The organism is Candidatus Accumulibacter sp. ACC005 (genome assembly GCF_907163215.1).
Classification (GTDB): domain Bacteria; phylum Pseudomonadota; class Gammaproteobacteria; order Burkholderiales; family Rhodocyclaceae; genus Accumulibacter; species Accumulibacter regalis.
Window position 1 is genome coordinate 57672 of sequence record NZ_CAJQUB010000014.1, and the last position, 210981, is coordinate 268652.

At 64.3% G+C, this 210981-nt stretch carries 204 protein-coding genes, 2 tRNA genes, 1 other RNA gene, 3 pseudogenes and 1 riboswitch (1 of these 211 cut by a window edge); of the genes and pseudogenes, 110 read left to right on the forward strand and 100 right to left on the reverse strand.

The genetic code is table 11. The annotated features are described in order from the left end of the window. Positions 1-1426: the 3' portion of an AAA family ATPase gene (locus QZ613_RS16865; protein ID WP_043569732.1), read on the forward strand. 1229 nt of this gene lie to the left of the window's left edge; only the last 1426 of its 2655 coding nucleotides appear in the window; the start codon falls outside the window, past its left edge; the stop codon is at positions 1424-1426. 88 nt (positions 1427-1514) lie between these two features. Here the strand turns inward: QZ613_RS16865 and QZ613_RS16870 are convergent, their stop codons facing one another. The 3 genes from QZ613_RS16870 to QZ613_RS16880 form a co-directional block, all read right to left on the reverse strand. Then, entirely contained in the window at positions 1515-1868 is a 354-nt protein-coding gene (locus QZ613_RS16870) for a heavy metal-binding domain-containing protein (protein ID WP_291864566.1), read from the reverse strand. Positions 1869-2054: 186 nt separating this feature from the next. Next, positions 2055-2987, reverse strand: coding sequence for an alpha-E domain-containing protein (locus QZ613_RS16875; RefSeq protein WP_043569734.1), 933 nt, complete (start codon positions 2985-2987; stop codon positions 2055-2057). 18 nt (positions 2988-3005) lie between these two features. Further along, positions 3006-4421 (reverse strand): circularly permuted type 2 ATP-grasp protein, encoded by a 1416-nt coding sequence (locus QZ613_RS16880; RefSeq protein ID WP_043569736.1) that lies wholly within the window; start codon positions 4419-4421, stop codon positions 3006-3008. 230 nt (positions 4422-4651) lie between these two features. Between QZ613_RS16880 and QZ613_RS16885 the strand changes: the two genes are divergently transcribed. The 5 genes from QZ613_RS16885 to QZ613_RS16905 all read left to right on the forward strand — a co-directional run bounded on the left by QZ613_RS16885 (position 4652) and on the right by QZ613_RS16905 (position 15285). Then, positions 4652-5233, forward strand: a complete 582-nt coding sequence (locus QZ613_RS16885) for a DUF3365 domain-containing protein (protein ID WP_043569738.1) — start codon at positions 4652-4654, stop codon at positions 5231-5233. 365 nt (positions 5234-5598) lie between these two features. After that, positions 5599-8199 carry a [protein-PII] uridylyltransferase gene (locus QZ613_RS16890; protein ID WP_043569740.1) on the forward strand — a complete coding sequence of 867 codons (2601 nt, stop codon included), beginning with the start codon at positions 5599-5601 and terminating at the stop codon, positions 8197-8199. A gap of 100 nt (positions 8200-8299) precedes the next feature. Further along, on the forward strand, positions 8300-11695 hold the full coding sequence (locus QZ613_RS16895) for a transglutaminase family protein (RefSeq protein WP_043569742.1): 3396 nt from the start codon (positions 8300-8302) through the stop codon (positions 11693-11695). A gap of 39 nt (positions 11696-11734) precedes the next feature. Next, positions 11735-14293, forward strand: coding sequence for a circularly permuted type 2 ATP-grasp protein (locus QZ613_RS16900; RefSeq protein WP_043569804.1), 2559 nt, complete (start codon positions 11735-11737; stop codon positions 14291-14293). Between the two features lie 5 nt (positions 14294-14298). Beyond that, positions 14299-15285, forward strand: coding sequence for a transglutaminase family protein (locus QZ613_RS16905; protein ID WP_291864050.1), 987 nt, complete (start codon positions 14299-14301; stop codon positions 15283-15285). Between the two features lie 48 nt (positions 15286-15333). Here the strand turns inward: QZ613_RS16905 and QZ613_RS16910 are convergent, their stop codons facing one another. Together QZ613_RS16910 and QZ613_RS16915 are read right to left on the reverse strand one after the other, a co-directional pair. Next, complete coding sequence (locus tag QZ613_RS16910; protein WP_043569747.1) at positions 15334-16578, reverse strand: hemolysin family protein; 1245 nt, start codon at positions 16576-16578, stop codon at positions 15334-15336. Then, positions 16579-16782, reverse strand: coding sequence for a hypothetical protein (locus tag QZ613_RS16915; protein ID WP_291983315.1), 204 nt, complete (start codon positions 16780-16782; stop codon positions 16579-16581). It abuts the gene before it with no gap. A 53-nt stretch (positions 16783-16835) separates the two neighbouring features. On the opposite strand from QZ613_RS16915, the pseudogene QZ613_RS16920 reads away from it, so the two are divergent. After that, positions 16836-17168, forward strand: a pseudogene (locus QZ613_RS16920) (ISAs1 family transposase); the annotation flags it as partial. 3 nt (positions 17169-17171) lie between these two features. On the opposite strand, the gene QZ613_RS16925 reads toward QZ613_RS16920, so the two are convergent. After that, positions 17172-17975 carry a CNNM domain-containing protein gene (locus QZ613_RS16925; RefSeq protein ID WP_291983316.1) on the reverse strand — a complete coding sequence of 268 codons (804 nt, stop codon included), beginning with the start codon at positions 17973-17975 and terminating at the stop codon, positions 17172-17174. A gap of 444 nt (positions 17976-18419) precedes the next feature. Between QZ613_RS16925 and QZ613_RS16930 the strand changes: the two genes are divergently transcribed. The 10 genes from QZ613_RS16930 (at position 18420) to QZ613_RS16975 (ending at position 29150) form a co-directional block, all read left to right on the forward strand. Next, positions 18420-19724 carry a hemolysin family protein gene (locus QZ613_RS16930; RefSeq protein WP_043569751.1) on the forward strand — a complete coding sequence of 435 codons (1305 nt, stop codon included), beginning with the start codon at positions 18420-18422 and terminating at the stop codon, positions 19722-19724. Positions 19725-19866: 142 nt separating this feature from the next. After that, positions 19867-20079 carry a 30S ribosomal protein S21 gene (gene rpsU, locus QZ613_RS16935; RefSeq protein ID WP_042334924.1) on the forward strand — a complete coding sequence of 71 codons (213 nt, stop codon included), beginning with the start codon at positions 19867-19869 and terminating at the stop codon, positions 20077-20079. Positions 20080-20210: 131 nt separating this feature from the next. Further along, the gene (locus QZ613_RS16940; protein ID WP_043569754.1) at positions 20211-20660 is read left to right on the forward strand and encodes a GatB/YqeY domain-containing protein; all 450 of its coding nucleotides are present in this window, start codon (positions 20211-20213) and stop codon (positions 20658-20660) included. A 45-nt stretch (positions 20661-20705) separates the two neighbouring features. Then, positions 20706-22454 (forward strand): DNA primase, encoded by a 1749-nt coding sequence (gene dnaG, locus QZ613_RS16945; RefSeq protein WP_043569757.1) that lies wholly within the window; start codon positions 20706-20708, stop codon positions 22452-22454. A gap of 52 nt (positions 22455-22506) precedes the next feature. Beyond that, the gene (rpoD, locus tag QZ613_RS16950; protein ID WP_043569759.1) at positions 22507-24480 is read left to right on the forward strand and encodes an RNA polymerase sigma factor RpoD; all 1974 of its coding nucleotides are present in this window, start codon (positions 22507-22509) and stop codon (positions 24478-24480) included. Between the two features lie 303 nt (positions 24481-24783). After that, positions 24784-26364: an IS21 family transposase gene (istA, locus tag QZ613_RS16955; protein WP_291923460.1), complete on the forward strand. Its 1581-nt coding sequence runs from the start codon at positions 24784-24786 to the stop codon at positions 26362-26364. Next, positions 26361-27131, forward strand: a complete 771-nt coding sequence (istB, locus tag QZ613_RS16960; RefSeq protein WP_291923459.1) for an IS21-like element helper ATPase IstB — start codon at positions 26361-26363, stop codon at positions 27129-27131. Before istA ends, istB begins: the two co-directional genes overlap by 4 nt. A 356-nt stretch (positions 27132-27487) precedes the next feature. Further along, on the forward strand, positions 27488-27757 hold the full coding sequence (locus tag QZ613_RS16965; RefSeq protein WP_291923458.1) for a hypothetical protein: 270 nt from the start codon (positions 27488-27490) through the stop codon (positions 27755-27757). Positions 27758-27914: 157 nt separating this feature from the next. Beyond that, the gene (locus tag QZ613_RS16970; protein WP_043569853.1) at positions 27915-28361 is read left to right on the forward strand and encodes a hypothetical protein; all 447 of its coding nucleotides are present in this window, start codon (positions 27915-27917) and stop codon (positions 28359-28361) included. Positions 28362-28418: 57 nt separating this feature from the next. Continuing rightward, the gene (locus tag QZ613_RS16975) at positions 28419-29150 is read left to right on the forward strand and encodes a serine protease (RefSeq protein ID WP_043569851.1); all 732 of its coding nucleotides are present in this window, start codon (positions 28419-28421) and stop codon (positions 29148-29150) included. 78 nt (positions 29151-29228) lie between these two features. Here QZ613_RS16975 and QZ613_RS16980 read toward each other — a convergent pair whose 3' ends face one another. Then, complete coding sequence (locus QZ613_RS16980) at positions 29229-29942, reverse strand: DsbC family protein (RefSeq protein ID WP_043569849.1); 714 nt, start codon at positions 29940-29942, stop codon at positions 29229-29231. Between the two features lie 31 nt (positions 29943-29973). Next, entirely contained in the window at positions 29974-31143 is a 1170-nt protein-coding gene (locus QZ613_RS16985; RefSeq protein WP_043569847.1) for a UbiH/UbiF family hydroxylase, read from the reverse strand. 82 nt (positions 31144-31225) lie between these two features. Here QZ613_RS16985 and QZ613_RS16990 point away from each other — a divergent pair, with 82 nt between their 5' ends. Continuing rightward, positions 31226-31681, forward strand: coding sequence for a hypothetical protein (locus QZ613_RS16990; protein WP_291901996.1), 456 nt, complete (start codon positions 31226-31228; stop codon positions 31679-31681). 55 nt (positions 31682-31736) lie between these two features. Here the strand turns inward: QZ613_RS16990 and QZ613_RS16995 are convergent, their stop codons facing one another. The 15 genes from QZ613_RS16995 to ribBA all read right to left on the reverse strand — a co-directional run bounded on the left by QZ613_RS16995 (position 31737) and on the right by ribBA (position 43604). After that, positions 31737-32111 (reverse strand): PsiF family protein, encoded by a 375-nt coding sequence (locus QZ613_RS16995; RefSeq protein ID WP_043569845.1) that lies wholly within the window; start codon positions 32109-32111, stop codon positions 31737-31739. Between the two features lie 44 nt (positions 32112-32155). Further along, the gene (gene hprK, locus QZ613_RS17000; RefSeq protein ID WP_043569857.1) at positions 32156-33091 is read right to left on the reverse strand and encodes an HPr(Ser) kinase/phosphatase; all 936 of its coding nucleotides are present in this window, start codon (positions 33089-33091) and stop codon (positions 32156-32158) included. A 5-nt stretch (positions 33092-33096) separates the two neighbouring features. Then, the gene (gene ptsN / locus QZ613_RS17005; protein WP_043569842.1) at positions 33097-33549 is read right to left on the reverse strand and encodes a PTS IIA-like nitrogen regulatory protein PtsN; all 453 of its coding nucleotides are present in this window, start codon (positions 33547-33549) and stop codon (positions 33097-33099) included. Between the two features lie 105 nt (positions 33550-33654). Next, on the reverse strand, positions 33655-33981 hold the full coding sequence (gene raiA / locus QZ613_RS17010; RefSeq protein ID WP_043569840.1) for a ribosome-associated translation inhibitor RaiA: 327 nt from the start codon (positions 33979-33981) through the stop codon (positions 33655-33657). Between the two features lie 16 nt (positions 33982-33997). Beyond that, positions 33998-35443 (reverse strand): RNA polymerase factor sigma-54, encoded by a 1446-nt coding sequence (locus QZ613_RS17015; RefSeq protein ID WP_043569837.1) that lies wholly within the window; start codon positions 35441-35443, stop codon positions 33998-34000. Between the two features lie 82 nt (positions 35444-35525). Then, positions 35526-36260 (reverse strand): LPS export ABC transporter ATP-binding protein, encoded by a 735-nt coding sequence (gene lptB / locus QZ613_RS17020; RefSeq protein WP_043569835.1) that lies wholly within the window; start codon positions 36258-36260, stop codon positions 35526-35528. Positions 36261-36263: 3 nt separating this feature from the next. Then, entirely contained in the window at positions 36264-36704 is a 441-nt protein-coding gene (locus QZ613_RS17025) for a regulatory protein RecX (RefSeq protein ID WP_291864019.1), read from the reverse strand. A gap of 21 nt (positions 36705-36725) precedes the next feature. Continuing rightward, complete coding sequence (recA, locus tag QZ613_RS17030) at positions 36726-37751, reverse strand: recombinase RecA (RefSeq protein WP_043569832.1); 1026 nt, start codon at positions 37749-37751, stop codon at positions 36726-36728. 160 nt (positions 37752-37911) lie between these two features. Continuing rightward, positions 37912-39315: a hypothetical protein gene (locus QZ613_RS17035; protein ID WP_043569830.1), complete on the reverse strand. Its 1404-nt coding sequence runs from the start codon at positions 39313-39315 to the stop codon at positions 37912-37914. 136 nt (positions 39316-39451) lie between these two features. Next, positions 39452-39961 (reverse strand): nicotinamide-nucleotide amidohydrolase family protein, encoded by a 510-nt coding sequence (locus QZ613_RS17040; RefSeq protein ID WP_043569827.1) that lies wholly within the window; start codon positions 39959-39961, stop codon positions 39452-39454. Beyond that, a complete protein-coding gene (locus QZ613_RS17045; RefSeq protein WP_043569825.1) occupies positions 39958-40413 on the reverse strand; it encodes a phosphatidylglycerophosphatase A in 456 nt (151 codons plus the stop codon). Before QZ613_RS17045 ends, QZ613_RS17040 begins: the two co-directional genes overlap by 4 nt. A 28-nt stretch (positions 40414-40441) precedes the next feature. Next, positions 40442-41401, reverse strand: coding sequence for a thiamine-phosphate kinase (gene thiL, locus QZ613_RS17050; RefSeq protein WP_043569822.1), 960 nt, complete (start codon positions 41399-41401; stop codon positions 40442-40444). Between the two features lie 60 nt (positions 41402-41461). Then, positions 41462-41956, reverse strand: coding sequence for a transcription antitermination factor NusB (gene nusB, locus QZ613_RS17055; protein ID WP_043569820.1), 495 nt, complete (start codon positions 41954-41956; stop codon positions 41462-41464). Further along, entirely contained in the window at positions 41956-42435 is a 480-nt protein-coding gene (ribH, locus tag QZ613_RS17060; RefSeq protein ID WP_291902047.1) for a 6,7-dimethyl-8-ribityllumazine synthase, read from the reverse strand. The genes nusB and ribH overlap by 1 nt, the downstream gene beginning before the upstream one ends. 35 nt (positions 42436-42470) lie before the next feature. Further along, complete coding sequence (ribBA, locus tag QZ613_RS17065; protein ID WP_043569816.1) at positions 42471-43604, reverse strand: bifunctional 3,4-dihydroxy-2-butanone-4-phosphate synthase/GTP cyclohydrolase II; 1134 nt, start codon at positions 43602-43604, stop codon at positions 42471-42473. Positions 43605-43627: 23 nt separating this feature from the next. On the opposite strand from ribBA, the gene QZ613_RS17070 reads away from it, so the two are divergent. From QZ613_RS17070 to QZ613_RS17080, 3 genes are all read left to right on the forward strand, one after another. Continuing rightward, positions 43628-43864 (forward strand): hypothetical protein, encoded by a 237-nt coding sequence (locus QZ613_RS17070; protein WP_043569814.1) that lies wholly within the window; start codon positions 43628-43630, stop codon positions 43862-43864. A gap of 163 nt (positions 43865-44027) precedes the next feature. Then, on the forward strand, positions 44028-45200 hold the full coding sequence (locus tag QZ613_RS17075) for a response regulator (RefSeq protein ID WP_291983317.1): 1173 nt from the start codon (positions 44028-44030) through the stop codon (positions 45198-45200). Then, positions 45197-45673: a thioredoxin family protein gene (locus QZ613_RS17080; RefSeq protein ID WP_291864011.1), complete on the forward strand. Its 477-nt coding sequence runs from the start codon at positions 45197-45199 to the stop codon at positions 45671-45673. Before QZ613_RS17075 ends, QZ613_RS17080 begins: the two co-directional genes overlap by 4 nt. A 26-nt stretch (positions 45674-45699) precedes the next feature. On the opposite strand, the gene QZ613_RS17085 is transcribed toward QZ613_RS17080, so the two are convergent. From QZ613_RS17085 to QZ613_RS17150, 14 genes are all read right to left on the reverse strand, one after another. Continuing rightward, a complete protein-coding gene (locus QZ613_RS17085; protein ID WP_043570429.1) occupies positions 45700-46614 on the reverse strand; it encodes an MBL fold metallo-hydrolase in 915 nt (304 codons plus the stop codon). Beyond that, entirely contained in the window at positions 46614-46805 is a 192-nt protein-coding gene (locus QZ613_RS17090) for a DUF1289 domain-containing protein (RefSeq protein ID WP_043570425.1), read from the reverse strand. Before QZ613_RS17090 ends, QZ613_RS17085 begins: the two co-directional genes overlap by 1 nt. Before the next feature lie 80 nt (positions 46806-46885). After that, positions 46886-47122, reverse strand: coding sequence for a DUF1289 domain-containing protein (locus tag QZ613_RS17095; protein WP_291864007.1), 237 nt, complete (start codon positions 47120-47122; stop codon positions 46886-46888). 16 nt (positions 47123-47138) lie between these two features. Next, positions 47139-48083 carry a hydroxymethylglutaryl-CoA lyase gene (locus QZ613_RS17100; RefSeq protein ID WP_043570421.1) on the reverse strand — a complete coding sequence of 315 codons (945 nt, stop codon included), beginning with the start codon at positions 48081-48083 and terminating at the stop codon, positions 47139-47141. 1 nt (position 48084) lies between these two features. Continuing rightward, positions 48085-50121 carry an acetyl/propionyl/methylcrotonyl-CoA carboxylase subunit alpha gene (locus QZ613_RS17105; RefSeq protein ID WP_043570417.1) on the reverse strand — a complete coding sequence of 679 codons (2037 nt, stop codon included), beginning with the start codon at positions 50119-50121 and terminating at the stop codon, positions 48085-48087. Between the two features lie 127 nt (positions 50122-50248). Continuing rightward, on the reverse strand, positions 50249-51043 hold the full coding sequence (locus QZ613_RS17110) for an enoyl-CoA hydratase/isomerase family protein (RefSeq protein WP_043570441.1): 795 nt from the start codon (positions 51041-51043) through the stop codon (positions 50249-50251). Positions 51044-51054: 11 nt separating this feature from the next. Continuing rightward, entirely contained in the window at positions 51055-52680 is a 1626-nt protein-coding gene (locus QZ613_RS17115; RefSeq protein WP_043570414.1) for a carboxyl transferase domain-containing protein, read from the reverse strand. After that, the gene (locus tag QZ613_RS17120) at positions 52680-53282 is read right to left on the reverse strand and encodes a 2-hydroxychromene-2-carboxylate isomerase (protein WP_043570411.1); all 603 of its coding nucleotides are present in this window, start codon (positions 53280-53282) and stop codon (positions 52680-52682) included. Before QZ613_RS17120 ends, QZ613_RS17115 begins: the two co-directional genes overlap by 1 nt. A 103-nt stretch (positions 53283-53385) precedes the next feature. Then, complete coding sequence (locus QZ613_RS17125) at positions 53386-54522, reverse strand: acyl-CoA dehydrogenase (protein WP_043570409.1); 1137 nt, start codon at positions 54520-54522, stop codon at positions 53386-53388. Then, positions 54519-55463 (reverse strand): DMT family transporter, encoded by a 945-nt coding sequence (locus tag QZ613_RS17130; protein ID WP_291864001.1) that lies wholly within the window; start codon positions 55461-55463, stop codon positions 54519-54521. Before QZ613_RS17130 ends, QZ613_RS17125 begins: the two co-directional genes overlap by 4 nt. A 13-nt stretch (positions 55464-55476) precedes the next feature. Then, complete coding sequence (gene can, locus QZ613_RS17135) at positions 55477-56619, reverse strand: carbonate dehydratase (RefSeq protein WP_043570407.1); 1143 nt, start codon at positions 56617-56619, stop codon at positions 55477-55479. Positions 56620-56737: 118 nt separating this feature from the next. After that, the gene (locus tag QZ613_RS17140) at positions 56738-57901 is read right to left on the reverse strand and encodes an isovaleryl-CoA dehydrogenase (protein ID WP_043570405.1); all 1164 of its coding nucleotides are present in this window, start codon (positions 57899-57901) and stop codon (positions 56738-56740) included. A gap of 33 nt (positions 57902-57934) precedes the next feature. After that, the gene (locus QZ613_RS17145) at positions 57935-58384 is read right to left on the reverse strand and encodes a PaaI family thioesterase (protein WP_291983318.1); all 450 of its coding nucleotides are present in this window, start codon (positions 58382-58384) and stop codon (positions 57935-57937) included. Positions 58385-58439: 55 nt separating this feature from the next. Beyond that, entirely contained in the window at positions 58440-58985 is a 546-nt protein-coding gene (locus tag QZ613_RS17150; RefSeq protein WP_291983319.1) for a MerR family DNA-binding transcriptional regulator, read from the reverse strand. A 64-nt stretch (positions 58986-59049) separates the two neighbouring features. Between QZ613_RS17150 and QZ613_RS17155 the strand changes: the two genes are divergently transcribed. From QZ613_RS17155 to QZ613_RS17175, 5 genes are all read left to right on the forward strand, one after another. Then, complete coding sequence (locus tag QZ613_RS17155) at positions 59050-60117, forward strand: MBL fold metallo-hydrolase (protein ID WP_043570398.1); 1068 nt, start codon at positions 59050-59052, stop codon at positions 60115-60117. Positions 60118-60119: 2 nt separating this feature from the next. Beyond that, a complete protein-coding gene (phaC, locus tag QZ613_RS17160; protein ID WP_043570396.1) occupies positions 60120-61952 on the forward strand; it encodes a class I poly(R)-hydroxyalkanoic acid synthase in 1833 nt (610 codons plus the stop codon). Between the two features lie 33 nt (positions 61953-61985). Continuing rightward, complete coding sequence (locus QZ613_RS17165) at positions 61986-63152, forward strand: alkaline phosphatase family protein (protein ID WP_043570393.1); 1167 nt, start codon at positions 61986-61988, stop codon at positions 63150-63152. Positions 63153-63217: 65 nt separating this feature from the next. Beyond that, positions 63218-63601 (forward strand): YajD family HNH nuclease, encoded by a 384-nt coding sequence (locus QZ613_RS17170; protein WP_043570391.1) that lies wholly within the window; start codon positions 63218-63220, stop codon positions 63599-63601. Positions 63602-63701: 100 nt separating this feature from the next. Continuing rightward, positions 63702-64556 carry an HDOD domain-containing protein gene (locus QZ613_RS17175; protein WP_043570389.1) on the forward strand — a complete coding sequence of 285 codons (855 nt, stop codon included), beginning with the start codon at positions 63702-63704 and terminating at the stop codon, positions 64554-64556. A gap of 57 nt (positions 64557-64613) precedes the next feature. Here the strand turns inward: QZ613_RS17175 and QZ613_RS17180 are convergent, their stop codons facing one another. Beyond that, a complete protein-coding gene (locus QZ613_RS17180; protein ID WP_043570387.1) occupies positions 64614-65141 on the reverse strand; it encodes an adenylyltransferase/cytidyltransferase family protein in 528 nt (175 codons plus the stop codon). A gap of 329 nt (positions 65142-65470) precedes the next feature. Between QZ613_RS17180 and QZ613_RS17185 the strand changes: the two genes are divergently transcribed. Genes QZ613_RS17185 through QZ613_RS17200 form a run of 4 tightly spaced genes read left to right on the forward strand, consistent with a single transcriptional unit; the run spans position 65471 to position 68769 of the window. Continuing rightward, a complete protein-coding gene (locus tag QZ613_RS17185) occupies positions 65471-65722 on the forward strand; it encodes a phosphopantetheine-binding protein (protein WP_043570385.1) in 252 nt (83 codons plus the stop codon). Between the two features lie 10 nt (positions 65723-65732). Next, positions 65733-66554, forward strand: a complete 822-nt coding sequence (locus QZ613_RS17190) for a hydrolase 2, exosortase A system-associated (RefSeq protein WP_043570382.1) — start codon at positions 65733-65735, stop codon at positions 66552-66554. Beyond that, positions 66551-67567 (forward strand): hydrolase 1, exosortase A system-associated, encoded by a 1017-nt coding sequence (locus QZ613_RS17195; RefSeq protein WP_043570380.1) that lies wholly within the window; start codon positions 66551-66553, stop codon positions 67565-67567. The genes QZ613_RS17190 and QZ613_RS17195 overlap by 4 nt, the downstream gene beginning before the upstream one ends. Further along, on the forward strand, positions 67564-68769 hold the full coding sequence (locus QZ613_RS17200) for a lipocalin family protein (RefSeq protein ID WP_043570378.1): 1206 nt from the start codon (positions 67564-67566) through the stop codon (positions 68767-68769). The genes QZ613_RS17195 and QZ613_RS17200 overlap by 4 nt, the downstream gene beginning before the upstream one ends. A 32-nt stretch (positions 68770-68801) precedes the next feature. Here the strand turns inward: QZ613_RS17200 and QZ613_RS17205 are convergent, their stop codons facing one another. Further along, the gene (locus tag QZ613_RS17205) at positions 68802-69767 is read right to left on the reverse strand and encodes a LuxR C-terminal-related transcriptional regulator (protein ID WP_291863990.1); all 966 of its coding nucleotides are present in this window, start codon (positions 69765-69767) and stop codon (positions 68802-68804) included. Between the two features lie 295 nt (positions 69768-70062). Here QZ613_RS17205 and QZ613_RS17210 point away from each other — a divergent pair, with 295 nt between their 5' ends. The 5 genes from QZ613_RS17210 (at position 70063) to QZ613_RS17230 (ending at position 79634) form a co-directional block, all read left to right on the forward strand. Beyond that, positions 70063-76521, forward strand: a complete 6459-nt coding sequence (locus QZ613_RS17210) for an S-layer family protein (protein WP_043570372.1) — start codon at positions 70063-70065, stop codon at positions 76519-76521. 179 nt (positions 76522-76700) lie between these two features. Next, positions 76701-76985 carry a hypothetical protein gene (locus QZ613_RS17215; RefSeq protein WP_291863987.1) on the forward strand — a complete coding sequence of 95 codons (285 nt, stop codon included), beginning with the start codon at positions 76701-76703 and terminating at the stop codon, positions 76983-76985. Positions 76986-76990: 5 nt separating this feature from the next. Further along, entirely contained in the window at positions 76991-77296 is a 306-nt protein-coding gene (locus QZ613_RS17220; RefSeq protein ID WP_043570367.1) for a hypothetical protein, read from the forward strand. Between the two features lie 153 nt (positions 77297-77449). After that, the gene (murJ, locus tag QZ613_RS17225) at positions 77450-78988 is read left to right on the forward strand and encodes a murein biosynthesis integral membrane protein MurJ (RefSeq protein WP_043570365.1); all 1539 of its coding nucleotides are present in this window, start codon (positions 77450-77452) and stop codon (positions 78986-78988) included. Positions 78989-79007: 19 nt separating this feature from the next. Further along, positions 79008-79634, forward strand: a complete 627-nt coding sequence (locus tag QZ613_RS17230; RefSeq protein WP_043570362.1) for a YbhB/YbcL family Raf kinase inhibitor-like protein — start codon at positions 79008-79010, stop codon at positions 79632-79634. Positions 79635-79799: 165 nt separating this feature from the next. On the opposite strand, the gene QZ613_RS17235 is transcribed toward QZ613_RS17230, so the two are convergent. From QZ613_RS17235 to QZ613_RS17265, 7 genes are all read right to left on the reverse strand, one after another. Next, the gene (locus tag QZ613_RS17235; RefSeq protein WP_043570360.1) at positions 79800-82244 is read right to left on the reverse strand and encodes a sodium-translocating pyrophosphatase; all 2445 of its coding nucleotides are present in this window, start codon (positions 82242-82244) and stop codon (positions 79800-79802) included. A 311-nt stretch (positions 82245-82555) separates the two neighbouring features. Then, a complete protein-coding gene (gene adk, locus QZ613_RS17240) occupies positions 82556-83209 on the reverse strand; it encodes an adenylate kinase (RefSeq protein WP_043570357.1) in 654 nt (217 codons plus the stop codon). Between the two features lie 115 nt (positions 83210-83324). Further along, positions 83325-84113 (reverse strand): 3-deoxy-manno-octulosonate cytidylyltransferase, encoded by a 789-nt coding sequence (gene kdsB / locus QZ613_RS17245; RefSeq protein WP_043570354.1) that lies wholly within the window; start codon positions 84111-84113, stop codon positions 83325-83327. Between the two features lie 18 nt (positions 84114-84131). Then, positions 84132-84308, reverse strand: a complete 177-nt coding sequence (locus QZ613_RS17250; protein ID WP_043570348.1) for a Trm112 family protein — start codon at positions 84306-84308, stop codon at positions 84132-84134. After that, a complete protein-coding gene (lpxK, locus tag QZ613_RS17255) occupies positions 84289-85347 on the reverse strand; it encodes a tetraacyldisaccharide 4'-kinase (RefSeq protein WP_291862575.1) in 1059 nt (352 codons plus the stop codon). The genes QZ613_RS17250 and lpxK overlap by 20 nt, the downstream gene beginning before the upstream one ends. Further along, a complete protein-coding gene (locus QZ613_RS17260) occupies positions 85347-85763 on the reverse strand; it encodes a biopolymer transporter ExbD (protein ID WP_043570345.1) in 417 nt (138 codons plus the stop codon). The genes lpxK and QZ613_RS17260 overlap by 1 nt, the downstream gene beginning before the upstream one ends. A 9-nt stretch (positions 85764-85772) precedes the next feature. After that, positions 85773-86381, reverse strand: a complete 609-nt coding sequence (locus QZ613_RS17265; RefSeq protein WP_043570341.1) for a MotA/TolQ/ExbB proton channel family protein — start codon at positions 86379-86381, stop codon at positions 85773-85775. A gap of 346 nt (positions 86382-86727) precedes the next feature. Here QZ613_RS17265 and xseA point away from each other — a divergent pair, with 346 nt between their 5' ends. Together xseA and QZ613_RS17275 are read left to right on the forward strand one after the other, a co-directional pair. Further along, positions 86728-88149 carry an exodeoxyribonuclease VII large subunit gene (xseA, locus tag QZ613_RS17270; protein ID WP_291983323.1) on the forward strand — a complete coding sequence of 474 codons (1422 nt, stop codon included), beginning with the start codon at positions 86728-86730 and terminating at the stop codon, positions 88147-88149. 150 nt (positions 88150-88299) lie between these two features. Then, complete coding sequence (locus tag QZ613_RS17275; protein WP_043567883.1) at positions 88300-88887, forward strand: Fe-Mn family superoxide dismutase; 588 nt, start codon at positions 88300-88302, stop codon at positions 88885-88887. Positions 88888-88958: 71 nt separating this feature from the next. Here QZ613_RS17275 and QZ613_RS17280 read toward each other — a convergent pair whose 3' ends face one another. Together QZ613_RS17280 and QZ613_RS17285 are read right to left on the reverse strand one after the other, a co-directional pair. Beyond that, positions 88959-90362 carry an ATP-binding protein gene (locus QZ613_RS17280; RefSeq protein ID WP_291862588.1) on the reverse strand — a complete coding sequence of 468 codons (1404 nt, stop codon included), beginning with the start codon at positions 90360-90362 and terminating at the stop codon, positions 88959-88961. A gap of 2 nt (positions 90363-90364) precedes the next feature. Next, on the reverse strand, positions 90365-91054 hold the full coding sequence (locus QZ613_RS17285) for a response regulator transcription factor (RefSeq protein WP_043568069.1): 690 nt from the start codon (positions 91052-91054) through the stop codon (positions 90365-90367). A gap of 233 nt (positions 91055-91287) precedes the next feature. Here QZ613_RS17285 and QZ613_RS17290 point away from each other — a divergent pair, with 233 nt between their 5' ends. Both QZ613_RS17290 and QZ613_RS17295 read left to right on the forward strand, forming a co-directional pair. Further along, positions 91288-91800 (forward strand): Spy/CpxP family protein refolding chaperone, encoded by a 513-nt coding sequence (locus QZ613_RS17290; protein ID WP_291862594.1) that lies wholly within the window; start codon positions 91288-91290, stop codon positions 91798-91800. Positions 91801-91924: 124 nt separating this feature from the next. After that, the gene (locus tag QZ613_RS17295) at positions 91925-92413 is read left to right on the forward strand and encodes a periplasmic heavy metal sensor (protein WP_043567887.1); all 489 of its coding nucleotides are present in this window, start codon (positions 91925-91927) and stop codon (positions 92411-92413) included. A 35-nt stretch (positions 92414-92448) separates the two neighbouring features. On the opposite strand, the gene leuA is transcribed toward QZ613_RS17295, so the two are convergent. Then, positions 92449-94155 carry a 2-isopropylmalate synthase gene (leuA, locus tag QZ613_RS17300; protein ID WP_291862597.1) on the reverse strand — a complete coding sequence of 569 codons (1707 nt, stop codon included), beginning with the start codon at positions 94153-94155 and terminating at the stop codon, positions 92449-92451. A gap of 173 nt (positions 94156-94328) precedes the next feature. Between leuA and QZ613_RS17305 the strand changes: the two genes are divergently transcribed. Further along, positions 94329-94817: an Lrp/AsnC family transcriptional regulator gene (locus QZ613_RS17305; protein ID WP_043567891.1), complete on the forward strand. Its 489-nt coding sequence runs from the start codon at positions 94329-94331 to the stop codon at positions 94815-94817. Positions 94818-94850: 33 nt separating this feature from the next. Here the strand turns inward: QZ613_RS17305 and QZ613_RS17310 are convergent, their stop codons facing one another. The 6 genes from QZ613_RS17310 to QZ613_RS17335 form a co-directional block, all read right to left on the reverse strand. After that, complete coding sequence (locus tag QZ613_RS17310) at positions 94851-95957, reverse strand: ABC transporter ATP-binding protein (protein ID WP_043567894.1); 1107 nt, start codon at positions 95955-95957, stop codon at positions 94851-94853. After that, entirely contained in the window at positions 95954-96616 is a 663-nt protein-coding gene (modB, locus tag QZ613_RS17315) for a molybdate ABC transporter permease subunit (RefSeq protein WP_043568073.1), read from the reverse strand. Before modB ends, QZ613_RS17310 begins: the two co-directional genes overlap by 4 nt. A gap of 33 nt (positions 96617-96649) precedes the next feature. Then, positions 96650-97414 (reverse strand): molybdate ABC transporter substrate-binding protein, encoded by a 765-nt coding sequence (modA, locus tag QZ613_RS17320; RefSeq protein ID WP_043567898.1) that lies wholly within the window; start codon positions 97412-97414, stop codon positions 96650-96652. A gap of 72 nt (positions 97415-97486) precedes the next feature. Next, entirely contained in the window at positions 97487-97705 is a 219-nt protein-coding gene (locus QZ613_RS17325) for a hypothetical protein (protein ID WP_363319773.1), read from the reverse strand. Continuing rightward, positions 97702-98658 carry a D-2-hydroxyacid dehydrogenase gene (locus tag QZ613_RS17330; RefSeq protein ID WP_043567902.1) on the reverse strand — a complete coding sequence of 319 codons (957 nt, stop codon included), beginning with the start codon at positions 98656-98658 and terminating at the stop codon, positions 97702-97704. The genes QZ613_RS17325 and QZ613_RS17330 overlap by 4 nt, the downstream gene beginning before the upstream one ends. A gap of 3 nt (positions 98659-98661) precedes the next feature. Continuing rightward, entirely contained in the window at positions 98662-99381 is a 720-nt protein-coding gene (locus tag QZ613_RS17335; protein WP_043567904.1) for an aldehyde dehydrogenase family protein, read from the reverse strand. Between the two features lie 353 nt (positions 99382-99734). Here QZ613_RS17335 and QZ613_RS17340 point away from each other — a divergent pair, with 353 nt between their 5' ends. From QZ613_RS17340 to queC, 18 genes are all read left to right on the forward strand, one after another. Then, positions 99735-100514 (forward strand): IclR family transcriptional regulator, encoded by a 780-nt coding sequence (locus QZ613_RS17340; RefSeq protein ID WP_043567905.1) that lies wholly within the window; start codon positions 99735-99737, stop codon positions 100512-100514. A gap of 123 nt (positions 100515-100637) precedes the next feature. Continuing rightward, entirely contained in the window at positions 100638-101501 is an 864-nt protein-coding gene (locus QZ613_RS17345; RefSeq protein WP_043567907.1) for a DMT family transporter, read from the forward strand. Continuing rightward, complete coding sequence (ruvC, locus tag QZ613_RS17350; protein ID WP_291862614.1) at positions 101498-102076, forward strand: crossover junction endodeoxyribonuclease RuvC; 579 nt, start codon at positions 101498-101500, stop codon at positions 102074-102076. Before QZ613_RS17345 ends, ruvC begins: the two co-directional genes overlap by 4 nt. Continuing rightward, the gene (gene ruvA / locus QZ613_RS17355; RefSeq protein ID WP_043567910.1) at positions 102073-102648 is read left to right on the forward strand and encodes a Holliday junction branch migration protein RuvA; all 576 of its coding nucleotides are present in this window, start codon (positions 102073-102075) and stop codon (positions 102646-102648) included. The genes ruvC and ruvA overlap by 4 nt, the downstream gene beginning before the upstream one ends. Before the next feature lie 17 nt (positions 102649-102665). Further along, positions 102666-103754, forward strand: coding sequence for an AI-2E family transporter (locus QZ613_RS17360; protein WP_043567912.1), 1089 nt, complete (start codon positions 102666-102668; stop codon positions 103752-103754). Further along, positions 103751-104815 (forward strand): Holliday junction branch migration DNA helicase RuvB, encoded by a 1065-nt coding sequence (gene ruvB, locus QZ613_RS17365; protein ID WP_043567914.1) that lies wholly within the window; start codon positions 103751-103753, stop codon positions 104813-104815. The genes QZ613_RS17360 and ruvB overlap by 4 nt, the downstream gene beginning before the upstream one ends. 74 nt (positions 104816-104889) lie before the next feature. Continuing rightward, positions 104890-105333 carry a tol-pal system-associated acyl-CoA thioesterase gene (gene ybgC / locus QZ613_RS17370; protein WP_043567915.1) on the forward strand — a complete coding sequence of 148 codons (444 nt, stop codon included), beginning with the start codon at positions 104890-104892 and terminating at the stop codon, positions 105331-105333. Then, positions 105330-106007, forward strand: coding sequence for a protein TolQ (gene tolQ, locus QZ613_RS17375; protein WP_043567916.1), 678 nt, complete (start codon positions 105330-105332; stop codon positions 106005-106007). The genes ybgC and tolQ overlap by 4 nt, the downstream gene beginning before the upstream one ends. Before the next feature lie 4 nt (positions 106008-106011). Continuing rightward, a complete protein-coding gene (tolR, locus tag QZ613_RS17380; RefSeq protein ID WP_043567917.1) occupies positions 106012-106416 on the forward strand; it encodes a protein TolR in 405 nt (134 codons plus the stop codon). A gap of 11 nt (positions 106417-106427) precedes the next feature. Next, positions 106428-107447: a cell envelope integrity protein TolA gene (gene tolA / locus QZ613_RS17385; RefSeq protein WP_043567919.1), complete on the forward strand. Its 1020-nt coding sequence runs from the start codon at positions 106428-106430 to the stop codon at positions 107445-107447. A gap of 128 nt (positions 107448-107575) precedes the next feature. After that, positions 107576-108868 (forward strand): Tol-Pal system beta propeller repeat protein TolB, encoded by a 1293-nt coding sequence (gene tolB, locus QZ613_RS17390; protein WP_291865985.1) that lies wholly within the window; start codon positions 107576-107578, stop codon positions 108866-108868. A gap of 41 nt (positions 108869-108909) precedes the next feature. Beyond that, positions 108910-109434, forward strand: a complete 525-nt coding sequence (gene pal, locus QZ613_RS17395; RefSeq protein WP_043567922.1) for a peptidoglycan-associated lipoprotein Pal — start codon at positions 108910-108912, stop codon at positions 109432-109434. Between the two features lies 1 nt (position 109435). Further along, complete coding sequence (gene ybgF / locus QZ613_RS17400; protein WP_043567924.1) at positions 109436-110260, forward strand: tol-pal system protein YbgF; 825 nt, start codon at positions 109436-109438, stop codon at positions 110258-110260. Positions 110261-110264: 4 nt separating this feature from the next. After that, complete coding sequence (gene queE / locus QZ613_RS17405; RefSeq protein ID WP_043567925.1) at positions 110265-110924, forward strand: 7-carboxy-7-deazaguanine synthase QueE; 660 nt, start codon at positions 110265-110267, stop codon at positions 110922-110924. A gap of 19 nt (positions 110925-110943) precedes the next feature. Then, complete coding sequence (locus tag QZ613_RS17410; RefSeq protein WP_043567927.1) at positions 110944-111306, forward strand: PilZ domain-containing protein; 363 nt, start codon at positions 110944-110946, stop codon at positions 111304-111306. A 165-nt stretch (positions 111307-111471) separates the two neighbouring features. Next, positions 111472-112857 carry a hypothetical protein gene (locus tag QZ613_RS17415; RefSeq protein ID WP_291983325.1) on the forward strand — a complete coding sequence of 462 codons (1386 nt, stop codon included), beginning with the start codon at positions 111472-111474 and terminating at the stop codon, positions 112855-112857. 147 nt (positions 112858-113004) lie between these two features. Further along, positions 113005-113490: a TIGR01841 family phasin gene (phaP, locus tag QZ613_RS17420; protein WP_291865977.1), complete on the forward strand. Its 486-nt coding sequence runs from the start codon at positions 113005-113007 to the stop codon at positions 113488-113490. A 160-nt stretch (positions 113491-113650) separates the two neighbouring features. After that, positions 113651-114349 carry a 7-cyano-7-deazaguanine synthase QueC gene (gene queC / locus QZ613_RS17425; protein WP_043567931.1) on the forward strand — a complete coding sequence of 233 codons (699 nt, stop codon included), beginning with the start codon at positions 113651-113653 and terminating at the stop codon, positions 114347-114349. Here queC and QZ613_RS17430 read toward each other — a convergent pair. Continuing rightward, positions 114337-115665 carry a hemolysin family protein gene (locus tag QZ613_RS17430; protein ID WP_043567932.1) on the reverse strand — a complete coding sequence of 443 codons (1329 nt, stop codon included), beginning with the start codon at positions 115663-115665 and terminating at the stop codon, positions 114337-114339. The two genes, queC and QZ613_RS17430, sit on opposite strands and share 13 nt — an antisense overlap. Before the next feature lie 231 nt (positions 115666-115896). After that, entirely contained in the window at positions 115897-116025 is a 129-nt protein-coding gene (locus tag QZ613_RS17435) for a hypothetical protein (protein ID WP_291865972.1), read from the reverse strand. Between the two features lie 236 nt (positions 116026-116261). On the opposite strand from QZ613_RS17435, the gene QZ613_RS17440 reads away from it, so the two are divergent. Then, on the forward strand, positions 116262-117053 hold the full coding sequence (locus tag QZ613_RS17440) for a lytic transglycosylase domain-containing protein (RefSeq protein ID WP_291865969.1): 792 nt from the start codon (positions 116262-116264) through the stop codon (positions 117051-117053). Positions 117054-117073: 20 nt separating this feature from the next. Here QZ613_RS17440 and plsB read toward each other — a convergent pair whose 3' ends face one another. Next, positions 117074-119590, reverse strand: coding sequence for a glycerol-3-phosphate 1-O-acyltransferase PlsB (plsB, locus tag QZ613_RS17445; protein WP_291983328.1), 2517 nt, complete (start codon positions 119588-119590; stop codon positions 117074-117076). A 34-nt stretch (positions 119591-119624) separates the two neighbouring features. Beyond that, positions 119625-121673, reverse strand: coding sequence for an elongation factor G (gene fusA / locus QZ613_RS17450; RefSeq protein WP_043567934.1), 2049 nt, complete (start codon positions 121671-121673; stop codon positions 119625-119627). A gap of 317 nt (positions 121674-121990) precedes the next feature. Here fusA and QZ613_RS17455 point away from each other — a divergent pair, with 317 nt between their 5' ends. From QZ613_RS17455 to nudB, 10 genes are all read left to right on the forward strand, one after another. Further along, positions 121991-124279, forward strand: a complete 2289-nt coding sequence (locus QZ613_RS17455; protein ID WP_043567938.1) for an NADP-dependent malic enzyme — start codon at positions 121991-121993, stop codon at positions 124277-124279. Between the two features lie 262 nt (positions 124280-124541). Then, on the forward strand, positions 124542-126260 hold the full coding sequence (pilB, locus tag QZ613_RS17460; RefSeq protein ID WP_043567940.1) for a type IV-A pilus assembly ATPase PilB: 1719 nt from the start codon (positions 124542-124544) through the stop codon (positions 126258-126260). 13 nt (positions 126261-126273) lie between these two features. Continuing rightward, positions 126274-127512 (forward strand): type II secretion system F family protein, encoded by a 1239-nt coding sequence (locus QZ613_RS17465; protein ID WP_043568091.1) that lies wholly within the window; start codon positions 126274-126276, stop codon positions 127510-127512. A gap of 45 nt (positions 127513-127557) precedes the next feature. After that, the gene (locus QZ613_RS17470) at positions 127558-128382 is read left to right on the forward strand and encodes an A24 family peptidase (RefSeq protein ID WP_291983382.1); all 825 of its coding nucleotides are present in this window, start codon (positions 127558-127560) and stop codon (positions 128380-128382) included. Between the two features lie 117 nt (positions 128383-128499). Further along, positions 128500-128865, forward strand: coding sequence for an FmdB family zinc ribbon protein (locus QZ613_RS17475; RefSeq protein ID WP_043567943.1), 366 nt, complete (start codon positions 128500-128502; stop codon positions 128863-128865). Then, on the forward strand, positions 128862-129515 hold the full coding sequence (locus tag QZ613_RS17480) for a DUF502 domain-containing protein (protein WP_291983329.1): 654 nt from the start codon (positions 128862-128864) through the stop codon (positions 129513-129515). Before QZ613_RS17475 ends, QZ613_RS17480 begins: the two co-directional genes overlap by 4 nt. Before the next feature lie 21 nt (positions 129516-129536). Beyond that, positions 129537-131339 (forward strand): aspartate--tRNA ligase, encoded by a 1803-nt coding sequence (aspS, locus tag QZ613_RS17485; RefSeq protein WP_291983331.1) that lies wholly within the window; start codon positions 129537-129539, stop codon positions 131337-131339. Between the two features lie 68 nt (positions 131340-131407). Then, positions 131408-131755 carry a ribonuclease domain-containing protein gene (locus tag QZ613_RS17490; RefSeq protein WP_043568096.1) on the forward strand — a complete coding sequence of 116 codons (348 nt, stop codon included), beginning with the start codon at positions 131408-131410 and terminating at the stop codon, positions 131753-131755. Positions 131756-131767: 12 nt separating this feature from the next. Continuing rightward, positions 131768-132211 (forward strand): barstar family protein, encoded by a 444-nt coding sequence (locus QZ613_RS17495; protein WP_291865922.1) that lies wholly within the window; start codon positions 131768-131770, stop codon positions 132209-132211. Beyond that, on the forward strand, positions 132208-132663 hold the full coding sequence (gene nudB / locus QZ613_RS17500) for a dihydroneopterin triphosphate diphosphatase (protein ID WP_043567951.1): 456 nt from the start codon (positions 132208-132210) through the stop codon (positions 132661-132663). The genes QZ613_RS17495 and nudB overlap by 4 nt, the downstream gene beginning before the upstream one ends. On the opposite strand, the gene QZ613_RS17505 is transcribed toward nudB, so the two are convergent. Continuing rightward, positions 132626-132838: a cysteine-rich CWC family protein gene (locus QZ613_RS17505; RefSeq protein ID WP_291865919.1), complete on the reverse strand. Its 213-nt coding sequence runs from the start codon at positions 132836-132838 to the stop codon at positions 132626-132628. The genes nudB and QZ613_RS17505 overlap by 38 nt on opposite strands. Before the next feature lie 293 nt (positions 132839-133131). Here QZ613_RS17505 and QZ613_RS17510 point away from each other — a divergent pair, with 293 nt between their 5' ends. The 5 genes from QZ613_RS17510 to rpoH all read left to right on the forward strand — a co-directional run bounded on the left by QZ613_RS17510 (position 133132) and on the right by rpoH (position 136515). Beyond that, a complete protein-coding gene (locus QZ613_RS17510; RefSeq protein ID WP_291983333.1) occupies positions 133132-133266 on the forward strand; it encodes a hypothetical protein in 135 nt (44 codons plus the stop codon). 48 nt (positions 133267-133314) lie between these two features. Further along, complete coding sequence (locus tag QZ613_RS17515) at positions 133315-133605, forward strand: hypothetical protein (RefSeq protein WP_291921998.1); 291 nt, start codon at positions 133315-133317, stop codon at positions 133603-133605. Positions 133606-133654: 49 nt separating this feature from the next. Beyond that, complete coding sequence (locus tag QZ613_RS17520; RefSeq protein WP_291983335.1) at positions 133655-134914, forward strand: multiheme c-type cytochrome; 1260 nt, start codon at positions 133655-133657, stop codon at positions 134912-134914. A gap of 112 nt (positions 134915-135026) precedes the next feature. Further along, complete coding sequence (locus QZ613_RS17525) at positions 135027-135497, forward strand: hypothetical protein (protein ID WP_291865910.1); 471 nt, start codon at positions 135027-135029, stop codon at positions 135495-135497. 157 nt (positions 135498-135654) lie between these two features. Then, on the forward strand, positions 135655-136515 hold the full coding sequence (gene rpoH, locus QZ613_RS17530; protein ID WP_043567959.1) for an RNA polymerase sigma factor RpoH: 861 nt from the start codon (positions 135655-135657) through the stop codon (positions 136513-136515). Between the two features lie 99 nt (positions 136516-136614). Here rpoH and tkt read toward each other — a convergent pair whose 3' ends face one another. Genes tkt through QZ613_RS17545 form a run of 3 tightly spaced genes read right to left on the reverse strand, consistent with a single transcriptional unit; the run spans position 136615 to position 140755 of the window. After that, positions 136615-138678 (reverse strand): transketolase, encoded by a 2064-nt coding sequence (gene tkt, locus QZ613_RS17535; RefSeq protein WP_043567962.1) that lies wholly within the window; start codon positions 138676-138678, stop codon positions 136615-136617. 59 nt (positions 138679-138737) lie between these two features. Beyond that, positions 138738-139613 (reverse strand): phosphoribulokinase, encoded by an 876-nt coding sequence (locus QZ613_RS17540; RefSeq protein ID WP_043567965.1) that lies wholly within the window; start codon positions 139611-139613, stop codon positions 138738-138740. 59 nt (positions 139614-139672) lie between these two features. Further along, positions 139673-140755, reverse strand: a complete 1083-nt coding sequence (locus QZ613_RS17545; protein ID WP_043567968.1) for a class 1 fructose-bisphosphatase — start codon at positions 140753-140755, stop codon at positions 139673-139675. A gap of 118 nt (positions 140756-140873) precedes the next feature. On the opposite strand from QZ613_RS17545, the gene QZ613_RS17550 reads away from it, so the two are divergent. Beyond that, positions 140874-141785 (forward strand): LysR substrate-binding domain-containing protein, encoded by a 912-nt coding sequence (locus tag QZ613_RS17550; RefSeq protein WP_043567970.1) that lies wholly within the window; start codon positions 140874-140876, stop codon positions 141783-141785. A 55-nt stretch (positions 141786-141840) separates the two neighbouring features. Here QZ613_RS17550 and QZ613_RS17555 read toward each other — a convergent pair whose 3' ends face one another. The 3 genes from QZ613_RS17555 to QZ613_RS17565 form a co-directional block, all read right to left on the reverse strand. Then, a complete protein-coding gene (locus tag QZ613_RS17555) occupies positions 141841-143337 on the reverse strand; it encodes a sensor histidine kinase (protein WP_291865904.1) in 1497 nt (498 codons plus the stop codon). After that, entirely contained in the window at positions 143306-143986 is a 681-nt protein-coding gene (locus QZ613_RS17560) for a response regulator transcription factor (RefSeq protein ID WP_043567974.1), read from the reverse strand. Before QZ613_RS17560 ends, QZ613_RS17555 begins: the two co-directional genes overlap by 32 nt. A gap of 334 nt (positions 143987-144320) precedes the next feature. After that, positions 144321-145499: a M20 aminoacylase family protein gene (locus QZ613_RS17565; protein WP_043568110.1), complete on the reverse strand. Its 1179-nt coding sequence runs from the start codon at positions 145497-145499 to the stop codon at positions 144321-144323. 82 nt (positions 145500-145581) lie between these two features. Between QZ613_RS17565 and rapZ the strand changes: the two genes are divergently transcribed. The 10 genes from rapZ (at position 145582) to QZ613_RS17615 (ending at position 153102) form a co-directional block, all read left to right on the forward strand. Further along, positions 145582-146463 (forward strand): RNase adapter RapZ, encoded by an 882-nt coding sequence (rapZ, locus tag QZ613_RS17570; protein WP_043567977.1) that lies wholly within the window; start codon positions 145582-145584, stop codon positions 146461-146463. Then, entirely contained in the window at positions 146463-146837 is a 375-nt protein-coding gene (locus QZ613_RS17575) for a NusG domain II-containing protein (protein WP_291983336.1), read from the forward strand. The genes rapZ and QZ613_RS17575 overlap by 1 nt, the downstream gene beginning before the upstream one ends. Before the next feature lie 78 nt (positions 146838-146915). Further along, positions 146916-146988: riboswitch (S-adenosyl-L-homocysteine riboswitch) on the forward strand. Positions 146989-147093: 105 nt separating this feature from the next. After that, positions 147094-148503: an adenosylhomocysteinase gene (ahcY, locus tag QZ613_RS17580; RefSeq protein WP_043568113.1), complete on the forward strand. Its 1410-nt coding sequence runs from the start codon at positions 147094-147096 to the stop codon at positions 148501-148503. 27 nt (positions 148504-148530) lie between these two features. Next, positions 148531-148884 carry a phage holin family protein gene (locus tag QZ613_RS17585; RefSeq protein ID WP_043567982.1) on the forward strand — a complete coding sequence of 118 codons (354 nt, stop codon included), beginning with the start codon at positions 148531-148533 and terminating at the stop codon, positions 148882-148884. Positions 148885-148894: 10 nt separating this feature from the next. Further along, a complete protein-coding gene (gene metF, locus QZ613_RS17590) occupies positions 148895-149734 on the forward strand; it encodes a methylenetetrahydrofolate reductase [NAD(P)H] (protein WP_043567984.1) in 840 nt (279 codons plus the stop codon). Between the two features lie 10 nt (positions 149735-149744). Continuing rightward, a complete protein-coding gene (locus QZ613_RS17595; protein WP_043567985.1) occupies positions 149745-150095 on the forward strand; it encodes a TfoX/Sxy family protein in 351 nt (116 codons plus the stop codon). Between the two features lie 193 nt (positions 150096-150288). Further along, positions 150289-150567, forward strand: a complete 279-nt coding sequence (locus tag QZ613_RS17600) for a DnaJ domain-containing protein (protein WP_043567986.1) — start codon at positions 150289-150291, stop codon at positions 150565-150567. Next, a complete protein-coding gene (locus QZ613_RS17605) occupies positions 150564-151127 on the forward strand; it encodes a hypothetical protein (protein WP_043567988.1) in 564 nt (187 codons plus the stop codon). Before QZ613_RS17600 ends, QZ613_RS17605 begins: the two co-directional genes overlap by 4 nt. Further along, positions 151127-151858, forward strand: coding sequence for a hypothetical protein (locus tag QZ613_RS17610; RefSeq protein WP_043567992.1), 732 nt, complete (start codon positions 151127-151129; stop codon positions 151856-151858). The genes QZ613_RS17605 and QZ613_RS17610 overlap by 1 nt, the downstream gene beginning before the upstream one ends. Positions 151859-151902: 44 nt before the next feature. Next, positions 151903-153102 (forward strand): hypothetical protein, encoded by a 1200-nt coding sequence (locus QZ613_RS17615; RefSeq protein WP_291865891.1) that lies wholly within the window; start codon positions 151903-151905, stop codon positions 153100-153102. Here the strand turns inward: QZ613_RS17615 and QZ613_RS17620 are convergent. Then, a complete protein-coding gene (locus tag QZ613_RS17620; RefSeq protein WP_291865888.1) occupies positions 153099-154052 on the reverse strand; it encodes a DMT family transporter in 954 nt (317 codons plus the stop codon). The two genes, QZ613_RS17615 and QZ613_RS17620, sit on opposite strands and share 4 nt — an antisense overlap. A gap of 241 nt (positions 154053-154293) precedes the next feature. Here QZ613_RS17620 and QZ613_RS17625 point away from each other — a divergent pair, with 241 nt between their 5' ends. The 5 genes from QZ613_RS17625 (at position 154294) to dtd (ending at position 160901) form a co-directional block, all read left to right on the forward strand. Further along, positions 154294-155505, forward strand: a complete 1212-nt coding sequence (locus QZ613_RS17625; RefSeq protein WP_043567995.1) for a glycosyltransferase 87 family protein — start codon at positions 154294-154296, stop codon at positions 155503-155505. 462 nt (positions 155506-155967) lie between these two features. After that, on the forward strand, positions 155968-158745 hold the full coding sequence (locus QZ613_RS17630) for an FAD-binding and (Fe-S)-binding domain-containing protein (protein WP_291983337.1): 2778 nt from the start codon (positions 155968-155970) through the stop codon (positions 158743-158745). A gap of 181 nt (positions 158746-158926) precedes the next feature. After that, complete coding sequence (locus tag QZ613_RS17635; RefSeq protein ID WP_291983338.1) at positions 158927-159967, forward strand: cation diffusion facilitator family transporter; 1041 nt, start codon at positions 158927-158929, stop codon at positions 159965-159967. An 8-nt stretch (positions 159968-159975) separates the two neighbouring features. Next, positions 159976-160452: an arsenic resistance N-acetyltransferase ArsN2 gene (gene arsN2, locus QZ613_RS17640; protein ID WP_291865877.1), complete on the forward strand. Its 477-nt coding sequence runs from the start codon at positions 159976-159978 to the stop codon at positions 160450-160452. Then, positions 160449-160901, forward strand: coding sequence for a D-aminoacyl-tRNA deacylase (gene dtd / locus QZ613_RS17645; protein ID WP_043568002.1), 453 nt, complete (start codon positions 160449-160451; stop codon positions 160899-160901). The genes arsN2 and dtd overlap by 4 nt, the downstream gene beginning before the upstream one ends. Before the next feature lie 94 nt (positions 160902-160995). Here the strand turns inward: dtd and bfr are convergent, their stop codons facing one another. The 3 genes from bfr to QZ613_RS17660 all read right to left on the reverse strand — a co-directional run bounded on the left by bfr (position 160996) and on the right by QZ613_RS17660 (position 162070). Further along, positions 160996-161475: a bacterioferritin gene (gene bfr / locus QZ613_RS17650; RefSeq protein WP_043568004.1), complete on the reverse strand. Its 480-nt coding sequence runs from the start codon at positions 161473-161475 to the stop codon at positions 160996-160998. Between the two features lie 422 nt (positions 161476-161897). Continuing rightward, a tRNA-Glu gene (locus QZ613_RS17655) sits at positions 161898-161973 on the reverse strand. A 21-nt stretch (positions 161974-161994) separates the two neighbouring features. Beyond that, a tRNA-Ala gene (locus QZ613_RS17660) sits at positions 161995-162070 on the reverse strand. 279 nt (positions 162071-162349) lie between these two features. On the opposite strand from QZ613_RS17660, the gene QZ613_RS17665 reads away from it, so the two are divergent. Next, positions 162350-163303, forward strand: coding sequence for a patatin-like phospholipase family protein (locus QZ613_RS17665; protein ID WP_043568007.1), 954 nt, complete (start codon positions 162350-162352; stop codon positions 163301-163303). Positions 163304-163345: 42 nt separating this feature from the next. Here QZ613_RS17665 and QZ613_RS17670 read toward each other — a convergent pair whose 3' ends face one another. Next, positions 163346-164221, reverse strand: coding sequence for an HDOD domain-containing protein (locus QZ613_RS17670; RefSeq protein WP_291983340.1), 876 nt, complete (start codon positions 164219-164221; stop codon positions 163346-163348). Continuing rightward, positions 164211-165524, reverse strand: coding sequence for an EAL domain-containing protein (locus tag QZ613_RS17675; protein WP_291983342.1), 1314 nt, complete (start codon positions 165522-165524; stop codon positions 164211-164213). The genes QZ613_RS17670 and QZ613_RS17675 overlap by 11 nt, the downstream gene beginning before the upstream one ends. 141 nt (positions 165525-165665) lie before the next feature. On the opposite strand from QZ613_RS17675, the gene QZ613_RS17680 reads away from it, so the two are divergent. Further along, positions 165666-165827, forward strand: a complete 162-nt coding sequence (locus QZ613_RS17680; RefSeq protein ID WP_291983343.1) for a hypothetical protein — start codon at positions 165666-165668, stop codon at positions 165825-165827. Here the strand turns inward: QZ613_RS17680 and QZ613_RS17685 are convergent, their stop codons facing one another. Continuing rightward, positions 165828-166913, reverse strand: a complete 1086-nt coding sequence (locus QZ613_RS17685) for an IS630 family transposase (protein ID WP_291983383.1) — start codon at positions 166911-166913, stop codon at positions 165828-165830. Positions 166914-166960: 47 nt separating this feature from the next. On the opposite strand from QZ613_RS17685, the gene QZ613_RS17690 reads away from it, so the two are divergent. Continuing rightward, entirely contained in the window at positions 166961-167863 is a 903-nt protein-coding gene (locus QZ613_RS17690) for an AraC family transcriptional regulator (protein ID WP_291983346.1), read from the forward strand. A 62-nt stretch (positions 167864-167925) separates the two neighbouring features. Here the strand turns inward: QZ613_RS17690 and nhaD are convergent, their stop codons facing one another. From nhaD to QZ613_RS17705, 3 genes are all read right to left on the reverse strand, one after another. Continuing rightward, positions 167926-169356, reverse strand: a complete 1431-nt coding sequence (nhaD, locus tag QZ613_RS17695) for a sodium:proton antiporter NhaD (protein ID WP_291863675.1) — start codon at positions 169354-169356, stop codon at positions 167926-167928. 134 nt (positions 169357-169490) lie between these two features. Continuing rightward, positions 169491-170093 carry a response regulator gene (locus tag QZ613_RS17700; protein ID WP_043568016.1) on the reverse strand — a complete coding sequence of 201 codons (603 nt, stop codon included), beginning with the start codon at positions 170091-170093 and terminating at the stop codon, positions 169491-169493. Then, complete coding sequence (locus tag QZ613_RS17705; protein WP_291983348.1) at positions 170086-170466, reverse strand: ATP-binding protein; 381 nt, start codon at positions 170464-170466, stop codon at positions 170086-170088. The genes QZ613_RS17700 and QZ613_RS17705 overlap by 8 nt, the downstream gene beginning before the upstream one ends. A gap of 26 nt (positions 170467-170492) precedes the next feature. Between QZ613_RS17705 and QZ613_RS17710 the strand changes: the two genes are divergently transcribed. After that, the gene (locus tag QZ613_RS17710; RefSeq protein WP_291863770.1) at positions 170493-171851 is read left to right on the forward strand and encodes an IS1182 family transposase; all 1359 of its coding nucleotides are present in this window, start codon (positions 170493-170495) and stop codon (positions 171849-171851) included. Positions 171852-172121: 270 nt separating this feature from the next. Here the strand turns inward: QZ613_RS17710 and QZ613_RS17715 are convergent. Further along, a pseudogene (locus QZ613_RS17715) lies at positions 172122-173210 on the reverse strand (MASE1 domain-containing protein); the annotation flags it as partial. A 295-nt stretch (positions 173211-173505) separates the two neighbouring features. On the opposite strand from QZ613_RS17715, the gene QZ613_RS17720 reads away from it, so the two are divergent. From QZ613_RS17720 to QZ613_RS17770, 11 genes are read left to right on the forward strand one after another with little or no spacing between them, the layout of a single operon-like run. Continuing rightward, positions 173506-173985: a Na+/H+ antiporter subunit E gene (locus QZ613_RS17720; RefSeq protein WP_291863666.1), complete on the forward strand. Its 480-nt coding sequence runs from the start codon at positions 173506-173508 to the stop codon at positions 173983-173985. Beyond that, on the forward strand, positions 173985-174269 hold the full coding sequence (locus tag QZ613_RS17725; RefSeq protein WP_043568021.1) for a monovalent cation/H+ antiporter complex subunit F: 285 nt from the start codon (positions 173985-173987) through the stop codon (positions 174267-174269). Before QZ613_RS17720 ends, QZ613_RS17725 begins: the two co-directional genes overlap by 1 nt. Further along, positions 174266-174670 carry a monovalent cation/H(+) antiporter subunit G gene (mnhG, locus tag QZ613_RS17730; protein WP_291863664.1) on the forward strand — a complete coding sequence of 135 codons (405 nt, stop codon included), beginning with the start codon at positions 174266-174268 and terminating at the stop codon, positions 174668-174670. Before QZ613_RS17725 ends, mnhG begins: the two co-directional genes overlap by 4 nt. A gap of 8 nt (positions 174671-174678) precedes the next feature. Continuing rightward, complete coding sequence (locus QZ613_RS17735) at positions 174679-175203, forward strand: DUF4040 domain-containing protein (protein ID WP_291983351.1); 525 nt, start codon at positions 174679-174681, stop codon at positions 175201-175203. Continuing rightward, complete coding sequence (locus QZ613_RS17740) at positions 175200-175619, forward strand: Na(+)/H(+) antiporter subunit B (RefSeq protein ID WP_291983353.1); 420 nt, start codon at positions 175200-175202, stop codon at positions 175617-175619. Before QZ613_RS17735 ends, QZ613_RS17740 begins: the two co-directional genes overlap by 4 nt. A 2-nt stretch (positions 175620-175621) precedes the next feature. Further along, on the forward strand, positions 175622-176005 hold the full coding sequence (locus QZ613_RS17745; RefSeq protein ID WP_291902766.1) for a cation:proton antiporter subunit C: 384 nt from the start codon (positions 175622-175624) through the stop codon (positions 176003-176005). Further along, positions 176002-177486: a monovalent cation/H+ antiporter subunit D family protein gene (locus tag QZ613_RS17750; RefSeq protein ID WP_291863658.1), complete on the forward strand. Its 1485-nt coding sequence runs from the start codon at positions 176002-176004 to the stop codon at positions 177484-177486. The genes QZ613_RS17745 and QZ613_RS17750 overlap by 4 nt, the downstream gene beginning before the upstream one ends. Continuing rightward, positions 177483-178949 carry a proton-conducting transporter membrane subunit gene (locus QZ613_RS17755; protein WP_291983355.1) on the forward strand — a complete coding sequence of 489 codons (1467 nt, stop codon included), beginning with the start codon at positions 177483-177485 and terminating at the stop codon, positions 178947-178949. The genes QZ613_RS17750 and QZ613_RS17755 overlap by 4 nt, the downstream gene beginning before the upstream one ends. Then, on the forward strand, positions 178949-179203 hold the full coding sequence (locus tag QZ613_RS17760; protein WP_043568039.1) for a hypothetical protein: 255 nt from the start codon (positions 178949-178951) through the stop codon (positions 179201-179203). Before QZ613_RS17755 ends, QZ613_RS17760 begins: the two co-directional genes overlap by 1 nt. After that, a complete protein-coding gene (locus QZ613_RS17765) occupies positions 179200-180879 on the forward strand; it encodes a Na(+)/H(+) antiporter subunit D (RefSeq protein ID WP_291983357.1) in 1680 nt (559 codons plus the stop codon). Before QZ613_RS17760 ends, QZ613_RS17765 begins: the two co-directional genes overlap by 4 nt. A 2-nt stretch (positions 180880-180881) precedes the next feature. Beyond that, positions 180882-181448, forward strand: coding sequence for a universal stress protein (locus tag QZ613_RS17770; RefSeq protein WP_291983359.1), 567 nt, complete (start codon positions 180882-180884; stop codon positions 181446-181448). Positions 181449-181573: 125 nt separating this feature from the next. Here QZ613_RS17770 and QZ613_RS17775 read toward each other — a convergent pair whose 3' ends face one another. From QZ613_RS17775 to QZ613_RS17840, 14 genes are all read right to left on the reverse strand, one after another. After that, positions 181574-182011, reverse strand: a complete 438-nt coding sequence (locus QZ613_RS17775; RefSeq protein WP_291983361.1) for a ClpXP protease specificity-enhancing factor — start codon at positions 182009-182011, stop codon at positions 181574-181576. Between the two features lie 78 nt (positions 182012-182089). Continuing rightward, a complete protein-coding gene (locus QZ613_RS17780; RefSeq protein ID WP_043568047.1) occupies positions 182090-182686 on the reverse strand; it encodes a glutathione S-transferase N-terminal domain-containing protein in 597 nt (198 codons plus the stop codon). A 101-nt stretch (positions 182687-182787) separates the two neighbouring features. Next, positions 182788-183498 carry a cytochrome c1 gene (locus QZ613_RS17785; RefSeq protein ID WP_043568048.1) on the reverse strand — a complete coding sequence of 237 codons (711 nt, stop codon included), beginning with the start codon at positions 183496-183498 and terminating at the stop codon, positions 182788-182790. A 13-nt stretch (positions 183499-183511) separates the two neighbouring features. Then, positions 183512-184831: a cytochrome bc complex cytochrome b subunit gene (locus QZ613_RS17790; protein ID WP_043568050.1), complete on the reverse strand. Its 1320-nt coding sequence runs from the start codon at positions 184829-184831 to the stop codon at positions 183512-183514. 3 nt (positions 184832-184834) lie between these two features. After that, on the reverse strand, positions 184835-185431 hold the full coding sequence (gene petA / locus QZ613_RS17795; protein ID WP_043568051.1) for a ubiquinol-cytochrome c reductase iron-sulfur subunit: 597 nt from the start codon (positions 185429-185431) through the stop codon (positions 184835-184837). A gap of 101 nt (positions 185432-185532) precedes the next feature. Beyond that, entirely contained in the window at positions 185533-186135 is a 603-nt protein-coding gene (gene recR / locus QZ613_RS17800; protein WP_043568053.1) for a recombination mediator RecR, read from the reverse strand. Beyond that, positions 186135-186458, reverse strand: coding sequence for a YbaB/EbfC family nucleoid-associated protein (locus tag QZ613_RS17805; RefSeq protein WP_043568056.1), 324 nt, complete (start codon positions 186456-186458; stop codon positions 186135-186137). Before QZ613_RS17805 ends, recR begins: the two co-directional genes overlap by 1 nt. A gap of 28 nt (positions 186459-186486) precedes the next feature. Next, positions 186487-188181 (reverse strand): DNA polymerase III subunit gamma/tau, encoded by a 1695-nt coding sequence (gene dnaX, locus QZ613_RS17810; protein ID WP_043568059.1) that lies wholly within the window; start codon positions 188179-188181, stop codon positions 186487-186489. A gap of 143 nt (positions 188182-188324) precedes the next feature. Beyond that, positions 188325-188423, reverse strand: an RNA gene (gene ffs, locus QZ613_RS17815) — signal recognition particle sRNA small type. 18 nt (positions 188424-188441) lie between these two features. Further along, a complete protein-coding gene (locus tag QZ613_RS17820; protein WP_042336526.1) occupies positions 188442-188708 on the reverse strand; it encodes a hypothetical protein in 267 nt (88 codons plus the stop codon). 32 nt (positions 188709-188740) lie between these two features. Then, positions 188741-188995, reverse strand: coding sequence for a sulfur carrier protein ThiS (gene thiS / locus QZ613_RS17825; RefSeq protein WP_042336528.1), 255 nt, complete (start codon positions 188993-188995; stop codon positions 188741-188743). Then, on the reverse strand, positions 188995-190242 hold the full coding sequence (locus QZ613_RS17830) for an FAD-dependent oxidoreductase (RefSeq protein ID WP_291863673.1): 1248 nt from the start codon (positions 190240-190242) through the stop codon (positions 188995-188997). Before QZ613_RS17830 ends, thiS begins: the two co-directional genes overlap by 1 nt. A 4-nt stretch (positions 190243-190246) precedes the next feature. Beyond that, positions 190247-192094: an aldehyde ferredoxin oxidoreductase family protein gene (locus QZ613_RS17835; RefSeq protein WP_291863644.1), complete on the reverse strand. Its 1848-nt coding sequence runs from the start codon at positions 192092-192094 to the stop codon at positions 190247-190249. Between the two features lie 12 nt (positions 192095-192106). Further along, a complete protein-coding gene (locus QZ613_RS17840) occupies positions 192107-192580 on the reverse strand; it encodes a 4Fe-4S dicluster domain-containing protein (protein WP_043568064.1) in 474 nt (157 codons plus the stop codon). 369 nt (positions 192581-192949) lie between these two features. Here QZ613_RS17840 and QZ613_RS17845 point away from each other — a divergent pair, with 369 nt between their 5' ends. Then, positions 192950-194233: a DUF3422 domain-containing protein gene (locus QZ613_RS17845; protein WP_291863641.1), complete on the forward strand. Its 1284-nt coding sequence runs from the start codon at positions 192950-192952 to the stop codon at positions 194231-194233. Here the strand turns inward: QZ613_RS17845 and QZ613_RS17850 are convergent. The 8 genes and pseudogenes from QZ613_RS17850 to QZ613_RS17885 form a co-directional block, all read right to left on the reverse strand. After that, positions 194226-194558: a nuclease-related domain-containing protein gene (locus tag QZ613_RS17850; RefSeq protein WP_291983364.1), complete on the reverse strand. Its 333-nt coding sequence runs from the start codon at positions 194556-194558 to the stop codon at positions 194226-194228. The genes QZ613_RS17845 and QZ613_RS17850 overlap by 8 nt on opposite strands. Positions 194559-194959: 401 nt before the next feature. Further along, positions 194960-196506 (reverse strand): annotated as a pseudogene (locus tag QZ613_RS17855) (class I SAM-dependent DNA methyltransferase). Then, positions 196503-197603, reverse strand: a complete 1101-nt coding sequence (locus QZ613_RS17860; protein WP_291983366.1) for a PDDEXK nuclease domain-containing protein — start codon at positions 197601-197603, stop codon at positions 196503-196505. The pseudogene QZ613_RS17855 and the gene QZ613_RS17860 overlap by 4 nt, the downstream one beginning before the upstream one ends. Before the next feature lie 122 nt (positions 197604-197725). Further along, on the reverse strand, positions 197726-198136 hold the full coding sequence (locus tag QZ613_RS17865) for a PIN domain-containing protein (RefSeq protein WP_291983368.1): 411 nt from the start codon (positions 198134-198136) through the stop codon (positions 197726-197728). Between the two features lie 12 nt (positions 198137-198148). Beyond that, positions 198149-198397 (reverse strand): AbrB/MazE/SpoVT family DNA-binding domain-containing protein, encoded by a 249-nt coding sequence (locus QZ613_RS17870; protein ID WP_043566339.1) that lies wholly within the window; start codon positions 198395-198397, stop codon positions 198149-198151. A gap of 60 nt (positions 198398-198457) precedes the next feature. Then, entirely contained in the window at positions 198458-199801 is a 1344-nt protein-coding gene (locus QZ613_RS17875) for a restriction endonuclease subunit S (RefSeq protein WP_366144475.1), read from the reverse strand. Beyond that, a complete protein-coding gene (locus tag QZ613_RS17880; protein WP_291983371.1) occupies positions 199798-202608 on the reverse strand; it encodes a type I restriction-modification enzyme R subunit C-terminal domain-containing protein in 2811 nt (936 codons plus the stop codon). Before QZ613_RS17880 ends, QZ613_RS17875 begins: the two co-directional genes overlap by 4 nt. 5 nt (positions 202609-202613) lie before the next feature. Beyond that, a complete protein-coding gene (locus QZ613_RS17885) occupies positions 202614-202952 on the reverse strand; it encodes a hypothetical protein (protein WP_291921743.1) in 339 nt (112 codons plus the stop codon). Positions 202953-203067: 115 nt separating this feature from the next. Between QZ613_RS17885 and QZ613_RS17890 the strand changes: the two genes are divergently transcribed. Continuing rightward, positions 203068-203706 (forward strand): histidine phosphatase family protein, encoded by a 639-nt coding sequence (locus tag QZ613_RS17890; protein WP_291983373.1) that lies wholly within the window; start codon positions 203068-203070, stop codon positions 203704-203706. Between the two features lie 157 nt (positions 203707-203863). On the opposite strand, the gene QZ613_RS17895 is transcribed toward QZ613_RS17890, so the two are convergent. Then, the gene (locus QZ613_RS17895; RefSeq protein WP_291983375.1) at positions 203864-204403 is read right to left on the reverse strand and encodes a MarR family transcriptional regulator; all 540 of its coding nucleotides are present in this window, start codon (positions 204401-204403) and stop codon (positions 203864-203866) included. A gap of 117 nt (positions 204404-204520) precedes the next feature. Here QZ613_RS17895 and QZ613_RS17900 point away from each other — a divergent pair, with 117 nt between their 5' ends. The 3 genes from QZ613_RS17900 to treS all read left to right on the forward strand — a co-directional run. Further along, positions 204521-205447 carry a mechanosensitive ion channel family protein gene (locus QZ613_RS17900; RefSeq protein WP_291983377.1) on the forward strand — a complete coding sequence of 309 codons (927 nt, stop codon included), beginning with the start codon at positions 204521-204523 and terminating at the stop codon, positions 205445-205447. Continuing rightward, a complete protein-coding gene (gene glgB, locus QZ613_RS17905; protein WP_291983379.1) occupies positions 205444-207378 on the forward strand; it encodes a 1,4-alpha-glucan branching protein GlgB in 1935 nt (644 codons plus the stop codon). Before QZ613_RS17900 ends, glgB begins: the two co-directional genes overlap by 4 nt. Before the next feature lie 311 nt (positions 207379-207689). Then, positions 207690-210981 (forward strand): maltose alpha-D-glucosyltransferase (treS, locus tag QZ613_RS17910; RefSeq protein WP_291983381.1); only part of this gene is annotated, 3292 nt, incomplete at its 3' end.

The window sequence follows — 210981 nt, forward strand, 5'->3', positions numbered from 1 at the left end:
ACAAAAGATCAGGGAACTGCAAATCCGCCAGGCGGCTGCGGCAACCCGGCTGCACTTCGCGCTGGACGACGGTTGCCGCTTGGCGATCGGCGGCGAGTCGGTGAGCGGCAATGGCGAGCGACTGTTGCTCGCGGCGACGGCGGTCACGCTTCCCGGACTCGGCAAGCTCGAGATAGCCCCCGGCGGCAGCGACCTCGCGCAACTCGGGCGCCAGGAAGGCGAACTCGGCGACCGCCATGCCGCCGCGCTGCAGCGCCTGGGACTCGCCTCTCTGGACGAGGCAGAAGCCCGTCAGCGGACCTACGCCGAGCGACTTGGCGAAGTCAGGACAGCGACCGCGACGCTGAAAGCGCTGGCCCCCAAGGGGGTCGACGCGCTACGCAGCGAACTGGCCAGCCAGCAGGCACGGGGCGGCGAGATCGAGGCCGCGTTGCGCCAATTGCCGACGACAGTCGACGGCGCGCCCGCCGTGCCGCCGGTGGTCGCCGCGGAAGCCGGCGAAGAAGCCGCGGGCAGATCGCTGACGCAGATCAACGACAACCTGCACCAGGCGCAGCTCGCGGCCGCCAACGCCGAGACCAGCTTCGCCGCGGCCAGGCGCGAGCTGGAAAGCGCCCGGGTAGTCCTCGATACGCCCGACCGTGCGCCACGCGAGGCGAGGGCAAATCACGATCTGGTGGACGCGCTCGCCGAGCGGGGAACGCTGTCTGCACGCATCGCAGCCCTGCAGCAAGAGGTCAGCGAAGCGCGGCCCGACATCCTCAAGCAGGACGTCGAGCGCTTCGGCAGGAGCGCCGAACAGCACGAGAAACGCTTTGGCGAGCGCCGCGACACGCTACTGCGCCTGGACGTCGAATTGCAGGCGGCGGGCGCACAAGGGCTGGAAGAGCGCAGCGCCGAGCTGGCGCGCGACCTGGCGCAGGCGCAGCGGCGCGGCGAAGAACTGCGGCGGCGCGCCAGCGCCCTTGACTATCTCCTGCAACTGCTGCGCGACAAGCGCCGCGTGCTGACCAGCAAGCTGCAGGCACCCCTGCAAAGGCACCTCAATCGCTACCTGCAATTGCTCTTCGCGCAGGCCAGCGTGGAAATCGACGAGAACCTCGGGCCCGGCCCGCTGACGCGCGTGGGCAGCAGCGGCAGCGAGTCGGGTGCCTTCGCAAGCCTGAGCTTCGGCGCCCGCGAGCAGATGGGCGTCATCAGCCGCCTGGCCTACGCCGACCTGCTAAGGGAAGCCGGGCGTCCGACGCTGATAATCCTTGACGATGCGCTGGTGCATAGCGACGACGAACGCCTGGCGCAAATGAAACGGGTGCTCTTCGACGCCGCGACCCGGCACCAGATCCTGCTGTTTACCTGTCATCCGGCCAACTGGCGCGACCTCGGCGTCAGCGCCCGGTCGCTGGAGGCGTTGCGGGCAGCGAGCTGAGCCGGTAACAGGCGAAGCCTGCAATTGCCGCCCTGCCCGGCAGACGGCCAAGGGCACGACTGTCCACGCGCTGCCGTTGCATGCGCAGTCAAGCCATGCGCACCGCCGTTCCACTGACCGCGACCATCAGCATGCCGTTGGACTCTCCGAGCACTTCGTAGTCAAAATCGAGTCCGACGATGCCGTTGGCACCCATTTCCTTCGCCGCCTCGATCATGTCGTCGAGCGCCGCATCGCGGGCGCCGGAAAGGGCGCGCTCGTAGCCGCCGGCACGACCACCGACGACGTCGCGAACCGACGAGAACAGATCCCGGAAAATGTTGGCGCCGATGATCGCTTCGCCATTCACGACACCCAGATACTTCTCGATGCGTACGCTGTCCGTGCCCGGTACAACGGTAGCAAGAAAGAAATTCCGGTCCGCCTTCGAAAACCAGCCCATGCCTCCTCCTTGGTCGATGCTGCTTTGTTGCGTCGGCACGGCAAGAGAGCGCACCACGTGCTCCTTCCCCACCCCCATGGCGAATCTTGCACGACTCCGGCGCTGCGATCAAATGTCCATCGGCGACCGCGAAGCGCAGAGGCGGAGCGCCGATGAAACAGGAGGTGACAGCCGACGATCGACGCCTCAGGCGGGAAGCAGGAAGTCGTGGTTGATGCCAGCGCCGATTTCATAGATGCAATCCATGAAATCGGTCAGGAACTCATGGAGCCCTCCGGCGAGCACGTCGTCGATACGGGCGAAGTGCAACTTGGCATGCAGCAAGCCGGCCTTGCGCTGGGTCTCTGCCGAGGCGCTGTTGGCAATCAGGGGCAGCATGCGAGCAATGCCGTCGGCGCACGAATGCAGCGAACGCGGCAGGTCCTTGCGCAGGATCAGGAGTTCGGCGACCCGGGCGGGTGTGATCGCGTCGCGATACACCTTGCGGTAGACCTGAAACGCCGACAGCGACCGTAACAGGGCCCCCCAGCGATAGAAGTCACTCGCCCCCTCGTCGCCGCTGCGCAGGATGTGATATTGCATGTCGAGAATGCGCGCGGTGTTGTCGCCGCGCTCGAGCAGACCTCCGAGGCGGACGAAATGCACGGCGTCGTCCCTGAGCATGGTGCCGAAGGTCACCCCGCGCGTGAGCGCCGAACGCAGCTTGACCCAGTCGAAGAACTCGCTGACGCCGCGCGCCAGAATCTGATCGACGTCCTGCTGCCGGAGTTCGATCCAGGTCGCATTGACCGTCTCCCACACTTCGGCGGTCAGCGTGCCGCGTACGGCATGCGCGTTCTCGCGCGCAGCGCGCAGGCAACTGTATATCGACGACGGGTTGGCCGCATCGACGACGGTAAAGCGCAGGACGTTTTCCGCATTGACCGCGTCGTAGGCCTGGGCAAAAGCCTCCTCCTGGCTGTTCAGGGCAAGAATCGCCCGCCAGGTCTCGTTCTGCACGGCGAGCGGCTGCGGCACCATCGACATCTGGTACGAGGCATCGAGCAGGCGAGCCATATTCTCGGCGCGCTCGGTACAACGCGCCAGCCAGTAAAGGTGATCAGCGGTGCGGCTCAACATCTCGATTCTCCATCCATCTCAGTTCTCCAACACCCAGGTGTCCTTGGTACCACCACCCTGCGAGGAGTTCACCACCAGCGAACCCTCGCGCAGCGCGACCCGGGTCAGGCCGCCAGGTACCATGCCGACGCTCTTCCCGGAGAGCACAAAGGGGCGCAGATCGAGGTGCCGCGGAGCGACGCCCGACTCGACAAAGGTCGGGCAGTTGGACAGCGCCAGTGTCGGCTGGGCAATGTATTTCTCCGGAGCGGCAAGAATGCGCGCGCGGAAGTCCTCGATCTCGGCCTTGGTCGACGCCGGCCCGACCAGCATCCCGTAGCCGCCGGCGCCATGCACTTCCTTGACCACCAGTTCCGGCAAGTGCGCCAGGACGTACTTGAGATCGTCTGGCTTGCGCAGCATCCAGGTGGGAACGTTGTGCAGGGTCGGCTCCTCGCCAAGATAGAAGCGGATCATCTCCGGGACGTAGGGGTAGATCGACTTGTCGTCGGCGACACCGGCGCCAATGGCGTTGGCCAGATTGACGTTACCCGCCTGATAGGCGCCGAGCAGGCCTGGGACACCAAGCATCGATTCCTTGTTGAACGCCAACGGATCAAGGAAGTCATCGTCGATCCGGCGGTAGATCACGTCGACTCGCTGCGGGCCCTGCGTCGTGCGCATGAACACTGCCTGCTCCTTGACGAAGAGATCGCGCCCCTCGACGAGTTCGACTCCCATCTGCTGAGCCAGGAAGCTGTGTTCGAAGTACGCGCTGTTATACGCGCCGGGGGTCAAGACCACGACCGTCGGGTCACTGACCCCTCTCGGCGCCACGGTGCGCAGGTTTTCCAGCAGCATGTCGGGATAGTGCTGCACCGGCGCAATCATGTGCCGCGAGAAGAGCTCGGGAAAGAGGCGCATCATCATCTTGCGGTCTTCGAGCATGTACGAGACGCCCGACGGCACGCGCAGGTTGTCCTCGAGGACGTAGGACTCGCCCGCCCCGGCTCGCACGATATCGACACCCGCGATGTGGGCGTAGATTCCAGCCGGCAGGTCGACGCCGATCATCTCGCGCCGAAACTGGGCGTTGTTCAGTACCTGCTCGGCCGGAATGTGGCCGGCGGCGAGAATTTCCTGATCATGGTAAATGTCGTGCAGAAAGGCGTTCAGGGCTTTGACCCGTTGCCACAAGCCGGCCTGCAGGGCCGTCCACTCGGTCGCCGGGATGATGCGCGGGATGATGTCAAAGGGAATCAGGCGCTCGGTACCGGACTTCTCGCCGTAGACGGCGAAGGTGATGCCCAGGCGATGAAATGCCGTGTCGGCCTCGGCCCGTTTGCTCGCCAGGCGCTCGGGCGAGGTCGCAGCCAACCAGTCCGCGAAACCCTCGTAATGAGCGCGCAAGTTCCCGTCGGCATCGTACATCTCGTTGTAGAAATCTGCATTCATGAGGCTCACCGCCAGTGTGGGTTAGGAATCAACAAGCAGAAACCGTGCCAAACCACTAAAAAGCGTCAAGCGGGGCGAAGCCGCGCGACGAGGTGCGGGAGACGCCAGCGAAAGGTGCGCGAGACGCTCGTTAACGCACCGTTACGGTGCATGAGGGGCAAGCATCAGGGTGGCCGAACCAGACCCGCTGTAGTATATTAGCGCTTTCTTATATCTAATCGGGAGCGATCATGAAAGCGTCCACCGCAGCAGTTCTTGCCCTATCACTCGCCACGGCCACGCAGGCCGTCCGCGCGCAAGATACTGCGGCACTGATGAGCGAAACGCGCAAGACCGCAACGCCGGTCCTGCCAAAGGTGGTGCAGGCAATGCAGACAGCCGTTCAGGAACAGGGTCCAGTCGCCGCCATCTCCATCTGCAAGGAACAAGCACCACAATTGCTGCAGGAAATGCGGCAGCAAACCGGCTGGGCTATCCGCCGCGTCAGCCTCAAGGCGCGCAACGCGACGACGGGCACCCCTGACGCCTGGGAGGCGCGGCAACTGGCTGAATTCAACATCCAGGCGGCCAACGGCGCCGAGCTGCAGCACCTGGAAGTCGGCGAGATCGTGGTGACCGACAACGGACAACGCCAGTTCCGCTACATGAAAGCACTGCCGGCCATCGCGGTGTGCCAGACCTGCCACGGCCCCGCTGATTCACTGCCACCCGAACTCAGGGCCGCCCTGGCCAAAGACTACCCGCATGATCGCGCCACCGGCTACGTCGCTGGCGAGATACGCGGCGCCTTGTCTGTGACACGGCCACTGTAAGCCAAGGAAGGCGTCATTCAGACCGCGGCAGCGATGCGGCGGAGCGTCGTCGCCAGCCGGGCAGGCGTTTTGTGCAGGGTGCCGCGCGGAGGGCGCGCTTCAGTTCGCCGGCGCCGTCGCCGTCGCCCAAGGCAGAGCGTTCCCTACCTGCCAACGGTGGCGGCCGGAAATCCGCGCACGAATCTTGCTTACCGTTAAGACAGGGCATTTGCCGCGCCCCCTTGGGCTGCGCTAGCCGCGCTGATCGCACTGATCGCGCTAAAGCCAGGCCCTGGCGGGCCACCCTGATTAGCGAAAGACGAGATGAGAACAGCGACGATTTTTCCCTGGCCCGCGCCCTCGCCCAGGTCGGCCGGGCAAGAGCGATGAGCGCCGACAGCGACGCCCCAGGCGCGCTTGTCAGCGCCTTCAAGAAGCGCCTCCAGGACGGGCAAAGGGCGAGCGGAGAGCAGTTCCTGGCCGCGGGAGACGCTCTCCACCTGCTCCACGAGCGCTGCCACACGATCGACGCGGTCCTCTGCGAGCTCTGGCACGGTCTGCACCTGCCGCCCACGCTGGCGCTGCTTGCCGTAGGCGGTTACGGACGAGGCGAGCTGTACCCGGCTTCCGACATCGATCTCTTGGTTCTTCTCCCTGAGCAAGCCGACGATGCCCTGTCGACAAAGCTCGAACGCCTGGTCTGCCTGCTCTGGGACATTGGCCTGGACACCGGCCACAGCGTGCGCACCATCGAGCAGTGCCTGGAGCAGGCCGCCGGAAACATCACCGTACGCACGGCGATGATCGAAGCGCGCCTGCTGACCGGCAGCGCGCCGCTCTTCGCCGACTTTTCGCTGCGTCTAAGCCGCGACATGAACGCTGCCGATTTTTTCCAGAACAAACGAATCGAGCAGGAGGACCGTCACCAGCGATTCGCCGACACACCCTACAGCCTGGAGGCGAACTGCAAGGAAGGGCCGGGGGGCCTGCGCGACCTGCAGGCGATTCTGTGGATCACGCAAGCGGCCGGCTATGGCCGGTGCTGGAAGGACCTCGCACAACGTGGCTTCATCACGCCAGACGAGGAGAAGCTTCTGGAAGACAGCGAGGCCTTCCTGCGCGGGCTGCGCACGCGCCTGCACCTGCTCGCCGGACGCCGTGAAGATCGCCTGCTCTTCGAGTACCAGACGGCGCTGGCCGAGCAGCTCGGCTTCAAGGCCACGAACACCCGCCGCGCCAGCGAGCAACTAATGCAGCTGTACTACCGGCGAGCGAAAACGGTACTGCAGATCAACGCCATCCTGCTCCAGAACATCGGCGCGGCGCTCGTGCCCCCTCGGCAGGAACCACCGCAGCCGATCAACGAACGTTTCCAGAATGCGCACGAATTGCTCGACGTGGTGCACGAGGAGGTTTTCAGCGACGCCCCGCAGGCCATCCTCGAAGCTTTTCTCCTCCTCCAGCAACACGCGGGCCTGCACGGCATGACCGCCCGTGCGCAGCGTGCCCTGTGGCGAGCCCGCACCCTGATCGATGAGGATTTCCGGCAGCAGCCGGCCAACCGTACTCATTTTCTCGAGCTATTCACCTACGGTCATCGCCTGACACAGACCTTGCGCCGGATGAACCAGCTGGGTGTCCTCGGTCGCTACCTGCCGAATTTTGGACGCGTTGTCGGGCAAATGCAGCACGACCTCTTTCACGTGTATACCGTTGATCAACACATTCTGCAGGTGATACGCCGATTAAGACGGTTCACGATGGAGGAATTCGCGCACGAATACCCGCTCTGCAGCCGCCTGATCAGCGACTTCGGCAATCCCTGGGTGTTGTACATCGCCGCGCTCTTTCATGACATTGCCAAGGGGCGCGGCGGCGATCACTCGGAACTCGGCGAGGCCGATGCGCGGCAGTTCTGCTCGCTCCACGGCCTCGCCGAAGAGGAGGGCGAGCTGGTCGTCTGGCTGGTCGGACAGCACCTGCTGATGTCCCGAACAGCGCAAAAGCAGGACATCTCCGACCCGGCCGTGATTTCTCGATTCGCCGCCATCATCGGCGACGAACGGCGTCTCGTCGCCCTCTATCTGTTGACCGTCGCCGACATCCGCGGCACCAGCCCGAAGGTCTGGAATGCGTGGAAGGGCCAGTTGCTCGAACAGCTGTTCAGTGCCAGCCGGCGACACCTTCTGTCGAGCGAGGCACCGCCAATGGCCGAGGGTGTCATTGTCCAGCGACAGCAGGAAGCGCGGCGCCTGATGCGCTTGTTCGCACTTCCCGAAACGATCCATGAACGCCTCTGGGAACAGGTCGACACGGTGTATTTCCTGCGCCAGTCGGCCGAGGAAATAGCCTGGCACGCGCGCGTCCTCTACGACCAACGGCACGCCGACAAGCCGCTGGTCAAGGCGCGCCTCAGCCCCCTCGGCGGCGGCCTCGAGGTGATGGTCTATACGCACGACCAGCGCGACCTGTTCGTACGCCTGGTCGGCTTCTTCAGCCGCGCGGCCTACAGCATCGCCGACGCCAAGATCCACACTACCCGTGATGGCTACGCCCTCGACACCTTCGTCCTGCTCGACGTCGGTGATCGCGGCAGCAATCGGGCAATGATCAGTTACATCGAGCACGAACTGCTCGAACGCCTTTCCGGGTCAGCGCCGGCCGACATACCCGGCGGTGGACGCGTCTCGCGTCAGGTCAGGCACTTCCCGCTGCAGCCGCAGGTAACCATCCAGCCGCTGGTCAGCCTCGAACCCGACGAGACCGGAAAGCTCTTCGTGCTCACCGTCGTCGCCGCCGATCGCCCCGGTTTGCTGTTCCTCATCGCGACGCAACTGGCAGCCCATGGCGCCAATCTGCATACCGCCAAGATTGCCACGCTCGGCGAACGTGTCGAAGACACTTTCCTGATCAGCGGCAGCCATCTCGAGGACAGCGCAGGGCGTGTCAAACTGGAGGCTGATCTGCTCAAGGAGTTGCAGATTTGACGCCCCCACTGCGCCTCCTCCACCCTGTCCGCCGCCAACGCCGCGCCACGGTGCATGCCGCCTTTCTTGAACTTTCCCCGCCTCTGTCCTGGAGCTGACCGTGTCCATTCATGTTGCCCTCAATCACGTCACACATTACCGCTATGACCGCCCGATCAGCCTGGCACCGCAGGTTGTCCGCTTGCGGCCCGCTCCGCATTCGCGCACCCCTATCCTGAGCTACTCGCTGAAAGTGACGCCGGCACAGCACTTCATCAACTGGCAGCAGGACCCGCAGGCAAACTATCTGGCGCGCCTCGTATTCCCCAAGAAAACCAGCGAGTTTTGCATTGAAGTCGATCTGGTGGCCGAGATGTCGGTGATCAACCCCTTCGACTTCTTCCCCGAGCCCTACGCCGCAACATTTCCGTTCAAGTACGAGGCCTGGCAGCGCGAAGAGCTCGAACCCTATCTCGCACCCTTGCCGCTGACCCCATTGCTGGCCGACTTCCTGGCCACCGTCCCCAGGGCGCCGCGCGCCAGCGTCGATTTCCTGGTCGATCTCAACCAGCGGGTGCAGGGCAAGGTCGGTTACGTCATCCGCCTCGAGGCCGGCGTGCAGACCCCCGAGGAGACGCTCGGACTGGCGCTCGGCTCGTGTCGCGACTCGGCCTGGTTGCTGGTCCAGGTGCTGCGCAATCTCGGCCTGGCGGCGCGCTTCGTTTCCGGCTACCTGATTCAGTTGGTACCCGACGTGAAGTCACTCGACGGGCCTTCGGGAACCGATCACGACTTCACCGATCTGCACGCCTGGTGCGAGGTGTATCTGCCCGGAGCCGGCTGGATTGGGCTCGACCCGACCTCGGGCCTTTTCGCTGGCGAGGGACACATTCCACTCGCCTGTTCGCCGCAACCGTCTTCGGCGTCGCCGATCACCGGCCTGACCGAGAAGTGCGAATGCCAGTTCGAGCACCGCATGCAAATCGAACGCGTCTGGGAAGCACCCCGGGTGACCCGCCCGTACAGCGACGCGCAGTGGCAGCAGATCGAGGCTCTCGGCCATCAGATCGACGCCGACCTCGTCCGTGATGACGTGCGCCTGACCATGGGCGGCGAACCGACTTTCGTTTCCATCGACGACCACGACGGCCCGGAATGGAATACCGAAGCGCTCGGCCCGACGAAAAGGGTTCGCGCCGCGGAGATCTTTCGCCGCTTGCGGGAAAAGTATGCCGCACACGGACTGCAACACTTCGGTCAGGGCAAATGGTACCCGGGAGAGCAATTGCCACGCTGGTCGCTGAACTGTTTCTGGCGACGTGACGGGCAGCCGCTGTGGATCAATCCGGCCCTCTACGCCGACGAAAACCAGGACTACGGTGCCGACGAACAACTTGCCGGGCGCTTCCTGCGCCGACTCGCCGAGCACCTGGCAATCGATCCGACCTATGTCTTCGCCGCCTACGAGGACGTCTACTATCACCTGTGGCGAGAAGACCGGCTGCCGGTCAACGTCGACCCCTTCGACGCCCGCCTCGACGATGCGCTGGAGCGCAAGCGCCTGGCCCAGGTTTTCCGCCAGGGACTCGATCAGGTCGTCGGTCACGTGCTGCCACTGAAGGCCCGCCCACGGGGGGGCTGGCAAAGCGGCCCATGGTACCTGCGCGGTGGGCGCTGCTACCTGGTCCCCGGCGACTCGCCGGTCGGCTATCGACTGCCGCTCGATTCGCAGCCCTGGGTGGCCAAAGCGGACTATCCCTACGTGCACGCTCCCGACCCCACGCAGACTTTCCCGGCGCTGCGCCCGGCCAGCGACATTCGCGCGCAGTTCGCCGTCAGCCGCAGCCTCGGACTGCCGGCCGTCAACGCCGCGGTGAGCGGTGCGGCCTTTGCCGAGAAGGCGCGGGAAGACGTCGCCGAGGCGCTTGCCCGAGCCACCGAGGCCCCCGACCGCGCTGACGAAACCGCACCGGGAGACGGCGAGTCGGCGACTCTGGTCACCCGGACCTCGGTTTCGGCGCAGGCGCGCAAGGGCGTGCTCTACATTTTCATGCCGCCAACCGAGACGCTCGACGACTATCTCGAACTGCTTGGCGCCGTCGAAGCGACCGCCGAAGCGCTCGCCTCACCGGTCATCGTCGAAGGCTACGAGCCGCCCAGCGATCCGCGCCTGACCAACTTCCGGGTCACCCCGGATCCCGGTGTGATCGAGGTCAACATCCAGCCGTCAGCGACCTGGGACGAACTCGTCGCCCGCACGACGCATCTCTACGACGCCGCCCACCTGTCGCGACTGTGTACCGAAAAATTCATGCTCGACGGCCGCCACACCGGTACCGGCGGCGGCAACCACTTCGTCTTTGGTGGCGCAACGACGCTCGACTCACCTTTCCTGCGCCGGCCCGATCTGTTGCGCAGCCTGATCAGCTACTGGCACAACCATCCATCGCTCTCCTACCTGTTCTCGGGTCTGTTCATCGGCCCGACCAGCCAGTCGCCGCGCGTCGACGAGGCGCGCAACGATTCGGTGTACGAACTGGAGATCGCCTTCAGTCAGTTGCCCAAGGCGACCGCCGACGCCAGCGAATGCGTCGCCCCCTGGGTCATCGACAGGGCGCTGCGCAATCTGCTCATCGACTCGACCGGCAATACGCATCGCGCCGAGTTCTGCATCGACAAGCTGTACTCGCCTGACGGCGCCACCGGCCGACTCGGCTTGCTCGAAATGCGGGCCTTTGAAATGCCCCCGCACGCGCGCATGTCGCTGGCCCAGCAACTGCTGTTGCGGGCGCTGATCGCCCACTTCTGGCGTACGCCCTACGCACCCGGGCGACTGGTCCGCTGGGGTACCGAACTGCACGATCGCTTCATGCTGCCGCACTTCGTGAAGCAGGACTTCGACGACGTCATCGCCGACCTCGGCGGTGCCGGCTATGCGCTCGACAGTGCGTGGTTCGCGCCGCATTTCGAATTCCGCTTCCCGGCGCATGGCCGTATTTCGGCATTGGGGATGGAACTGGAATTGCGCCATGCGCTCGAACCCTGGCATGTGATGGGCGAACAGGGCGCGATCGGCGGCACCGCGCGCTACGTAGACTCCTCGCTCGAACGCCTGCAGGTCAAGCTGACCGGCATGGCCAGTGACCGCTATGTCCTCGCCTGCAACGGCCGCACGGTGCCGCTGCGGTCGACCGGCAAGGTCGGCGAGTATGTCGCCGGCGTTCGCTACCGGGCCTGGAACCCGCCCTCGGCGCTGCATCCGACGATCGGCGTGCACGTGCCTCTCGTTTTCGACCTGGTCGACACCTGGATGAAGCGCTCGCTCGCCGGCTGCCAATACCACGTCGAGCACCCCGGCGGTCGCAACCCCGATCGTTACCCGGTCAACGCCAACGAAGCCGAGGGGCGACGCCTGGCACGCTTCACGGCTTTCGGTCATACGCCCGGCGCGATCGAGGTGCAGGCAGCACCGAACAATACTGGCTTCCCGTTTACGCTAGACTTGCGGCGCTCCTGAAACCAGCTGGCCCGGGGTACTCCCGGGCCTGTTCATTTGATGCCGCGATCCTTGCTGTCAAGCTACCCGCAAACACCCGATCGCTTCGACGAGATGCTCGCCGAAGACGGCGGCATTCGCCCCGCGTGGCAGCCTTTCTTTGCCCACCTGGACGCGGCAACACCCGAGCAAATGCGCCACCGGCTCGATTACGTTCGCCGACGCATCCTCGAGAACGGCGTCACCTACAACGTCTATGCGGATCCCGAAGGCGCCGACCGGCCCTGGGAACTCGATCCGCTGCCGCTGATTCTTGGCGCTGCCGAATGGCAACAGCTGGCCGGCGCCGTAAAACAACGTGCCCGCCTGCTCAACGCCGTCCTGCGCGACCTCTACGGCGAGCAAACGCTGCTCAAGGACGGCACTCTGCCGCCAGCGCTGGTCTACGGCCACAACAACTTCCTCTGGCCCTGCCAGGGCGTCAAGCCCGCCGGCGACACTTACCTGCACCTCTACGCGGCTGATCTGGCACGCTCGCCTGACGGTCAATGGTGGGTGATCGCCGACCGCACCCAGGCGCCCTCAGGCGCCGGTTACGCGCTCGAAAACCGAACCATTGTCGGGCGTGTCTTCCCCGAGCAGTTCCGCGACCTGAACGTCCAGCACCTCGCGTCCTTCTTCCGTGAGCTTCAGGACGCGCTGGCGCATTGGGCTCCCCACGCCGATGAGGCGCCACTGATCGTCCTGCTGACACCCGGCCCGTACAACGAAACTTACTTCGAGCACGCCTATCTGGCACGCTACCTTGGTTTTCCCCTCGTCGAAGGACAGGATCTGACCGTTCGCGGCGAGTCGGTCTACCTGAAGACGCTCAACGGCTTGCGCCGTGTTCACGCCATCCTGCGCCGCCTCGACGACGACTACTGCGATCCGCTCGAACTGCGCGCCGACTCGGCGCTCGGCATCCCCGGCCTCCTGCAGGCGGTACGCGCAGGCACGGTGCTGATTGCCAACGCGCTTGGCAGCGGCCTGCTGGAGTCGGCGGCGCTACCGGGATTCCTGCCCGGCGCCTGCGCGAAGCTTCTCGGAGAGCCATTGGCAATGCCGTCGGTGGCGACATGGTGGTGCGGTGAACGGGCGGCGCTGGACTATACCATCGCCAACCTGGACCACCTGGTGATCAAGGGTTCCTACCCCTCGCAACATTTCGACCCCTTGTTCGGCAACGAGCTGTCCGGCAGCGACCGGGAAGAGATGATCGCCCGCTTGCGCGCCCGGCCGCAAGCCTATGTCGCGCAGGAACTGGTCAATTACTCACAGGCTCCGGCCTGGGGCCCGCAGCACAAGCGGCGCCTGCTACCGCGCGGCGTCGGCCTGCGCGTCTATGTCACCGCCACGCCGAACGGGCATGTGGTGATGCCGGGTGGCCTGACGCGCGTCTCGGCGGCATCGAACGCGCGCATCATCTCGATGCAGCGGGGCGGCTCGAGCAAGGATACCTGGGTGTCGACCGATGCCGTGGTGAGCACGTTCAGCCTGCTCAAGCACTCGGTCGGCAAGGCCGATCTGGTCCGCGGCGGCGACAGGCTGTCCTCGCGGGTGGTCGAGAATCTGTACTGGTTCGGGCGTTACAGCGAACGCTGCGACAAGACCGCGCGCCTGTTGCGCGTTGCCCTGTCGCGCCTGGTGGACGCCGGTGACGATGCGCTGCCCGCACTGACTTCAGCACTGGACCTCTGCCTGGCGCTCAAGCTTCTGCCCGTCGCCGAGCCCAAACCCGCCGGCGCCAGCGAGGCGAAAGTGCCGACCTCGCAGGCAGAGCGCGAAAGTCTGATGCTCGCGGCCATCTGCGGCGAGGAATGGGGCAGCGGGCTCGCTGGCGATATCCGCCGCCTACTGTGGGTTGCAGCACAGGTTCGCGAACGCTTCTCGCTCGACAACTGGCATGCTCTCAATCGCCTGCAGCACCGCTTGCAGACCTACAGCCGGCTGGGCAACGACGAATCGCGTCCGGAACTGGGAGAAGCACTCGCCTTTCTCGACCAGGTCTTGCTGGCGTCGTCGTCGCTGGCCGGCTTCGCGATGGACAACATGACGCGCGACGACGGCTGGCGTCTGCTGATCATCGGCCGACGTATCGAACGGCTGATCTTTCTCGCCAAAACGGTCGCCCACTTCCTGCGCCTGCAGTCGACCCGCGCACCGGGGGGGCTCGAGTGGTTGCTCGAACTGACCGACAGCATCATCACCTACCGTTCGCGCTACATGACGCAGCCCGAGCTCCTGCCAACGCTCGACCTGATCGTCTTTGACGATGCCAACCCGCACTCGGTGAGCTTTCAGCTGCAGATTCTGCTCCGTTACCTTGACCAGTTGGCGCGCTTACTCGGCGGCCCGCGTGAAGATGCACTGCCGTCGGTGCTGGAACGGCTGCAGGCCTTCGATCTTGCCAATTTCGAGGGCCAGAGCTTCGGCGACTGCCGTGCTTGCGACCCCTGCCTGCAACTGGCCGGCATTCTCGACGAGTCAGCAGCCGCCGCAGCCGCCCTTTCGGACCGCTTGGCGATGCGCTATTTCAGTCACGTCGGCGACGTCAGCCGCTACACCTTCACCTCTTGACCACCGTGACCTTGCCCGCCGCCCGCTACCATGTGGTTCATGAAACGACCTACCATTACGACAGCCCGGTTTCGCTGTCGCGCCAACTGCTGCACCTGACGCCGCGCGATTGCCCGTGGCAACGTTGCCTGGCACACCAGATCACCGTGTCGCCCGACGCCACCAGCAACCGCGAACGGCACGACAGCTTCGGTAATCCGGTCAGGGAACTGAGCATCGAGTTTCCCCACGACAGCCTCCAGGTCAGGGCCGAGAGCACCATAGAGGTATTGCCGCACCTGCCGGCTGACGCGCAGCTGGCACGCCTTGCCTGCTCACCGGAAGCAGTCGATGCCCGCGGCCGACAGACGGGGGAAGGCAGCTTGCACGCCTCACCGGCATGGGAAAAGGTGCGCGATGCGCTGGACTATGGATCGCGCCCGGTCCTGGTCGACGCCAGTCGCTTCCAGTTCGAATCTCCGCACGTGCGCGTGAAACACGAATTCGCCAGCTACGCCAGCAGCTGCTTCTCGCCACAAAGGCCGCTTCTGGAAGCGGTTCTGGCGCTGATGAGCCGCATCTACCAGGACCTGGAGTTCGACCCCGAAGCGACGACGGTAGCCACCCCCGTGCTGCAGGTACTGGCCGACAAGCGCGGCGTCTGTCAGGATTTTGCGCACCTGATGCTATCCTGTCTGCGCTCGCAGGGTCTGGCGGCACGCTATGTGAGCGGTTACCTGCTCACCCACCCGCCAGCCGGACAAGCGAGAATGGTCGGCGCCGACGCGTCACACGCGTGGATCTCCTTGTACTGCCCGGGACCGGGAGGAGGCTACTGGGTCGACTTCGATCCGACCAACAACCTGCTCCCCGACACCCACCACATCACGCTGACCTGGGGACGCGACTTCGCCGACGTATCACCGCTGCGTGGTGTCATTCTCGGCGGTGACGCGCACGAACTCGACGTTGCGGTGACCGTGACGCCGCTGCCCGAAGACGCAGACGGGTAGCGCCGCGGGCGAGACGCAACACCGGGTGTTGGGGCGAAGGCGCCAAGGCTACCAGACGATCTGTACTTCCTGAATCACCTGCGGGGTCGCACGCTGAATGGTGAACTTGATGCCCGCCACCTCGATTACCGTTCCGACTTTCGGGATTTCGCGGGCATTCTCGAGGAGAAAGCCCGACAAGGTATCGTAGTCGCCCTCGGGCAGCTTCAGTCCCAGTTTCTCGTTGAGCATCGACGGGTCGGCGCGGGCGCTGACCAGGTAGTCATGATGGCCAAGCTTCTTCAGCCACTCGGCCGGCTTCTCCTGGCGGTCATACTCGTCCTGCATGTCCTCCATGACCTCCTCGATGATGTCCTCGATGGTGATGATTCCTTCGGCACCGCCGAACTCGTCCATCACCACGGCCATCGCATCGCCGTCCTTGCGCAACTCGACGAGCATCGACTCGGCGCTCTTGCTGCCAGGAACATAGTGCGTCGGGCTGATGTAGGACTCGATCGAAGCAGACTCGTCCACGCCCAGCAGGTCCATCGTGTTGAGGACCCCGATGACGCGATCGATCCGCCCATCGAAGACGGGCAGACGGATGTGCGAGCCGGCGACTGCCAAACGAATCGCCTCACCCACCGTGCAGCTCTTCTCAACGGCATCGACGTCAATCAGCGGCACCATGACCTTTGAAACGGTCGCCTCCGAGAAATTGAACATGCGCCGGATCATGTTCTTTTCGATCAACTGGATATCACCGCCCTCGTGCGGCGGCATCTGCACCATGCTTTGAATCTGCTCGCGCAAGGTGAAGGGGTTGTGCTCCTCCGCACCACCGGCGAGCCGCGAAAGAACCTTCGACAGCGTCACGAAAACGATCAGGAGCGGGGAAAAGAGGATCGAGAAGAAGCGCAGCGCGTAGATCAGGTAGGGCGCCATGACGTCGGCGCGCTGCTGGAAGATGCTCTTGGGAACGATCTCACCGAACACCCAGATCAGGGGCGCGACGACGAGCACCGCCATCCAGCCACCGGCGTCGCCAAAGATGGAGATCATCATCGCGGTCGTGATCGTGGAGTTGGCGACCACGGCAATATTGGTCCCAACCAGCGTCGTCGACAGCAGCCATTCCGGCCGTTTCTCCAGCATATCGAGAGCCAGGCGAGCGCCCCGCGAACCCTTGGCCGCGTCGTGGCGCAGCTTCATGCGGTCGGCGCTGACGATGCCCAGCTCGGATCCGGAAAAGAAGGCTTCCGCGATCAGGCAGATAAACATGAACAGAACGGTGAGCCAGATATCCGCCATTTAGACGCCCTCCACTTTCTTTGCCGGCTCGACTGGAGCGTTTTCAGGCTCGGCAACCACCGCCATCGGGCTGCCAGGCGCCTCGCTCACGCCCGGGCTCTCGACGCTGGCGCTTACCTCTTCGCTGTCGCTCGCTTTGGCGGGTGGTTCGACCAGGACGCGGCTGATGCGGTTGAACTCGACGCTCTCGACGGTCAGCTTCATGCCACAAAGGACAATCGAACGATCTCGCCGTTTGGAAATCAAAAAAAACCCCCCCACCCGAGCGAACGATCCGGGGAAAAACAACCTCGACTGAACGCCGCTCTTACATCAGCAGTTTGGTGCCAGACTCGCAGCGGATGAATCAAAGCGTTCGCTTGCATTGGCGTGTCGAGAACAGCCTGCACTGGTGCATGGATGTGGTCTTTGGCGACGATCAGATGCGGGCCTGCTCCGATCATGCCGCACACAACCTGGCTGTCTTGCGTCAGTTCGTCTTGAATCTCATCCGCCTTTCCCCGGTCAAGCGCAAGGGTGGCCTCAAGACTCAGCGCCTGATCGCCGCCACGTCCGATTCCTTCCGGGCTGAACTCCTGGGTCTTGTATAGGATTCATGCGATTGCCCTGCCCAGGTCGACGCCCAGCAGGTCACGCGTGTGCAGGATGCCGAGGATGGTATCGCGACGCTCGCGAAAGATCGGGTAGCGCGACTGGCGGGTAGCCTTGATCTGCGCAATCAGCTCGGGCACCGATAGATCCGCGGACAGAAATTCGATGTCCGAGCGCGGCCGCATGATATCGCGCAGCGACTTGTTGCCAAAGTCGAAGATCTTTTCGATGTAGTGCGCTTCCTGGCTGTCCAGCGCACCTTCACCGACGGCGTCGGTGACCAGGGTACGGATCATGTCCTCGGTAACCAGATTGCCCTGCGAGCGCTGCTTGCCGACAACCAGGGTGATGAAGAACTCGGCGACATGACGGATTACTTCGCGCAGCGGGGTGATCAGACGGGCAAAGAGATGGATTGGGCGGGCCTGGAAACTGGCAAAGGCGACGTTGTTGCGAATCGCCAGGACTTTCGGGGTGATCTCGCCGAACAAGAGCAGGATCGGCACCATCACCAGGAGGTTGAGCATGTCGTTCTCCGCCCCGAACAGTTTGATGATCACCGCAGCGGAGATCACCGACGCAGCGACATTGACGAATTCGTTGCCAATGAGGATGGTCACGATAAGGCGGCGCGGCTCACTGCGCAGGCGCTCGATCAGATCAACACGCGGGTTCCTGGCCCTGCGCATCTGATCAAGGTGGAATGAACTCAGCGAAAAAAGCGCCGTTTCGGTACTCGAGAAAAAGCCCGAGAACACCAGCAGGACGACAAATACCCCCAGCTCCATCCAGAGTGCTGGATCCATTCTTTACCCCCAGAAACAAAGTGCGCGCAGCTCTTGAACAAACCGCCGGAAGCGCGAAATCCCCAGAAAGCGAGCCACACGGGCAATTCGGCAGAAATGCAATCGCCATGAACATGCGTTGTGTACAGAAATGCTGCCCGTGCGCGCGTACGGCCGCTGATTATCAGTGAGCGTGGTGGCGAAGTCAAACCGTACCGTCGACCGGACAATATTCGACGCGCCGATTGCTGCGCGCCCTGGATCTTCTCCAATTCGCGACAAGTCATGACGACAGAATTCTAACGACAGTTGCCAGCAGAGGCAGCGAGGCGCCGGGTGATCGCGTCCCGGCGGGCGCGAACATTGCGCCCGCCGGGCAACTCGTGTATCAACGCAAGAGTTGCCGTTTGCCACATCTTCGTTCATCGCAACCTCTGCCTGACCCACACCAGGAGCCATTTCACTGTGTCTGAAGCGTTCTTGCTGCTGATCATGCTCGCCGTCTCGGCCTTCTTCTCTGGCTCGGAGACTGCCCTCACGTCACTCTCCCGGGCACGTACCGAGTCGCTGCTCGCTGAACGACGCCTCGGAGCCAAGGCCCTGCACCGGATGAAGAGCAATCTCAACCGGACGCTGGTGATCATCCTAATCGGCAACAACCTGGTCAACACCGCCACCGCGACGCTGGCCACCGTGGTGGCCACCGAACATTTTGGCCACCTTGGTCCAGGCCTTGCCGTCGGCGGCATCACCCTGCTGCTGCTGGTGTTTGGCGAGATCACCCCGAAGACCTACGCCTCGCGCTACGCAATCGTCGTCGCGCTACTTGCGGCAAAACCGCTGGAAGTTCTTGGCAAACTGCTCTTTCCCCTGGTTTGGGCGCTGGAGACGCTCATCCACTGGATGCACAGCCTTACCAGCCCGCCCAAGGATCCCAGCGTCACCGAGTCGGAACTCATCGCGCTGGCCGCGCACGGCACCGAGGAAGGATCGATCGAGGCCGGTGAACACCTGATGATTCGGCGAATTTTCGATTTCAGCACGCTCCGCGCCAGCGACATCATGGTGCACCGCCACCAGATTTTCTCACTCGACGGCAATCGCGCCATCCGCAGCGCGCTGGACGAGATCATCGCCAGCTCGCACTACCGGATTCCGCTGCACTCCGGAAATCCGGAAGAAATCAACCACGTGATCACCCTGCAGACGGTGCTCCGCGAGGTCGCGCAAGGCAACCTGGACAAACCCCTCAAGGACATCGGCAGCGACCCGCTGTTCGTCCCGCCCAACCAGCCGATCGACAGCCTGCTGGACGTCCTCAAGGCGGACAAGGAGCGCCTGATGGTAGTGGTCAACGAGTTCGGCGCCCTGCTCGGTATCTTCACGCTGGAAGACGTTCTCGAAGAGCTGGTCGGCGACATCTATGACGACCAGGAAGCGCCAAGAGGAGACCAGGCGCTGCTCATGAAGCCAGGCGGGAACGAGCTGGTCGTCGACGGCACGACCGAACTGCGCGTCCTCGAGGGCTACTTCGGACAGGAGCTCAGCGGCAAGCCCTACGACTCGGCAAACCTGTGGATCATCACTCATCTCGAACGCATTCCGGCAGCCGGCGAGTGCGTCGTCCTCGAAGGCCTTGAGGTAAAGATCGAGCGGGCATCGCGGCGACGCATCCACGAAGTACGTATCCGCCGTCGGCCAACCGTTGCCTCCGGAGCAGAGGGCAAAGAGCCGGCGGGGAAAGAAAGCGACTCAAACGCGAGCGCGTAATGCCGCAGCACCTCTCTCTGATCAGCCGACGAGCGTAGCACCCACTCGCTGATTGCGAAATTGACTCTTGGCGGCGCATGGCAACCGTGTTTATAATGCGCGGCTAAGCTGTACCATGCCCACCTGAACCTTGGATGAGTCTATGCCTGCCATTCGTGTAAAAGAAAATGAACCGTTTGAAGTTGCCATCCGGCGCTTCAAGCGCACCGTAGAAAAAACCGGCCTGTTGACCGAACTCAGGGCTCGCGAGTTCTACGAGAAGCCCACCGCCGAGCGCAAGCGCAAGCTGGCCGCCGCGGTCAAGCGCCATCACAAGCGCATGCGCAGCCAGACCCTGCCTCCCAAGCTGTTCTAGAGATCGTAAGCGTTGCCGGCACGGCCGCCCGTCCATAGATGGGCGGCTTTTGGCGTTTCCGAAACGCCAGTATCCGCTGGCTGAGAAACTGCCGTCATGCACCAAGAACGTAAACCCGGAGGTTCCCGGCGATGACGCTCAAAGCGCGCATCAATGAAGACGTCAAGGCAGCCATGCGTGCCCGCAACGCGAAGACACTCGGCACCTTGCGTCTGCTGCTGGCAGCAATCAAGCAGAGGGAGGTCGACGAGCGCGTAGTGCTTGACGATGCAGCGGTCGTCGCGGTCATCGGCAAGATGCTCAAGCAACGCCGGGATTCGATTTCCCAGTATGCCGCGGCCGGCCGAAACGACCTCGCCGACGCCGAGCAATTCGAGTCCGAACTCCTCAGCGCCTACCTCCCCGCAGCTTTGCCGACGGAGGCGCTTGTCGCCGCCATTTGCGAGGCCATTGCAAGCACCGGCGCCGGCAGCCCTGCCGACATGGGCAAGGTGATGGCCGAGCTGCGGCCCAGGCTGAACGGGCGCGCCGACATGGGCGAGGTTTCGCGGCTCGTGAAAGCGCGCCTGGCTGGCACCTGAGTTCCTGCGCCACGACTGCCAACGGCCGCCCGCGGTGAATCCCGGATGATCCCGGACTCGTTCATTCAGGATCTGCTGCACCGTGTCGACCTCGTCGACCTGATCGACAACTACGTGCCGCTAAAGAAGACAGGCGCCAACTTCGCGGCATGCTGCCCGTTCCACGGCGAGAAATCCCCATCGTTCACGGTCAGCCCGAGCAAGCAGTTCTACCATTGTTTCGGCTGTGGCGCACATGGCAATGCCATCGGATTTCTCATGGCCTACACCGGCGCCGGCTTCGTCGAAACGATCAAGGAACTCGCCAGCAGCTGTGGATTGCAACTTCCCGACGAAAAGGGACACGCCGGGCATAGCGGTGGTCCACGCCCGCAGGCGCTCGCCGAGCGCATGGCGCAAGCGGCAAAGTTTTATTACGGGCAGCTCAAGCGCTCCGAGAACGCAGTCCGTTACCTCAAGGAACGCGGCGTCAGCGGCGAACTGGCCCGCCGCTTCGGCATTGGCTATGCGCCCGCGGGAGGGAAGAGCCTGGCCACCGCCTTCGATGATTACGACAGCGCCGAGTTGCAACTCGCGGGGCTGGTCATAAAGAACGACGAGGGCCGCCTCTACGACCGTTTTCGGGACCGGATCATGTTTCCGATTGCCAACCAGAAGGGCGAGGTGATCGCCTTTGGCGGTCGGGTTCTTGGCGCCGGCGAACCAAAATACCTGAACTCTCCCGAGACTCCGCTGTTCGAGAAAGGCCGTGAGCTGTTCGGCCTGCCGCAGGCACGCACGGCCATACGCGCGACCGACACGGTGATTGTCGTCGAAGGCTACATGGATGTCATTGCCCTCGCCGAGCACGGAATTGGCAATGCCGTCGCCACGCTGGGCACTGCGACTACGGTCATCCACGTGCAGAAGCTGCTGCGCCAGGCTGACCGCGTGGTGTTTTGCTTTGACGGCGATGCGGCCGGCCGCAAAGCGGCGTGGCGCGCGCTGGAGAACAGCCTGGAAGTGCTCAGCGAGCAAAAAAGTATCGGCTTCGTCCTTCTGCCGGAAGGAGACGATCCCGACAGCCTGGTACGCAAGCGCGGTGAGCAAGCGTTTCAGCGAATGATCGTCGAGGCCACGCCGCTTTCCGACTTCCTTTTGCGCGAGCTGAGCAGACACTGCGACCTGGGCAGCGCGGAAGGGCGAGCCCGACTGGTCGCCGACGCCAAGCCCCTGCTTGGCCGGATGTTGTCACCCCTATTGAGGCTGCAACTCGTCAAACGCCTCGCGCAGATCAGCGGCTTCTCGCAAGCCGAGATAGAACGTCTGTGTTCCCTGCGAGCACTCGCCAGGCCAGCACCGGCCCGCGCGTCACGCCAGGCGCCCTCACTGTTGCGACCCTTGCTGCGCCTCCTGCTCCAGAAGCCTGCTCTGGCCGCGCGCTTGCCCCTCGAACTGCTCCCCGAGCGCTCGCCTGAAGCGCACGCCATTCGCCTGCTCTGCGCGACGATTACCGCCGTCGGCACGCAGCCACTCGCCTATCCGGCCCTGCTCGAAAAGCTGCGCGGCAGCGAGGACGAAACGCTGCTGCACGAAGCGGCGGCTGAACTAATGCGGGAGCCTTTTGCCGAAGACGAGATCGACAGCGAATTCGACGGTGCGCTCGCCCAGCTGCTGGAAGGTGAGCACAAACGGGCCTTCGCGCGACTGCAGGACAAGATCCAGAAGCTTGGCGTCGCTGGGCTGTCGAACGAGGAAAAGCAGCAGTACCTGCAAGCGCTCAGCGCGCGCAGCAGAGGCAGCCAGGCTGTCTAAGATATGATAGAATTTAGAGTTTTTCCAGTATAACGCTATCCGGGAATTGGTCATGGCAAGGGAAAAGGCGGCAACTACGAAGGCGGCAAAAGCGAAGGCAGCGGCGGATCTATTGGCACAGGTTGGCAACCAACCGGCTCCGATAGACGACGAAACGCGCAAGACGCGGTTGAAGACGCTGATCAAACTCGGCAAGGAGAGGGGTTTTCTGACCTACGCCGAAATCAACGACCATCTGCCCGATGATGTCGTCGATGCTGAGCAGATTGAAAGCATCATCAGCACCTTCAACGACATGGGAATCCAGGTCTACGACGAGGCCCCCGACGCTGAAACGCTGCTGATGTCGGACTCTGCGCCGGCGGCCGGCGCGGACGACGCTGACGTCGAAGAACAGGCGGAACAGGCGCTGTCGACCGTCGACTCCGAGTTCGGCAGGACGACCGACCCGGTGCGCATGTACATGCGCGAGATGGGTTCAGTCGAACTGCTCACCCGCGAAGGCGAGATCGAGATCGCCAAGCGCATCGAAGACGGCCTCAAACACATGGTCCAGGCGATCTCGGCCTGCCCGACAACGATCGCCGAAATCCTCTCTTGCGCAGACCGGATCGCGCGTGAGGAAATGCGCATCGAGGAGTTGATCGACGGGCTGATCTACCCCGAGGGCGAAAGCGCTCCGGACGGTCCCGCCGACGATGACGACGATGGCGACGACGACGACAGCGGAGACGACGACGAAGACGACGATGAGGACGACAACAGCGAAGCGGCCGAGGGTGCGGCGGCCGCGGCCTCGTTGCTCAAGCTCAGAACGGAAGGACTGGCGCGCCTCGAGCTTATTCGCGAGCACGACAGCAAGGCGCAGGCACTGCTGGCCAGGAAGGGCTCGCAGGACAAGGCCTATCTGAAGCTCCAGGAACAGATCTCTGACGAAATGATGGGCATTCGCTTCACGTCGAAAACCATCGAGCGCCTCTGCGACACGGTGCGCGCGATGGTTGAGGAAGCGCGAACCTGTGAACGGAAGATCCAGAGAATCTGCGTGGATACCGTCCGCATGCCACGCCCGCATTTCATCAAGGTCTTCCCGGGCAATGAGCTCAACCTCGACTGGGTGGACGTCGAAATCGCGGCAGCGGGAAAGACCTACGCCGCGATCCTCACCCGCAATGCCCCGAACATCACCGAAGAACAGCGCAAACTGCTCGCGCTGCAGGACCGCATCGGCATCCCGCTGAAAGAGCTCAAAGACATCAACAAGCAGATGTCGACTGGAGAAGCGAAGGCTCGTCGCGCCAAGCGCGAGATGACTGAAGCCAATCTCCGCCTCGTGATCTCGATCGCCAAGAAATACACTAACCGCGGCCTGCAGTTCCTCGACCTGATCCAGGAGGGCAACATCGGCCTGATGAAGGCGGTTGACAAGTTCGAATACCGTCGCGGCTACAAGTTTTCGACCTACGCCACCTGGTGGATTCGCCAGGCAATCACCCGCTCGATCGCTGATCAGGCACGAACCATCCGTATCCCGGTGCACATGATCGAGACGATCAACAAGATGAACCGCATCTCCCGGCAGATTCTCCAGGAGACCGGCCTTGAAGCCGATCCGGCGACGCTGGCCAAGAAAATGGAGATGCCGGAAGAGAAAATTCGCAAGATCCTCAAGATCAGCAAGGAACCGATCTCGATGGAAACGCCGATCGGCGACGACGACGACTCGCATCTGGGCGATTTCATCGAGGATCAGGCAACGCTCGCACCGACCGAGGCAGCCCTCTACTCAAGCCTGCGCTTCATCACGAAGGATGTGCTGGACACGCTGACACCCCGTGAAGCGAAGGTGCTGCGTATGCGCTTCGGTATCGAAATGAATACCGACCACACCCTGGAAGAAGTCGGCAAGCAGTTCGACGTCACCCGCGAGAGGATTCGTCAGATCGAAGCCAAGGCACTGCGCAAACTCCGCCACCCGTCGCGTTCCGACAAGTTGCGCAGTTTCCTCGACAACGGCAACAGCTAGGACACTTCGGCGCGAGCGATGAAGGGGGCTTCGGCCCCCTTCGTGCGTTTGCGGCCTGCCCGTCCCCCGACGAGGAGGGCCTTCTTGCCGTAAACCGCCGGCGACGGTCAGCGCTTCGAGGCCCCCGTGCGTTAGTTGCGGGTAACGCCCCGTTGGCCGGTCAAATTCCCCCACCTTTGGTCACTTCAAAATCCCCCACCCTGAAGGTCGCGTGACGGAGCAATAGAGCGCCGTTTTTGTCGCTTTCGGAGCACCCCGGGCAGGACGTTATCTTCCCCCTTCGTTTTCTGAGGGGAGTCTGGAGTGAACGTCTTGAAGCCACATCTGCAAACCACCGTCTTCACGCTGCTGGCGGCGGGAAAGAGCCAGCGCGAAATTGCGCGCATCACCGAAATCGATCGCAAGACGATCCGCAGTCTGGCGCGGCATTTTGCGAGCGAAGAGGCAAATTCCCCCGGGGTGGCCACCGGCCCTCCCGGTCAAATTCCCCCACCCCGGCCACCGGCTCCGAGCCGGCAATCGACTTCCGCCTGCGAGCCGCATCGCGCCTTCATCGAGGCGCAGTTACAGCTTCGCCGCAACTTCACGGCGATCTACCAGGATCTGGTCGATCAGTTCGGTTTTACCGCCAGCTATAACAGCGTCAAACGCTTTGCCGGGACGCTGATCGAACACGAGCCGGCCCAGTTTGACCGACTGGAATTCGCCGCCGGCGAAGAGGCGCAGGTCGACTATGGCGAGGGGGCGATGACGCTTTCCCCCGGCACCGAGCGCTATCGTCGGCCGCGTTTGTTCGTCATGACTTTGCGCTATTCCCGGCGCAGCTTTCGGCGGGTGGTCTGGAAGTCCAGCCAGGAAGCCTGGGCCAGGCTGCACGAGCAGGCCTGGCGCTATTTCGGCGGCAGCAGCCAGTACGTGGTGCTCGACAACCTGAAGGAAGGGGTCATCAAGCCCGACCTGTACGAGCCACAACTCAATCCGGTCTACGCGGCCGTGCTCGCGCATTACGGCGTCGTCGCCGATCCCGCCCGGGTCCGCGATCCGAATCGCAAAGGCAGCGTCGAGAATGCCATTCAGCATACCCAGAACACGGCGCTCAAAGGCCGACGCTTCGCATCGATCGAGGAGCAGAACGCGTTCCTCGAACAGTGGGAGACCCGCTGGGCGGCGCAACGCATTCACGGTAGCGCCAAACGCCAGGTCGAGGCGATGTTCCAGGAAGAACGCCCGCTGCTCAAGCCCTTGCCCTTGCAGGGGTTCGCGTATTTCACCGAGTCGCTACGCACGGTCTGCGACGACAGCTGCATACGCGTCGACCACAGCAGCTATGCCGCCCGTCCAGCGCGTATCGGCAGCCGTGTGCTGGTCCGCCTGTTCGAGCAGCACCTCGAGATCCGCGATTTCCATTCGCAGGCCTTGCTGCGCACCCATTCCCGGGCGGCACAGCCGGGCAGCGTGATCTTGCCCGACGACGAGCGCCCCTTCAATCCGTCGCGGGAAACGCGTCGAATCCTGACTCAGGCCAAGGCCATCGGCCCGGCCACCGAGCAGTTGTGCCAGAGCCTGTTCGATCAAGACGGGCGCGTCGGTCAGCGCCGCCTGTGGGGCATCGTCAGTCTGGTCAAGCGTTACCCCCGCACGCTGGTCGAGCGTGCCTGTGCGATGGCCCTGCACGAGGGCGTGCGCAGCTACCGGCAGATCAAGACGCTCACCGAGCGCCTGCTCAACGAGGCCCTGGCCGATAGCGATACCCCGGTTCAGGGCGAGTTGGTACTGACCCAAGACGACCGACTGATTCGCGCCGCCGAGGACTACGCGGACCTGTTCTCTCTGGGCGCTCGCAACAGCGCGGCTTTGTCACTTTCCCTGGAGGATTCGAAATGAGCATGACCTTGAACGAGATCGACCGCGCGCTGCGCGACCTGCGCCTGTCCGGCATTCGCGCCACCCTGGAGACCCGCGTGCTGCAAGCGCAGGCGAGCCAAACGCCTTTCCTGGAGACCTTCGCGATGATTCTGCAGGACGAACTGGACCGCCGCCGTTCGCGCTTGCTGGATCGTCGTTACCAGCAGTCTGGTCTGGACGAGCGCGCGACCTTGACCGACTTTGACTGGCGCTTCAATCCGAAGCTGCCGCGGCAGGCGTGTTTCGAGCTGCATACGCTGAAATTCGTCGCTGAAGGCCAGAACGCGCTGATCATCGGCAAACCGGGCACCGGCAAGAGTCGGATCGCCAAGGCGGTGGCCTACCAGGCGACGCTGCAAGGCCTGGATGTGCGGGTACTCGAGGCCGACAGTGTCTTTGCCAATTACGCGCTGTGGAGCGGCGCCGATCAGCAGCGGCAGCTACGTCCCTGGCTCGACGCCGACCTGCTGGTTCTGGACGATCTCTTCCTGGCCCGGCGCATCAGCGACAGTGCGGGCGAGTTGCTGCAGACGCTGGTCCATCAGCGCTACAAGGCCCGCCGCAGCCTGGTGGTGACCTCCAACCGGGTGGTTCAGGACTGGGGCAAATACCTGGGTGATCAAACGATGGCCAGCACGATTCTCGACCGGCTGATGCATCGCTCGCATCTGCTTGAGTTCGAGGGCCGTAGCTATCGTCTCAAGGAGGCCGCGACGCGCTTCGCACAACAGCCCGCAGACAGCTGATGCGCCGCCCCGAACCCACGGTCAGTGCTTGGCTTGGCGGCCGCTTGCGCGCATCCGCCACTCCTTGGGGCGCTGCCCCAAACCCCGCGTTCGCCACGTGGCAGCCGCCGGGGATGATCAAACCATCCCCGGCAACCGCCAGGAGCGTTGGCTCGCTACACGCTGTCAAGCGGCTTTCGCGGCATAAACGGGCGGCACGCCGCCCATTTATTCCACGGTCCGCTGGACAGCGCTGCGCTCCCTTCGGCCAGGATCAACGCCGTCAATGCGAACCCGTCCCCCTTGAACTCACCCCAGCGTTACGCAGTAACGACGCACAAAGCCGTTACTGCGTAACGCACTCCCTGGAGCCAAAAATGGCCACGACAGCCGCTCAAAGACAAGCCGCTTACCGCACCCGCCGTCCTCATGCCGGCGAGGACGGCAACGGCGAACGCCGCCTCAATCTGTGGATCAGTACCCACACCGCTTTGGCCATCGAGCGATTGGCTCGCCGTTACTGCGTAACGAAACGCGAGATCGTCGAGCGCTTGGTCACCGCCGAAGAAGATCGCCTCATCGCCACCCTCGATCTGGATTTGCCCGAGTGGGACCAGTACTTCAGTGGCGCTTCCGTTACGCAGTAACAGGCTGCCAATCGATCACCAACGGCGGGTCAAAAAACCGACCCGCCGTAACCGACTGCATTTACAATTTCTACGGTCCTGCCTGGGGGAGTTTGGGTGACCATAAGTGGGGGATTTCGAAGTGGCCAACGGGGGTAACGATAATCAAAGGTCTCGAATGAAATTGACACGCTTCGCTTGCGCAGCACTTCTCGCGGCCACCGCTGCCCCTGCTTTCTCTTCCAACCTTGGGGTGTCGGTAAGCATCGGCCAGCCAGGCTTCTACGGCCGCGTCGATGTCGGCGCCTTCCCGCAACCGCAAGTCGTCTATCGGCAACCGATCATCGTCGAGCGGCGTCGCTTTGCCGGCCAGCCGCTCTATCTACACGTGCCCGCGCACCACGCCAGGCAATGGCACAAGCACTGTCGCAGCTACAACGCCTGCGGAGAGCAGGTCTACTTAGTGCAAAATGACTGGTACCAGCGCGATTACCTGCCGCAGCACGTGCAGCGGATCGAGCATTACCCTCGCTATGACGGCCAGCGGAAGGCCGACCGCGAAAGCTATCGCGTTGATCACGGCCACGAGCGGCGTCGCGACGATGGCCAGCGTGGTCGTCAATAGAGCCTTGTCACGCGTACCGATGGCGTCCGGTTCGCGAGCCCAGCCGGCAACTCGCCGATGATCGAATCCATCCTCCTTACCGCCACGCGAATCGCCACCTTCCATCAGCAGCAGCCGCTGACCAACGCCAGCGGTTTCTTCTTCATGCGTGAGGAGCGGCTGTTCCTGGTCACCAGTCGGCATGTGCTGTTCGATGAACCAAGCCAGCACTTCCCGGATCGCATCGAGATCGACCTGCATACCAACCCGGAGAATATCGCCGCCGCTACCGCATTCTCGATCCCCCTGTACGCGTACGGCGAGCGAGTCTGGCGACAGGGACAGGATACAGCGGGAGAGATCGACGTCGCTGTTGTCGAAATCGAGCGCCGTGCGCTGCCGGAAAAACTGCTATACCGTGCCTTCACGCCGCAGCACCTGCCGGGGCGCTTCGATCAGGTCGAAGTAGGCAGCTCATTGCTGGTCGTAGGCTTCCCGCTGGGTTTCCAGGACAGTCTGCATCACATGCCGGTGGTCCGCCAGGCGATCGTCGCTTCTTCCTTCGGGCTGCGTTTTCAGGGGGAAGGGTACTTCCTCACCGACGCACGCACGCACCGCGGGACCAGTGGCGCACCGGTGGTCATGCGCGTCGCAGCACGCGAGTTCGTATCTGGCGAGCTGCCGTGGATGCTGCTCGGCGTCCACTCCGCGCGCCTAGACGTCGGCTTACGCGACCCGTACCAGGACGAGGCGCTTGGGCTCAACTGCGCCTGGTACGCCGACATCCTGCTGACCTTGACCGAACGCTGAGTGCGGGTTTCGCCAATGCTAGCACCACCCGCCTCCACACCTCGCCGACACACCGGCCATGGCGGTCGCGCCGGCTGGCTACCTTGCGGAGCTGGCGACCTCGGCAAGCTTCTGCTCGATTCTGGCCAGCGGGATCGCGCCGGGGATACGCTCGCCATCGGCAAAGAAGACTGTCGGTGTGCCATTGATGGCTAGCTTACGGCCCGTTTCTACGCTTTTCTTCACCGCCGTGGTATCGCAATCGCCCTTTCCGCCCGGTGCCTTGCCATCGATCATCCAGTCGTTCCAGGCCTTAGCCTTGTCAGCAGAGCACCAGATCTGATTGGATTTTTCCAGCGAATCCGGCGAAAGGATCGGGTAGAGGAAGGTGTAGATGGTCACGTTTTCCAGCTTGGTGATTTCTCTTGCCAATTTCTTGCAGTAGCCACAGTTGGGATCCTCAAAGGTCGCGAAGACACGTTTTCCGTCACCGCGCACCTGCTTGATCGCCAGAGACAGGGGTAGATCCGAGAACTTGATCGCGGTGAGTTTCTGCATCCGCTCGGTCGTCACATTCTTCATCGTCTTGCCGTCGATCAAAGAGCCGACAAGCAAGGCCGAAACCTTCTCGTCGGTGTAGACAATCTGGCCGTCCGCGTAGACTTCATAGAGCCCGAGATAGGGGGTCTTGGTGACGCTGGTCACCGGCGCGCCAAGCTTGCCTTCGAGCGCCTTCTTGACGCTTGCCTCGTCTGCCAGGGTGGGCAGGCTGAGTGCGGCAGCGACGGCAAATGACACGAGTTTCATAGACATCTGGTTTCTCCGGGGTTGGGATACGGGCGTTTCAGAGGGCGCCGATTGCGTAGCGCACAAGAGCGTTCTTTAGGACTGGCAAAGCATTCGTCAGGTTCATTCCCAGGTTGCGCAAGGGCTTCAGAGCCGGCAAGTCGTCACGGAAAAGCTTGTGCAAGGCGTGGGTCGTGGTCTGCATGAGCAGGGTTTCCTCGCGCCGTTCGCGTTGATAGCGAAGCAGCAGGCGCTCGTTGCCAATGTCCTGCCAGTCGGGCGTGCTGGCGAGCAGGGCGGCGAGCACCTTGGCATCCTGGTAGCCGAGGTTGATGCCGTGGCCGGAAAGCGGATGGATGCCATGCGCTGCATCGCCAATCAGCGCCAGCCTGGGGGCGACGATTCGCGGCACCTGCATCAGGCGAAGTGGGAACGCCGCCGGTGGGGTGAGCAACCGCAAGGCGCCCAACTGGTGGTGACCGGCAGCGGCGACGCGGGCTGCCAAAGCCTCTGCAGGCATGGCGAGCAGCGTTTTCGCATGCTCATCGGGCGTCGACCAGACGATTGAGATGCGATCCCCCGCCAGCGGCAACCAGGCAAGGACCCCGTCCGCACGAAACCACTGCCGCGCAATGCCGCCGTGCGGGCGTGCACATTCGAAATTGGCCACCAGGCCCATCTCGCCATAAGGGGTGTTGATCGCCGGCAGGGCAAGCGCTTCACGTATCCAGGAGTCGCGTCCGTCGGCGCCAACCAGCAGTTTTGCCGAAAGCGTGTCGCCATTGGCAAGGGTCAGCGCGGCGGCGGCAGGACCCATCGTCAATGACTGCGGGACAGCGGGATAGCAGAGGCTGAGATTGCCCTGCCGCTTCGCGTTTTCCCAGAGCTCGCAGGCCATCAGCGACGACTCCAGAATCCAGCCCAGTTCCGGGAGGCCAGTCTCATACGCTGAAAACTCGAGCTCGGCACGATCATCGCCGAAAATCTTCATGACATGGATGGGAGCAATCCGCTCGGCCGCCAGATGCTTCCAGACGCCAATCTCTTGCAGGAAGACGGCGTTGGCCGGCGACAGCGCATAGACACGGGCATCCCAGCCTGCCGGCCGCCGCGGCGGGCGCTGCTCGACAAGGCCGATCCTGAGCCGTGTGTCGCGCAGCGCACAAGCCAGTGAAAGACCAGCCAGGCCGCCACCTACAATAAGAACGTCGAACTCGCTAGCTTGCATGCAGATGGGGCTCGGAAGAAATGCGCTCGTCAAACGAGCCAGATTTTACAAGTGCGGCCAAGAGTGTGAGAAGCTGACAGTAATGAACTCGCTCGCCAAACAAGCTGCTCACCTTTACTTCCCGGCGATTGTTCGTTCGGAGCATGATTCTCCGCTTGACGCGCTGGTCGCCGCGTGTGTCCCGCGGCCCGAGGCAATGAATCTGGTCGCGGCGTCCTGGGCCGACAGCGAGTCGACCTGCCTGCTGGCAGTGGTTGACGGCGGCCGCCCGGTTGTCGTGTTGCGTACGCAGGCCGGGCGTTGGGCGGCGTGCAATGCCTTTCTCGGCAGCCTCCATGCTACGTGGCAGGGAGCTGATCGGCAGCTGAGAAAAGGGCGCCAACGCCAAGTCTACGTCGTCAGCGTCCAGAAGGGGCGAATTCACAGGCCCGTGCCGGAAGACCTTCTTGCCGATCCTGTCCTAGGCGGCGAAGACGATTCGGCGTCAGCGCGAGGCAGCACTGCCAAACACGGGCCCGCGGAGAAAATGCGCAAGTAAACGGCGGCGGCGCCCCGCGAGCCGCCGCCGGTGAGCGATGCTTGAAGGATTCCGGCTAGCCCTTGAGGCACTCGCTCATGAAGGCCTTCCGCTCGTCGCCTTTGAGCGCCTTGCTGCCAGCCGTGGCGTTGCAGGCCTTCATCTTGTCCTGCTGACTACTCTTCGCCGGTCCGGCGGCTGCTGGAGCGGCTGCTGGAGCGGCTGCTGGAGCGGCTGCCGGAGTTGCCGCCGCCGGAGCCTTCTTGAGACAATTGCTCATGAACTGCTTGCGGCCGTCGCCAGCCAAGGCCTTTTCCTTGGCCTCCGCGTTGCAGGACTTCATCTTTTCCTGCTGGGCCTTCTGGGCTTCCGAGGGTTCTTTCTTCCCTTCGGCAGCAAAGGCACCGCCGGTAGTGAAAACGAGAGCGACAAGAGCGATCCAGCCTTTCATCGGGGGTTCTCCTTGGTTGAGGAAACCCCGCAATTAGGCCACTGCTACAGGTCTTCGTCAAGCAAGGCCTGCTGTTGACGGTCGATGAAGTCTCCCATGCTATCGATCCCTCGTAGCTGCAGGATGCTGTTGCGGACCGCCGCTTCAAGCAGGACGGCAATGTTCCGGCCGGCAGCAACCGGGATGACGACCTTTCGAATCGGCAAACCAAGGATATCCTGTGCCTGGGCGTCGAGCGGCAAGCGCGGACCGTCGGTCCCGCTCAGCGGCCTTTGCAGGTGGGCGATCAGCTTGAGTTTCATTTTCCGGCGCGACGCCGTCTCGCCGAAAATGGTACGTATGTTAAGCAAGCCAAGGCCGCGCACTTCCAGATAGTCGCGCAACATACTGGGGCAGCGACCTTCGATCGTCGTTGGGGCGATGCATGCCAGCTCGACGACGTCGTCAGCGACCAGTCCATGGCCGCGCGAAATCAGCTCCAGCGCCAGTTCGCTCTTACCGACACCAGAATCTCCGGTAATCAGGACGCCCATCCCGAAAACGTCCATCAGCACGCCATGCATCGATGTCGAACCTGCCAGGCGGCGTGAGAGATAGATGCGCAGCAAGTCGATCACCGCCGAACACGGCTTCGAGCTGACGAACAGGGGTGTTTGCGTCGACTCGCAACCATCACGAATCGCCGGCAGGATATCAAGATTGTCGGCGATGATCAGCGCCGGCGGCTTGGCCGCCATCAACTCCCGCACCTGCTGACGCAGGCGTTCAACGGTAACTCGTTGCGCCCAGGCGTGCTCAGCCCGGCCGATAACCTGTAAACGCTCAGGGTGAATCAGGTTGAGATGACCAACGACATCGGCGCCATAATTACTCTGCTCTTTGAGCTCGATCTGGCGGTCGACGCCGACTGCCACAACCCAGGACAGCTTCAGTTTCTCCCGGTGATCCTCATAGAGCTGGATCACGCTGAACTGACGCACGGCGTTCATGTTCCGTCGGCAAAGATCTGGCGAACAGTATTCGAGTCGATGGCGCTGGAAAGAGCTTCCCGGCACGCGCGGTCGGAGAAGTGCTGCGCCAGCTCAGAGAGGATTTGCAAATGCTGCTCGGTCGCCACTTCGGGAACCAGCAGGACAAACAACAATGAAACCGGCTTGCCATCCGGAGAATCGAAGGGCACCGGCGCAGCCAGCCGCAGGAAAGCGCCGGTGGCATCCTTCAGACCTTTAATCCGACCATGCGGGATGGCCACACCCTGCCCAAGCCCAGTCGAGCCGAGCTTCTCGCGCGCGAACAAACTGTCGAACACCGTGCTGCGCGCGATGCCGAGGTAGTTTTCAAAAAGAAGCCCCACGTGTTCAAAGACGCGTTTCTTGCTGCTGGCGTCGAGATCAAGAATGATATTTTCGAGGGGAAGTAACTGGGTAATCTGGCTCATGCGACAAAAACCCGAAAAAGGCTGACGTGGATTAGTTCAAACGTGGAAGCGCACGGGCTGGCCGGCGGTTGCTGCCGACGCTGCCGTGCGCAGACTATACATCTTTCACTCGACGACGATGTGGTCGATGATCTTGCTCCCGCGGTGATGATCCTGCAACTTCTGCTTGTACTTCTGGACCTGGCGCTCAAGCTTGTCGACCAAGCCATCCACTGCGGCATAGAGGTCCTCGTCGACCGTCTCGACATAGACGTCCTTGCCAGCCAGGTGAACGGTCACTTCTGCTTTCTGCTTCAGTTTTTCCACCGACAGAATCACGTTCACGTCTATCACGTTATCGAAATGACGGGTGATTCGCTCGAGTTTGCCAGTGACGTAGTCGCGCAGCGCCGGGGTGATCTCGAGGTGGTGTCCACTGACTTGCAGGTTCATGATGTGGCTCCTTCTTCTAAATGGACTTGCGTAAGTTGACCGGCGGAATGTTGAGCGCCTCGCGGTATTTTGCTATCGTACGCCGCGCAACGACAATGCCCTGCTGGCCAAGGACTTCGGATATCTGGCTATCCGAAAGAGGCTTCTTCGGTTCTTCGGTGCTGATCATCTGCTTGATCAACGCACGAATGGCCGTTGCTGAGCACGCCCCGCCAGCCTCCGTGCCGACGTGACTGCCAAAGAAATACTTCAGTTCAAAAATCCCGCGCGGCGTTGCCATGTACTTCTGCGTGGTTACCCGCGAGATGGTCGACTCGTGCAGCCCCAGCACATCGGCGATTTCGCGCAAGACCAGCGGCCGCATCGCGACTTCACCGTGATCAAGAAACTGGCGTTGCCGTTCGACGATAGCCTGCGCCACACGCAGGATGGTGTCAAACCGTTGTTGCACATTGCGGATCAACCAGCGCGCTTCCTGGAGCTGACCGGCCAGCCCGGAGCCCCGCTGTCGGGAGAGGATCTGGGCGTAGAGACTGTTGATCCGCAGACGTGGAAAGGCGTCGGCGTTGACGCTTACCGACCACTGTCCCCGCACTTTACGTACCACCACGTCGGGCGAGATGTAGCGTGTGTCCTCCGAAGCGTACTGTGCGCCGGGCCGCGGATTCAGGCTGCAGATCAACAGGTGTGCTGCACGCAGCGCATCGTCATCGCAGCCTGTCTGCTTCTTGAGTTTGACAAAGTCATGGCTGGCCAGCAGCTCCAGACAGTGACGAACGATATCGAGCGCCAGCGTACGCGTCTGATCAGCGGGCAAGGCTTCGAGCTGCAGCGCGAGGCATTCCTGCGCGCTGCGCGCACCAACGCCGGTGGGGTCGAAATGCTGCAGGTGATTGAGCGCGATTTGCAATTCTTCAGGCTCGATCTCCAGCTCCGCCGGCATGGCTTCGGCAAGCTCCACCAGCGACTGGGTCAGATAGCCGTCATCGTCGAGCGCATCGATCAAACAGCGCACCAACACGCGGTCACGGTCGGGAAGGGTCATCAGTCCGAGCTGCCACAACAGATGTTCGCGGAGGGAGACGGTCGCCGCCTGGACGTCCTGGTAGTCGCTGTCCTCGTCGTCGAAAGAGGCCGATGCACCGTGCTGCCCGTTGTCGTCACCGGGCCAGATTTCGTCGTCGGAAAACGACTGTTCACTGTGCTCCGAGAGTTCGGAGTGCTCGGAGCGCTCGTCCGTCGCTACCGGGTCGGCAGCCTCTTCCTCATTTCCGCCACCGCTTGTTGCCGCGTCCGAGCGAGCGTACTCGTCTTCGCGCTCAAGCAGCGGGTTCTCCAGCAAGTACTTTTCGAGCTCTTGTTCGAGCTCGATCGTCGACAGTTGCAGCAGCCGAATCGATTGCTGGAGCTGGGGGGTCAGTGCGAGATGCTGAGTAAGCTTGAGCTGGAGGGACGGTTTCATTTACAGAACCGGGGAAGTCGCCGCATTGTCGTGGGGAAACTGCCCATATGGTTCTCGAATTGTGGCTGAAAAACCGGCGTGCTCAGAGGCGGAAATTCTCACCCAGATACACCTTCCGGACGTTTTCATTATAAATGATTTCCTCAGGCCGACCAGCAGCCAGGACGCTCCCTTCGTTGATGATGTAGGCGTGATCACAAATGCCCAGGGTTTCGCGCACGTTGTGGTCGGTGATCAGCACACCGATGCCGCGCCCCTTGAGGAAACGGATGATGTTCTGGATATCAAGCACGGCGATCGGGTCGACACCGGCAAAGGGCTCATCAAGGAGAATGAAACGTGGCGCGGTGGCCAGGGCGCGCGCGATCTCGACGCGCCGACGCTCGCCACCCGAGAGTGAAGTTGCCGGGCTCAGACGAAGGTGGCTGATATGCAGCTCTTCGAGCAACTCCACGGTACGCGCCTCGACTTCGGCGGCCGACAGCTTCTGTAGCTCGAGGACCGCCATGATGTTTTCACTGACGGTGAGCTTGCGAAAAACCGAGGCTTCCTGTGGCAGATAGGAGAGGCCCAGTCGGGCACGCTTGTGCATCGGCAAGTGCGTGAGCTTCTGCCCATCGAGACTAACGTCACCGCCATCGCAGGCAACCAGGCCGACGACCATGTAGAAACAGGTCGTTTTGCCGGCGCCGTTCGGGCCGAGCAGACCAACGACTTCCCCGCTGACCACTTCGAACGAGACATCATGCACCACGGTACGCGACTTGTAGCGCTTCTTTAGGCTTTGGGTGGAAAGTGTGCTCTGCGTATCGGACATTTCTCAATCGTTTTCAAAGTCGCCGCGCAGTACGCGTCGGATGGTTTCAGCGGAAAATCCTCGGCCAGCCAGAAAGCGCATCTGGCGGCTGCGCGCCACGGCATCGTCGGCGGCTGCCCCTGACTGACGGGCAAACCTCCGCTGCCAGACGCGACACGCCCGGGCCAGCTCGTCTTCACCCGTCGCCAGCGCAGCACTCACCAGATCGGCGGCAACGCCTTTCGAGCGCAACTCGAAAACCAGCTGCGCATCACCTACGCGCCCAGCACGGGCGTTTACCCGCGCCAGCGCATAACGTTCGTCGGACAGCAGGCCGCTTGCAGTGAGGTCATCGAGCAAGGCCTGCAAGGTCTCCGTTGATTGCGCATGCGGCGCCAGCTTCTGGGCAAGCTCACGGCGCGCGTAATCGCGCCGCCCGAGCATGCGCAGAGCCCGCTCACGCAAAACGTCGCCCACCGCGGTGCACTAGGCGGCCGCGGCGGCCGTCTTCACCGGCGGCGAGGGGACGTTCACGGCAGCGCGAATTTTTCCTTCTATCTCCTCGGCGATCTGCGGCTTGCCCTTCAGATACTCGCGTGCATTGTCCTTGCCCTGGCCTATTTTCTCGCCGTTGTAGGCATACCAGGAGCCTGATTTCTCGACCAGCTTGTGCAGCACCCCAAGTTCGATGATTTCGCCTTCACGCGAGATTCCCTCGCCATAGAGGATATCGAAGATGGCTTCCCGGAAGGGTGGCGCGACCTTGTTCTTGACAACCTTGACGCGCGTCTCGTTACCGATGACCTCGTCGCCCTTCTTGATGCTGCCGATACGGCGAATGTCGAGACGTACCGAGGCGTAGAATTTGAGTGCATTGCCACCGGTGGTCGTCTCCGGACTGCCGAACATGACGCCGATTTTCATGCGAATCTGGTTGATGAAGATCACCAGGGTATTGGTACGGTTGATGTTGGCGGTCAGCTTGCGCAGCGCCTGACTCATCAGACGTGCTTGCAGGCCGGGCAGGGAATCGCCCATCTCGCCTTCGATCTCGGCCTTCGGTACCAGCGCGGCCACCGAGTCGATGACGACCACATCGACGCTGGCGGAACGCACCAGCATATCGGCAATTTCCAGCGCCTGTTCGCCAGTATCGGGCTGAGAGATCAGCAGTTCGTCAAGGTTCACACCAAGCTTCTGCGCATAGCCCGGGTCGAGCGCGTGCTCGGCGTCGATGAAAGCGGCCGTACCACCGAGTTTCTGCATTTCGGCGATGACCTGCAGCGTCAAGGTCGTCTTGCCCGAGGATTCCGGACCATAGATCTCGACCACTCGGCCACGCGGAAGACCTCCGATTCCGAGAGCGATGTCCAGCCCCAGCGAGCCGGTGGAGACGACCGGGACATCGGTCACCACGCTGCCCTCGCCCATTTTCATGATCGAGCCCTTGCCAAACTGCTTTTCGATCTGGGCCAGCGCCGCAGCCAGCGCCTTTGCCTTGTTGTCGTCCATTGCCAGTCCCCTTGCTTGAGTGAGCGGAATTATCCCATGTTCGAAGGCAGCGAAGATGCCAAGCTCCGCAGCAACACGGACTGTCATTATATACAGTGAATGGGGAGCAGTCAGCCTTTGCGGACGGCAAGGCGAAGCGGGTGGTTGGGTATTCGGCTGTTCAGACGGCGCGAACGAGGCGATTTTCCAGGAGTTCTATCAGCAACAAGAGCTCGCGCACCGCACCCGAAGCAAAGCCCTTTCGCGCGCCATCACGGTTGTCGCGCAGGAGCCTGTTCAGGTAAGCCAGGCATTCTGGCGAGCCCCAGGTCCGCGAAATCTCCCTTGTGATGCGTACCTCCCGCCCTAACGTTGGCAAGCGCGGCAGGAGTTGGTCGATGGAGGCCACTTGCTCAGCACCAACGGGAGCCATGGGCCCGGGAGCTTCGCCGACCAACTCCCATTCTGGCGCAGCAACGTTGAAATGGCGTCGCAGTCGCAGGCCCAGCGCTTCGAAAGCCTGACGCTGCCCATTCTCGCGATAGAGTTCGATAAGTTTCAGCCACGGGGTCAGCGCCACGCGCGGATGGGCACTGACGAACTCCTCCAGTGCCTGTTCCGCGCCTCGCGTCCGTCCGAAGGAAGCCATGATCTCGGCAAGTTCGAGGGCCGCAGCAAGCTCCGCGTCGTCACCCTGCGGGCACGGCGGGGCGGGCTTAACCGACACGCTGTCGGTAACCGGACCGACATCGGCAAGCACGCCGCTGTCGCTGTCGCTCTCGGCGAGTGGAGCATCCGGACTGCTGCCCGCCTGGAGTTCCCAACCGGAATCGTCGCTGGTGTCGAGCGGCAGGTCGGCGACGGCGGGGATCAGCTGCGGCTCGGCGCGCCAGCCCGCACGACGGCCAAACAGCCAGCTCAAGCCGCCAATCAAGCCGAGCAGGGCCGCCAGTTCGAGCCACCAACCGCCCTTTTCCAACCCTGCCGCTGCGCCCAGGTGCGGTGTCAGCGACCGGGGAGCTGCTGCTGGCGTAGCCCGCGGCGAAAGGTTTGGCGACGCTGGTGGAGAAGGCGTCCCGGTTCCCCTCTGCAGATCGGCAAGCACCGCCTCCAGGTGACTCAGTTGCTCGGCAACGGCCAACTGCTGCTCGGCCTGCGCGTAAAGCGCCGACAGTAGCCTGTATTCCGTACGCAACATTGAGCGCTGACCGTCGCTCGCCTGGCCGAGCAAGGAAGTCGACAGACGCGAACTCAAACGCAAGGGAGGTTGTTCGGCTCCTGCTGAGCGGTAATCAGCGTCCGCGTCGGCGAAGATGAGCAGACGATCTGCCGGGCCAAGTTCAAGCGACACTTTCCGGAGGCGCGGATTCTCGCCGCGCGAGGCGGAATGTCGATCCGGGATGGCCGCGTAACCCTTGCCGACAAAAGCCGCGTTGGCCAGAAACGCCGTCGGCGAAGCAAGTGCGGCCGGAGCGGTCGCCTGGCCGGAACGGAGACCGCCGCGGTCCCCCACTGCCAGGGCGACAATCGACAGCAGCGAAGAAATACCCCATAAAGCCGCAGGAATCGTGATTATCGCGCGCATGTTCGGGAAGGAAGACAGGGCAGATTCTGGTTACTCATTCTATTCCAAGGCGCCCGTTCCTGCCGCGAATATCTGCCCGAATTCGTTGTTTTACCAAGGCGCTAGGGCTCGTCTCGCGATACGCTCCCGACCAACCTCAGCCCGGTTGCCGCGCGGCCCGCTGCAACACACCCTGGAGGGCATGCGCCACCGATTGTGCGCGTACCGCTGCCCGCTCTCCGGCAAAGCAGCGCCTTTCCGTATCGAGTCGCCCTTGCGGTCCTGCCCAGGCAAAGCAGACGGTCCCCACTGGCCGGCTCGGAGAGCCGCCACCCGGACCGGCGACGCCAGTGATCGCCAGCGCCCAATCGGCACGACTGCAGCGCAGCGCGCCCAGCGCCATGGCCGCAGCAGTCGCCTCGCTCACCGCCCCCTGTGCGACAAGCAGTTCGGCGTCGACACCGAGCATTTCTATCTTGGCCTCGTTCGAATAGGTGACGAAACCGCGCTCGAACCAGCGCGAGCTGCCGGCAATCGCCGTCGCGCACTGTCCCACCCAGCCACCGGTGCACGATTCGGCGGTCGCCAGGCACTCCCCGTTGGCCAGCAACAACTCGCCGACTGCAGCAGCGAGGGCTTCGAGCGAGCGCTGATCGCAAACCTTCATGCCAGCACGAAGCGCAGGATCGCCAGCACCAGCACGGTATAGCCGGCAGCGACCAGGTCGTCAGTCATTACTCCGAAGCCATTCTTTACCTGTTCGTCGAAGTAGCGCGCCGGCTGCGGTTTGCTGATGTCGAAAAAGCGGAACAGACAGAAAGCGGTGGTCTGCCACAACCAGTGCTGGGGACAGAACAGCAACACCAGCCAGAAGGGAACGATCTCGTCCCAGACAATGCTGCCGTGATCGACGACCCCCAGGTCGATCCCCGTCTTGTGCACTGCCAGCACGCCGCCGACGAAGCAGACGACAATGAAACCGAGCAGCTCGAAGTCGCTCATGTACGGACGCAACAGCGCGAACGAAAGCCAGCCGAAGAGCGTGCCGACAGTCCCCGGCGCCCGCGGCGACAAGCCACTGCCAAAGCCACAGGCGACCAGGTGCGCGGGATGCGCCATGAGAAATTGCACGCCAGGAGAAGCGGGGCTAGCCAAAGTGGTCGAATCCTTTGCCGTCGATGGCCATTGCCTGCCCGTCGTCGTCGAGCAGCGTCAGGCGGGTGTTCGCCGCGTCGACTATCCGGCCAAAGCGCCAGAGCGGCAGATCGAGCTCGGCAGCGAGTGCGGCCAGTTCGAGTCGCCTTTCCGGCAGGGCCGAGAACACCAGTTCATAGTCGTCGCCCCCTGCCAGCTGACACTGGCGCGCGAACGCCGGGTCGACTCCTGCGGGCCTTGACGGAAGCTGTGCCGCGCCGACTTCGGCGGCGACCGCCGATCGATCCAGGATGTGGCGGAGGTCGGCGAGCAAGCCATCCGAAACGTCGATGGCCGCGTGCGCCAGACGACGCGAGCGCAATTCGAGTCCCAGTTCGACGCGCGGCAGGGGCTGTTGCAGTGCGGCCAGACAGCGTTTGGCAAGCGCTTCCTTGAGCTGTACGCGCCCCTGCAGACAGGCCAGCCCCATCGCCGCCAGGCCAGGCCAGCCGGAAACCCAGAGATCGTCACCCGGCAAAGCCCGATCGCGACGCAGCGCCTCGCCGACGGGAAGTTCACCCAGCACCGTGAAACACAGGTTGAGCGGACCGCGCGTCGTGTCGCCGCCGACCAGGTCGACGCCATAGCGACTGGCGCAGGCAAAGACGCCTTCCGAAAACGCCGCCAGCCACTCGGCACGCGCCTCGGGCAGGCTTCCGGCAAGCAGGGCCCAACGCGGCTTGGCGCCCATCGCAGCGAGGTCGGAAAGGTTGACCGCCAGCGCTTTCCAGCCGAGTTGCCTGGGGTCCGTGCCGGGCAGGAAATGGCTTCCTTCAACCAGCATGTCTGTGGTTATCGCCAGTTCGCAGCCTGCGGACGGCGCCAGCAGCGCGCAATCGTCACCGGGGCCGAGGACCGCTTGCGGCGTCGGCCTGGAAAAGTACCTCCGGATCAGTTCAAACTCGCTGGGCATCCCCATTTCCTTGCACCTGCACGACTTGCCGGACTTGCCGGACTTGCCCGGCGACGCTGATCAGCGTGTCTTGGCGCGCGCCGCGCGCTTGGCTTCGACCTCGGCCGGACGCAAGCGGGCAGCCAGCTTGTCGAGGACGCCGTTGACATACTTGTGGCCGTCGGTGCCGCCGTAGGCCTTGGCCAGCTCGATCGACTCGTTGATGATCACCCGGTACGGGGTCTGCGGATAGTTGCTCAACTCGAAGGCGCCGGCCAGCAGGACGCTGGCCTCGATCGGCGACAACTCGCCAAAGGGACGGTCGAGATAGTCTTGTAGCTGCTCCTGCAGCGCCAGGCGCTGAACGAGCACCCCGCGCAACAGCTTGACGAAGAACTCGCGGTCGGCCTTGTCGAAGCCTTCGACATCGCCCAGGTGCGCCTCGATTGCCGCTTCGTCGTTGCCGCTCAGCTGCCACTGGTAGAGCCCCTGCAGCGCAAATTCGCGAGCCCGGCGACGCGGCGATCGGGCGGCAGTGGCCTTTCCGTTCGTCCTGCTCGGCGACGGCCCGGCCATCACGAACGCTCCCCGAGCACAGCCAGCAGATTGGCCATCTCGACTGCCACCTGTGCGCAGTCGGCACCCTTCTGCTGCATTCTGGCGAGCGCCTGATCGTCGTCTTCGCAGGTCAGGATTCCATTGGCGATGGGCACGCCGCTATCGAGCTGCACCTCCATCAAGCCCCGGCACGAGTCGTTGGCGACGATTTCGAAGTGATAGGTTTCGCCACGAATGACCGCGCCAAGCGCGATCAGCGCATCGAAACGCCCGCTTTGGGCCATCGCCTGCAGCGCCAGCGGTATCTCCAGAGCACCCGGGACGGTCGCCAGCGTAATGCGCGCTTCGTCGACGCCGAGGCGCTGCAGCTCGCTGAGGCTGGCGCTGAGCAGGCCTTCCCCAATGTCCTGGCTGAAGCGACTCATGACGATACCGATCGCCAGCCCATCGCCATCAAGTGAAGCATCGTATTCGTGGATATTCTCGCCGCCACGCACGGGAACGGTCTTGTCACGCGTTGTCTGGGTGCTCATCAGAGCCTCTCAAGGTCGGTCAGGTTTGCGATGTGGCCGGTCACTTCGAGATCGAAGCCGGTCATGCTCGGCATGCGCCGTGGACTGGCAAGCAGTTTCATTTTTCCCACCCCGAGATCGCGCAGAATCTGCGCCCCGATACCGTAGATGCGCGGGTCCCAACGGGCGGCCGGACGTTTGCTGGCCACAGGCTCACGGAGCATGGCGAGAATGTCCTGACCGCTCTCCGGCCGATGCAGCAAGACGATGACACCCGCCCTTGCCCGCGCCAGCGCCGCCTGTGCCACGTCGAGCGAAAAAGTATGCCGATCCCCGCCCGGATCGAGGAAATCGACCACCGACAGCGGCTCGTGCACGCGCACCACCGTTTCCTGATCGGGGCAGATCTCGCCCTTGGTGAGCACCAGATGCACCTCGTTCGAGGTGCAATCCGTATACGCGTGCAGCATGAAGTCGCCGTGCGCGGACTGCACGGGCTTCGACAGCGTACGCTCGACCAGCGTCTCGTGCTGGCTGCGGTAATGAATCAGATCGGCGATGGTGCCGATCTTGAGGCCATGCTGGCGAGCGAAGTCGACCAGGTCGTGCAGACGGGCCATGCTGCCATCCTCGTTGAGGATTTCGCAAATCACCGCCGCCGGCTCGAGCCCGGCGAGCAGCGCCAGATCACAGCCGGCTTCGGTATGGCCAGCACGCACCAGGACACCCCCCGCGCGCGCCATGATCGGAAAGACATGTCCGGGCTGGACGATGTCGGCAGGTCCCGCGTTGCGTGCCACCGCCGCCTTGATGGTCAGCGCGCGGTCCTGCGCCGAGATGCCCGTGGTCACCCCTTCGGCGGCTTCGATCGAAACCGTGAAGGCCGTGCTGTAGGGGCTCTTGTTGTCACGCGCCATCTGCGTCAGGCCCAGCTGCCGACAACGTGCCTCGGTCAGCGTCAGGCAGATCAACCCGCGCCCAAAGCGGGCCATGAAGTTGATCGCCTCCGGAGTAACATGTTCGGCGGCGAGAATCAGATCGCCCTCGTTCTCACGGTCTTCCTCGTCAACCAGAACGACCATCCTTCCGGCACGCATTTCGACGATGACTTCTTCGATCGGTGAAACGTCGGTCGAAGTGCTCTGTGGTGACATTCTCTACATCCTCCGCGGCGGGCATGCGCGCAATTGAGCCCGCGCCCACTGGCGACAAGCCACGCCTTGACTGGTCAAGCCGCATCGTTCCCGAACCCGGCATTCTCTCAGTTTCCGGGTTCCACCGCCATGCGGAGATAAAGCGCCTGGCGCTTTCGCTGCCACTCGTCGCCCGGCAATCGTTGGCCCGCGATCGCTTCGTGGCCAAGGCGGCCAAGTGGGCCAGGGCAACGATCAACGCCATTCGCCGGGCACCCTGACTGCACGCGCGCGGCCAAGCGATCACCCAATCAGTCAATTATTCGTTTTATCATGGTCGCCAGAGAGGGCACAACGCCATCGGCTGATCAATTGAATCGAGGCTGGGTGTGCGTCGGCACATTCCGACGAGGGTGAATGCCAAGAAGGCGAAGGATCAGTTCAATGTCCATCAATGAGAGCTTGCTGTTGGTCGCCGCGGTAGTGATCGTGTCGTTTTTCGCGTTGCGCGCGTACAAGAGCCGTCGTTCAGCAGACGCTCAGAAAGCGCGTGAAGCCACTGAAGAGGCTGCCCGCGCCGCCGCCGAGGACGCCAAGCGCGCCGCCGCCGAGCGCCAGGCCGCCGAGGACGCCAAGCGCGCCGCCGCCGAGCGCCAGGCCGCCGAGGACGCCAAGCGCGCCGCCGCCGAGCGCCAGGCCGCCGAGGACGCCAAGCGCGCCGCCGCCGAACGCCAGGCCGCCGAGGAAGCCAAGCGCGCCGCCGCCGAACGCCAGGCCGCCGAGGAAGCCAAGCGCGCCGCCGCCGAACGCCAGGCCGCCGAGGACGCCAAGCGCGCCGCCGCCGAACGCCAGGCCGCCGAGGACGCCAAGCGCGCCGCCGCCGAACGCCAGGCCGCCGAGGACGCCAAGCGCGCCGCCGCCGAGCGCCAGGCCGCCGAGGACGCCAAGCGCGCCGCCGCCGAACGCCAGGCCGCCGAGGAAGCCAAGCGCGCCGCCGCCGAACGCCAGGCCGCCGAGGAAGCTGCGCAAGTCGAAGCGGACCGCAAGGCCGTTGAGGAAGCGCTGCGTGCGGAAGAAGAAGAGCGTCTGGCCGTTGCCGAAGCCATTGCTCGCGAAACCGAGCGCCAGGCAGCCGAAGAGAGCGCTCGCCGCGACACTGAACGGAAAGCAGCCGAGGAAGCGCAGCGCCTGGCGGCCGCCAGCGCCCCGCCTGTGGCGCCAGCAAAAGCCAAGACGCCAGAAGAAACGGTGGTGATGATCGCTGACGATTCCAAGGTGGTGCGCGTCAAGACCGGCCGCCTGCTCGGCACCCAGCGCTACCAGGTGGTCATGGCCGAAGACGGACTGGACGCGGCCCAGCAAATCGAGGCCGCATTGCCGGACGTACTGATTACCGACGTGGATATGCCCGGCATGAGCGGCTTGCAGCTGGCACGACAGCTGCGTGCCAATGCCGCCACCGCGCGCCTGCCGATCATCATGGTCACTTCGGACAGTGAGCAGTTGCGTGGTGAAGCCGACGCCGCGGGCGTAGACGTACTGCTCGGCAAACCCTACCCCGAGGAGCAGCTGATCGCCCACATCCAGCGCTTGGCCAACAGCCAGGGCAGCGCTTGAGCACGCGTTCAGCGAACGCCGGCGTCATGGAGAGCGCGCCTCGCACCGATCACCCGGAAAAGCATGGGCAACGAAACCCCGCGCTTGCCGAGTTCGTGATCGTTTGCCTGTGCGCCGAATGGTGCGGCGTTTGCCGCGAGTACCGGGAAGGCTTCGCGGCGCTCGCCCGCCAGTTCCCGGAGGCCGGATTTCACTGGCTGGATATCGAGGAACACGCCGACAACCTGGGCGACATCGACGTGGAAAACTTCCCAACGCTACTCATCAAGCGTCGCAACCTGGTCCTCTTCTACGGCATCATGCTGCCGACACCGAGTCACCTGAAACGCACGCTCGAGGCTTTCCTGGAACAAAGCAGCGAAGAAAGTGAGGAATACGCATTCTCCAGCGTCGACCGTCACGGCTGGCAGGACGACCCGGACCTGCGCCACCTCGATGCCGCTTGCCTGGGAAGATTCTGTCCCCAGGACTGAGCGGGTGCAGCAGCGCGATAGCGCAGCTACATGGCGACCAGCACTCCCTGCTCGTCGCGTAGCGTGCCCACGCGGATCAGGTCGCGAGCCAGGCGGTGCGCCAGCACCTCGTTGCTGAGGTTCAGGTAGCGCGCGTTGAGGCTCTGGCAAAAACTCAGGCGCGCAAGAAAAACGGGCAGATCGGCGCGCGGCAGCTGCCGTCTTTCCAGCAAGGCAAAAGCAAGAATCACCTTCAGCGCGTGCCAGACGAGCAGATCGACGTCGTGTTCGAACGCAGCCAGCCGCCGATACGCCCGCTCGAAAGCATCTTCGACGTCGACGAAAGGCGCGCCATGACCGGGGATCACCACTTCGACCGGCAGGCGAGCAAGCACATCGAGCGTTTCACGCGCCGCCTTGAGGCCACCGGCACCTTCCGGATGGCCAAGAAGTTCCGAAAAGATGACCCCGAAGCCATTGCGCCACAGCGCATCACCGGAAATCAGGATACGCCGTTCGGGGTTGTGATAGGCGAGGGCGTCCATGTCGTGACCGGGAACCGCGATCGCCCGCCAGTTGAGACCGCCGAGCTCGATTTCATCGCCAGCGGCAAGCGTCGCATCGTGGCGAAAGCGGGCGGCGGACTGACCAAGCGGTGAAAGCAGCAGCGCCTCTTCGTCCCACTCGGCGATCGTCGCGTCGATTCCGTGCGGAACGACGACCTGGCAGCCAAAAGCCTCGACCAGCGCGGCGTTGCCTCCGATATGGTCAGAATGCGAATGGGTGTTCAGCAAGCGCGTCAGGCGACGACCAGCCAGCGCGTGTTCGAGCAAGGCAAGCGTCTGGCTGGCCTGCGTGACGTAACCGCTATCGATCAGTGCCGCCCGCTCGCCTTCGAGGAAAACGATGTTGTTCGACGACAGCCAGCCGCGTTCGAGGACCAGGAGGTTGTCGGGCAACATCAGGACTTGTCGGGGGAATCGCCGTTCAGTCCCTCATCGACGACCCGCAGCGGCTGCACCTCTTCGACGACGATCCCCTGCGCGGCGTCTGACACCGGCTCGGGCGGGCGCCCGCAGCCAAGGCAGTAACCCGAATCCGGGTCGAACATGCAGACGCCGACACAGAGATAGTCGTCTTCAGTCTCGCTCATGAGCAGGGGCCATGAGCAATGAATTCGCAGCGAACCGGTCGGTGTTTCATTTGCTTACTCCTCGCTCGTCTCGCCGCCGGTCAGCGCTCACAGTCGCCACGAAACTCCCCTCCCGACGCACAGCCGGCGGGGTCGTGCTGAACGCGGCGACGCTCTACAGCGACCAGGATTCTCAGGCGCTGCTCGTCCGGGGCGCGGCTCCAGACGGCAATCTCGTCGATCGTCCGGAAGCAGCCGAGACAGAAGCCGCCGTCGTCGTCCATCTTGCAGACGTTGATGCACGGCGAAGCGACACTTTGTGCTTGCCCTCGACTCACGGCCATTTCCTCCACATCAAAAGCCTTGCCCCAGCCTTGAGCCCGCGCGCTGGCGCGCGCGCAGCGCGCGCGCCGCCTTCGACGCCGGTTCGCGGCCCAGGTGACTGGCTATGAACTGGCCGGCAGCGAGCAACTTGCCCATGTCGACACCGCTTTCGACGGCCAGCCCCTGGAGCAGATAAACGACGTCTTCCGTCGCTACGTTGCCACTCGCCCCGGTGGCATAGGGGCAGCCACCGAGACCGGCGATCGAGCTGTCGAAAACCGCCATGCCCATCTGCAGCGAAGCGTAGATGTTGGCAATCGCCATCCCGTAGGTGTCGTGATAATGGCCCGCCAGGCGCTTGATCGGCACCACCGTCGCACACGCTTCGAGCATCTTGGTGATCGACGCCGGCGTTCCGGCGCCGATGGTATCGCCGAGCGAGACCTCGTAGCAACCCATCTCGAAAAGCTGCCGCGCGACCCAGGCGGCACGTCGCGGATCAACCGGTCCTTCGTAAGGGCAGGCGACGACACAGGACACATAGCCCCGTACGCGGATCTCGAGGGCGCTGGCGGCGTCGACGACGGCGGCGAAGCGCTTCAGGCTCTCGGCGATACTGCAGTTGATGTTCTTCTCCGAGAACGCTTCCGAAGCGGCGCCAAAAATTGCCACCTCCTGCGCACCAGCCTCGATGGCCGCGTCGAAGCCCTTGAGATTGGGCGTCAGTACCGGATACGCGACCTGCGGCCGGCGGCGCGGACTGGACAACACCGCGCGCAGGACTTCGGCGCTGTCGGCCATTTGCGGCACCCACTTCGGCGACACGAACGAGGTCGCCTCGATGGTCGACAGCCCGGCGTCGGCGAGACGTTCGATCAATTCGATCTTGATCGCCGCCGGAACGATCTGCGCCTCGTTCTGCAAGCCATCGCGGGGACCGACTTCGACCAGTTTGACGTGTTTCGGCAACGCCATTTCATTTCTCCGCGGCAAAGTCGACCAGTTCGGCACCATCGGCAACCTGATCGCCGGCAGCGTAGCAGAAGGCCTTGACGATGCCATTCTTCGGCGCGGTGATCGTATGTTCCATCTTCATCGCTTCGAGAATCAGCAGCGGCGCACCTTTTTCCACCTGCTGGCCGACCGCTGCCAGCAAGGCGACAACCTTGCCCGGCATCGGCGCCGTCAGGCCCCCGCCGTGCGTACCGCCGGCCTCGACCAGGTGCAGCGGATCGTCGCGCAGGATCAGGTAGTTGCTGCCATGCAGGAAGACATACCGCTTCTGCTCCTGCTTCTCATTGACAGCGACGACGCTGGCCACCAGGCGACGATCGTCGAGTTCGACGGCGAGCTGGCCGGCAAAGCGTCCGCTCTCGAGAACCCGACCGCGGGCAAGCACCGACTCGCCAGCCAGCGTCAGGCGCCAGCCATCGACCTCGTAGTCAACCGCCACTTCGAACACTGCTTCGCCACTGCGATAGGTGAGCGTGCGTCGCGACTGAATGTTCAGGCGCCAGCCGTCGTGCGAACTCCACGGCGACCAGGGGTCGCCCGAATGGCTGGCCCTGCTGAGCGCCGCCGCCTGCTCGCGCAGCAAACCGGCGACCGCGGCGACGAAAAAGACATTGCGCGGCGGTTCGCTGTGGGCCGGAAACAGGAACTCGCGGCTGCGCTCGATGAGGCCGGTATCGAGATCGGCGTCGGCAAAAGCCGGACAGACCACCAGGCGTGACAGGAACGCGACGTTGGTGCTGACGCCGACGATGCGGTAGTCGGCCAGCGCCTGCCACATGCGCGCCAGGGCCGCGTCACGGTCCACGTCCCAAACGACGAGTTTGGCGATCATCGGGTCGTAGAACGGCGTGATTTCGTCGCCCTGTTCGATGCCCGTGTCAACGCGCACGTTGAGGCTTTCGGCCGGCGGCGAGAGATGTACCAGCCGCCCGGTCGACGGCAGGAAATCCTGCTCGGGGTTCTCGGCATAGATCCGCGCCTCGAGCGCGTGCCCACGGATTTCCAGTTGCTCCTGGCGTAGCGGCAGGGCTTCGCCGCTGGCCACGCGCAGCTGCCACTCGACGAGATCCTGCCCGGAGATCATTTCGGTGACCGGGTGCTCGACCTGCAGGCGGGTGTTCATTTCCATGAAATAGAAGCTTCCATCAGCCACGAAAGTGTCGCTGGCGATGAACTCCACCGTGCCCGCGCCGACGTAACCGACCGCGCGCGCGGCGTCGACGGCCGCCTTGCCCATCGCCGTGCGCCGTGCGCTCGTCATTCCCGGAGCCGGTGCTTCCTCGAGAACTTTCTGATGACGGCGCTGCACCGAGCAGTCACGTTCGAAAAGATGAACGCAGTTGCCGCGCGTATCGGCGAAGATCTGGAATTCGATATGCCGCGAACGGCTAAGATACTTCTCGATCAGCACCTTGTCGTCGCCGAACGACGAGAGCGCCTCGCGCTGGCACGACGCCAGCGCGGCGGCAAAATCCTCGCCACGCTCGACCAGGCGCATTCCCTTGCCGCCGCCCCCGGCCGCTGCCTTGATCAGCACCGGATAGCCGATCGCGTCGGCTTTTCCCCGCAGCAGCTCCGCCTCCTGGTCGTCGCCGTGGTAGCCGGGCGTCACCGGGACGCCGGCAGCGCTCATGATCGCCTTGGCCGCCGACTTCGAACCCATGGCGCGGATCGCTGCTGCTGGCGGCCCGATGAAGACGATCCCCGCGGCAGCGCAGGCGTCGGCAAAGACGTCGTTCTCGGACAGAAAGCCGTAGCCGGGATGGATCGCCTGCGCACCGGTTCGGCGGGCGCCAGCAAGAATTCGCTCGCCGACCAGGTACGACTCGCGGGCGGCAGCGGGACCGATGCACACGGCCTCGTCAGCCAGGCGCACGTGGCGGGCGTTGGCGTCGGCCTCCGAATAGACGGCCACCGTACGCACGCCCATGCGCCGCGCGGTCTTGATCACGCGGCAGGCGATCTCGCCGCGATTGGCTATCAGAATCTTTGTAAACATCGGAGCACCTTTCGCCTCCACGCCGCCAGTGCGCCGTGAATGTCGAGTCAATGGTTCAACAGCGGCAAGCCGCAGGGCAATGCATTTTGATGGCGGTGCGTCGTTCTCCGGCTGGCCACTCCGCGCATCACTCCAGCAGCCAGTTCGGCCGCCGCTTTTCGAGGAAAGCGGCCAGACCTTCCTGGCCTTCCGGACTGCTGCGCACGCGGGTAATGCGTTGTGCCGTTTCGGCGATCGTCTGCTCGTCGATCGGCTGCCCGACGACGACGCGGAGCAGCGCCTTGCACTCGGCCTGCGCGCTCGGGCCGTTGGCCAGCAGGCTGTCGACGATTTCGCCAATCGCCTCGTCGAGTTGTTCCTCGCCAGGAACGATCTCGTGCAGCAAGCCGATCCGGTAAGCTTCTGCAGCCGAGAAGCGCTCGGCGGTCAGCATGTAGCGCCGACTGTAGCGCTCGCCGATGGCCGCCAGGACGTAGGGACTGATCAGCGCCGGAATGATCCCCAGTTTCACTTCGCTGAGCGAGAAGACGGCGTCGTAGGTACCCACGGCGATATCGCAGGCGGCGATCAGGCCGACGCCACCGCCGTAGGCAGGTCCCTGGACGCGTGCAATCGTCGGCTTCGAGAGTTCGTTGAGCGTCGACAGGAGCTCGGCCAGGCGATTCGCGTCGCGCAGGTTTTCCTCCTCCGAGTAGCCGGCAGCGGCGCGCATCCAGGTTAGGTCGGCGCCGGCGCAGAAGCTCTTGCCGGTAGACGAGAGGACGACGACACGGACATCGGCGTCGGCGTCGAGTTCTCGCAAACCGGCCGTGATCTCGGCGATCAGTTGCGCGTCGAAAGCGTTGTGGCGCCGGGCCTTGTTCAGCGTCAGGATGCCGACACCGGCGTCGACCTCGGTCACTATTGCTTGGTAGTCGCTCATCAAAACCTCGCTCACATCCGGAAAATGCCGAACTTCGTCGCTTCGGCTGCGGCGTTCATCGCTGCCGAGAGGCCGAGCCCGAGAACCCGCCGGGTGTCGGCGGGGTCGATCACGCCATCGTCCCAGAGGCGGGCGCTGGCGTAGTAGGGATGGCCCTGGACCTCGTACTGGGCGCGGATCGGCGCCTTGAACGCCTCTTCGTCCGCAGCGCTCCACGACTTGCCGGCGGCTTCTATGCCGTCGCGTCTGACCGTTGCCAGAACGGCCGCCGCCTGCTCGCCGCCCATCACCGAAATGCGCGCATTCGGCCACATCCACATGAAACGCGGCGAGTAGGCACGCCCGCACATGCCGTAATTGCCGGCACCGAAAGAACCGCCGATGACCACCGTGAATTTCGGTACCCTGGCACAGGCGACGGCGGTGACCATCTTCGCACCGTCGCGAGCAATGCCGCCGTTCTCGTACTTGCGACCGACCATGAAGCCGGTAATGTTCTGCAGGAAAAGCAGCGGAATGCCGCGCTGCGCGCAGAGTTCGACGAAATGGGCGGCTTTCAGCGACGATTCCGAAAACAGGATGCCATTGTTGGCGACAATTCCGACCGGATAGCCCCAGACGCGCGCAAAGCCGCAGACGATGGTCGTTCCGTAACGCGCCTTGAACTCGTCGAAGTCCGAGCCATCGACGATGCGCGCGATGATCTCGCGCACGTCGAAAGGCTTCTTGCTATCGCTGGGGATCACTCCGTACAACTCGTCGGCCGCGTACAGCGGTGCCCGCGGCTCGCTCAGAGCAAGCGGCGGGTGCTTGCGCCAGTTGAGATTGCCGACGATGCGACGAGCAATCACCAGCGCGTGCGCGTCGTTTTCGGCGTAGTGGTCGGCGACACCCGAGACGCGCGTATGCACGTCGGCGCCACCCAGATCCTCGGCGCTCACCACTTCGCCGGTTGCCGCCTTGACCAGCGGCGGCCCGCCGAGAAAGATCGTTCCCTGATCCTTGACGATGATCGATTCGTCGGACATCGCCGGCACATAGGCCCCGCCCGCGGTGCATGAGCCCATCACCGCTGCGATCTGCGGGATGCCTGCCGCCGAAAGATTGGCCTGGTTGTAGAAGATACGGCCGAAATGCTCCTTGTCCGGAAAGACGTCCTCCTGCATGGGCAGGAAAGCGCCGCCCGAGTCGACCAGGTAGATGCACGGCAAGCGGTTCTCGCCGGCGATCTCCTGCGCGCGCAGGTGTTTCTTGACGGTCAGCGGGTAGTAGGTACCCCCTTTAACCGTCGCGTCGTTGGCGACGATCATGCACTCGACGCCGTTCACCCGCCCGATACCGGTGATCAGCGACGCCGCCGGCACCTCGAACGGATTCTCCGCGCTGCCACCATACATGCCGTAGGCGGCCAGCTGCGAGAGTTCGACAAAGGGCGAGCCGGGGTCGACAAGGGCGTTCACGCGCTCGCGTGGGAGCAGCTTGCCGCGCGCCAGATGTTTCTGGCGCGCGCTTTCAGGCCCCCCGAGGGCGATGCGCGCGACGGTGGCGCGCAGATCGGCAACGACCGCACGCATGGCCTCGCCGTTGGCCTTGAATTCGGCACTCCGCGCGTTGAGCTGGGTTTGCAGTACGGGCATCAGAAACCTCCAGAGGTCAGCCAGCGATCCATTTGCGGCAGTCGGTCAACGCCAAAGAATGGCTCGCCGTCGACGATCATGTACGGCGAACCAAAGACGCCCCTGGCGAGCGCCGCGTCGCATTCGCCTTTCAGCCGCTGCTTGAGTTCGGGGCCGTTGAGCGCGACAGACAGCAGGTCGCGATCGGCACCGTGCCGCGCCGCCAGTTCGATGACCACGTCCAGGTCGGAGATGTCGCGCCCCTCGGCGTAGAGCGCGCGGAAAAGCGAGTGCGCGAAGACCCGCGCCGTTGCGCAGTCCCGATCGTCCAGCCAGTAATAGGCGCGCGCCGCGTGCTGCGTGGCGAGCGGAAACTTCGTCGGATGGCGGTAAGGCACAGAGAGGAAGCGCGCCGAACGAGAGAAGTCGTGCACCGAGTACTCGCCCTTGAGCGGCACCAGCGTCAAGGGCGCAGCGCCGGTGTGCTTGAACACCACGCCGAGCAGAATCGGCCGCCACCTGACCTGGCGCCCGTGGCTCCTGGCGAGTTCGTCGATCTTCTCGGAGGCCAGGTAGCCATACGGCGACGAGAAGTCGAAGTAGAAATCGATGGGTTCCGGCATGGGTACCTATCCCGATCCAAAGGAAACCGCCGGCCAGCGGTGTGGCGAGCGGACCTTGAGCCAGGCGGCGTCCGCCTGCGGCCGCAGCGCGTGGCGGCTCATGTCAGGCGTCGGCAACGGCGCGGCCGATGACCAGCCGCTGGATGTCGTTGGCGCCTTCGTAAATCTGGCAGACGCGGACGTCGCGGTAGATCCGCTCGACCGGGAAATCGCTGACGTAGCCATAACCGCCGAGAATCTGGATGGCGTCCGAACAGACCTTCTCGGCCATTTCGGAGGCGAACATCTTGGCCATTGACGCTTCCTTGAGGCAGGGCTTTCCGGCATCCTTGAAAGTTGCAGCGCGCCAGACCATCAGCCGCGCGGCGTCGATCTGGGTGGCCATGTCGGCAAGGCGAAAGCTCACTGCCTGGTGCTCGATGATCGGCTTGCCGAAGGTTGCGCGGTCCTTGGCGTACTGCACCGCGCATTCGAAGGCGGCGCGCGCCATGCCGACCGACTGCGCGGCGATGCCGATACGGCCGGCTTCGAGGTTCGACAGGGCAATGCGGTAGCCGTCGCCTTCCCTGCCGAGCAGGCAGGACGCCGGAACGCGGCAGTCTTCGAACAGGATCTGGGCAGTATCCGAAGCACGCTGCCCCATCTTTTCCTCGATGCGCGCAACGATATAGCCGGGGGTGTCGGTGGGCACCAGGAAACACGAGATGCCTTTCTTGCCCGCAGCCTTGTCGGTCACTGCGAAGACGATCGCCACCTGGCCGTATTTGCCGGTGGTGATGAACTGCTTGACGCCATTGAGGACGAAATGGTCGCCGTCGCGGTCGGCACGGGTAGTGATCGCTGCCGCGTCGGACCCGGTGTGCGGTTCGGTCAGGCAGAAGCAACCGAGTTTCTCGCCGCTGGCCAGCGGTTTGAGCCAGGTTTCCTTCTGCTCGTCGGTGCCGTACTTCATGGTGATCCCGCAGGCCAGCGAGTTCTGGACGCTGACGATGGTCGAGGTGGCGCCATCACCGGCAGCGATTTCCTCGATCACCAGCACCAGCGACATGTAGTCCATGCCGGCACCGCCCCACTCCTCGGGGACCACCATCCCGAGCGCGCCAAGTTCGCCGAGTTCGCGCAAGGCCTCAGCCGGAAACGTGTGATTGCGGTCCCATTCGCCGGCGAAGGGGGCCAGACGCTCGCGCGCGAATTCACGCAGCGAGTCACGAATCATTTCCTGTTCCTGAGTCAGAATCATGCAGCTTTCTCCTTGAGGTTGGCACCGGACGCAAGTTTCACTCCGGCGCGATTGGTGATGTAGACGCCGGCAATCACCAGGGCGCCGCCGCTCAGCACGGCCAGCCCGAGCCGCTCTCCGAGCAACACGGCACCAAGGATGACGGCGCTGACCGGCACCAGATTGATGAACGCCGCCGAACGCGTGGCGCCGATGCGCTGGACGGCCTCGGCGTACCAGGTGAAAGCCAGCGCGGTGCCGAAAAGACCGAGGAAAACGATTGCGCTCCAGCCACGCCAGGTCGTTTCGGCCAGCGAAAACAGCGAACCCTGCAGCAGCGCCGCGCCGGTCAGCATCAACCAGCCGGTGACACTGGCGCCGAAAGTCATCGCCAGCGGCGACAGCGAGCGGGTACCGCGCCGCCCGAGGAAAGTGTAGATCGTCCACATCACGGCGCAGCCGATGATCAGCCATTCACCGAGCCCCACCTCGCCGGCAAGCAGCAGGTAGGGATGGCCATTGGTGACCACCAGCAGACAACCGAAGGCAGCCAGGCCGATGCCGAGCGCCTTGGTCGGCGACATCGGCGCACCGAACAGCAACCAGTCGCTGGCGGCGATCAGCGCCGGCGTCAGCGCCACGACCAGCGCACCACGGCCGGCCTGAATCATCGTCATGCCGTAGAGAAAGCAGACGTTGTAAAGGAAGATGCCGGTGGCGCCGAGCGCGGTGAGCGTCAGCCACTCGCCGAGCGACCACCGCGGCCAACCTTCGCGAACGACCAGCAGGGCACCGAGAACCAGCGCCGCGAGCAGGAAGCGCCAGCTGGCCACGGCCAGCGGCGCCGCTTCGCTGACCGCGATGCGCGCGGCGACCCAAGTCGCCCCCCACAGCGCCGCCGTGGCAATCAGCTTGAAATAGGTCGCCGGCGACGCGGAAAACCGCTCCAGGGGAACTGACAAGTGAGCCGCCACGTCAGCCCTGCAAGGCTTCGAGCGCCGTCAGGTAGGTGGGCAGCAGGTCTTCCTGGCGGTGCACGGTAAACCCGAGGTCGCGCATCAGCCCATCCTTGAGGCCGTAGATCCAGCCGTGCACGGTCAGCGGCTGGCCACGCTGCCAGGCATCCTGGACGACGAAGGTCTGGCAGACGTTGGCCACCTGCTCGAGGACGTTGAGCTCGCACAGGCGGTCGTGTCGCTGCTCGGGCGGCAGGCTGTCGACGCGCGCCAGGTGCTTGTCGTGCACGTCGCGCACGTGCCGCAACCAGATGTCGACGAGGCCGACGCGGTCGCGATTGAGCGCCGCCTTCACCCCCCCGCAACCGTAATGGCCGACGACCATGACGTGCCGCACCTTGAGCGCATCGACCGCGAACTGGATCACCGACAGGCAGTTGAGATCGGTATGCACGACGACGTTGGCGACGTTGCGATGCACGAAGATCTCGCCCGGCAGCAGGCCGACGATCTCGTTCGCCGGCACCCGCGAATCGGAACAGCCGATCCACAGATACTCTGGCGTCTGCAGCCGCGACAGGCGCATGAAATACTCGGCGTCGCTTTCCTGCATGCGATTCGACCAGGCGCGGTTGAAGTCGAAGAGGTGAAAGAGGTTTTCGTTGGCCACTTCCTCCTCGGTCCAGTTCTGCAGATCGAGGGCGAGAAACATGGTCCCCTCTATCGGCGTCTGGTAGTACGCGGGCGCTTCGTGAAAACCCAATTCACGATACAGCCGGACGGCGACGCGCATCGCCGGCAGGGTGTCGAGCAACAGCCGCTTGTAACCGATTTCCTTGGCCGCCTTGATCGCCGCCAGCGCCAGCTCGAGACCGACACCGCCACCGCGCTGCCCGGGCTCGACGTACAGGCGCTTCATCTCGCAGAGACCCGCGGACAGCGGCCGGATGCCGACGCAGCCCGCCGGCCGGCCGTCGCGCTCGGCGTAGAACAGGCGACCCGATGGGGCTGCATAGGCGCCCGGCAGCGACGCCATTTCCTCCTCGAAACCCTGGAATGACAGATCGACGCCCAGCCAGGCGGCATAGTTGCGGAAAAACTGGCGAACGTGTTCGACAGCAGCGCTGTCGTCGGCGGTGAGGTTGCGCAGGATGGTGGTCATGATCTTCCCGAAAGCTGCGGACAAGGACTGCAGAATAGCTGCTGAAAACGCGCTACGCCGTGGCGGCAGGCAGGCTCCCGCCCAGCGGCGTAAGGCGCAGTGTAGGGCGCATCGCGCCTCAGAGCGTGTCGGCGAACAGTTCGCGACCAATCAGCATACGGCGGATTTCCGAAGTGCCGGCGCCGATTTCGTAAAGCTTCGCGTCGCGCCACAGCCTGCCGGCCGGATACTCGTTGATGTAGCCGTTGCCGCCGAGCGTCTGGATGGTCTCGCCGGCCATCCAGGTCGCCTTTTCGGCGGCGTAGAGAATCGCGCCGGCGGCGTCCTTACGTGTCGTTTCGCCGCGATCGCAGGCCTGGCCCACGGCATAGACGTAGGCCCGGCAGACGTTGAAGGTGGTGTACATGTCGGCGACCTTGCCCTGCATCAACTGGAACTCGCCGATCGCCTGCCCGAACTGCTGGCGGTCGTGCAGGTAGGGCAAGACCAGATCCATCGCCGCCGCCATGATCCCCAGCGGCCCGCCGGCAAGCACCGCGCGCTCGTAGTCGAGGCCGCTCATGAGCACGCGCACGCCGCCGTTGAGCTGGCCAAGAACGTTTTCCAGCGGCACTTCGCAGTCGTCAAAGAAGAGCGGGTAGGTGTTCGAGCCGCGCATGCCGAGCTTGTCGAGCTTCGAGCCGCAGGAAAAACCCTTCATTCCCTTCTCGACGATCAGCGCGGTGATTCCCTTCGCCCCGGCGTTGAGGTCGGTCTTCGCGTAAACCACCAGGGTGTCGGCGTCACCGCCGTTGGTGATCCACATCTTGCCGCCGTTGAGCACGAGGTGATCGCCCCTGGCTTCGGCGCGCAGCTTCATGCTCACGACGTCGGAGCCGGCGTTGGCTTCGGACATCGCCAGCGCGCCGATGTGCTCGCCGGAAATCAGCTTCGGCAAGTACCTGGCCTTCTGTGCAGCGTTGCCGTTGCGACCGATCTGGTTGACGCACAGGTTGGAGTGCGCGCCGTACGAGAGTCCGACGCTCGCCGACGCCCGCGAAACCTCTTCCATGGCAATGATGTGCGCCAGGTAGCCCAGCCCGGTTCCGCCGTACTCCTCGTCGGCGGTCATCCCGAGCAACCCCATGTCGCCGAACTTGCGCCACAGATCGGCGGGAAACAGGTTGTCGCGATCGATGGCCTCGGCACGCGGTGCGATTTCGGCAGCAGCAAAGCCGCGAATGCTTTCCCGCAGCATGTCGATCGTTTCGCCGTGGGCAAAGTTGAGGCTCGGGTATTCCATGTCTCTCGCTCCTTGGGTGGGCTGGGGCAGGTACTAGCGCGGATGCTCTTTCTTGCCGTGAACAGTCATGATCGTCTGCTGCATCAGGGCGCACATGCTCTTGCGGCCATGCTGAACGGCAAACACTTCGGCGCGGGTGACGATCAGCGTCCGCCCGTAGCGGAGTACCGACCCCTCGGCAATCAGCAGATCGCCCTCGGCCGGCGCCAGCAGGTTGAGCTTGTACTCGACGGTCAGCACGCCCGTCTCCGGCGCGGTCAGCGTACTGGCGGCGTAACCGGCCGCCGAGTCGGCGATCATGCCGACCACGCCGCCATGGATGTAGCCATGTTGCTGCGTGATTTCGGCCTTATGCGGCAAATGGATCTCGGTGTACCCGGGCTCGACCACCGCCATGCTCGCGCCAATCAGCGCCATCGCCTGCTGGCGATCGAAGCTGGCGCGGACACGTTCGGCAAAATCGGGATCCTGGGCTTTGTGCATGGCCGCCATTTAAGGTTACGTTGACGTAAACGTCAACTACTTTCGCGCGGCGCTCTCACGCCACCTTGTCGGCTTTCGCCGCTTTGTTGGCCGCTTTCCTGGTCGCATCGTCGACCGCCCTGCCGGTCCCGTTGCCGGCCGCCTTATCGACCGACTCGCTCGCCGCGCGGGTCAGCAGCAGTTGCCGGCATTGCTGTTCGAAGTTGCAGACTTCCTGCAGCACCGCCTCGATGTCCTCGCGTTGCTGCAACAGGGCTTCCTTGCGCTGCTGCAGGCCGTTCAGGAACTCCGACAACTGGGTGTTCTTGTCGCGCGCACGGTCGTACATACCGATCAGGTAGGAAATTTCGACCAGACTGAAGCCCAGCCGCTTGCCACGCAGGGCAAGCTTCAGACGCGTGCGGTCACGGCGCGTGAACACGCGCGTCCGACCTTCGCGCATCGGCGAGAGCAGACCCTGATCCTCGTAGAAACGGATCGTTCGTGGCGTGATGTGAAACTCCCGCGCCAGATCGGAAATGCTGAAGGTCGTCGCTTGCTGATCCACTGCAGGGCTGTCCGGAGTCTGATCACGTGTAGAATGCTTCGCTGCAGAGGCCATCAGGGGCCAGCCTCCTGAGCGGCCAAGTTTATAGATTCCGGACGTTTTTACAATCCACCGCCCAATGCTCCCCGACTACCCTTTTGCCACCCCCCCGGCCGCCGGAGAAACTTTCGCGGTCGCTCCCGGCATCCACTGGTTGCGCATGCCGCTGCCCTTCGCGCTGAATCACATCAACCTCTGGCTGCTCGAGGACGACGACGGCTGGACGATTGTCGATACCGGTTTTGCGCTCGACACGGTCAAGGCCTGCTGGCAAACGATCCTTTCCCGGCTGAGCGCGAGCGAACGTGGCGGGCGAATCGTGCGCATCATCGTCACCCACTTTCACCCCGATCACCTCGGCCTCGCCGCGTGGCTGCAGGAACAGACCGGCGCGCCGGTGTGCATGACGCTGGGCGAGTATCTGACCGCGCACGCGGTCTGGCACGAAATCGGCGGGCACGGCAATCAGCCGATGCTGCGCCAGTTTCGTGCGCACGGACTCGACGCCGACCGCTGTGCGGCGCTTGAGCGGCGCAGCGGCAACTACAACCGTGGCGTGCCGAGCCTGCCAACCACCTACCAGCGCCTGTTTGGGGGTGACGAACTGCACATCGGCAGGCAGCGCTGGCAGGTTCGCCTCGGCTTCGGCCACTCGCCGGAACATGCCGCGCTCTACTGTCGCGAGTTGGGCGTCCTGATTTCCGGCGACATGCTGTTGCCCAAAATCTCGACCAACATCAGCGTCTTTGCCGTCACCCCGACAGCCGATTCGCTGCGCGACTTCCTGCAGTCGATCGACCGTTACCGCGAACTGCCGGCCGAAACGCTGGTCCTGCCGTCGCACGGACTGCCTTTTCACGGAATCGAGAACCGCGTCAATGCCCTGCACGCCCATCACGAAGAGCGGCTGCAGGTGCTCGAAGACCATTGCACCAGCCCGCGCAGCGCTGCCGAGCTGCTGATGACCCTGTTCGCACGTGATCTCGACACCCATCAGACGATGTTCGCCATGGGTGAGGCGATCGCCCATCTCAACCGGCTCGAGCACGCCGGCCGACTGCTGCGCAGCGAGGACGAAAGCGGCCTGATCCGTTTCGTCAAGAAGCAGGGCGCTGCCGGGCCTCCAGGACAACCCGCCGGACACTGACCATGACATCGCCGCCAGCGAGTGCACAAGACCGATCTCTGCCCGCCGCCGCAGAGGTCGCCAACAGCTATCTGGAAGTCGCCCAGCGCGCATCACGCCTGCTGCGCCGGCACATGAAGAAGACCGCCAGAAAAGGTATCTGGTTTCCCAGCGAGGAATTCGCAGTCGCCGGGGCGTTCATGGATCTCTCGGCGCGGCTGCTGGTCAGCCCGTACCGGCTGGCGCAAACCCAGATGGCGATGATGCGCGATCACGTCCAGTTGTGGCAGCAGTCCATGCTGCGCAGCATGGGCATGCCCTCGCACGCCGTGGCCCGCCCCGACGCCGATGACGAACGCTTCGCCGACGAAGCCTGGCAGGAGAATTTTCTTTTTGACTTCATCAAACAATCGTACCTGATCACGGCTCGCCATCTGCACCAGACCGTGGCCGGCGCGGAGGGCCTCGATGAAGTGACCCGGCAGCGGGTAAGCACGCTCACGCGGCAGTACATCGACGCGCTGGCGCCGACCAACTTCGCCCTCACCAACCCGGAAGTGCTGCGCGAAACGGTGAGCAGCAAGGGCAAGAACCTGCTCAAGGGCCTCAAGCACCTGCTCAAGGACTTCGCCGCAGGCGATTTGCAAGGGCGGCTTCCCCCGCGGCCTGGCGACAGCGGCGCCTGGCGTCTCGGCACGGACCTGGCCAGCACCCCGGGCAAGGTGATCTACCAGAACGAGCTGATGCAGTTGATTCAGTACCAGGCGACCGGCAGCCACCAGCACCGGAAACCCTTGCTGATCGTGCCGCCGTGGATCAACAAGTACTATGTCTTCGACCTTCGCGAAAGCAATTCCTTCGTCCGCTGGGCGAGCGAACAGGGCTTCACGACCTTCATCATCAGCTGGGTCGACCCCGACCAGCGACTGGCACAGAGAGGCTTCGCCGACTATCTGGTCGATGGCGTACTGGCGGCAATCGACGCTGTCGAGCAGGCAAGCGGCGAGAAGCAGGTCGACGTCGTCGGCTACTGCCTCGGCGGCACGCTGCTGATGGCCACCCTCGCCTGGATGGCCGCCCGCCGCGACAAGCGTGTGGCTTCAGCGACTTTCCTGGGAACGCTGATCGACTTCTCCGCACCCGGCGAACTGGCAACGCTTGCCGAGGCGGCGCCCGGGAACACAGGAAAGACCGCCGGAACGCGCCATCGCGACAGCGCAGCGCTGACCAGCAGCACGTACAAGATGGTGCACGCCAACGACCTGATCTGGTCCGTCGTGGTCAACAACTACCTTCTCGGCAGGGATCGCTTTCCGCTCGACCTGCTGCACTGGAACGCCGACGTGACGCGCCTGCCGACGGCGCTGCACCGCTTCTATGTGGAGAACTTCTACCAGGCCAACAAACTGCGGCAGCCGGGCGGGGTTACCCTGGCCGGCGTCGCCATCGACGTCTCCCGGGTCAAGGTGCCGTGTTATTTCCTGGCCACGATCGAAGACCATATTTCCCCGTGGCGGAGTGTCTACAACGGCGCGCAGCTGCCCGGCGGCCCGCGCCGCTTCGTCCTCGGCGGTTCCGGCCACCTCGCCGGGACGATCAATCCGCCCGCGGCCAAGCAACACGGCTACTGGACAAACGAGAGCAGCACCCTGCCCGAACAGGCAGGCGCGTTCCTGAGCAGCGCCACCCGGCACCACGGTTCATGGTGGACCGACTGGCAACAATGGCTGCTCGCCCAGGCCGATGGCAATACCCTGGTCGGCGCGCGCCAGCCGGGTGAGCGGGCACTGAAGGTGATCGAGGATGCTCCCGGCAGCTACGCCGGCGGTCACGACGCCCCACCCGCGGCGCCCTAGCCAGCCGCAGCTGCCTGAGAGAACACCTACCCGATGAGCTCGACCCAACTCCCCGACTACAGCGGCGGCAGCATCGTCAACCTGATGCAGAGCATCGCCACCGCCTGCGGCAGCACGCGCAGCGACTACCCGCCGCTGGCCTTGCTGTCGGCGGCACAACTCGCCCGGGCAAGGCATGTGGTGTTGATCGTTGTCGACGGCCTCGGCCTGCGCACCCTGGCCAGGCATTCCGCCAGCCGGCATCTGCAGGAGCATCAACTGGGCAGCATGACCTCGGTTTTCCCATCGACGACCGCCAGCGCGATCACCACCTTCATGACTGGACTGGCCCCGGCGCAGCACGGACTGACCGGCTGGCACATGCACCTCGACGAGATCGACCAGACGCTGGCCATCCTGCCACTAACTCCCCGCGACGGACCGTCGCTGACCCCGGCCGAACAGCTGCCAGCACGCCTTTTCAAGCATCAATCGCTGTTTCAGACACTGAACCGAGAATCGTGGGTGATCGCGCCACAAAGTATCGCCGCCAGCGCCTTCAACAGCTGGCACTCGCGCGGCGCGCAGACCATAGCCTACCGCGCCTTGCCGGAGATTTTCGCCAACATCGGCGAACTCACCCAGGAAAAGGTCAAGTCGCGCTATATCTACGCCTACTATCCCGATCTCGACACCCATTCACACCGTTACGGCACCGACAGCCGCCAGGCGCAGCAGACGCTGGCCGCGTTTGACGCCCATTTCGGCGAACTGCGACGACGGCTTCGCGGCAGCAATACCTGGCTGCTGGTCACTGCCGACCACGGGTTCATCGATTCTCCGGGCCGACGGGCGATCGATGTCGACGACCACCCGCAGCTCGCCGCACTGTTGCAGCGGCCGCTGTGCGGCGAGCGTCGCGTCGCCTATTGCTACGTCGCCGCGGCGAAGCGGCCAGCTTTCGAAAGCTACGTCCGCCGCCATCTCGCTCGTGCCTGCCACCTCTACGCCAGCGAGGAGCTGATCGCCGCCGGCTGGTTCGGTCCGCCGCCCTATCATCGCGCTCTCGCGTCGAGGGTTGGCGACTACACGCTGCTGATGAAGGACAACTGGACGATCAAGGACTGGCTGCCTGGCGAAAAACGCTACACCATGCTCGGCGTGCACGGCGGCACCAGCAGCAGCGAGATGCGCGTGCCCTTGATCGCGCTCCGTGTCTAGCCGCGACACGACGTGCCGGCGAGCACTGCAAGCGACCGTATTCATTCCATCAGGGAGTCCATGAAATGGCCAACGACAATGCCAAGAGCGCCCACACCGACCGTCTGATCGCCGACGCGGTGCGCAATCGCCAGAGCCGCGAGGCCGGTTATCGCGAACAGGCGCTGAAAATCTACCCATGGATCTGTGGACGCTGCAGTCGTGAATTCAGCCACCACAACCTGCGCGAACTGACCGTTCACCACCGCGATCACAACCACGACAACAACCCCGGCGACGGCAGTAACTGGGAACTGTTATGCCTGTACTGTCACGACAACGAGCACTCGCGGCAACTCGACGCCGACGCGGCGCGTCAGGCGGGGATCGATTCGTCTGGCGCGAAAACCAGGGCCGTCGCCACCGGCCAGCCGTTCGCCAACCTCAAGGACCTGCTGAAACGCAACTAATCAGCAACTGGCGCCTCCCGGGGTGCGCCAGGAGAACAAATAGCGCAGGCAGCGGCCCCGGCGCCCTGCCACCGCGCACAGCGTGTCGGAGCAACAAGCAATGAGCAATCAAATAAGCTTCCGCATCCTCGAAGATATCGCCCGCGACCTGTCCAGCGAAATGGTCTGCTTTCCGACCTTTCTCGACATCACTTTCCGGGTACGAACGGCCCTCAAGAAGCCCGACCTGACCATCGAACAACTGGGAACGCTGGTCAGCGCCGAGCCGCTGATGAGCACCAAGATCATCCGTCTGGCCAACTCGGCGGCGATGAACCGTTCCGGACGGGTCATCGCCGACCTCAACCGAGCCATCGCTCGCGTCGGCATGGAAGCGGTACGCAGCGTCTCGTTTGCCGTGGCCATGGAACAGTTGCTCAATTCGAAGAAAATGGCACCCTTCGAAGCCCTCTCGCGACGCCTCTGGGAACACAGCATGCACGTGGCTGCCCTGTCGCGCGTGCTCGCCCGGCGACTGACCAAGATCAGCCCGGACGAGGCCATGTTCGCCGGCCTGGTCCATGATATCGGCGTCTTCTACCTGCTCTCGCGAGCGGCGAATTTCCCCGACCTGATCGCCGACCCGGCCGAGTTGCACCAGTTGCTGGTGCAATGGCATGCCGACATCGGGCACGCCCTGCTCGCCGCGATGGGCTTGCCCGAGGAACTGCTGACCGTCGTTCAGGAGCACGAACTGGAGCACGTGTTTGACACCGTAGGCACACTGGCCGAAGTCCTGTTCGTCGCCAACCGCCTGGCCAATGTGCAACACGGCTGGCGAGATGACGCCTACTCCGCACCGCCTGACGCCGCCGTTGTCGCGCAGCTGTTCGCAGCCGACGAACTCGAGCCCCTGCTCGCCGAGTCGGCCGACGACGTTGCCTCGCTGAAAGCCGCACTCGGCGGCCAAGCCTAAGCCGCCGCCGCGCAACGCGGGCCCGCTTCCCCCCGGACCGGCAGGAGGCAGCACGGGCTACAGTCGGCGGATCTTCTCGAGCAGCGCGGTGGTGGAAGTCTGGTGGATGAAAGGCAGGGACACGACGCGCCCCCCGCCGGCGCTCACTTCGCGGTTGCCGACGATTTTCTCGACCGGCCAGTCGCCACCCTTGACGAGAACCTCCGGCCGGCACTCGAGAATCCGCTGCAGCGGCGTATCCTCGTCGAACCAGGTCACCAGCGTCACCGATTCCAGCGCCGCGATCACCGCCAGCCGATCGAGCAGGCAATTCACCGGCCGGTCGTCGCCTTTCCCCAGGCGCTTGACCGAGGCGTCCGAGTTCACCGCCACCAGCAGCGCCGCACCCAGCACCCGTGCCTGCGCGAGAAGCGTCACATGCCCGCGATGAACGATGTCGAAGCAGCCATTGGTGAACACCAGAGGGCGCGCCACGTCGGCGAGGCGCCCGGCAAGCTCGCCGGGGGCAACGATCTTGCTCTCGAAGGCGGGCAATGCACGGGTTACGGGGGCTCCCGGCTGCGCCGGCAGGGTCGATTCGGCCATTCTTTACTCCAGGAAGCGTGCCGGTGCTGCCGGCTGGCCCAGTCGGGCGCCAGCCGGCTCACCTGACGATGCACGCCAGTCTCTCATCCGCCCGCCTGGCCAGCAAGGCCTGGCCATGGCAGGGCACGCCGCCACCTTCCCCACCCGCCCCGTAAAAGCCGGCGCCGCTGGCGATCCGGACGCTCGCCACGTGACCTATCTCACGGAGGCTCGGCAAGCAGCTCGTTATAATCGCCGCTCAAACGACCAGCACCGGCTTGGCTGGCCGACTGCGCAATACGGAATACGGCATACTCGAATGCTGGAACAACCCCGCCACAGGAGAAAACATGGAGATCAGAAACGAGGTCGTCGCGGTGCTTGACGAGGTATTGAGCCTCAAGGGCCGCACCAGCGCCTTCACCCTGGACACGCCCCTGCTTGGCGCCATTCCGGAACTCGATTCGATGGCCGTCGTCGCCCTGATCACGACCCTGGAGGAACGTTTCGGCTTTGTCGTGGACGACGATGAAATCGACGGCACGGTCTTTGCCTCGCTAGGCACGCTGCTCGACTTCGTGCAGGGAAAACTCGGCGCCTGAGCCGCCGACCATGCCCTGCGAAGCCTTCTTCCTGCCCAGCGCCGCCGGCCAGCGCTTTGCCCTGCTCTACACCCCGGAGCCGGCGACGAAGCAACGTGGCGCAGTGGTCTACGTGCACCCCTTCGGCGAGGAGCTCAACAAGTCTCGCCGGATGGCGGCCCTGCAGGCCAGGGCCATGGCCAGCGCCGGCTACAGCGTGCTGCAGATCGATCTGCTCGGCTGCGGCGACAGTACGGGTGATTTCGGCGACGCCACCTGGGAGGCCTGGCTGGCCGACGTAAGACTCGCCTGTGCCTGGCTGCAGGAACGGACGGCGGCCCCCCTGTGGTTGTGGGGCCTGCGCAGTGGCTGCCTGCTGGTCAATGAGGCGGCGCAGCGCATGCCAACGCCGGTCAAGCTGCTGCTCTGGCAACCGGTGCTCTCCGGCAAGCAGTTCCTGCAGCAATTCCTGCGCCTGAAAGTGGCCGCCGAAATGCTCGCCAGCGATGGCAAGGGCGTCATGGAGCGCTTGCGCAGCCAGCTCCGGCAGGGCGAAGCCATCGAGGTCGCCGGCTATCTGTTGTCGCCGGCGCTGGCGCATGGTCTCGAACAGGCGGAACTCCTGCTGCCGCACCGCTCGGGTCGCGTCGAGTGGATCGAGATCTCCGGGCGGCCCGATGCCAGCCTGTCGCCGGCGGCCACGGCGCGTCTCACGCAGTGGCAGGCCGCCGGCCAGGAAGCACGCGGCACGGCAGTCAGCGGCCCTGCGTTCTGGCAGACGACCGAGATCAGCGAGTGTCCGGCGCTCCTCGAGGCCAGCCTGCGCGCCCTCTCGGAAACCATTCCGGCATGAACATCCGCGAACAGGCGCTGCTCATTCCCTGCGCCGGCGAACTGCTGCCGGCGATTGTCGCCTGGCCATTGGCCGGGCGCCACGGTGGCAGCCAGCAAACCACCAACTGTGACCAGGACCAGGCAGGGCTGCCGGACGGCGCAGCCAACGGCCAACCGGCAAGGCTCACTGCCGACGACCGCCGCCGCGCGCAGCGCGCCGCCTGCGGCGTACTGATCGTCGTCGGCGGCCCGCAGTACCGGGTGGGCAGTCACCGCCAGTTCCTGCTGCTGGCCAGGCGCCTCGCCGGCGCAGGTTATCCGGCAATGCGTTTCGACTACCGCGGCATGGGTGACGCCGGTGGCGGCATGCGTGGCTTCGAGGAGGTGTCGACGGACATCGCTGCGGCCATCGATGCCTTCCAGAGCGCCAGCCCGGCGCTGCAGCGCGTCGTTCTCTGGGGCCTTTGCGACGCCGCATCGGCTGCCCTGCTGTACGTCCAGGCAAGCCGAGACCCGCGCATCGCCGGCCTGGCCTTGCTCAACCCCTGGGTGCGCTCGGAGGTCAGCCTGGCGCAGACGCACATCAAGCACTATTACGGCCAGCGCCTGCTGCAAGGCGAATTCTGGCGCAAGCTGCTCAGCGGCCGCCTCGAAGTGGTCAAGTCGCTGCGCGCGCTGCTTGCCAGCGCAATGCTGGCGCGGCGTTCGCGCGCGCCAGGCAAGGCGCCGCAAAGGCACCGCTTCCAGGAACGCATGGCGGAAGGCTGGCGCGAGTTTCCCGGCCGGCTGCTACTGATCCTCAGCGGACAGGACTACACTGCCAAGGAGTTCCTCGAGTTTGCCGGCAGCGACCCGGCCTGGTCAGGACTCGTCGACGCGGCCAAGGTGCGGCGGGTCGATCTTGCCGAGGCCGATCACACTTTTTCCTCTCGCACGCAGCGTGCGCAAGTCGAAGACGCCACGCTGGCCTGGCTTGACACCGTGAGCGAGGTTCTTGAAACCGCTCCCACCACCGGGGGATTTCTCGCATGAGCACGCAGATCACCAGTTCCTATGGCGGCCGACGCCACAGTCGCGGCAAAGCCCATGCCGGCTCGGCACGCTGGTTCCGACGCTATCGATGGCTGGTCATTACCGGCTGGCTGGCCATTCTGATGGTCGTCGTCTGGGTGCTCTTCATGCGCTCCGAACCGCTGCCCGTACCCTCCGGCGCGGCCAGTCGGGTAGCCACTTTGGCCAGCGCGAGCGCCGACGCCGGGCTGCTGCCGCCGGTAAGACTGCCAGCCGACGACGCGGTGCACGACAAGCTCACCGAGTGGTGGTACTACAGCGGCCACCTGCAAACCGACTCCGGTGAAAAGTATTCGTTTCACCTGGCCAGCTTCCTGCGGCGCGGAACGCTGACGCACACGGTCTTCCACGGCTCGCTCCTCGACCATCGGACCGAGAAGCGATACACCGAGCAGGCGCGTACCGCCGGCAACCCCTCGGATGGGCGCCGGGATGGCTTCAACCTGACCTTCGGCAAATGGCAGCTGCAGGGAAACGGGGAAAAACACCTGGCCAGGATGGCCGGCAAGGACTTTTCGCTCGATCTGCAACTCGATGACCGGAACGCGCCGGTCCTGCACCAGGCGCCGGGAACGCCGGTCGCCGGCCTGCTCGACTTCGCTGCCGCCGGCAAGAGCTATTACACTTCGCGTCCACGCATGACCGCGCATGGGACGCTGACCGTCGAGGGCCAGCGGAAAGCGGTACGCGGCGAAGTGTGGTTCGACCACCAATGGGGTGACTTCGAAGCAGCAAACCTGCGCTGGAACTGGTTCGCCCTGCAACTGACCGACGGTGCCGACATCATGATTTTCGAGCTCTTCGATCGGCAGGGAAAACCGGTCCAGCGCATGGGCACCTACGCGAGGAACGGCACGGTAACGGCCCTCGGCGATGCCGACATTGCGCTTGGCTCAACGGCCAGCTGGATGAGCCCTGAATCCGGAGTGCGCTATCCGCTGGACTGGACCGTCGCGATTCCCTCGCAGGGCCTGCAACTGCAGGTGGACCCGGTCATCCGGGCGAGCGAGTTTGATTCACGCACGACGACGCTGAACGTGTACTGGGAGGGCGCGGTCAAGGTGAGCGGCTCGCACAACGGTGGCGGCTTCATGGAGTTGAGCGGCTACGAGCCGGTGAAGGAGCCGGCAAAGGAACCCGCATCGGCAAAGCGCAAGAAATAGCGCTCGGCACGACCGAACCGGGCGCCAGCGCATCACGCCTTGTCGGCAAGGCGACGCACCAGTTCAGCCTTGTTGTTGACCCCCAGCTTGCGAAAGCAGTGGGCAATATGGTTGCGTACCGTTGCCGGAGAAAGCGACAGGCTCGCGGCGATTGCCGAATAGGTTTCGCCCTGCGCATAGCGCGTGGCAACCTCGCCTTCGCGCGCCGAAAGCTGCGCCAGCGCGCCGTCCGATCGAGCGCTGAGGTAGCGCAGGTGACCGCATGACGCAACGTCCAGAGCCAGCTCGGGCGACACATACGCACGCCCCGTGCGCAGTGAAGCGAGGAGCGGCTCGGGCAGGGCGCTGCCACGCCAGCCCGGCCAGAGCGCACTGACGCGGGAAATGAAGGCCGGTGAAGCCTCACGCAGGAAACCCCGCGCATCGGCCACCGCCCACTCGCGGTTGAAGACGCCGGGAACTCTCAGGAAATGACGCAAGCGCACGGCGCGATGTATCTCCACCAGGTGCGGCATCAGCAGTTCCTTGGTTTGCCGCTCGGTCTCGGAAAAAGGGCGCTTGCGGTCGTGACGCCACAGGGTCAGGAACTCGTATAGCGACGACGTCGGTTCGATGACCAGCGTTCCCAGCGACCATTCGATCCTGAAGCGCCGCCCCAGCTGGCGATACAGTGCTGTGCGCACGTAGCGTGCGCGCGTGGTGAGGTCACTCATGTTGACCGAAATGCCAGGCGAGGCGACCAGGGCCGCGCGAAAGAAATCGCCGTCGACGAAAGGCGGATACGCGTCGACGATGCTTTCATCGCAGTTGTGCAGGAACACTTCGTGCAGCGCCGGAGGATGCGCCGTGGCGTTGCCCCACCACGCCGAATCGAAGTCCACCAGCGAGCGCAGCTGCTCGACTGCCCAGGCCTGGAAACTGCCCAGCGGCACCTCGCGACCGTCGCGATAAAGGTGCAGGATCAGCGCATTCAGAGGGCCAGCGTCGACGTTCGGCATGCGCGCATTGTGCACCAAAAACCCGTTCTCTACCGCTCTCCGCCAATGGTGCAATTGCATCACCCTGGCGCTTTACAAGCGCCCGCGGCACGCTCAGGAAAACTGCCGACCCGTCCCTGCAACGCGCCGCGATGGCTTCCTCAAGCGCTTGAAAAAGCACCGGAAAGCCGCTGCGAGCCACCACCCAACCCTTGCGGGCATAGGACTTGCTTTTAGGACTGACATCAAGTTGCTTTATGTTGCCGGCCGGCGCCGAGTGCTGTCGGCGTTCCGTCCGTGATCAGAGGAGACACCCATGCGCGCCAATCACCCGCTTTCGACAGTCAAGCCAGCCCTTCTTGCCATTCTTCTCGCCTTCCCCGCACAGCAAGCCCTCGCGGTCACCTGCACCTGGAACGTTACCGCCGGCAACTGGGCGACGCCCTCCGACTGGTTGACCTGCGGCGCGGGCAATGGTAATCCGGCGACCACGCCCGGCAGCAGCGACACCGCCAATATCGGCGCCGCGGGCGTGGTCACGATCAACACCGGGCAGTCGATTCGGACGCTGAACAACGCCGGCCAGATCAACATCGACGCCTTCGGCCTCAACCTCGTCGGTGGTGGCGGCACCACCAACAGCGGCGTCATCAACGTCGGCGGCGCCTCGACGGCCAATATTGGCGTCTCCGTCGGCCACAACATCAACAACACCGGCGGCACGATCAACATCGATGACGGCAGCGTCGTCAACCAGTTCGGCAGCACCATCACCGGCGGCATTATCGGCACAACGGGTAGCGGCGCGCTGGTGGCATTCAGTAGCCCTTCCAACTACCTGAGCGGCGTCACCCTGAACGGCAACCTCGACATGACCAACACCAACGCCCGGGAACGAGTCATTGGTGGCGGCCTGACGCTCAACGGCACCATTGACATCAACAACAACGGCATCCTCAGCTTCGAGGGCGACGGCGCCCTGAGTGGCAACGGCAGCATCGTGCTTGGGACCACCGGTCCGGGCAACCGCGTGGACCTCGACGGCACCGGAACGACCACCGTCGGGTCGAACATCACCATCCGCGGCGAGAACGGCACCATCGGCAACCAGATCAACATCGGCGGCACGCAGACGCTGGTCAACAACGGCAGGATCTCCGCCGATGTCGCTGGCGGAACGATCACCATCACCGACTCGGCGGTGACCAACAACGGCATCCTGGAAGCCAAGAACGGTGGCACCCTGCTCCTGTCCAGCAACGTCGCCGGCGGTGCCAGCGGCCAGATCGTCGCCGGCGCCGGCAGCACCGTGCAGCAGAGCGGCGTGGTGATCAGCGGAACGGTCAATACCTCGGGGAGCGGCGTCTTCCGCGCCAACAGCAGCGCTGCCAACTACCTCAGCGGCGTCACCCTGAACGGCAACCTCGACCTCACCGCCACCAACGCCCGCGAACGCGTCGTTGGGGGCGGCCTGACGCTCAACGGCACCATAGACATCAACAACAACGGCATTCTCAGCTTCGAGGGCGACGGCGCCCTGAGTGGCAACGGCAGCATCGTGCTCGGGGCCACCGGTTCGGGCAACCGCGTGGACCTCGACGGCAACGGAACCACCACCGTCGGCACGAACGTCACGATTCGCGGCGAGAATGGCACCATCGGTGGCCAGATCAATATCGGCGGCACGCAGACGCTGGTCAACAACGGCAGGATCTCCGCCGATGTCGCTGGCGGAACGATCACCATCACCGACTCGGCGGTGACCAACAACGGCATCCTGGAAGCCAAGAACGGGGGCACCCTGCTCCTGACCAGCAACGTCGCCGGCGGTGCCGGCGGCCAGATCGTCGCCGGTGCCGGCAGCACCGTGCAACAGAGCGGCGTGGTGATCAGCGGCACGGTCAATACCTCGGGGAGCGGCGTCTTCCGCGCCAGCAGCAGCGCTACCAACTACCTCAGCGGCGTCACCCTGAACGGCAACCTCGACCTCACCGCCACCAACGCTCGCGAACGCGTCGTTGGGGGCGGCCTGACGCTCAACGGCAGGATCGACATCGATAGCAACGCCGTCCTCAGCTTCGAGGGCAACAGCGCCCTCGATGGCAACGGCAGCATCGTGCTCGGGGCCACCGGTTCGGGCAACCGCGTCGCCCTCGACGGCAACGGCACCACCACCGTCGGGTCGAACATCGCCATCCGCGGCGAGAACGGCACCATCGGCAGCGCGATCAATATCGGCGGCACGCAACTGCTGGTCAACAACGGCAGGATCTCCGCCGATGTCGCTGGCGGAACGATCAACATCACCACCTCGGCGGTGACCAACAACGGCATCCTGGAAGCCAGTAACGGTGGCACCCTGCTCCTGTCGAGCAACGTCGCCGGCGGTGCCAGCGGCCAGATCGTCGCCGGTGCCGGCAGCACCGTGCAGCAGAGCGGCGTGGTGATCAGCGGCACGGTCAATACCTCGGGGAGCGGCATCTTCCGCGCCAGCAGCAGCGCTGCCAACTACCTCAGCGGCGTCACCCTGAACGGCAACCTCGACCTCACCGCCACCAACGCCCGCGAACGCGTCATTGGGGGCGGCCTGACGCTCAACGGCACCATTGACATCAACAACAACGGCATCCTCAGCTTCGAGGGTAACGGCACCCTCGATGGCAACGGCAGCATCGTGCTCGGGGCCACGGGTCCGGGCAACCGGGTCGACCTCGATAGCAACGGCACCACCACCGTCGGCACGAACGTCACCATCCGCGGCGAGAACGGCACCATCGGCGCCCAGATCAATATCGGCGGCACGCAGACGCTGCTCAACAACGGCAGGATCTCCGCCGATGTCGCTGGCGGAACGATCACCATCACCGACTCGGCGGTGACCAACAACAGCGTCCTGGAAGCACGCAACGGTGGCACCCTGAACCTGAACAGCAACGTCAACAACACCGCCAGCGGCGTGATCCTCGCCGACAACGGTGTCGTTCTCCAGTCGACACAACGGGTCACCGGCGGAGCGATCAATTCAGTCAACGGTGGCGTCTTCCGGGTCACCAGCAGTGCCAGCAACTATCTCGATGCAACGACGATCGGCGGCACGCTGGACATGGCCACCCTCGTCAACAGCCGCGAGCGCGCAGTCAATGGCCTGACGGTCAATGGTACGGTCAACATCAACAACAATGGCATACTCAGCCTCGAGGGCGGACAGGCACTCGCCGGAAATGGCTCGATCGTCTTCGGCAACACCGGCGCCGGCAACCGCCTGGACCTGGATGGCAACGGCACGAGCACCATCGGCTCGAACGTCACCATCCGCGGCGAGAATGGCAATATCGGTGGCCAGATCAATATCGGCGGCACACACACGCTGGTGAACAACGGCACGATCAATTCAGACGGCGGTGGCCTGATCCGAGTCAATACCGATGGCACGCTGACCAACCATGGCACCCTGCGTGCGCAAAACGGGACGCTGACGATCGACAACGGCGTCACCGGTAGCGGCACGCTGCAAGTCGATGCGAGCGGCGTGATGAACCTGACCAACGCCGCGAACACGCAGGGCCGGCTGGTCATGGGTGCTGCCGGATCGACGCTCAACATCGGCACCCAGAACCTGACCATCAACACCGACTACACCAACGTCGCCGCCGGCGCAGGCAACGCCTTCAACCGCCGCGCCGGCGTTTCCGGGCTCGGCCAGATCGTCGCCGGTGGCGATGTCGCGCAGGTGATCACCGGCGCCGGCGTGAGCAACGGCGCCACCACCAACGCGACACTGACGATCAACAACGTGCGCGTCGGTGACACCACCTTCAACTACCAGATCGCCAACAACGGCACCACCGGCCCGGCGCTGCGCGGCGCCGTCCAGACCAGCGTCAACGGCGCCAATCTGAGCGATGCACGCCTCGGTGGCAGCGGTGTCACGGCCGGCAACTACAACACCGGCGCGCCGGGCAACAACACCGGCAACCTCGGCGTGACCTTCAGCGCAGCCAGCGCCGGCGCTCTCGCACCGCTCAGCGGCCAGGTCCTCAACCTGCGCAGCAATTTCGAGAATATCCCCGACCAGAAGCTGAACATCGTGCTGGCCAGCAATGCTGCGGCCTACAACGCGGCCGTCGGCAGCGCCGGCTCACCGGTGCTGGTGGCCAACCAGCGCGTGGGCGGCAGCAACACGGCCACGGTGACGGTCAGCAACACAGCGGCGGCGGGTGCCTTCAGCGAAGACCTCAACGTCAGCGTCGGGGGATCAAGCGGCGCTACCGGCAGCGGCACCATCACCGGGCGGCTTGCCGGCACCAGCAACACGGGCAGCGGCTCGATCACGGTCGGCGGCCTCGACACGAGCACCGCAGGCGCCAAGAGCGGCACCGTGACGCTCGCCTACGAGACCGCGGGCAAGGTCAATGGCGTCAGCAATGGACTGGTCGCAGCCAGCGTCGGCAGTCAGGTGCTCACCGTCTCGGGCGACGTCTACCGCCTGGCGGCCGGCGCAGCCAACCCGACGCCAATCGTCTTCGCCAACCGCCACGTCGGCGATTCCGCGAGTCAGCTGCTGACGGTGCAGAACACCGCCGCCGCCGATGGCTTCTCCGAAAAGCTCAACGCCAGCATCAGCTCCAACGGCGGTCCGGCCACCGCCAGCGGCAGCGTCAACCTGCTCGCGGCACAGGCGACCAACAGCAGCAGCCTGCAGGTCGGCATCGATACCAGCAGCGCCGGCGCCAAGAGCGGCAGCGCGACGATCAGCTACGTCTCCGACGGTACCGGCAGCAGCGGCCTGGCGGCGATTGCCGCAGGCAGCCAGACGATCAACGTCAGCGGCGACGTCTACCGCCTGGCGTCGGCCAACAACCTCGGCGCCGTTGCCTTCGGCAACGTACACGTCGGCGACTTCGTCCAGCAGGCGCTGAGCATCAGCAATACGGCGCTCGCCGACGGCTTCTCGGAAAAACTCAACGCCAGCTTCGGCGCCAGCTCGGACGCGCGCATCACGACCAGCGGCAGCATCAGCCAACTGGCGGCACAGGCGACCAACAGCAGCAGCATGCTCGTCGGCCTGAACACGACCGCCGCGGGCAACGTCAACGGCACGCAGGTGATCAACTTTGCTTCCGACGGCGCCGGCACCAGCGGTCTGGGCATCACCGCGCTGGCGTCGCAGACGATCGGCGTCAGTGGCGACATCACCACCAGCGGCAGTGTCTTCCGCCTGGCCAGCGCCAGCCCGGCGACTCCCAACCCGGTCAACTTCGGTGCTCTGCGCATCGGCAGCACGGCCGAGCAGACCTTGAGCATCACCAACACGGCGGCCAACGACGGCTTCTCCGAAAAGCTCAACGCCAGCATCAGCTCCAACGGCGCGCCAGTCACCGCCAGCGGCGCCTTCAATCTGCTCGCCGCCCAGGCGACCAACGGCAGCGACCTGCGTGTCGGCATCGATACCAGCAGCGCCGGCGCCAAGAGCGGCAGCGCAACGATCGCGCTGGTCTCCGACGGTGACGGCACCAGCGGCCTGGGAACGACGAATCTCGCGCCGCAGACGGTCAACGTCAGCGGTGACGTCTATCGGCTGGCCAACCCGACCCTGAACACTACCGACGTCACCCTCGTGGCACGTCGCGGCGACGCGGCACCGATGGCGGCGATCAGCGTCACCAACGCCAGTCCGGACAGCTTCACCGAAGGGCTCAAGGCCGGCTTCGGCACGCTGGCTGGCGGTTTCTCGGCTAGCGGCGCCATCGCCAACCTGGCAGCGCAAGGCACAGACGCCAGCAGCCTGCAGATTGCGTTGAACACCAGCTCGGCCGGCAACGTCGCCGGCAGCGCGGAAGTGAACTTCGCATCGACCGGGGCCGGCACCACCGGTGCGGCCGACATTTCAGTCGGCAGCCAAGTAGTCAGCCTGGCCGGCAGGGTGTACGAGAAGGCCGTCGCGCAGGTGAATACGGTGCTGGTCGACTTCGGGATCGTCCACAAAGGCGACGTCGTTGCGGCGAAGAACATCTCGGTCACCAACAGCGCGCCGGTGGCGGCCCTCAACGATACGCTGCAGGGCAGCTTCATCAACATGCCCGTCGGTCCCTTCGGCGGCAGTGGCAGCGTCAGCGGCCTGGCCGCCGGACAGACCGACGCCAGCAGCCTGCTGGTCAGCCTCGACACGACCAGCGCCGGGGTGTTTACCCAGGGCGGTGACCGGCTGCAGTTTGCCAGCCACAACCCGGACATGGCCGACCTTGGCCTCGGCGACACCGCGCTCACCCTGCAGGCGCAGGTCAACAACTACGCCAAGCCGACCTTCTCGAAGACCTCGGGGGCGGGCTCGCTGGGCGGCAGCGGCTTTGATTTCCTGCTCGACTTCGGCACGCTCACCGCGGGCAGCGGCATGGTCAGCGCCTTGCTGCAACTGGCCAACGACGTCGTCGGCCCGGCCGACCTGCTCGATGGCGCTTACAGCTTCGCGCTCAACGAGTTCCTGAAGAGCGGCTTCGCTTCCTTTGCCGATCTGCGCGCCGGTGAAGCGCAAGTCGGCCTCGAGATTGCGTTCGATGCCCTGAATGTCGGCAGCTTCAGCGACACCATCGTACTCTCGGCCGTCGGTCACAATGGCAGCGGCTACAGCGCCGCCTTCCAGGACATCCGGCTCACCGTCCAGGCTCGGGTACAGGCGGGCGGCGGCAACCAGATTCCGGAACCCGGCACTCTGCTGCTGCTGACCATCGCCATGGCGATCATTGTTCTCCAGCGTCGCCGCGGAATGTTAGACTAAAGCCGCAAACGGGTTCCTCGGCAGAGGAACCCGTGTCGCCTCTGGCCACCGATCGGCCACCTGTTAACCACTTGTTAGCCGCCCGTTAGCCACGACCATTTCCACCGCGCCTTCTTGCCACTCGTTTCCCCTGTTCGCCGCGGCAAGGCGCGTTCCTTGAATTTCTCGGGAGTCCTCGATTGACCACTATGCAATATCGTGCCCTGCTCGCCCTGGGCGCCCTGGCGCTGTGTCTGGCGATTGTCAATGCGCTGATGTTCAGCGCCAACCGCCAGGAACAGAATGAGCTGGCCACACGCGGCCAGTACATCCAGCAGAGCCTGCAACTGGAACCTCTCTACCAGTCGCTGATCAAGTCGCTGGCCGACCTTGCGGCGCGCGACAACGATACCGCCTTGCGCGACTTGCTGGCCTCGGAGGGAATTACTTTCAGCGCCGGCGGTCAAGCCGCTGCGGCACGGTGAGCGACATGAACGAGCCACAGCAAACGAATTTCTTTCTCCCGGTGCTCTTGATTGCTCTGGCGCTGGTCGTCTGGTTCGGCTTCCAGGCTCGCCAGCTGAACCAGGAGCGGGCCCAGCTGGCGAGCCTGCGCAGCAATCAGGACAGCACCTACACGAACGCCCAGAAGATGCGCGCGCAGCTCGATTCGCTGGCCGCCGGCACGCAGAAGCTGGCCAGCGCCGGTAACAAGAATGCGCAGACGGTGGTCAATGCGCTGCAACAGCGCGGCATCACCATCAACGCGGAAGCCAAGCCGGCTCAAGCCCAGTAGCCCTGACCGGAGAATCGGAGGTGGCGGCGCTGACGCCCGCCACCGGCCAGCTGTTCTGCGAAGCACGCTCGCCGCCACAAAGGCGTTCTGCTTCCGCCCTGCAGGCGCTAAGATGACGGGCTTTGCGCCTGCGCGGCGCCGCCCGGAGCCGCAATGAATCTCCTGAAGACACTCGCCACCGTCAGCAGCATGACCCTGCTGTCGCGTATCCTCGGCTTCGTGCGCGACTTCGTGATTGCCCGGACTTTCGGCGCCGGGCTGCTGACCGACGCTTTCTTCGTCGCTTTCAAGCTCCCCAACCTGCTCCGCCGGCTGTTTGCCGAAGGCGCTTTCTCGCAAGCGTTTGTCCCGATTCTCGGCGAATACCGCAACAAGCGCGGCCCGGAAGAAACCCGGCTGCTCGTCGATCGCGTGAGCAGCGCACTTTTTCTCCTCGTCCTGGCGGTGACCGTGCTCGGTATGGCAGGCGCCTCGCTGCTCGTTTACCTCTCGGCGCCGGGCTTTGCCGACGACCCGGAAAAGTTCGCCCTGACCGTCAGTCTGACGCGCATCACCTTCCCCTATATTCTCTTCATGTCGCTGGTCGCACTGGCCGGCGGCGTGCTCAATACCTGGAGTCGGTTTGCCGTTCCGGCTTTCACGCCCGTGCTGCTCAACGTTTCGTTCATTGCCATGGCGCTGTTTGCGGCGCCGCACTTCGAGCCGCCGATCCTGGCGCTGGCCTGGGCCGTTTTCATCGGCGGCGCCGTACAACTGGCCTTCCAGATCCCGGCGCTCAAGCGCATCGGCATGCTGCCCAGATTCTCGCTGCAGCTGCGCGACGAAGGCGTTCGCCGCATCCTGCGGCTGATGGCGCCGGCCTTGCTGGGCGTTTCGGTGGCTCAGGTCAGCCTGCTGCTGAATACCGTTTTCGCCTCGTTCCTGGCCACCGGCAGTGTTTCGTGGCTGTACTATGCCGACCGGCTGATGGAGTTTCCGGCAGGGCTGCTCGGCGCGGCCCTGGGTACCATTCTGCTGCCCTCGCTTGCGCGTCACCATGCCGTCGGAGAACACGACGATTACTCGCGGCTTCTCGACTGGGGACTGCGGCTGACCTTCCTCCTCGCCGCGCCGGCAGCGCTGGCGCTGGCGCTGCTGGCGACGCCGCTGATCACGACGCTGTTTTACCACGGCGCGTTCACCACCCACGATGTCTTGATGACTCGCAACGCGCTGCTCGCCTACAGCATAGGACTGCTCGGCCTGATCCTGGTGAAGGTTCTCGCCCCCGGTTTCTATGCCCGCCAGAACGTGCGCACGCCGGTTCGGATCGCGATCATTTCACTGTGCACGACACAGGTCCTGAACCTGCTGCTGGTCGGCTGGCTGCAGCACGCCGGACTGGCACTGGCCATCAGCCTGGCGGCGATTCTCAACGCCAGCCTGCTCTTTCGCGGTTTGCGGCAGGGCGGCATCTACGCCCCGCAACCCGGCTGGCTACTCTTCTACGCCCGCCTCGTGCTGGCCATGGCGGCCATGGCTGCAGCGCTTTGGTTCACCGTTGACGAAGAGAGCGCCTGGTTGGGCTGGAACCTCAGCCAGCGCCTGCTCCGCCTTTCGCTCCTCGTGAGCTTCGGTGCGAGCGTCTATTTCGCTACACTATGGATTGCAGGTTTTCGCCTGCGCGACTTCAAACGCAGCGCGGCCGAGTAATCAATCAGGAGGATCAACGATGAAATTGAGCAGCAGTAGTTTCACTGACGGGCAAGAGATCCCCGGCGATTTCGCTTTCTGCATTGCCGACCCCGATCACCACGTCTGCCTGGGCAGCAACCGCAACCCGCAGCTGGCGTGGAGCGATGCCCCGGCCGGCACCCAGTCGCTGGCCGTCATCTGCCACGACCCCGACGTTCCGAGCCAGGGCGACGACGTCAATCAGGAGGACCGGACGGTGCCGGCGTCGCTGGCGCGCGTCGATTTCTTCCACTGGGTGCTCTTCGATCTGCCGGCCAGCCTCGACGAGATCGGCGAAGGCGAGTTCTCCAGCGATGTCACGCCACGTGGCAAGCCCGGTCCACACGCGCCACACGACGCACGCCAGGGGATCAACGATTACACCAGCTGGTTTGCCGGCGACAACGATATGCGCGGCGACTACTACGGCTACGACGGCCCCTGCCCGCCGTGGAACGACGAAATCGTCCACCGTTATGTGTATACCGTCTTTGCGCTCGACGTGGCCAAGCTCGATGTCGAAGGTAAAGTGACCGGGCAGCAGGTGCGTGCCGCGATGCACGGGCACATCCTCGCGCAGGCCAGCCTGACCGGCACTTACACGCTGAATCCTGCGCTCAAGTAGAGTCGCCCGCATGGCGGCAGCCAGCGCAGAGGCAACTGGCTGCGCCCTGGCGACCGATCGGGCGCACGCGTAAAAAACGAACGGGCCGCATGACGGCCCGTTCGTTTTTTTTTTCGCCAAGCGGACGGCGAGTACAGCGGCAAGCCGCCGCTGCACATGCCGCGACTACATCACACTGACCTCGACGCGACGCGCCTCGGCGCCGTCGCCGGTGCCGGTGGTCAACTCGGGCTTCTTCAGCTCGATACGCTCTTCGGCGATTCCGACCATTTTCAGCGCCTCAGCGACAGCGAGGGCACGGTTCTTCGAAACCTCGGCGTTGGCTTCCGCACTGCCAGTGGCATCGTGGAAGCCCGAAATACCGAGCCTGGCGCCGGCATTGGCCTTGGCATAGACGACGATGCCTTCAAGCGTCGTCGCGACATCAGCCGGAAGTTCGGCCGAGCCGACTTCGAAGTAGACCGTGGCCATTGGCAGCGCGGCGGCCATCGCCGTAGCTGGAACGGCAGCCGGAGCGGCAGCCGGAGCTTGCGCCGCCGGCATCGGCTTGGCGCCTGCGGCAGGGACCATCAAGGGCACGATCATCAGGGCCACGATGTTGATGATCTTGATCAGCGGGTTGATCGCCGGACCGGCCGTGTCCTTGTACGGGTCGCCAACGGTATCTCCGGTCACCGAAGCCTTGTGCGCTTCCGAGCCTTTGCCGCCGAAGTGACCGTCCTCGATGTGCTTCTTGGCGTTATCCCAGGCACCACCACCGGTGGTCATCGAGATGGCGACGAAGAGACCGGTGATGATCGTTCCCATCAGCAGGCCGCCGAGCGCCTGCGGGCCAAGCAGCAGGCCAACGAGCACCGGCACCAGTACAGGCAGCAGCGAGGGGATGATCATTTCGCGGATCGCTGCAGCGGTCAGCATGCCGACGGCGCGGGAGTAATCCGGCTTCGCCTTGCCTTCCATGATGCCCTTGATCTCCTTGAACTGCCGGCGCACTTCGACGACGACGGAACCGGCAGCACGACCCACGGCCTCCATCGCCATGGCAGCGAAGAGGTAGGGAATCAGACCGCCAAGGAAGAGGCCGATGATCACCATGTGATTCGAGAGATCGAAACGCATGCTGCCGCCGAAGTTGGCTTCGAGGGCGTGCGTGTAGTCGGCAAACAGGACCAGCGCGGCCAGACCGGCGGAGCCGATGGCGTAGCCTTTGGTCACCGCCTTGGTGGTATTGCCAACCGCGTCGAGCGGGTCGGTGACATCACGCACCGACGCCGGCAAACCGGCCATTTCGGCGATACCGCCAGCGTTGTCGGTAATCGGCCCATAGGCGTCGAGGGCAACGATGATCCCGGACATCGACAGCATCGCGGTCGCCGCGATGGCGATGCCGTAAAGGCCGGCCAGCGCATGGGTGACGTAGATCGCCGCGCAAACGGAGAGTACCGGCAGGGCACACGATTTCATCGAGACGGCGAGACCGGCGATGATGTTCGTGCCGTGACCGGTGGTCGAAGCCTGGGCAACACTCCTGACCGGCGAGAACTCGGTCGCGGTGTAATACTCGGTGATCCACACCAGCAGGCCGGTCAGTATCAGACCGATGGTCGCCGCCCCGAAGATGCTCCCCGAGCTGATCAGCCTGCCGTCAGCGAGCGTTATTCCGTCGCCGAGCAGCATGATGGTCACCGGGTAGAAGGCGACCAGAGCCAGCGCGCCGGCGACGGCCAGGCCGCGGTAGAGCGCATTCATGATCTTGCCGCCATCACTGGCTTTGACGAAGAAGCAGCCAACGATCGAGGCAATGATCGAAACCCCCCCCAGGACCAGCGGGTAGATGATCAGGTTGTCGCTGGCGCCAGGGACGCCCTTGAGCATCATTGCGCCAAGCACCATCGTCGCCACCACGGTCACACCGTAGGTCTCGAAGAGGTCGGCAGCCATACCCGCACAGTCGCCGACGTTGTCACCGACGTTGTCGGCGATGACCGCCGGGTTACGTGGGTCGTCTTCCGGGATTCCCGCTTCGACCTTGCCGACCAGGTCGGCACCGACGTCCGCTCCCTTGGTGAAGATGCCGCCACCCAGGCGGGCAAAGATCGAGATCAGCGAGCCGCCGAAGGCCAGACCAATCAGCGGTTCTACTGCGTGGTGCAGGTCGCCGCTCGGGTCTCGGAGGATGGCGTAGTAGCCGGCAACACCGAGCAGACCCAGACCGACGACGAGCATGCCGGTGATGGCACCCCCCTTGAAGGCGACGTCCAGCGCCGGGGCAATGCCGTTGCGCGCCGCTTCGGCGGTGCGCACGTTGGCGCGGACCGAAACGTTCATGCCGATGAAGCCGGTGGCCCCCGAGAGGACGGCGCCGATCAGGAAGCCGATGGCCATGAGCTTGCCGAGTGCCAGCCAGATGACCACGAAAAGAACCGCACCGACGACGCCGATGGTGGTGTACTGCTTGTTGAGATAAGCAGAAGCGCCCTCCTGAATGGCTTTGGCAATCTCCTGCATTTTCGGATTGCCGGCTGGCAAGCCGAGAATCCATTTGGTCATTGCAGCGCCGTAACCTACTGCAATGAGCGCACATATCAGCGCGAACACCAGATAACCCATATACAACCTCCCTCTCTAAAGTTTCCCAGCTCCCAGGGGAACTCCCCGTGGCTGAAATTTACCCCATAAGCGACTTGAACAACAAAAAACCGATGCTAAACACCGCTTGAACGCTCGCTCGCTGCGGACGCTTCAAGCCGGAGTGGCGGAGAACAGAGTCTTGGCCGCTCCGCAGACGCAACAAACGCCGCAGCAGCGGCGCTGGTGAGACCGCAGTGGCCCCATGCCCGCAATCGGGAAGCGACGGCACTGGCACTGGCGAGTTGCGCAGAAGCGCCCTCCTTGCGATCCACCGTCATCGATGGCGAGGGCTATTGAAGCGCATCGAACGCGGCTCTCTTGATCTCCTCGACGCTGCCGACACCGGCAATCCGCGGGCACTTCGGCGCCATGGGGTCACCAGTGGCCGCCCACGCGCGGTAGTACTCGAGCAAGGGCTTGGTCTGCGAATGATAGATCTGCAAGCGCTTGCGGACCGTTTCCTCCTGGTCGTCGGCGCGCTGAATCAGCTCGTCTCCCGTCGCATCATCCCGTCCGGCCACGCGCGGCGGGTTGAAGCGCAGATGATAGGTACGACCGGAGGCGGGATGGACGCGGCGGCCGCTCATCCGTTCGATGATTTCCTCGTCAGCGACGTCGATTTCGAGCACGTAGTCGAGCGCCACCCCGGCAGCCTTCATCGCCTCTGCTTGCGGCAAGGTGCGCGGGAATCCGTCGAAGAGGTAGCCCTCAGCGCAGTCGGGTTGTTGCAGGCGATCGTTGACCAGGCCGATGATGATCTCGTCGGAGACCAGGCCCCCCGCATCCATCACCTTCTTGGCGGCCATTCCGAGAGGGGTGCCGGCCTTCACCGCAGCACGCAGCATGTCGCCGGTGGAAATCTGCGGGATGCCGAAGTGCTCACAAATGAACTGGGCCTGGGTGCCTTTTCCAGCCCCTGGCGCACCGAGTAGAATGAGTTTCATGGTTCGCTTTCGTTGATTTTCAAGTCGAGCAAATTGTTCAGAAGTTCAGACACTTGCACTCCAGCCACGGGCCGCCGGCAGCACGTTGTCGTGATCAACACGCCGCAACTTACCCTCAAACCGGCAGACGGTCAAACTTTTTGAACCATGCCTGAACGCGTTGCGCATCCGCGGGGGTATCGACACCGGCAGCCGGCAGCTGGTCGGAAATTGCCACGCTGATGCGAAAGCCGTGCCACAGGGCACGCAACTGCTCGAGCACTTCAAGAGTTTCCAGTGGGGAAGGCGCCAGGCCGGCATAGGTGCGCAGGAAGCGCGCGCGATAGGCGTAGAGCCCGACGTGGCGATAGGCGAGCATGTGTGCGGGCAGCGTTTCGCCGCCCGCCTCGCGGGCAAAGTGGTCGCGCGCGTAGGGAATCGGCGCCCGCGAAAAATAGAGCGCGTCGCCACTGGCGGCCAGCACCACCTTGACCACATGCGGACTGAAGAAATCGGCGGCGTCTGCGACGGGGTGCGCAACGGTGGCGATGTCGGCACCGCTCTGCGCCAGCTGGGCTGCCGTCCGGGCGATCAGCGCCGGGTCGATCAGTGGTTCGTCGCCTTGCACGTTGACCACCATGGTGTCGTCACTCCAGCCGGCAGCATCGACCACCTCGGCCAGGCGGTCCGTCCCGCTGACGTGATCGGCACGGGTCAACATGGCGCGCAAGCCGTGGCGCTCGACCGCCGCCAGCACTTGCGCATGGTCGGTGGCCACCAGCACTTCATCGGCACCCGACAAGACGGCACGCTCGGCGACGCGCACGACCATCGGCTTGCCGGCCAGGTCGAGCAGAGGCTTGCCCGGCAAGCGGGTCGACGCAAAACGCGCCGGAATGACCACCTTGAACGGCGTCGCGTGCATGTTTGCGCGGCCCGGCACTCAGGCTTCGTCGGTGGTCAGCGGACGGGCTTCATCCTGGAGCATGATCGGGATGCCGTCGCGGACCGGGAAAGCCAGCCGGCAAGGCTTGCACACCAGTTCCGACTGCGCCTTGCGGTATTCGAGGTTGGCCTTGCAGATCGGGCAGACGAGGATATCAAGCAGTCGTGCGTCCATTGAGTTTCTCCAGAATTGTCTCGAAAAGACCAGCCCCCCCCGGCGGGCCGCTGATGACCGCTTCGACCGGCAGTACCCAAGCCTCGCCGCTCACAATCGGCGCACATTTTACCGCATCTTTTTCGGTCATCAGAAGGACGCCGTCGCCAGCAAAGGCCAGGTCGGCGGCAGTATAGGCATGGTGGTCGGCAAAGGGGTGGGCTTCGAAATCGAGCCCCAGCACCTGCAGCTGCGCGAAGAAACGAGCAGGATCGCCGATCCCGGCCAGCGCATAAAGTTTGCGACCGCGCAGAGAAGCCGCGTCGCAACTATCGGCGCGCCGACGGGCGTACTCGCCGACGGCGACGAAGCGCTGGCCCAGGAGGCGCATGTCGAACTGCGGACAATCGCCGGCGGCGGCCGCCACGTCAGGTTCGCGGCGGCCGTTCCAGACCACTGCGCCCACCCCGGTCAGTCGCCGCAGTGGCTCGCGCAGGGGGCCCGCAGGCAGCAGCCGGCGATTGCCGGCGCCGCGCCCGTCAAAGACCACGATTTCCACGGTGCGCTGCAGGCGATAGTGCTGCAGGCCATCGTCGGAGACGATCACGTCGCATTCGGGATGAGCGGCGAGCAGGGTTTCCCCGGCCGCCACCCGGTCGCGACCGACGAAGACCGGCACGCCGCCACGCCGTGCGAGGAGCAGCGGCTCATCGCCAACCAGGGAAGGTGGCGTGCCCGCGGCGACCACGCGCACGCCCTCGCCGCTGCCACCATGGCCGCGACTGATGATGCCCGGTCGCCAACCGGCTTCGCGCAGACGCTCGACCAACCACAGCACCAGCGGCGTCTTGCCGCTGCCACCCACAGTAAGATTGCCGACGACGATCACCGGCACCGGCAGGCGCTGTGCCAGCGGCACCCCGCAGCGGAACAACCCGCGCCGCAGCCCGGCAAGCGCGCCGAAGAGCCACGAAAGGGGCAGCAGTGGCCACAGGGCAGGGGTCAGACGCCGCTCATACCAGCGCCGAGAAAGGCTGCCTGCGATGCCGCCAGCGGCCATCAGCGGGGCGATTGCGTGGCGAAGGAAATGCGCGGGTAACCGGCTGCCTGAGCCGCCTGCATGATGTCGACAACGCTCTGGTGCGTTGCCTTGGCGTCGGCGTTGATGACGATCACCGGATCCTTGGCCTCGCCGGCGGCGCGGCGCAGCGCGTCGCTGATCGCCTGGACGCTGACGGCAGCGAGCGGCGCCTTGTTGACCAGCACCTGGCCGGACTGGGTCACGCTCACGCTGACTTCATTGGGCTGCTCGTTCTGCTTGCTGGCGTCGGCCGTCGGCAGGTTGATCTCCAGCCCCGAGAACTTGGCGTAGGTGGTGGTGAGCATCAGGAAGATGATGATCACCAGGAGCACGTCGATGAAGGGAATCAGGTTGATCTCGGGCACGTCGCTGGTGCGACCGCGGCGAAAGTTCATCGTCGGCTCCTAGGACCGGCGCTCGCCGTGCAGAACCTCGACCAGACGCACCGCCTGTTGCTGCATGTCGATGACGAAACCGGAAACCAGGGCACGGAAGTGGCGCCAGAAGATCATGCTCGGAATGGCGATCACCAGGCCGAAGCCCGTGTTGTACAGGGCCACCGAAATCCCGTGCGCCAGTTGCATCGGGTTGCTGCCGCTGGGCGCCTGCGAGGCGAAGATCTCGATCATGCCGACGATGGTGCCGAACAGGCCCATCAAGGGGCTGATCGAGGCAATGGTGCCGAGCGTCGTCAGATAGCGTTCGAGCTCGTGCGAAACGACGGTGCCGGCCTCCTCGATCGACTCCTTCATGATTTCGCGCGAACACCCCTCGTTGCGCAGACCGGCGGCGAGCACGCGACCGAGTGGCGAATGCGCCTCCAGATCGACGACCATCGCCTGTGTCGCACCTCTCTCCCGGAATTCGCTGACCACCCGCTGCAACAGGCCGGGCGGAACGACTTTGGCCCGCCGCAGCGCCACCAGGCGCTCGATGATCAGCGCGACGGCCAGGATCGACGCCAGCAGCAAGGGCCAGATTGGCCAACCAGCGGCCTGAACGATGGCAAACACGGTGCACCCCAGGTGATTTTCAAGGGGAGAACTTTAGCCTGCGCCAGGCTTTGCGGCAAGTGCCGATGCGCTGCCTGCCGCTGCGAAGCGACGCCAGCCAGGGCGGACGCACTCACCGACCGCCCGGGAATCCACAGGAACGGTGGATAAGAGTGCTGCCAGGCTGTTGGCAAGCGGCGCAAGTGGCGAACGGGCAAGCGTTTTTTTTGCCGTGCCTGCCAAGCGAGCAACGAAGCGACGGGGGGACAGCCTGCACGTCAGCCGCAGACTGCCCGGCGGCCGCCAAACGGGGGCGCCAGAACACCGTCGCCGGCAACGCGCGCAGCGAGCCATGTAGAATCCGCGGATGTCAGAGACTTCCCCGGCCAGCAACGCCTTTCCCGCCAGCGCTCCGGTGATCCCGGTGGCCATGCTCAACCGCCTCGCGCGCGAGCGACTTGAGTCCGCTTTTCCGCTGTGCTGGGTCGCCGGCGAGGTCTCCAACCTCAGCCGGGCGCCTTCCGGACATGTCTACTTCTCGCTCAAGGACGCCGCCGCACAGGTGCGCTGCGTGATGTTCCGCAGTCGCGCGCAGCTCCTCGGCTGGCGACTGGAAAACGGCCAGCACATCGAGGCGCGGGTGCTGGTCACCCTCTACGAGGCGCGCGGCGACTTCCAGCTTAACGTCGAAGCCGCGCGGCGCGGCGGTGTCGGCAACCTCTACGAAGAGTTCCTGCGCCTCAAGCAAAAGCTCGACGGCGAAGGGCTCTTCGCCAGCGCCGGCAAACGCGCGCTGCCGACGTTTCCGCGCCGCGTCGGCATCGTCACCTCGCTGCAGGCCGCCGCACTGCGCGACGTGCTGACGACGCTCACCCGCCGCGCGCCGCAGCTGAGCATCGTCGTCTACCCGACGCCGGTGCAGGGCGACAGCGCCGGCGCGCAGATTGCCGACGCCATTTGCCGCGCCGGCGAGCGCCGCGACTGCGACGTGCTGATCGTCTGTCGTGGCGGCGGCAGCATGGAAGACCTCTGGGCGTTCAATGACGAGCGCGTGGCGCGGGCGATCCGCGCCTGCCCGCTGCCGGTGATCTGCGGAGTCGGCCACGAAACCGATTTCACCCTCGCTGACTTCGCCGCCGATCAGCGTGCGCCGACACCCACGGCGGCGGCCGAACTCGCCGCCCCCGCGCAGGCAGCCCTGCTCGCTCGTCTCGCTGGCTCGCAGGCCGCCCTGCGCAGGCAGATCGAGCAGCTTCTTGCCCAGCGTGGCCAGCAGGTGGACTGGCTCGCCCGCCGCCTGCAACATCCGGCGCAGTACCTGGCCCAGCACGGCGAGCGGCTGCGCAACCTGCGGCGCCGGCTCGGCGCCGGGCTGCTGCAAGCCAGCGCCCATTCCCGCGCTGAGCTGACCCGCCTCAGCCGCCGCCTGCTGCTCAGCCGCCCCGACCCGGCACGCCACGCCGGCCGGCTCGCCGCACTGGCACCACAACTGCGCAGCGCCTGGCACGACGTGCAGCACGGCAGGCGCGCCAACCTCGACCGGCTGGCCACCGGACTCACGCACCTCAATCCGCAGGCGGTCCTGGCGCGCGGCTACAGCGTCGTCACCAGCGCGCAGGGCGAGATCGTCCGCGACGCCCGCAGCCTGGAACCAAGCGCGCGAATCGCTGTCTTGTTGCACCGTGGGCGCCTCGAGGCCGAGGTGACTGCGCTTTTCGAAGATCATGAAGGGCCCGATCGACCGCTCGTTCCACCAGGCGCCATTGCCAGTAGCGCGGGCCGCGAATAGAATTCCGGGGCCACGAAGCCAGGAAGCCAGGAACTCGCGGACCCATGAAATCCATAAAAGCCATGAATACGCGAATGAGCAGAACGCGTTCACCGCATCGCTTCACTGCGCTCCATTTCACCCCATAACAACCTTCACGGAGAACAAACCATGGAACATCAGCTGCCGCAGCTTCCCTTCGCCATCGACGCTCTGGCGCCGCACATGTCGCAGGAAACCCTCGAATACCACCACGGCAAGCACCATCAGGCCTACGTCACCAACCTCAACAACCTGATCAAGGGCAGCGAATACGAAGCGCTTGACCTCGAGGCAATCGTCAAGAAAGCGCCCGCCGGCGGCATCTACAACAACTCGGCGCAGGTCTGGAACCACACTTTCTTCTGGAACTGCCTGAAGCCCGCGGGCGGCGGCGCACCCGGCGGCGCGCTGGCCGCGGCGATCGACGCCAAGTGGGGCTCGTTCGCCGAGTTCGCCAAGGCTTTCCAGGCTTCTGCGGTCGGCAACTTTGGCTCGGGCTGGACCTGGCTGGTCAAGAAGGCCGACGGCTCGGTGGATATCGTCAACATGGGCGCGGCCGGCACGCCGCTGACCACCGGCGACACGGCGCTCCTGTGCATCGATGTCTGGGAGCATGCCTACTACGTCGACTACCGCAACCAGCGTCCCAAGTTCGTCGAGACCTTCCTCGCCCAACTCGCCAACTGGACCTTCGCCGAGAAGAACTTCGCCGGCTGAGCGGCAGCAAGCGACGCAAGACGGGGGCCCAGGCCCCCGTTTTTCATTCTGGCAAGGGTGTGCGGCGTTGCTTAACCGAGCGGCAAACTAAGCGTCACTTCGAGGCCGCCATCCGGCCTGTTGCGTGCCCGCACCTGGCCGCCGTGTGAAAGCAGCGCCCGCCGGGCGATCGCCAGTCCGAGTCCGTAGCCGATCGTGCCCGCGTTGTTGTCGGCACGGTAGAAGGGTTCAAAGATCGCCTCGAGGTCGGCTTCCGGCACGCCGGGACCACGATCGGAAACGACGATTTCGAACACGCCTGACGCTTGGCAGGCGCCCGAAACCCCGGACGTCCGGCCTTCCCCCGCTACCCCCCCGTCGACCAGGCGGCGCGCCGTCACTTCGACGGTGGTACCCGCGGCGGTGTATTTGGCGGCGTTGCGAACGACGTTCTCGACAGCGCGATAGAGCAGCTCACCCTGCACGCTCGCGGTCACTTCGCCGGCACCGCTGAACTGCACGCTGCGACCACTCGCCTCGGCCTCGAAACCGGCGTCGTCGGCGATGCTGGCGACCATTTCCATGAGCTCGATGGTCACCGGTGGCGCACCCGGCGTGCCGGCTTCGAGACGCGACAGGGTGAGCAGCTCGCCGACCAGTTCGTCAAGCCGAACCGACTCGCGTTCGATGCGCCCGAGCGTCGTTTCGAGTTTCTCCGGGCTCTGCCGCGCCAGCCCGATGGCTGCGTGCAGGCGCGCCAGCGGCGAGCGCAACTCGTGCGAAACATCGTGCAGCAGACGCTGTTGGCTATGGATCTGCGCCTGCAGGCGCTGCGCCATGCGGTCGAAGTCGCGCCCGAGATCGGCCAGCTCGTCGCGCCGGCTGCCCATCGAAGGCTGCACGCGGGTCTCCAGATGCCCTTCGGAAACGGCGCGAAAAGCGCCGCGCAGGCTGCGAATCGGCTTGGCCACGTACCACGCCAGCGCGGCGCTGAAGACGAGGCTGGCGAGCAGGCCGGCCATGATCGGCAACGCCGGCGACGGCCGTTCGCCGCGCAGCAGGTGACCACGCCCACCCGGGCGCTCGTAACGGGCGACCAAGGTGTAGGTCTGTCCGTCGTGGGCGTGTACGCGGCGCGCACCGGACATCGGTCCACGCCGGAAATCACCCGAAGCCAGCGCGGCGGTCAGGTCGCCGGGAAGCTCGCGACCGAAGAGGTCGCGGCCGCCTTCGTCGATCACGAAGAGCTGCGCCTTGCCCGGTGCTTCGGCCCATTCGCGCAACACTTCGCGCATCATCTGCGGGCCGCCGCGGCGTAGGAAGACCTCCGCCGCATCGAGCATCACCGCCGCCCGCGGGCCACCCGGCAGGGCCGGCAGCGACTCGAATTCGGCCTCGGCCTGACGGTGCAGCCAGACGACGCTGCCGACGCCGACACCGGCGAGCAACAGCGCCAGCCAGAAGGCAAAGAAGGATTTCCAGAACAGCCGTCCCACGTTCAGGCCTTGACGAACTGGTAACCCTGGCCGCGAACGGTCTGGATCCACGAGTCGCCGTCGGGCCGGGCGCCGAGCTTCTGGCGAATGCTGCTCACATGCACGTCGATGCTCCGGTCGAAGCGCGCCAGCGGGCGCCCCATCGCCAGCTCCGAGAGGTCGCTCTTGCTCACCACCCGGCCAGCGTGGCGGGCCATGACTTCGAGAATACTGAATTCGGTGCTCGTCAATTCGAGCGGCTGCTGCTGCCATTGCGCGCTTCGCCGCTCGGGCCACATGCGCAGGGGACCGACGACGATCGGCCCGTCGGACGTGCTCTCGGCGCTGTTGTCGGCGACCCGGCGCAGGATCGCCCGCAGGCGGGCGACCAGTTCGCGCGGCGAACACGGCTTCGGCACGTAGTCGTCGGCGCCGAGTTCGAGCCCGATGATGCGGTCGATGTCGTCACCCCTGGCGGTGAGCATCAACACCGGCAGGCGGCTGGCGGCGCGGATGCGGCGCAGGACCTCGACGCCGTTGAGCCGCGGCATCATCACGTCGAGCACGGCGATGGCGAAGCGCCCGCTGAGCGCTTCGCGCACACCGCTTTCGCCATCATGCACCACCTCGGCTTCGAATCCCTCCTGTTCGAGGTACTCACGCAGCATCGAGGCGAGTTCGACATCGTCATCGACCAGCAGTACTCGAGTCATCGTTCCCATCCTTTCCACAGCACTGATAATAAGCGCCGGCAAGGCCTGGTCACGCTTCTTTACGGCTCTTTACCGGCTTTAACGCCCGCTGGCCATCGCCTGCTGCCGCGCGCCGCCCATTTACATGGCTTTACAGACGATTAACCGCGCTTTACCGGCCGCTGCGCGAAAGTTCAGCCAACGGTCGAGGCCACCGATGCCCGACTGGAACCCCCCTTATCAAGGAGCCAAACATGAATACATTCAAACGCACTCTTGCCGTTTTCCTGGCCACCAGCAGCATCGCCCTGGCCGTCCCGCTGGCCGCCAATGCCGGCCCGATGATGGGCGGCGGAATGGAAGGCGGCTGTGGCAAAGGCTGGTCGGAGATGCGCGGCGGCCAGCGCGACGGCGTGCCACCGATGATGAAGAAGCTCAAGCTGACCCCCGAACAGCAAACGACGATCAGCGAGCTACGCAAGCAAGACGCCGCCCTGATCGGCGAAAAGTACCAGAGCATGCGCGACAGCCGTGCGCAGCTGCATGAAATGGCGAAGAAGGGCGAATACGACGAAGCGAAAGTCAAGGCGCTCACCGAGCAGGGAGCCCAGGCCATGGCCGAAATGGCCCAGCTGCGGGCCCGTCAGCACCACCAGATCATGGAGGTGCTCACCCCCGAGCAGCGCGAGAAGCTCGCAGCCCAGCGCGATGCGATGATGAAGCGCTGGGAGAAGAAGCGTGGCGAGCGACCAGGGCCGGCAGCTTGACCGGACGTCAGGACCCAGGCAGCCTTCGCCAGGCGGGTAGCGTGAGCGCCTGGCGAAGGCTGCAGACGACCGACGAAGCGGCCAACGCCTTCCCTTGATCGATTCCACCTTTGCGGAGCAAATAATGACCACACCCCGTCGCACCCTCGCCATCTTGCTTGCTGCCGGCATTTCGCTGGCTGCGCCACTGACCGTCGAAGCAGGACCGCCAGGCGCGGCCTATGACTGCCTCGGGCCGCAGGCGGCGCAAGGTCATCGCGACGGCGTGCCGCCGCTGATGAAGGGACTGAAGCTGACCGCCGAGCAGCAGGCGCGCATCGCCGAGCTGCGCAAACAGGACGCCGACCTGATGGACGAGAAGTTCAAGCACGTCCGCGACACCCGCATGCAGCTTGACGAAATGCAGATGAAAGGCCAGTACGACGAACTCCAGGTCAAGAAACTGACCGAGGAAGGCGCGCAGGTGATGGCGGAACTGGAACAGATTCGTGCCCGCCAGCAACACCAGATGATGGACATGCTCACCCCAGAGCAGCGCAAGGAGTTCGTGGCACAGAGCCAGCGCATGATGCAGCGCAGGCTTGAACAGCGCGTCCGCCAGTCTGGCGGCTGAGCAGCGGCGTGGGCGGAACGCCCGCCCAGGCCGCGCTACGCGGCCTGCTGCTGCGCCCCTCTCGGCACGCTGGGCTCGAGACGGTTGATGCCGGTGATCAACGCTCGCAGCGACGCGGTAACGATGTTGGTGTCCACCCCGGCGCCGTAGAACTCGCCACCGCCACCAGCCGCCGGCGCGACTTCGATGAAGGCGCAGGCCCTGGCGTTGCCGCCCTCGCCGCTGGGACTCATCGCGCGCTCTTCATAACTGCGCACCTGGATATGGATGCCGACACTCTGGAAGGCATTCACCGCTGCGTCGATCGGGCCGTTTCCGGTACCGGTGAGGACCTGCGACGTGCCGTCGATGTCGACATTGAGGCGGATGCCTTGCCCGTTGCCGCCACCGTGCTCGAACAGATGGTGCTCGCGGTAGCGTACCGGGTCCACGCAGTCGATATAGGTCGCCGAGAAGAGCTGCCAGATGGCAGCAGCACTCATCTCGCCGCCGTGCGCGTCGACGTGCTGCTGGACGACACCCGAGAACTCGACCTGCAAGCGGCGCGGCATGACCACGCCGTATTCGCTTTCCAGCAGGTAGGCAATGCCGCCCTTGCCCGACTGGCTGTTGACGCGGATCACCGAGTCGTAGCTGCGGCCAAGGTCGGCCGGGTCGATCGGCAGGTAGGGAACGTTCCAGAAGCCGTCGCTCTGCCCGACCGCAAAACCCTTCTTGATGGCGTCCTGATGCGAACCCGAGAAAGCGGTGAACACCAGATCGCCGACGTAGGGGTGGCGCGGGTGAATCGGTAACTGGCTGCACTGCTCGAAGGTCCGGGCAACGGCATTGATGTCCGAAAAGTCGAGCCCCGGCGCGACGCCCTGGGTGTACAGATTGAGCGCCAGGGTGACCAGATCGACGTTGCCGGTGCGCTCGCCGTTGCCGAACAGGCAGCCCTCGACGCGCTCGGCGCCAGCCATCAGCGCGAGTTCGGCGGCGGCCACGGCGGTGCCACGGTCGTTGTGCGGATGCAGGCTGATGATCACGCTGTCGCGCCGATCGAGGTGACGATGCATCCATTCGATCTGGTCGGCGTAGATGTTCGGCGTCGCCATCTCGACGGTCGTCGGCAGGTTGAGGATCACCTTGTTGTCCCGCGTCGCGCCCCAGGCGGCGGTCACCGCGTTGCAGACTTCGAGCGCGAAGTCGAGCTCGGTGGCGGTGAAGGTTTCCGGGCTGTATTCGAGCACCCACTCGGTCTCCGGCGCCTGCGCCGCGAGGTCCCTGATCAACTTCACCGCCACCACCGCCATGTCGATCACCTCCTCCCGGCTCATCTGAAAGACGGTCTCGCGGAAAGGTTTCGAGGTGGCGTTATAGACATGCACGATCGCCCGTCGCGCGCCGCGCACCGACGCCATCGTCCGCCGAATGAGGTGCTCGCGCGCCTGCGTGAGAACCTCGATGCTCACGTCATCGGGAATATGATCGCCCTCGATGAGGCTGCGCACGAAATCGAAGTCGGTCTGCGACGCCGACGGGAAAGCGACCTCGATCTCCTTGAAACCGATCTCGCAAAGCATCCTGAACATGCGCGTCTTGCGTTCGGCGTTCATCGGCTCGAAGAGCGACTGATTGCCGTCGCGCAGATCGGTGCTCATCCAGATCGGTGGCTTGCTGATCGTGGCGTTCGGCCACTGCCGATCGGCAAGCGCGACCGGCGGGAAAGAGCGGTACTTGCTGGCGGGGTTGGACAACATGATGGCGACTCCTCGGGTTTCGGGTGTTGAATCTGATGACCCACATGGTAAGGAAAAGGCGCCGGCAGGTGCTTGCGTATTGCCGCTTTAGAAGGGGCCTGGGAGCAATTTTGTTGCGCACATGAAAAGAAAATAGCATTAGAATTGCGCAATTGTCTCGGCGGAGAAATTTTGTGCACCTCGATCGCTACGACTGGCAGATTCTGCGCGTCCTCCAGGAGGACGGCCGAATCAGCAATCAGGACCTTGCCGACCGCATCGGCCTTTCGCCCTCACCCTGCCTGCGGCGGATGCGCGCGCTCGAGGAATCCGGGCTGATCACCGGCTATCGCGCACTGCTCGACGCCAGGAAGCTCGGCCTGTCGCTGATGGCGCTGATCTACATTTCGATGGACCAGCACACGCCCGAGCGCTTCACCAGCTTCGACGCCGCCATCGCCGAGATCCCGGAGCTGCTCGAATGCCTGCTGATCACTGGCCAGGACGCCGACTACCAGCTCAAGGTGGTGGTCAGGGACATGGACGCCTACCAGGAGCTGCTCCTCAGCCGCCTCACCCGCATCCCCGGCGTGACCGGCGTGCATTCGAGCTTTGTCCTGCGCCGGGTGGTTGACAGGACGGCGCTGCCGCTGGCGATGGCGTCGAGTTTTCTGGCCAGTTGATCCGGGAGGAGCGTTCGCCAGGGTTCGGATGAATCAGTGGCTGCCGATCGCCGGATCGACGGGGGTCAGACAGATGGCGGGCTTCTGCAACTGCAAGGCTATGCGGGCGCCGGGGACGATGCCGCGGCGCTGCGCCACCGCGCTGCCGATGGCGAACGACAGCGTCGCATCGCCGTCGTCGCCGACGCGGGCAGTCACCGTCGCGTGTCCGCGCCAGGCGAGTCGCTCGCTGACGATCGCGCCAAGCGTGTTCTCGCGCTCGGCCTGGTGGTCACGAACGAGTATCACGCCGGCTTCGGGAACGATCCAGCAGATTCTGTCGCCGACGGCGAATTCGGCGTGATGCGCCGCCTGCAGCGGCTGCCCGTGCCAGTCGATCAGCGTCGTGTCGGTGCACGGCGACTGCTCGATGACCCTGCCGATGAAGACGTTCGGCTGGTCGGTCAGGCGGGCAACCAGCGCGCTCGCCGGTCGCGCCAGCAGTTCGCCTGGCGGCGCCGTTTGCAGCGTGCGGCCGTGGTGCAGGACGGTCATGTTGTCGGCGAGCAGCGCTGCCTCCTCGAGGTCGTGCGTGACCAGGATGATCGGGATCGCCAGCGAGCGGCGCAGTTCGATCAGCTGGCGCAGCAGCTTGCGGCGGGTCACCTGGTCGAGCGCCGAGAAAGGTTCGTCGAGGAGCAGCACCTGCGGCTCGCGCGCCAGCGCTCGGGCAATCGCCACCCGTTGCTGCTGCCCGCCGGAGAGTTCGGCCGGGCGCCGGTCCTCGAGGCCTTCGAGCCTGCTGCGCGCCAGCCAGTGACGCGCCTGCGCCGCGCGCGCGCGCGCCGGCAGGTGCTGCAGGGCGACCATCACGTTGGCCAGCGCGCTGAGGTGAGGAAAGAGCGCGTAGTGCTGGAAGACGAAGCCGACACGCCGCTGCTGCGGCGAGACATCGACGCCGCCGCTGGCATCGAACCAGATCTCGTCACCGCAACGAACGCGCCCGCCCGACGGTCGGTGCAGGCCGGCGAGGCAGCGCAGAATCGTCGATTTGCCGCTCCCCGAAGGGCCGACCAGCGCCAGCAGCTCGCCGCTGTCGCAGGCGATGTCGGCGGCCAGCGGAATCGGCGCGCTCTGTTCGAGGCGGGCGACGAGTCTCACCGGCGCAACACCGAGCGCCCGAGGCGACTGACCAGCAGCACGGCGACGAAGGACAGCGCCAGCAACAGCGCCGACATGCCTGCCGCCGCCGAATCGTTGAACGCCTGCGCCTGATCGTAGATGGCGATGGCGATGGTCTTGGTCTCGCCGGGCAGGCTGCCGCCGACCATCAGCACGACGCCGAACTCACCGAGGGTGTGCGCGAAGGTCAGCGCCAGCGCCGCGGCGACGCCCGGCCAGGCGAGCGGCAGTTCGATGCGCAGGAAGGTCTGCCAGCGCGACAGCCCGGAGACCCACGCCGCTTCGCGGACTTCGCGCGGGATGGCGGCAAAGGAACGCTGCATCGGCTGCACGGCGAAGGGCAGGTTGAAGATCAGCGAGGCGGCGAGCAGTCCGTCGAAGCTGAACACCAATGCCCGTCCGGTCAGCGCGTGGTACGCCTGGCCAAGGGGAGAGGCGCCGCCGAAGCCGAGCAGCAGGTAATAGCCGAGAACGGTGGGCGGCAGCACCAGCGGCAGCAGGATCGCCGCCTCGAGCGCGCCCTGATGGCGAATCTGCGACCAGGCCAGCAGGCGTGCCAGCCAGATCGCCAGGGGCAGCAGCACGAGCGCCGTGGCGCTGGCCAATTGCAGCGACAGCGAGAGCGCCGGCCAATCGATCACGGCCATCCCTGCAGCCACGGCGCTCGCCCCTTACCGGGTTGCCGGCAGCGAGAAACCGTAGCGCTCGAAAATGGCGCGCGCCGCCGGCTGTTGCAGATAGGCGTAGAAACGGCTGGCGTCCTCGCTGGCGTGACGGGTCAGCGCCATGCGCTGGCGCAGTGGCGGATGCCAGCTCTCGGGAATCAGTGCGGCGACACCGTGCCGGGCCAGCTCGGGCGCCTTGACCAGCGACCAGGCAACGATGCCGCCCTGCGCCGAACCGCTGAGCGCAAACTGCGCCGCCTGCGCGACGTTCTCGCCGAGGACCAGCCTGCCCTGCAGCGCTGCCCAGAGGCCGGCGCGTTCGAGGACGGCGCGGGCGGCACGCCCGTAGGGCGCGTGCTCGGGATTGGCGATCGCCAGACGCTGCAGGCGACCATCGCTGATCGCCGCCGCCAGGTCGCGAAGTTCGCTATCGACCTTCAGCGGCGAGCCGCGTGGTACCAGCAGTGCGACGCGCCCGATGGCGTAGAGCTGGCCCTGGTCGCGCAACAGGCCCTGTCCGGCGAGGCGGAAAATGTATTCCTCGTCGGCGGACAGGAAGAGGTCGAAAGGCGCCCCCTGGGGAATTTGGCGGGCAAAGTTGCCCGATGCACCGAAGGACAGAACGACCTTTTCGCCGCTCTCCCGTTCGTAACGGGCAGCAATCTCGCCGAGCGCGAACTGCAGATCCGAGGCCGCAGCGACCTTGACCGTCTGGGCGTTGGCGACGATGACGAAAAAGTTCAGCAGAAGGAAAAGCAGGAAGCGCATCATGTCATGACCCAAGGGGAGAGGAAGTGCAGGTGGCCAGGCGAGCCTGGCGAGACGGCGCTCGTGGAGCCCGGCTCAGAGCTCGGGCAGCGAGCCATCGGCCTGCGAATGGTTGGCGTGGGTTGGCCAGTCGGGCGAATACCTGTTGGTCTGATCACCCCAGGTCGTCCGGCCGGCGCCCGAGCCGCGCGCGAAGAGTTCGCTGCGCGGCCCCGGGCTGCACGATTCGCTGAGCGCGTAGTGTTCGTCGGGCGGGCGCGAATGCGCGCTTTTGGCGCCGAATGCACTGCTCATGTCAGCACGTGTTGCGGCTCGCCGCGGGCGAAGGCTTCCAGATTGTCGATCAGCTGGTCGGCGAGTGCCTGCATCGCGGGCTGGCTGGCCCAGGCGACGTGCGGGGTAAGCAGGAAATTGGGCAAGGCCAGCAGCTCGGGAGCGAGCAGGGCGTTGCCGCTGCGCGGCGGCTCGACGCTGAGGACGTCGAAGCCGGCCCCGGCGATCCAGCCTTCGTGCAGCGCCCGGGCGAGCGCTGCCTCATCGACCAGGCCGCCGCGCGCGGTATTGATCAGCAGCGCCGAGGTTTTCATCGACCGCAGCTCAGCTTCGCCGATCAGCCTCGCCGTCTCGGCGTTGAGCGGGCAATGCAGTGAAACCACGTCGGCCTGGCGCAGCGCTTCGGCAAAGGGCGTGTAGCCAGGACGAACGCTGAGTGCATCCTTGCGTTCGCTGCGCAGCACGCGCATGCCGAAAGCGGCGGCCAGACGCGCGACTCCGCTGCCCAGGCTGCCGCTGCCGATGAGCGCCAGCGTCGCGCCGTGCAGGTCGCGGATCGGGTAGTCGAAAAAGCAGAACTGCCCGGAACGCTGCCACCTGCCGTCGACGACCGCCTGCCGATAGGCGAAGAGATTGCGCGACAGCGCCAGCAGCATCGCCAGCACCTGCTCGGGGACGCTATGCACGGCGTAGCCGCGAACGTTCGAGACGACGATGCCACGTTCACGGCAAGCGTCGACATCGATGTTGTTGCTGCCGGTGGCGGCGACGGCGACCATCTGCAACGCGGGCAGCGCGGCGATCAGCTCGGCGTCGATCTGCAGCTTGTTGACGATGGCCATCGTCGCTCCGGCGAGCCGCTCCTTGACCTCGTGCTGCAGCGTCTGCGCATGTTCGACCCAGTGATGCGGGAAATCCGGCCGGCGAACTTCGGCGATGATCGATTCGCGCTCAAGAAAGACGATTCGGTGCATGGCTCAATCCACGAATGGTTTGTCGTAGCGGATGGCGACTTCGGCAATCCTGGCGCCGAGGGCAGAATCGCCGGAAAAGCACAGCCGGCTGACCTGGCTGGCGACACAAAGGCCTTCGATGGCCTTCAGGTCGCCGTGCAAGACGTTGAAAACGCCGGCAGGGAAAGCGCTCTCGGCCGTCAGTTCGGCCAGCGCGAAAGCGGCCGAGGGCGCTTTCGGGCTCGGTTTGACGACCACCGTCGCGCCCGCCAGCAGGGCCGGAACGGCGTGCCGCAGCGGACCGAGCAGCGGCGCGCTGTCGTCGCTGACGACGGCCACGACCGCCTTGGCCGCGCTGCTGCCGCCCCGGCTATCGGTCGCCGAGTCGCGGTCGCGCAGCAGGGCGAGCGCGGCGTCGACTTCGGCCGCCGCCGAACCGGCATCCTTGCCGGTTTCTTCGCTGATCAGTGCGGCGAAGTGCTCGCCATACCCGGCCAGCGCGTCGGCCAGGACGAGCAACAGCGCCGCGCGTTCAGCGACGGTTCTGGCCGCCCAGTCAGCGAGGGCCGCCTGCGCCGAGCCGGCGGCAGCGAGCGCTTCGGAAGCGCCGCACAGCGGTGTGCGCCGCTTGACCTCGCCGCTGCGTGCGTCGCGGACATCGAAAAAAGCCGGCGCCATGGTCAAATAGGCGTGCCCATTGATCCACAGCGGTATCGCCAGGACCTGGTCGGTTGCGGACGTCATCTGGAAGTTCGCTCCTTGCTTGGTTGCCGAGGAAGTCGCGTGGGCGACTCATGAATTGAGGCAATGCTGGACATTGGCAGAGGGAACCAGCCTGGCTCGTCGCTGCGCTCGCGTACCTCACCGGACGCGCTGACGCTGGCGGTAGCGTTTGCGGAATGTCCTCCCCTGCGCTGCGGGCAGGTCGCGAGCGGCGCAAGAAGCGCTGGGCCCGACCAGGTAGCCTACGAACAGGGCGACGCGCATGATGGTAAGATATTGCGCCGCACAAGTTAGCGTGGGCGAGTGGCAGAGCGGGCAATATTAGTCTCCCGCAGGCAAAAACGGAAGATTCCGGGAATTGCGATAGGAAGGTAATGGCGGAACAACAGGCAGAGAAGACGTCGATACAGGTCATCGAGCGCATGATGTCGCTGCTCGACGTGCTGGCTGACATCCGCGAGCCGGTGAGCCTCAAGGTCCTGGCCAGGAACAGCGGCCTGCACCCGTCGACGGCGCACCGCATTCTGGCCGCGATGGCCAGCGCCGCGGTCGTCGAGCGGCACGAGAACGGCAGCTATACGCTCGGCATCCGGCTCCTCGAACTGGGCAATCTGGTCAAGTCGCGGATCAGCATCCGTGAAGTCGCCCGGCCGTACATGCAGCAATTGCACGAGGCCATCGGCGAGGCCGTCAACCTCGGCATCCGCCATGAGGACGAGATCATCTACGTCGATCGTACGTCCAGCGGTCGCTCGCTGGTCCGCGTCGTCTATCTGGTTGGTGGTCGGGCGCCACTGCATCTGACTTCGGTGGGCAAGCTGTTTCTTGCCGCCGACAGCGCCAGCGATGTCCGCGCCTACGCGCGTCGCACCGGCCTGCCGGGAAAAACGCCGCACTCGCTGACGCGCCTCGATGCCCTCGACAAGGAACTCGACAAGATTCGCCGCCACGAAGTGGCCTTCGACAATGAAGAAGCGGAGATCGGCCTGCGCTGCATCGCTGCGCCGATCCGCAACGACGAGGGTCAACTGGTCGCCGGGCTTTCCGTCTCGGCCCCCAGCGACCGCCACGATCCAGACTGGGCAACGACGATCAAGGCGACGGCCGACAAGATCGCGCGGGCCCTCGGCCATCAGGCGCCACCGCACCCCTAATCCGCGCGGCCGGTCTGCAAGCCGTGGAACAAGAGACACCCGCGCCAACCACCACGAAGAAGGGTGCCGCCATTGCCGTGGCGATGCTTGCTACACTCTCTCCCCTGCCACGGAGCCCATTGCATGCCCCTGCCGACATCGTTGCTGCCCTTTCTTTTTGTCTTTCTGTGGAGCACCGGATTCATCGGCGCCAAGTTCGGCCTACCCTACGCCGAACCCTTGACCTTTCTGCTCACCCGCTACCTGCTGGTGCTGACGCTGATGCTTCCCTTGGTACTGCTGACGCGCGCACCGTGGCCCGCCAATCCGCGCCAGTTTTTCCACATCGGCGTTTCCGGCGTTCTCGTGCACGGCGTCTATCTGGGTGGCGTGTTCACGGCCATCAAACACGGCTTGCCGGCGGGCGTGACGGCGCTGGTGGTCGGCATGCAACCGCTGCTGACTGCCTGCGGCGCGGGTTTGCTGCTCGGCGAACGCGTCTCGCCGCGGCAATGGCTGGGCCTGGCGCTCGGCTTCGCCGGAGTGACCCTGGTCGTTGCCAACAAGCTTGCCGACCTGCCTCTGGCGGCAATGCTCGTTCCGGCCATCGCCGCACTGCTCGGCATCACCCTCGGCACCCTGTATCAGAAGCGCTTCTGTCCGCAGTTCGACCTCCGTACCGGCTCGGTAATCCAGTTCCTGCCCACCGCTCTGATCACCGCCGTGGCCGCCTCGGCAAGCGAAAGCATGCTCATCGAGTGGACGCCGCAGTTCGTCTTCGCCGTGCTGTGGCTGGTGCTGGTACTCTCGGTCGGGGCGATCAGCCTGCTCAATCTACTGATCCGCAGCGGCAGTGCGGTCAATGTCGCCACCCTGTTCTACCTGACGCCGCCGAGCACGGCGATCATCGCCTGGCTGCTGTTCGACGAAACACTCGGCGGGCTGGCGGTTGCCGGCATGGTGCTGGCGGTCAGCGGCGTCTATCTGGCGCGCGCGACACCGCGATGAATGAGGCAGGGCAGCACGGGAAAGCAGGCCCGCTGCGCATTCTGGGCATCGACCCGGGCTTGCGCATCACCGGTTTCGGGCTCATCGAAAAGACCGGCAACCGCCTGTCCTACCTGGCCAGCGGCTGCATCAGGACCGACGCCGGTGCTTCGCTACCCAGCCGCCTGGGAACCATACACAGCGAACTGCGCACGCTGGTCGCCCGGCATCGGCCCGACCAGGCGGCCGTCGAAATCGTCTTCGTCAACGTCAATCCACAATCGACGCTGCGCCTCGGCCAGGCCAGGGGTGCGGCGATCACCGCGCTGGTCGTCAGCGGCCTGGAAGTCGCCGAGTACACTGCCCTGCAGGTCAAGCAGGCGGTGGTCGGCAATGGCCACGCCGACAAGGTGCAGGTGCAGCACATGGTGCGCCGCCTGTTGTCGCTGGCGGCCGAGCCGAGCCCGGACGCCGCCGACGCCCTGGCCTGCGCGATCGCGCACGCGCACGGGGGCCAGGGCATCGAACAATTGAGCAGCCGCGGTCTGCACGTCCGCAATGGGCGATGGATGGTCGCCAAGGAGAACAAGAGATGATCAGCCGATTGAGTGGCATCCTGCTCGCGAAGAACCCGCCGCAGGTGGTGGTCGACGTGCATGGCGTCGGCTATGAGCTCGAGGTACCGATGAGCACCTTCTACAGCCTGCCCGAGAACGGCGAGAAACTCAGCCTGCTGACCCATTTCGCGGTCCGCGAGGACGGGCAGTTCCTCTTCGGTTTTGCCACCGAAAGCGAGCGCTTCGCGTTTCGCCAGCTGCTCAAGATCTCCGGCGTCGGCGCGCGCATGGCGCTGTCGGTGCTTTCCGGACTGTCGGTGAGCGACCTGGCGCAAGTCGTCTCCCGTCAGGAAGTCGGGCGCCTGACCAAGGTACCGGGAATCGGTACCAAGACCGCCGAGCGCCTGCTGCTCGAACTCAAGGGCAAGCTCGCCGAGGCTCTGCCGACGGCCACGCCGGCGGCCGCCGACAGCCGCAGTGACATTCTCAATGCGCTGCTGGCGCTGGGTTACAATGAGCGCGAAGCAGGCGCCGTGATGAGGCAGTTGCCGGCCGAAACCACTACTTCCGACGGCATTCGGCAGGCGCTCAAGCTGCTGTCAAAGGTCTGAACCGCGCCCATGAATCCATGAATCCCAGCCACAAGCAACTGATCCAGATCGCGCTCGTCGCGCTGCTTCTGATCGGCTGTGTTGCTGTGCTGCTGCCGTTTACGGGCACCCTGCTTTTCGCCGTCGTCATCTGCCTGACGACGCTGCCGATTCGCAACCGCCTGCTGACGCTCTGCGGTGGGCGCAGCAGTCTGGCGGCGCTCCTGCTGTCGCTACTCTTGCTGCTCTTGCTGGTAGTGCCGATGGCCTTGCTCTCCGGCTCACTCGCCGACGCCGTTCAGATCGGCATCCGGCAGGTGAAACCACTGCTCGAGAGCGGCATTCCCGGCCAACCGCCGGCGTGGCTTGCCAGTCTGCCGATCATCGGCCCGGACGTCACCGGATATTGGCACGATCTGGCCGATAGCCGCGAGGAAATGAACAATCTACTGCGTCAGGTTTTCGACCCGACGCGCAAGTTCGCGCTGGCCGCGGTGGCCCTGTTTGCGCAAGGACTGTTGCAACTGGTGCTGGTGATCTTCTTCGTCTTCTTCATCTTTCGCGACGCACATATCTACGCCGACGCCCTGCTCACCGGCAGCCGCATGCTCGCCGGCAACCTCGGCGAACGGATGCTGACGCTGGCCGAGGGAACCGTCACCGGCGTCATGGCCGGGATCGTCGGAACCGCCGCGGCGCAGTCGATCGTGGCCATGATCGGCTTTCTCGTCGCCGGCGTTCCGGGCGTCATTCTGCTGACCATTGCCACCTTCTTTTTCTCGATGGTGCCGGTGGTCGGCGCGACGCTGATCTGGTTGGGGGCGGCAATCTGGCTGTACAACGGCGACCAGACCGGCTGGGCCGTGTTCATGGTGCTGTGGGGGATGTTCGCCATCAGCAGCGTCGATAACTTCCTCAAACCGATCCTCATTTCGCGCAGCGCGAGCCTGCCGCTGCTGCTGATCGTCGTCGGCGTTTTCGGCGGCGTCCTGGTCTTCGGCTTCATCGGCCTGTTCCTCGGGCCAACCCTGCTCGCCCTCGGGCAGGTACTGATCCGCGAGTGGCTGGCGCACGACGGTCCCGACTCCGCCGCCGCCCTGGCCACGGAAAGCGAGCGCCAGCCATGATCGAAAGCGACGACCTCGGCGCGGCGCCGATCGAGCGGCTGATTTCGGCCGAGTCGAAATCGACGCAGGAAGAAGCCATCGAGCGCGCTCTGCGGCCGCGGCGGCTGGCCGATTACGTTGGCCAGGCGAAGATTCGCGAACAGCTGGCGATCTTCATCGAAGCCGCCAGGCGACGCCACGACACGCTTGACCACGTCCTCCTCTTCGGTCCGCCCGGACTGGGGAAAACGACGCTGGCGCACATCATCGCCGCCGAAATGGGCGTCAACCTGCGCTCGACATCGGGCCCGGTACTCGAAAGGGCCGGCGATCTGGCCGCCATCCTGACCAACCTCGACGCGCACGACGTGCTGTTCATCGACGAGATCCACCGCTTGTCGCCGGTGGTCGAGGAAATCCTCTACCCGGCCCTGGAAGACTTCCAGATCGACATCATGATCGGCGAAGGGCCAGCGGCGCGCTCGGTCAAACTCGATCTGCCGCCCTTTACGCTGGTCGGCGCGACCACCCGCGCCGGCATGCTCACCAACCCGCTGCGCGACCGCTTCGGTATCGTCTCCAGGCTCGAGTTCTACACCGCCGAGGAGCTGACGCAGATCGTCACGCGTTCGTCGCAGTTGCTCAAGGTGCCCGCCGATAGCGGCGGCGCACTGGAAATCGCGCGCCGTTCGCGGGGCACGCCGCGGGTTGCCAACCGGCTGTTGCGGCGGGTACGCGATTTCGCCGAAGTCAGGGCCGCCGGCCGGATCACGCGCGAGGTCGCCGACGCGGCGCTGCTGATGCTCGACGTCGACCACGGCGGGCTCGACGTCATGGACCGCAAGCTGCTGTCGGCGGTGATCGACAAGTTCGCTGGCGGCCCGGTCGGTGTCGACAACCTTGCCGCGGCCATTGGCGAAGCGCGCGATACCATCGAGGATGTGCTCGAACCCTACCTGATCCAGCAAGGTTTCCTGCAACGCACACCGCGCGGGCGGATGGCGACGGCGGCCGTCTACCGCCATCTGGGCCTCGAACACCTGCTCGGCGACGCGCAGGTCGAACTCTGGCGAAACGCCTGAGCCGCTCCTCGCACGACCGGTCACAAAAGCTTACTTTCTACGTGAAGAAAGCTGCATTAGAATCTGATCCTACGATGAAATTCACGCCCAAGCTCAGCTCTTTCTCGATTCCCGTTCGTATCTACTACGAAGACACCGACGCCGGCGGGGTCGTCTATTACGCGAACTATCTGAAGTTCCTCGAACGCTGTCGCAGCGAATGGCTGCGCGCGATCGGTTATCGGCAGGCGGACTTGCTGCGCGACCCGGGGATCGCTTTCGTCGTGCGCAGCGTTCAGGTCGACTTCCTGAAGGCGGCGCGGCTCGACGATCAACTCCTCGTTGATCTCGAAGTGGAGAAGATCAGCCGCGTGCAAGTATTTTTTCGCCAGGCCATCCGGCGTGCCGACGAGAGCGTCGCCGGCGGCTCGGTCGACCTGCTCGGCGCCGCCGTCCAGATCGTTTGTGTAAACTCGGCGCAGATGAAGCCGACTTCGATTCCCGCATTTCTGCGGTCCCAACTGGAAGCATTGCAATGAACGTCTCGCAAGACCTCTCGATCCTGCACCTGATCCTCAACGCCAGTGCCGTCGTGCAGGCGGTCATGCTCCTCCTGGCCGGCGTTTCGTTCATGTCCTGGTACTACATTTTCCGCAAGTGGTTCACCGTTAAGGCGGCGCGATCGCAAACCGAGCAGTTCGAGCGCGATTTCTGGAGCGGCGGCGATCTCAACAGCCTCTACCAAAGCGCCATCAACGACCGCCATAGCACCGGCAGCATGGAACGTATCTTCGAAGCCGGTTTTCGCGAGTTCACCAAACTGCGCAGCCAGAAGCACCTCGACGCCAAGGACGTCATCGACGGCTCGCGCCGCGCCATGCGGGCCACCTATCAGCGCGAGATGGACAGCATCGACTCGCATCTCGCCTTTCTCGCCTCGGTCGGTTCCGTGAGTCCCTACGTCGGCCTCTTCGGTACCGTCTGGGGAATCATGCATTCCTTCCGCGGCCTGGCCAACGTCGGCCAGGCGACGCTCTCGGCGGTTGCCCCGGGGATTGCCGAAGCGCTGGTGGCCACCGCCATCGGCCTCTTCGCGGCAATTCCGGCGGTGGTCGCCTACAACCGCTTCGCACACGAGATCGATCGCCTCTCGTCGCGCTTCGAGTCGTTCATGGAGGAATTCTCGAACATCCTGCAACGGCAAGTGAGGTAAGGCCATGCGTCCGCGCCGTCTGAAAAACGAGATCAACGTCGTCCCCTATATCGACGTCATGCTGGTGCTGCTGGTGATCTTCATGGTCACCGCGCCGATGATGACCACCGCCAGCATCGACGTGCCGTCGGTCGGCAAAGCAGCGCAGCCGCCCGCCGACGCGCTGCAGGTGAACATTCGCGCCGATGGGAAACTGACCCTGCTGGCGCCGGGGGCCGGCGAACGTCCGGTGACAAGCGGCCAGCTGCCCGGGGAGATTCGTGCGGCACAGGAGAGCAACCCCGAACTGGCGGTGGTCATCGTCGGTGACCGCAGCGTCAAGTATGAAGCCGTTCTCAAGGTCATGGACGAGTTGCAGCGCAACGAGGTCAAGCGCATTGGCCTGCTCGTCCAGCTGGCCGACAAGTGAGTTGCTGAGCAGTGAATTCAGTCGACACACTCACGGCGCCACCGCAAGCTGCCGATCCAGCCAAATGGCGCTCGCTGGCCCTTGCCGCAGCCGTCCATCTGCTGCTCATCGGCGCCTTGTTTTTCGGCGTGCAATGGAAGAGCAAGGCACCGAAGTCGATCGAAGTCGAAGTCTGGCGCAGCGCACCGGCGCCGGCGCTGCCGGTCAAGACCGAGCCGGCACCGCAAGCCAGGCCCGAGCCCGAGCCAAAGCCAAAACCCGAAGCGAAACCCGCCCCGCCGCCACCTCCACCACCGCCGCCAAAGCCGGCGCCAAAACCCGAAGCGAAGCCCGAGCCCAAACCGGCACCCAAGCCCGAGGTCAAGCCGGACATCGTGCTGAAGGAAGAGAAAAAGCCCAAGGAAACTCCCCGGAAGGAAGAAGTCAAGGAGCCACCGAAGAAGGAAGCTGCCAAGAAGGAAGAGCCGAAAGCGAAGGAACCACCCGCGAAGGAACAGCCGAAAGCCAAGGAGCCGCCGAAAAAGGAAGAGCCCAAGCCGAAGAAGGAGGAGCCCAAGCCACAAGCGGAACGCCGGCCAAGTTTCGAGGACGAGCTGGAACGCGAGAAAGCGCAGCTGGAAAAGCAGAAGGCGGCGCAGGAAGCGAAGCAGAAAGCGGCCGAGAAAGCCGCTCAGGACCAGCGCGCCCGGGCTCAGGCCGAGGCACGCCAGCTCAAGCAGCTGCAGGCCGAACAGGCGGCCGTCGAGCGCGCCCGCGGCCTGGCCGAGTACATGGACAAGGTGCGTGGCAAGATTCGTGGCAACATCGCCCTGCCGCCAGGCATCCAGGGAAATCCGGAGGCCGAGTTCGAGGTCACGCAACTACCCAGCGGCGACGTCCTCGACGTCAAGATCCGCCGTTCGAGCGGCAACGCAGCGCTCGACGCCGCCGTCGAGCGTGCGATCCGCAGATCGTCGCCCTTGCCGAAACCCCCTCAAGCGGAGCTCTTCGAGCGCGTCCTGAAGATCCCCTACCGCCCACGTGACGACTAGCAATCGACGTTGACAAGTAGCGGCCTTTTCTTTCGGTTTGGCAGGCAGCTCGCGACGAGATCAATCTTTGTTACAGATGCCAAGAATGCAAAGGCGATATAATCGCCCATTCTGTATTGGATCGCGCCATGTCAAGAACACTCTCCCAGATCCGGCGTATCGGCCTGTTTGCCGTCTGCGCACTTGCCTTGCTGCACGCGTCGGCACACGCTCAACTGACCATCGAGATCACCGGTGCTGGCGCCAACCGCATTCCCGTGGCCATCGCCGACTTCGGCGGAGATCCGGCCGCTTCGCGGATTCTGACTTCGGTCATCCGTAGCGACCTTGAACGCAGTGGCCTGTTCAAGATGATCGACACCGGCGGCATTGCCATCACCGAGACCAGTAGCCCGATATTCGGTGACTGGAAAAGCCGCGGTGCCGACGCGCTCGCCGCTGGCAGCATCGGCGTGAGTGCCGACGGACGCCAGGAGGCACGCTTTCGGCTTTACGACGTCACCCGTGAGACGGTCCTCGGCGGCTCTGCTTTCGTGACCTCGAAGCCGATGCTGCGCGCCGCCGGACACCGCATCGCGGACGTGATCTACGAGAAGCTGACCGGCGAGCCTGGCGTTTTCTCGACGCGAATTGCCTATGTCGTGCGGGTCAACGCCGCGCGCTACGAGTTGCACATCGCCGATGCCGACGGGCAGAATGCGCAGGTGGCTCTGATCTCCAAGGAACCGATCATATCGCCCTCCTGGTCGCCTGATGGCGACCGTCTGGCCTACGTCTCGTTCGAAAACAAGAAACCCGTGGTGTATGTGCACTCGCTGGCCTCCGGCAAGCGTATCGTCGTGGCCAACTTCAAGGGTTCGAACTCGGCGCCGGCATGGTCTCCCGACGGCCGCCGTCTGGCCGTCGTGCTGAGCAAGGAGGGCGGCTCGCAAATCTTCATCGTCAATGCCGACGGCACCGGCGCGCAGCGCCTGACGAGCAGCAGCGCGATCAATACCGAACCCAACTTTTCTCCGGACGGACAATTCGTCTATTTCACTTCCGACCGTGGCGGCAGCCCGCAGATCTACCGGGCCGCTATCGGCGGTGGCGACGTGCAGCGGGTGAGCTTCGAAGGAAGCTACAACGTCACGCCCCGCCTGTCGCCGGACGGCAAGTCGATGGCCTTCATCAGCCGGCGTGACGGCGGATTCCGTTTGAGCGTGATGGATCTGGCGAGCAGGCAGGTACAGGTACTGACCGACTCCTACAAGGACGAGTCACCGACGTTTGCGCCGAACGGTCGGATGATCCTGATTGCCACCGAGTCCGGTGGTCGGGGCGTCCTCTCGGCGGTGTCTACCGACGGCCGAATCAAACAACGCCTGTCCATATCGGCGGGTGATGTTCGCGAGCCGGCGTGGGGCCCCTTCAACAAGTAAAAAGCCGCTTTAATCATCCATTTTCCGCAGGAGATAGATCCATGAAACAACTCGTCATTCCGGCTGCTCTTGCCCTTATGTTGGCCGCCTGCAGCTCTACGCCAGACGCCGACAAGGCAGGCGCCGGTGCGCCGGTCGAGTCACGCGGACCGGGAGTGGCCACCGTCACGACAGGGGGTGTCGATAGCCACCGCCTGCCGCCCGAGCTCACCGATCCCAACAATATCCTGTCCAAGCGCAGCGTCTATTTTGATTATGACAACTACGAAGTGAAACCCGAATACCGGGATCTGGTCGCTTCGCACGCCAAGTTCCTCACTCAGAACCGCCAGTTCAAAATGCTCATCCAGGGCAACACCGACCAGCGCGGCAGCCGTGAGTACAACCTTGCACTCGGGCAGAAGCGCGCCGATGCGGTGAAGAGAATGCTGGCCTTGCTCGGCGCTCAGGAAGAGCAGCTCGAGGCAGTGAGCCTCGGCGAGGAGAAGCCGAAGAATGAAGGCCAGAACGAAACCGCCTGGGCCGAGAACCGTCGCGCCGACATGCTCTATAACGGCGAGTTCTAGGATGCCGGGAACCTGCACGGGTCGCTCGCCGGCCAGAACACGCGTCGTTCCGGTCGCCCTGTTGCTCGCCGCGCTCGGCGCGCAGCAGGCGCACGCCGGTCTTTTCGACGACGAGGAGGCGAGACGCCAAGTCACCGACCTTTCGGCGAAGTCGAACGAACGCCTGGACACGGTCGCCAGAGGGCAGATGGAACTGGCCAATCAGATCCAGGCGTTGCGCGACGAAAATGCCCGCCTGCGCGGCCAGGTCGAGACGCTGAACTACGAGCTCGATGCGGCCAAGAAGCGACAGCAGGACTTCTACGTCGACCTCGACGGGCGCCTGCGCAAACTTGAGACGCCCGCGGCGGCGAGCGCGCCAACGGGCGCGGCAACGGCAGCTGCCGGCACCTCAGCCAGACCGGCGGACGACAAGCCGGTCGCCAGCGAGCCCCCCAGGAAGGTGGCCAGCGATCCGGCCGCCGAGACCCGCGAGTACGAAGCGGCGCTCAATCTGTTTCGGGCCAACAAGCTCAAGGAAGCGGCAACGGCGTTCGAAGCCTTCGCCAAGGCGCATCCGGACAGCACGCTGACACCCAACGCTTATTACTGGCTCGGCAACGCTCATTACGCCTTGCGTGATTGTCGCCGCTCGCTCGAGGCACAGCGCGTCGTCGGCAGCAAGTGGCCGACCCACAGCAAGGCGCCCGATGCACTGCTCAACGTCGCCACCTGCCAACAGGAACTCGGCGACAGCAAGAATGCCAGGAGTACGCTGGAAGCCCTGCTGGCCAAGTACCCGGACAGCGCGGCGGCGAGCGCCGCCAGGCAACGCCTGAAAAAATAGGCAGGTGGAATCCTCGGGAAAAGCCCCGGCGCTGAAGATCAGCGAGATTTTCCTGTCCCTGCAAGGGGAGAGCTCGCGCGTCGGCTTGCCGACCGTTTTCGTCCGCCTGACCGGCTGCCCCCTGCGTTGTGTATGGTGCGACACGGCCTACGCCTTCTCGGGTGGGCAGACGATGTCGCTGCCGGAAGTCCTCGCCGAGGTCGCCACTCACGACGTCGCCCGCGTCTGCGTGACCGGCGGCGAACCCCTCGCCCAGCCCGCTTGTCTGCCCCTGCTCGGCGCTCTGTGTGACGCCGGCCATGCCGTCTCTCTGGAAACTTCGGGCGCACTCGATATCGGCCAGGTCGACGCGCGCGTCGCGCGCGTCGTTGACGTCAAGGCACCCGGTTCCGGTGAGAGCGACCGGAATCGTTGGCAGAACCTCGCCCTGCTGACCGTCAACGACGAGATCAAGTTCGTTCTCAAGGACCGCTCTGACTACGAATGGGCGCGGCAGCTGATCGTGGAACGTCAGCTCGCGGCCCTCTGTCCGCTGCTTTTTTCGCCCGTCGACGGCGAATTGGCAGCGGCAACCCTGGCCGACTGGCTGCTCGCCGACCGCCTGCCCGTACGCTTCCAGTTGCAGCTGCACAAGATTCTTTGGGGTAAGCTGCGCGCTAGGTAAACTTTCCGAGCGAGCGGCCATGACCAAGCAGCGACGTCACTTTTCCCGTATTGCCTTCGATTCGCCGGCTCAGTTACTTCTTGCTGGGCAGCAGCTCGACGTACGCGTCCTCGACCTTTCCCTGCGCGGTGCGCTGGTGCACCTGCCGGCGCATGCCGAGCCTGGACTCGCAGCCAGCGCTGAACTGCGTGTCGTCCTCGACGACGCCGGCAGCGTGATCTGCATGCAGGCGTCCGTCGCACATCGTGAAGGCCGCCGAGCCGGGCTCGCCTGCCAGACCATCGATGTCGACAGCGTCACCCACCTGCGGCGCCTCGTCGAGCTGAACGCCGCTGACCCCGACCTGCTGCAGCGCGAGCTTTCGGCACTGCTCAGCGCGTAGTCCGTCATCTTGCCCTGGCTCCCCCCGCCGCACCCTCACGACTTGACTTTGGCCAGCCGCACCCTATGCTTCATGGTGCGGCGCAGCATTTTGCGCGTCGCTTGTGCGGACGGCAAGCCTGGTAGATCGCGTCAGGCGACGACTCAAGAAAAAAGGGAGAAAACAATGTCACGGCAAGAAGTGAGCGCGAGCATTCGCTACGGCGTCCTGAGCATCGCGGCGCTGTGGTTGCTGGCATTTTCCGCTTCGCCAAGCGCTGCCCCGGCGCTGGAAGACGTGGCCGCCGGAGTCAAGGTCGATACCACCCAGATTTCCGTGTCGGGGATTTCCTCGGGTGGCTTCATGGCGCACCAGTTTCACGTCGCGCACTCGCAGCACATCATGGGCGCCGGCATCGTCGCCGGCGGACCCTACTACTGCGCTCGCGGCAGCATCCTCGACGCGCTCACCCGCTGCAGTCGGTTCGCGATGCTCGAATGCCTGGCCTTCAAGCTGGACCCGAAACTCTGCGGCAAGACCGATCTCGCGCCAAAGGGCAGAAGGGCGATCGAGGCGGCGGCACGAGCGTCCTTCGACGAGGCAAGGAAACAGGAAGCCGCCGGCAAGATCGATCGCCTCGCCAATCTTCGCGATGACAGGGTCTATCTGTTCAGCGGCAGCTACGACGACATCGTCCCGCACGGGGTGATGGCCATCGTCTTCCGCTTCTATGCCGACCCCGACAAAGGCGCCGTGCGGCAAGGAAAGATCGACTTCAACGGTACCTTCCCCGCCCGCCACACGATGGTTCGCGACGGTTTCGGCAAACCCGGCGGCAAGGTCGTCGGCGACTGTGCCGTGCCGCCAGCGCCACCGCCGGCGGTGGCGACCAACGCCTACATCGACGACTGCGAAGCGGTGGCCCGGCAACAGGCGAAGAAGAACCTCTGCATTTGCCCCGCCGCGTCGGCAGCCGACGGCGAAGTCGCAGTCGCCTGTCCACCCCCCGACAAGCTGGCGGTATGCAAGGATCTGAAGGACGTCGATCTCGCCGGTGCGATCCTCGAACGGATTTACGGCGCACAGGCACTGGACAAGGGTCGCCTGCAGGTGCAGGAGAACGAGCTGCAGGCCTTCGATCAACGGCAGGTTTTCGGCAAGTTCTCGGACCTCCCCTATAGCGCGTTGCAGAATGCCTCGATGGCCAGAGAAGGCTACATCTTCATTCCCGAGCCGTGCCGGGACGGCCGGCAGTGCAAGCTGCACATTGCCTTCCACGGTTGCAAGCAGGGCGGCAACACCGACTATCGGCCAGGCCACGCCGGCAATCTGTTCGCCAAGTTTGCCGGCTACAACGAATGGGCCAAAGCCAACGGGGTGATCGTCCTCTATCCACAAATCCAGGCCCGCAGCCTGGGGCCGGTGAATCCGCGCGGCTGCTGGGACTGGTGGGGGCAGAATTACACGCATGCCGGCTACCACACCAGGGATGGCAAGCAGATCAAGGCCGTGGCGCAGATGATCAACCTCGTCGCCGGTGGGCAGGCGCTAATGGAAGTTGCGCCGGAGTAGGGCGGGGAAAGGAAAATGGGGCGCCACCAGGCAGAAACCGCGGAAGCGATTTCCGCCCAGGGACGCCCCGCGCAGCGTCAATCACGGCCATATACGGCGACTCACAACCACTCGCAGCTAGAAGCAAATCGACAGGAGGACAAGGAAATGGCAGACCTTTCTCAACAACTCAGCGCTTGGAGCAAGGCAGTCGCCAGCATGGACATGACGACGAGCAGCGAACAAATGCTCAACATGATTGCCGCTCTCAAAGTACCGGGAGTCAATATGGACGCTCTGGTCGCCAGCCAGCGCGACAACCTGGAAGCGCTGAACGCCGCCAACCAAGCGGCCCTGGAAGGCATGAAGGCGGTCGGCGAGTGGCAGGCGAAACTGCTGCAGGAAACGATGCGCGAGCTGACCGCCGCGATCGGCAAGCTGTCGCAGTCCGGCTCGCCGCAGCAGCTGTTGGCCGCCGAGAGCGACCTGGCGAAAAAGGCCTTCGCCACCGCAGTCGGGCAGATGCAGGAACTGACGCAAATCGTGATTCAGGCCAATCAACAGGCAAGCGCCGCGATTGCCAAGCGCATCCCGGAAAGCCTCGGTGAAATCAAGGACGTGCTGAAGCTGCCGGAAGCGTCGGGGAAGGCCTGATTGCGAGGCGCGACACGAGCGAGTCACGGCGTGGAGGTGCACCGCGCACCCTCCCGCCTGCGTCGGAGCTGTGGCGACAAGCCCGGGCATCCCCGGACTTCCCGCAACTTCGGGGCAGAAGCCCGCGGGCAGGCGCGGAAAGCGGTATATTCTCGACCCCATGAATACGCCACCTGACTCACCCGGCCAGCGCGCCGTCGTTCTGCTCTCCGGCGGACTCGACTCGGCGACGACACTGGCCATCGCCCGGGCCGCGGGTTTCGCATGCCACTGCCTGTCGGTCGACTACGGTCAGCGTCATCACGCCGAACTGCAAGCGGCGGCGGCGGTCTCCGCGGCGCTCGGCGCCGCCGAACATCGCGTCATCAGCCTGTCGCTGGACGTCTTCGGCGGTTCGGCGCTGACCGATGCAGCGATCGCCGTCCCCGTCGACGGCGTACAAGCGGGCATTCCGGTCACCTATGTGCCGGCCCGCAACACGATCATGCTCTCGCTGGCGCTGGCCTGGGCCGAGGTACTCGGCAGCAACGACATTTTCGTCGGGGTCAATGCCGTCGATTACTCGGGCTATCCTGATTGCCGACCGGAATACATCGCCGCTTTCGAGCGCATGGCCACGTTGGCGACCAAGGCTGCCGTCGAAGGCGCGGCGCTGCACATTCACGCTCCGCTGATCAATCTTGGCAAGGCGCAGATCATCCAGCGCGGCGCAGAGCTCGGCGTCGACTACGCGCTCACCGTTTCCTGCTACCAGGCCGACCCATTGGGGCGCGCCTGCGCTGTCTGCGACTCGTGCCGGCTGCGGCAAGCCGGCTTCGCCGCCGCCGCAGTCGCCGATCCGACGCGCTACGCCCGCTGATCGCTGCCCGGCAGCGAGGCCTTGTCGGCGGGAATAGAACGTGCAATCAAGACCTTGTCGACTCGATTCTGATCCATGTCGACAACCTCGAAGCGCAGCCCGGCAAACTCGAAATGGTCCGCGGTTTTTGGAATGTGGCCGAGGACGTACATGATGAAACCGCCGAGCGTGTGGAAGGCACCCTCTTCCTCACCGGGCAGGGCGGCAGCGATCTGGAGCACACTGCGCAGTCGTTCAAGCGTGACGCCGCCGTCGACCAGCCACGAGCCGTCCTCGCGGGCGACGATGTCCTGCTCCTCGGGCGTGTCGAAGACCGGCAGGTCGCCGACGATCGAAGTCAGCACGTCGGTAAGCGTGACCAGGCCCTGCAGCTCGCCGTATTCGTCGACCAGCAGCGCACACTGCTGCTGCGCCCTGCGGAAAGTTTCGAGCAACTGCGTCGTGTTCACGCTCGCCGGAACGTACAGCGGCGGGCGTACGAACGCCTCGATGTTCAGCGCCTCGCCGGAAAACGCGCCTTTGAGCAGGTCGCTGGTGCGCAAGACGCCGACGAGGTCGTCGAGGCCATCGCGGCAGACGACGACGCGTTTGAAGGGGCTGGCGGCGAGGCGCTTACGGATTTCCGCTTCCTCATCGTTCAAATCGATCAGGTAGAGATCCTTGCGATGGGTCATGATCTCGCGAATTCGCTGCTGGTCAAGACGCAGGACATTGGCAACGATCTCCTGTTCGCTGACATGGAAAACGCCTGCCCTGGCACCCTGACTCATCAGGATCTTGATTTCGTCGTCGGTGACCGAAGAGTCCGGCACCCGGCGCGCGCCGAGCAGACGCAGCAGCAGGGTAGACGACGACGCCAGCAGCCAGACCAGCGGGCGCGCCAACAGGGAGAGTAGATGCATCGGCGGCGCAATGACCGCGGCCACACGCTCCGGCGCGAGCAAACCGAGGCGCTTGGGAACCAGTTCGCCGACGACAACCGCGAAATAGGTCACCGCGCAGACAACCAGCGTCATTGAGATGGCCCTCGCGTAGGGCGCCAGCGCCGGCACACTCGCCAGCCACTCGCCGAGCGGAACCGCCAGCGTGGCGTCGCCAATGGCGCCGCTGAGAATGCCGACACTGGTAATGCCAACCTGCACGGTGGACAGGAAAATCGATGGCTCGTGTTGCAGCGCCAGTGCCGTGCGGGCGCCCGGGTTGCCGTCGTCGGCGAGCTTCTGCAGGCGCGACTGGCGCGAAGAGACGAGCGCGATTTCCGACATCGCGAGAACGCCGTTGAGGAGGATCAGCAAAAAGAGGAGGGCGATGTCCATGGCTAGGGGCAAGGTGGCTGACGGTCGGCGTGGTCCACGACAGGGAAGTGGGCATTATATCGACCGCGAGGCCCGAAAAAGTGGGCGCGCCATAACGCCAGCGAACGGAGATCATCATGTTGCGCCGCCGCAAAGGCAGCTCAATGTTGTTTTTTCGCAACACTCTTGCCGGGCGCCTGACGGCCATGACGAATGCCACGGCCGCTCGGCCCGGACATCGCTCGAGCGCCCTTAGAGCAAGGCCTGCAGCGACCCGAGCGTTTTTCCCACTCGCCGGCCGCTATGCTTGCGGGCTTGCCCCTGGCGCGCCTTGACGCGGCGCGCCGGGCCACCCGGGTTGACCAGACCCTTGATAATCAATAGAGTCCGCCTCCAGTTGATCCGAAGCAAGCAAGTTTCAGCGCTCAGTTGAAACGACAGACGGCACTTTCAGCGGCCCAGCTTGCTTCTCGCCCCCTCTGCTTGCGGTGCAACAATCCGCGCAGAGACCCGGCCTCAGGGTACCAGTTTCCCCCAAGTTCGAGGCTTTATACCCATCTGTAATTGTCATCGTTGGCACGCAACACGGCCACGCTGACAACAGTGAAGGAGAGAGCATGTCTGCCACAATCTCACTCAAGAGTACAAGGCCACGTCGTAGCGACGCCACCTTGAGTTTCATTCAATACGCCTTGGTCATCGTCGGGCTGATGCTCCTGGTGGGCACCGTCAAGCCGGCCTTCAGCGACAGTCGCAAGGATGATGGCGGCCAGCGGCAGGCGGCGGCAATGACGGAATCCGTCGCGCCGACTGCGACTTCGCCAGCGACCGTATCGCCATCGCTAATGGCCGAAGAGGAAGCATCGATCACCACCGCCGAAGCGCAAGCAGTGCCAGCGCTGAAGGAGGCGGTCAAGAAGGAGACCTTCGCCGCTGCTCCCGCAGCGCTGCGCCCCTCCCTGCAGCGCGCGCTCGACTACGTGTCGGATCGCTACCGCGTTGCCCCCGAGGCGCTGGTTCCGATTTTCGAGACCGCGCAGAGCGTCGGCCGCGAGCGTAAACTCGATCCGCTGTTGATCATCGCCATCATCGGCATCGAGTCGCGCTTCAACCCGTTTGCCGAAAGCCCGGTCGGCGCACAGGGCCTGATGCAGGTGATGCCCGACATCCACAAGGACAAACTGCCGGAAGACGCCGGCGAGCAGCCGTTTCTTGACCCGGTGACCAATATTCAGGTTGGCGTGCATGTCCTCGAGGAGGCGATCCGCTGGCGCGGCAGCCTGACCGGCGGGCTGCAGCACTACGGCGGCTCGCCCACGGACCCGGCAACCGGCTACGCGAAAAAAGTCTTTGCCGAGAAGCAGCGTCTCGAAAAGGCAGCCAAGCGCGGCAGCAACTCACGCGCCTGAGCGGCCGCCCCGTCGCCAGATCACGATGGCGGCGGCTTTACTGGAGGCAGACCTGCTCCGCGGCCGCCTCCGGAACGATCGCCTCCCGCCATGCGCCGGATCGCCTGTCTGGCCTCGGCGGAGAGCAGCAGCTCGGCATCCGCCAGCGGCGTCATCAGCCGATGGTCGAAGTGCAGCAGGCCGCCCTCGTCTTCGCACAGGAATTCGGCTTCGATCAGCGTACTAATGAAGCCCGAGAAAGCGAGCTTCTCGGCGAACTCAGGCGAATTGAATTCGTAGAGAAGCTCCAGCCGCCGCCCCAGGTGATGGCAGCTGTCCTCGAGAGCCTGGCGGGTCAGCTGTCCACTTCCGTGTTGCTCGAGCAAGGCCAGCGTCAGGAAATATCGCTCCAGTAGCGGTCGGATGCTTTCGCCAAGCAAGTGCAGTTCGGCGAACTCCTGACTGATCGGCTCCGGCGCGGCCAGGCTGCCAGACGGATCGCCGCGCAGCAAGAGGCCGCGGGCGACCAGCACCACGATCACGGCATCGCTGGCGACAGCCAGTTCGGCTTCCGGCCAGCGCAGGAACAGCTCGGCGCGCAGCAAGACGTAGACGCCACGCACCGCCTGCGCCATACGCGCACTGCCGAGTCGCCGATTGTGACTGAGCAGACAGGCGATCACCGCCGGCAGGGCAAAAAGGTGCAGGACATTGTTGCGAAAGTAGGCCAGCAACGGCGCCTGCTTTTCGGTGACGCGAATCAGCTCCCCCAGGGGATCGGAAAAACGCTCGACGAAGCCCAGGCGCTGGGTGTAGGCGACAATCTGCGGCGCGTCGAGTGTGCAGGCGATACTCGCCGACGCGTATGGCGCTTCGGCGAACAAGGCCTGGTAGTGCTCGATCAGCCGGTGCAGCGAAGACTCGTCGGCGGTGTGCCTTGGCGTCGCCAGCAGCGCCAGGGCGATCAGATTGACCGGATTGAGAACGCTCGCCTCGTTGATCCGCTTGGCGATTTCGCCCGCCACGCGGCGGACAAGCGCACGCGACCACGGGGCAGGACAATCGTCAGAGCCCGCGCGCCAGCCGGGGTGCTGCGCGTCGAGAAAGGCGGCCAGCGGCAACGGCTCGGCGACACAGACATGGACCCGGCCAAATACCCGTTTGAGACTGCGAATGGTCCGCAGAATGCCCCACAGCGACTCGCGCCGCTTGGCTTTTCCGGCCAGCTCGGCAAGGTAGCTGCGCCCTTCGAGCAGCTTCTCGTAGCCGATATACACCGGCACGAAGACCAGCGGCCGGCTGTGCTCGCGAATGAAGCTGTGTACGGTCATCGCGAGGATGCCGGCCTTGGGCGTCAGCATCCTGCCGCTACGACTGCGCCCACCCTCGATGAAATACTCCAGCGGAAAGCCGCGCGCCAGGACAAGGTGCAGGTACTCGTCGAAAACGGCCGCATAGAGCGGCTCGCCCCTGAAGCTGCGGCGCAGGAAAAAAGCACCGCAGCGGCGTAGCAGGGCGCCGACGATGGGCAGGTTGAGGTTGGCACCGGCGGCGATATGCGGCGGAGTCAACCCCTTGCGGCGAATCAGGTAAGAGAGCAGCAGGTAATCGACATGGCTGCGGTGGCAGGGAACGTAAACAATTTCATGGCCTGGCGCGACACGGGTCAGGGCTTCGAAATTATGCGTCTCTATGCCGTCGTAGAGCCGTTTCCACAGCCAGGTCAGGAACAGCTCCAGGGCCCGAACGGCGCCGTGCGAATAGTCGGAAGCAATCTCGCGGGCGAAGCCGGCGGCACGCGCTCTTGCCTGGTCGGGCGTAATGCCGTGCGTCGCGACTTCGCTGGCCATCGCCGCGCGCACTCGCTCGCCGGCGAGCACCGCGCCCACCTGCGTGTGGCGGTGCGACAGATCGGGCCCGATCGCCATCTGCCGCTGGCGACGAAAATGGACCCGCAAAACCCGCGACAACTTGCGTTGCGCCTGCTCCTGGTCGAGCCCCCCGTGCAGTAGGTCACGCAGCGAGATTGGCGAGTTGTAGCGCACCAGGACCTGGCGGCCGTGCAACACGATCGCCAGCAGCTGTCGCCAGGCGCCTGGCGGGCGCCAGGTTTCCGAGAACAGCGCCTTGATGATCGAGTCCTGCTTGCCGGGAGATCGCCCCCAGAGAATAAGCACCGGCAGCAATTGCACATCGAGTTCCGGGTCGGCAATGGTCGCGCCGATGAGATGCGCGAGCAACGGCGAATGATCATTCTGATCGCGCGCCCGGCCAGCCAGGCTGCGGTCACGATTGACAAAGAAGAATGAGCGCGCCGGGTGCTGCCCGCCGATGGCCAGCGGTGCCTCGGCGCGTGGCAAGCCGGCGCGCCGCGATTCCTCGATAAGCACCAGGAGGTTCGACAAGTGCCGGTCCTGGAGGACATAACAGACCGGCTTGCCCGGAGCGAGGCACAGGTCCTGCATCTTCTCCGGGAAAACCGAGCTGCGTACCCAGAGGTACAAGAGCCGGCGGGCCAGCGGGAGAAACCATTCGGCGAGCTTGCGCGCGCCAATCACGACGACCTGGATCCCGGTCGCTGCTCGCTGGCCCCTATTCCTCGTCGACCACCTGATGCTCGGAAACAAGCTGCTGTTGCGTCGCCGGCGGCACCTGCGCGTAATGCGAGAAGGCAATGCTGTACGAACCCTGTCCGGCGGTCAGCGATTTCAGGCGTGACTGGTAACCGTCCAGTTCGGCGAGCGGCACCTCGCCGGTGATCGCCATCACTCCCGGCCCGCGCGGCTGCGTGCCGGTGAGGTGGCCGCGCTTGCTGGAAAGATCGCCGGTGAGGTCGCCGGTCATCGCCTCGGGGGCGAGAATCTCGATTTCGACCACCGGTTCGAGAATGATTGGCTTTGCCGCGCGAATCGCTTCGATCGTCGCTTTGCGGCCGGCGGTCTGGAAAGCGATGTCCTTGCCGTCGACCGGGTGCGACTTGCCGTCGTGTACGGTGACGCGCAAGTCCTGCACTTCGAAGCCGGCAACCACGCCATCGGCCAGTGCCTGACGGACACCCTTCTCGACCGAGGCCATGAACACGCCCGGGATGACGCCGCCCTTGACGATATCGACGAATTCGAAACCGGCACCACGCGCGAGCGGTTCGACGCGCAGCGCCACTTCCCCAAACTGGCCGGCGCCGCCGCTCTGCTTCTTGTGCCGGCAGTGCCCTTCGGCCGAGGCGGTGATCGCTTCACGATAGGCAATCTGCGGCGGCGTGGTGTCGAGTTCGAGTTTGTACTGCTGCGCCAGGCGGGTGAGCTTGGCGCGCAGGTGCATTTCGCCGATGCCGCGAATGACCGTTTCATTGGTCGTCGGATGGCGTTCGATGCGGAAGCACGGGTCTTCGACCTCGAGCTTGCGCAGGATCTCGAACAGGCGCTGCTCGTCGGCCTTGCGTTTGGCATGCACGGCGAGGCCCTGCATGGGCTGCGGGAACTCGAGCGGTTTGAGGTGGATGTGGTCTTCTTCGTGCGAATCGTGCAACACGCAGTCGAATTCGATTTCGTCGACCTTGGCCACCGCACCGAGGTCGCCAGGGACCAGTGACTCGGCTTCGAGGTATTCCTTGCCCTGCAGGCGATAGATGTGACCGACCTTGAACGGGCGCTTGCCGTCGCCGACGAAGAGCTGCGAGTCCTTGCGGATGGTGCCCTGATGAACGCGGAAAATGCCAACCTTGCCAATGAAGGGATCGCTGACGATCTTGAAGACGTGCGCCAGAACGTGCTTTTCCGGGTCTGGGTCCGCCCGGAACGCTTCCGTCGCTCCGCCCGGCTCGCCGCGATAGAACGGCGGCGGGTTGCCCTCGGCCGGACTGGGTGCCAGCTGGGCAAGCGCGTCGAGTAGTTGCGGGATGCCAGCGCCGGTTTTAGCCGAAACGAAGAGGATCGGAATCAGGTGCCCTGAACGCAGTGCTTTCTCGAACGGCAGGTGCAGCTCCTCCGGGCTGGGATCGAGACCCTCGTCCAGATAGCGGGCGAGCAGATCCTCGTCTTCCTCGACGATCTGATCGATCAAGGCGCGGTGCGCGGCGGCCACCGATTCGAAATCGCTCTCGCCGCTGTCGTGACCGAGCAACTCGACGACCTCTGCACCGTGCTTGACCGGCAAGTCAAGCAACATGCACTCGCGCCCGAAGCGCTCGCGAATCTCGCCGACCAGCGCCGGCAGGTTGACGTTGTCGGCGTCGATCTTGTTGATGACGATCATCCGGCAGACGCCACGAGCGGCGGCCAGCTGCATCATCTTTTCAGTCGAGAGTTCGATACCATTCTGCGCATTGATGACCACCAGTGCGGTATCGACCGCGGCCAGGGCGCTGATCGCCTGCCCCGCGAAGTCCGGAAAACCTGGCGTATCGATCAGATGCACATACACGTCCTGCCACGAAAACCCCACCAGGGTCGCGTTCAGCGAGTGGCCGAATTCCTTTTCCTGCGCATCAAAGTCGCAAACGGTGTTACCTCTTTCGACGGCACCGCGGCTGCTAATAGCGCCGGCGGCAGCGAGCAGACTTTCGGCTAGCGTCGTCTTGCCAGCAGCACCGTGGCCGACAAGAGCGACAGCGCGCAGCATACTGGTGGTGGTTTGGCCCATTGATCATCTCCCATTCAAGTCGAACGCACGCCGCAGCTTCCCCTCTAGCCAAATGGCATGACAGGCCGCGCGTGCTGACATCATTTTACTCCCGCCGCGAGCGTCGCGCGTGCTGCTCGCGACCCGCTTCGGGAATGCCATCGGCAGGCGGTCGGCCACGCTCCGGCAGGCGGACAGACATCGGCAGCGGCATCGACGCCAACCGAGAGATCTTGGCCGGCAAAACAACTCGCCGGAACATCTGTTTTGTGTAAACCGCGCCAGTCAGCTAAAGTGACGCGCTTTATTTTTGATGAACACCGCGTCAGGAGTCCCAAATGGAAAACGATCTGCGCCAGGCCGATCTTCGTGAGGCCGCCCTCGAGTATCACCGCGAGCCGACTCCGGGCAAGATAGCTGTCCAGCCGACCAAAGGACTGAATAACCAGCTCGACCTGGCGCTGGCCTATTCGCCAGGCGTCGCCTTCGCTTGCCACGCCATCGTCGACGACCCCGGCTCGGCCAGCCTGTATACCTCGCGCGCCAATCTGGTCGGGGTGATCACCAACGGTACGGCGGTACTTGGCCTGGGCAACATCGGTCCGCTGGCAGCGAAGCCGGTGATGGAGGGGAAAGGCTGCCTGTTCAAGAAATTCGCCGGAATCGATGTCTTCGACATCGAACTGGCCGAAAGGGACCCCGACCGGCTGATCGACATGATCGCCGCGATGGAACCGACGTTGGGTGGCATCAACCTGGAAGACATCAAGGCTCCGGAATGCTTCTATATCGAAGCCAAGCTCAAGGAGCGGATGTCGATCCCCGTCTTCCACGACGATCAGCACGGTACGGCGATCATTTCGTCGGCGGCGATCCTGAATGCGCTCAAGGTAACCGGCAAGAAGATCGCCGAAGTCAGCGTCGTTTGCTCCGGAGCCGGGGCGGCGGCGATTTCCTGCCTGAACCTGTGGTGCGACCTTGGCGTACGGCGCGAGAACATTCTCGTCTGCGACTCGAAAGGCGTGATCTACGCCGGCCGCGACGCCGACATGGAGCCGAACAAGGCGCGCTATGCGCGCGACACCGAGTGCCGCACACTCGGCGAGGCGCTCGAAGGTGCCGACGTCTTCCTCGGACTCTCCGCCGCCGGGATCCTCGAACCCGAGATGCTCGCCAATATGGCCAAGGATCCGATCGTGTTTGCGCTCGCCAATCCGACCCCGGAAATCATGCCCGAACTGGCCAGGAAAGTTCGCCCCGACGTGATCATCGCCACCGGTCGCTCGGACTATCCGAATCAGGTCAACAATGTTCTCTGTTTTCCCTTCATTTTCCGTGGCGCGCTCGACGTCGGTGCGACGGGCATCAACGAGCAGATGAAAATGGCCTGCGTCAAAGCCCTGGCGGCGATGGCGCAGGAGGAGGTGAGCGACGAAGTGGCCATGGCCTACCCCGGCCAGGAGTTGGTCTTTGGCCGCGACTATCTGATCCCCAAGCCTTTCGATCCAGGCTTGATCACCATCATCGCCCCGGCGGTCGCCCTGGCGGCGATGAATTCGGGAGTGGCCACCCGACCGATCGCCGATATGGAAGCTTACCGGGAGAAGCTGCGCGAGTTCGTCTATCAAAGCGGCGTCGGCATGCGCGCGGTGTTCTCGGCCGCCAAGCGCAGCAGCGAAACGCGCATCGTCTATTGCGACGGGGAGGACGAGCGGATGCTGCGCGCCGCACAGACGATCATCAATGAGGGTCTGACGCGGCCGATCCTGATCGGTCGCCCAGAGGTCATTGCGACTCGCCTGAAGAGGATCTCGTCGAAGTTGCGCCCGGGTACCGATTTCGAGGTGGTCGACCCGGCCAGCGACGAGCGCTACAAGGAGTGCTGGACTGCCTATCACCAGTTGCGCAAGCGCCACGGAGTGACCGTCGACATCGCCAAGACGCGCTTGCGCACCAACAACACCATCATCGGGGCCATGCTGCTTAGCCTCGGCTACGCTGATGGCATGATCTGCGGCCTCTCCGGCCGCTTCGCCCATCACCTGCGGCAAATCGACGAGATCATCGGCAAGGAGCCCGGGCGCACGACAATGGCCGCGATGACCCATGTCCTGCTGCCCGGCCGCGCCCTTTTCCTCTGCGATACGCACGTCAACGAGGACCCCGACGCCGAGCAGCTGGCCGAGATAACGCTGATGGCGGCCGAGGCAGTCAGTCGCTTTGCGATCCACCCAAAAATAGCCATGCTCTCGCACTCGAACTTCGGATCTTCGCTCACCGCTGGCGCCCGCAAGGTCGCCAGGGCAGTGGAAATCGTCCGCGCCAAAGCGCCGGACCTGGAAATCGATGGCGAGATGCACGGTGAAAGCGCCCTCTCACAAAGCATCCGTGAGCGCTCGGACCCCCAGTCGCCGCTAACCGGTGAGGCGAATCTGCTGGTGATGCCCAACCTGGACGCCGCCAACATCTCGTACAACCTGCTCAAGATGACCGGTGGCGACGGCATGTCGGTGGGCCCGATCCTGCTCGGCGCAGCGCGCCCGGTGCATGTGCTGGCGGCGACGTCGACGGTTCGTCGAGTGGTGGACATGAGCGCCCTGATCGTCGTCGAAGCGGCGAGCGAGTAAGCGCTGCACAGCGGCCGGCGAGGCGCACCGCCGAGCGCGTCGCCAATCGCGCGCGCCGGCTGCGTGGCGGCGCGCGTCTTCGGCGCACCCGCTGCGTTGGCCAGGACCAGCACGCTCCGCGAGCGGCCCCGGGAGCGGGATTCTTGCCGTAAACCCGCCGCTTTACAAACACGCCGAGTCAATGCATCATCGGGAGGGCTAATAACTCGGCATAGCCGGGACCTGATGGTTCACAACGCATTGCAGGGCCCTATCGCGAACAATGGCAGCCAATCCGCAACACTCCCCACTCAGTGGTCTCGCCCGTGCGCTGGTGCAAGCCGGTCGGCTCAAGGAAGTCGAGGCGGAGTCCTTGCTCGCGCAGGCGGCAGCCAACCGGACCTCGCTGATTGAACAGATGGTCAGCGCCAACAAGGCGACCTTCCTTGACCTGGCCCGTTTTGCCGCCGAGAAATTCGGCTACCCCCTACTCGACCTGTCCGCTTTCGACGACGCGCAAATCCAGAAAAGCGCAATTGACCGCAAGCTGATCGCCAGCCATCGCGTCGTGCCCCTGCACAAGCGTGGCAACCGCCTGGCAATCGCCATCGCCGATCCGACCAATCTGCGCGCGCTTGACGAAATTCGCTTCCAGACGGGTTTGGCAGTGGACCCGGTAATCGTCGAGGAAAACAAGCTCGGACCCCTGGTCGCCAAACTCTCCGAAACCGTCGAGGAGAGTTTGAAGAGCTTTTCCGGCGAGGACATCAACCTCGAGTTCACCGACGAGCAGACGCAGGAAAGGGCCGATGAGGCCGCGTCAGCTCTTGAGGTTGACGACGCGCCGGTCGTCCGCTTCATTCAGAAGATGTTGCTTGACGCGATCAACGATGGTGCCTCCGACATCCATTTCGAACCGTATGAGAAGAACTATCGCATCCGTTTTCGAACCGACGGCATCTTGCGTGAAGTGGCGGCGCCGCCGCTGGTCATCAAGGACAAGATCGCCTCGCGGATCAAGGTCATCTCGCGCCTGAACATTGCCGAGAAGCGCGTCCCCCAGGACGGTCGGATGCGGCTGGTGCTGTCCAAGAGTCGATCCATCGACTTCCGGGTCAGCACGCTGCCCACCATGTACGGGGAAAAGATCGTCTTGCGGATTCTCGACCCGGCCAGCGCCAGCCTCGGAATCGATGCGCTAGGATATGAACCCGAGCAGAAGGCTCTGTTGCTCGATGCCATCCACCGTCCCTACGGAATGATCCTGGTCACTGGACCGACCGGTTCGGGAAAAACGGTCTCGCTCTATACCTGCCTCAACATTCTGAACAAGGCCGGGGTCAACATCGCCACCGCCGAAGACCCAGCCGAAATACCCCTGCCAGGGATCAATCAGGTCAACGTCGATGACAAAGCCGGGCTCACGTTCCCGGTGGCGCTCAAGGCCTTTCTTCGCCAAGACCCGGACATCATCATGGTCGGCGAGATCCGCGACATCGAAACCGCCGAAATCGCGATCAAGGCGGCGCAAACCGGGCACATCGTCTTGTCGACGCTGCATACCAATGATGCGCCGGGAACACTGACCCGCCTGATGAACATGGGCATCCCGACCTTCAATCTGGCCTCGAGCATTCTGCTGATCACCGCGCAACGCCTGGTACGTCGGCTGTGCACCTGCAAGAAACCGCTCGATACACCGGTCGAGACCCTGCTCAACGCCGGCTTCCTGGAAAGTGATCTGGATGGAACGTGGACGCTCTACGGTCCGGGCGAGTGCGAACGCTGCAAGAGTAGTGGCTACAAGGGACGTGTTGGTCTCTACGAGGTGATGCCGGTGACCGAGGCGATTCAGCGCATTGTCATGGCCAACGGCACGGAGCATGACGTCGCCGCCCAGGCCAGGCAAGAAGGAGTGAATGATCTGCGCCGTTCCGGGCTGCTGAAGGTCAAGCAGGGGCTCACCTCTCTTGACGAGATTCTCGGCAGCACCAACGCTTGAAAACGGGGGAATGATGGCGACCGCAGCGAAACGCACCAGAAAAGCCGAGCCGGAAGTCAAGGAATACGTATTTCTCTGGGAAGGGAAAAACAAGGCTGGCAAGGTCGTTCGCGGCGAGCAGCGCGCCAACAGCCAGAACGTCGTGCGCGCCACGCTTCGGCGGCAGGGGATTCTGGTCAGCAAGGTCACCAAGCAGCGCTTCAAGGGTGGACGGCAGATCACCGAGAAGGACATCACGCTGTTCACGCGGCAGCTGGCGACGATGATGAAATCAGGCGTGCCGCTGCTGCAGACGTTTGAAATCGTCGGGCGCGGGCACGACAACCCGTCGGTCGGCAAACTGCTCCTGGACATCAAGGCTGACGTCGAAACCGGCAGTTCCCTGTCGCAAGCGTTCCGCAAGCACCCGCTGCAGTTCGACCAGTTGTACTGCAACCTGGTCGCTGCCGGCGAGCAAGCCGGTATTCTCGAAACGCTCCTCGACCGCCTGGCGAACTACAAGGAGAAAATGCTCGCCATCAAGTCCAAGATCAAGGCAGCACTGTTCTACCCGGTGGCGATCATCGTCGTCGCTTTCATCATCACCGCGGTGATCATGATTTTCGTCATTCCGGCCTTCAAGGAAGTCTTCAGGAGCTTCGGTGCCGATCTGCCCACGCCGACACTGGTGGTGATCGCCATATCGGACTTCTTCATCGACTATTGGTGGGCCATTTTCGGCGGTACCGGTGCCGCCGTCTATGGCTTCTTCTATTCCTGGAAACGTTCGGAAAAAATGCAAATGGCGTTCGACCGCCTGTTTCTCCGCTTGCCGATTTTCGGCGACATCATTCGCAAGTCCGTGATCGCCCGCTGGACGCGGACGCTGGCCACCATGTTCGCGGCCGGCGTGCCGCTGGTCGAGTCGCTGGAATCGGTCGGCGGCGCTGCCGGGAACCACGTTTACAAGGTCGCCACCAGGCAGATCCAGGGTGAGGTCAGCACCGGTACCAGCCTCACTTCGGCAATGCAGAACACCGCGCTTTTCCCGAACATGGTCAATCAGATGGTGGCCATCGGCGAGGAGTCCGGCGCCCTCGATTCAATGCTCGGCAAGGTTGCCGACTTCTTCGAGGCCGAGGTGGACGACGCGGTGGAAGCACTTTCCAGCCTCATGGAGCCGATCATCATGGTCGTTCTCGGCGTACTGATCGGCGGCATGGTGATTGCCATGTACCTGCCGATCTTCAAACTGGGCGCCGTCGTCGGCTAACCTGGGATCGTGACCGACCTGTTCCCGGCGGACCTGCCCCCTGCCATGTTCGCGCTGATCTGCGCAGTGCTCGGGCTGCTGGTTGGCAGCTTTCTCAACGTCGTCATTCACCGCTTGCCGATGATGATGGAACGTGACTGGCGCAACCACTGCGCCGAGCTGTGCGGTCAGGCACCACCGCCACACGAACCACTGTCGCTGGCCAGGCCCGGCTCGCGCTGTCCTGCGTGTGGGCACGCGATTACTGCGCTCGAGAACATTCCAGTACTGAGCTGGCTGTTTCTCCGTGGCCGCTGTTCGGCGTGCGCGGCACCGATCTCGCCCCGCTACCCACTCGTTGAAGCGACAAGCGGCCTGTTGTCCGCCCTTGCCGCCTTCCATTTCGGCTATGGCTGGGCGGCTGCTGCCGCCATGCTGCTGATATGGAGCCTGATCGCGCTGACCTGCATCGACTTCGATAGCCAGCTGTTGCCCGATGCGATCACGCTGCCACTGCTCTGGGCGGGCCTGCTGTTCAACCTGTTCGGCACCTTTGCCGACCTGCAGTCGGCGGTGATCGGGGCGGTGTGCGGCTATCTTGCCCTGTGGTCGGTGTATTGGGTGTTCAAGCTGACCACCGGTAAGGAGGGCATGGGCTACGGCGACTTCAAGCTGCTCGCCGCTCTCGGTGCCTGGCTCGGCTGGGAGATGCTGCCACTGACCATCCTGCTCTCGTCGCTGCTTGGCGCAGTGGTCGGCATCGCCTTGATCGCCATAGCCAAGCGCGGGCGCAGCGTGCCGATTCCCTTCGGCCCCTACCTGGCCGCCGCGGGCTTACTGGCACTGTTCTGGGGCAAGCCACTTACGCGCGCCTACCTGAGTCTGCTGTAGCTTTCCCGGCCGGAAACAGGGGTCCTTGGCGACGTGCCGGGGACGGGCAAACGACACCTGGGTTCGCGTATAATCGTGCCCTTTCGGGCGCCAGCCTGCGTCTTTTGAGGGTTTGTCATGCCGATTTACGCCTATCGCTGCGAAACTTGCGGTTTCACAAAGGATCACCTGCAAAAACTCAGTGACGCGGCCTTGAGCATCTGCCCCGAATGCGGCCAGGCAACGTATCGAAAACAGGTCACGGCTGCCGGCTTTCAGTTGAAAGGAAGCGGCTGGTACGTGACCGATTTCAAGGGGGGCAACAAAGCCCCGGCAACGGCCACCAAGGGCTCCGAAAGCAAGGATAGCCCAGCTGCCGGCGGTACGGCGAGTTCATCAAGTGCGGCGAACTCGACAGCTTCGGAGAAGTCAGGAACTTCGGCGAGTCCGGACACTGCGTCCACCAGCGCGAAGAGCACGCCGGCGGCCAACGGCAAGGAATGAAGCGCTACTTCATTACCGGACTGCTGATCTGGGTACCGTTGGCCATCACGGCCTGGGTACTGGTGCTGATCGTCGGCACTATGGATCAATCGATGCGCCTGCTGCCGGCGGCGATGCACCCGCGCACGCTCCTCGGCTTCGACATCCCGGGTGCCGGGGCGATCCTGACCCTGCTGATCATCATGATCACCGGCTTGCTGGCGGCCAATTTCATCGGCCAGCGGCTGGTGCTGTGGTGGGAACATCTGCTGGCGCGCATTCCGGTCGTCAATTCGATCTACAACAGCGTCAAGCAGGTTTCCGACACCCTCTTCTCGTCGTCCGGCAACGCTTTTCGCAAGGCGCTGCTGATCGAGTACCCGCGGCGCGGGGCTTGGACGATCGCTTTCCTCACTGGCAAGCCGGGCGCCGATGTGCTCCACCATCTCGACGGTGACTACGTCAGTGTCTACGTTCCGACGACACCGAACCCGACCTCGGGTTTCTTCCTGATGCTGCCGAGGAGCGACGTCATTGAACTGGATATGAGCGTCGATACGGCGCTGAAGTACGTCATCTCGATGGGCGTTGTGGCGCCGCCGCCCAGAAACGCGGCAGCGTCGAAACGGACCGCCGCCGTCACGCCGCCCATCGACCCCACCAAAATCTGATACCAGCCACCCGGAAACAGCATGCGAACTCATTATTGCGGACAAGTCAATTCACAGCTCATCGGCCAGGAGGTAAGGCTTTGCGGCTGGGCGCATCGGCGGCGGGACCACGGCGGCGTCATCTTCGTCGACCTCCGCGACCGCGAGGGCCTGGCCCAGATCGTCTGCGATCCCGATCGTCCGGAAATGTTCGCGGCCGCCGAAGCGGTGCGCAGCGAGTTCTGCCTGCGCGTTACAGGCAAGGTCCGTGCCCGCCCCGAAGGTACGGTGAACCCCAACATCGCCAGCGGCGAAGTCGAGATTCTCTGTCACGCAATGGAGATCCTCAACGCTTCGGCAACCCCGCCGTTCCAGCTTGACGAGGAGAACCTGTCGGAGAGCATTCGCCTTCAGCACCGGGTGATCGACCTGCGCCGGCCGCAGATGCAGAAGAACATGCAGCTGCGCTACCAAACGGCACGCGCCTTCCGCCGCTTCCTCGACGATGCCGGCTTCATGGACATCGAAACGCCGATGCTCACCAAGAGTACGCCGGAAGGCGCGCGCGACTATCTGGTGCCGTCGCGCGTTCATCCGGGGCAGTTCTTCGCCCTGCCGCAGTCGCCACAACTGTTCAAGCAACTGCTGATGGTCGCCGGCTTCGACCGCTACTATCAGATCGTCAAGTGCTTTCGCGACGAGGACCTGCGCGCCGATCGCCAACCGGAATTCACCCAGGTCGATATCGAGACTTCGTTCATGGCCGAAGGCGAAATCGTCACGCTCATGGAGGAGCTGATCCGGGCGGTGTTCCGCGAGGTGATGGCCGTCGAACTGCCCAACCCCTTTCCCCGCCTGAGCTACGGCGAGGCGATGGATCGTTACGGGTCGGACAAGCCGGATCTGCGCGTCAATCTCGAACTCGTCGAAGTCGCCGACGTGCTCAAGGACGTTTCCTTCAAGGTCTTTGCCGGCGTCGCGAATAGCCCGAGCGGCCGCATTGCTGCTTTGCGCGTTCCCGGCGGCGCCACTCTGACGCGTGGCGAGATCGACGCGTACACCCAGTTCGTCGGCATCTATGGTGCTCGCGGCCTGGCCTACATCAAGGTCAACGATGTTACCCAGCTCAACGAAACCGGCCTGCAATCGCCGATCGTCAAGAACCTGCATGAAGTTGCGCTGAAAGCCATCGTCGAGCGCACCGGCGCGCAGTCCGGCGATCTGATTTTCTTCGGTGCCGACAAGAGCAAGGTGGTCAATGACGCCCTCGGCGCTCTGCGCGTCAGGATCGGTCACGAAAAGAACTTCCTCAACGGCAATCCATGGGAACCGGTGTGGATCGTGGACTTCCCGATGTTCGACTTCGACGAAACCGAGCGCCGCTGGACGGCCTGCCACCACCCCTTCACCAGCCCGAAGGACGGCCACCTGGAGCTGCTGCAGAGTGACCCCGGTCGCTGCCTCGCGAAAGCCTACGACCTGGCACTGAACGGTTCCGAGCTGGGTGGCGGCTCGGTGCGTATCCACCAGCCCGAGGTACAGGAAAGCGTCTTCAAGGTACTCGGCATCGGCGACGAGGAGGCGCAGCTCAAGTTCGGCTTCCTGCTCGACGCGCTCAAGTACGGTGCGCCACCGCATGGCGGCCTGGCCTTTGGCCTGGATCGCATCGTCGCCATGATGGCCGGCGCCGAGTCGATCCGCGACGTGATCGCTTTTCCGAAAACGCAGCGCGCGCAGTGCCTGCTCACCGACGCGCCGAACAGCGTCGACGAGAAGCAGTTGCGAGAGCTGCATATCCGCCTGCGCCAGAAAGTCGAAACGCAGGTCGAGGTCGGCAAGGGCTAGCAGCCGTGCTACGCGCCGCCAGCCATTTTCGCCTGCTGCTGGTCGCGGCGCTGCTCGCGCTGCTTGGCCTGCTCGGCCCGAGCGGCGCCACGCAGGCACGCGAAAACGCCCCCCTGGCGAGCATCACTCTGGCCGAGTTGCCCGCCGAAGCGCTGCAAACCTTGCGCCTGATCAAGCAAGGCGGACCATTCCCCTATCCGCACAAGGACGGCAGCAATTTCGGCAATTTCGAAAAGCACCTCCCCTTGCAGCCACGCGCCTACTATCGTGAATACACGGTGCCGACGCCAGGCAGCCGCGACCGCGGTGCGCGGCGCATCGTTGCCGGAGAGGGACGCGGCGGCGATGTCGCCACCTCCGGCGAGTATTACTACACCAGCGACCACTACCGCAGCTTCCGCCGCATACGCGAATAGCCACGACCGACCATGACACAGAAAGACCTGCAAGCTCTGTTGGAGGATTCACGCCAGGCCGGCATCTACCGTCTTCCGCACGGTGATCGTCGGGCCCTGCGCGACGCTGCCGAAGCCGCCGGTTTCGCTTGTTTCGAAGCCGATCTCGGCGACTCGGACCAGATCCACGGGGTACTGACGCGGCTCGGCCGCCAGCTCGGCTTCCCCGAATGGTACGGCGGCAACTTCGACGCGCTGAAGGATTGCCTGAGCGATATCTCGTGGCGCGAAGAGTGCGGTTATCTGCTGATCCTGTCGCGAGCCGAAGCCCTGCAGTTCGCGAACGCGAACGCTTTTCGGACGCTCAACGAAGTCTTCGCCGCGGCAATCGACGAATGGCGTTCGCAGGGTGTTCCGATGTGGGTTTTCTACGACCTCGAGGCCGACGGGTTGGCAACACTTCCGACCTTGGAATGACCGCCTACAAGCGACCGGTATCGGTCCTGGTTGTGGTCCATACCCCCGACCTGCAGGTGCTGTTGCTTGAGCGTGCCTCGCATGCGGGCTACTGGCAGTCGGTCACCGGCAGCCAGGAAGCCGGCGAGGCGCTGGCCGACACGGCGCTGCGTGAGCTTGCCGAAGAGACGGGCATCAGCGCGCCTCCAGGCGACCTGCACGACTGGCAGATGAGCAACCGCTACGAGATTTTTGCCGAGTGGCGACATCGTTACGCGCCGGGAGTCGTGCACAACACCGAGCACGTTTTCTCACTGCAGGTAGCGGCCGGGCAAGCGGTCGTCATTGCTCCCGACGAGCACCTCGACTACTGCTGGCTGCCCTGGCACGAGGCCGCTGAGAAGTGCTTTTCGTGGAGCAACCGCGACGCGCTGCTCATGCTGCCGGAAAGGGTTTCCCTGGCTCAGCGCTGAAGCGCTGCGTCAGGCAGGTCGGGCAAAAACAACTGCCTCCCGCCTCCGGCGCCAACGAAAGCGGCGCCTTCTCCATGCACCAGCAGCTTGCCAGGCCCGCCGCCGCACCACAGACGAAGGACGTGCCGCAAGCGGGGCAGGTACTCGCTTGCGGGTTTTCAGGGACCTTCGGCACGGCGTTCCTCGCTCTCCGGATTCACTCTCATCAGGGGTCTCGCCCTTCGACTGGATCGGCCCCCGCGGCTCATGAACCGATTCTGCGCCCTGCCGTCACCTTGTCAAGCATGAATGTAAATGCACTCTGCTCGACGGAGCTTCAGGCAGAGCGATGCAGGCGAGAAGAAAAACACGAGAAAGGTGTAAGCATCGGCCCGCGTGTGGCGACCAAGCGCTATCAGAGGACATCCGCAGGGCGTCGCCGGCGCTGATGAGTGCAGCGGAAACGAACGCAAGGAGAGGAAATCAGAGATGAATCCGACAGCGAAACCCCTGGCCCTGGCCGTCGCACTTGCCGGTGGACTGGCACTGCCGATGGCCGCCGCGCACGCGGCCAACCCCCGTAACCCCTGCACGGCAAGAAAACCCTGTGCTGTAAGGAAATAGCGGATGGTCCGCTAGATTGTGTAAGAGAAACCACCCAAGGAGACGCCAATGAATACGAATACCCTGAAGCTTGCTCTCGGCACAGCCGCCCTTGCTCTCGCCGTTCCGTTTGCGCACGCGGCCAATCCCTGCGCCGCCAAGAATCCGTGTGCAGCGAAAAACCCCTGCGCAGGAAGATCCGCGGCGACCAAGATGGCCAATCCCTGTGCGGCAAAGGCGGCAAACCCCTGCGCGGCGAAGAACCCGTGCGCAACGAAAAATCCCTGTGCCGCGAAGAATCCTTGCGCGGCGAAGAACCCCTGCGCTGCCAAGAACCCTTGCGCAGCCAAGAAGATGTGAGCATCGCCCGAGCATGTTCACCTCGGCAGTAACCACGGGAAGGGTGCTCTTGGCCCTTCCCGTTTTGCTGTTCGTTCTCAACGCCTGTGACAGAAGCGAGACGGTGCGCTCACCAGCCCTCACAGAACGAACCCCGGTTACCGAATCCGCGCAGGCGATCAGCGCTTTTCTCGAGCGCCACTGGGTGCGTCCACTGCCCGCGCAGGGCAAGGCTCCCGAGCAGTTCAGCGCGCTCGAAGCGTCGCTGATGCCCAGCGATTGCGGTAGCTGCCACACCGAGCAATACCGGGACTGGCAGACAAGTTTGCACGCCCAGGCCATGGGGCCCGGCTTGATGGGGCAGTTGCTGGCCATGGCGCCGACGGCGCGCGACGAACATCAGGATTGCCTCCGCTGCCACGCACCTCTGGCCGAACAGGCCAATGATCTGCTGGCTGAACTCGCGGCGGCCGAACACGCGTCAGCAGACGCGGCGCCTTCACCGGCAACCCCTTCTCTGCACCAGCATGGGCTCGTCTGTGCCGCTTGTCATGTCCGGGCTCATCAACGTTCCGGACCTCCGCGGCGCGATGGAACGGCACCCGACGCGGTCGAGAGTGCTGCGTTGCCGCACGCCGGCTTCGTCGCCACGGACGCATTCGAAGATTCCCGCTTCTGCTCTGCCTGCCATCAGTTCCAGCCCGACGAATACGCGCTGAACGGCAAGCTGCTGGAGAACACCTACGACGAATGGAAAGTCTCGCGACACGCCCGGGAAGGCCGCAGCTGCCAATCGTGTCACATGCCCGAACGCCGACATCTGTGGCGAGGCATTCACGATCCGGAAATGGTCCGCGCTGCCGTCACCTTTTCAGTGGAAGGCGGCGAGTGGACCAACAATGTCATCCGCGCGGCTCTGAGCGTGCGCAACACCGGCGCTGGCCATTACCTGCCGACCTATGTGACACCCAGGCTGGTCGCCGAGATCGAGCAGCTCGACGGCGACGGCCGCAGTCTGCCGGGGACACGCATCGAACACCTGATTCAACGCCTGGTCCCTCTCGATCTCGGCAGCGAAACCAGCGACACGCGCCTGGCGCCCGACGGCGAGCTGCGCCTGGTCTACGAGCGGCCCGTGCATCGAGCCGCCGTGGCACTTGCCTACCGCTTGCGCGTCGAACCTGACGAGTTCTACGCCCGTTTCTACCGTGCGCTGCTGGCCGACGGCGCGGCAGAAAAAGGTCGGGAGCTCATCGCCCTGGCGCTCAAGCAAGCAGAATCGTCCTCTTTCCTGGCTTTTGAGGAGCGGCGAGTGCTGCCGCAGCGATGAGCCCGCCGACCCCATCGCGGGGCGTGCGCAAACACCGTCACACGTGGCTTGCGTCTTTTCACTGGTCCGCGCTTGGCGGCACAACTAGAAACGTTTCTGAGGAGAAATTGCCATGACCATCGCAAACAAGCTCTTAGTAACTCTCGTTCTCGCCGCCCCAGGGCTTGGCGGCAGCGCACTGGCCGCCGGCGGAAGCGCCGCGGTCATCGTCGAACTGACGCAGGTCCCCTGCCAGTTCCTGGAGAGCGAGCAGGGCACCAACCACGGCTATCGCAGCACCAAGATCCAGGACTGCGAGGCCATCAATGCCAAGTCTGGCGCCAGCCGCGTGCAAACGGCGAAAACCCTGCAGCTCAAGCCGGGCAAGACGATTTTTCGCGTCACCAACAAGGACGTTCCCTACGAACTCGGCTTCTGGTTGCGTGGCGAAGGGATTGCAGGGCGGGTCACGCTGCCCAGTGTCTCCGGCGGTGGCCTGCTTGCAGGCAAGACGCAGGACTACGTAATCGATCTCCAGCCCGGCGAGTACGTCTATTCGTGCCCGCTGAACCCAACGCCCGACTATCGGCTGGTGGTGCACTGAACCGGCCACGTCTCTGCCTTGCTCGCCGTTCGTCGCAGATCTTGGTATCGATCTATCGCTTGTCTGAGGGTGAACCTTCTCTAGCTTTAGCACTCTCAGACTGTGAGTGCTAAAATACAAGTGATAGCAAGTAAACAGCAAGGAGGAGTGCATCCAAATGACGCAAGCTTTGGCTTTACCAACGATCTCCGCGGTTGGCAGCATCGACGCGTATATCCAGGCGGCCAGACAGGTTCCCATGTTGACCGAAGAGCAGGAGTTCGCTCTGGCGACCCGCTTCCGCGAAGAAAGCGATCTCGACGCTGCGCGGCAGTTGGTTCTTTCGCACCTTCGTCTGGTGATTTCCGTTTCTCGCGGCTATCTGGGTTATGGCCTGCCGCATGCGGATTTGATTCAGGAGGGCAATATCGGGCTGATGAAAGCCGTCAAGCGCTTCGATCCGGGGCGCGGAGTTCGGCTGGTTTCGTTTGCCATCCACTGGATCAAAGCCGAGATCCATGAGTACGTGCTCAAGAACTGGCGAATGGTGAAACTGGCAACGACCAAGGCGCAGCGCAAACTGTTTTTCAACCTGCGCAGCATGAAAGCGAACCGCGACGCTCTCGGCCCGGTTCAGGTTGCCGACATCGCCCAACGCCTGAACGTCAAAGCCGACGAGGTCATGGAAATGGACACGCGCCTGTCAGGACACGACACGGCGTTCGACGCGCAGGCTGACGATGACGAGGCCTTCGTGCCTGCGGCCTATCTCGCCGACCACTCCAGCGAACCGGTGCACGTCCTTGAAGGGCGTGCCCGTGACCGACTGCACAGCGACGGCCTGCAGAATGCCCTGGGCAGTCTCGACCCACGTAGCCGCCGGATTGTCGAAGCGCGCTGGCTGACCGAAGAAAACCCGGCAACCCTGCACGATCTCGCCGGCGAGTTCTCGGTTTCCGCAGAGCGGATTCGGCAGATCGAGGTCAAGGCAATGCAGAAGATGCGCGCCAATCTGGCGCCGCTGGTGGCGAATACCTGAGGGGGCACGCAAAGTCGCGGGTGGAGGTGCCGCCTGCACACAAAAAAAGCCGGCAATGCCGGCTTTTTTCCTGCCCCAAGGCCAAAGTTTCGTCTCTCGTCAGCTGCCCCTTTCCGCCTTGCCTGGCAGAGCCTTTTTCGCGGCTGATGACGGCGCCTTCACCAGGCGGCGCGCCGCGGCGACAACGCTCGCCACGTTGATGGCGAAGAAATCGTAGAGATCGGCCGCCGGCGCCGACTCGCCAAAACGGTCGATTCCGACGACGGCACCGTTGCCGCCGACGTACTTCCACCACAGATCGGGATGCCCGGCCTCGATAGCGACGGCCGGCAGCGACGGCGGCAGCACCTGCTGCCGGTACGCCAGCGGCTGCAGATCGAAACGCCGCGTACACGGCATCGAAACCACGCGCGCGACGATTCCTTCCTCTTCGAGTGCCGCCCGCGCGGCGATGGCGATGTTCAACTCGGAACCGGTGCCGATCAGCAGCACGCTCGTTGCGACGCTGTCCGCGTCGCCGATGACGTAGCCGCCGAGCTTGATGCGGGCGATCTGCGCGGCGCTGCGCGCCAGCGCCGGCAGGTTTTGCCGGGAAAGCAGGAAGCACGAAGGGCCATCGCTTCGTTCTAGGGCAGAAGTCCAGGCGACCGCCGTCTCGACGGCATCGGCCGGGCGCCACACGTCCAGCCCGGGAATAAGGCGCAGGGACGCCGCGTGCTCGATCGGCTGATGCGTCGGGCCGTCCTCGCCGAGGCCGATCGAGTCGTGCGTGTAGACCATCAGCTGGCGCAGCTTCATCAGCGCGGCGAGGCGAATTGCGTTCCGTGCGTAATCGGAAAAGACCAGGAAAGTCGCGGTATACGGAATGAAGCCGCCGTGCAGCGCGATGCCGTTGGCGATCGCCGTCATGCCGAACTCGCGCACCCCATAGTTGATGTAGTTGCCGGCCTGTTCGCGGTTGGCCGGGCGCGTGCCGCTCCAGTTGGTCAGATTCGACCCGGTCAGGTCGGCCGAGCCACCGAGCAGCTCTGGCAGCACAGGGGCCAGCGCTTCGATGACATTCTGCGAAGCCTTGCGCGTGGCGACGGCGCCAGCCGGTGTTGCGCACTGTTTGAGCAACGCGGCGACGTGCCGGCTCCAGTCGGCAGGTAACTCGCCCTGCATGCGACGGGCAAACTCGGCGGCCAGCTCCGGGTAGGCGACACGATACGCGGCAAAGCGCAGCTTCCAGTCATTCTCGGCGTCGGCTCCAGAAACGCGCGCGTCCCAGCCAGAACGAACATCAGGAGGGATTTCGAAAGGGGCAAACGGCCATTCGAGCAGGCGGCGCGTGTCGGCAATCTCGGCCGCACCCAGCGGCGCCCCGTGCACCTCATGCGTACCGCCCTTGTTCGGCGAGCCAAAACCGATCATGGTCTTGCAGCAGATCAGCGTCGGCCGCCCGGTCTGGGTCCTGGCAATACGAATCGCTGCCTCGATCGAATCGGCGTCGTGGCCGTCGCAATGGGCTACCACCCGCCAGCCGTAGGCCTCGAAACGCTGCGGCGTGTCGTCGGCGAACCACGGCTGTACGCGCCCGTCGATGGAAATGTCGTTGTCGTCGTAGAAGACGATCAACTTCGACAGCGACAGGCGCCCGGCCAAGGAACAGGCTTCGTGCGAAACGCCTTCCATCAAGCAGCCGTCGCCAATGAAGGCATAGGTGTAGTGGTCGACGATCTTGTGCGCCGGGCGGTTGAAGGTCTCGCCCATCAGGCGCTCGGCGAGCGCCATGCCGACGGCGTTGGCCAGCCCCTGCCCGAGTGGTCCGGTGGTCGTTTCGACCCCGGTGGTGATCCCGAACTCGGGGTGACCGGGCGTCTTCGAGTGCAGCTGTCGAAAGCGCTGCAGCTCCTCGATCGGCAGGTCGTAGCCGCTGAGATGCAGCAGCGCGTAGAGGAGCATCGAGCCATGCCCGTTGGAGAGCACGAAACGGTCGCGGTCGGCCCAGCACGGATTGGCCGGATTGTGCTTCAGGTGATGACGCCAGAGGACCTCGGCGATGTCGGCCATGCCCATCGGCATCCCGGGATGACCGGAGTTCGCCGCCTGCACGGCGTCAATGGCGAGAAAGCGCAGGGCGTTGGCGCAGCGGCGGCGTAGCTTGCGGGATGCGGTGGGCACGGAAATCTCCTTCCCTCAGGGTAGGGCAACTGTCGTCGACCAGTGCGTGGCGATGGCGTTCAGCGCGTACGGCGCTTCTTGTCCATCAACTGCATGATCATCGGCGTAAAAATGATCTGCATCGCCAGACCCATCTTGCCGCCTGGGCAGACGATGATGTTCGGGCGCGACATGAACGAACCATGCAGCATGCTCAGCAGATAAGGGAAGTCAATGCCATGAGGATTGGCGAAACGGATCACCAGCATGCTTTCGTCAGCCTGCGGGATATCCTGGGCAATGAACGGATTCGAGGTGTCGACCGTTGGCACGCGCTGGAAATTGACGTGCGTCCTGGAAAACTGCGGGCAGATGTAGTTGATGTACTCAGGCATCCGTCGCAGGATGGTATCGACCACCGCTTCGGTTGAGTAACCGCGCTGCGCCTTGTCGCGATGCAGCTTCTGGATCCATTCGAGGTTGATGATCGGGACGACACCGACGCACAGGTCGACATGGCGCCCGACGTCAACGGTTTCGGTACGCGCCGCGCCGTGCAGACCTTCGTAGAACAGGAGGTCGGTCCCTGCAGGGAGGTCAGCCCAGGGAGTGAAAGTTCCCGGTGGAGAAGCGTAAAGCTCGGCTTCAAGATCGTCATGCACATAGTGGCGACTCTTGCCACCACCGCTCGCGCCGTACGTTCGGAACAAGGCTTCGAGTTCGGCGAACAAATTGGCTTCGGGTCCGAAGTGACTGAACTGGTGGTCACCGGCAAGCGCCTTCTCGGCCATCTTCTCGCGCATCTCCAGGCGATCGTAACGATGAAAACTGTCGCCCTCGATAATCGCGGCGTTGAGGTTCTCGCGCCGAAAGATGTGCTGGAAGGCCTTGGTCACCGACGTGGTTCCGGCGCCCGAGGAACCGGTAATCGCGATGACCGGGTTCTTGATCGACATTGGAAATTCCTCCTGTAACTGAAGTTGAACGGTGTCCGCGCGGCTGCCCGATACCGGGCTCAATCGTCCCGGAACAGGGTACGCGTCGAGAACAACGGCGAACTGAAGGGCTGATCCTCACCGGTCTCGTGCTCGCGATGGTAGCGTTCGATTCGTTCGACCTCGTCACGCGAACCGAGAATCACCGGTACCCTCTCGTGCAGGCTGGTCGGTTGCACGTCGAGAATGCGCTGGCTGCCGGTTGACGCCAGGCCACCCGCCTGGGCGACGATCATGGCCATCGGGTTCGCTTCGTACATCAGGCGCAAGCGACCGGGCCTGGACAGATCCTTGCTGTCGCGCGGGTACATGAAAACGCCGCCGCGCATCAGGATGCGATGAACTTCGGCAACCATCGACGCCACCCAGCGCATATTGAAGTCCTTGCCGCGAACGCCGCTCTGCCCGGCCAGACACTCGCTGACGTAGCGCTGCACAGGCGGCTCCCAGAAGCGCTCGTTGGAAGCGTTGATGGCAAACTCACGCGTTTCCGGCGCGATCACCAGGTTCGGGTGGGTGAGTAGGAATTCGCCTATGTTGCGATCGAGCGTAAAACCATGCGTTCCGTTGCCGACGCTCAGTACGAGCATTGTCGATGGTCCGTAGAGCGCGTAGCCGGCGGCAACCTGCTGCGCGCCCGGTTGCAGAAAATCGACCGCCGTCGGCGCCCCGCCACTACAATTCTCGGGGCAGCGCAGGACCGAAAAGATGCTCCCCACCGACAGGTTGACGTCGATATTCGATGAACCGTCGAGCGGGTCGAAAACCAGCAGATAGCGGCCGCGGGGGTTTTCGGAGGGAATCGGAAAAATATCCTCCATCTCCTCGGAGGCCATCGCCGCCAGGTGACCACCCCACTCGCAGTGGCGGAGGAAGGCCTGGTTAGCGAGGACGTCGAGCTTCTTCTGCCCTTCGCCCTGGACGTTTTCGCTGCCGGCATCACCCAGCAGATCGGCCAGAGAACCACGCGAGACGCCCTGGGCAATGGCCTTGCAGGAACGAACAATGTCGCTCATGAGCATTGAAAAATCACCGACCAGCGACGGATTGCGGCGCTGCTCTTCGATCAGGAACTTGTTGACATTGGTACGTCCGCATAGCATGGCGGTACTCCGGAAGATGAAATCTTGGCTGGTCGATCAGCGATGCCCCGATTCTAGCCGCCTGATAGAAAAACTCTAGTTAAAGCTATTGTCTATTTTATTTAATGAAAACTAACCGATGAGAAACGCGACTATCCGTCAGCTGCAGATTTTTTCGGTCGCCGCCAGCCATCTCTCGTTTGCGCGGGCGGCCGAGAGTCTGCATCTGACGCACGCGGCCATCTCGCTGCAGATCAAGCAGCTGGAGGAAGTCTGTGGAACCCTGCTCTTCGAGCGCATCGGCAAGCGCGTCTTTCTGACCGAAGCGGGGGAGATCCTGCTCGAACACGCGCGCCAGATCCTGCAATCGCTGAAAGAGGCCGACGAAGCGCTACTGGCGCTGAAAGGTCTGAAAGGCGGACGCATCGCCATCGCCGTTGCCAGTACGGCCGAGTATTTCGCGCCGGGGCTGCTGGCACAGTTTCGCAAGACGCACGCCGACGTACGTATCCGCCTGCTCATCGACAACCGCGACACGGTCTTTCGCCTGCTCGCCAGCAACGAGGTGGACCTGGCGATCATGGGCCGGCCGCCGCCGGCCCTCGACGCCACGGCGGTGGCCTTCGCGCCGCACCCGCTGGTGATCGTCGCCGCTGCCGACCATCCCCTGACCCGGCGGCCAAGCGTCGCCGTCGAAGACCTGGCCAGTGAAATGCTGATCGTTCGCGAGACGGGATCAGGCACACGCTCGGCGATGGAAGAGTTCTTCCAGGAGCGCTCGATCAAGCCGCGCATCGGCATGGAGATGGGTAGCAACGAAGCCATCAAGCAGGCGGTCGTCGCCGGACTGGGGATCAGCTTCCTCTCCCAGCACACGCTCGGACTCGAACTCAGCGCCGGGCGGCTGAGCGTCCTGAAGGTCGAGGGAACGCCGGTGATGCGCCGCTGGCACATCGTCCGCCACAAGAGCAAGCACCTGACGCCAGCGCTGGCCGCCTTCTGGGATTTCGTGCTGGAATTCGCGCCAGCCTACCTGCGCAAGCGGGTCTGACGATTCGGTCGCCAAGGCGAGCCGACACGCGCGACCAGCTCGGCGGCGGCATGGATCAGGCAAAGCCGGTGCGCGTGGTGGCTGCCGGTATCGGCAAGCGAGACGGCTGCAGGCGACGCAGCGGGAAAACGATCCTGGCAATACAGCCGCACGCCGCTTCTCCACCCGCGTCGCCGGTCTTCGGACGCAGGCTGGCTGCAGCCTGATGGACCTCGGCAATTTCGCGAACGATGGCCAGGCCCAGGCCGCTTCCCTCGCCATCGCTGCCGTCGGCCCGATAAAAGCGGTCGAAGACCTTGTGTGAATCGTCGTCGGAAATACCGCTGCCACTGTCTTCGATCTCGAGCAGGGCAAAATCGCCCTGCCCGAACACCCGCGCCGTGACCCGCCCTCCGGCGGGCGTATAGCGCAGGGCATTGTCGAGCAGGTTGTTGATCATCTCGCGCAAGAGAAAGGCGTTGCCGACAATCGGCACCGGACCGGCCGGTTCGTAACCCAGATCGATGCGCTTCTCGAGCGCCTGCACGACCCAGGTTTCGACGATTTCGCGCAGCAACTGCTCAAGGTCGAGTGGCACCAGCGTTTGCTGCGAATGCCCGCTCGCCTCGGCCCGCGCCAGCGCCAGCAACTGGTCGACCAGGTGCGAGGCGCGATCGACGCCGGTGAGAATCTGCCTCAGCGCGTGCCGCAACTCGGCCGGGTCACGCTCACCCATGGCCAGCTGCGCTTGCGTCTTCAGGCCGGTCAGCGGCGTTCGCATCTGGTGTGCGGCGTTGGCGATGAACCGGCGCTGTGCTTCGACGTTGTTCTGCATTCGCGCCAGCATCGAATTGAAAGCTTCGGTCAGCGGTCGCAGCTCCTCGGGGACGCGACTCAGCGAAATCGGCGAGAGGTCTGCTTCGCGACGCGCTTCGATACGGTTACGCAAGCGGGTCAACGGACGCAGTCCCTGCGACAGCCCGAACCAGACGAGCACGACCGCCAAAGGGATGATCACGAACTGCGGCAGGATCACGCTGGCAATGATCTTGTTCGCCAGCTGGGAACGCTTCTCAGTCGTTTCGCCGACCTCAATCAGAACGCGATGGGTCGGCGAGCCCGGGCTGGCGAAGACATAGGTATAAGCGACGCGCAACGTCTGGCCGCGGTACTCGTCATCACGGAAATGAACCTCGCCCGACTCGACGCTCCCCAGGCCGGCAGGCAAGGGCGGCACCGGCAGTTCGGGATCTCCGACAACCAGGGTGCCGTCAGCGTCAATGAGGTGAAAATAGACGTTGTCGATCTCGTCGGAACGCAGAAAAAGCTGCGCCAGGCCGGGCATCGCCAGCTGCGGACGCCCGTCGGCGAAGGTAATCTGGCGCGATATCGCCGCCACATGTTCGCGCAGCGACTGATCATAGGGGAAGCTGGCAACGCTGTTGGCAAAGTAATGGGTGAAAGCGATGCTGATCGGCCACACGAAGAGGAGCGGTGCAAGCATCCAGTCCAGGATCTCGCCGAACAGCGAGCGCTGGACGTCAGGGTCTCGTTTCTTCCGCAGGTTTCTCAAGATAGTATCCGAGGCCGCGCACGGTCGTGATATTGACACCCGTCGCTTCGAGCTTCTTGCGCAAGCGATGGATATAGACCTCGATGGCATTGTGGCTCACTTCCTCGCCCCAGCCACAGAGATGATCGACCAGCTGGTCCTTGCTCACCAGCCGTTTGGTACGCGAGAGGAGAATCTCCAGCAGGCCGAGCTCGCGCGCGGAAAGGTCGAGCATCTCGCCATCGACCATCGCGCAGCGGTCGGTCTGGTCAAAGGTCAGCAAGCCACACTGGATGAGACGTGCCGTCCCCGAAGAGCGACGGCTCAGCGCACGCACACGCGCCTCCAGCTCCGGCAGTTCGAACGGCTTGGCCATGTAGTCGTCGGCACCCAGGTCAAGCCCCTTGACGCGGTCGTCAATGCCGTCAAGCGCGGTCAGGATCAATACCGGGGTGCTCGACTTGCGGGCACGCAGCCGCCGCAGCACGTCCAGCCCGGGCAACTTTGGCAGGCCCAGATCGAGAATCACCAGATCGTAGACGTTGGTCATCAAAGCCGTATCGGCGTCGATTCCCGTATAGGCGCAGTCGACTGCGTAGCCCGCCTTGCGCAGCGAGCGGCTAAGGCCATCGGCAATGATTCGGTCGTCTTCAGCAAGAAGGATGCGCATCGATCTCGGTTCGTTGCCTGGCGTACGTAAGCTGCCTGTAAGCCCCCGCTTTTAGGCTACGCACGCTGTTCTCCATTTCATGGTCTTCGGAGTTCTGGTTGCGACCGGAACTTGGGGAGTGTCCGGGTACCGCCCTGGGCACTCCCCACCATTTTTTGCCGACCCTGCCGCGGCGCCGAAACCAACGTCATGCTACGGGACGGGCGGCCGCCGGGGACACGATGGCCCCGCTTTCCGTGCGAGTGTAACAAAAAACCCTCGCCTGTCGTGGCCTTCCGAAAGTCATGCCGACGTCTTGACGAATCGCCGACGGCCTCGCCTATTCGCCTGCGATTCAGGCCTTGCCGCGCTTGAGCCAGGTTTCTGCCAGGCGTACCCAGTAACTGATGCCGAGCGGCAGGATTTCGTCGTTGAAGTCGTAGTGGGGATTGTGCAGGGTGCAGCCGCCGCTGCCAGGACCGTTGCCCAGCCAGACGTAACAACCCGGCTTCTCAGCCAGCATGTAGGCGAAGTCTTCGGCGCCCATCGACGGCAGCTCATCGACCCGCAGCTTGTCGGCGCCGAGCAAATCCCTGACCACCTGACGACAGACTTCGCTTTCCGCAGCGCTATTGACCGTTGCCGGATAGCGGTGGTCGAAGCGCACCGAGATCTGCGCACCAAAGGCGCTGGCCATGCCGGTGCACAGGCGCTCGACGGCGCGCTCGACCAGCACCTGTGTTTCGCCATTGAAGCTGCGGATCGTGCCACGCAGGACGGCATCGTCGGGAATGATGTTCCACGCCTCACCGCCGTGCATCTGAGTGACGCTGACGACAGCCGACTCGCAAGGGTGGACGTTGCGCGCCACGACGGTCTGCAAGGCGAGCACCAGCTGGCTGCTGACGACCAGCGTGTCGACACCCTGATGCGGCATCGCGGCATGGCAACCGTGCCCACGCACCCAGATCTCGAAGGCGCACGTCCCGGCCATCACCGGCCCCGGCATCACCGCCATTTCGCCAACCGGGATTCCGGGCCAGTTGTGCAGGCCAAACACGGCGTCCATCGGAAACTTCTCGAACAGGCCGTCGGCAATCATCACCGCAGCCCCTCCCTCCGACTCCTCGGCAGGCTGGAAGATGAAATGCACGCTGCCGTCAAAATCGAGCTCGTCGACGTGCCCGGCCATGTAGCGCGCGGCGCCGAGCAGCATCGCTGTATGGCCGTCGTGACCACAGGCGTGCATCAGGCCTGCGGCGGTCGAGCGGTGCGAAAAGTCGTTCTTCTCGAGCAGCGGCAGCGCATCCATGTCGGCGCGCAGGCCAATCGCCCGCCCGCTGCTGCCTTTGCGCAGCGTCGCCACGACGCCCGTCTGCGCCAGCCCACGATGAACCTGCAGGCCGTAGCTGCTCAGCTCGCGCGCGACCAGATCGGCGGTGCGCAACTCATTGAAAGCAAGCTCCGGGTGCGCGTGAATGTCGCGCCGGATGGCCGCCAGCTCGTCGACAAAGGGAATATCAAAAAGACTCATGAGCCTGACCAGAAAAATTGGAAAATCGAGTGTATGCCAGACTGGCTTGCTCGTGGCGGCGCGCACCGTTATCCTTGCTCACATGCATCTCGTTCTCATTAGCGGCCTCTCCGGTTCCGGCAAATCGATCGCCCTCAAAGTGCTGGAGGACGCTGACTACTACTGTGTGGACAACCTTCCCTCCCAGTTGTTGCCGCAACTGGTCGCGCAACTCGATGCGCAGGGCTATCACAAGGTCGGCGTGGTGATCGATAGTCGCGGCGGCGACAGCGTCGCCAAGCTCCCGCCACAGCTCGACGCCCTGCGCGCCAGGGATCTCGAACTGCAACTGCTGTTTCTCGACGCGCAGGACGACACGCTGATCAAGCGCTACTCGGAAACGCGGCGCCGGCACCCGCTGGCCAGCGATCGGCTGACCCTCACCGAAGCCATTGCCGAGGAACGTGTGCACCTGGCCGGCCTGTCCGCCATCGCGCACCACATGGATACCAGTGTCCTCAAGCCCAGCTCGCTGCGCGAGTGGGTGCGCCAGTTTGTCGCCACCGACGACGACGCCGATCCCCGCCACGGCCTGGCGCTGCTGTTCGAATCCTTTGGCTTCAAGAACGGCATTCCGCTTGACGCCGATCTGGTATTCGACGTCCGTTGCCTGCCCAATCCCTACTACGAAGTCAACCTGCGCGCGCTGACCGGCCGTGACCTGCAGGTCGTTTCCTTTCTCGAAGCCGAACCCGAAGTCCTGCGCATGCGCAACGACATTGCCGGCTTCGTTCGTGCCTGGCTACCGGCGTACGTTCGCGACAGTCGCAATTACCTGACCGTGGCCATCGGCTGCACCGGCGGGCAGCACCGCTCGGTGTACCTCGCCGAGCGGTTGGGACGTGAATTCCGCAGCAGTGCCCGGGTACTGGTTCGGCACCGTGAATTGGCGCCGCCGCCGATGGCCGCTCTCGACATCCCGTAATGCTCTGGCTCGGGCTGTTCAAGCCCGGCGACTGGCTGATCGTGGCGCTGGGCCTGGCCCTCTGCGCCACCGCTTTCCCGCTCGCCTGGCAGGCCGGCGCTGCTGAAAAAGCGATCGTCCGGCGTGGCGGCGAAGTCTTCTCGGCGCTCGACCTGTCGCGCAATCGCCGCATCGATGTCCCAGGCCCCTTGGGCGTCACGACGGTGGTCGTCGAGCAGCGTCGTGTGCGCATCGCTGCGGATCCTGGCCCACGCCAGTACTGCGTGCGCCAGGGCTGGCTATCGCGGCCCGGAGAGATCGCCATCTGCGCTCCGAACCAGGTCAGTGTCGAAGTGCAGGGAAACAGGCAGCCTTACGATTCGCTGTCCTACTGAATGCGGAGCGCCATGGCCGTCCCTGTGTGACGAATGCCCTGGTTTTGCAGACAGCGATCCGCGTTATAATGGCAAGCCTAATCCGAGGGGCGCTGCAGGGCTGTCGTTCGACAGTTTCAGGCTCGGATTTCTCAAACGGCGCTCATCCAACCAACCCATGCCGGGCATGGGAAGCGGGGTGGGCCCAGGCTGAAGTCCTTCAGTAAGGCACGCTCCGGCTTCCTTGCCCGTCAAAGTTCCGAAGGAGCCACCTGTGCTGGACGCTTTTAGCAAGACCCAAGACTACGTCATTGCCGACCTCGGCCTCGCCGACTGGGGCCGCAAGGAAATACGCATCGCCGAAACCGAAATGCCTGGCCTGATGGCGATTCGCGAAGAATTCGCCGCCGCCAAGACGCTGCAGGGTGCCCGCATCACCGGTTCGCTGCACATGACCATTCAGACCGCCGTACTGATCGAAACGCTGACCGCCCTCGGCGCCGAAGTGCGCTGGGCGTCGTGCAACATCTTCTCGACCCAGGACCATGCCGCCGCCGCCATCGCCGCATCCGGCGTACCGGTATTCGCCGTCAAGGGCGAATCGCTGACCGATTACTGGGACTACACGCACCGTATCTTCGAGTGGCCCGACGGCGGTTTCAGCAACATGATCCTCGACGATGGCGGCGACGCGACGCTGCTCCTGCACCTCGGCGCCAGAGCCGAAAAGGACCTCTCGGTGCTCGCCAAGCCGACTTCCGAAGAAGAGACCATTCTCTTCGCGGCAATCAAGGCCAAGCTGGCCAGCGATCCTGCCTGGTACTCGGTCCGCCTGGCGGCGGTCAAGGGGGTCACCGAAGAAACCACCACCGGTGTGCATCGTCTTTACCAGATGCACGCCAAGGGTGAGCTGCGCTTCCCGGCGATCAACGTCAATGATTCGGTCACCAAATCGAAGTTCGACAATCTCTACGGCTGCCGCGAATCGCTGGTCGACGGCATCAAGCGCGCCACTGACGTGATGATCGCCGGCAAGATTGCCCTGATTGCCGGCTACGGCGACGTCGGCAAGGGCTCCGCCCAGGCCATGCGCGCCCTCTCCGCGCAGGTCTGGGTGACCGAGATCGACCCGATCTGTGCGCTGCAGGCAGCCATGGAAGGCTTCCGGGTAGTGACCATGGACTACGCTGCCGACAAGGCCGACATCTTCGTCACCTGCACCGGCAACTATCACGTCATCGACCATGGGCACATGGCCAGGATGAAGAATCAGGCCATCGTCTGCAACATCGGGCACTTCGACAACGAAATCGACGTCGCCTCGGTCGAGGGTTACGACTGGGAAGAGATCAAGCCACAGGTCGACCATGTCATCTTTCCCGACGGCAAGCGCATCATCCTGCTGGCCAAGGGTCGCCTGGTCAACCTCGGCTGCGGCACCGGCCACCCCTCGTACGTGATGAGTTCGTCGTTCGCCAACCAGACCATCGCCCAGATCGAGCTGTTCACGCGTACCGCCGATTATCCGGTCGGCGTCTATACGCTGCCCAAGCATCTCGACGAAAAGGTCGCCCGCCTGCAGCTCAAGACGCTGAACGCGCAGCTCAGCGAATTGAGCGATGCGCAAGCCGCGTACATCGGTGTCGCCAAGAATGGTCCCTACAAACCGGACCACTACCGCTACTGATGCCCGCTACCAACAGGGGCGATCGTCATGCGACTGATCCTGCTCTGGCTGCTCAACGCCTGCGCGCTGCTTGCCGTCGCCTATCTGATGCCCGCGTCGATACAGCTGGCATCGTTTGCGGCGGCACTGATCGCCGCCTTGTTACTGGGGCTGGTGAACACCGTCTTGCGGCCCCTGTTGGTTCTGCTCACCCTCCCGGTCACGCTGCTGACCTTCGGCCTCTTCCTGTTCGTGGTCAACGGCCTGATGTTCTGGCTGGCCGGTTCACTGCTCGAAGGCTTCGTCGTCAACGGCTTCTGGCCGGGCGTCTTCGGAGCGCTGCTGTACAGCATCATCGCGTCGCTACTTTCCTCCCTGTTGGCTGCCCGCAAGGGCAAGTGATGGTCTCCCCATGACACAGCACAAGCGTACTTTCAGCCTCGAACTTTTCCCCCCGCAAACGCCCGAAGGCGCCGAGAAGCTGCGCGCCGCGCGTGCCCGCATGGCCGCGCTCAAGCCCCGCTTCTTCTCGGTCACTTTCGGCGCTGGTGGCTCCACCCGCGACCGGACGCTCGAAACGGTGCTCGACATCCAGGGCGAAGGCCACCAGGCAGCGCCTCACCTGTCGTGCATCGGCTCGACGCGCGAAAGCATTCGCAGCATCCTTGAACAGTACCGCGCGAACGGCATCCGCCATCTCGTCGCGCTGCGCGGCGACCTCCCGTCGGGGATGGCCAGGCCCGGCACTTTTCGCTACGCCAACGAGCTGGTCGAATTCATCCGCGCCGAAACCGGCGACTGGTTTCATATCGAAGTCGCCGCCTACCCCGAATACCACCCGCAGGCAAAAAGCCCGCGCGACGACCTCGTGAACTTCAAGCGCAAGCTCGACGCCGGAGCCAACTCGGCGATCACCCAGTACTTCTACAACTTCGACGCCTACGCGCACTTCATCGACGATTGCCAGGCAATCGGCATCGACGTGCCGATCGTCCCCGGCATAATGCCGATCGCCAGCTACAGCAGCCTGGCACGCTTCTCCGACACCTGCGGTGCGGAAATACCGCGCTGGATCAGGAAGAAGCTGGAAAGCTACGGCGACGATAGCGCGTCCATCCGTGCCTTCGGCCTCGACGTGGTCAGCGGGCTTTGCCAACAACTGCTGGCCAACGACGCACCGGGCCTGCACTTTTACACCCTCAACCAGGACGCCCTGACCACCCAGCTGTGGCAGCGCCTCCACCTTTCATAGGTTTCTCAAGATGGCTGCACGCGAGCTACCCGTAGTTGTCCGCTATGCTCTCGAACTCTTCGCTCCGCTCGGCACGCTGCGCGTCAAGGCAATGTTCGGCGGCTGGGGCTTTTATTGCGACGATCTGTTCTTTGCGATCGTCGCCGACGACGTCCTTTACCTCAAGGCGGATGCGCAGAGCGCCGCCACCTTCGAAGCGGTCGGCGGCAGGCCTTTTAGCGTCCTGCGCAAGGACGGCCGCAACGACACCATGAATTACTGGACGGTGCCCGAAGAGGCGATGGAGAGCGGCGAGGAAATGTTGCCCTGGGCACGTGCCGCACTGGCCGCGGCGGCGCGCAGTCGCAAGCCAGCCAAGTAGCACGCCCGCGACAGACACCGGCCGCGCCGAGCGCGAGCGAACGCCGCCCCGCGCAGGCACTCGGCGAAAGAGCAGATTTCAGGCTAGAATTGCGCGCGTCGCGCCGTCTCGCCGGCTGCACGAGGACGCGCGCACCCTGCCTGGACTCCCGGCGAACGCGCCAGCCCGCAGCAGACCCGCCCGACGAGGATGCATGAAGGACTACTACGCAGTACTGGGCGTGACCAGTGAGACGTCTATCGAAGGCGTCAAGCAGGCCTATCGCAAGAAGACGCTGCAGCTCCACCCTGACCGCAATACCGCATCTGACGCAGCGGACAGATTCCGCGACGTTCAGGAAGCCTACGAGACGCTTTCCGACGCCACCCGGCGACACGACTACGAAGAGAACCGGCGCCGCAACCTTCTCGAGAAGCCGCTTGAAACGGCGCGGGAGATCTGGAAGAACTACCTGGAAGGAGTATTGCAGTGAGGCTGTCGCCATTTTTTGAAGAGCTCAGCTCGGCCTACGAGGCCGAGCTCGACGACCTGTTGACCGACTCGGCGGGACACGATGTCCTCGCTCAGCGGCTGCGCCTGAAGCGCAGCCAGCTTCCCGATCTGCTGCCGATGATCGAATGCAACCCGGAAATGCTGGCCGTCGCGTTTCATGGCGGAATGGATTTTCTCAGCCCGGAAGTGATGCGCGAACTGGTGGCGCAGGACCCTGAAGACCTGCCCTCGTGGGACGTTCTGGGGGAAGAATCGGTTCGCCTGCAACCCTGGGCTGCGGAACTGGCCAAGATCGTCCTCTCCGACCCGAACGGTGAGCAGTTCCTGGTCGTCACGGCGTGTCTGGAGTACCTGCGGGCAAGCAGCAAGGGGCCATCGGAGCCAGGCGTTCGGCGGCGCGACGACTATGGCGGCTACGACGACGAACGGACCGACGCTGACGTCGAGCCCGACAACGACGTCGATCTCGAAGAAGCGGGCGCTGACTGGCTTGCCGAACAGGGCTTTGACCGCAAAGATCGAACTTCGGGAGATAACTGATGAGTCATCCGGTGCTCGTACGCGCAGAGAAGCTGATCCGGGTCGGCGATATCGTCGGCGCCGAGGCGGCGCTGGCGTCGTTGGTCGACAGTGACGGCGACGGCGCACTGGTCGTCGCGCTTGACGATTTTGCCGCCAAGGACCTGTTGGCAATCCTCCGCGACTTCGATTCCTCGAAGGAATCGGTGGTCAGCCTGCTGGTCCTGCCGGAACAGTTCGCGCGCGCCATCGTCCTCGAACGTCGCTATGGCGACGCCAGCCACGAACGCCTGCGGGCGATCATCAACTCGGTCATTTTCCGCGCCGACAGTGATCCCGGAGAGTTCATCGAGGCGATCGGGGCAGTCGACGGCGGCTGTGACGCGCTCGCCGATTATCTCTGCGACCGTGGCGAAATCGTCGAGCACTTCTTCAAGACCGGCACCTTCGGCTTCTTCGACGACATCGATGAAGCAGCCGCCGACCTGAACGACGACGAACGTCTCGACGAACTGTCGGATCCGGAGGCCAATCGCCCCTTCCTCAGCCATAGCGAAGTCAGCGATCAGGACTGGATGGAGCTGACCTGGCTACTGCGTTACGAACATCCCGAGATCTTCCGCGATGTCCTGCTCATCCTGCGCGCACGCGCGCGTGCCGAAGAACCGCAGTTGGCCAGCGACGAGACGGCAAGTCGCGCCAACGAACAGCGCAGACCCCCCGGCGAGCCCGAGGAAGAATCCGCGTTGTAGACCGGCAAATCGTCACACCCGCCAAACCCACCCGCTGACTGCCCATGCCCGATGACCGTCGCCAGATCGCCGTTTTCGACGATCGCCCGTTTTTCGAACGCGCGCTCGCCTTCGGCGTGCGCGCCGGCATCCTGGATGGGGAGAAGCTTGCCGCCATTGGCGACGAGGCGCCGAAGGGAATGGTGCAGATCGCCGAGTATTTCGGCACCCAGTATCTGCGCCCGAACATCGACGAGGCACGCGAACGAATCGTCAATCTGGTCAGCCTGTTCCTCGAGGAACAAAGCGGTGGCGACCTCGAAAAGGCGGCACGATCACTGCGTGACGGCAGCTTCCTGTCGCATTCGCGGGGCGGCTCGGAAATGCTGAAAAGCCTCTGGGCGATGCCTGAGGACGCATCGTTCGGAATCATGGTCAAGCAATCGCAGAAGACGTTTCTCGCCGACTGGTCACTGCGCAGCAGTGCCGACTATCGCCAGGCACGCGCCGAACGGCAAGACTACCAGCAGACGATCGACGCGGCGCTGTGGTTTGCCGAAAGGCTCGGCGCCCCGGCCAGCGAGATTTCCACCGTCGCCAGCGAGTCGATCATCCGCAGCGCAATCCTCGTCCATCTCGCCGGCAGCACGACAAGCTCACTGCCCAACGCCTCTGAGTTCGTTGACCTGCTGGCAAGGCTGCGCAAAAACGGCGTGCCTGGCAGGGGGAAAAAGAGCCTCGCGGCGCTCTTCAAGGCGCTGCCGCAAGCCCATCACGCGGTCGCGCGCAAGGAATTGCAGAAGGTCGAGAACGACGATCTGCCGAGGATCCTCGACGCCTCGCGGGCGATGAACACGATCATTCCCGAGCTTGAGCCGCATTATTTTCTACGCGATTTTGGCCTCGAGGAGGCCAGCCAGTTCAGTGCTGGAGTGTCGCAGGACTGGCAGAAGATTACCGCTGGCAAGGTCGACGACAACTCCCTGCTGACGATTTTCCTTTGTCTCGCCGTCGATACGCCACCCCGGCCGGCACTGAGCAAAGCCGCTGCCCGCACGCTGATTGGCAAGATCCGGAGCAAGGGCCTGCAACGCCAACCAGCGCTGGCATTCATCCGCGCTTTTGCGCCCTACGCCATGCAGGATGACCTCGAAACCCTCTGGAAAACGGTCTTTCCGGAGCTCGAGGAGGCGCTCGTCGACCCCGCCGACGCTTCCGGCAACCAGGCGCTCGCCTACCTGAAGGAAAACTGCAGCATCCGCTAATCGCGTGGGCGCAGCGAACCGGCGATCGCCCGATCGCGCGGTCCACGCCGCGAGACCAGCCACACCCCGGCCAGTACCAGTCCGGCACCGGCCAGCTGGATCAGGGAAAGCGGCTCGCCGAGCAGCAGCCAGGCAAAGGCGATGGTCAGCATCGGGCCGAGGGTCCCGATCATCACCGCCTGGGTCGCGCCAATGCGGCGGATCGCCGCTGATTGCAGGAAAACCGGCAGCACCGTCGAAAACAGAGCCATCGCCGCCGCGTAGGCGTAGACCGGCACGGGCTGCAGCAAGGCCGACAACGGCTGCGTGACGAGCAGGTGCAGCTCGGTGGCCAGTACCGACACCAGCATCGCCAATGCCGTGAAGCGCACCGAACCGAGGCGCTGGATCATGCTGCCGCTGCCCGCCAGGTAGAAGGCATAGGCCAGCGACGAGGCGAAGACGAAAAGCGAGCCGATGAGTAGCGACCGCGCCTCACCCGAGAATTCGAGGTCATGGAAGAAGACCAGGCCAATTCCCGCATACGACAGCAGCAGCGCACCGATCTCCCGCGGCTGCAGGGTCTTGCCCATGAAGATCACGCCGATCATCACCGTCAGCGTCGGATAGGTAAACAGAATCAGGCGCTCGAGACCGGCGCTGATATAGGCGAGGCCAATGAAGTCGAGAATGCTTGCCCCGTAGTAGCCGAGCAGGCCGAGCACGACGAGCGTCAACCAGTCACGGCGTGACAGCGACGGCGCCGCACGGCTGGCGTGCACCGCGATGAGCGCGAAGAAGGGCAGAGCAAAGGTCATGCGCAAGGAAAGCAGGGTGATCGCATCGACCGGCGCCGCCTGCGGTACGGCGTAGGCCAGCTTGACGAAGATCGCCTTGAACGAGAAGCCGAACGCCGCGAGAATCGCCAGCAGGACCCCGAGACGTTCGGAAGAGCATTTTTTCCAGGGCATGCCGAGGCGATACAAGAGAAGCTTGCGGAGGCCTCTGGCTTACGAGGCGGGTGCTCACTGTACGTCAACGGCGACGGCGGGTAAACGCCGACGACGATCGACCACGCACACCGCGTCACCTTGGACCGGCACCGGGCGAGCCGGGCACCTCAGTAGTTGAGCTGCGGGAATGTCGGCCTGCCCACTGACAGTTCTCGCGTGGCGCGGTACACTTTCGCAAAAACCGTGCGCTCGCAAGAAAATGAAAAACGAAAAACACTGGCGTATCGCCGCCTGGGCGATCTGGCTGCTTCCCGCGGCACTGGTGGTCGCGATCGTCGTCACGGCTCCGCTGTCGCGCAGCGTGACCGAGATTTACCACGGCGCGGTCACCCACTGGTGGTCCCTGCAGCCTGTTTATAGCGGTTCCGTCGGCTTCAATTACCTGCCGCTGTTTCTCCCCGCTTTCGGCCTTTTCGCCTGGCTACCCTTGGAGCTCGGCGAGATCCTCTGGCGCTGGGCCGCGCTTGCCGGTCTCGGCGTCGGTCTCTGGCGCTGCACGGGGCCGATAACGACCACTTCCACAGGCCGCTACCCGCTCTTCGTGCTCGTCTCGCTGCTCAGCCTTCCGATCGGTCTGAGCGCTATCCGTAACGGTCAGTCGAGCGCTCAATTGGCCGCCTGCCTGGTTCTGGCTGCCGCCTGTCTGCAGCAGCGGCGTTGGTCGGCAGCGACCGTCTGGCTGTGCCTGGCGCTGGTCTGCAAGCCCCTGGCAATACCGGCCATTGGCCTCGCGGTGATGGCTTTTCCGCGTCTCTGGTGGCGCGCGCTGCTTGGCGTGCTGGTGGTGCTTCTGGCGCCCTATTTGCTGGCGCCGAGCGCTTATGTGCATGCGCTGTATGCCGCTTTCGCGACCAACCTCATGGATTGCTTCCACCCGCCCGATCGAACCTTCGCCGATGTCAACGGCGTTCTGATGGCCTTCAACCTCCAACTGGCCGGCGCGCCGTCACTGATCGTGCGCGTCGCCTCCGGTGTGGCGATGGCCCTCGCCATCTGGTTCACCGCCAGGCTGGCTGGCGACTTCCGGCGAGTCCTCCTCTGGCTGGGTTTCAGCACTAGCTACATCATGCTGTTCACGCCGATGAACGAGGCCAACAGCTACGTCATGCTGGCGCCGGCATTGGGACTGTGGGCGGGGTGGTTCCTCGACCGCGGCGAGACGCGAATGGTGCACACCTTCGTGCTGCTGTCGGTCAGCATCCTGCTGCTGGCGGACGTGATCGGCCTGGTGCTTGGCAAGGGAGTCAGGAATGAGTTCGACAAATTCTGGTCGCCGTTGATGACGTTCGTCTTCCTGGCGATCCTGGTGGCGCAGATTCGGCAGATGGCCGCCGAGGCAGGGCAAGCACTTCGGCGATCCCGAGCGCTCACAGCCGCGCCCGCCATCGGCACTCGCCCGGATCAACCGTAGCCTCGCTTCCCTACGGCCGGAAAGGTCACCGTCACCCGCAGACCTGAACGCGACTGCTGAGCGGCCGAGCCAGGAGCAGGCGTGGCTCCCGGACGAACGGAGATTGCCTCAACCATCGACAATCCGAGACCCGAAGCGATCTCGTTGCTGCCCCCGACACGACAGAACGGAGCAAACGCCCGCTCCCGCTCCCCTGGCGCGTTAAGAACCCGCGCACCGCCAGACCGCGGGAAGCCGGGTCGCGCATTCGCGTCCAAGGCCATCTCGTCCTCGTCTCGAAAACGTCGCCGGAGAGTCACGGAGTGGCGGGCTGGACGTCGACCCTCGATGAGGTAACAAATAACTGCAAGCAGAGTAAACAAACTATCATCGGGGGCCCGACCAGGGCTGGACCTCGTTGCTGGTGACCGGCCGCGAAGCGGCGCCAGAACGCCTGCGTAAGCTGCTCAAGGAGAGAGAATCATGAGTCCGTTGATTGAAGCGCTTTCCCGCATCCTGCCGCGACGCCAGGTGATCACCGACAACCTGCGACGACTGGCCTACGGTACTGACGCCAGCTTCTACCGCCTGATCCCCGAGGTCGTCGCCGTGGTTGAATCCGAGGAAGAGGTCCAGGCCGTGCTGCACGCGGCACGCGCCCATCGACGCCCGGTGACCTTTCGCGCCGCCGGCACCAGCCTCTCGGGCCAGGCCGTTACCGACGGGGTACTGGCGCTGATCGGCGACGGCTTCGCCAGCTGCGAGATCGCCGCCGATGCAGCCAGCGTGCGTCTCGGGCCGGGGATGATCGGCGGTGAGGTCAACTACCGCCTCGCACGGCACGGGCGCAAGATCGGCCCGGATCCGGCGTCGATCAACGCCTGCAAGATCGGCGGCATCGCTGCCAACAACGCTTCCGGCATGTGCTGCGGTACGGCGCAGAACAGCTACCATACGCTCGCCGGGCTACGGGTGATCCTTGCCGACGGTACGGTGCTGGATAGCGAAGACTCGTTCAGCATCGCCAGTTTCAGGCAGAGCCACGCCACGCTGCTGAACGGGCTGGAGCAGCTCGGCGCCGCAACGCGCGCCGATGAGGCACTGGCCGCGCGCATTCGCCACAAGTTCCGCATCAAGAACACGACCGGCTACAGCCTCAATGCTCTGGTCGACTATGAAGACCCGCTCGACATCCTGGCCCATCTGATGATCGGTTCTGAAGGCACCCTCGCCTTCATCTCGCGCATCACCTATCGCACCGTCGTCGAAGACCCCTGCAAGGCCAGTGCGCTGGTGTTCTTTCCGACCATCGAAGCCGCCTGCCAGGCCGTCATCCGCCTCAAGCCGGAGCCCGTATCCGCCGTCGAACTGCTCGACCGCGCGGCCTTGCGCTCGGTGGAAGGCCAGCCCGGGCTGCCGCCCATCATTCACACGCTGAGCGACGATGCCGCCGCTCTGCTCATCGAGGTCCGTGCTGAAACGGAAAGGCTCCTGCAGCAGCGGGTTGACGCCGCGCTCGGCGCACTGGCGGGTATCGCCACCGTCGAAGCGCCGGCGTTCTCTACTGACGCCGGGACTTGCGCGATGTACTGGAAAGTGCGCAAGGGCACCTTCCCCTCGGTCGGCGCGATGCGCCGCACCGGAACCACGGTCATCATCGAGGACGTCGCCTTCCCGATCGAATCCCTGGCCCTGGCGACCCTCGATCTGCAGGCGCTGTTGCGCAAACACGGTTACACGGAGGGGATCATCTTTGGTCACGCGCTCGAGGGTAACCTGCACTTCGTGTTTACCCAGGATTTCAGCAGCGCCGCGGAAGTGGAGCGCTACGCCCGGTTCATGGAGGACATCTGTACCCTGGTGGTAGACAAGTACGATGGTTCGCTCAAGGCCGAGCACGGTACCGGGCGGAACATGGCGCCGTTCGTGGAAAGGGAATGGGGGCACCAGGCAACCAGCCTGATGCGCCAGATCAAGGCTCTCTTCGACCCCGACAATCTGCTCAATCCGGGCGTCATCCTCAGCGACGATCCGCAGGCCCACCTCAAGCACCTGAAGCCGATGCCGGCCGCCGAGGACATCGTTGATCGCTGCATCGAATGTGGTTTCTGCGAGCCGCTGTGCCCGTCGCACCGGCTGACGCTCTCGCCGCGCCAACGCATCGCAAGCTGGCGCGAGCTCTCGCGCCGCGCCGCGGCCGGCGAGGATGCCGCCGACGTCGGTCGCGATTTCGCCTACTACGGGCTCGACACCTGTGCCGGCTGCGGCCTGTGCTCGACCGCCTGCCCGGTCGGCATCGACACCGGAGAACTGACCCGCCGGCTGCGCGGCCGCGGCCTGGGCACCACCTCGCACAAAGTCGGCAGCTGGACGGTGGACAATTTCGGCAAGGTCGCCACCGCGTCGCGGGTAGGACTGTCCATCGGCCACGTGGTTTCCCGCGTGGTCGGTGACCGCGTCGTCGCGCGCGTCTCGGGAGGGGCCTGGAAACACGGCATGCCGCAGGCCGGCAAACCGCCAACGCAAGGAATAGGCAGCGGCGATCCGGTCGTCTATTTCCCGGCCTGCGGCGGCCGAATCTTCGGCGCCAATAGCCCCGAAGAGGCAACGCTTCCCGAAGTGATCATGGAATTGCTGACCCGCGCCGGGTATGCGCCGCGCCTGCCGGAAGGTTTCGACAAACTTTGCTGCGGCCAGATGCTCGCCAGCAAGGGGATGGCCGAGGAGGCAGAACAAATGGCCAACGCGGTTACCGCTGCCCTGCTGACGGCAGCAGACGACGGTCATGGCGGCTACTTTCCGATCATCATGGACGCCAGCACCTGTTCCGTGCGCATGCAAAAACACCTCGCCGGTCGGCTGACGCTGCTCGACTTTCACGAGTTCGCGCACGACGCGCTACTGCCTCGCCTGGCACTTTCCCGCAAGCCAGGGCCGGTTGCGCTGCACATCAATTGCAGCGTGCGCCGCACCGGCTCAGACGGCAAGCTGCGCACGCTGATTGCCGCCTGTGTCGATGACGTCGTCGAACCCGCCGGCGTCACCTGCTGCGGCTTTGCCGGCGATCGTGGTTTCGTCGTTCCGGAACTCAACGCGCACGCGCTGCGCAAGGTTCATGAAGCCCTGCCGGCCGAATGCTGCGAGGGGGTCTCCACCAGCCGCACCTGCGAGATCGGCCTTACTGCGGAGACCGGCCGGCCCTATCGCTCCGTCGCCTACCTGCTCGAAGAATGCAGCCGTGGCGAGAAAACCGCGTGCTGAGGATCGATCCTGCCCTGGGCCGGCATGGTCCGCGCTGGCCGCCCGTTGACCGCGATTTGCCAGCGATGCTCCTTTCCCTGGGCAGCTTCGTTGCGGACGGCGGGACGCGTTGCCGACGGCAGCGTCGTCGTCTCATCCCGGGAGTGAGAACCGCGTCGATGTCGGCTAGAATGCCGGCACCATGAGTGAACGCCATCCCCACGATCACCCCGAGCCCCGCGCGCACGATCATGGCCACGAGCACGACGACCAGGGCACGCACGGTCCGCACGCGACTGGCCACGCTGCGCACGACCATCACGCGCATGGCGGCCATGACGTCCACGCCCATCACCACCACGCGGACGCCGGCCCACGCCTGATCTGGGCGCTGCTGCTGACACTCGGCTTTGCCGCCGTCGAAGCAGTGGCCGGTTTCTGGTCGGGATCGCTGGCCCTGCTCGGCGATGCCGGGCACATGGTCACCGACAGTGCCTCGCTGGCCCTGGCCGCCTTTGCCGCCTGGATCGCGAAGCGCCCGCCGACACAACGCCATACCTACGGTTATGGCCGCGTCGAAACACTGGCGGCGCTGGCCAACGTCGTGTTCATGGTCGCGGTCGTGGTCGGCATTTCAGTGATGGCCGTGCGCCGCATCCTTGAACCCGGGGACGTCAACGGCGAGGTGGTGACCATCGTCGCGGCACTCGGGCTGCTGCTCAACATCGGCGTCGCCTGGCTGTTGATGCACGGCGAGCAGACGATGAATACCCGCGGCGCGCTGCTGCACGTGCTCGGCGACCTGCTCGGCTCGGTGGCCGCCCTGGTCTCCGGGGCGGTGATCATGTGGACCGGCTGGACGACCGTCGACCCTCTGCTCTCGCTGCTGATCTGTGCGCTGATGCTGGTTTCCAGCCTGCGCCTGCTGCGTGAGGTACTGCAGGCGCTGATGGAAGGCGTACCGGTGAGCCTGTCCACCGAGCAGGTCGGGCGCCAGCTGGCCGGCGTGCGGGGCGTCGCCTCGGTGCACGATCTGCACATCTGGACCCTCTCGTCGAACCGGATCGCCCTCTCGGCGCACCTGGTCGTCGAATCGCTGGCCCACTGGCCGGCGGTCCTTGCCGCCAGCCGACAGGTACTGGCCGAACAAGGCATCACGCACGTCACGCTGCAGCCGGAACCTCTGCACAATGCGGTTCGCTGGCTGGCGCCTGGCGAACAACGCGGCGTGCCGGAAAGCTGAACACGCAGATGGCGGCGTCGTCGCACACGCTGTGCGCCCCCGGGCTTCATGAACTTCCCGCCTTGCTCGCCCTGCTTGCCGACTGCGCCCTGCCGGTTGCCGACATCGAGGCGGCGCATCTGCCCGGCTTTCTGATTTGTCGCGACGAGGGTCGCCTGATCGCCACGGCCGGCCTGCAGCCTTGCGGTGAAACGGTGCTGCTGCGTTCGCTGGCCGTTGCAGCACACTGCCGTCAGCGTGGACTCGCCGCTCAGCTGCTTGCCGCGCTCGAGCAGCGCGCGCTGGCCGACGGCCATCGGCAGATCTTCCTGCTCACCACCAGCGCGCAGGACTTCTTTTCCGCCCGCGGTTTTCGCTTGCTGCCGCGGTCCGCCGTCCCACCGGGAATCACCGCGACAGCGCAGTTCCGCTGTCTGTGCCCGGCGTCGGCGGCGTGCATGGTCAAGATCCTTGACGGCGCGCTCGCGCGCGAGAGCGCCGCGTGAGGGTCGTCGCCCAGCGCGTCGCTGCGGCGCGGGTCGAAGTCGACGGCCGGGTAAGCGGCAGCATCGGCGCGGGTCTGCTGCTTCTGGCCGGCTTCGAGGCCGCTGACAACGATGCCGATCTCGACTGGATGGCCGCCAAGCTGGCCAGGCTGCGCATCTTTGCCGACGCCGCAGGCGTCATGAACCGCAGCGTCGTCGATGCCGACGGCGAAGTGCTGGCGGTCAGTCAGTTCACGCTCTTTGCGTCGACCAGGAAAGGCAACCGCCCTTCCTGGAGTCGCGCTGCGCCGCCGGAGCTGGCGCAGCCGCTATTCGAGCGCTTTGTCCGGCGACTCGAAAAGACCCTGGGACGCGCGGTGCCGACCGGCGTCTTCGGCGCCGAGATGCGGGTTCACCTGATCAACGACGGTCCGGTGACGATCAGCATCGATTCGCGCCAGCCGGAGTAGGCGGCCGCGAGTAGGGGCAGCCAGAGCAGCAGGGCGGAGCGGGCCAGCCAGGCCCCGCGACGACCCACTGGCTGGCTGCGCGGCCAGCCGACAATCAGTTCCCTGACGCCCCGCCCATCTGCGTCTGCAGATAGTTCTGCAAGCCAACCTTGTCGATCAGATCGAGCTGCGTTTCGAGGTAGTCGATGTGCTCCTCGGTATCGTTGAGGATCTCCTGCATCAAGTCGCGGGAGACGTAGTCCTTGACCGACTCGCAGTGCGTGACTCCGGCGATGAGATCGGCATGCGCACCGCGCTCGAGCTTGAGATCGCCGCTCAGGCACTCGGGGACGTTCTGGCCGATTGACAGCTTCGGCACCTCCATCTTTGGCAGCCCGTCGAGAAACAGCAGGCGTTCAATGATCTTGTCGGCGTGCTGCATTTCTTCGATCGACTCGTCGTACTCGTGCTTGCCCAGGGCGTTGAAGCCCCAGTTCTTGTACATCCGGGCGTGCAGAAAATACTGGTTGATCGCGGCAAGCTCGTTCGCCAGCTGCTTGTTGAGCAGCTGAATGACCGTTTTGTCACCTTTCATGGGGACTCCGTTTCTGGGCGCCGCGGTGGGGGCCGCAGCTGATTATTGGAGAGGCGGGGAAGCGCCCGCGCCGGCAGGACTTCGCGCAAGGCATCGCACAGGGAAACCTGGCGCGGGCAGCCGTTGTAAGAGACAGCAAGTGGCGCGCACAATTCATGGCCGCGAGCAGATCGCCTCGTCACTCAGCCACCGAATCACCTGCTGGCGTCGGCATTATAGACGTCGACACCCATGGCCACCGCCATTTGCCGAAGATCAAGCCGGCGCAGCGCCTGTTGCCTGACGGCAGCCAGCAGAGGAAGGCGAGCAACGCAAGGGAAGGGAACTGCAGAGAAAGTGCTGACCAGGCCGCGACCTAGCTGCCTTGAACTTGCGACATGGAATCGCCACAAGCTTCCCAGCTCGGCGGCTTGCGCCGAAGCTGGCATCCCCACGGGGATTCGAACCCCGGTACCTACCGTGAAAGGGTAGTGTCCTAGGCCTCTAGACGATGGGGACCCGGAACTTCTTTCGCCTTGTTGGTGGAGGTACGCGGGATCGAACCGCGGACCTCTTGCATGCCATGCAAGCGCTCTCCCAGCTGAGCTATACCCCCGCGCGAAAGAAGCCGGGATTATAGGGAGCTGGCCCGGTGCTGTAAAGCGCTACGCGGCAACCCGGCACGAAAGCGGGTAAACCATGAAAAACTTGCCCCTGGCTTTCGTCGGCCATTAAGCTCGCAGCTCGACCACCACCGATCACCACAGGGACACGCCATGCCGGAAGCCTCCTGGCTCCTTTCTGTTATCGCCTCGCGCCTCGTTGCGACTTCCGGGCAGGACATCATCGCGGAATCCGGCAACCAGCCCGGAGTGCGCCCTGCCGGTCAGCAGCGGTGACCAGGATCCGTCCCCGCCTCGGTCTGGCGCTGGGCAGCGGGTCGGCGCGCGGCTGGTCGCATATCGGGATTGTCGACGCTCTCGCCGAGCGCGGCCTCAGGCCCGACGTGATCGCCGGTGCATCGGTCGGCGCCCTCGTCGGCGCAGCGTGCGCCGCCGGTCGCCTCGGCGAACTCGAACGCTGGGTGTGCACGCTCACCCAGCGCGATGTCTGGCGCCTGGTAGACACGACTTTTCGCGGCGGCGGCGTGATGACCGGCAATCGCCTGATGAGCACGATCGCCGAGCAGATCGGCGACGCCCCGATCGAAAGCCTGGCCATGTCTTTCGGTGCCGTCGCGGCCGATCTCTATACCGGCGAGGAGATCTGGCTGCGCGAAGGTTCGTTCATGGCCGCGGTGCGTGCGTCGAGTGGCCTGCCCGGTCTCCTGGCACCCACCTGGCACCAGCAGCGCTGGCTGATCGACGGCGGCGTGGTGAATCCGGTGCCGGTCTCGCTATGCCGGGCCCTCGGCGCCGATGTCGTTATCGCGGTCGACCTTCGCCGCTCGCTCACGAAAATGGCCATGCGTGCGCCCGACGGCGTTGTCGACGCCCAGGATCGGAACAGGGCTCTGGCAAGCTCCGCGGAAGCCAGCGCCGAAGGCATCGCCATCCTGCGCAAGTGGGCCGGGCTGGTGGATGGCCTCGTGGAATCCTTCCGCAGCAAGCGTAGCGACCCCGGTTTGTTCGAAGTCATGAGTGGGGCGGTGAACATCATGCAGGAGCGCATCACGCGCAGCCGCCTGGCCATTGATCCGGCCGACGTGGTCCTGCGTCCGGACCTCGCCGACTTTCAGTTGATGGACTTCCACAGGGCCCGCGAGGCAATCGACATCGGCCGCAAACACGTCGGGGAGGCCGCCCCGCAACTCGAGGCCATTGCCGCGCAGCTGCTGCCGGAACCGTAGGCGCACGAGACAAGCGCGCTGCGCAAAGCGCATCGCGAATGGCTAGTCGTTGCTGCGCATCACGGCGGCACCCCCTTCGTAGAGCTCGCTCAGAGCGGCCGGGTCGAGGCCGAGAAGGCGCAGGCAAGAGGGACCCAGCTTTCGCCATTCTTCGGTGTAGCTGCCACCGCTGACGTGCTGCAGAATGTGCTCGGCAGTCTGGCTGGCGGCGACCAGATAGCGGCTGGCGGCTGGCAGGCCGGACTCGAAATGCTCGATGGCGTCGCGGTCGTGATGGTAGCGGATGGCCAGCGAGATTTCCTCCGGCAGCCACCAGTTTTGCGCCAGCAGCGAGCCGATGACGCTGTGATTGGTCGGCAGGACCTCGATTTCGACGTCGGTGAAGGCACGTTCGGCCTCGTGATTCGCGCGGTCCAGCGTGGCCATGTAATCCGGAAAGCGGCGCAGCAGGATGACGATGCCGCAATCCCTGAACAGGCCGTAGGTGTAGGCGTCGTCGGCGCGCAAGCCAGGCTTTCTGACGATTTGCGCCAACCACCCGGAGAGCGAGGCGATGCGGGCCGATGCCTGCCAGAAGCGCTCGTAGTGCGCGGAGCCAGGGAAGGCCTGGCGCAGGCTGATGGCCGCGATGGCCCGACTGGTCGCGTCGAGGCCGAGCATGAGCAGGGCTTCCTGGACCGAGCGGCAGCGGCTGCGGCAGCCGAAATAAGGCGAGTTCACGGTCTTGATCAGACCGGCGGCGAGGCTGACGTCGGCGCCGATCTGCTGGCTTATGAGCTTGAAATTGGGCAGCTCCTGGCGCATCTCGTGGCAAATCCGGTCGATGATCGTCGGCCGCGGGGGAATGTCGATGTCGCGGATCGTTCGCTCGAGCACCTCGTCGAGCCGGCCGTTCCCCGCTTGCGTGTCAGAGCTCATGCGTCTTTCTCTCCTTCAGCCACGCCAGCACGGCTTCGTCCGGCATCGGGTGGGCGTGGAAAAAACCCTGCACCGCATCAACGGCCGCGCCCTCGACAGCCGCCTGCTGGGCCGCGGTTTCGACCCCCTCGGCGACGACCGTCATGCCCAGCTCGCGACCGAGCATGGCCATCGCCTTCACCACCGCATAGGCACGCCGGTCATCGGGCAGAACCCTGATGAGCGAGCGATCGAGCTTGAGCTTTGTCGCCGGAAGGTCCTTGAGGTTGGCGAGGCACGAGTAGCCATAGCCAAAATCGTCGATGGCCATGCCGACACCAGCCGCCCGGACGCTGCGCATATTGGCCTGCACGGTTTCCGAAAGGTCGAGGAACAGCGATTCGGTAAATTCGAGTTCGATGAGCGCGGGCGCGACGTTGGCGCAAATCAGTGCCGCCTGCAACGCCGGCGCGAAGCTGCGCGAGGTGAGCTGGGCACGCGAGACGTTGATCGCCACCTTGGTCGCCACGCCTTCGTCGCGCAGCCGCGCGGCGAATAGGGCCCCCTGCAGCAGGCACCATTCGCCAAGACGGACAATGATGCCGGTCTTTTCGGCAACCGGGATGAACTTGCCGGGCAGCAGGCGTCGCTCTGGCAGCTCGCAGCGCATCAGCGCCTCGACCGCTTCGATGCGGCCGTCCACGCGGACCAGAGGCTGGTATTCGAGCGCCAGGCAACCGCTTTCCAGGGCGCGGTGAAGATCCGCTTCGACGATCAGCTCTTCGCGTGCCAGTTGCACGCCGAGGCGACCGCTGAGTGGTTGGTCGCCGGAAACGATCAAGCGCTTGCCGCCACGGCGCTTAGCTTCCATCATCGCCCGGTCAGCCCGTTCAAACAGACTCAGCGGGTCTTCGCCGGATTCGTGCACGGCAATGCCCATGCTCACCGATGGACGCATCATCAAGTTGTCGATCACCAGCGGACGTTCGATCTCGGCCAGCACCGCGGCGCCGATTTCGGTCGCCAATTGCAGAGTCGCCGACGGAACCAGGGCCACGAACTCGTCGCTGCCCATGCGCAGGAGAATGCTGTCGCCGCGCAAAGCCCGCCGCAGCCGCGCCGCGAGCTGCGTAATCACGCTGTCGCCGCCAGCGTGGCCGAAGGATTCGTTGATCTGCCGGAAGCGATCGATATCCAGCCACAATGCGGCCAGTGAACTGCCGCTAGCCTCCGCCTCGGCAACGACCTGCATGGCTGCGTGCAGGCCGGCGGAACGGCTGAGAAAACCGGTGATGGGGTCGCGATCTGGACGAAGGTCGTGCATCGGGATGGGCTACGCGCTCGAGGCCTGCTGATTTGAGTGGCTTCAGCTTAGGCATTGGCGTCGGCAAGGCCTTGACCGTGCGCGCCATTCGTTTCACCATCTGTGCCAATCCCTCGTCAACGGCGTGCCGTATTGCCCTCAATGACTACGCAGAGTTCGCTGGCCAGCGCCTGGCTGATCCTTTTTCGCCTGCTCGAAGTGCATGGCGTCGACGCTCAGAGCTGGCTGCGCGAGCTGGGCATAGACCCGGACCTTGCCCGACAGCCCGGTGCGCGAATACCTAGTGTAGTGTCTCAAAAATAGCTACGCACTTGATACTGCGGTCGTGGGCGCGCTGATCGCCTCGCGGGCGCGCTGGATCTTGCGCAGGATTTCCTCGCCCTTGGCACGCCAGACGTATCGCTTCGGATTGTCGTTGCGTTCAGCCAGAAAGGTGATGATGGTGTCCGCCAATTCCTTGACGGAAGCAAAGCTACCCGCGGCGATGCGGTCGGAAACGTCGCGGAAGAAACGTTCCACCAGATTGAGCCAAGAAGACGAGGTTGGCGTGAAGTGCATGTGAAAGCGTGGATGCGCCTGCAGCCACGCCTTTACCTCGGCATGCTTATGGGTCGCGTAGTTGTCGGCGATCAAATGGATGGCCAGGTCCTTGGAGGTTTCCCGGTCGATTTTCTTGAGGAAGGCCAACCATTCCTGATGCCGGTGCTGCTCGGCAATGGTGGTGATCAGTTTGCCTTCCAGATAGTTCAGTGCCGCAAACAGCGTGAGGGTGCCGTGACGGATGTAGTCATGGGTTGCCGTCTTGATGTAGCCGATACCCAAGGGCAACCCGGGTTGGGTGCGCTCCAGCGCCTGACATTGCGACTTCTCATCACAGCATAGGACCAAGGCCTTCTCCGGTGGGTCCAGATACAAGCCAATGACGTCCCAGAATTTCTCCTCGAAATGCCGGTCATTCGACAGCTTGAACGTGCGCGTCAGGTGCGGCTTGATATCATTCGCCGCCCACAGGCGCTGCACGCTCGCCGGCGAGATGCCGGCCGCCTTCGCCATGCTGCGGCAACTCCAGCGTCCCACCGTCTCCGGTGGGCGGGTAACCGTCTCCAGTACCTTCCGGACTGCGGCCGTCGGTACGCTCGGCTTCCGGCCCCGGCCAGGGGCATCCGCCAAGCCGGCAAGACGCTGTTGCGCAAAACGCCGGCACCAGTGATTCACGGTCACCCGCGTTACCCCTACCGCTACGCCGATGGCTTCCTGTTTCTGGCCTTCGGCCGCCAGAAGGATGATCTGCGCGCGCAACCGGTCGCGAACCGCCACGGTACTGGCTCGCGTCCTTCTTCTCAGTTCCCGGGCCTCTTCCGCATCAAGCACAATTGTTGTCCTCGGCATCGCTCTGTCCTCCACGCAGTAGTTGCCTGAAGTATAGATCAAGCCATTTGCATGTAAAGGCATTATCGAGACACTACACTAGCTGGCTGGTCGATGTAGTCATTACCCGCGCCGCCGACGTGATCGCTGATCCGGCTTTCGGACTGACGGCGGCCGAGTGCTGGCATCCGTCCAGCCTGGGAGTGCTGGGCTATGCGTGGTTGTCGAGCAGCACACTGCGCCAGGGATTGCAGCGCATGCAGCGCTATTCCCGCGTGATCGGCGACCGCTGGAGCTGCGCCTGCATCGGGGAGGCGAATGGCTTGCGTTTTGTTTGTGAGCACGGACGTCGTGACATGACGGTCGGACACGTCATGACGGACTACATTCTGGCCCTCGCCCTGGCCATGTGTCGCGGCAATTCCGAGCGCAAGCTCAACCCGGTCCGGGTCTCCCTGCGTCGTCCCTTGCCTGCCGACCCGAGCCCCTACCAGGACTTCTTCGCTTGTGAGCTGCACTTCGGGGCAGGGGAGGATGCCTTCGTACTGGCCACCGACGACGCCGAAGCACTCCTGCCAACGGCCAACCGCGAATTAGCTGAAACCTTCGACGCGATTCTTGCCCAGCAACTGGCCGCGCACAGCAAGGCGGACCTCGTTTCGCGCTGCGAGGCCTTCCTGCTCAAGCAACTGACTTCGGGTGAGCCCAGCGTCGGCGATCTGGTCAAGGCCCTGGGCATGAGTCGGCGCACTCTGCAGCGCAAGCTCCGGGAAATGGGCACCAGCTACCATGAGATTCTCGAAGAAACGCGCTACGAGCTGGCCAAACGCTACCTTCAAGAATCGGCCCGGAGCGTGACGGAAATCACCTTCCTGCTCGGTTTCTCCGAGCAAGGCGCGTTCACCCGCGCTTTCAAGCGCTGGAGCGGTACGGCACCGAGCAGTTATCGCATGACCACAGCATTGCAGTGAGGCGGGCGCAAGCGGCGATCTGCACGCTGCCCGCCGTCAGTGCGAATGCAGGTTCCGGGTGATCAGGTAAACGCCTTTGCGTTGATCAGAAAGTGCGTCCAGATACTGGCCACGTAGCCCAGGGCGATCGCCCAGGTCCACTTGAGGTGGGAAAAGAACGTGTAGACGCCGCGCGCCTGTCCCATGACCGCAACCCCTGCGGCGGACCCCACCGAAAGCAGCGAGCCGCCGACACCGGCAGTCATGGTCACCAGCAGCCACTGACCGTGGTCCATCTCTGGCTGCATCGACAATACCGCGAACATGACCGGGATATTGTCCACCACCGCAGAAAGGAGCCCGACAAGAATATTTGCCGTCGTCGGGCCGAGCTGACCGTACATCAAGTGCGAGCCCAGCGACAGGTAGCCCATGGTGCCCAGCCCGCCGACGCAGAGGATGACGCCGTAGAAGAACATCAGCGTATCCCACTCGGCACGTTCCAGGGACTTGAAAATGTTGTACTGAACGGCCGTGCTGGACACTGCCTGACCGCCCGGGACGCCGTTCTCCATGCCCAGGGCGGTATCGCCCAGGTTCTCCCCAGCCGGACGGTGGGTGAAATTCTTGCGTCGCTTGAGGTAGTAGCCATAGAACTTGAGCACGCCGAGGCCGGTCATCATGCCCATCACCGGCGGCAGGTGGAGAAAATTGTGGGCGCAGACGGCCATCACGATGGTGCCCAGAAAGAGGCCGACGATCACCCAGGCACCGTGTTGCAGAACCGCCTGTTCCTTGACCGGATCGGGCGACGAATTGCCGATGGCCAGGCTCATGATGGTCGCGGGAACCAACCAGTTGACCACTGCCGGGACAAACAGCTGGAAGAACTCGCTGAAGTCGACCAGCCCCTTCTGCCAGACCATCAGCGTTGTGATATCCCCGAATGGCGAGAAGGCACCGCCGGCATTGGCCGCAATGACGATATTGATGCATGCCACAGTGACGAATTTCTTGTTGCTCCCGCCGACGGCGATCACCACCGTCGCCATCAGCAAGGCGGTCGTCAGATTGTCGGCCACCGGCGAGATGGAGAAAGCCAGCGCACCGGTAATCCAGAAGATGGTGCGCAATGAGTAGCCTTGCGTCACCAGCTTGACGCGCAGCAGATCGAATACACCGCGTTCGTCCATGGCGTTGATGTAGGTCATTGCCGCGAGCAGGAACAGGAACAGCTCGGCGAACTCGAGCAGATTGTGTCGTACGGCGATCTCTGCGGTATGCGTGTCGCCGTGCTGGGCATAGACGATCGCCACCAGCATCCAGATAATGCCCGCCGCGACGATCACCGGTTTGGACTTGCGCAGGTGCAGCGATTCCTCGGCAATGACCAGGCCGTAGGCGCCAAAGAATACGGCCAGCGCCACAAAACCTGCCCAGTGGCGGGTCAAGTCGAGCGTTGTCGACGGCCCGCCTTCGGAAGCGAGCGCGGCCAGGGGACAGGCGGCTGCCATGACGGCCAGCAATACGCGGGGCAAGCACTTCATCATTCGATTCCTTCTCGTTGGCTGCAATGGACGGGCTGCTACTGCTAACTCGCAGCCCACTTTCGGCGCGGTAGGGATTGCTCTTCGGGATGGTGTTGTGGTCAGCGCTTGCCCAGGCTGTGTCTGACCAGTTGCGCGACGCCATCGACGTTCAACTTCTGCATCACTCGCGCCTTGTGCACTTCCACGGTGCGCGGGCTGATGCCCAATTTTTCGGCGATATCGCGGTTGTGGCCACCGGTAACAATCAGGTCCATGACTTCGCGTTCGCGCGGCGTCAGCGTCGCCAGCCGCTCGGCAAAGTGACTGCGCTGCTCGCTCGCGTGCCGGCCGAGCGCGTACTTCGACAGGGCATCGTCGATCGCTGCCGTGAGTTTTGCCTGGTCGAGCGGCTTTTCCAGAAAGTCGCAGGCCTGCGCCTTGAAGGCCTCGCAGGCCGAGTCCACGTCGCCGTGACCGGTGATGACGATCACCGGCAAGCCGCTGCCGAGTTCGCGCAGGCGCCGCTGCAGAGCCAGCCCGTCCATGCCTGGCATGCGGATATCGAGCAGGATGCAACCGCGCCAATCCGGCGACAAGGCCTGCAGAAAGCTCTCGGCATCGGAAAAAATAGCCGTTCGGTAGCCGCGCAGGCTGAGCAGCAGGCCGAGCGAGTCGCGTACCGAGGCGTCGTCATCAACGATGAAAACCGTCAAGTCAGGCATGTGCAGGAGTCTTTTCGAAAGGTAACCGGAGCCGGAAGACGCCACGCGCACCAACCTCGGCCCAGAGGTTGCCGCCATGCGCCTCGGCGATAGCCCGACTGATCGCCAGGCCCAGCCCGAGGCCACTTGACTTGGTGGAGTTGAAGGGCTCGAAGAGCCTGCTCACGGCGTCACCGGTGAGGCCCGGGCCGCTATCCTCGATGCGAATGCAGATCCGGTCGCCGCCCTCTGCCAGCGCCGAGACGCGCACCCTACGCTCGCCGGGCGGTTGTTCGGAAACGGCGTCGAACGCGTTCGAGAAGAGATTGCGCAGCACGACTTCTAGCAGCCTGTCGGACTTTCCCGGCGCCAGATCCGAACATGCTATAATCATACTTCTTCGAGCAACCGAGTCATCGCATGTCCAACTTTATCGTTGCTGACCGCCAGACGGACTATCTGCTGCCGCCGTCGGTGGACGATTGGCTGAACCAGGACCATCTGGCGCGCTTCATTGTCGAGGTAATCGACCAGCTGGATCTGTCGAAGCTGACGCGTCAGTACGCGGGGCGCGGATCGAAAGCCTACCACCCGGCGACGCTGCTGGCGATTCTGGTCTATGGCTACGCCACCGGTGTCTTCTCGAGCCGCAGGCTGGAGCAGGCCACCTACGACTCGGTCGCCTTCCGTTTTCTTGCCGCCAACCGGCATCCCGATCACGACAGCCTGGCGGCCTTCCGCCGACGTTTCCTTGACGAACTGAGCGACCTGTTTCTGCAGGTCCTGGAAATGGCCAAGGAAATGAAGGTGCTCAAGGTGGGGAACATCTGCCTTGACGGCACGAAGATCGAAGCCAACGCCTCGCGGCACAGTGCGTTGTCGCACGGGTACATCGAAAAGCTGGAAGTGCAGCTCAAGGGCGAAATTCAGGAACTGCTGGCGCTGGCGGAACAAGCGGATCGAGCCGATATCCCGAATGGCGTCAGCCTGCCCGAGGAACTCAAGCGTCGCGAAGATCGGCTGGCGGCCATGGCCGCCGCCAAGGCCACGATAGTCGCCCGGGCCAAGGAGCGCGATCAGCGTGAGAAGGCCGAATATGACGAGAAGATGGCCTGCCGCGCCGCCAAGGAAAAAGCCACCGGCAAGAAGCCGGGCGGCAAGCCGCCCAGGGCGCCCGAGCCTGGACCGCGGGACAAAGATCAGCTCAATCTGACTGACGAAGAGTCACGCATCCTGCCGGTGGCCGGTGGCGGCTTCGAACAGGCGTACAACGCCCAGGCGGCGGCCGATGCGGCAACGATGCTGATCGTCGCCACCGGGGTCACGCAAGCGCCCAACGACAAACAGCAAGTCGAGCCGATGCTGGCGACCCTCAAGGCGCAGGCGGTGGTGCTCGGCGCCGTGGAATGCCTGATCGCTGACAGCGGCTACTGCAGCGAGAAGAACATCAAGGCGTGTGAGGCGGCCGGCATCGATCCCCTGATCGCCGTCGCTCGTGACGAGCACCACCCGGGCTGGCGGGAGCGCCACAGTGAGCCGGCAGCCTTGCCCGACAATGCCACCCCCGTGCAGGCCATGTCTCATCGCCTGAAGACCCAGGCAGGACGGGCGCGCTATGCGTTACGCAAGCAGACCATCGAACCGGTGTTCGGGATCATCAAGTCGGTGATGGGCTTTCGCCGCTTCTCGCTGCGCGGTTTGAACAAGGTCACCGGCGAGTGGACGTTGGTTTGTATGGCGTGGAATTTGAAGCGCCTGGCCGTATTGCGCCTGCAGTAGGGAAAATGAGGGGAAAACCCTCGGAAAAGCCTGAAAACCGACGAAATTCGGCTTTTTTGTTGCGTATGGTGAAACGCGCCGGCCAGGCCGGCGGTCAGTCCGACAGGCTGCTAGCTGCGGACCGTCGGCCAGCAGGACGCCGTCCGGAACCGGTTCGACGGTGAGTTCGACGCCGGCCTTGGCGGCGTGTCTGGCGAATGGCGCTGCCGCAGCGGCCAGCAGGGCACGCAGCGGAATGGCCTCGAGCCTGGTCGTGCCGGTGCGGAAGAAGTCACGCAGTCGGCGCACGACCTCGGCGGCGCGACACGCCTCGGAGACCATCAAGCGAATGCTGCCCTTCAGTCGGTCACCAGTCTCGCCGCGGGCGAGGAGTTCTTCGCAAGCCGCTCCGTAGGCGGACAAGGCGGTGAGCGGCTGGTTCAGCTCGTGCGCCAGCGCGCCGGCCATCTCGCCGGCGGCGGCCAGGCGCAGCGTCTGGCGAAGCTCGGCACTGATGCGCTGCTGCTCGTCGACGACCACGCCGATAAAGAAACCAGCCAGCACCAGCACCACGGTCACGGCCTGGATTTCCAGCACCGAGCCGGCCGAGAAACCTTGCCGGTAGACGACGACGATGAGCCCGATCTGGATCACCGCGGCGCTGAGCACGGCGCCGGCCAGGCCTTGCCGGGACGCGGCCCAGATAATCGGGAGAAAGAGCAGGTAGAAATACTGGAAGTCCGATTCGGCGCCGTGACCGACGGCCACCCACAAGGCCATCGCCGCCGCCAGCACGTAGCCCAACGTGTCGGGTCGCCAGAGTGTTGCCCGCAGCAAGGCCCGACCGCGCTCGTCGAAAAGCATCCAGAGCAAGGGCATGGAGACCAGAATACCGACGCCATCGCCTATCCAGAAGCGGCCAACCGCCTCGCTCCAGCCGGCCAACGGCACCAGATCGAGCGCCACCAGGGCGAGGACGAAGGCCACGCTGGTGAGCAGCGTGCCGGCAACGACGACGCCCGCCCAGCGCAGGAGGCCGAAACGATCAAGGAAGATGGCCGGACCACGCATCCGACGCCGTAACGCCTCGCCGATGGCGCCGTAGCCGAGTGCCAGCATGCCGGCGATGGCGACCGATACCGGCAGCGACGCCGGCAGGCTGCGGACGCCGATTTCGGCGAGCAAGACGGCCAGCGCCAGCACCAGTACCGCCTGCCAGCCATGGCGCAGAATGAAGACCAGGGCCAACGGTGGCGCCGGGTTCCACGGCGTGATGTAGGGGCCGTGCAGTGGATGGAAGAAGCTCATCCAGTCGAGCGCAACGTAGCCGGCAATCAATAACAGGGCATCGGTCCAGGACAGTCGGCTTGCGCTGATCATCGCTTCCTTCAGATCGTTACCACAGACCTTCGGTCTGTGTCGGCAAGGGGGTTCGGCTCGCTCAGCGAATAACGTACGTGAAACCCGTATTGTTGTCCATTAAACCGCGTTCCGGTGATACCTGCACCTAATTTTGCAAGCCCCCCGCCGCCAGCTTGAACACCGTACGCGTTTGCCCGCATTTTCAAGGGCCATCGCCCTCCCTATGATGGTGCGCTGAATTGGGCGCCGCTCGCGGCGGGGACTCCGGTCACCGATCGCAGCCCAATCGAATCCGGCGATGTGGAGGATCCGCGTGTTCTATTCCCTGAGTGCTTTCGTGAGCCTGTTTGCCTTCTGGCTGCTGCTGTCGGGCTTCTTCACGCCTTTCCTGATTGCCGTTGGCGCCGCCGGCTCGCTGTGCGTGCTCCTCTTCGCACACCGCATGGACGTCATCGATCACGAAGGTCACCCGATTCATCTCGGCTGGCGGGCCCTGTTCTCGTACTGGCCGTGGCTGGTCAAGGAGATCGTTCTATCGGCCTGGGACGTCAGCCGACGCATCGTCGATCCACGCCTGCCGATCTCGCCGACCATGACTCGCTTCAAACCCTCGCAGAACAGCGAACTGGGTCTGGTGATCCACGCCAACTCGATCACCCTGACCCCGGGTACGGTCGCCGTCGAGGTGGCCAAGGGTGAAATGCTGGTGCACTCGCTGAGCGCGGAGGGCGCGGCTGGCCTGGCCGGCAGCGAGATGGACCGACGTATAGCCGCCCTCGAGACTCCCTCCTGATGTTTGCCGCTGCGACCCTGCTACTGCTGGTCACGGTCAGCCTGACGCTGGTGCGGGCAGTGATCGGCCCCTCGGTCTTCGATCGCCTTCTGGCAACCAACACCATCGGCACCTGCACGGTGCTATTGCTGGCAGTCATCGGCTTCCTCACCGAGCGGCCCGAGTTTCTCGATCTGGCGCTGGTGTACGGCTTACTGAACGTGATCGGGACTGTCGCCGTGCTGAAGTTCTTTCGCCAGGGCAGCCTCGGCGATCCGGGCAGCGACGAGAAGGCACGACCTTGATCGACGTACTGATAGACGGTCTGAGCTGGGCCTGCCTGCTCGCCGGCGGCGTGTTCTGCAGCATCGGCGCGCTCGGCCTGTTGCGCATGCCCGAATTCTACACACGCCTGCACGCCGCCAGCGTCACCGACACCCTCGGTGCCGGACTTGTTCTGCTTGGGCTGATCCTGCAGGCGGGGCTGACGCTGGTCGCGGTCAAGCTGGTGATCATCGGCCTGTTGTTGTTCTTCACCGGCCCGGTTGCCGCGCATGCTCTGGCCAAGGCGGCCTTGAACCGCGGCCTTAAGCCCCTGCTGGCCGAAGCGGACGCTGAGTCCCTCGCCACCGAAACTTCGCCGGCCCCGACCCCCGACGATCGACCGCTATCGCCCGCAGTGGAGGGAGCGCCATCGAAACCCTGATCATCAACGTGCTGCTCACCCAGATGATGGTCGCCGTGGTCGCGCTGGCGCTCGTTCGCAACCTGTTTGCGGTGATCGTTCTTTTCGGCCTTTACAGCTTTCTTACGGCGACCGTCATGGTCTCGCTGGACGCTGTCGATGTGGCGATGACCGAGGCTGCAGTGGGTGCCGGCGTGTCGACGGTGCTGCTGCTCGGCGCCCTGCATCTATGCCGCAGCGAGGAGGAAAAACCGACCCACAAACCCTGGCTGCCGCTGGCAGTGACCATCGGCACCGGGCTGGTTCTCGTCTATGGCACCTGGGACCTCCCCGAATTCTCGGATCGCGAGGCACCGATCCATACGCACGTTACCCCTCGCTACCTCGAAGATGGCCCACGCGAAACGGGCGTGCCGAACGTGGTCACCGCAGTCCTGGCGAGTTACCGTGGCTTCGACACCCTGGGCGAAACGACGGTGGTGTTCACCGCCGGCATTGGCGTCATCGCGCTGCTGCGCCGCCGCCGCCACCTGCGGGAGGACATGGAGAAGTGAGAAACGACATGGTCCTGCGGGTGGTCGGCAAGCTGCTCATCCCTTTCATTCTGATGTTTGCGCTGTATGTACAGTTTCACGGTGACTTCGGACCCGGCGGCGGCTTCCAGGCGGGCACCATCGTCGCCGCGGCGATCATCTTCTACGCCATCATTTACGGTCTGAACACGGCGCGCCGCGTTCTCCCCGACTGGATCGTCGAATCGATGATCGCCATTGGCGCGTTGCTCTACATTGGCGTCGGCTTCGCAGGCCTGTTGCTGGGCGGCAACTTTCTCGACTATTTCGTGCTCGACAGCGACCCGGTCGTCGGCCAGCACCGCGGCATCTTCTGGATCGAGCTTGGGGTGGCTATCACGGTTTTTGGCGTCCTGCTGAAGATCTTCTACCTCTTCGCGCGACGCGGACCGAACTGACAATGAGCTTCTCTAGTTTCTTCAGCCACTACGACTACTGGGTGATGCTGTTCCTGGCGATGGCCGGCCTGTACGTCGTCATCGCCCGCGGCAACCTGATCAAGAAACTGGTCGGGCTGGCCACCCTGCAAACCTCGGTGTACCTGCTCTATCTCGTACCCGGCAAGCTCGTCGGCGGCACGGCACCGATCGTGCACACTGCTTTCACGCTGTACTCCAACCCTTTGCCGCACGTACTGATCCTGACGGCGATCGTCGTCGGCGTGGCGACGCTGGCCCTCGGCCTGGCGTTGGCCGTACGCATTCGCGAAGAGTACGGCACCATCGAAGAAGACGAAATCCTGCACATCGAGCTGGGGCCGGCGAAGAACGAGTCGGCAAGATGAGCTTCGCCGAGCATCTCCCCGTCCTGCAAGTCGTCGTGCCGCTGGTCAGCGCCCCGCTGGCCGTCCTTTTTCGCGACCGTCTGGCGGCTTTTCTTCTCGTTCTGGCAGGGTCCTGGGCAGCCTTCGCGATCAGCATCCTGTTGTGGCTGCAAGTGCGCGAAAGCGGGATAATTTCCTACGCCATTGGTAGCTGGCCAGCTCCGTGGGGCATCGAGTACCGCGTCGACGCACTGTCCTCGCTGGTGTTGATGCTGGTCTCCGGTGTCGGCGCGGTGGTTCTGCCCTACTGTCGCAGCAGCATCGTGCGCGAGATCCGACCCGACACCCACTACCTGTTCTATGCGATGTTCGCGCTCTGCCTGACCGGCCTGCTCGGCATCACCATCACCGGCGACGCCTTCAACCTGTTCGTCTTCCTGGAGATCTCCTCGCTCTCCTCGTACGTTCTTATCGCGCTCGGCAAGGACCGCCGCGCGCTGGTGGCGTCGTACCAGTACCTGATCATGGGCACCATCGGCGCGACCTTCATCGTCATCGGCGTCGGCTTGCTCTATGTCAAGACCGGCACCCTCAACCTGGCAGACATGGGCGTCCGGCTGCAGGACATGACCAGCCACCGACCGGTGCTCGCGGCCCTGGCGTTTCTCACCGTCGGCATCTCGCTGAAGCTGGCGCTGTTCCCCCTGCACCAGTGGCTGCCCAACGCCTACGCCTACGCGCCGTCGGCGGTGTCGGCTTTCCTCGCCGCCACCGCCACCAAGGTGTCAGTGTACGCACTGCTGCGCTTCTACTTCTCGGTGTTCGGCGAAACCGCGATCTTCAAGCAGCTCCCGATGGAGGACCTGATGCTGGTGCTGGCGCTGGCCGGAATGTTCGTCGCCTCGACCGTGGCCATCTTCCAGAACAATCTGAAACGCCTGTTTGCCTACTCAAGCGTCGCGCAGATCGGCTACATCGCCCTCGGCATCTCCTTCGACTCGGTCACCGGGCTTACCGCCACCATCGTGCACCTGGTCAACCACGCGGTCACCAAGGGCGGCCTCTTCCTGCTCCTCGGCGCGGTGATGGCCAGCATGGGCGGCGTCACTCTGGCACGGGTTCAGGGGGTGGGGCGCGTCATGCCGGTGACCACTTTCGGCATCGTGCTTTGCGGACTGAGCCTGATCGGCGTGCCCGGCACGGCGGGCTTCGTCAGCAAGTGGTACCTGATCCTGGCAGCCCTCGAGAAAGGCCAGTGGTGGCTGGTCTTCCTGATCGTTCTCTCGTCGCTGCTGGCGGTGGTCTACGTCTGGCGCTTCGTCGAGGCCGCTTACTTCCGTGCGCCGCGCGCCGATCTCCTGCAGGCGCGCGAAGCCTCGCTGGGCCTGGCGATTCCCGCCTGGATCCTGGTCGGCGCAACGATCTGGTTCGGTGTCGATACCTCGGTCACGGTCGGCTCCGCCGCCGCCGCAGCGAACATGCTGCTCGGAGTGACGCCATGATCGGCAGCGAGACGCTGATCCTCGCCAGCCTCTCGCTGCCGATCGTCGGCGCCGGCGCGATCGCCCTTTGCGGACGGCTGCCAAACCTGCGCGAGGCGGCGACGCTGATCACCGCCGCCCTGCTGCTGTCATGCGTCGCGCCACTGTTGCCGATGGTCCTCGCCGGTGAGCGGCCGGCGCTCATGCTGTTCGAAATGCTGCCGGGGCTGCTGATCGCTTTCACGGTCGAGCCACTGGGCATGCTCTTCGCCCTCGTCGCCTCGGGTCTGTGGATCGTCAACTCGCTGTACTCGATCGGCTACATGCGCGGCAACAACGAGGAGAAGCAGACGCGCTTCTACGTCTGCTTCGCGCTCGCCATCGCCGCGGCAATCGGCATTGCCTTTGCCGGCAACGTGTTTACGCTGTTCGTCTTCTACGAGCTGCTGACGCTGGTCACCTACCCGCTGGTCACCCACCACGGCACCGACAAGGCGAAGGCGGGTGGGCGCACCTACCTGGGAATCCTGATCAGCACCTCGGTCGTCTTCCTGCTCCCGGCGCTGGTGTTCACCTGGTACGTCGCCGGCACGACCGACTTCACGCCGGGTGGCATCCTGGGCGGCAAGTTGTCGGACGTCGCGCTCGCCGGGCTGCTGTTCCTGTACATGTTCGGCATCGGCAAGGCGGCGCTGATGCCTTTCCACCGCTGGCTGCCGGCAGCGATGGTCGCACCGACCCCGGTTTCCGCCCTGCTGCATGCTGTCGCGGTGGTCAAGGCCGGTGTGTTCAGCGTCGTCAAGGTCATCGTCTATGTCTTTGGCGCGGACACCCTGGTCGCCCAGGGCGGAGCGGACTGGCTGACGGCGATCGCCGGCTTCACCATCATCGCCGCCTCGATCGTTGCGCTGCGCGCCGACAATCTGAAGCGCCGCCTGGCCTATTCCACGATCGGCCAGCTGTCCTACGTCATCCTGGCGGCAGCACTGCTGACGCCGCTCTCGCTCGCCGCGGCAGCCTTGCACATTGCAGCGCACGCGGTCGGCAAGATCACCCTGTTTTTCGCCGCCGGCGCCATTTACACGGCGGCCCACAAGACCAATGTCAGCGAACTGGACGGCATCGGCCGGCGCATGCCCTGGACCATGGGCGCCTTTGCCATCGGTGCCCTATCGATGATCGGCCTGCCACCGGCGGCCGGCTTCGTCTCCAAATGGTACCTCCTGTCCGGCGCCATGGGGGCCGGCGAGTGGGCCGTCGTCGCCGTCCTGCTGGCGAGCACCCTGCTCAATGCCGGGTATTTCGTGCCCATCGTCTACCGCGCCTTTTTCCGCCCGCCGTCGGCCGAGGACGAGCATCACCCGCATGGCGAGGCGCCGCTGCTCATGGTCGTCGCACTGACGACAACGGCCGCTGCCACGCTGGCGCTGTTCTTCTTTCCCGGCGTGCCGCTGGCGCTGGCGCAACAAATGCTCGGAGGCTGATGGTGAGCACTGAAAAGCACTGGCTGGTACGCCCCGAAACCATCAAGCTGTTGTGGCGCGTGTTCATCGCCGTACTGGCACTGACCGTGGCTGCCGAACTTGTCGTGCATCTGCATCCGCACTTCGGCTTCGACGGCTGGTTCGGCTTCCACGCCTGGTACGGCTTCCTCACCTGTGCCGCCATGATCGTCTTTGCCAAGGGCCTCGGCCTGCTGATCAAGCGGCCGGACACCTATTACGGGGAGGACCGATGATCGTCCACCCCGCGCTGATCCTCGTCCTCGGCGCCCTGGTCCTGCCCTGGCTGCCGCGCGCGGCACGCCAGGCGGCGGTGATCGGGCTGCCGCTGGCCACGCTATGGGCCGTCTGGCAGGTGCCGGACGGCGCGGCGTGGCAACTGCATTTCCTCGATTACACGCTGACGCCGCTGGCCGGGGACAGGCTGACGCGCCTGTTCGCGACGATCTTCTCGCTGATGGCCGCCGTCGGCGGCCTGTTCGCGCTGAAGCAGGAGAGCCGGCTCGAAGTGCCGGCGGCGATGTTCTACGCCGGTTCGGCCATCGGCGTCGCCTTCGCCGGCGACCTGATCACCGTCTTCATTTTCTGGGAGCTGATGGCCATCGGCTCGACGCTCGTCATCTGGAGCGCCGGCAACCGCACTGCCTATACTGCCAGCATGCGCTACATGGCGATCCACCTGCTCGGCGGCGTGGTTCTGATGGCCGGCATCGCCGGCCATGTCGCGGCGACCGGCTCGGTGGCCTTCGTGCCCATGGCGCCGGAATCGTGGGCACAGTGGCTGATCCTCGCCGGCGTCCTGATCAATGCCGGCGCACCGCCGCTTTCCGCGTGGCTGCCGGATGCTTATCCGGAGGCTTCGTGGAGCGGCACCGTGTTCCTCTCGGCCTTCACCACCAAGACAGCGGTCTATGTCCTGCTGCGCGGCTTCCCGGGTACCGAGCTGCTGATCTGGGTCGGCATGTTCATGATCTTCTACGGCATCGTCTACGCGCTGCTCGAGAACGACATGCGGCGCATCCTTGCCTACTCGATCGTCAATCAGGTCGGCTTCATGGTGGTCGGCATCGGCATCGGCACCGAGATGGCGCTGAACGGCGCCGCGGCGCACGCCTTCGCCCACATCATCTACAAGGCGCTGCTGCTGATGTCCGCCGGCGCCGTTCTCTACCGCACCGGGCGGCGCAAGTGCACCGACCTCGGCGGGCTGTTCCAGAGCATGCCCGTTACAGCGGTGTGCGGCATCGTCGGCGCGCTCGCCATTTCCTCCTTCCCATGGACTTCGGGCTTCGTCAGCAAGTCGATGATCTCCCAGGCGGCCGGCGACCAGCACCTGACCTTCGTCTGGCTCGGCCTGGCGGCGGCCTCGGCGGGCGTCTTCCTGCATGCCGGCATCAAGTTCCCGTGGTTCGTCTTCTTCCAGAAGGATTCCGGGCTGCGCCCCGCGGACCCGCCGGCGAGCATGCAGGCGGCGATGCTCGTCTTCGCCGCCCTGTGCATCGGTCTGGGGCTGTTCCCCGCCCCGCTCTACGCCCTGCTGCCCTTCGCGGTGGACTACGAACCGTACAGTGGCGCGCACGTGGTGACGCAGCTTCAGCTGCTGCTCTTCTCGGGTCTGGCGTTCTTCGTCATGCTCGAGTCCCTGAAGCGCACGCTGACCATCTCGCTCGATTTCGACTGGTTCTATCGCGTCTTCGCCCGCCGCCTCAGCGAAATCCTGACGCCGCTGTTTACCGGCCTAATCGCCGCAGTAGAGCGCTCCGCGGGCGCCCTGGCGAATCGCGGAGGCGACGTACTTCGCCGCCACCACGGCCCGCTCGGCGCCCTGGCGCGGACCTGGCCCACGGGCAGCATGGCGCTGTGGGTAACGATAATGCTGCTCGCCTGGCTGGTTCTGTATTACCTGTTCTGAGCATGAGCTCCGCGGCGTTTCCAGACGACCTGGCGAGCAAGGCGCGCAGTGGGGGCGGGAGTGCCGGCGTTCATCGAGCCGACGAGCGCGATCGCGCAAGACGATTACTCATCCCGGTGACCCCCGGCGAACGTTCGCGCTGGGGCATTGCGTATGCGCTGCGCGAGCAGCGCAACGGCCAGCCGGTAGAGGTCGTCCTGCTCTTCGTTTCCGAAGCCGTCACCGCAGCCGACGGCCTGCGCTTTCGCACGCACGTCGAGATGGCCCGCTTCCAGGCCGAGTCCGGCGCCAAGGTCCTGCACGACGCCGCGCAGCCGCTGCTCGCGGCAGGCGTTTCCTGCCAGGCAATCTACCGCGAAGGCGATATCGTTGCCCAGATCGGCGACGTTGCCGAACAGCTCGCCTGCGACGCCATCGTCCTGCCGCGACCGCACGCCCGCATCGCCACGCTACTCGCCCGCGACGTGGTCCGTGAAGTCATCGGGCGCAAAGCGAGAGGCGTTCCGGTGGTGACGGCGGATTCCGAGGGGGTTGGCGTACATTCCCCTGCGCAGCATCCGCGCTCCTGAACCGTCGCGGCATTCCCCTCGACGTCGGCAAGCTGGAGGGGGAGGTTTACCGCAATGTCCATAGTCAACCTGACCAGAGGCAGGGCGGGTGTCCTGCCGAGCGCAGAGAGCGGCAACCCCGGCCGCTATTTGACGCGCTGCAGCTTCGGCCGCCCGGCGGGCGGCGGAGTCTTCGGCGGTTCAGGCTGACGCCCGTCCCCGGGCGGGGTGCCGCCGCTGTCCGTTTCGCCAAGCACCGCGGTCTGTGCCTCGAAAGCCATGCCGGCGCCGTTTTCCTTGGCATAGATGGCGGCGACATTGCCGATCGGTACCAGCAGGTCGCGCGCGACGCCGCCAAAGCGGGCCTGGAAGGTGATCACCTCGTTGCCCAGCTCGAGGCGCCCGGTCGCTTCGTAGCCGACGTTGAGAACGATCTGGCCATCACGCACGTGCTCCATCGGGACACGCGTGCGTGCGTCGACGGTGACAGCGAGGTAGGGGGTGAAGCCGTTGTCGGTGCACCACTGGTGTATGGCGCGAATCAGGTAGGGTTTGGTCGACGGCAGATCCAAGTTCTTTCCCATGAGAGGTGATCGACATGTGGCAACAAAGTGGCCGACGTCATCGCCTGACGGCGACTTCCCGCGCAGCCGCAGCCCGTGCTACTTGCGCATGGCTTTTTCGGAGGGCGTCAGAGCGTCGATGAACCCCTGACGGCTGAAGATCCGCTCGCCGTACTTCAGCAGCGGCAGCGCGGTCTTCGAGAGTTCGATGCCGTAGTGGTCTAGCCGCCAGAGCAGCGGCGCGATGGCGACGTCGAGCATCGAGAACTCTTCGCCGAGCATGTGCTTCTGCTTGACGAAGACCGGCGACATCTCGGTAAGCCGGTCGCGGATCTGCTGGCGAGCACGCTCGGCCGTCTTGCTGTTCTTCTCCAGCGGCTCGATGTAGGCGAAGACCTCGCGCTCCATGGTGATCAGCAGCTGGCGCGCGCGTGCGCGCATGATCGGGTCGGCCGGCATCAACTGCGGATGCGGGAAGCGCTCGTCGATGTACTCGTTGATGATGTTCGGCTCATACAGGATGAGATCGCGCTCGACGAGCACCGGCACGCGGCCGTAGGGGTTGATGATGGCGATGTCTTCGGGCTTGGCGAAGAGGTCGACATCGATCACCTGGAAATCCATGCCCTTCTCGTAAAGGACGATGCGGCAGCGGTGACTGAACGGGCAGGTGGTTCCCGAATAGAGATTCATCATGATCAATACCCTCAAAAACGAATCGGCATCGCGGCGGCGGCGGGCGCTTGTCGCGCCCTCGCCGGCGATGCCGTAGCCCGAAACCCGGCGTTATGCTTCGGTTACTTGATGTCTTTCCAGTAGTTCTTCTTCATCTTGTAGGCGAAACCGAAGAGAACGACCAGGAAGGCCAGCACACCGGCGCCGAGCTGTTTGCGGAAGCCCGCTTCCGGCTCTGCCGCCCAGACCATGAAGCCGACCAGATCGGCTACCGTCTTGTCGTACTCGGCAGGCGTCTGCGTTCCGGGCGTCGCCAGCTCGAGCTTGTGCTCGCCGTTCATGATCTGCGTTCCCTGCAGCTGCCAGAGAACGTGCGGCATGCCAACGTTCTCGTAGATGGTGTTGTTCCAGCCGGTCGGACGCTTTTCATCCTGGTAGAACGAACGCAGATAGGTGTACAACCAGTCGGCGCCGGTACCGTCGCCGGAGGCACGCGAACGCGCGACCAGCGAGAGATCGGGCGGCGTCGCGCCAAACCAGGTCTTCTGCTCGGCTGGCCGGGCGGCGATGCGCATCGGCTGGCCGACCTTGTCGGCGGTGAACAACAGGTGATCCTTGATCTGCTGCTCCGAAAGCCCAAGCTGGGTCAGACGGTTGTAGCGCACATAGCTCAAGCCGTGGCAGTTCATGCAGTAGTTGACGAAAGTCCTGGCGCCGCTCTGCAGGGCAGCGTTGTCGCCCTGCACGTCGGGCGCCTTGTCGAGATGGAGAGCCGCGCCGCTGGCCATGGCAATGGCCGGGGCGAGGAGCAATGCAGTGAGCAGTTTTTTCATTTTGTGCTTTCCTTTACATCGTCACGCGGTCAGGTTCCGGCTTGTACTTGTCGATCTTCGACCACCACGGCATGGTCAGGAAGAAGAGGAAGTAGTAGGCGCTGAGAATCTGCGCCACCGGAGCACCCGGAATGACGTCGAAGAAAGCGTACGACGGTGCTTTCGTGCCAAGGAAGCCAAGGATGAAAAAGGAGATCACGAAGATCGTCAGCAGGGTCTTGAAGATCGGGCCACGATAACGGATCGACTTGACCGGGCTGCGGTCCAGCCAAGGCAGGAAGGCCAGGATCACGACGCCGCCACCCATCGCCACGACACCCCAGAACTTGGCGTCGATGCCGAACAGCGGCCAGACCATGGCCCGCAGCAGCGAGTAGTAAGGCGTGAAGTACCAAACCGGCGCGATATGCGGCGGCGTCTTCAGCGGATCGGCGGGAATGAAGTTGTTGTACTCGAGGAAGTAGCCGCCGCCTTCGGGAGCGAAGAAGACGATGATCGAGAAGACCATCAGGAAGACCACGACGCCGACGATATCCTTCACCGAGTAGTACGGGTGGAAAGGGATGCCGTCGAGCGGAATGCCTTCCGGAGTCAAGCGCTTCTTGATCTCGACGCCGTCCGGGTTGTTCGAGCCGACTTCGTGCAGCGCCAGGATGTGCGCAGCGACGAGGCCAAGCAGCACCAACGGCACGGCGATGACGTGGAACGAGAAGAAGCGGTTGAGCGTCGCGTCGCCGACGACGAAATCGCCGCGAATCCAGATCGAAAGGGGTTCGCCGACCAGCGGGATGGCCGAGAACAGATTCACGATCACCTGCGCACCCCAGAAGGACATCTGTCCCCAGGGCAACAGGTAGCCCATGAAGGCCTCGGCCATCAGGCACAGGAAGAGCAGGGTGCCGAAGATCCAGATCAACTCGCGCGGCTGCCGATACGAACCGTAGAGCATGCCGCGGAACATGTGCAGATAGACGACCAGGAAGAACGCCGAGGCACCGGTCGAATGCATGTAGCGAATCAGCCAGCCCCAGGGAACGTCGCGCATGATGTACTCGACGCTGGCGAAGGCGACCGGAATACCATCGGCGTTGAGCGAGGCGTCGGGCTTGTAGTGCATGACCAGGAAGATGCCGGTGACGATCTGAATGACCAGCACCAGCATCGCCAGGGAACCAAAGAAGTACCAGAAGTTGAAATTCTTCGGTGCGTAGTATTCGGAGAGGTGGCCGCGCCACATCGACGTCGCCGGGAAGCGAGCGTCAAACCACTCAAGCAGATTGCCCTGCAGGGAACCATCCGACTTGTACTTCTCGAAATTGGTATTCGACGCCATTGCTTAGGCTCCCTTCTTGTGTTCACCGATGAGGATGCGCGTGTCCGTCAGATACATGTGCGGCGGCACCTCAAGGTTGGTCGGGGCCGGCTGGCTCTTGAAGACGCGACCGGCAAAGTCGAAGTGGGAGCCGTGACAGGGGCACAGGAAACCGCCAAGCCAGTCGGCAGCCATGCCGTCTGCCGGACCGTGCTTGAATTTCGCCGAAGGCGAGCAACCGAGGTGGGTACAGATGCCGACGACGACCATGTACTCGGGCTTGATCGAACGCGTCTCGTTCTTGCAGTACTCCGGCTGCATGTCCTTGTCCGATTTGGGGTCGGCCATGTCCTTGTTGAGTTCTGGCAGCGTCTCGAGCATCGTCTTGCTGCGGTTGATGATCCACACCGGTTTGCCGCGCCACTCGACGGTCATCATCTGACCGACTTCGAGGTTGCCGATGTCGACTTCGACCGGTGCGCCAGCTGCCTTGGCCCGCTCGGACGGCAGCATGCTGGACAGGAAGGGTACCAGCGCAACCAGCGCCCCCGCCCCGCCAACGGCAGCGGTCGCGACGACCAACCGTCGCCTTCCGCAGTCCACTTTGCTCTCATTGCTCATAGCGCTGATCCCTAGCACGTAATGGAAAGTTGGTACCAACTAAACCGCGGCATTATACGCCAAACTTGATGCAGGGAGAATTGCGAGGTGCCCGGAATTGCCTACGGGGCAAGCGGTCGGCGTTCGCGCAGCGCCTGCGCCAGCGTTCCGGCGTCGACGTATTCGAGCTCGCCGCCGACCGGGACGCCACGCGCGATGCGCGAGACGCTGACGCCACGGCTCTTGAGCATTTCGGAGAGGTAGTGGGCGGTCGCTTCGCCCTCGTTGGTGAAGTTGGTGGCGATGATCACTTCGCGCACCACGCCGTCGCTGGCGCGCGCCAGCAGGCGTTCGAGGTGCAGTTCGCCGGGGCCGATTCCGTCGAGAGGCGAGACGCGGCCCATGAGCACGTAGTAGAGCCCGGAATAGGCGTGCGTCTGCTCCATCATGTTCATGTCGATCGGCGTTTCGACGACACATAGCTGGCTGGCGTCGCGCCTGCTCGACAGGCAGCGGCCACAGACCTCGGCCTCGGTCAGCGTGTTGCAACGCTGACAGTGACGCAGTGCGCCGAGCGCGCGCTGCAGGGCGTCGGCCAGGCGCCCGGCGCCTGCCCGCTCGTTCTGCAACAAGTGGTAGGCCATGCGTTGAGCCGACTTTGGACCAACGCCTGGCAAACAACGCAAAGCCTCGATCAGCGCTTCGAGGCTCGACGGGGCGTTCATCAGAAGGGCAGTTTCATCCCGGGCGGCAGGTTGAGCCCTGCGGAGAAGCCGGCCATGCGCTCCTGGGAGAGTTCCTCGGCGCGGCGCATGCCGTCGTTCAGCGCGGCCGCAACCAGGTCCTCGAGCATTTCCTTGTCGTCCATCACCGACGCATCGATGCTCACCCGGCGCACGTTGTGGCTGCAGGTCATCAACACCTTGACCATACCGGCGCCGGACTGGCCTTCGACTTCAAGCTGGGCCAGCTCGTCCTGCGCCTTCTTCATGTTCTCCTGCATCTGCTGAGCCTGTTTCATCAGGCCGGCGATTCCGCCTTTCATCATCTTTGGTGCCTCGCTCTGGGGTAGGGGATTAAACGGGTTTTATCGACGATTCGATGAGCGTGGCGTCGAACATCTCGATCACCTCGCGTACGAAACCATCCTGCTCGACTGCGGCGATGGCGCGATCCTGGCGCTGACGACGATCACGCTGCGCGCTGGCCGCCGGCGTTTCGCCGCTGGTCGCTTCAAGTTCGACAGCCAGTTGCTGCGGGCTGCCGAAATACTCGCCCAGCGCCTGCTGCAACTTGTCCTGGGCGGGTTTCATCAACAGGTGGCGATGGGCCGGCGCCAGGCGAAGGACGATTCGTCCTCCCTGCCGCTCGCGCAGCTCGCAGTGCTGGGCAAGCTCGCGCGCCATGCCGCTGACCTTGAGTGCGGCCAGCATCTCGTGCCAGTCGCCGGTCGTTGGCGTCGCTGGCGGCAACGCCGCCGGCGGCACGGACGGCGTGGCGACCGCTGCCGCCGGCTGAACGACCGCGACGGGTGTCGAACGGGCGAGCGAAGCGGCGGTTGAAGACCCTGCGGGGGGTGGCGTGCGCGGCGCGGCTGGCGACGCCAAGACGGCCGACGAGGTCGCTGCCGAACGGTCGGCGACGGCCCTGGTCGCACTCGCTCCGGCACCGGCGTCGTCGCTGGCGAGCGCCGGGCGAAAGGCGTGCAGGCGTAGCAGGGTCATCACGAAACCGGCCTGCTCGTCGGGCGCCAAAGGCAGTTCCCGACGACCATGGACGGCGATCTGGTAGGCGAGCTGGACGAACTCGGGGTCGAGGGCGGCGGCCAGCGCCTCGATGCGCAAACGCTCGGGCAGGTCGTCGGCGATCGCCTGCGGCGCCAGCTGGGCGATCTGCAGGCGGGTGAACAGGGCGGCCATTTCCTGCAGCGCGGCGTCGAACGACAGGCTGCGCGCCGCCATCTCGTCGGCGACGCGCAGCATCGCCGCGGCGTCGCCGGCGAGAAGGGCGTCGACAATCGACAGCAGGTGGTCGAGATCGACGGCGCCGAGCATCTCGCGCACCTGCGCTTCCTCGACCTTGCCGGCACCGTGCGCGATCGCCTGATCGAGCAGGGAGAGCGCATCGCGCATGCTGCCCGCCGCCGAGCGGGCGAGCAGCTGCAGCGCACCGGCGTCGGCGCTGATCGCCTCGTCTTCGAGGATCTGCTTGAGGTGAGCGGCGATCAGCGGCTGCGTCATCTGCTTGAGGTTGAACTGCAGGCAGCGCGACAGGACGGTCACCGGGATTTTCTGCGGGTCGGTGGTCGCCAGGATGAACTTGACGTGTTCGGGTGGCTCTTCGAGCGTCTTCAACATGGCGTTGAACGCCGAGTTCGAGAGCATGTGCACTTCGTCGATGACATAGACCTTGAAGCGGCCGCGTGTCGGCGCGTACACCGCGTTCTCGAGCAACTGCCGCATTTCGTCGACCTTGGTATTGGTCGCTGCGTCCACTTCGAGCAGATCGACGAAGCGTCCGCCGTCGATTTCCTGACACGCCGAACAACTCCCGCAGGGCGTTGCGCTGACCCCGGCCTCGCAATTGAGTGCCTTGGCCAGGATGCGCGCCAGCGTCGTCTTGCCGACGCCACGGGTGCCAGTAAACAGATACGCGTGGTGCAGTCGCTGCGCCGTCAGGGCGTGCGTCAGCGCGCGGACCACGTGCTCCTGGCCGACCAGGCTGGCGAAGTTGCGCGGGCGCCATTTGCGCGCCAGGACTTGGTAACTCATGGGCGGATTCTAGCAGATGGCATTTGCGGCTCCGGCAGCGGCAAGGGACAGAGGCTGGCGATTTGCGGCCTGCAAAAACGGGGGCATGAACGGAAGCGGCGACGCAAGGAGGGCCGATCGGGAGAACGGCGGGCAGAAATGAAGGTGGCGAGCCTTACCCCCGGCACTCACATAAGACGGCTGTGGCTGCTTCCTTCCGGACCTGACCAGGTTCACCATCCTGCGATGCGGGGAGACCCGCCACGAAGAATGCTATCACATCAGCCACCGCCGCGTCGGAAATGGCGCTGGAAGTCGGCGATGAACGCGGCCTGCTCTTCGGCGCTGCCGCCGGCGAAGGCGATCGACACGTCGAGGCGCGGCAATTGCAGGATGCCGAGCTGCAGCGCCGGCAGGGGACGGCAGCGGATGTCCACGCTGCGCCCGGCCCGGTGCAGCAACCAGCAACCGTCGGCCGGCTGCCGCACCTGCCAGCCGGGCAGCATAGGCTGCAGCTGGCGGCTGAACTCGGGCAGCGCCAGGGTCATCGCGAATTGCCGCAGCACCGGGTCCCGGAAGCCTAGCCGCCGGCGATCGGCGGCCAGATCGCCAGCACATCGCCAGCGCTCAGCGTACGCGCGCCACGCTCCGGCGGGGGAACGAACTGGCCATTGAGTAGAACCAGGTGCACCAGGCGCGGCGGCAGCGCCCGGCTGGCGATCAGCGCTGCGACGGTGGTTTCGTCGGGAACGTCGAGGGCGACGGCGTTGCTGCGCCGCGCTTCCGCCGGCAGGTAATCGGAAAGAAAGGCGTACAGCTTGAGCGTGATCGGCATCAGTGCGTCGCCGCCAGGCCCTTGGCGAGATAGGCTTCACTGAGCAGCAGCGGATTGGCCAGCAGGCGCGCCTTCCAGTCGCCAAGGCGGACCCGACCCTGGATCAGGCCGCGCAGGACACCGATGTTCTCGGTGTGACCGATGCTGTTGGCGCCGACCAGTTGCTCGCCGTCGAAGACCAGCCGCAGGTAGCGAAACCCGGCTTCGTCGAGCAACTGTGCGCAGCTGCAACCGGGGAACTCCTGCCACTGCCCGAACGACGCGGAGATCAGGCCCATGGTGTCGAGAACGTTGAAGACGAAGGTGCCCGGCAGGGCGGCCGCCTGGCCGGCCATGTTCAGCGCGGCAATGCGCGCCTGCTCGACGGCGTCGGGCTGGATGGCATTGACCACGCGACGCCCGGTAGCGAACTCGACCGCCTCGGCGACGTCACCGGCGGCGTAGATGCCGGCGACGCTGGTCTGCATCGAGTCATTGACGAGAATGCCCTGATCGACGGCGACGCCGCTGCCGGCGAGAAAATCGACGTTCGGCTTGACGCCGGTGGCGTTGATCAGCGCGTCGACCTCGAGGATTTCGCCGTCGTCGAGACTGACCCGCAAGGCCTCGCCCGCCTGTTCGATGGACACCACTCGCCGTGCCGTGCGCACCTGCACGCCCTGGCCTTCGCACCAGCGACGGATCATCGCCCCGGCCACCTCGTCCATCATGCGCGGCACCATCCGCTCGCCCATTTCGACGACCGTCAGTTGCGGGCCGCGGGCGGCCAGCGACTCAAGAATGATGCAGCCGATGAAGCCGGCGCCCATCTGCACAACGCGCGCCCCCGGCGCGACGGCGGCGGCAATCCGGCGCGCGTCGGCCAGGGTCCAGCACGACAGGACCTGTGGCAGGTCGATGCCGGGAATCGGCGGCCGTACCGGATGCGCGCCGCTGGCAATCAGCAGCCGGTCCCAGGCGAGGGTGCTGCCGTCGGCCAGGGTGACGGTCTGCTGGCCGGCGTCGAGCGCCGCGGCATGGCCGTGCACCAACTTGATGCGTAGGCGTTCGAAGTGATCGGCGTCCTTGCGCAGGTAGGTGCCGGCCTCGCCGATCTTGCCGCTCAGCAGGTAGGGAATGGCCATCCGCGAGTACGGCGGTTCGGCTTCGTCGCCGATCAGGGTGATTTCGGCCTGCGCGTCGGCGCGGCGCAGCGTCTCGGCGGCAACGACCCCGGCCGGGCCGTTGCCGATGATCAGGTGTCTGATCACTTCACAGCCCCAGGCGCGAGCGGGTGGCGGCGGTGGGAACGCCGTCGGGAGTCCAGCCGCGCAGGCTGTAGTACTCCGGAAGCATCTTGCCGATCTCGGCGACCATGCCTTTCGAGCCGCCGGTCTTGCACGGTTCGTTGAGCAGCCGCGGCGGCAGCGTGTCGTCCTTGCCGGTGATCCCGGCAGCGAGGTTGAAGTCGCGTTCGAGATTCCAGATGCGCTCGCCCATCTGCAGCAGCGCATCCTGCGACCAGTCGCCTTCGCACGCCGCCTGAATCTGCGGCTGGATGTCGTTCATCGTCCACGCAAAGGTGGTGAACACGCACAGCCCGCTGGAATCGACGACCGCGGTGGCGTCCTGGAAGGCCTTGAGCATCTCCGGCTTGCCGGCGGTTTCCCGGGGGTCGGTCTTGACCGGGATGCCGAACACCTCGCTGGAAACCATGTAGCCGCGCAGATGGCAGGCGCCGCGGTTCGACGTCGCGTAGGCCAGCCCCATTCCCTGCAGGGCGCGCCCGTCGTAGGCCGGGAACTCCTGCCCCTTGACGGTCATCGACAGTTCGGGCTTGCCGTACTTCGCACACACGCGCTTCGATCCCTGACCGAGGATCTTGCCGAAGCCTTCGCCACGCGCGGTCATCTCGGCCAGTCTGCACAGGGCTTCGGCCGAGCCGAACGGCGCCTCGAGGCCGATTTCTTCCTTGCTCAGGATGCCCAGGTCGTAGAGCTCCATCACCGCGCCGACGGTGGCCCCGAAGGAGATCGGGTCCATGCCGTCCTCGTTGCACAGGAGGTTGGCGAACTGCAGCGCTTCCAGGTCGTCGACGCCGTTGGCGCTACCGAGCGCCCACGCGGCCTCGTATTCGAGTCCGCCGTTGGCCCCCCAGTACTCGGGCTTCGTTTCCACCGAGAAGTGCGTCTCGTCGATGCGCGAAATGCGCCCGCAGGCGATGGTGCAGCCAAAGCATGCCTGATTGGTGACCAGGTGCGCGCGGCCGTCGCTGGCACGTTTTTCGTGCATCGCTTCGGCCGAGATCTTGCGTGCGCCTTCGAACTCGACGTCGCGGTGGTTGCGCGTCGGCAAGGCGCCCATCTCGTTGATCACGTTCATCAGCACCTGCGTGCCGTAGGTCGGCAGGCCCTGGCCGGTGACCGCGTTCTCGGCGAGCACCTTCTTGCCGGCGGTCGCGGCCGCCATGAAGGCCTTGGCATCGGCGATGTTGCCGACGCCGCGCGTGCCGCGCACGGCGATCGCCTTGAGGTTCTTCGAGCCCATCACCGCACCGACACCGGAACGTCCGGCGGCGCGATGCAGGTCGTTGACGATGGCCGCGAAGAGGACCTGATTCTCACCGGCGCGACCGATACTCGAAACGCGCAGCAGCGGATCCTGGTGACGCTTCTTGAGCGTCGCCTCGGTCGACCAGACGGTCGTTCCCCACAGGTCGTCCGCCGGCAGCAGCTCGGCGCGTTCGTTCTCGATGTGCAGATAGACCGGCGTCGGCGCCTTGCCTTCGACGATGATCATGTCCCAGCCGGCGAACTTCAGCTCGGCGCCAAAGAAACCACCGGAGTTCGAGCAGGCGATGACGCCGGTCAACGGTCCCTTGGTGACCACCGAATAGCGCCCGCCGGTCGAGGCCATCGTTCCGGTCAGCGGACCGGTGGCGTAGATGATCTTGTTCTCCGGCGACAGCGGATCGACCTTGGGGTCGATTTCACTGACCAGGTACCGGCTGGCCAGCCCGCGCTGGCCGAGGTACTGCGCCGCCCACTCCATGTTCAGCGCTTCGCTGACACAGCTTCCCTGGGTAAGGTTGACGCGAAGAATCTTGCGAGTCCATGCCATGGTCGTCTCTCCTCAAACCCGTGCCGCACTGTCGGTCTTCTGCGCCCACTTGCGCATCCGCTCGAGGCCGGTCCAGTCGCTGTCGATATAGGTGATGGCGTCCGTCGGACAGGCTTCGGCGCAGGCCGGGTCGCCGCCGCAGAGGTCGCACTTCTGCACCTTGCCCGTCTCGTGGCTGTAATTGACCGTGCCGAACGGGCAGGCAATCGTGCACACCTTGCAGCCGACGCAGACTGCGTCGAGAATCACCTTGGCGCCGGTGGATGCGTCGACCTTGATCGCCTCGACGGGGCAGGCGTTGAGACACCAGGCTTCGGCGCACTGGGTGCAGGTGTAGGGAACCTTGCGCCCTTCGTGATGGAAGTCAAAAACCTTGATCAATGACCGCGACGGGTTGAAGGCCCCGGTATGCTCGTACGAGCAGGCCATTTCACACTGCAGGCAGCCGGTGCATTTGCCCGGGTCGATGTGCAAGGATTTCTGCATGACGTCTCCTCCGTGAACAGATCGATGAGATTCTGCTGAATGACGCCGCAGTCCTCTTTTCCCGCTGCGACTGACTGATCACTATAGGCAATCGCCGACACTTGTAAAAGTTGCGCTGCAGCAATTGGGCGGGGGCGGCGGCTCGCGACTTCGGATGGCGATTGCGCAGCGCGCCGGCATGGCATGTGCGCTCGCAACAACTACGCTGTAAAGATTTGATCGCGGTTTGTGATAAGCGTGATTTCAGCTAGCATTGTTTTTTTGCTGCGCTGCAGCATATGAAGGTCAACGGATGTCGTCGCGAGACGTTAGAGTGCGCATTGGCGCAAATCCGCCAGGCATCCCGCCACGAAAAAAAAGGAATCATGTGTGACGAAACCAAGCAATCACCCGCTGCGCTTTGCGCTCAACTACGAGCTGCATGCCCGCCCCCCGGAAGCGCTGAGCATCCCCGAGCAGGCGTCGTATCTGGCGCTGGCCACCGATCCCGCGGACAGGCAAACCGAGTACGACAGCATCGTCGAGCTGTGCACGCGCTACGGCGTCCCTGCGCCGGCACCCGAGGTCAATCACTTCAAGGTCGATCTGGGCACCTTCCGGCTCAAGTGGGAGCGGCGCGCCGAGTGCAGCAGCTACACCTTCTTCCGCCAGGGCGAGTCCGGCGAACCCTTTGCCCAGCCGGTAATCGCCAGCGTGCCGCGGGCCTGGCTCGACCAGCTGCCGGGGCAGGTGCTGGTGGCAGCACACGTCGCGCTGCGCAAGGCACCGGCGGCCACGCCGGACAGCGACGAGCTGGCCAGCCTGTTCGAAGGCAACCTGCTCGTCGGCGGCCGCGTCGGTGACGGCGTCGCCAACGTGCGCGCCGACTTTCGTATTCACGCGGACGGCTTCAGCCGCTTCCTGATCGACGACATCAGCCTTACCCCGCGCCAGGCGGGACGAATGGTGCAGCGCCTGCTGGAGGTAGAAACCTATCTGATGCGCGCGCTGCTCACCCTCCCGGTCGCCAGGGCCACCCTGCCGGTGCTGGCCGATGCCGACCGCCAACTCTCGGCGCTGCTCAACGAAATGGTTGACGTCAGCAGTGAAGACGAACCCGCTCTCCTCGACCGGCTGACGCGGCTTGCCGCCGTCGTCGAGGGGACGATTTCGTCCACTCTGGGCAAGATTTGCGCGGCGCGCGCGTACCAGGATCTGGTCGAACGCCGCCTTGCCGAACTGCGTGAGGTGCGTGTGGAAGGCGTGCAACCCATCGGCGAATTTGTCAAGCGCCGCCTGCTGCCGGCGATGAGCACCTGCGAAACCGTCGCCAGGCTCCAGGACAGCCTGTCGGAACGGATCAGTCGCGCCAGCGAGATGTTGCGCACGCGCGTCGACATCGCCTTGCAGCGGCAGAACCAGTCGCTGCTCAGCACCGCCGCCCGACGCGCGAAACTGCAGTTGCGTCTGCAGGAGACGGTGGAAGGATTGTCGGTGGCCGCGGTCAGCTACTACGTGGTCGGCCTGGTCGGCTATGCCGCCAAGGCCATCAAGGCCGCTGGCGCGCCGGTCAATCCGGAGATCGTCACCGGGATCGCGATTCCGATCGTGGTGATCGTCGCCGCGCTCGGCGTGCGCCATATCCGGCAGCTGGTGCAGCGCGCGGTCACTTGACGGGTTTGCTCCAGGTCCTGGTTTCGATGGTGAAGATCCCGGCGGGGCCGATCAGGACGTGGTCGATGTTGAAGCCATCGCCCGTGAGGTCGTGGAAGACGTGATAGCCGTCCTCCCGCAGGCGCTCCGGGAACTGGCCGACCGCTCGTTCTCCTTCAATGCCTTGGTGGAGTGCGTGGAAGCGGAGCCGCAAGCGCCAGAATCTCCATGCGACAAACGCCAGCAAACCGAGGGCGAACGGCGAGAAGAGTTTAGGCCGGGGTCGCCGATCGGTGTAATAGCTCCACCACTCCAGCGACGTTACTAGGAGAAAACCAATCGCCACGAGGCCTGGTGTTTCCAGCTTGTCTCCAAGCAGTTTCCGGCGTTCTTCTCGTGTAGTTTTTCACGCAGTAGCGAACATAGGAATGCCAGCGGCGACATGGTTTCAAGCGGCTGTCCGGCGTGCTGAAAGTCGCGTCGGGAATTCAGCGCCACAGCCGCGTGCACGTCATTGCGAGGAGGCGTAGCCGACGTGGCAATCCAGAGGTTTTGATTTTCGCTCGGCGGATGTGGCGCACCAGTAGTCAGAGAATGGAACTGGATTGCCGCGTCGGCTACGCCTCCTCGCAATGACGGTGGCTGGGGTATGCCTGCCCGGGTCTCATCAGGAATGCCGCACCACAGTAGTGACTGCCCCGCGTTGCGCAAGGGCGTGTCCTTCAGCGGCGACCGTGTATTCGCCTTCTATGTGGACTCCGTGGCACTGCCGTTCAAGTCGCCGGCAATCAAGCGGAACTGCTCCAGCGCCGCTTCGAGGTCTTCGACGATTTCCTGCGCGATCACTTCGGGCGGGGGCAGATTGTCGCTGTCGGCAAGGCTGTCGTCCTTGAGCCAGAAGATGTCCAGGCTGGCCTTGTCGCGGGCGATCAGTTCGTCGTAGGCGTACACGCGCCAGCGGCCGTCGGGGCCGGCGCCATTGGCGGCGTCCGCCTGCTCGCTCCAGGTGGCCGCGCGGCCGTGGCGGTTGGCCGGGCGATCGGCAGGCTCGCCCGCACGCCGCCCCTGATACAGGCCGACGAACTCGTCCAGATCGGCGCGCTTGAGCGGCCTGGTCTTCAGCGTGAAGTGCTGGTTGGTGCGCAGGTCGTAGATCCACAGCTGGCGGGTCCACGGCGTCTGGCTGGCCGGCTTCTTGTCGAAGAACAACACGTTGGCCTTCACGCCCTGCGCGTAGAAGAGGCCGGTCGGCAGGCGCAGCAGCGTATGCACGTCGCACTCGTGCAACAGCTTGCGGCGGATGGTCTCGCCGGCGCCGCCTTCGAAGAGCACGTTGTCGGGGACCACCACCGCGGCGCGGCCATGCGACTTGAGCAGCGTCTTGATGTGCTGCACGAAATTGAGCTGCTTGTTCGAGGTCGTCGCCCAGAAGTCGTCGCGCTCGATGACGTCCTTCTCGGTGCTGCGCCTGCCGTCGGCGCCTTCGATCTGCGTGCTGCTCTTCTTGCCGAACGGCGGATTGGCGAGGACCACGTCGAAACGCTCGCCGGGGTCGGCGGCCAGGGCGTCGGCGACGACGATCGGCACGCTGGTCTCCGAGCCGATGCCGTGCAGCAGCAGGTTCATCGCGCACACCCGCGCCGTACCCTGCACCAGCTCCCAGCCGCGAAAAGCGCCTTCCTTGAGGTGGCGTTTCTCGTCGCGGGTAAGGTTCGGATAGTTGCGGGTGATGGCGTTGTGGGCGGTGAACAGGAAGCCGCCGGTGCCGCAGGCCGGATCGCAGACCGACTCGCCGGGTCGCGGCGCGATGGCGTCGACCATCGCCTGGATCAGCGGCCGTGGGGTGAAATACTGGCCAGCGCCGGACTTGGTGTCCTGCGCGTTCTTCTCGAGCAGGCCCTCGTAGGCGTCGCCTTTACATCGGCACCGAGCGACGACCAGTCTTCCTCGTTGATCAGGTCGACGATCACCCGTCGCAGCTTCGCCGGGTCCTGGAACTTGTTCTGCGCCTTGTTGAAGATCAGCCCGAGCGTGCCTTTTTCGCCGCCGAGCCGTTCCAGCGCGTGCCGGTAGTGGTCGAACAGCTCGTCGCCGTCGCGGGTCAGCAGCTCTGGCCAGGCGTAGAGCGCCGGGATGATGCTCGGCTGCCGGTACGGCGGACGCGAGCGCTCGTCGGCCATCTTCAGGAAAAGCAGGTAGGTGAGCTGCTCGACGTAGTCGCCGTAGCTCATGCCGTCGTCGCGCAGAACGTTGCAGTAATTCCAGAGTTTCTGGACGAGGGTGTTTGCGTTCATTCTTCCGGGGTCGGTTTGAAGCGCGTCAGCGCCGATTCAATGGCCTGCTGCAGGCGCCGATGCAGCACTTCGCGTGGCGGCAGCACGGTCAGGTACTCGGTCACGTGGATGCCTGCAGCATCGAGTTCGAGCAGTTCGACCTGCTCGGCGTTCTTGTCGGCGCACAGGATGATGCCCAGCGGTGAGCGTTCGTCCGCTTCGCGCTCGTGTTTGTCGAGCCAGCGCAGGTACAGTTCCATCTGGCTCTTGTAGGCGTGCTTGAAGCGTCCGAGCTTCAGTTCGACGGCCACCAGTCGCCGCAAGCGGCGGTTGTAGAAGAGGAGATCGACGTAGAAATCGTCGCCGTCGATCTGCAGCCGTTTCTGCCGCGCAACGAAGGAGAAACCCACGCCCAGCTCCAGCAGGAATGCCTCCAGCTCGCGCAGAATCGCGTCTTCCAGGTCACGTTCCATGTAGCGATCGCTCAGACCGACAAAGTCGAGCACGTAGGGGTCCTTCAATACCAGCGACGGGCTCAGCTCGCCTTTGGCGCGCAGTGCATCCAGTTCCAGCCTGATCAGCTCTTGCGGCTGGCGTGACAGCGCCGTGCGTTCATAGAGCATCGAGTCGATACGGCTGGCGAGCGTGCGCACGCTCCAGCCTTCGATGCGCGACATCTCGGCGTAGAACTCGCGCTGCAGCGGCTGCTTCAAGGGCAGGAGCTCGCGAAAATGCGACCAGCTCAATTGTCGCCACAGCGTGGCGACAATCGTCTCGTCAGGAAACGCCTCAGCGAACTGCAGCATGCGACGCAGGTTCTTTTGCTCGAAACCGCGCCCGTACTCGGCGGCCAATTGTCGCGACAGTGTGGCGACAATCTCTTCGCCATAATCGGCCCGCTTCTGACCCAGCACCTCGTCGCGGATGCGCTTGCCGACACGCCAGTAGAGCATCGTCAGGCCGATGTTCACCGCGGCGGCGGCGCTGCGTTGGGCTTCGGCGATGAGCTGGCGGAGATCCGACAGCAGTGCGTCGGCCTGCGGTGGTGATGGTTTCGATGGCTGTTTGCGGCTGGCAATGACGCCCTTGGCCGACTCATGGAGCTTGCGGCTCACCATCGCAGCAAACCCCGCAGGCTTGCTGTCCGATGGCCTGCCGCCCGACTGCTGAGGCCCGGCACAAGGCTATTGCCCCTGCAGTGACCCCGGCGTTTCTGGACGAAAGTGAACACGTTCATCGTTCAGGCAAGGAGTTGCTCGACCAGCGAGCGCGGTGAATGGATGGTGACGCCGCCGAAGGTCTGCCCGTAGCCAGGGCCGAAATGCGTGCGATCGCCGGTGACCAGCACCTCGCAGGCGAGCCGGATCGCAGCGGCGAGGACCGGGCGGTCCTTCTCGGGCAGCCAGTCCAAGTCCCCGCTGTGCTCGGCGGCCGGTGTTGCTGCGGCGATTTGCAGATCCGCCAGCAGTGTATTGAGCACGTCGAGCGCCTCTGGCCCCTTGGCGGTCAGGTTGCGCCGTGCCTCGGCGACGACATAGGCGTCGGCCCGGCAGTCATGGCCGCGATCGACGAGCAACTGCAGCATTGCGCGCACGGCACCGTCGGACTTGGCGGCGGAGAACAGGATGTTGGCGTCGAGGAACACCCGCATGGTGCGGTGTTTTCAGCGCCTGGCCGGCGGTGCGGGCCGGCTGGCGAGCACCTGCGCCAGTTCGGCCTCGGCGTCGTCGAACTCGCGCTCGCGTTCTGGCGTATAGATCTCGACCGGCAGCGTGACTGCCGGGCGCAGCAGGAGGCCCTCGGGCGTCGTCTCGGCGATCAACTGGTCGTCGGCCTTCAGCCCGAGCGCCTGGCGCAGCTTGGCCGGCAACGTGACGACGCCGCGGCTGGTGATGGTGAGAGTGGCTTTCATGGCTGCAGATTAGCAGAAAGGCAGAAACACTGCGACCGCGGGTGCACCGACGGGTTTTGCCTACGCGGTGGCGACCACGTGCTCGCTCTGCCCCGCGCAAGTCGCTCCCGGCGGGGCGAACGCCCGCGCCAGCACGGCCTGCCGCAGCACCTGCGCGCGCTTGAGGTTGGCATCGACCTCGGACTCGACTTCGCGGACGATCGACAGGCGGCGGTCGACTTCGGCGACGATACGGTGTTGTTCCGGGAGGGGTGGTAACGGTACAACCACATTTCGCAGAACGGCAAGGTTGATGTTTTTCTGTGCCGTTGCTGGCGCGAAGCGTTCAAGCTTCTCGCGACTCGTGCGGATGAAGAACTCGATAAAACGAGTCGTCGTCGCGTTGTCAGAGAGAAACCCGACGATGCTGTCCGGAAAGCACGCGGGCGTCCTGAGAATACCGGTTTCAGCTATGTTGGCTGCAATCGTTATGCAAAGCGTTCCTGCTGGCCATAGGCGGCTTTGTTGCAGACCGACCTCGCTATAAGTCTGGCTGAAGTCACAGATCGTTCCCTCCGAACGACGCACGTCGCCCGTTTGAATAAATGGGTAGGGCCCACCGTAGAGCTGTATGTCATCTCTCGGCCGGTGTTTGGACTTCCCCCTGTTTAGCTCACCAAGTCGAGGCAATGCGGCCCACTCCCAGCCGTTGGGTAGGGCTGGGATCGTCGCTGTTGGCCGTACGGCCGGTTCAACGTCGCGACCGTCACAACGGGCGAGTTCAGCTTCGGTGGGGACGAGGCGGCCTTCGACGGCGGCTTTGAGGACGGCGGCTTTGTAGCGCTTGAGGTTGGCCTTGACGCGCTTGAGGTTGGCGACGGCTTCGTCGAGGCGGGAAAACTGCTTTTCGATCTCGGCGACGATGCTATGTTGATCGTCGACTGAAGGCATCGGCACCTCCAAACCGCGCAGGATAGCTTGGCTGATATTGGGCTGCGCGCCACCAACTGCCTGGGCAACCAGATCGCCGCGGCGATGGAGTAGATACCAGAATAGGAAGCGAGCATCGAGTCCTTGCGGCGGAAAGATCGCACATACCGCTTGGTTCGTCGCAGCGGCCTGAGCAAGTATGCCTAGCTTTCCTACAGTCGCACCGTAGAGTGCGATCAGGAGTGTTCCGGCAGGGAAGATCCTCGCGCTTGAGTTTGCCAAACCCTCGTGGGTGATGAACTCCTCAACCTGCGACACAACCCCATCCGGTAGTTCACCCGACTTGACCCAAGGAATCGAGCCTCCGAAGTACTCAGAGCGTTTGCGACTGGGTGTCCCGCCGCTTGCGGTTCTGCAGATCTCGCCCAGTGCCGAACGCGCCCAATGTCGCACCTTGGGTCGATGTCCGGTCCGCGTAAGGGCCGGAAGTGTCACGCCGCCAACTCCCTGTTCAACTCCTCAATCACCTTCGGCAACTCCCCGCCAAAAACCCGATGCACTCTCCCCAGCCCGCCGCGCTGGTCGAACGGTGCGTAGCTGAAATCCTCGGCCTCGATGCCGAGATTGGACGCGATGTGCTCGGCCATCTTCTCCAGCCACCAGCGTTGCTCGCCCGTGAATCCCTTGCCGGCCGCCTCCTGCTGCGTCATCCACGCCCTGAAGTTGGCGGCGACGCGCTCGGGGTAGGGGACCAGTTCGTTCTCCTGGTGCATGGCGTAACGCACCAGCGAGACGAGGTCGGTGAGGATACGTCGCTGGCTGGCGCCGCGCACTCTCTTTCCTCCGCTGGACTTGTCGAGCGCGGCGTAGGCCTGCCAGAGCTGGCTTTCGGTCCATAGCTGCGGCGGCGCCTGCAGCGTGTCGGCGAGCGCCTGCAGGTCGGCGAAGCTCAGTGGTGCGCGGGTCGGGCGGTTGTAGAGGATCTGCAGCGCGGTGATCTCGTCGCGGTGCTCGGCGATGAAGGCCTCGAAACTCTGGACGATGCCCTGCGCGCGCTCGCGTGCGGCTGCGGAATACTCGGCGCCGAGCAGGCGATCCTGGGTGACGATGTCGATCACCAGTTCCTTCTGTGCTTTCAGGCTGAGCAGCAGCTCGCGCAGTTGCGGGTTGGCGAGTGGCTTGACCGCCTGGCGCAGCGCGTCTTCGGCTTGCTGCGGCGAGCGGTCGGTGGCGGGGTTGAGCGCCTGCACGATGGCACGCGACAGCTCCTTCAGGTCGACGCCGCCGGCAGTGCTGCGCACCCTGGCGCGTTCGGCGTCGCTGAGCTGCGCTTCGAGGCGCGAGAGGCGCAGCGCGACGCTGGAGAGCACCTCGGGTTCGACGTTGCCGAGGCTGACCGCCTGCAGCAGCGCGTTGAGCGGCACCGATTTTTTCTGGTCCATCGGCCGCGAGTCGGTCTTGTCGCGCTCGCAGACGCCGACGCAGTCGACGATCACGAAACGGTCCTTGTGCGCGTGCTCGCCGGGGGTGACGCTGCGCAGGTCGTCGTCGCTGACGATGCGTACGCCGCGGCCCTTCATCTGCTCGAAGAAGCTGCGGCTCTTGACGCTGCGCATGAAGACGACGATCTCGACCGGCTTGATATCGGTGCCGGTGGCGATCATGTCGACGGTGACGGCGATGCGCGGATAGTAGCTGCTGCGGAAGGCACGGATCAGGTTTTCCGGCGTGTCGCCGGTGCTGCGGTAGGTGATCTTCTGCGCGAAGTCGTTGCCGCGGCCGAACTCGATGCGCAGGATCTCGACGATCGCCTCGGCGTGGTTGTCGTCCCTGGCGAAGACCAGCGTCTTGGGCAGCTCGCTGCGCTGCGGGAAGAGGTCGCGCTGCCAGTTGTCGCGCAACGTGCGGGCGATGGTGCGGATCTGGTCGGGCGTCTGTACGCTGCGGTCGAGTTCGGCCGGTTCGTACTCGAAGTCGTCGTCGAGCTGCCAGTCGCGGCGCGCGCGGGTGGCCTTGTCGCGCACTTCCAGCCAGTAACCGGCTTCGACTGTCGCGCCGGCTTCGCTGACTTCGGTGCGGATGCGATAGACGTCGTAGTTGACGTTGACGCCGTCGGCGACCGCCTGCTCGTGGCCGTATTCCATCACCAGGTTCTGGTTGAAGAAACCGAAGGTCTGCTTGTTGGGCGTGGCGGTGAGGCCGATGAGGGTGGCGTCGAAGTACTCGAGTACCTGCCGCCACAGGTTGTAGATCGAGCGGTGCGCTTCGTCGGTGACGATGATGTCGAAGGTCTCGATCGGGATCGCCGGGTTGTAGTCGATCGGCTCGGGCTGCTTGAACAGGGCGTCGATGCCGGCCGTGCTCTGCTCTTCGTCGTCCACGGCCAGTTCGCGGCCCTTGAGCATCGAGTACATGCGCTGGATGGTGGCGATGCAGACGCGGGCGGTGGTGTCCAGGTGGTTGCTGGCGAGATGCTGGACGATGAACTCCTCGCCAAACTTGAAGTTGTTGACCGGCGAGACGTACTGGTCGAACTCCTTTTTCGCCTGGCGGCCGAGGTTGCCGCGGTCGACCAGGAACAGCACGCGGCGCGCGCCAGCGTACTTGATCAACCGGTAGATGAAACTGATCGCGGTGAAGGTCTTGCCGCTGCCGGTGGCCATCTGGATCAGCGCGCGCGGCTTGTTGGCGGCCAGCGAGCGCTCGAGGTTGTGGATGGCGGTGATCTGCGCCGGCCACAGTTGCTGCTTGCTGACGCCGTCGCCCCATTCGCTGAGCAGCTCGGGCATGGCGCGGACGCGAGCGAGGAAGGTAAGCGGTGCGAAATCGGCGTGCAGAGCAGTGCTGCCGCTGCCGGTGGTGAAGACCGGCGTTTGCGGCAGCGCCTTGAGCCATTCGCTCAGCGTTCCCGGCTGGTGGAAGGCGAAGACGTTGCGGGCGCGTGGCTCGGGGTCGAGGCCGTTGCTGAAGTGCGTTTCGGCGCCGGTCGATTCGTAGATGAAGGGCAGCGGCCGCCGCCATGCCGGCAGGCTGCGCGGCAGGCCCTGCGCGTAACGCGCCGACTGGATCTCGACGCCGGTGAGCGTCGCGCCCCGCTTCTTGGCCTCGATGACGCCGGCGGCCTTGCCGTCGATGTAGAGCAGGTAGTCGGCGAAGCCGTGCCCGGCTTCGAGCGGGAATTCGCACAGCGCTACACCCCGGGCGGCGTGGATGTCGGCCGCGGCGATGCTCTGCACCGACCAGCCGGCGGCGGTCAGGAGCTGGTCGATTTGCTCGCGGGCGCGTTGTTCGGCGGTGGGCATGGCTTCTAGCCCAGCGTCCGGACGACGGGGTCGACAACCACACGCTGCGCGCAGCGCTCGCGGCGGCGACGGTAAAAGACCGCTCGCGACGGCAGGAACATCGCTTCAACCTCCCGGTTCGGGTTCTTATTCTCGTCCAGCGTCGCGCACGGCGCAGCGTTTGGCTGGCCGGCGGCGATGAAGCTGACATCTTGCCACAGCGATGCGCGCAAGACGCGGGCGGCGCGGCTTGCGGCATCGAGGAGCAGCACGAGGAGCCGCACGAAGACAGCGGTGGGCACCGCGGGGGCACCGTTATCAACCGCGGCGGCACTTTCGCCCGAGACGCGGAGCAGTCGTTGCAAATGGCTTAGAATCTGCTCCTCGTGAACCTGACCCGGGCGCGGCTTCAGGCCGGCAAGGTCAGATTCTCCCGTCGACCGAGCGCTGGTCGCCAACCCCGCTGGTGAACGAATACCTATGGAAGCCACCCGCATCTGCCTTGTCCGCCATGGCGAAACATCCTGGAACGCGGAGAAGCGCATTCAGGGAAACATCGACGTCGGGCTGGACGAGACCGGGCTGGCGCAGGCCGATGCCGCCGCGCAGTGGCTGTCGCCGCTGGCGATCGACGCGCTCTACAGCAGCGACCTGCTGCGCGCGCGGCAGACCGCCGAGCGCCTGGCGGCGGCCCTGAGGCGGGTGCCGATCCTGCGCCCGGAGTTCCGCGAGCGACGCTACGGGCTTTTCGAAGGGCTGACCTACGAGCAGTCGCGGACCCGCTATCCGGACGTGTACGCGCTGTTCGAGGAGCGGGTACCGGATTTCGTCATTCCCTACGGCGGCGAGAGCCTGCAGCAACTCCACCTGCGCGTCAGCAGCGGATTGCGGCGCCTGGTCGACGAGCATCGTGGCCAGACCATCGCGGTGGTGACGCACGGCGGCGTCCTGGACATCGTCAACCGGCTGGTGCGAGGAACCTCGTTGCGCCAACCGCGCGATTTCCTGATCCCCAACGCCGGCATCAACTGGGTGAGCGCCAGCGGCGACGACTGGCGCATGGAAGCGTGGGGAGTGACCGACCATCTGACGATAGTCGGGCTCGACGAACTACCCTAGCGTAGTGCTGTACGCGGAGTGGAACATATACATCCCAGCCACCACGGGGGTTGCGCGCGGCTGTCGGGCTTGCTGAAAGTCTCATCGAGAATGCAGCACTACCAGCGCCGTGGCGAAACGCCCCGGCCAGCCGGGGACAAGCGCTGCATCCAGGCGCTCAGGCTTTCGACTGCACCGCGCGGTGGCGGGTTGACTCGCCCATCAGCTCGAGCAGCGACGCCATTCCGTGGCGCAGGTTGCCGAGCAGGGGCTGCGGCATTCTTGCCAAAGCGCCGCGCAAGCGACCCTGCAGCGGACCAGGGATGTCCTTGACCACTTCGACGCCCTGGTCGGTGAGGTGCAGACGAACCACCCGGTTGTCGACGTCGCGCCGTTCACGACGGACCAACTGGCGCAGTTCGAGCTTGTCGAGCAGGTTGCTGGCCGTGGACGGCTTGATGTGCAGCGCACTGGCGAGCTGCGAGACGCGCAGGCCGGGGCGCGCCGAAATCTGCCACAGGGCCCAGAGCTGCGAACCACTCAGGCCGTGCGTGTCGTCGATGTTCTGCATGCCGTTCTGAACCGAACGGACCAGCTCCAGCAGCTTGCCGAAGGCATCATCGGCCCCTTCCCTGCCCGTGGCAGACCCGTTTCGTTGACCACCGAGCGCCTGCTCTGGCGAGCCATTTTCGCCGCCGTCTTTCCTTGTGTCAGTCATTGCATCAACCCCTGCGTTGCCGAAAAACTGCTTTCATGCAATACTATTAGGCCCAAACCGTTTGCACAAGCGAAATTTCTCGAATCTTTCGCCAACCTTTCACCAACCTGAATATACATGGACAAAGCCATACTCGATCAAATTCTTTCCCTCGGTTACCAGCTCTCGCCGGCGATGGCATCGGCCTTGCGCATCGGCGTCATCCTGGTGCTCGCCTGGCTGGCGATGGCCTTCTCGCACAAGCTGATCCGTACTTTCCGCATCTACATCAGCAGCAGCATGCACGATGGCGAAGAGGTGCAGCGGGCAGCGACGCTGGGCCGCGTCTTCCGCTACGCGGCGTCGGTGATCATCTCGCTGGTCGCCGGCATCCTGGTGCTCGCCGAGCTGGGCATTTCCGTGGCCCCGATCCTCGGCGCTGCCGGTGTCGTCGGCCTCGCCGTCGGCTTTGGTGCGCAGAGTCTGGTCAAGGACTACTTCTCCGGTTTCTTCCTGCTGCTGGAAAACCAGATCCGCCTCGGCGACGTCGTCGAAGCGGGAGGCAAGAGTGGCATGGTCGAAGAAATCACCTTGCGCTACGTGCGCATGCGCAACTACGATGGCCACGTTCATTACGTCCCCAACGGCAGCATCACCGCCGTCACCAACATGACCCGCGGTTTTGCGCAGGCGGTCGTCGATGTCGGCGTGGCCTACCGCGAGAGCGTCGATCAGGCGCTCGAAGTGATGCGTACGGTCGGTGCCGAGTTGCGCGCCGATGCCGCTTTCGCGGCCAGGATCCTCGACGACGTCGAGATCGTCGGGGTCGATTCCTGGGGCGATTCGGCGGTGATTCTGCGTTGCCGCTTCAAAGTTGTGGCCATCGAACAGTGGACCGTTCGCCGCGAATACCTGCGTCGCCTGAAGTACGCTTTTGATGCCGCGGGCATCGAAATTCCTTTCCCGCATCTCACCGTCTATCCCGGCCAGGCCAAGGACGGCTCAAGCCCGGCCTTGCGCCTGTCGATGGAGGGCGCCACGCAGCACCCCGGAGGTACGCAATGAAAATCAAGAATGCCGTCGTCGCCCACAGCCTGCTCAGCGAACACGATATCTATCTCTTTCGCGAAGGCAGTCACACCCGGCTCTACGACCGTTTCGGCGCACACGCCACCGAAAAGGCCGGCAAGGCCGGTTTCCAGTTCAGCGTCTGGGCGCCCAACGCCGAAAAAGTGGCGGTCGTCGGCGACTTCAACGACTTCCAGGCCGACACTCACCTACTGCATCGTCGCGGCGACCACTCGGGCATCTGGGAGGGCTTCATCGCCGGACCGACGCTGGGCGACAGCTACAAATTCCAGATCACCAGCCGCATGGGGACGCAGGAGAAAGCCGACCCCTTTGCCCGCCAGTCCGAAGAGCCGCCGCGCAGTGCTTCGCGCCTGTGCACGCTCGACTACAGCTGGAGCGACGACGAGTGGATGGCCAAGCGCCGGGCGATCAATGCCCTCGACGCGCCGCTGTCGATCTACGAGGTGCATCTCGGTTCGTGGCGGCGCGTTCCCGAGGACGGCAACCGCTCGCTGAGCTACCGCGAAATGGCTCACCAGCTGGCCGCCTACGTGACCGAGATGGGCTTCACGCACGTCGAACTGATGCCGGTGATGGAGCACCCTTTCTACGGCTCGTGGGGCTACCAAACGACGGGCTATTTCGCGCCCACGGCACGCTACGGAACGCCCGCGGATTTCATGTTCCTGATCGACACCCTGCACCAGGCCGGGATCGGCGTCATCCTCGACTGGGTACCCTCGCACTTTCCCGCCGACGGCCATGGCCTGGCCAACTTCGACGGCACCTGCCTCTACGAACACGAGGACCCGCGGCAGGGTTTCCACCCCGACTGGAAAAGCTCGATCTTCAACCTCGGGCGCAACGAAGTCCGCGGCTTCCTGATGTCCAGCGCGCTGTTCTGGCTCGACAAATACCACGTGGACGGCCTGCGCGTCGACGCCGTGGCCTCGATGCTCTACCTCGACTACGGACGTGCGGACGGTGAGTGGATCCCCAATGAACACGGCGGCCGCGAGAACCTCGAATCGATGAGCTTCCTGCGCAGCCTCAACGAAGCGGTCTATCGCGACCATCCGGACGTGCAGACGATGGCCGAGGAGTCCACCGCCTGGCCGATGGTTTCGCGCCCGACCTATATGGGCGGCCTGGGTTTCGGCATGAAGTGGAACATGGGCTGGATGAACGACACGCTGAAGTATTTCCAGCAACAGCCGCTCTTCCGCAAGTACCAGCACGACAAGCTGACGTTCACGATCTGGTACGCGTTCACGGAAAACTTCGTCCTGCCGCTGTCGCACGACGAGGTGGTGCATGGCAAGGGCTCGCTGGTCGGCAAGATGCCGGGCGACGAGTGGCAGCAGTTCGCCAACCTGCGCCTGCTCTACGGCCTGATGTGGGCGCATCCCGGCAAGAAGCTCCTGTTCATGGGCGGCGAACTCGGCCAGCGGCGCGAGTGGCAGCACGACGAAAGCCTCGAATGGCACGTCCTGCAATACCCGTCGCACCATGGCGTGCAGTCCTGGGTGAAGGACCTCAATCGTGTCTATCGCCAGGAAAAGGCGCTGCACGAACGGGACTTCAGCGGCGACGGCTTCGCCTGGATTGATGCCCAGAACTGGGAGGAAAGCGTCATCAGCTTTCTCCGCTACGGCAAGCACCGCGACGACACCGTGCTGGTGGTCTGCAATTTCACGCCGGTACCGCGCCATGACTACGTTGTCGGCGCGCCGCGCGGCGGGCAGTGGCAGGAAGTGCTGAACAGCGACGCAACGCTCTACGGCGGCAGCGGCATGGGTAATCTTGGCCAGGCGGAAGCCTTGCCGCAAGCCGCACACGGCCATGGGCATTCGCTGTCGCTGACCGTGCCGCCGCTGTCCGTGATGGTTTTCAAGCCGGTCCCCGAAAACCGGGCCAGCTCCTGAGCGATGGCAGGTTCAGCGCGCAAGAGGGAGTACGCCGCCCGGCCAGCGCCGCGGTCGTGCTCCGCCCTTGCATGCGCTCGACAATCCCGTCATGCTTTGCTTCTTCGTGGTGACCAACGCTGACACCGTGCTCACCATCGCCCCCGGCCCTGTAAAACGGTCGGGCCGGCCGGATAGAACAGCCCCTGGCCGTGCCGGCTTACCGCCGGCGCGCCTTGCCAGATGGTCGAAACGCCTGCTGACAACCGCCTTCTCGTGACCACGAGATACGCAACTTTGACGACTTCCCTTGAGTGGAGGAAATGATGCAAATGGCCAACGAGTCGATAGAAAAAGCCGCCGCGGCGGTTGAACTGACCTGGGAAAACGACCCCCTGTGGTACAAGGACGCGATCATTTACGAATTGCACGTCAAGGCCTTCAAGGATAGCGGCGACGACGGCATCGGTGATTTCAAGGGACTGACCGAGAAGCTCGACTACATCCAGGATCTGGGCGTCAACACGCTCTGGCTGCTGCCCTTCTACCCGTCGCCGATGCGCGACGACGGCTACGACATTTCCGACTATCACAACGTCAGCCCGGACTACGGCAACCGCAACGACGCGCGCATTTTCATCCGCGAAGCCCATCGCCGCGGATTGCGGGTGATCACCGAGCTGGTCATCAACCACACCTCCGACCAGCACCCCTGGTTTCAGGCGGCAAGAAGAGCCCCGGCCGGGTCGAAGAAACGCGATTACTACGTGTGGTCCGATACCGACAAGAAGTTTCCGGAAACGCGCATCATCTTCACCGATACCGAGAAGTCGAACTGGGCCTGGGACGACGTCGCCAAGGCCTACTACTGGCACCGCTTCTTCTCGCATCAGCCGGACCTCAACCACAACAATCCGGACGTCGTCAAGGCGGTCATCCGGATCATGCGCTTCTGGCTGGATATGGGCGTCGACGGCCTGCGCCTCGACGCCATCCCCTACCTCTGCGTCCGCGAAGGGACGAACAACGAAAACGTCCCCGAAACGCACGAAGTCATCAAGCAAATTCGCGCGGTCATCGACTCCCGCTACCAGAACCGCATGCTGCTCGCCGAAGCCAACATGTGGCCGGAAGACGTGCGTGAGTACTTTGGCGACGGTGACGAGTGTCACATGGCCTACAACTTCCCGGTGATGCCGCGCATCTTCATGGCCGTCGCCCAGGAAGAACGGCATCCGATCATCGAGATCATGAACCAGACGCCGGAAATCCCCGCCAACTGCCAATGGGCGATCTTCCTGCGCAACCACGACGAACTGACGCTGGAAATGGTCACCGAGAGCGAACGCGCCTTCATGTACAAGGCCTATGCGTCCGACCCGAGGATGCGCGTCAACGTCGGCATTCGCCGCCGCCTGGCACCGCTGATGGACAACAACCGCCACAAGATCGAGCTGGTGAAGTTCCTCATCCTCACCCTGCCAGGATCGCCGGTCCTCTACTACGGCGACGAGATCGGCATGGGCGACAACATCTATCTCGGCGACCGCAACGGCGTGCGCACGCCGATGCAGTGGAGCCCGGACCGCAACGCCGGCTTCTCGCGGGCCGACCCGCAGCGACTCTACCTGCCGCCGAACATGGACCCGATCTACGGTTACGAGGCGATCAACGTCGAAGCGCAGGCGCGCAATCCGTCGTCGCTGCTGCACTGGACCAAGCGCCTGATCGCGGTACGCAAGAACTACAAGGCTTTCGGCCGCGGCAGCATCGCCTTCCTCGAACCGGGGAACCGCAAGATCCTCGCCTACGTGCGCGAGTACGAGGACGAAACGCTGCTCTGCGTCGTCAATCTGTCGCGCAACGCGCAACCGGTCGAACTCGACCTGGCGCCCTTCAAGGGCCGCGTGCCGGTCGAGCTGCTCGGCCGCTCGGCGTTCCCGCCGATCGGCGACCTGCCCTACCTGCTGACCCTGGCCGGCCACGGCACGTACTGCTTCCGCCTGACCACCGACGCCGAAGTGCCGTACTGGCACGAAGAACGTCTGCCGCGCGCAGAACTGCCTGTGCTGGTGCTCACCGAGGGTTGGCTGACCTTCTCGGGCGGCAAGACCACGGCCACCACCGTGCGCCGGGCGATCGCCGCAACCACCCGCAACCAGCTGCAGCACAAGGTGCTGGCACCCTACCTGGTGACCAAGCGCTGGTTTGCCGGCAAGGGCCACGCCATCGAGAGCATCAATATTGTCGAGCAGGCGCCGTGGGATACCGACAAGGGAAGCTGGCTGTTGACCATCATCGAGGTGCACTGCGCCGGTATCGAGCCGCAGGTCTACTTCCTGCCGCTGGCCATCTGCTGGGACGACCAGACCAGCGAAGAACAGCGCGCCCTGCTCGGCTCGTGGGCGCTCGCCAGAGTGCGCCAGCAAGACCGCACCGGCCTGCTTTACGGCGCCTTCGGCGCCGACGACTTCTGCCGCGACCTGGCCGAAGGTATCGGCAGGAACGTGGCCATCCCCTTTGCCCGCGGTCGTCTCGAGTTCCACGCCTCGCCGGCGTTTGCCAAGCTGGCCGCCGGCCTCGACGCGCCGGTACGGCACCCCTCGCTGGAACAGAGCAATACCGCGGTGTACTTCGGCGACAAGCTGTTCCTCAAGGGCTATCGTCGCCTGCAAACGGGGACCAACCCGGAGGTCGAAGTCGGTCGCTTCCTGACCGATACCTCGCCCTACGAGCACATTGCTCCGGTCGCCGGCTCGGTCGAAATCCGCCGTGCCGACGGCCAGACGATGACGCTGGCACTGTTGCAGGGCTACACCAAGAACCAGGGTGACAGCTGGAACTTCACGCTCGACTATCTTGAACGCTACCTCACCGAAGTCGCGGTGACGACCGACGAGCTCGACGGCAACCCGCACGACTTCTTCCTGGCCCTGATCGAGGTGCTCGGCCGCCGTACCGGCGAGTTGCACCAGGCTTTCGGTCGTTCGACCGGCGACGCGGCCTTCGAACGCGAGCCAATCAGCGAGCAGGACATGAGCGGCTGGTCAAACGCCTTGAAGGCCGAAGCAGTGGCCACGCTCGACGAACTCGAACGGCGCAGAGAGGACTTCTCCGAAGAGGTGCGCGACGGCTGCGACCGCCTGTCGGCGTTGCGGCCGGTGCTCCTGGAGCGCATTTCGCCGCAGGCACTGGCCGGCATTTCGGCCGCCAAGATGCGCTATCACGGCGACTATCACCTCGGCCAGGTGCTGCGCGTCGACAATGATTTCGTGATCATCGACTTCGAGGGCGAACCCGCACGTTCGATGGACGAGCGTCGCCAGAAGCATTCGCCCCTACGCGACGTCGCCGGCATGCTGCGCTCGTTCAGCTACGCGGCGGCGGTGGCCACCAACCGCCTGACCAACGAAGACCCGGTCGACCGCCATCGGGCCGGACCGCTGGTCGAGAGCTGGGAAGAGCAGGTCAGAGACGCCTTCATGAGCGGCTATCGCGACGCCGTCAAGGGTTGCCCGGCGTGGCCCGAGGAAGCGGGCGCTGCGGAACGACTGATCGAGTTCTTCGTCATCGAGAAGGCGCTCTACGAGTTGCGCTACGAGATGGGTAACCGGGCCCGACTGG

Coding starts and splice junctions, on each gene's coding strand:
- QZ613_RS17545 (WP_043567968.1), bottom strand. CDS start 140,755: ATGCTATGCGGACGTACCAATGTCAACAAGTTCCTGATCGAAGAGCAG.
- QZ613_RS17705 (WP_291983348.1), bottom strand. CDS start 170,466: ATGATTATAGCATGTTCGGATCTGGCGCCGGGAAAGTCCGACAGGCTG.
- ruvB (WP_043567914.1), top strand. CDS start 103,751: ATGATCGAAAGCGACGACCTCGGCGCGGCGCCGATCGAGCGGCTGATT.
- QZ613_RS17510 (WP_291983333.1), top strand. CDS start 133,132: ATGAATCCGACAGCGAAACCCCTGGCCCTGGCCGTCGCACTTGCCGGT.
- QZ613_RS17085 (WP_043570429.1), bottom strand. CDS start 46,614: ATGTTGCCCGACAACCTCCTGGTCCTCGAACGCGGCTGGCTGTCGTCG.
- QZ613_RS16880 (WP_043569736.1), bottom strand. CDS start 4,421: ATGAATGCAGATTTCTACAACGAGATGTACGATGCCGACGGGAACTTG.
- QZ613_RS17125 (WP_043570409.1), bottom strand. CDS start 54,522: ATGATTCTGACTCAGGAACAGGAAATGATTCGTGACTCGCTGCGTGAA.
- QZ613_RS17155 (WP_043570398.1), top strand. CDS start 59,050: ATGCTCCCCGACTACCCTTTTGCCACCCCCCCGGCCGCCGGAGAAACT.
- QZ613_RS17295 (WP_043567887.1), top strand. CDS start 91,925: ATGACCACACCCCGTCGCACCCTCGCCATCTTGCTTGCTGCCGGCATT.
- QZ613_RS16965 (WP_291923458.1), top strand. CDS start 27,488: ATGGCCACGACAGCCGCTCAAAGACAAGCCGCTTACCGCACCCGCCGT.
- QZ613_RS17765 (WP_291983357.1), top strand. CDS start 179,200: ATGATCGTCCACCCCGCGCTGATCCTCGTCCTCGGCGCCCTGGTCCTG.
- QZ613_RS17680 (WP_291983343.1), top strand. CDS start 165,666: ATGACTACGCAGAGTTCGCTGGCCAGCGCCTGGCTGATCCTTTTTCGC.
- kdsB (WP_043570354.1), bottom strand. CDS start 84,113: ATGCACGCGACGCCGTTCAAGGTGGTCATTCCGGCGCGTTTTGCGTCG.
- pal (WP_043567922.1), top strand. CDS start 108,910: ATGAAACAACTCGTCATTCCGGCTGCTCTTGCCCTTATGTTGGCCGCC.
- QZ613_RS17760 (WP_043568039.1), top strand. CDS start 178,949: ATGGTGAGCACTGAAAAGCACTGGCTGGTACGCCCCGAAACCATCAAG.
- QZ613_RS17540 (WP_043567965.1), bottom strand. CDS start 139,613: ATGTCGATCAAGAACCCGGTCATCGCGATTACCGGTTCCTCGGGCGCC.
- phaC (WP_043570396.1), top strand. CDS start 60,120: ATGACATCGCCGCCAGCGAGTGCACAAGACCGATCTCTGCCCGCCGCC.
- xseA (WP_291983323.1), top strand. CDS start 86,728: ATGTCAGAGACTTCCCCGGCCAGCAACGCCTTTCCCGCCAGCGCTCCG.
- QZ613_RS17235 (WP_043570360.1), bottom strand. CDS start 82,244: ATGGGTTATCTGGTGTTCGCGCTGATATGTGCGCTCATTGCAGTAGGT.
- QZ613_RS17835 (WP_291863644.1), bottom strand. CDS start 192,094: ATGGCATGGACTCGCAAGATTCTTCGCGTCAACCTTACCCAGGGAAGC.
- QZ613_RS16970 (WP_043569853.1), top strand. CDS start 27,915: ATGAAATTGACACGCTTCGCTTGCGCAGCACTTCTCGCGGCCACCGCT.
- aspS (WP_291983331.1), top strand. CDS start 129,537: ATGCGAACTCATTATTGCGGACAAGTCAATTCACAGCTCATCGGCCAG.
- QZ613_RS17115 (WP_043570414.1), bottom strand. CDS start 52,680: ATGCCCGTACTGCAAACCCAGCTCAACGCGCGGAGTGCCGAATTCAAG.
- ybgF (WP_043567924.1), top strand. CDS start 109,436: ATGCCGGGAACCTGCACGGGTCGCTCGCCGGCCAGAACACGCGTCGTT.
- QZ613_RS17495 (WP_291865922.1), top strand. CDS start 131,768: ATGACACAGAAAGACCTGCAAGCTCTGTTGGAGGATTCACGCCAGGCC.
- lptB (WP_043569835.1), bottom strand. CDS start 36,260: ATGTCCGATACGCAGAGCACACTTTCCACCCAAAGCCTAAAGAAGCGC.
- QZ613_RS17670 (WP_291983340.1), bottom strand. CDS start 164,221: ATGAGCTCTGACACGCAAGCGGGGAACGGCCGGCTCGACGAGGTGCTC.
- QZ613_RS17780 (WP_043568047.1), bottom strand. CDS start 182,686: ATGATGAATCTCTATTCGGGAACCACCTGCCCGTTCAGTCACCGCTGC.
- QZ613_RS17105 (WP_043570417.1), bottom strand. CDS start 50,121: ATGTTTACAAAGATTCTGATAGCCAATCGCGGCGAGATCGCCTGCCGC.
- QZ613_RS17475 (WP_043567943.1), top strand. CDS start 128,500: ATGCCGATTTACGCCTATCGCTGCGAAACTTGCGGTTTCACAAAGGAT.
- ptsN (WP_043569842.1), bottom strand. CDS start 33,549: ATGAGCCAGATTACCCAGTTACTTCCCCTCGAAAATATCATTCTTGAT.
- QZ613_RS17040 (WP_043569827.1), bottom strand. CDS start 39,961: ATGAAGGTTTGCGATCAGCGCTCGCTCGAAGCCCTCGCTGCTGCAGTC.
- QZ613_RS17890 (WP_291983373.1), top strand. CDS start 203,068: ATGGAAGCCACCCGCATCTGCCTTGTCCGCCATGGCGAAACATCCTGG.
- rapZ (WP_043567977.1), top strand. CDS start 145,582: ATGCATCTCGTTCTCATTAGCGGCCTCTCCGGTTCCGGCAAATCGATC.
- QZ613_RS17165 (WP_043570393.1), top strand. CDS start 61,986: ATGAGCTCGACCCAACTCCCCGACTACAGCGGCGGCAGCATCGTCAAC.
- leuA (WP_291862597.1), bottom strand. CDS start 94,155: ATGTTGTCCAACCCCGCCAGCAAGTACCGCTCTTTCCCGCCGGTCGCG.
- QZ613_RS17440 (WP_291865969.1), top strand. CDS start 116,262: ATGTCTGCCACAATCTCACTCAAGAGTACAAGGCCACGTCGTAGCGAC.
- ruvC (WP_291862614.1), top strand. CDS start 101,498: ATGAATGAGGCAGGGCAGCACGGGAAAGCAGGCCCGCTGCGCATTCTG.
- QZ613_RS17625 (WP_043567995.1), top strand. CDS start 154,294: ATGAAAAACGAAAAACACTGGCGTATCGCCGCCTGGGCGATCTGGCTG.
- lpxK (WP_291862575.1), bottom strand. CDS start 85,347: ATGGCCGCTGGCGGCATCGCAGGCAGCCTTTCTCGGCGCTGGTATGAG.
- QZ613_RS17870 (WP_043566339.1), bottom strand. CDS start 198,397: ATGAAAGCCACTCTCACCATCACCAGCCGCGGCGTCGTCACGTTGCCG.
- ybgC (WP_043567915.1), top strand. CDS start 104,890: ATGAAATTCACGCCCAAGCTCAGCTCTTTCTCGATTCCCGTTCGTATC.
- thiL (WP_043569822.1), bottom strand. CDS start 41,401: ATGCCCAGCGAGTTTGAACTGATCCGGAGGTACTTTTCCAGGCCGACG.
- QZ613_RS17230 (WP_043570362.1), top strand. CDS start 79,008: ATGAAATTGAGCAGCAGTAGTTTCACTGACGGGCAAGAGATCCCCGGC.
- QZ613_RS17335 (WP_043567904.1), bottom strand. CDS start 99,381: ATGACGTCCGCAACCGACCAGGTCCTGGCGATACCGCTGTGGATCAAT.
- QZ613_RS17110 (WP_043570441.1), bottom strand. CDS start 51,043: ATGAGCGACTACCAAGCAATAGTGACCGAGGTCGACGCCGGTGTCGGC.
- QZ613_RS17785 (WP_043568048.1), bottom strand. CDS start 183,498: ATGAAAAAACTGCTCACTGCATTGCTCCTCGCCCCGGCCATTGCCATG.
- QZ613_RS17170 (WP_043570391.1), top strand. CDS start 63,218: ATGGCCAACGACAATGCCAAGAGCGCCCACACCGACCGTCTGATCGCC.
- QZ613_RS17180 (WP_043570387.1), bottom strand. CDS start 65,141: ATGGCCGAATCGACCCTGCCGGCGCAGCCGGGAGCCCCCGTAACCCGT.
- QZ613_RS17145 (WP_291983318.1), bottom strand. CDS start 58,384: ATGCACAAAGCCCAGGATCCCGATTTTGCCGAACGTGTCCGCGCCAGC.
- QZ613_RS17700 (WP_043568016.1), bottom strand. CDS start 170,093: ATGCCTGACTTGACGGTTTTCATCGTTGATGACGACGCCTCGGTACGC.
- QZ613_RS17745 (WP_291902766.1), top strand. CDS start 175,622: ATGAGCTTCTCTAGTTTCTTCAGCCACTACGACTACTGGGTGATGCTG.
- QZ613_RS17840 (WP_043568064.1), bottom strand. CDS start 192,580: ATGCAGAAATCCTTGCACATCGACCCGGGCAAATGCACCGGCTGCCTG.
- glgB (WP_291983379.1), top strand. CDS start 205,444: ATGAAAATCAAGAATGCCGTCGTCGCCCACAGCCTGCTCAGCGAACAC.
- QZ613_RS17035 (WP_043569830.1), bottom strand. CDS start 39,315: ATGCGCGCGATAATCACGATTCCTGCGGCTTTATGGGGTATTTCTTCG.
- QZ613_RS17455 (WP_043567938.1), top strand. CDS start 121,991: ATGGAAAACGATCTGCGCCAGGCCGATCTTCGTGAGGCCGCCCTCGAG.
- QZ613_RS16870 (WP_291864566.1), bottom strand. CDS start 1,868: ATGGGCTGGTTTTCGAAGGCGGACCGGAATTTCTTTCTTGCTACCGTT.
- QZ613_RS17880 (WP_291983371.1), bottom strand. CDS start 202,608: ATGCCCACCGCCGAACAACGCGCCCGCGAGCAAATCGACCAGCTCCTG.
- fusA (WP_043567934.1), bottom strand. CDS start 121,673: ATGGGCCAAACCACCACCAGTATGCTGCGCGCTGTCGCTCTTGTCGGC.
- QZ613_RS17550 (WP_043567970.1), top strand. CDS start 140,874: ATGAGAAACGCGACTATCCGTCAGCTGCAGATTTTTTCGGTCGCCGCC.
- QZ613_RS17415 (WP_291983325.1), top strand. CDS start 111,472: ATGTCACGGCAAGAAGTGAGCGCGAGCATTCGCTACGGCGTCCTGAGC.
- phaP (WP_291865977.1), top strand. CDS start 113,005: ATGGCAGACCTTTCTCAACAACTCAGCGCTTGGAGCAAGGCAGTCGCC.
- tolQ (WP_043567916.1), top strand. CDS start 105,330: ATGAACGTCTCGCAAGACCTCTCGATCCTGCACCTGATCCTCAACGCC.
- recA (WP_043569832.1), bottom strand. CDS start 37,751: ATGGACGACAACAAGGCAAAGGCGCTGGCTGCGGCGCTGGCCCAGATC.
- QZ613_RS17250 (WP_043570348.1), bottom strand. CDS start 84,308: ATGGACGCACGACTGCTTGATATCCTCGTCTGCCCGATCTGCAAGGCC.
- QZ613_RS17200 (WP_043570378.1), top strand. CDS start 67,564: ATGAGCACGCAGATCACCAGTTCCTATGGCGGCCGACGCCACAGTCGC.
- adk (WP_043570357.1), bottom strand. CDS start 83,209: ATGAAACTCATTCTACTCGGTGCGCCAGGGGCTGGAAAAGGCACCCAG.
- QZ613_RS17195 (WP_043570380.1), top strand. CDS start 66,551: ATGAACATCCGCGAACAGGCGCTGCTCATTCCCTGCGCCGGCGAACTG.
- QZ613_RS17710 (WP_291863770.1), top strand. CDS start 170,493: ATGTCCAACTTTATCGTTGCTGACCGCCAGACGGACTATCTGCTGCCG.
- QZ613_RS17610 (WP_043567992.1), top strand. CDS start 151,127: ATGAGTCATCCGGTGCTCGTACGCGCAGAGAAGCTGATCCGGGTCGGC.
- queC (WP_043567931.1), top strand. CDS start 113,651: ATGAATACGCCACCTGACTCACCCGGCCAGCGCGCCGTCGTTCTGCTC.
- QZ613_RS17260 (WP_043570345.1), bottom strand. CDS start 85,763: ATGAACTTTCGCCGCGGTCGCACCAGCGACGTGCCCGAGATCAACCTG.
- QZ613_RS17575 (WP_291983336.1), top strand. CDS start 146,463: ATGCTCTGGCTCGGGCTGTTCAAGCCCGGCGACTGGCTGATCGTGGCG.
- QZ613_RS17635 (WP_291983338.1), top strand. CDS start 158,927: ATGAGTGAACGCCATCCCCACGATCACCCCGAGCCCCGCGCGCACGAT.
- QZ613_RS16885 (WP_043569738.1), top strand. CDS start 4,652: ATGAAAGCGTCCACCGCAGCAGTTCTTGCCCTATCACTCGCCACGGCC.
- QZ613_RS16900 (WP_043569804.1), top strand. CDS start 11,735: ATGCCGCGATCCTTGCTGTCAAGCTACCCGCAAACACCCGATCGCTTC.
- petA (WP_043568051.1), bottom strand. CDS start 185,431: ATGAGCAATGAGAGCAAAGTGGACTGCGGAAGGCGACGGTTGGTCGTC.
- ruvA (WP_043567910.1), top strand. CDS start 102,073: ATGATCAGCCGATTGAGTGGCATCCTGCTCGCGAAGAACCCGCCGCAG.
- QZ613_RS17470 (WP_291983382.1), top strand. CDS start 127,558: ATGTTCGCGCTGATCTGCGCAGTGCTCGGGCTGCTGGTTGGCAGCTTT.
- QZ613_RS16990 (WP_291901996.1), top strand. CDS start 31,226: ATGAACTCGCTCGCCAAACAAGCTGCTCACCTTTACTTCCCGGCGATT.
- QZ613_RS17515 (WP_291921998.1), top strand. CDS start 133,315: ATGAATACGAATACCCTGAAGCTTGCTCTCGGCACAGCCGCCCTTGCT.
- QZ613_RS17360 (WP_043567912.1), top strand. CDS start 102,666: ATGAATCCCAGCCACAAGCAACTGATCCAGATCGCGCTCGTCGCGCTG.
- pilB (WP_043567940.1), top strand. CDS start 124,542: ATGGCAGCCAATCCGCAACACTCCCCACTCAGTGGTCTCGCCCGTGCG.
- QZ613_RS17345 (WP_043567907.1), top strand. CDS start 100,638: ATGCCCCTGCCGACATCGTTGCTGCCCTTTCTTTTTGTCTTTCTGTGG.
- QZ613_RS16910 (WP_043569747.1), bottom strand. CDS start 16,578: ATGGCGGATATCTGGCTCACCGTTCTGTTCATGTTTATCTGCCTGATC.
- QZ613_RS17615 (WP_291865891.1), top strand. CDS start 151,903: ATGCCCGATGACCGTCGCCAGATCGCCGTTTTCGACGATCGCCCGTTT.
- QZ613_RS17860 (WP_291983366.1), bottom strand. CDS start 197,603: ATGGTGAGCCGCAAGCTCCATGAGTCGGCCAAGGGCGTCATTGCCAGC.
- arsN2 (WP_291865877.1), top strand. CDS start 159,976: ATGGCGGCGTCGTCGCACACGCTGTGCGCCCCCGGGCTTCATGAACTT.
- QZ613_RS17075 (WP_291983317.1), top strand. CDS start 44,028: ATGTCCATCAATGAGAGCTTGCTGTTGGTCGCCGCGGTAGTGATCGTG.
- QZ613_RS17525 (WP_291865910.1), top strand. CDS start 135,027: ATGACCATCGCAAACAAGCTCTTAGTAACTCTCGTTCTCGCCGCCCCA.
- QZ613_RS17600 (WP_043567986.1), top strand. CDS start 150,289: ATGAAGGACTACTACGCAGTACTGGGCGTGACCAGTGAGACGTCTATC.
- rpsU (WP_042334924.1), top strand. CDS start 19,867: ATGCCTGCCATTCGTGTAAAAGAAAATGAACCGTTTGAAGTTGCCATC.
- recR (WP_043568053.1), bottom strand. CDS start 186,135: ATGAACGCCCCGTCGAGCCTCGAAGCGCTGATCGAGGCTTTGCGTTGT.
- murJ (WP_043570365.1), top strand. CDS start 77,450: ATGAATCTCCTGAAGACACTCGCCACCGTCAGCAGCATGACCCTGCTG.
- QZ613_RS17120 (WP_043570411.1), bottom strand. CDS start 53,282: ATGCCGGAACCCATCGATTTCTACTTCGACTTCTCGTCGCCGTATGGC.
- QZ613_RS16985 (WP_043569847.1), bottom strand. CDS start 31,143: ATGCAAGCTAGCGAGTTCGACGTTCTTATTGTAGGTGGCGGCCTGGCT.
- QZ613_RS17750 (WP_291863658.1), top strand. CDS start 176,002: ATGAGCTTCGCCGAGCATCTCCCCGTCCTGCAAGTCGTCGTGCCGCTG.
- QZ613_RS17465 (WP_043568091.1), top strand. CDS start 126,274: ATGGCGACCGCAGCGAAACGCACCAGAAAAGCCGAGCCGGAAGTCAAG.
- QZ613_RS17685 (WP_291983383.1), bottom strand. CDS start 166,913: ATGCCGAGGACAACAATTGTGCTTGATGCGGAAGAGGCCCGGGAACTG.
- nhaD (WP_291863675.1), bottom strand. CDS start 169,356: ATGGCAGCCGCCTGTCCCCTGGCCGCGCTCGCTTCCGAAGGCGGGCCG.
- QZ613_RS17755 (WP_291983355.1), top strand. CDS start 177,483: ATGATCGGCAGCGAGACGCTGATCCTCGCCAGCCTCTCGCTGCCGATC.
- QZ613_RS17630 (WP_291983337.1), top strand. CDS start 155,968: ATGAGTCCGTTGATTGAAGCGCTTTCCCGCATCCTGCCGCGACGCCAG.
- QZ613_RS17410 (WP_043567927.1), top strand. CDS start 110,944: ATGACCAAGCAGCGACGTCACTTTTCCCGTATTGCCTTCGATTCGCCG.
- raiA (WP_043569840.1), bottom strand. CDS start 33,981: ATGAACCTGCAAGTCAGTGGACACCACCTCGAGATCACCCCGGCGCTG.
- QZ613_RS16995 (WP_043569845.1), bottom strand. CDS start 32,111: ATGAAAGGCTGGATCGCTCTTGTCGCTCTCGTTTTCACTACCGGCGGT.
- dnaX (WP_043568059.1), bottom strand. CDS start 188,181: ATGAGTTACCAAGTCCTGGCGCGCAAATGGCGCCCGCGCAACTTCGCC.
- QZ613_RS17565 (WP_043568110.1), bottom strand. CDS start 145,499: ATGAGTCTTTTTGATATTCCCTTTGTCGACGAGCTGGCGGCCATCCGG.
- QZ613_RS16925 (WP_291983316.1), bottom strand. CDS start 17,975: ATGGATCCAGCACTCTGGATGGAGCTGGGGGTATTTGTCGTCCTGCTG.
- QZ613_RS17480 (WP_291983329.1), top strand. CDS start 128,862: ATGAAGCGCTACTTCATTACCGGACTGCTGATCTGGGTACCGTTGGCC.
- QZ613_RS17770 (WP_291983359.1), top strand. CDS start 180,882: ATGAGCTCCGCGGCGTTTCCAGACGACCTGGCGAGCAAGGCGCGCAGT.
- QZ613_RS17210 (WP_043570372.1), top strand. CDS start 70,063: ATGCGCGCCAATCACCCGCTTTCGACAGTCAAGCCAGCCCTTCTTGCC.
- QZ613_RS17620 (WP_291865888.1), bottom strand. CDS start 154,052: ATGCCCTGGAAAAAATGCTCTTCCGAACGTCTCGGGGTCCTGCTGGCG.
- istB (WP_291923459.1), top strand. CDS start 26,361: ATGAGCATGACCTTGAACGAGATCGACCGCGCGCTGCGCGACCTGCGC.
- QZ613_RS17190 (WP_043570382.1), top strand. CDS start 65,733: ATGCCCTGCGAAGCCTTCTTCCTGCCCAGCGCCGCCGGCCAGCGCTTT.
- QZ613_RS17140 (WP_043570405.1), bottom strand. CDS start 57,901: ATGGAATACCCGAGCCTCAACTTTGCCCACGGCGAAACGATCGACATG.
- QZ613_RS17430 (WP_043567932.1), bottom strand. CDS start 115,665: ATGGACATCGCCCTCCTCTTTTTGCTGATCCTCCTCAACGGCGTTCTC.
- QZ613_RS17070 (WP_043569814.1), top strand. CDS start 43,628: ATGCGCGCAATTGAGCCCGCGCCCACTGGCGACAAGCCACGCCTTGAC.
- QZ613_RS17865 (WP_291983368.1), bottom strand. CDS start 198,136: ATGCGGGTGTTCCTCGACGCCAACATCCTGTTCTCCGCCGCCAAGTCC.
- rpoH (WP_043567959.1), top strand. CDS start 135,655: ATGACGCAAGCTTTGGCTTTACCAACGATCTCCGCGGTTGGCAGCATC.
- modA (WP_043567898.1), bottom strand. CDS start 97,414: ATGATGCGCTTCCTGCTTTTCCTTCTGCTGAACTTTTTCGTCATCGTC.
- tolR (WP_043567917.1), top strand. CDS start 106,012: ATGCGTCCGCGCCGTCTGAAAAACGAGATCAACGTCGTCCCCTATATC.
- thiS (WP_042336528.1), bottom strand. CDS start 188,995: ATGCCGATCACGCTCAAGCTGTACGCCTTTCTTTCCGATTACCTGCCG.
- rpoD (WP_043569759.1), top strand. CDS start 22,507: ATGGCAAGGGAAAAGGCGGCAACTACGAAGGCGGCAAAAGCGAAGGCA.
- QZ613_RS17725 (WP_043568021.1), top strand. CDS start 173,985: ATGTTTGCCGCTGCGACCCTGCTACTGCTGGTCACGGTCAGCCTGACG.
- metF (WP_043567984.1), top strand. CDS start 148,895: ATGACACAGCACAAGCGTACTTTCAGCCTCGAACTTTTCCCCCCGCAA.
- QZ613_RS17895 (WP_291983375.1), bottom strand. CDS start 204,403: ATGACTGACACAAGGAAAGACGGCGGCGAAAATGGCTCGCCAGAGCAG.
- QZ613_RS17900 (WP_291983377.1), top strand. CDS start 204,521: ATGGACAAAGCCATACTCGATCAAATTCTTTCCCTCGGTTACCAGCTC.
- QZ613_RS16975 (WP_043569851.1), top strand. CDS start 28,419: ATGATCGAATCCATCCTCCTTACCGCCACGCGAATCGCCACCTTCCAT.
- QZ613_RS16915 (WP_291983315.1), bottom strand. CDS start 16,782: ATGAAGCTGACCGTCGAGAGCGTCGAGTTCAACCGCATCAGCCGCGTC.
- QZ613_RS17100 (WP_043570421.1), bottom strand. CDS start 48,083: ATGGCGTTGCCGAAACACGTCAAACTGGTCGAAGTCGGTCCCCGCGAT.
- tolB (WP_291865985.1), top strand. CDS start 107,576: ATGTCAAGAACACTCTCCCAGATCCGGCGTATCGGCCTGTTTGCCGTC.
- QZ613_RS17185 (WP_043570385.1), top strand. CDS start 65,471: ATGGAGATCAGAAACGAGGTCGTCGCGGTGCTTGACGAGGTATTGAGC.
- QZ613_RS17090 (WP_043570425.1), bottom strand. CDS start 46,805: ATGAGCGAGACTGAAGACGACTATCTCTGTGTCGGCGTCTGCATGTTC.
- can (WP_043570407.1), bottom strand. CDS start 56,619: ATGACCACCATCCTGCGCAACCTCACCGCCGACGACAGCGCTGCTGTC.
- QZ613_RS17275 (WP_043567883.1), top strand. CDS start 88,300: ATGGAACATCAGCTGCCGCAGCTTCCCTTCGCCATCGACGCTCTGGCG.
- QZ613_RS17595 (WP_043567985.1), top strand. CDS start 149,745: ATGGCTGCACGCGAGCTACCCGTAGTTGTCCGCTATGCTCTCGAACTC.
- QZ613_RS17340 (WP_043567905.1), top strand. CDS start 99,735: ATGGCGGAACAACAGGCAGAGAAGACGTCGATACAGGTCATCGAGCGC.
- QZ613_RS17285 (WP_043568069.1), bottom strand. CDS start 91,054: ATGACTCGAGTACTGCTGGTCGATGACGATGTCGAACTCGCCTCGATG.
- QZ613_RS17175 (WP_043570389.1), top strand. CDS start 63,702: ATGAGCAATCAAATAAGCTTCCGCATCCTCGAAGATATCGCCCGCGAC.
- nudB (WP_043567951.1), top strand. CDS start 132,208: ATGACCGCCTACAAGCGACCGGTATCGGTCCTGGTTGTGGTCCATACC.
- QZ613_RS17775 (WP_291983361.1), bottom strand. CDS start 182,011: ATGGGAAAGAACTTGGATCTGCCGTCGACCAAACCCTACCTGATTCGC.
- QZ613_RS16980 (WP_043569849.1), bottom strand. CDS start 29,942: ATGTCTATGAAACTCGTGTCATTTGCCGTCGCTGCCGCACTCAGCCTG.
- QZ613_RS17675 (WP_291983342.1), bottom strand. CDS start 165,524: ATGCACGACCTTCGTCCAGATCGCGACCCCATCACCGGTTTTCTCAGC.
- QZ613_RS17790 (WP_043568050.1), bottom strand. CDS start 184,831: ATGGCGTCGAATACCAATTTCGAGAAGTACAAGTCGGATGGTTCCCTG.
- QZ613_RS17015 (WP_043569837.1), bottom strand. CDS start 35,443: ATGAAACCGTCCCTCCAGCTCAAGCTTACTCAGCATCTCGCACTGACC.
- QZ613_RS16875 (WP_043569734.1), bottom strand. CDS start 2,987: ATGTTGAGCCGCACCGCTGATCACCTTTACTGGCTGGCGCGTTGTACC.
- QZ613_RS17150 (WP_291983319.1), bottom strand. CDS start 58,985: ATGGCCTCTGCAGCGAAGCATTCTACACGTGATCAGACTCCGGACAGC.
- QZ613_RS17220 (WP_043570367.1), top strand. CDS start 76,991: ATGAACGAGCCACAGCAAACGAATTTCTTTCTCCCGGTGCTCTTGATT.
- QZ613_RS17330 (WP_043567902.1), bottom strand. CDS start 98,658: ATGCACCGAATCGTCTTTCTTGAGCGCGAATCGATCATCGCCGAAGTT.
- nusB (WP_043569820.1), bottom strand. CDS start 41,956: ATGGCCGGGCCGTCGCCGAGCAGGACGAACGGAAAGGCCACTGCCGCC.
- QZ613_RS17560 (WP_043567974.1), bottom strand. CDS start 143,986: ATGCGCATCCTTCTTGCTGAAGACGACCGAATCATTGCCGATGGCCTT.
- QZ613_RS17290 (WP_291862594.1), top strand. CDS start 91,288: ATGAATACATTCAAACGCACTCTTGCCGTTTTCCTGGCCACCAGCAGC.
- QZ613_RS17820 (WP_042336526.1), bottom strand. CDS start 188,708: ATGACCCTGGCGCTGCCCGAGTTCAGCCGCCAGCTGCAGCCTATGCTG.
- QZ613_RS17585 (WP_043567982.1), top strand. CDS start 148,531: ATGCGACTGATCCTGCTCTGGCTGCTCAACGCCTGCGCGCTGCTTGCC.
- QZ613_RS17045 (WP_043569825.1), bottom strand. CDS start 40,413: ATGGCGCATCCCGCGCACCTGGTCGCCTGTGGCTTTGGCAGTGGCTTG.
- bfr (WP_043568004.1), bottom strand. CDS start 161,475: ATGAAAGGTGACAAAACGGTCATTCAGCTGCTCAACAAGCAGCTGGCG.
- ribBA (WP_043569816.1), bottom strand. CDS start 43,604: ATGTCACCACAGAGCACTTCGACCGACGTTTCACCGATCGAAGAAGTC.
- QZ613_RS16890 (WP_043569740.1), top strand. CDS start 5,599: ATGAGCGCCGACAGCGACGCCCCAGGCGCGCTTGTCAGCGCCTTCAAG.
- dnaG (WP_043569757.1), top strand. CDS start 20,706: ATGATCCCGGACTCGTTCATTCAGGATCTGCTGCACCGTGTCGACCTC.
- QZ613_RS16940 (WP_043569754.1), top strand. CDS start 20,211: ATGACGCTCAAAGCGCGCATCAATGAAGACGTCAAGGCAGCCATGCGT.
- QZ613_RS17325 (WP_363319773.1), bottom strand. CDS start 97,705: ATGAGCAGTGCATTCGGCGCCAAAAGCGCGCATTCGCGCCCGCCCGAC.
- QZ613_RS17205 (WP_291863990.1), bottom strand. CDS start 69,767: ATGCCGAACGTCGACGCTGGCCCTCTGAATGCGCTGATCCTGCACCTT.
- QZ613_RS17805 (WP_043568056.1), bottom strand. CDS start 186,458: ATGATGAAAGGCGGAATCGCCGGCCTGATGAAACAGGCTCAGCAGATG.